This is a genomic window from Gramella jeungdoensis (assembly GCF_023805255.1).
In the GTDB taxonomy this organism is placed as follows: domain Bacteria; phylum Bacteroidota; class Bacteroidia; order Flavobacteriales; family Flavobacteriaceae; genus Christiangramia; species Christiangramia jeungdoensis.
Map to the genome: position 1 here is coordinate 403,004 of NZ_JAMSCK010000003.1, position 230,686 is coordinate 633,689.

Annotated in this window: 214 protein-coding genes, 4 tRNA genes and 1 riboswitch (2 of these 219 cut by a window edge); of the genes, 105 read left to right on the top strand and 113 right to left on the bottom strand. The window is 39.5% G+C overall.

Translation table 11 applies throughout. The annotated features are described in order from the left end of the window. The 4 genes in view from NE848_RS09495 to porW are tightly spaced (at most 11 nt apart) and all read right to left on the bottom strand, a layout consistent with a single transcriptional unit that may run on beyond the window. On the bottom strand, window positions 1–62 hold the beginning of the coding sequence (locus NE848_RS09495; RefSeq protein WP_252112853.1) for a hypothetical protein. It extends 322 nt beyond the left edge of the window; 62 of the gene's 384 nt are visible here — the first part of the coding sequence; its start codon is at window positions 60–62; its stop codon lies off the left edge, out of view. After that, the gene (locus NE848_RS09500; protein ID WP_341482786.1) at window positions 62–280 is read right to left on the bottom strand and encodes an AtpZ/AtpI family protein; all 219 of its coding nucleotides are present in this window, start codon (window positions 278–280) and stop codon (window positions 62–64) included. Before NE848_RS09500 ends, NE848_RS09495 begins: the two co-directional genes overlap by 1 nt. After that, window positions 258–656: a bactofilin family protein gene (locus NE848_RS09505; RefSeq protein WP_252112855.1), complete on the bottom strand. Its 399-nt coding sequence runs from the start codon at window positions 654–656 to the stop codon at window positions 258–260. The genes NE848_RS09500 and NE848_RS09505 overlap by 23 nt, the downstream gene beginning before the upstream one ends. Before the next feature lie 11 nt (window positions 657–667). Next, window positions 668–3,175: a type IX secretion system periplasmic lipoprotein PorW/SprE gene (gene porW / locus NE848_RS09510; RefSeq protein ID WP_252112857.1), complete on the bottom strand. Its 2,508-nt coding sequence runs from the start codon at window positions 3,173–3,175 to the stop codon at window positions 668–670. A gap of 289 nt (window positions 3,176–3,464) precedes the next feature. Here porW and NE848_RS09515 point away from each other — a divergent pair, with 289 nt between their 5' ends. Then, complete coding sequence (locus NE848_RS09515; protein ID WP_252112859.1) at window positions 3,465–6,230, top strand: TonB-dependent receptor; 2,766 nt, start codon at window positions 3,465–3,467, stop codon at window positions 6,228–6,230. Between the two features lie 109 nt (window positions 6,231–6,339). Here the strand turns inward: NE848_RS09515 and NE848_RS09520 are convergent, their stop codons facing one another. Together NE848_RS09520 and NE848_RS09525 are read right to left on the bottom strand one after the other, a co-directional pair. Next, on the bottom strand, window positions 6,340–7,044 hold the full coding sequence (locus NE848_RS09520; RefSeq protein ID WP_252112861.1) for an ABC transporter ATP-binding protein: 705 nt from the start codon (window positions 7,042–7,044) through the stop codon (window positions 6,340–6,342). A 10-nt stretch (window positions 7,045–7,054) separates the two neighbouring features. Then, entirely contained in the window at window positions 7,055–8,539 is a 1,485-nt protein-coding gene (locus NE848_RS09525; RefSeq protein ID WP_252112863.1) for a DUF5687 family protein, read from the bottom strand. 96 nt (window positions 8,540–8,635) lie between these two features. Here NE848_RS09525 and NE848_RS09530 point away from each other — a divergent pair, with 96 nt between their 5' ends. Beyond that, on the top strand, window positions 8,636–9,685 hold the full coding sequence (locus NE848_RS09530; protein WP_252112865.1) for a ferredoxin--NADP reductase: 1,050 nt from the start codon (window positions 8,636–8,638) through the stop codon (window positions 9,683–9,685). 8 nt (window positions 9,686–9,693) lie between these two features. Here the strand turns inward: NE848_RS09530 and NE848_RS09535 are convergent, their stop codons facing one another. The 3 genes from NE848_RS09535 to NE848_RS09545 form a co-directional block, all read right to left on the bottom strand. Then, on the bottom strand, window positions 9,694–10,767 hold the full coding sequence (locus tag NE848_RS09535) for a glycosyltransferase family 9 protein (protein ID WP_252112867.1): 1,074 nt from the start codon (window positions 10,765–10,767) through the stop codon (window positions 9,694–9,696). Window positions 10,768–10,773: 6 nt separating this feature from the next. Continuing rightward, entirely contained in the window at window positions 10,774–11,382 is a 609-nt protein-coding gene (locus NE848_RS09540; RefSeq protein WP_252112869.1) for a DUF4254 domain-containing protein, read from the bottom strand. A gap of 121 nt (window positions 11,383–11,503) precedes the next feature. Further along, entirely contained in the window at window positions 11,504–12,427 is a 924-nt protein-coding gene (locus NE848_RS09545) for a DUF6427 family protein (protein ID WP_252112871.1), read from the bottom strand. 43 nt (window positions 12,428–12,470) lie between these two features. Here NE848_RS09545 and NE848_RS09550 point away from each other — a divergent pair, with 43 nt between their 5' ends. Continuing rightward, window positions 12,471–12,701, top strand: coding sequence for a DUF6341 family protein (locus tag NE848_RS09550; RefSeq protein ID WP_252112873.1), 231 nt, complete (start codon window positions 12,471–12,473; stop codon window positions 12,699–12,701). Here NE848_RS09550 and purD read toward each other — a convergent pair. Next, window positions 12,693–13,964: a phosphoribosylamine--glycine ligase gene (purD, locus tag NE848_RS09555; RefSeq protein WP_252112875.1), complete on the bottom strand. Its 1,272-nt coding sequence runs from the start codon at window positions 13,962–13,964 to the stop codon at window positions 12,693–12,695. The genes NE848_RS09550 and purD overlap by 9 nt on opposite strands. 85 nt (window positions 13,965–14,049) lie before the next feature. Here purD and NE848_RS09560 point away from each other — a divergent pair, with 85 nt between their 5' ends. Next, window positions 14,050–15,360, top strand: a complete 1,311-nt coding sequence (locus NE848_RS09560; RefSeq protein WP_252112877.1) for a phenylacetate--CoA ligase family protein — start codon at window positions 14,050–14,052, stop codon at window positions 15,358–15,360. Here the strand turns inward: NE848_RS09560 and NE848_RS09565 are convergent. Genes NE848_RS09565 through NE848_RS09595 form a run of 7 tightly spaced genes read right to left on the bottom strand, consistent with a single transcriptional unit; the run spans window position 15,341 to window position 22,608 of the window. Next, on the bottom strand, window positions 15,341–16,126 hold the full coding sequence (locus NE848_RS09565; RefSeq protein WP_252112879.1) for a glycosyltransferase family 2 protein: 786 nt from the start codon (window positions 16,124–16,126) through the stop codon (window positions 15,341–15,343). The genes NE848_RS09560 and NE848_RS09565 overlap by 20 nt on opposite strands. Before the next feature lie 2 nt (window positions 16,127–16,128). Then, entirely contained in the window at window positions 16,129–17,118 is a 990-nt protein-coding gene (locus NE848_RS09570) for a UDP-glucuronic acid decarboxylase family protein (protein ID WP_252112881.1), read from the bottom strand. A gap of 25 nt (window positions 17,119–17,143) precedes the next feature. Next, entirely contained in the window at window positions 17,144–17,995 is an 852-nt protein-coding gene (gene rfbD, locus NE848_RS09575) for a dTDP-4-dehydrorhamnose reductase (protein WP_252112883.1), read from the bottom strand. Beyond that, the gene (gene rfbC / locus NE848_RS09580) at window positions 17,992–18,537 is read right to left on the bottom strand and encodes a dTDP-4-dehydrorhamnose 3,5-epimerase (protein ID WP_252112885.1); all 546 of its coding nucleotides are present in this window, start codon (window positions 18,535–18,537) and stop codon (window positions 17,992–17,994) included. The genes rfbD and rfbC overlap by 4 nt, the downstream gene beginning before the upstream one ends. A gap of 9 nt (window positions 18,538–18,546) precedes the next feature. After that, on the bottom strand, window positions 18,547–20,232 hold the full coding sequence (locus NE848_RS09585) for a DUF6909 family protein (protein ID WP_252112887.1): 1,686 nt from the start codon (window positions 20,230–20,232) through the stop codon (window positions 18,547–18,549). A 9-nt stretch (window positions 20,233–20,241) separates the two neighbouring features. Continuing rightward, window positions 20,242–21,735: a GH3 auxin-responsive promoter family protein gene (locus tag NE848_RS09590; protein ID WP_252112889.1), complete on the bottom strand. Its 1,494-nt coding sequence runs from the start codon at window positions 21,733–21,735 to the stop codon at window positions 20,242–20,244. Window positions 21,736–21,738: 3 nt separating this feature from the next. Further along, the gene (locus NE848_RS09595; protein ID WP_252112891.1) at window positions 21,739–22,608 is read right to left on the bottom strand and encodes a M23 family metallopeptidase; all 870 of its coding nucleotides are present in this window, start codon (window positions 22,606–22,608) and stop codon (window positions 21,739–21,741) included. A 157-nt stretch (window positions 22,609–22,765) separates the two neighbouring features. Here NE848_RS09595 and tatA point away from each other — a divergent pair, with 157 nt between their 5' ends. Next, window positions 22,766–22,975 carry a twin-arginine translocase TatA/TatE family subunit gene (tatA, locus tag NE848_RS09600; RefSeq protein ID WP_252112893.1) on the top strand — a complete coding sequence of 70 codons (210 nt, stop codon included), beginning with the start codon at window positions 22,766–22,768 and terminating at the stop codon, window positions 22,973–22,975. A gap of 53 nt (window positions 22,976–23,028) precedes the next feature. On the opposite strand, the gene NE848_RS09605 is transcribed toward tatA, so the two are convergent. The 3 genes from NE848_RS09605 to NE848_RS09615 are packed head-to-tail and all read right to left on the bottom strand — an operon-like array spanning window position 23,029 to window position 26,849. Then, the gene (locus NE848_RS09605) at window positions 23,029–24,006 is read right to left on the bottom strand and encodes a DUF4837 family protein (RefSeq protein WP_252112895.1); all 978 of its coding nucleotides are present in this window, start codon (window positions 24,004–24,006) and stop codon (window positions 23,029–23,031) included. 22 nt (window positions 24,007–24,028) lie between these two features. Then, the gene (locus tag NE848_RS09610; RefSeq protein ID WP_252112897.1) at window positions 24,029–25,615 is read right to left on the bottom strand and encodes a lytic transglycosylase domain-containing protein; all 1,587 of its coding nucleotides are present in this window, start codon (window positions 25,613–25,615) and stop codon (window positions 24,029–24,031) included. Window positions 25,616–25,664: 49 nt separating this feature from the next. Continuing rightward, window positions 25,665–26,849 carry a phosphoglycerate kinase gene (locus NE848_RS09615; protein ID WP_252112899.1) on the bottom strand — a complete coding sequence of 395 codons (1,185 nt, stop codon included), beginning with the start codon at window positions 26,847–26,849 and terminating at the stop codon, window positions 25,665–25,667. A gap of 68 nt (window positions 26,850–26,917) precedes the next feature. Between NE848_RS09615 and NE848_RS09620 the strand changes: the two genes are divergently transcribed. After that, window positions 26,918–28,075 carry a DNA polymerase III subunit gene (locus tag NE848_RS09620; RefSeq protein WP_252112901.1) on the top strand — a complete coding sequence of 386 codons (1,158 nt, stop codon included), beginning with the start codon at window positions 26,918–26,920 and terminating at the stop codon, window positions 28,073–28,075. Window positions 28,076–28,077: 2 nt separating this feature from the next. Continuing rightward, a complete protein-coding gene (locus NE848_RS09625; protein WP_252112903.1) occupies window positions 28,078–28,473 on the top strand; it encodes a DoxX family protein in 396 nt (131 codons plus the stop codon). Between the two features lie 71 nt (window positions 28,474–28,544). Here the strand turns inward: NE848_RS09625 and NE848_RS09630 are convergent, their stop codons facing one another. The 5 genes from NE848_RS09630 to NE848_RS09650 form a co-directional block, all read right to left on the bottom strand. Next, on the bottom strand, window positions 28,545–29,108 hold the full coding sequence (locus tag NE848_RS09630; protein ID WP_252112905.1) for an OmpH/Skp family outer membrane protein: 564 nt from the start codon (window positions 29,106–29,108) through the stop codon (window positions 28,545–28,547). A gap of 215 nt (window positions 29,109–29,323) precedes the next feature. Continuing rightward, on the bottom strand, window positions 29,324–30,190 hold the full coding sequence (locus tag NE848_RS09635; protein ID WP_279344029.1) for a class I SAM-dependent methyltransferase: 867 nt from the start codon (window positions 30,188–30,190) through the stop codon (window positions 29,324–29,326). 39 nt (window positions 30,191–30,229) lie between these two features. After that, on the bottom strand, window positions 30,230–32,101 hold the full coding sequence (gene mnmG / locus NE848_RS09640) for a tRNA uridine-5-carboxymethylaminomethyl(34) synthesis enzyme MnmG (RefSeq protein WP_252112907.1): 1,872 nt from the start codon (window positions 32,099–32,101) through the stop codon (window positions 30,230–30,232). 18 nt (window positions 32,102–32,119) lie between these two features. Beyond that, complete coding sequence (gene ybeY / locus NE848_RS09645; RefSeq protein WP_252112909.1) at window positions 32,120–32,551, bottom strand: rRNA maturation RNase YbeY; 432 nt, start codon at window positions 32,549–32,551, stop codon at window positions 32,120–32,122. Continuing rightward, a complete protein-coding gene (locus NE848_RS09650) occupies window positions 32,532–35,777 on the bottom strand; it encodes a DUF4175 family protein (RefSeq protein ID WP_252113454.1) in 3,246 nt (1,081 codons plus the stop codon). Before NE848_RS09650 ends, ybeY begins: the two co-directional genes overlap by 20 nt. A 119-nt stretch (window positions 35,778–35,896) precedes the next feature. Between NE848_RS09650 and gltX the strand changes: the two genes are divergently transcribed. Both gltX and NE848_RS09660 read left to right on the top strand, forming a co-directional pair. Beyond that, complete coding sequence (gltX, locus tag NE848_RS09655) at window positions 35,897–37,414, top strand: glutamate--tRNA ligase (protein WP_252112911.1); 1,518 nt, start codon at window positions 35,897–35,899, stop codon at window positions 37,412–37,414. Window positions 37,415–37,529: 115 nt separating this feature from the next. Continuing rightward, window positions 37,530–38,492, top strand: a complete 963-nt coding sequence (locus NE848_RS09660) for an SPFH domain-containing protein (RefSeq protein ID WP_252112913.1) — start codon at window positions 37,530–37,532, stop codon at window positions 38,490–38,492. Between the two features lie 41 nt (window positions 38,493–38,533). Here NE848_RS09660 and NE848_RS09665 read toward each other — a convergent pair whose 3' ends face one another. From NE848_RS09665 to NE848_RS09680, 4 genes are all read right to left on the bottom strand, one after another. Then, window positions 38,534–38,776 carry a DUF6327 family protein gene (locus NE848_RS09665; RefSeq protein WP_252112915.1) on the bottom strand — a complete coding sequence of 81 codons (243 nt, stop codon included), beginning with the start codon at window positions 38,774–38,776 and terminating at the stop codon, window positions 38,534–38,536. Then, window positions 38,776–39,135, bottom strand: a complete 360-nt coding sequence (locus NE848_RS09670) for a hypothetical protein (RefSeq protein ID WP_252112917.1) — start codon at window positions 39,133–39,135, stop codon at window positions 38,776–38,778. The genes NE848_RS09665 and NE848_RS09670 overlap by 1 nt, the downstream gene beginning before the upstream one ends. 6 nt (window positions 39,136–39,141) lie before the next feature. Beyond that, window positions 39,142–39,516, bottom strand: a complete 375-nt coding sequence (locus tag NE848_RS09675; RefSeq protein ID WP_252112919.1) for a YtxH domain-containing protein — start codon at window positions 39,514–39,516, stop codon at window positions 39,142–39,144. Between the two features lie 126 nt (window positions 39,517–39,642). Continuing rightward, entirely contained in the window at window positions 39,643–41,322 is a 1,680-nt protein-coding gene (locus NE848_RS09680; RefSeq protein WP_252113456.1) for a glutamine--tRNA ligase/YqeY domain fusion protein, read from the bottom strand. A gap of 136 nt (window positions 41,323–41,458) precedes the next feature. On the opposite strand from NE848_RS09680, the gene folB reads away from it, so the two are divergent. Further along, window positions 41,459–41,815, top strand: coding sequence for a dihydroneopterin aldolase (folB, locus tag NE848_RS09685; RefSeq protein WP_252112921.1), 357 nt, complete (start codon window positions 41,459–41,461; stop codon window positions 41,813–41,815). 50 nt (window positions 41,816–41,865) lie between these two features. Further along, window positions 41,866–41,936, top strand: a tRNA-Cys gene (locus NE848_RS09690). Between the two features lie 33 nt (window positions 41,937–41,969). On the opposite strand, the gene NE848_RS09695 is transcribed toward NE848_RS09690, so the two are convergent. Then, window positions 41,970–42,713 carry a LysE family translocator gene (locus tag NE848_RS09695; protein WP_252112923.1) on the bottom strand — a complete coding sequence of 248 codons (744 nt, stop codon included), beginning with the start codon at window positions 42,711–42,713 and terminating at the stop codon, window positions 41,970–41,972. A gap of 106 nt (window positions 42,714–42,819) precedes the next feature. Further along, window positions 42,820–45,018: a ribonuclease R gene (gene rnr / locus NE848_RS09700; RefSeq protein WP_252112925.1), complete on the bottom strand. Its 2,199-nt coding sequence runs from the start codon at window positions 45,016–45,018 to the stop codon at window positions 42,820–42,822. 256 nt (window positions 45,019–45,274) lie between these two features. Between rnr and NE848_RS09705 the strand changes: the two genes are divergently transcribed. From NE848_RS09705 to NE848_RS09720, 4 genes are all read left to right on the top strand, one after another. Then, the gene (locus NE848_RS09705) at window positions 45,275–45,412 is read left to right on the top strand and encodes a hypothetical protein (protein WP_252112927.1); all 138 of its coding nucleotides are present in this window, start codon (window positions 45,275–45,277) and stop codon (window positions 45,410–45,412) included. A 30-nt stretch (window positions 45,413–45,442) separates the two neighbouring features. After that, window positions 45,443–45,685, top strand: a complete 243-nt coding sequence (locus tag NE848_RS09710) for a DUF2007 domain-containing protein (protein WP_252112929.1) — start codon at window positions 45,443–45,445, stop codon at window positions 45,683–45,685. 515 nt (window positions 45,686–46,200) lie between these two features. After that, entirely contained in the window at window positions 46,201–46,641 is a 441-nt protein-coding gene (gene rpiB, locus NE848_RS09715; RefSeq protein ID WP_252112931.1) for a ribose 5-phosphate isomerase B, read from the top strand. 7 nt (window positions 46,642–46,648) lie between these two features. Further along, on the top strand, window positions 46,649–47,098 hold the full coding sequence (locus NE848_RS09720) for a GNAT family N-acetyltransferase (protein WP_252112933.1): 450 nt from the start codon (window positions 46,649–46,651) through the stop codon (window positions 47,096–47,098). On the opposite strand, the gene NE848_RS09725 is transcribed toward NE848_RS09720, so the two are convergent. From NE848_RS09725 to NE848_RS09750, 6 genes are all read right to left on the bottom strand, one after another. Then, entirely contained in the window at window positions 47,095–47,913 is an 819-nt protein-coding gene (locus NE848_RS09725) for a sterol desaturase family protein (RefSeq protein WP_252112935.1), read from the bottom strand. The two genes, NE848_RS09720 and NE848_RS09725, sit on opposite strands and share 4 nt — an antisense overlap. A 10-nt stretch (window positions 47,914–47,923) precedes the next feature. Continuing rightward, window positions 47,924–49,558: a S41 family peptidase gene (locus NE848_RS09730; protein WP_252112937.1), complete on the bottom strand. Its 1,635-nt coding sequence runs from the start codon at window positions 49,556–49,558 to the stop codon at window positions 47,924–47,926. A 3-nt stretch (window positions 49,559–49,561) separates the two neighbouring features. Continuing rightward, entirely contained in the window at window positions 49,562–49,930 is a 369-nt protein-coding gene (gene rnpA, locus NE848_RS09735; protein WP_252112939.1) for a ribonuclease P protein component, read from the bottom strand. 80 nt (window positions 49,931–50,010) lie between these two features. Continuing rightward, on the bottom strand, window positions 50,011–51,903 hold the full coding sequence (locus tag NE848_RS09740; RefSeq protein ID WP_252112941.1) for a M1 family metallopeptidase: 1,893 nt from the start codon (window positions 51,901–51,903) through the stop codon (window positions 50,011–50,013). A 7-nt stretch (window positions 51,904–51,910) separates the two neighbouring features. Continuing rightward, entirely contained in the window at window positions 51,911–53,596 is a 1,686-nt protein-coding gene (locus NE848_RS09745) for a S8 family peptidase (RefSeq protein ID WP_252112943.1), read from the bottom strand. Between the two features lie 7 nt (window positions 53,597–53,603). After that, on the bottom strand, window positions 53,604–54,467 hold the full coding sequence (locus tag NE848_RS09750) for an MBL fold metallo-hydrolase (protein ID WP_252112945.1): 864 nt from the start codon (window positions 54,465–54,467) through the stop codon (window positions 53,604–53,606). 166 nt (window positions 54,468–54,633) lie between these two features. Between NE848_RS09750 and NE848_RS09755 the strand changes: the two genes are divergently transcribed. Beyond that, a complete protein-coding gene (locus NE848_RS09755; protein ID WP_252112947.1) occupies window positions 54,634–56,502 on the top strand; it encodes a cation:proton antiporter in 1,869 nt (622 codons plus the stop codon). A 3-nt stretch (window positions 56,503–56,505) separates the two neighbouring features. On the opposite strand, the gene NE848_RS09760 is transcribed toward NE848_RS09755, so the two are convergent. Then, window positions 56,506–57,264 carry a YebC/PmpR family DNA-binding transcriptional regulator gene (locus NE848_RS09760; RefSeq protein WP_252112949.1) on the bottom strand — a complete coding sequence of 253 codons (759 nt, stop codon included), beginning with the start codon at window positions 57,262–57,264 and terminating at the stop codon, window positions 56,506–56,508. Between the two features lie 112 nt (window positions 57,265–57,376). On the opposite strand from NE848_RS09760, the gene NE848_RS09765 reads away from it, so the two are divergent. Beyond that, window positions 57,377–57,733, top strand: coding sequence for a four helix bundle protein (locus tag NE848_RS09765; protein ID WP_252112951.1), 357 nt, complete (start codon window positions 57,377–57,379; stop codon window positions 57,731–57,733). Between the two features lie 24 nt (window positions 57,734–57,757). On the opposite strand, the gene lepA is transcribed toward NE848_RS09765, so the two are convergent. After that, complete coding sequence (lepA, locus tag NE848_RS09770) at window positions 57,758–59,554, bottom strand: translation elongation factor 4 (protein ID WP_252112953.1); 1,797 nt, start codon at window positions 59,552–59,554, stop codon at window positions 57,758–57,760. 289 nt (window positions 59,555–59,843) lie between these two features. On the opposite strand from lepA, the gene NE848_RS09775 reads away from it, so the two are divergent. The 7 genes from NE848_RS09775 to NE848_RS09805 all read left to right on the top strand — a co-directional run bounded on the left by NE848_RS09775 (window position 59,844) and on the right by NE848_RS09805 (window position 68,964). Next, window positions 59,844–61,097: a sugar MFS transporter gene (locus NE848_RS09775; RefSeq protein WP_252112955.1), complete on the top strand. Its 1,254-nt coding sequence runs from the start codon at window positions 59,844–59,846 to the stop codon at window positions 61,095–61,097. A gap of 6 nt (window positions 61,098–61,103) precedes the next feature. Then, entirely contained in the window at window positions 61,104–62,672 is a 1,569-nt protein-coding gene (locus tag NE848_RS09780; RefSeq protein WP_252112957.1) for a beta-N-acetylhexosaminidase, read from the top strand. A 12-nt stretch (window positions 62,673–62,684) separates the two neighbouring features. Next, entirely contained in the window at window positions 62,685–63,503 is an 819-nt protein-coding gene (gene murQ / locus NE848_RS09785) for an N-acetylmuramic acid 6-phosphate etherase (protein ID WP_252112959.1), read from the top strand. Window positions 63,504–63,602: 99 nt separating this feature from the next. Further along, window positions 63,603–65,231: a glycoside hydrolase family 10-like protein gene (locus tag NE848_RS09790; RefSeq protein WP_252112961.1), complete on the top strand. Its 1,629-nt coding sequence runs from the start codon at window positions 63,603–63,605 to the stop codon at window positions 65,229–65,231. 4 nt (window positions 65,232–65,235) lie between these two features. Then, window positions 65,236–66,684, top strand: coding sequence for a sodium:solute symporter (locus tag NE848_RS09795; RefSeq protein ID WP_252112963.1), 1,449 nt, complete (start codon window positions 65,236–65,238; stop codon window positions 66,682–66,684). A 23-nt stretch (window positions 66,685–66,707) separates the two neighbouring features. Further along, entirely contained in the window at window positions 66,708–67,727 is a 1,020-nt protein-coding gene (locus tag NE848_RS09800) for a dipeptide epimerase (protein ID WP_252112965.1), read from the top strand. Between the two features lies 1 nt (window position 67,728). Next, window positions 67,729–68,964, top strand: a complete 1,236-nt coding sequence (locus NE848_RS09805) for a C40 family peptidase (protein ID WP_252112967.1) — start codon at window positions 67,729–67,731, stop codon at window positions 68,962–68,964. Between the two features lie 108 nt (window positions 68,965–69,072). On the opposite strand, the gene NE848_RS09810 is transcribed toward NE848_RS09805, so the two are convergent. Genes NE848_RS09810 through NE848_RS09825 form a run of 4 tightly spaced genes read right to left on the bottom strand, consistent with a single transcriptional unit; the run spans window position 69,073 to window position 75,134 of the window. Next, entirely contained in the window at window positions 69,073–70,968 is a 1,896-nt protein-coding gene (locus NE848_RS09810; protein WP_252112969.1) for an outer membrane protein assembly factor BamB family protein, read from the bottom strand. A 14-nt stretch (window positions 70,969–70,982) separates the two neighbouring features. Next, entirely contained in the window at window positions 70,983–71,915 is a 933-nt protein-coding gene (locus NE848_RS09815) for an N-acetylmuramoyl-L-alanine amidase (RefSeq protein WP_252112971.1), read from the bottom strand. Between the two features lie 4 nt (window positions 71,916–71,919). Next, window positions 71,920–73,839, bottom strand: a complete 1,920-nt coding sequence (gene nagB / locus NE848_RS09820) for a glucosamine-6-phosphate deaminase (RefSeq protein WP_252112973.1) — start codon at window positions 73,837–73,839, stop codon at window positions 71,920–71,922. Between the two features lie 20 nt (window positions 73,840–73,859). Beyond that, window positions 73,860–75,134: an ROK family transcriptional regulator gene (locus NE848_RS09825; RefSeq protein ID WP_252112975.1), complete on the bottom strand. Its 1,275-nt coding sequence runs from the start codon at window positions 75,132–75,134 to the stop codon at window positions 73,860–73,862. Window positions 75,135–75,360: 226 nt separating this feature from the next. Here NE848_RS09825 and NE848_RS09830 point away from each other — a divergent pair, with 226 nt between their 5' ends. From NE848_RS09830 to dusB, 4 genes are all read left to right on the top strand, one after another. Beyond that, window positions 75,361–76,479, top strand: coding sequence for an acyltransferase family protein (locus NE848_RS09830; protein WP_252112976.1), 1,119 nt, complete (start codon window positions 75,361–75,363; stop codon window positions 76,477–76,479). A 30-nt stretch (window positions 76,480–76,509) separates the two neighbouring features. Beyond that, window positions 76,510–79,461, top strand: coding sequence for a serine hydrolase domain-containing protein (locus tag NE848_RS09835; protein WP_252112978.1), 2,952 nt, complete (start codon window positions 76,510–76,512; stop codon window positions 79,459–79,461). A 143-nt stretch (window positions 79,462–79,604) separates the two neighbouring features. After that, window positions 79,605–82,037, top strand: coding sequence for an outer membrane beta-barrel family protein (locus NE848_RS09840; protein WP_252112980.1), 2,433 nt, complete (start codon window positions 79,605–79,607; stop codon window positions 82,035–82,037). Window positions 82,038–82,105: 68 nt separating this feature from the next. Continuing rightward, window positions 82,106–83,098 (top strand): tRNA dihydrouridine synthase DusB, encoded by a 993-nt coding sequence (gene dusB, locus NE848_RS09845; RefSeq protein WP_252112982.1) that lies wholly within the window; start codon window positions 82,106–82,108, stop codon window positions 83,096–83,098. Here dusB and NE848_RS09850 read toward each other — a convergent pair. After that, the gene (locus NE848_RS09850) at window positions 83,083–84,297 is read right to left on the bottom strand and encodes an ABC transporter permease (RefSeq protein ID WP_252112984.1); all 1,215 of its coding nucleotides are present in this window, start codon (window positions 84,295–84,297) and stop codon (window positions 83,083–83,085) included. The genes dusB and NE848_RS09850 overlap by 16 nt on opposite strands. Before the next feature lies 1 nt (window position 84,298). Next, on the bottom strand, window positions 84,299–84,694 hold the full coding sequence (gene rbfA, locus NE848_RS09855; RefSeq protein ID WP_252112986.1) for a 30S ribosome-binding factor RbfA: 396 nt from the start codon (window positions 84,692–84,694) through the stop codon (window positions 84,299–84,301). Window positions 84,695–84,794: 100 nt separating this feature from the next. On the opposite strand from rbfA, the gene mce reads away from it, so the two are divergent. From mce to NE848_RS09900, 9 genes are all read left to right on the top strand, one after another. Further along, window positions 84,795–85,193 (top strand): methylmalonyl-CoA epimerase, encoded by a 399-nt coding sequence (mce, locus tag NE848_RS09860; RefSeq protein WP_252112988.1) that lies wholly within the window; start codon window positions 84,795–84,797, stop codon window positions 85,191–85,193. A gap of 66 nt (window positions 85,194–85,259) precedes the next feature. Continuing rightward, window positions 85,260–85,333 (top strand) — tRNA-Ile (locus tag NE848_RS09865). Between the two features lie 117 nt (window positions 85,334–85,450). Continuing rightward, window positions 85,451–86,269: a hypothetical protein gene (locus NE848_RS09870; RefSeq protein ID WP_252112990.1), complete on the top strand. Its 819-nt coding sequence runs from the start codon at window positions 85,451–85,453 to the stop codon at window positions 86,267–86,269. Between the two features lie 113 nt (window positions 86,270–86,382). Next, window positions 86,383–86,625 carry a helix-turn-helix domain-containing protein gene (locus NE848_RS09875; protein WP_252112992.1) on the top strand — a complete coding sequence of 81 codons (243 nt, stop codon included), beginning with the start codon at window positions 86,383–86,385 and terminating at the stop codon, window positions 86,623–86,625. A gap of 14 nt (window positions 86,626–86,639) precedes the next feature. Further along, window positions 86,640–87,917, top strand: a complete 1,278-nt coding sequence (locus NE848_RS09880; protein ID WP_252112994.1) for a DUF3987 domain-containing protein — start codon at window positions 86,640–86,642, stop codon at window positions 87,915–87,917. A 58-nt stretch (window positions 87,918–87,975) separates the two neighbouring features. Then, window positions 87,976–89,178, top strand: coding sequence for a site-specific integrase (locus NE848_RS09885; protein ID WP_252112996.1), 1,203 nt, complete (start codon window positions 87,976–87,978; stop codon window positions 89,176–89,178). Continuing rightward, the gene (locus tag NE848_RS09890; protein ID WP_252112998.1) at window positions 89,175–89,543 is read left to right on the top strand and encodes a hypothetical protein; all 369 of its coding nucleotides are present in this window, start codon (window positions 89,175–89,177) and stop codon (window positions 89,541–89,543) included. The genes NE848_RS09885 and NE848_RS09890 overlap by 4 nt, the downstream gene beginning before the upstream one ends. A 74-nt stretch (window positions 89,544–89,617) precedes the next feature. Then, window positions 89,618–90,481 (top strand): ATP-binding protein, encoded by an 864-nt coding sequence (locus NE848_RS09895; RefSeq protein WP_252113000.1) that lies wholly within the window; start codon window positions 89,618–89,620, stop codon window positions 90,479–90,481. After that, window positions 90,456–91,481 carry a DUF3871 family protein gene (locus NE848_RS09900; protein WP_252113002.1) on the top strand — a complete coding sequence of 342 codons (1,026 nt, stop codon included), beginning with the start codon at window positions 90,456–90,458 and terminating at the stop codon, window positions 91,479–91,481. The genes NE848_RS09895 and NE848_RS09900 overlap by 26 nt, the downstream gene beginning before the upstream one ends. Window positions 91,482–91,503: 22 nt before the next feature. On the opposite strand, the gene NE848_RS09905 is transcribed toward NE848_RS09900, so the two are convergent. The 9 genes from NE848_RS09905 to NE848_RS09945 all read right to left on the bottom strand — a co-directional run bounded on the left by NE848_RS09905 (window position 91,504) and on the right by NE848_RS09945 (window position 104,637). Then, window positions 91,504–92,484 carry a hypothetical protein gene (locus tag NE848_RS09905; RefSeq protein WP_252113004.1) on the bottom strand — a complete coding sequence of 327 codons (981 nt, stop codon included), beginning with the start codon at window positions 92,482–92,484 and terminating at the stop codon, window positions 91,504–91,506. Between the two features lie 10 nt (window positions 92,485–92,494). Next, on the bottom strand, window positions 92,495–93,877 hold the full coding sequence (locus NE848_RS09910) for an ATP-dependent DNA helicase (RefSeq protein WP_252113006.1): 1,383 nt from the start codon (window positions 93,875–93,877) through the stop codon (window positions 92,495–92,497). A 21-nt stretch (window positions 93,878–93,898) separates the two neighbouring features. Then, the gene (locus NE848_RS09915; protein ID WP_252113008.1) at window positions 93,899–94,156 is read right to left on the bottom strand and encodes a hypothetical protein; all 258 of its coding nucleotides are present in this window, start codon (window positions 94,154–94,156) and stop codon (window positions 93,899–93,901) included. 32 nt (window positions 94,157–94,188) lie between these two features. Beyond that, on the bottom strand, window positions 94,189–94,548 hold the full coding sequence (locus NE848_RS09920) for a hypothetical protein (RefSeq protein ID WP_252113010.1): 360 nt from the start codon (window positions 94,546–94,548) through the stop codon (window positions 94,189–94,191). Window positions 94,549–94,570: 22 nt separating this feature from the next. Then, window positions 94,571–96,892: a toxin-antitoxin system YwqK family antitoxin gene (locus NE848_RS09925; RefSeq protein WP_252113012.1), complete on the bottom strand. Its 2,322-nt coding sequence runs from the start codon at window positions 96,890–96,892 to the stop codon at window positions 94,571–94,573. Window positions 96,893–96,911: 19 nt separating this feature from the next. Then, window positions 96,912–97,274 (bottom strand): KTSC domain-containing protein, encoded by a 363-nt coding sequence (locus NE848_RS09930; RefSeq protein WP_252113014.1) that lies wholly within the window; start codon window positions 97,272–97,274, stop codon window positions 96,912–96,914. Between the two features lie 10 nt (window positions 97,275–97,284). Then, entirely contained in the window at window positions 97,285–97,842 is a 558-nt protein-coding gene (locus NE848_RS09935) for a hypothetical protein (protein WP_252113016.1), read from the bottom strand. 85 nt (window positions 97,843–97,927) lie between these two features. After that, the gene (locus NE848_RS09940) at window positions 97,928–101,275 is read right to left on the bottom strand and encodes a helicase-related protein (protein ID WP_252113017.1); all 3,348 of its coding nucleotides are present in this window, start codon (window positions 101,273–101,275) and stop codon (window positions 97,928–97,930) included. 8 nt (window positions 101,276–101,283) lie between these two features. Beyond that, complete coding sequence (locus tag NE848_RS09945; RefSeq protein WP_252113019.1) at window positions 101,284–104,637, bottom strand: Eco57I restriction-modification methylase domain-containing protein; 3,354 nt, start codon at window positions 104,635–104,637, stop codon at window positions 101,284–101,286. A gap of 379 nt (window positions 104,638–105,016) precedes the next feature. Between NE848_RS09945 and NE848_RS09950 the strand changes: the two genes are divergently transcribed. The 5 genes from NE848_RS09950 (at window position 105,017) to NE848_RS09970 (ending at window position 108,087) form a co-directional block, all read left to right on the top strand. After that, the gene (locus NE848_RS09950; protein ID WP_252113021.1) at window positions 105,017–105,415 is read left to right on the top strand and encodes a hypothetical protein; all 399 of its coding nucleotides are present in this window, start codon (window positions 105,017–105,019) and stop codon (window positions 105,413–105,415) included. A gap of 52 nt (window positions 105,416–105,467) precedes the next feature. Beyond that, window positions 105,468–105,914, top strand: a complete 447-nt coding sequence (locus NE848_RS09955; protein ID WP_252113023.1) for a JAB domain-containing protein — start codon at window positions 105,468–105,470, stop codon at window positions 105,912–105,914. 96 nt (window positions 105,915–106,010) lie between these two features. Beyond that, entirely contained in the window at window positions 106,011–106,484 is a 474-nt protein-coding gene (locus tag NE848_RS09960; RefSeq protein WP_252113025.1) for a hypothetical protein, read from the top strand. A gap of 98 nt (window positions 106,485–106,582) precedes the next feature. Beyond that, window positions 106,583–107,161, top strand: a complete 579-nt coding sequence (locus NE848_RS09965) for an SLC5/6 family protein (RefSeq protein ID WP_252113027.1) — start codon at window positions 106,583–106,585, stop codon at window positions 107,159–107,161. Between the two features lie 737 nt (window positions 107,162–107,898). After that, window positions 107,899–108,087, top strand: coding sequence for a hypothetical protein (locus NE848_RS09970; RefSeq protein WP_252113029.1), 189 nt, complete (start codon window positions 107,899–107,901; stop codon window positions 108,085–108,087). Here the strand turns inward: NE848_RS09970 and NE848_RS09975 are convergent. Further along, window positions 108,084–108,671, bottom strand: a complete 588-nt coding sequence (locus NE848_RS09975; protein WP_252113031.1) for a riboflavin synthase — start codon at window positions 108,669–108,671, stop codon at window positions 108,084–108,086. The genes NE848_RS09970 and NE848_RS09975 overlap by 4 nt on opposite strands. A gap of 61 nt (window positions 108,672–108,732) precedes the next feature. Here NE848_RS09975 and pdxA point away from each other — a divergent pair, with 61 nt between their 5' ends. From pdxA to NE848_RS10020, 9 genes are all read left to right on the top strand, one after another. Beyond that, the gene (pdxA, locus tag NE848_RS09980) at window positions 108,733–109,779 is read left to right on the top strand and encodes a 4-hydroxythreonine-4-phosphate dehydrogenase PdxA (protein WP_252113033.1); all 1,047 of its coding nucleotides are present in this window, start codon (window positions 108,733–108,735) and stop codon (window positions 109,777–109,779) included. A 95-nt stretch (window positions 109,780–109,874) separates the two neighbouring features. Continuing rightward, entirely contained in the window at window positions 109,875–110,408 is a 534-nt protein-coding gene (locus tag NE848_RS09985; RefSeq protein ID WP_252113035.1) for a YceD family protein, read from the top strand. Between the two features lie 13 nt (window positions 110,409–110,421). Beyond that, window positions 110,422–110,619 carry a 50S ribosomal protein L32 gene (gene rpmF / locus NE848_RS09990; RefSeq protein WP_252113037.1) on the top strand — a complete coding sequence of 66 codons (198 nt, stop codon included), beginning with the start codon at window positions 110,422–110,424 and terminating at the stop codon, window positions 110,617–110,619. Window positions 110,620–110,799: 180 nt separating this feature from the next. Next, window positions 110,800–111,798 carry a beta-ketoacyl-ACP synthase III gene (locus NE848_RS09995; protein WP_252113039.1) on the top strand — a complete coding sequence of 333 codons (999 nt, stop codon included), beginning with the start codon at window positions 110,800–110,802 and terminating at the stop codon, window positions 111,796–111,798. Window positions 111,799–111,816: 18 nt separating this feature from the next. Further along, window positions 111,817–112,323: an acetyl-CoA carboxylase biotin carboxyl carrier protein gene (gene accB, locus NE848_RS10000; RefSeq protein ID WP_252113041.1), complete on the top strand. Its 507-nt coding sequence runs from the start codon at window positions 111,817–111,819 to the stop codon at window positions 112,321–112,323. A 63-nt stretch (window positions 112,324–112,386) separates the two neighbouring features. Further along, a complete protein-coding gene (accC, locus tag NE848_RS10005) occupies window positions 112,387–113,742 on the top strand; it encodes an acetyl-CoA carboxylase biotin carboxylase subunit (protein WP_252113043.1) in 1,356 nt (451 codons plus the stop codon). 89 nt (window positions 113,743–113,831) lie between these two features. After that, complete coding sequence (locus NE848_RS10010) at window positions 113,832–114,953, top strand: NAD(P)/FAD-dependent oxidoreductase (RefSeq protein WP_252113045.1); 1,122 nt, start codon at window positions 113,832–113,834, stop codon at window positions 114,951–114,953. After that, window positions 114,950–115,621, top strand: a complete 672-nt coding sequence (mtgA, locus tag NE848_RS10015; protein ID WP_252113048.1) for a monofunctional biosynthetic peptidoglycan transglycosylase — start codon at window positions 114,950–114,952, stop codon at window positions 115,619–115,621. Before NE848_RS10010 ends, mtgA begins: the two co-directional genes overlap by 4 nt. Before the next feature lies 1 nt (window position 115,622). Then, complete coding sequence (locus NE848_RS10020) at window positions 115,623–116,075, top strand: transcription elongation factor (protein WP_252113051.1); 453 nt, start codon at window positions 115,623–115,625, stop codon at window positions 116,073–116,075. Here the strand turns inward: NE848_RS10020 and NE848_RS10025 are convergent. Further along, complete coding sequence (locus NE848_RS10025; RefSeq protein WP_252113054.1) at window positions 116,068–117,036, bottom strand: ABC transporter ATP-binding protein; 969 nt, start codon at window positions 117,034–117,036, stop codon at window positions 116,068–116,070. The genes NE848_RS10020 and NE848_RS10025 overlap by 8 nt on opposite strands. Before the next feature lie 109 nt (window positions 117,037–117,145). Here NE848_RS10025 and NE848_RS10030 point away from each other — a divergent pair, with 109 nt between their 5' ends. Beyond that, complete coding sequence (locus tag NE848_RS10030; RefSeq protein ID WP_252113057.1) at window positions 117,146–117,763, top strand: HAD family hydrolase; 618 nt, start codon at window positions 117,146–117,148, stop codon at window positions 117,761–117,763. A 35-nt stretch (window positions 117,764–117,798) separates the two neighbouring features. Here NE848_RS10030 and NE848_RS10035 read toward each other — a convergent pair whose 3' ends face one another. From NE848_RS10035 to NE848_RS10055, 5 genes are all read right to left on the bottom strand, one after another. Then, entirely contained in the window at window positions 117,799–119,958 is a 2,160-nt protein-coding gene (locus NE848_RS10035; RefSeq protein WP_252113059.1) for a prolyl oligopeptidase family serine peptidase, read from the bottom strand. Between the two features lie 97 nt (window positions 119,959–120,055). Then, window positions 120,056–121,045, bottom strand: a complete 990-nt coding sequence (locus tag NE848_RS10040) for an aspartate-semialdehyde dehydrogenase (RefSeq protein ID WP_252113061.1) — start codon at window positions 121,043–121,045, stop codon at window positions 120,056–120,058. 190 nt (window positions 121,046–121,235) lie between these two features. Next, a complete protein-coding gene (gene mscL, locus NE848_RS10045; RefSeq protein WP_252113064.1) occupies window positions 121,236–121,664 on the bottom strand; it encodes a large conductance mechanosensitive channel protein MscL in 429 nt (142 codons plus the stop codon). A gap of 62 nt (window positions 121,665–121,726) precedes the next feature. After that, a complete protein-coding gene (gene alr / locus NE848_RS10050; RefSeq protein ID WP_252113066.1) occupies window positions 121,727–122,842 on the bottom strand; it encodes an alanine racemase in 1,116 nt (371 codons plus the stop codon). Beyond that, window positions 122,835–123,479, bottom strand: coding sequence for a thymidine kinase (locus tag NE848_RS10055; RefSeq protein WP_252113068.1), 645 nt, complete (start codon window positions 123,477–123,479; stop codon window positions 122,835–122,837). Before NE848_RS10055 ends, alr begins: the two co-directional genes overlap by 8 nt. Before the next feature lie 190 nt (window positions 123,480–123,669). Between NE848_RS10055 and NE848_RS10060 the strand changes: the two genes are divergently transcribed. From NE848_RS10060 to recJ, 4 genes are read left to right on the top strand one after another with little or no spacing between them, the layout of a single operon-like run. Beyond that, window positions 123,670–124,437 (top strand): hypothetical protein, encoded by a 768-nt coding sequence (locus NE848_RS10060; protein ID WP_252113070.1) that lies wholly within the window; start codon window positions 123,670–123,672, stop codon window positions 124,435–124,437. Window positions 124,438–124,448: 11 nt separating this feature from the next. Next, window positions 124,449–125,120 (top strand): 16S rRNA (cytidine(1402)-2'-O)-methyltransferase, encoded by a 672-nt coding sequence (gene rsmI / locus NE848_RS10065; protein WP_252113072.1) that lies wholly within the window; start codon window positions 124,449–124,451, stop codon window positions 125,118–125,120. After that, window positions 125,120–125,686: a uracil-DNA glycosylase family protein gene (locus NE848_RS10070; RefSeq protein WP_252113074.1), complete on the top strand. Its 567-nt coding sequence runs from the start codon at window positions 125,120–125,122 to the stop codon at window positions 125,684–125,686. Before rsmI ends, NE848_RS10070 begins: the two co-directional genes overlap by 1 nt. A gap of 60 nt (window positions 125,687–125,746) precedes the next feature. Continuing rightward, window positions 125,747–127,441 carry a single-stranded-DNA-specific exonuclease RecJ gene (gene recJ / locus NE848_RS10075; protein WP_252113077.1) on the top strand — a complete coding sequence of 565 codons (1,695 nt, stop codon included), beginning with the start codon at window positions 125,747–125,749 and terminating at the stop codon, window positions 127,439–127,441. On the opposite strand, the gene NE848_RS10080 is transcribed toward recJ, so the two are convergent. From NE848_RS10080 to NE848_RS10090, 3 genes are all read right to left on the bottom strand, one after another. After that, complete coding sequence (locus NE848_RS10080; protein ID WP_252113080.1) at window positions 127,438–128,196, bottom strand: UDP-2,3-diacylglucosamine diphosphatase; 759 nt, start codon at window positions 128,194–128,196, stop codon at window positions 127,438–127,440. The two genes, recJ and NE848_RS10080, sit on opposite strands and share 4 nt — an antisense overlap. Window positions 128,197–128,409: 213 nt before the next feature. After that, complete coding sequence (locus tag NE848_RS10085) at window positions 128,410–129,234, bottom strand: alpha/beta fold hydrolase (RefSeq protein WP_252113082.1); 825 nt, start codon at window positions 129,232–129,234, stop codon at window positions 128,410–128,412. 419 nt (window positions 129,235–129,653) lie between these two features. After that, window positions 129,654–130,103, bottom strand: coding sequence for a 6-pyruvoyl trahydropterin synthase family protein (locus NE848_RS10090; RefSeq protein ID WP_252113083.1), 450 nt, complete (start codon window positions 130,101–130,103; stop codon window positions 129,654–129,656). Between the two features lie 99 nt (window positions 130,104–130,202). On the opposite strand from NE848_RS10090, the gene NE848_RS10095 reads away from it, so the two are divergent. After that, on the top strand, window positions 130,203–130,856 hold the full coding sequence (locus NE848_RS10095) for a 2OG-Fe(II) oxygenase (protein WP_252113085.1): 654 nt from the start codon (window positions 130,203–130,205) through the stop codon (window positions 130,854–130,856). Window positions 130,857–130,966: 110 nt separating this feature from the next. Here NE848_RS10095 and NE848_RS10100 read toward each other — a convergent pair whose 3' ends face one another. From NE848_RS10100 to NE848_RS10115, 4 genes are all read right to left on the bottom strand, one after another. Beyond that, window positions 130,967–131,152 carry a hypothetical protein gene (locus NE848_RS10100; RefSeq protein ID WP_252113088.1) on the bottom strand — a complete coding sequence of 62 codons (186 nt, stop codon included), beginning with the start codon at window positions 131,150–131,152 and terminating at the stop codon, window positions 130,967–130,969. A gap of 4 nt (window positions 131,153–131,156) precedes the next feature. After that, window positions 131,157–131,924, bottom strand: a complete 768-nt coding sequence (locus NE848_RS10105) for an enoyl-CoA hydratase/isomerase family protein (RefSeq protein ID WP_252113092.1) — start codon at window positions 131,922–131,924, stop codon at window positions 131,157–131,159. Between the two features lie 63 nt (window positions 131,925–131,987). Then, entirely contained in the window at window positions 131,988–133,316 is a 1,329-nt protein-coding gene (locus NE848_RS10110) for an MATE family efflux transporter (RefSeq protein ID WP_252113094.1), read from the bottom strand. 39 nt (window positions 133,317–133,355) lie between these two features. After that, window positions 133,356–133,856 carry a GNAT family N-acetyltransferase gene (locus NE848_RS10115; RefSeq protein ID WP_252113096.1) on the bottom strand — a complete coding sequence of 167 codons (501 nt, stop codon included), beginning with the start codon at window positions 133,854–133,856 and terminating at the stop codon, window positions 133,356–133,358. Between the two features lie 62 nt (window positions 133,857–133,918). On the opposite strand from NE848_RS10115, the gene NE848_RS10120 reads away from it, so the two are divergent. Further along, a tRNA-Ala gene (locus NE848_RS10120) sits at window positions 133,919–133,992 on the top strand. Window positions 133,993–134,030: 38 nt separating this feature from the next. Here the strand turns inward: NE848_RS10120 and NE848_RS10125 are convergent. The 5 genes from NE848_RS10125 to NE848_RS10145 form a co-directional block, all read right to left on the bottom strand. Then, on the bottom strand, window positions 134,031–134,927 hold the full coding sequence (locus tag NE848_RS10125) for an alpha/beta hydrolase family protein (protein WP_252113099.1): 897 nt from the start codon (window positions 134,925–134,927) through the stop codon (window positions 134,031–134,033). Continuing rightward, window positions 134,914–137,670 (bottom strand): PD-(D/E)XK nuclease family protein, encoded by a 2,757-nt coding sequence (locus NE848_RS10130; protein ID WP_252113101.1) that lies wholly within the window; start codon window positions 137,668–137,670, stop codon window positions 134,914–134,916. The genes NE848_RS10125 and NE848_RS10130 overlap by 14 nt, the downstream gene beginning before the upstream one ends. A gap of 64 nt (window positions 137,671–137,734) precedes the next feature. Continuing rightward, a complete protein-coding gene (locus tag NE848_RS10135) occupies window positions 137,735–139,159 on the bottom strand; it encodes an OmpA family protein (RefSeq protein WP_252113104.1) in 1,425 nt (474 codons plus the stop codon). 186 nt (window positions 139,160–139,345) lie between these two features. After that, window positions 139,346–140,539: a glycine C-acetyltransferase gene (gene kbl / locus NE848_RS10140; protein WP_252113106.1), complete on the bottom strand. Its 1,194-nt coding sequence runs from the start codon at window positions 140,537–140,539 to the stop codon at window positions 139,346–139,348. Window positions 140,540–140,590: 51 nt separating this feature from the next. Beyond that, window positions 140,591–143,698 (bottom strand): UvrD-helicase domain-containing protein, encoded by a 3,108-nt coding sequence (locus NE848_RS10145; RefSeq protein WP_252113108.1) that lies wholly within the window; start codon window positions 143,696–143,698, stop codon window positions 140,591–140,593. 174 nt (window positions 143,699–143,872) lie between these two features. Here NE848_RS10145 and NE848_RS10150 point away from each other — a divergent pair, with 174 nt between their 5' ends. Next, a complete protein-coding gene (locus NE848_RS10150) occupies window positions 143,873–144,481 on the top strand; it encodes a superoxide dismutase (RefSeq protein WP_252113110.1) in 609 nt (202 codons plus the stop codon). Between the two features lie 640 nt (window positions 144,482–145,121). On the opposite strand, the gene NE848_RS10155 is transcribed toward NE848_RS10150, so the two are convergent. The 4 genes from NE848_RS10155 to purN form a co-directional block, all read right to left on the bottom strand. Next, window positions 145,122–147,020, bottom strand: a complete 1,899-nt coding sequence (locus NE848_RS10155) for an amidophosphoribosyltransferase (protein WP_252113112.1) — start codon at window positions 147,018–147,020, stop codon at window positions 145,122–145,124. Between the two features lie 72 nt (window positions 147,021–147,092). Then, complete coding sequence (locus tag NE848_RS10160) at window positions 147,093–148,016, bottom strand: PfkB family carbohydrate kinase (protein ID WP_252113114.1); 924 nt, start codon at window positions 148,014–148,016, stop codon at window positions 147,093–147,095. Window positions 148,017–148,089: 73 nt separating this feature from the next. Then, complete coding sequence (gene rnhA, locus NE848_RS10165; protein WP_252113116.1) at window positions 148,090–148,554, bottom strand: ribonuclease HI; 465 nt, start codon at window positions 148,552–148,554, stop codon at window positions 148,090–148,092. After that, complete coding sequence (purN, locus tag NE848_RS10170) at window positions 148,554–149,150, bottom strand: phosphoribosylglycinamide formyltransferase (RefSeq protein ID WP_252113117.1); 597 nt, start codon at window positions 149,148–149,150, stop codon at window positions 148,554–148,556. The genes rnhA and purN overlap by 1 nt, the downstream gene beginning before the upstream one ends. 147 nt (window positions 149,151–149,297) lie before the next feature. Here purN and NE848_RS10175 point away from each other — a divergent pair, with 147 nt between their 5' ends. The 5 genes from NE848_RS10175 (at window position 149,298) to pyk (ending at window position 153,570) form a co-directional block, all read left to right on the top strand. After that, window positions 149,298–149,534, top strand: coding sequence for an acyl carrier protein (locus NE848_RS10175; RefSeq protein ID WP_013069791.1), 237 nt, complete (start codon window positions 149,298–149,300; stop codon window positions 149,532–149,534). A 15-nt stretch (window positions 149,535–149,549) separates the two neighbouring features. Next, the gene (gene fabF / locus NE848_RS10180; RefSeq protein ID WP_252113119.1) at window positions 149,550–150,803 is read left to right on the top strand and encodes a beta-ketoacyl-ACP synthase II; all 1,254 of its coding nucleotides are present in this window, start codon (window positions 149,550–149,552) and stop codon (window positions 150,801–150,803) included. A 3-nt stretch (window positions 150,804–150,806) separates the two neighbouring features. Further along, the gene (gene rnc, locus NE848_RS10185) at window positions 150,807–151,538 is read left to right on the top strand and encodes a ribonuclease III (protein ID WP_252113121.1); all 732 of its coding nucleotides are present in this window, start codon (window positions 150,807–150,809) and stop codon (window positions 151,536–151,538) included. Window positions 151,539–151,654: 116 nt separating this feature from the next. Continuing rightward, complete coding sequence (locus NE848_RS10190; protein WP_252113123.1) at window positions 151,655–152,140, top strand: IPExxxVDY family protein; 486 nt, start codon at window positions 151,655–151,657, stop codon at window positions 152,138–152,140. After that, window positions 152,140–153,570, top strand: a complete 1,431-nt coding sequence (gene pyk / locus NE848_RS10195; protein ID WP_252113125.1) for a pyruvate kinase — start codon at window positions 152,140–152,142, stop codon at window positions 153,568–153,570. The genes NE848_RS10190 and pyk overlap by 1 nt, the downstream gene beginning before the upstream one ends. Window positions 153,571–153,633: 63 nt before the next feature. On the opposite strand, the gene dinB is transcribed toward pyk, so the two are convergent. Further along, complete coding sequence (gene dinB, locus NE848_RS10200) at window positions 153,634–154,716, bottom strand: DNA polymerase IV (protein ID WP_252113127.1); 1,083 nt, start codon at window positions 154,714–154,716, stop codon at window positions 153,634–153,636. A 140-nt stretch (window positions 154,717–154,856) separates the two neighbouring features. Here dinB and NE848_RS10205 point away from each other — a divergent pair, with 140 nt between their 5' ends. Genes NE848_RS10205 through NE848_RS10220 form a run of 4 tightly spaced genes read left to right on the top strand, consistent with a single transcriptional unit; the run spans window position 154,857 to window position 157,434 of the window. Beyond that, the gene (locus NE848_RS10205; RefSeq protein ID WP_252113129.1) at window positions 154,857–155,528 is read left to right on the top strand and encodes an NAD(P)H-binding protein; all 672 of its coding nucleotides are present in this window, start codon (window positions 154,857–154,859) and stop codon (window positions 155,526–155,528) included. Window positions 155,529–155,530: 2 nt separating this feature from the next. Further along, window positions 155,531–156,001 (top strand): CYTH domain-containing protein, encoded by a 471-nt coding sequence (locus tag NE848_RS10210; protein ID WP_252113131.1) that lies wholly within the window; start codon window positions 155,531–155,533, stop codon window positions 155,999–156,001. Further along, entirely contained in the window at window positions 156,001–156,501 is a 501-nt protein-coding gene (locus NE848_RS10215) for a YciI family protein (protein ID WP_252113133.1), read from the top strand. Before NE848_RS10210 ends, NE848_RS10215 begins: the two co-directional genes overlap by 1 nt. Window positions 156,502–156,504: 3 nt before the next feature. Beyond that, window positions 156,505–157,434, top strand: coding sequence for a DUF5996 family protein (locus tag NE848_RS10220; RefSeq protein WP_252113135.1), 930 nt, complete (start codon window positions 156,505–156,507; stop codon window positions 157,432–157,434). On the opposite strand, the gene trxA is transcribed toward NE848_RS10220, so the two are convergent. The 3 genes from trxA to NE848_RS10235 are packed head-to-tail and all read right to left on the bottom strand — an operon-like array spanning window position 157,431 to window position 159,684. Further along, the gene (gene trxA, locus NE848_RS10225; protein ID WP_252113137.1) at window positions 157,431–157,730 is read right to left on the bottom strand and encodes a thioredoxin; all 300 of its coding nucleotides are present in this window, start codon (window positions 157,728–157,730) and stop codon (window positions 157,431–157,433) included. The two genes, NE848_RS10220 and trxA, sit on opposite strands and share 4 nt — an antisense overlap. Window positions 157,731–157,790: 60 nt before the next feature. Beyond that, window positions 157,791–158,642, bottom strand: coding sequence for a phosphatase PAP2 family protein (locus NE848_RS10230; protein ID WP_252113139.1), 852 nt, complete (start codon window positions 158,640–158,642; stop codon window positions 157,791–157,793). Further along, complete coding sequence (locus tag NE848_RS10235; RefSeq protein ID WP_252113141.1) at window positions 158,623–159,684, bottom strand: isoaspartyl peptidase/L-asparaginase family protein; 1,062 nt, start codon at window positions 159,682–159,684, stop codon at window positions 158,623–158,625. The genes NE848_RS10230 and NE848_RS10235 overlap by 20 nt, the downstream gene beginning before the upstream one ends. 136 nt (window positions 159,685–159,820) lie before the next feature. On the opposite strand from NE848_RS10235, the gene NE848_RS10240 reads away from it, so the two are divergent. The 3 genes from NE848_RS10240 (at window position 159,821) to NE848_RS10250 (ending at window position 162,555) form a co-directional block, all read left to right on the top strand. Next, window positions 159,821–160,363: a 3-hydroxyanthranilate 3,4-dioxygenase gene (locus NE848_RS10240; protein ID WP_252113143.1), complete on the top strand. Its 543-nt coding sequence runs from the start codon at window positions 159,821–159,823 to the stop codon at window positions 160,361–160,363. A 60-nt stretch (window positions 160,364–160,423) separates the two neighbouring features. Next, complete coding sequence (gene amaB / locus NE848_RS10245) at window positions 160,424–161,977, top strand: L-piperidine-6-carboxylate dehydrogenase (protein WP_252113145.1); 1,554 nt, start codon at window positions 160,424–160,426, stop codon at window positions 161,975–161,977. Window positions 161,978–162,153: 176 nt separating this feature from the next. Beyond that, window positions 162,154–162,555 carry a YkvA family protein gene (locus NE848_RS10250; RefSeq protein WP_252113147.1) on the top strand — a complete coding sequence of 134 codons (402 nt, stop codon included), beginning with the start codon at window positions 162,154–162,156 and terminating at the stop codon, window positions 162,553–162,555. A 72-nt stretch (window positions 162,556–162,627) separates the two neighbouring features. Here NE848_RS10250 and NE848_RS10255 read toward each other — a convergent pair whose 3' ends face one another. From NE848_RS10255 to NE848_RS10275, 5 genes are all read right to left on the bottom strand, one after another. Then, the gene (locus NE848_RS10255) at window positions 162,628–163,632 is read right to left on the bottom strand and encodes an acyl-ACP desaturase (protein WP_252113149.1); all 1,005 of its coding nucleotides are present in this window, start codon (window positions 163,630–163,632) and stop codon (window positions 162,628–162,630) included. 158 nt (window positions 163,633–163,790) lie between these two features. Then, entirely contained in the window at window positions 163,791–164,519 is a 729-nt protein-coding gene (locus tag NE848_RS10260; RefSeq protein WP_252113151.1) for a metallophosphoesterase family protein, read from the bottom strand. Window position 164,520: 1 nt separating this feature from the next. Then, window positions 164,521–165,657, bottom strand: a complete 1,137-nt coding sequence (locus NE848_RS10265; RefSeq protein WP_252113153.1) for an ATP-binding protein — start codon at window positions 165,655–165,657, stop codon at window positions 164,521–164,523. Window positions 165,658–165,693: 36 nt separating this feature from the next. Further along, window positions 165,694–166,083, bottom strand: a complete 390-nt coding sequence (locus tag NE848_RS10270) for a four helix bundle protein (RefSeq protein ID WP_252113155.1) — start codon at window positions 166,081–166,083, stop codon at window positions 165,694–165,696. Between the two features lie 30 nt (window positions 166,084–166,113). Further along, window positions 166,114–166,863: an SDR family NAD(P)-dependent oxidoreductase gene (locus tag NE848_RS10275; protein WP_252113156.1), complete on the bottom strand. Its 750-nt coding sequence runs from the start codon at window positions 166,861–166,863 to the stop codon at window positions 166,114–166,116. Window positions 166,864–167,023: 160 nt separating this feature from the next. Here NE848_RS10275 and NE848_RS10280 point away from each other — a divergent pair, with 160 nt between their 5' ends. The 12 genes from NE848_RS10280 (at window position 167,024) to NE848_RS10335 (ending at window position 179,889) form a co-directional block, all read left to right on the top strand. Further along, a complete protein-coding gene (locus NE848_RS10280) occupies window positions 167,024–167,878 on the top strand; it encodes a DUF4382 domain-containing protein (protein ID WP_252113158.1) in 855 nt (284 codons plus the stop codon). A gap of 154 nt (window positions 167,879–168,032) precedes the next feature. Further along, window positions 168,033–169,037: an AAA family ATPase gene (locus NE848_RS10285; RefSeq protein WP_252113160.1), complete on the top strand. Its 1,005-nt coding sequence runs from the start codon at window positions 168,033–168,035 to the stop codon at window positions 169,035–169,037. Window positions 169,038–169,111: 74 nt separating this feature from the next. Next, window positions 169,112–169,978, top strand: coding sequence for a DUF58 domain-containing protein (locus NE848_RS10290; RefSeq protein ID WP_252113162.1), 867 nt, complete (start codon window positions 169,112–169,114; stop codon window positions 169,976–169,978). Window positions 169,979–169,985: 7 nt separating this feature from the next. Beyond that, window positions 169,986–171,635, top strand: a complete 1,650-nt coding sequence (locus NE848_RS10295) for a BatD family protein (protein ID WP_252113164.1) — start codon at window positions 169,986–169,988, stop codon at window positions 171,633–171,635. Window position 171,636: 1 nt separating this feature from the next. Further along, window positions 171,637–172,641, top strand: coding sequence for a vWA domain-containing protein (locus tag NE848_RS10300; RefSeq protein ID WP_252113166.1), 1,005 nt, complete (start codon window positions 171,637–171,639; stop codon window positions 172,639–172,641). Between the two features lies 1 nt (window position 172,642). Further along, entirely contained in the window at window positions 172,643–173,707 is a 1,065-nt protein-coding gene (locus tag NE848_RS10305) for a VWA domain-containing protein (protein ID WP_252113168.1), read from the top strand. Window position 173,708: 1 nt separating this feature from the next. Continuing rightward, entirely contained in the window at window positions 173,709–174,563 is an 855-nt protein-coding gene (locus NE848_RS10310; RefSeq protein ID WP_252113170.1) for a tetratricopeptide repeat protein, read from the top strand. Between the two features lie 50 nt (window positions 174,564–174,613). After that, on the top strand, window positions 174,614–176,371 hold the full coding sequence (locus tag NE848_RS10315) for a BatD family protein (RefSeq protein ID WP_252113172.1): 1,758 nt from the start codon (window positions 174,614–174,616) through the stop codon (window positions 176,369–176,371). 2 nt (window positions 176,372–176,373) lie between these two features. Then, window positions 176,374–177,123, top strand: coding sequence for a tetratricopeptide repeat protein (locus NE848_RS10320; RefSeq protein WP_252113174.1), 750 nt, complete (start codon window positions 176,374–176,376; stop codon window positions 177,121–177,123). 78 nt (window positions 177,124–177,201) lie between these two features. Beyond that, window positions 177,202–177,492 (top strand): hypothetical protein, encoded by a 291-nt coding sequence (locus tag NE848_RS10325; RefSeq protein ID WP_252113176.1) that lies wholly within the window; start codon window positions 177,202–177,204, stop codon window positions 177,490–177,492. A 131-nt stretch (window positions 177,493–177,623) separates the two neighbouring features. Beyond that, window positions 177,624–179,201 carry a SulP family inorganic anion transporter gene (locus tag NE848_RS10330; protein WP_252113178.1) on the top strand — a complete coding sequence of 526 codons (1,578 nt, stop codon included), beginning with the start codon at window positions 177,624–177,626 and terminating at the stop codon, window positions 179,199–179,201. A gap of 64 nt (window positions 179,202–179,265) precedes the next feature. Further along, entirely contained in the window at window positions 179,266–179,889 is a 624-nt protein-coding gene (locus NE848_RS10335; RefSeq protein ID WP_252113180.1) for a carbonic anhydrase family protein, read from the top strand. A gap of 69 nt (window positions 179,890–179,958) precedes the next feature. On the opposite strand, the gene NE848_RS10340 is transcribed toward NE848_RS10335, so the two are convergent. Next, entirely contained in the window at window positions 179,959–180,489 is a 531-nt protein-coding gene (locus NE848_RS10340; protein WP_252113182.1) for a CvpA family protein, read from the bottom strand. Between the two features lie 45 nt (window positions 180,490–180,534). On the opposite strand from NE848_RS10340, the gene NE848_RS10345 reads away from it, so the two are divergent. From NE848_RS10345 to NE848_RS10365, 5 genes are all read left to right on the top strand, one after another. Beyond that, window positions 180,535–180,891, top strand: a complete 357-nt coding sequence (locus tag NE848_RS10345) for a hypothetical protein (RefSeq protein WP_252113184.1) — start codon at window positions 180,535–180,537, stop codon at window positions 180,889–180,891. Next, on the top strand, window positions 180,892–181,596 hold the full coding sequence (locus NE848_RS10350; protein ID WP_252113186.1) for a hypothetical protein: 705 nt from the start codon (window positions 180,892–180,894) through the stop codon (window positions 181,594–181,596). It abuts the gene before it with no gap. Window positions 181,597–181,662: 66 nt separating this feature from the next. Beyond that, the gene (gene pheS, locus NE848_RS10355) at window positions 181,663–182,682 is read left to right on the top strand and encodes a phenylalanine--tRNA ligase subunit alpha (protein WP_252113188.1); all 1,020 of its coding nucleotides are present in this window, start codon (window positions 181,663–181,665) and stop codon (window positions 182,680–182,682) included. Continuing rightward, complete coding sequence (locus tag NE848_RS10360; RefSeq protein ID WP_252113190.1) at window positions 182,682–182,858, top strand: hypothetical protein; 177 nt, start codon at window positions 182,682–182,684, stop codon at window positions 182,856–182,858. The genes pheS and NE848_RS10360 overlap by 1 nt, the downstream gene beginning before the upstream one ends. Further along, window positions 182,855–183,250 (top strand): hypothetical protein, encoded by a 396-nt coding sequence (locus tag NE848_RS10365; protein ID WP_252113192.1) that lies wholly within the window; start codon window positions 182,855–182,857, stop codon window positions 183,248–183,250. The genes NE848_RS10360 and NE848_RS10365 overlap by 4 nt, the downstream gene beginning before the upstream one ends. Window positions 183,251–183,309: 59 nt before the next feature. Here the strand turns inward: NE848_RS10365 and NE848_RS10370 are convergent, their stop codons facing one another. Then, entirely contained in the window at window positions 183,310–183,975 is a 666-nt protein-coding gene (locus NE848_RS10370) for a hypothetical protein (RefSeq protein ID WP_252113194.1), read from the bottom strand. Window positions 183,976–184,106: 131 nt separating this feature from the next. Then, a complete protein-coding gene (locus tag NE848_RS10375; protein WP_252113196.1) occupies window positions 184,107–185,102 on the bottom strand; it encodes an NAD(P)H-dependent glycerol-3-phosphate dehydrogenase in 996 nt (331 codons plus the stop codon). A gap of 356 nt (window positions 185,103–185,458) precedes the next feature. Here NE848_RS10375 and lysM point away from each other — a divergent pair, with 356 nt between their 5' ends. Then, on the top strand, window positions 185,459–185,962 hold the full coding sequence (lysM, locus tag NE848_RS10380; RefSeq protein WP_252113198.1) for a peptidoglycan-binding protein LysM: 504 nt from the start codon (window positions 185,459–185,461) through the stop codon (window positions 185,960–185,962). Between the two features lie 139 nt (window positions 185,963–186,101). Here lysM and nadD read toward each other — a convergent pair whose 3' ends face one another. The 4 genes from nadD to NE848_RS10400 form a co-directional block, all read right to left on the bottom strand. After that, window positions 186,102–186,686, bottom strand: coding sequence for a nicotinate (nicotinamide) nucleotide adenylyltransferase (gene nadD / locus NE848_RS10385; RefSeq protein WP_252113200.1), 585 nt, complete (start codon window positions 186,684–186,686; stop codon window positions 186,102–186,104). Further along, window positions 186,683–187,270 carry a guanylate kinase gene (gene gmk, locus NE848_RS10390; protein WP_252113202.1) on the bottom strand — a complete coding sequence of 196 codons (588 nt, stop codon included), beginning with the start codon at window positions 187,268–187,270 and terminating at the stop codon, window positions 186,683–186,685. The genes nadD and gmk overlap by 4 nt, the downstream gene beginning before the upstream one ends. Continuing rightward, window positions 187,271–188,128 carry a YicC/YloC family endoribonuclease gene (locus NE848_RS10395; RefSeq protein WP_252113204.1) on the bottom strand — a complete coding sequence of 286 codons (858 nt, stop codon included), beginning with the start codon at window positions 188,126–188,128 and terminating at the stop codon, window positions 187,271–187,273. A gap of 88 nt (window positions 188,129–188,216) precedes the next feature. Next, window positions 188,217–189,182, bottom strand: coding sequence for a YheT family hydrolase (locus NE848_RS10400; protein WP_252113206.1), 966 nt, complete (start codon window positions 189,180–189,182; stop codon window positions 188,217–188,219). A gap of 82 nt (window positions 189,183–189,264) precedes the next feature. Here NE848_RS10400 and NE848_RS10405 point away from each other — a divergent pair, with 82 nt between their 5' ends. From NE848_RS10405 to NE848_RS10415, 3 genes are all read left to right on the top strand, one after another. Beyond that, on the top strand, window positions 189,265–189,765 hold the full coding sequence (locus tag NE848_RS10405) for an acyl-CoA thioesterase (RefSeq protein WP_252113208.1): 501 nt from the start codon (window positions 189,265–189,267) through the stop codon (window positions 189,763–189,765). Window positions 189,766–189,767: 2 nt separating this feature from the next. Then, complete coding sequence (locus tag NE848_RS10410; protein ID WP_252113210.1) at window positions 189,768–190,415, top strand: hypothetical protein; 648 nt, start codon at window positions 189,768–189,770, stop codon at window positions 190,413–190,415. 78 nt (window positions 190,416–190,493) lie between these two features. Further along, window positions 190,494–190,934 (top strand): hypothetical protein, encoded by a 441-nt coding sequence (locus NE848_RS10415; RefSeq protein WP_252113212.1) that lies wholly within the window; start codon window positions 190,494–190,496, stop codon window positions 190,932–190,934. A gap of 1 nt (window position 190,935) precedes the next feature. On the opposite strand, the gene NE848_RS10420 is transcribed toward NE848_RS10415, so the two are convergent. From NE848_RS10420 to NE848_RS10430, 3 genes are all read right to left on the bottom strand, one after another. Then, entirely contained in the window at window positions 190,936–191,835 is a 900-nt protein-coding gene (locus NE848_RS10420; RefSeq protein ID WP_252113214.1) for a DMT family transporter, read from the bottom strand. Then, window positions 191,825–192,181 carry an arsenate reductase family protein gene (locus tag NE848_RS10425; RefSeq protein WP_252113216.1) on the bottom strand — a complete coding sequence of 119 codons (357 nt, stop codon included), beginning with the start codon at window positions 192,179–192,181 and terminating at the stop codon, window positions 191,825–191,827. The genes NE848_RS10420 and NE848_RS10425 overlap by 11 nt, the downstream gene beginning before the upstream one ends. Before the next feature lie 73 nt (window positions 192,182–192,254). Beyond that, window positions 192,255–193,046, bottom strand: coding sequence for a DUF3298 and DUF4163 domain-containing protein (locus tag NE848_RS10430; RefSeq protein WP_252113218.1), 792 nt, complete (start codon window positions 193,044–193,046; stop codon window positions 192,255–192,257). A gap of 172 nt (window positions 193,047–193,218) precedes the next feature. Between NE848_RS10430 and NE848_RS10435 the strand changes: the two genes are divergently transcribed. From NE848_RS10435 to NE848_RS10445, 3 genes are all read left to right on the top strand, one after another. Continuing rightward, on the top strand, window positions 193,219–194,361 hold the full coding sequence (locus NE848_RS10435) for a cystathionine gamma-synthase (RefSeq protein WP_252113220.1): 1,143 nt from the start codon (window positions 193,219–193,221) through the stop codon (window positions 194,359–194,361). Window positions 194,362–194,426: 65 nt separating this feature from the next. Beyond that, window positions 194,427–196,568, top strand: coding sequence for a glycoside hydrolase family 97 protein (locus NE848_RS10440; RefSeq protein ID WP_252113222.1), 2,142 nt, complete (start codon window positions 194,427–194,429; stop codon window positions 196,566–196,568). Window positions 196,569–196,679: 111 nt separating this feature from the next. Beyond that, window positions 196,680–197,297 carry a hypothetical protein gene (locus NE848_RS10445; RefSeq protein WP_252113224.1) on the top strand — a complete coding sequence of 206 codons (618 nt, stop codon included), beginning with the start codon at window positions 196,680–196,682 and terminating at the stop codon, window positions 197,295–197,297. A 1-nt stretch (window position 197,298) separates the two neighbouring features. On the opposite strand, the gene NE848_RS10450 is transcribed toward NE848_RS10445, so the two are convergent. Then, the gene (locus NE848_RS10450) at window positions 197,299–198,525 is read right to left on the bottom strand and encodes a cysteine desulfurase-like protein (RefSeq protein WP_252113225.1); all 1,227 of its coding nucleotides are present in this window, start codon (window positions 198,523–198,525) and stop codon (window positions 197,299–197,301) included. Beyond that, window positions 198,525–200,900, bottom strand: coding sequence for a S9 family peptidase (locus NE848_RS10455; protein WP_252113227.1), 2,376 nt, complete (start codon window positions 200,898–200,900; stop codon window positions 198,525–198,527). The genes NE848_RS10450 and NE848_RS10455 overlap by 1 nt, the downstream gene beginning before the upstream one ends. A gap of 189 nt (window positions 200,901–201,089) precedes the next feature. On the opposite strand from NE848_RS10455, the gene NE848_RS10460 reads away from it, so the two are divergent. Together NE848_RS10460 and NE848_RS10465 are read left to right on the top strand one after the other, a co-directional pair. After that, complete coding sequence (locus NE848_RS10460; protein WP_252113229.1) at window positions 201,090–201,905, top strand: DUF5602 domain-containing protein; 816 nt, start codon at window positions 201,090–201,092, stop codon at window positions 201,903–201,905. A gap of 112 nt (window positions 201,906–202,017) precedes the next feature. Then, on the top strand, window positions 202,018–203,577 hold the full coding sequence (locus NE848_RS10465) for a M20/M25/M40 family metallo-hydrolase (RefSeq protein WP_252113231.1): 1,560 nt from the start codon (window positions 202,018–202,020) through the stop codon (window positions 203,575–203,577). Between the two features lie 3 nt (window positions 203,578–203,580). Here NE848_RS10465 and NE848_RS10470 read toward each other — a convergent pair whose 3' ends face one another. The 5 genes from NE848_RS10470 to NE848_RS10490 all read right to left on the bottom strand — a co-directional run bounded on the left by NE848_RS10470 (window position 203,581) and on the right by NE848_RS10490 (window position 207,259). Further along, window positions 203,581–204,732, bottom strand: coding sequence for a DUF3095 family protein (locus tag NE848_RS10470; protein ID WP_252113233.1), 1,152 nt, complete (start codon window positions 204,730–204,732; stop codon window positions 203,581–203,583). Between the two features lie 57 nt (window positions 204,733–204,789). Then, window positions 204,790–205,146: a hypothetical protein gene (locus NE848_RS10475; protein ID WP_252113249.1), complete on the bottom strand. Its 357-nt coding sequence runs from the start codon at window positions 205,144–205,146 to the stop codon at window positions 204,790–204,792. Window positions 205,147–205,179: 33 nt separating this feature from the next. Beyond that, the gene (locus tag NE848_RS10480) at window positions 205,180–206,169 is read right to left on the bottom strand and encodes a DUF1028 domain-containing protein (protein WP_252113251.1); all 990 of its coding nucleotides are present in this window, start codon (window positions 206,167–206,169) and stop codon (window positions 205,180–205,182) included. A gap of 34 nt (window positions 206,170–206,203) precedes the next feature. Next, entirely contained in the window at window positions 206,204–206,893 is a 690-nt protein-coding gene (locus NE848_RS10485) for a DUF2490 domain-containing protein (protein ID WP_252113253.1), read from the bottom strand. 63 nt (window positions 206,894–206,956) lie between these two features. Next, window positions 206,957–207,259 carry a hypothetical protein gene (locus NE848_RS10490; protein ID WP_252113255.1) on the bottom strand — a complete coding sequence of 101 codons (303 nt, stop codon included), beginning with the start codon at window positions 207,257–207,259 and terminating at the stop codon, window positions 206,957–206,959. 119 nt (window positions 207,260–207,378) lie between these two features. Here NE848_RS10490 and NE848_RS10495 point away from each other — a divergent pair. Further along, window positions 207,379–207,450, top strand: a tRNA-Arg gene (locus tag NE848_RS10495). On the opposite strand, the gene NE848_RS17295 is transcribed toward NE848_RS10495, so the two are convergent. Next, window positions 207,420–207,551: a hypothetical protein gene (locus NE848_RS17295; RefSeq protein WP_279344036.1), complete on the bottom strand. Its 132-nt coding sequence runs from the start codon at window positions 207,549–207,551 to the stop codon at window positions 207,420–207,422. The two genes, NE848_RS10495 and NE848_RS17295, sit on opposite strands and share 31 nt — an antisense overlap. Before the next feature lie 118 nt (window positions 207,552–207,669). Here NE848_RS17295 and NE848_RS10500 point away from each other — a divergent pair, with 118 nt between their 5' ends. Together NE848_RS10500 and ppdK are read left to right on the top strand one after the other, a co-directional pair. Then, window positions 207,670–208,050 (top strand): response regulator, encoded by a 381-nt coding sequence (locus tag NE848_RS10500; protein ID WP_252113256.1) that lies wholly within the window; start codon window positions 207,670–207,672, stop codon window positions 208,048–208,050. Between the two features lie 233 nt (window positions 208,051–208,283). Next, window positions 208,284–211,022 carry a pyruvate, phosphate dikinase gene (gene ppdK, locus NE848_RS10505; protein ID WP_252113259.1) on the top strand — a complete coding sequence of 913 codons (2,739 nt, stop codon included), beginning with the start codon at window positions 208,284–208,286 and terminating at the stop codon, window positions 211,020–211,022. A 44-nt stretch (window positions 211,023–211,066) separates the two neighbouring features. On the opposite strand, the gene NE848_RS10510 is transcribed toward ppdK, so the two are convergent. From NE848_RS10510 to NE848_RS10545, 8 genes are all read right to left on the bottom strand, one after another. Next, complete coding sequence (locus NE848_RS10510) at window positions 211,067–212,041, bottom strand: hypothetical protein (RefSeq protein WP_252113261.1); 975 nt, start codon at window positions 212,039–212,041, stop codon at window positions 211,067–211,069. 200 nt (window positions 212,042–212,241) lie between these two features. Beyond that, window positions 212,242–212,520, bottom strand: a complete 279-nt coding sequence (locus NE848_RS10515; RefSeq protein ID WP_252113262.1) for a Trm112 family protein — start codon at window positions 212,518–212,520, stop codon at window positions 212,242–212,244. A 3-nt stretch (window positions 212,521–212,523) separates the two neighbouring features. Then, window positions 212,524–213,156 (bottom strand): thiamine phosphate synthase, encoded by a 633-nt coding sequence (locus tag NE848_RS10520; protein ID WP_252113264.1) that lies wholly within the window; start codon window positions 213,154–213,156, stop codon window positions 212,524–212,526. After that, on the bottom strand, window positions 213,147–214,196 hold the full coding sequence (locus tag NE848_RS10525; RefSeq protein WP_252113267.1) for an AIR synthase-related protein: 1,050 nt from the start codon (window positions 214,194–214,196) through the stop codon (window positions 213,147–213,149). The genes NE848_RS10520 and NE848_RS10525 overlap by 10 nt, the downstream gene beginning before the upstream one ends. Then, window positions 214,196–214,918, bottom strand: coding sequence for a class I SAM-dependent methyltransferase (locus NE848_RS10530; protein WP_252113269.1), 723 nt, complete (start codon window positions 214,916–214,918; stop codon window positions 214,196–214,198). The genes NE848_RS10525 and NE848_RS10530 overlap by 1 nt, the downstream gene beginning before the upstream one ends. Before the next feature lie 64 nt (window positions 214,919–214,982). After that, window positions 214,983–215,078: riboswitch (TPP riboswitch) on the bottom strand. Window positions 215,079–215,670: 592 nt separating this feature from the next. Further along, entirely contained in the window at window positions 215,671–216,066 is a 396-nt protein-coding gene (locus tag NE848_RS10535) for a hypothetical protein (protein ID WP_252113271.1), read from the bottom strand. 35 nt (window positions 216,067–216,101) lie between these two features. Beyond that, the gene (locus NE848_RS10540) at window positions 216,102–216,836 is read right to left on the bottom strand and encodes a sigma-70 family RNA polymerase sigma factor (RefSeq protein WP_252113273.1); all 735 of its coding nucleotides are present in this window, start codon (window positions 216,834–216,836) and stop codon (window positions 216,102–216,104) included. 87 nt (window positions 216,837–216,923) lie between these two features. Continuing rightward, window positions 216,924–218,348 carry a PQQ-dependent sugar dehydrogenase gene (locus NE848_RS10545; protein WP_252113275.1) on the bottom strand — a complete coding sequence of 475 codons (1,425 nt, stop codon included), beginning with the start codon at window positions 218,346–218,348 and terminating at the stop codon, window positions 216,924–216,926. 360 nt (window positions 218,349–218,708) lie between these two features. Between NE848_RS10545 and NE848_RS10550 the strand changes: the two genes are divergently transcribed. Both NE848_RS10550 and NE848_RS10555 read left to right on the top strand, forming a co-directional pair. Continuing rightward, window positions 218,709–219,302: a lipid-binding SYLF domain-containing protein gene (locus NE848_RS10550; RefSeq protein ID WP_252113277.1), complete on the top strand. Its 594-nt coding sequence runs from the start codon at window positions 218,709–218,711 to the stop codon at window positions 219,300–219,302. A gap of 59 nt (window positions 219,303–219,361) precedes the next feature. Continuing rightward, window positions 219,362–220,045 (top strand): haloacid dehalogenase type II, encoded by a 684-nt coding sequence (locus NE848_RS10555; RefSeq protein ID WP_252113279.1) that lies wholly within the window; start codon window positions 219,362–219,364, stop codon window positions 220,043–220,045. Window positions 220,046–220,055: 10 nt separating this feature from the next. On the opposite strand, the gene NE848_RS10560 is transcribed toward NE848_RS10555, so the two are convergent. Further along, window positions 220,056–223,676 carry a BamA/TamA family outer membrane protein gene (locus NE848_RS10560; protein ID WP_252113281.1) on the bottom strand — a complete coding sequence of 1,207 codons (3,621 nt, stop codon included), beginning with the start codon at window positions 223,674–223,676 and terminating at the stop codon, window positions 220,056–220,058. A gap of 215 nt (window positions 223,677–223,891) precedes the next feature. Between NE848_RS10560 and NE848_RS10565 the strand changes: the two genes are divergently transcribed. The 3 genes from NE848_RS10565 to NE848_RS10575 all read left to right on the top strand — a co-directional run. Next, window positions 223,892–226,678, top strand: a complete 2,787-nt coding sequence (locus tag NE848_RS10565; RefSeq protein WP_252113283.1) for a helix-turn-helix and ligand-binding sensor domain-containing protein — start codon at window positions 223,892–223,894, stop codon at window positions 226,676–226,678. 242 nt (window positions 226,679–226,920) lie between these two features. Then, window positions 226,921–229,950, top strand: coding sequence for a SusC/RagA family TonB-linked outer membrane protein (locus tag NE848_RS10570; RefSeq protein ID WP_252113285.1), 3,030 nt, complete (start codon window positions 226,921–226,923; stop codon window positions 229,948–229,950). A gap of 11 nt (window positions 229,951–229,961) precedes the next feature. Continuing rightward, a protein-coding gene (locus NE848_RS10575; protein ID WP_252113287.1) for a RagB/SusD family nutrient uptake outer membrane protein crosses the window boundary here: on the top strand, window positions 229,962–230,686 show its 5' end (the start). 754 nt of this gene lie beyond the right edge of the window; the window shows 725 of its 1,479 coding nt (coding positions 1–725); the start codon lies at window positions 229,962–229,964; its stop codon lies beyond the right edge, outside the window.

Below are 230,686 nucleotides of genomic sequence, written 5' to 3' on the forward strand. Positions count from 1 at the left end.
CCAAAAAGCAATAGGGAAAATGGAATGAAGTACCGCAAAAAAGGCATCAGCTTATCTTTCATTATTCGTCTTCATTCAGGTTTTTCACGCCCCGGTATACCTGATAAAGGGCTATAAAAACGCCGAGTAGTGACAGAGAGATGGTATACATTGAATATTTGTTGGGATATTTGCCATCAAGCCATACCCCAACGAACACTCCTGCGGCTATTGTAATTCCCATTTGAAAAGCAATATTTACAAACTGGAGATACTTGTTACGCTGATCTTTTTTCATCATCCTTTTTAAGGGGTTTAACTCCCCCGTTCATTTCACAGGTAGCATTGAATACCGCACCTGGTTCTACGGCGAGCTTACCTGCAACCACTTCTCCTTCAATATTTGCAGGACTTCTTAAAGTTAAGGTTCCTTTGACAAATAATTTGCCTTTGAACCTTCCTTCAATGTCGGCATTTTCACATTCCAGAGTACCACTAATAAGGCCTCCTTCACTAATTACGACTTTTCCGGGAGTCTTTAAGCTTCCTTCAAGTGTTCCTTCAATTCTAAAGCATCCTTTTCCTGAAATTTCTCCAGTGATCAGAGTGCCAGCGGCAATACGGTTTTGTTGGTTTTGGTCGGTTGTAGGTTTGGTTTTTTTGGGGTCTGAAAACATAGTAGTAGGGTTTAGTTATTGTCCATGTAAGTTCTTAAATTTTTCTTAATTTGTACAATTCTATAATTTTCCGTGGACAAAACAAAGGCTTCCCTATCTATTTTATAATTTTTATTTTTTTTCAATAATTCCTCAAAGCCCAGAGCTTTAGATTCAGTTTCCAGCCCATGTACAACAACAAAAGACTGTTCAGGACTGTAAACATCTACAGATACCGAGAGTTGGGAATAATTAAGTTCTGCTATGGCTTTTTCTATTGAATCTTTGAGTTGAGCAGCCATATCCCTTTCATTTTCCTCGAGAGGGTAAATAAGCTTAAAATTATTTTGAAGACTATCCCTGTTGAATTCCTGGACTTTTAACTGAGGAATACTTGTGTTAAGAAGTTTCTGGGCCTTACGGCCTTCCTCGGTCTGCGGATATGTAAGCGCCACATAATTCAAAGCCTTCTCATATGCATCCAGCCCCAAGAGCCTTCCCGTGGCCTGTGCCTTCAGAAGCTCGAGTTTGGGAATTATCGGATCTCCGGTAAATCTGGAGATATACTCATTGGCCGTCTCGATGACTTCTTCATATTCCTGATCTTTATACTTTTCAAAAAGAGCTTTGTATAGGAGGTCGGGACTGTTTTCGTCTTCCTGCACACTTTCGGGATTCAGAATAAATGCCGCGTATCTCGAATCCGGATAATTCTGAAGTATATCATTTTTGATCTGCTCTTGCTTCTGCAGATCACCCTGAGCTCCATATATTTTGTAAAGGTTATACTTGGCAGGCAGAATAAGACGTTCTGCTGGATCATTCTCCAGAAGAAATTCAAGTCTTTCAGCAGCCAGATCGTATTCGCCGTAATTCTCATTATAAATAATCCCTAATTGATAATATGCCAGGTTACGCTGCGTCGCCAGGCTGTCCAAAACAGACCTTTCCCCTGGGATCCTCATCACGTATTCCATAGGATCATAAAGAGGATTATTATCAAGATTGATATCCATAATCCGTTCCTGCGCATTTATTGAGCTTTGATTAAGAGCATTGGATCCCCATCTCCAGTTATCTGCAAGTTCCCTGCTTCCCCAGACTCTTAAAAATTCCTGGGCACCTCTTGAAACACGAAGCGGATTATAAAAGTAGAAGGTATTTGCTGAATTGGTTCCATCAGCTGGCGGAAGGGCATTAGCTGATGGAAAATTGTTCTCAGGGCCAATACTGGCCGTATAGACCGGAAGTTCCCCTGCTTCCATTTCTTTGATCGCTTTGGCCTTCAGCTCGTCGGTATAATCGGTGAAATATGCGACCTGTTCATCTTCTGAAAGTGAAGCCAGATAAAGTATGCTGTCGGTTTCTTCTGCCATATTCTCATACTTAATCACATCTTCCAGGTTCTCACGTTTTTTCTTTATGGTCCTGAATTCGAGTAAATCTGGCGACATATAGGTAAGCGTGCTGTCAAAATATTTTCCGGCATCCTGGTAATTGGCCCTGTCAAAATTGACATTGGCCAGAATCTCGTAATTAATTGATTTAAGATAAATATCACTTGAAGGAGACCTCAGCGATTTATTGTAATATTCGATGGCTTTATCTGTTGAATCCAGCCTGGTGTAATATTCCCCTAACTGAAAATATATCTTATCGAGATACGGCCGGTTTTCACGATCTTCTTCTAACTCGGTGAGAAGTTCAAGAAGGTATTCTTCATTTCCTGAATTGAAATCAAAGTTCCTGGCCTTCTGAACATACGCATTTACATAGTAGATACGCGGCGATTTTCGGTTAAGATCGATCACTTCATCAAAAGCTGCATTTGCAGTTGCTGTTTCTCCAAGCCTGTTATGTAACTGTCCCAGGATATAGAAGTAACGGCCTTTTTCAGCATTAATATCGGTAAAATCTGCCGCATTGTATAGTGGGGCCACGGCACTGTCTATCTGATTAAGATTGATATAGGCCTGAGCCAGGCTTGCGCTTGCATCGGCCAGATCCTGATCATCAAGACGATCGGAATCCAGTATCTTCTTCAGATTCTTAATGGCAAGCTTTTCATTTCCAAGGCGGATATTGGTCTTTTCGCGCCATATTCTCGCATGCGTGATATTATCACTCGCAGGGTACCGGTAAAGGATATAATTGAAAGCATCCAGTGCAGGAATGAACCGCTGATCGAAATATCTGGCCTTACCAAGAAGTAAATAGGCTTCATCCATCTGCGGATTCCGTTCCTTGCCACCTATCTGCATAGAATGTTTCTGGATGGCCTTAACGGCTTTTTCTTCTGCCCGTCCAAAATTCTGGTTCCGGACACTATCCGGTAACAGGATCTTATCATCCACATCCAGGCGTTCTATCGGAAGTATGTCCCAGTAATTATCGGCATAGTTCTGGTTGATCTCTTCCCTCCCCTGTTCTAACGCCAGCTGACCATTATACAGCGTATTATATTCTGCAGTAACAGCATGATAATTACGATTTACAAATGAGTCTTTTTTCCTTGAGCAACTCCAGATAATGATTGACAACAATAAGAAAAATAATATTCGGGTTATCGGCTTCAAAATCTGTTTCTTTTCCAGGTTAGAATAACTAATTATTTCGAAATTTAGTATAAAAGTAAGTTTCTTTTTCCAAATCAGATTCATTACAAAATAATTCAAAGAAAGCTCCTGTTTTTTTGAAATTTAATGAAGATACAAAAACAATATCGTCTCTTTTATGTTATTTTATCAATTTTTTGATTCTATTTATAAGTATTTGATAAATTATTCTCGTTTTTTAATATATTTAATTATCACTTTTTAAATATTTAAAATGAAAAAACTTCTAACTCTCCTGTTTTTCCTTAGCATAAGCGGGATGATGGCCCAAGTTGTCATTACCGGTACTGTTACAGATGAAAAAGGAAAGCCTATTTCGGGAGTAAATATCATGGTTGAAAATGAGACCGTGGGCACTTCAACAGATTTCAAGGGTGAATTCACCCTTGAAACAACAGCAAATTTACCGTTTAATTTAGTATTTTCAGCAATAGGCTATGGTTTGAAATCAATACCAGTTGGCTCTGCAGGTCAAACCGTTAATGTGGTGCTTACGGAAGATGAAACTCAGCTTGGAGAGGTCGTGGTTTCCGCCTCAAGAACTCCCGAGAGGATTTTTGAATCACCGGTAAGTGTTGAACTAATTGACAGGCAAGACATTCAAAATACTGCTTCAGCAGACTTCTACGGGGAGCTTGAAAACCTTAAAGGGGTGGATATTAATACTAATAGTCTCACCTTTAAATCGGTAAATACAAGAGGCTTCGCGACCTTTGCAAACACAAGGTTTGTACAACTTGTAGACGGGATTGATAATTCTTCCCCCGCGCTCAATTTCGTCCTTGGAAATCTTCTGGGGATATCACAGCTTGATCTAAATAATATCGAATTATTACCAGGGGCATCCTCGGCTCTGTATGGAGCAAATGCTTTTAACGGGATCCTTTTTATGAACAGTAAAAGTCCTTTTGAATTCCAGGGTTTAAGTGCTTATGCCACGGGTGGTGTTACCTCTCAGGATGCCGCCGGTACTAACGGTTATTATGATGTTGGAGTAAGGCTTGCCAATAAATTTTCAGATAAGTTCGCCGCTAAGTTCAATTTTTCCTATTTAGAGGGAACAGACTGGTTTGCAGTAAGCGAAGAAAATCTGATAAATCCTGGTGCAGGGCGTGCTGAAGATCCCAATTACGACGGCTTAAATATTTATGGTGATGAGGTAAACATAAATATAAGAGGTGTAGGTACCGCCCTTGTAGCGGCAGGACTTCTTCCTGCGGGGTCGGAGCAATTACTTCCCAATGAAGCCGTGAGCCGAACTGGCTATGCAGAAACGAGTCTCCACGATTACAATGCGAAAAGCCTGAAGCTTGACGCTGCTTTGCACTACAGACCTTTTGCCGACGATTTTGAAATCATTTATTTGGGAAAATATGGTAGAGGATCAACTATTTATCAGGGAACAAATCGTTATGCTATAAAAGATTTCTGGTTACAGCAACATAAATTAGAAGTTAAGAATAATAATTTTTTTCTACGCGGTTATATAACTGATGAAGATGCCGGAGATTCCTACGATACGAGATTCGCAGCAATAAATATTAACCGGGTATGGAAGTCAGATCAGCAATGGTTTGGAGAATATGCCGGAGCATTCGTTCAGGCCAGAAGCCAGGGTGCCTCCGAAGACCAGGCTCATGCCATTGCAAGGCAATTTGCCGATACTGGCCGGTTAGTGCCGGGAACACAGGAATTTCAACAGGCCTTTAATGAAGTAGTTTCTGATCCTGATTTCACCACCGGTGCGAAATTTCAGGATCAGTCTCAGTTAAAACACATAGATGCAAACTATAATTTTAGCCACTTGACTGATGCATTTGCAGATATCCAGGTAGGTGGCTCATACCGGCAGTATAAACTAAATTCTTCAGGAACAATTTTTACAGATATTGATGGGCCAATTCAGTACAATGAATATGGATTATATTCCCAGATTCAGAAAAAACTGATTGATGAAAGGCTGAAACTGACTGGGTCTATGAGATATGACAAATCTGAACTTTTTGAAGGACAGGTAACCCCAAGATTTTCCATAGGATATACAATTGGGGAGGATAAAAATCATAATATTCGTGCTTCAGTACAAACCGCTTTTAGAAATCCAACAACCCAGGATCTCTATATTGGTCTGAATTCCGGTCGGGCCATTCTGGTAGGCGCTGCAGAGGATAATCTGGACAGGGATGTGAGAACCTTTCCCGTTAGTGGAGGTGGCCAGGCCGTTACCGGTTCTCCAACCGTTGAAGTTGTAGGAAGACAGGCCTATGAAAATGCATTTTCACTGAATTCGGTTTTACGTGGTGCTCCCCAGAAAGCGGAGGTGGATCTGGTACAACCCGAAGAAGCTGTGGTTTATGAAATTGGCTATCGTTCGCAAATGGACCGGGTAAGTATAGATGCAAGTTTTTATTACAATGTCTATGAGAACTTCATTTCTAATGAAACCACTTTGGTTCCTTTTTACGGAGAGGTTGGAGACAATAGCCTGTCTCTATTAGCATTACAGAATGAAGATTATTTCCCCTACCAAACTTATACTAATTCTGATGCAGATGTTAAATCTTATGGTGCAGTTATAGGCTTAAATGTTGAGTTATGGGATAATTATAGTTTAGAAACTAATTATACCTATGCCGAGCAGGATTTTGATCAGGCGTCCGATCCGGATTTCAGAACCAGTTTCAACACACCTAAACACCGCGTGAAAGCATCTTTCGGAAGTCCGGAAGCTTATGAGAATTTCGGGTTCAAATTAAGTTATAGGTGGAGTGATGAATATTTCTGGCAGGCCACTTTTGCAGATGGAAATGTGCCGGCATATTCAGTACTTGACGCCCAGGTTAACTACACCATTCCCAGGTGGAAAGCGAGGATCAAGCTAGGCGCTAATAATATTTTAGGTGATGAATATGTTACTGCTTATGGAACGGGTTATATAGGATCGCAATATTTTGCTTCTGTTATTTTTAATAATCTGTAAAAAATGCGGTCTTAAATTTAATTAAACCTCATTCCGAATTTATTTAAGAGTCTAAGTATCAACAAATTTAAGTTCAGTTTGAATAATTAACTTAAGACCGTAATTATTATTACTCTAAAATTTCTCTTGAAAAATAATCTTCAAGTTCATTAAGAGTGGCTTCTGAAGTCTCGATATCCCTTACAATATCTCCTTTATCCAGAACTACGATACGTTCACACACTTCGGTTACGTGAATAAGATCATGACTTGAAATAAGCACCGTGGTGCCGGTTTTAGACAGTTCTTTCAATAGTTTCTTCAATCTTATCTGGGTAGTAGGATCAAGATTGGCAAAAGGCTCATCCAGGATCACCACTTCCGGGTCACCGATAAGAGCCGCGACAATACCAACCTTTTTCTGGTTTCCTTTTGAAAGATCCCTGAGATATTTTTTTCGGCCGATGATCTCACCATTGAAAAGATCTTCGAACTGGGTAAGAAAAGAATCAATATCGGCCTTATTCCTGTTGCGGAGCTCTCCTATGAAGTAAAAATATTCTTCAGGAGTCAAATATCCAATCAGGAAGCTTTCATCGATGAAGGAAGACGTAAATGGCTTCCACTCCTCGCTTTCACTTACAGTTATATCATTATTGAAGATATTTCCGGTGGTTGGTTGAATAAGGTCCAGCAACAGGCTAAAAAAAGTGGTCTTTCCGGCACCGTTATTTCCCACCAGGCCGAAATTCTGCCCAGAAGGTATATCTAAACGCTCAATATTTAGCACTTTAGTACCATTATATACTTTTGAAAGATTGGTTGCAGTTATCATTATAAAACTTTTATTCTCCTTTTTGTTTAAATCCCTGAATCATCACGTACTTTCTGCGGCGGTATCTCTGTTCCAGAAAAGTTAGTAAACTTGGCCGTATTATCAACCCGATGGTTCCGAGCCCGGCAAGAAAACCTACGGCAATTTCATAATTTATAAACTTATTGATGATCCAGAAGAAAAATATCGGGATCAGCAATAAAGGAAGTCCAACAAGCCATTGAGAAGCCCCGGTACCCTGATAATTCATAAAAGGACTTTTATCCAGATCTATCCGTTTTTTATTGAAAGACCCGGCATAAAGTAAGATCGGGATATTTACCCCCATATTATATAAGGCGCAGGCCAGGTTAAGCAACAAAATATTCCACCCAAAATACACATAAGGTGTAGATAAGATAGCAAGAACTACAACACTAAAAGTTATAAGTCCCATTTTAGATGCAAGGTATTGCCGCATTGAAATATTCTGAGCCATGATCATGGGATAATAAGAAGCATCCCACGAAGGCACGAACTGCCCGAAATTGATCATGAAAATCCCGGTTATAAAGATTCCCACGAATACGAAAAATGCCGGCATTTCCTGGTAACTGTCATTTGGATAAAAAATAAGTCCGTAGGCCAGGAATAACAGCGACAGGTAAATAGTGGTTTTTGGTCTTTTATTCCTCCATATAAGTTTCAGGTCCTGCTGAAGAAACGGGGCGATGCTTCCAAATTTCTTTGTCCAGCCAAATTCCCGGGTGTTAGCTTCGGTACTTCTGCCCTTTAGGTGAGCATCCAGGTAAAACTTTGCCTGAAGATTCAACTGGTTCCATTTATAGAGCAAAAGAAGAATAATCACCGGAACTATGGCCAGGTAAGGATTCTGTACCAAAAATTCCAGAAGTTTTCCGAAGTAAAAGGTGATCTGAAAAACCTTCAGATAATCCAGCAGTGCAAGTATAATTCCAATTAATACTACTGGAATAAGTGCCTTCAGGTTCTCTGTAAAACGTTTCTTTATGATGAAATTGAGATAATTAACACTTAAAGTGATGGCATAAACTCCAATAATCCAACCCAGCATGTTCAAAGTTCCATAATCACCTTTTACGATACAGAAGGTGGCAAATGGAATGATGAGAAAAAGAGGAAGAATATTGTAAAAAGAGTAAAGGGATTTTAGCAGCACGAAGTTCACAACCTTCCTTTTTTTTATCGGAAGTGTCATAAGAGGTTTAATGTCTATAACCGGCAAGGTTTGAAGCATGAACCTGAAGATAAGTTCAAAGCAAAAATAAACCAGTGCGAACCTGTTCACCACTTGCAACGGATCTCCGGAAGGATCAAATTCTTTTAGTAAAGGATACAGGGCAACTCCGAAAAAGAGAAACATCGCTGAAAAATAGAGCGCGAGAAAGGCCATAAGGATCTTGAGCCCCAGGCTTTTTCCAAAACTGGCCGATCTGAAAAAGGCTTTCCACTCTAACCAAATGAATTTCTCAAACATAAAACCACGCTTTATTTCTATATGTATAGAAATTTAAAGGAATGTTACGATTATAAAATCTGCATACTTTGTATTTTTGCGCACAAATAAAAAGTAATGAACAAGTTTTATCCGCTAAAAATAAAGGAAATAATTCGCGAAACATCTCAGGCGGTAAGTTTATCTTTTGAAATTCCGGAAAATTTAAAGGAAGAATTCGATTTTTCAGCCGGCCAGTACATCACGATAAAGACAGAAGCAGATGGCGAAGAAATAAGAAGGGCTTACTCACTATGTTCAGCCCCAAACTCAGATGAGTTCAAAGTAACCGTAAAGGAAGTTGAAGGTGGTAGGTTTTCTGTGATCGCCAATAATAAATTAGTTGCAGGAGATATTCTTGATGTGCATCCACCAGAGGGTAAATTCATTTTAAAGCCCGGAGAAGGAAGAAAGAACTATGCTGCTTTCGCAGCAGGAAGCGGTATTACTCCTATTCTCTCTATCATCAAAACGGTATTGAGAGATGAACCACATAGCAAATTCGTACTTACTTACGGGAATAAATCTATAGACGATACTATTTTCTTCAAAGAGCTTCTGGAGCTCCAATCAGAATTTCCCCACAGGTTATTCATTGAATTTGTCTACAGCAGGACAAAGGAAGAAAATGCCCATTTTGGCAGAATAGAGACCAGCACTGTTAATTATGTTCTGAAAAACAAGTTTCAGGACCATCCCTTCGATATGTTCTATCTCTGTGGCCCTGAGCCTATGATCAAGCACGTTTCAGAAGTGCTCAAAGAAAACGGTGTGGAGGACGAGCAGATCCTGTTCGAGCTTTTCACTAATTCAGAGGAAGAAAAGGAAATTGAAGGAGATACCGATGGAGAAACCCAGGTAACTATCCTGGTTGATGATGAAGAATATTCTTTTTCAATGGATCGTAAAAATGCTGTTCTTGATGAGGCACTGGAACATGATATTGATGTTCCTTTTTCATGCCAGGGAGGAATTTGTAGTAGTTGCATGGCCCGTATTACTGAAGGTAAAGCCGAGATGAGCAAGAATCAGATCCTTACCGAGGATGAAATTGAAGAAGGTTTTGTATTAACCTGTCAGGCGCACCCTACCACTCCAACTCTTAAGCTGGACTTTGACGATCTATAATTAATAAGTCAGTTATTCAGAATCTCATTGATCTTTAATAATACCATTTCCGGAGGAATGCTGCGCATCACATCTTCGTAGCCCTCCGGAACCTTATTTCCATATACCGAAGTAGGTATCTTCGGATAACGCTCAAGATCGGGTAGAATACAATTTTCCATGGGCTGATTAAGAGCCTTGAATCCGGTATAGGGATGGGTCACACCCCATAAACTTACCACAGGCACACCATAAATAGCAGCCAGGTGGGCATTCCCACTATCCATAGATAGCATGGCATCGAGGTTTGAAATCAGGCTAAGCTCTTCAGTAAACCTTAATTTCCCGACCACACAAATACAATTATCATATTTTTGCTCCCAGATTTCCAGCTGTTCTCTTTCAGCATCACCTCCACCAAAAAGTATTATTTTAGTTTTGCCTTTAGAAGCCAGTTCTGCGATAACTTTTTCCATTAGATCTTCCGGATAACATTTGGACATATGCTGTGCAAAAGGAGCTATTCCCAGCCATTTTCGGGAATCCTTCCCGATAACTTCATAAATCTTGGGAATTAATTTTCTTTTCTGAGGCGGAATATAATCTGAAAGATTAAGCGGAAAGCCAAGTTCTCTGAAAACATCGGCATAACGCTGGTGTGTGGATTTTAGAGGTTTAAATTCCTTATTGTTCTCTCTGGTAAGCGCCTTTTTTTCAGATCTCCCCTTGTCTATCTGCTTACAGGGAATACCGTATAAATAAAAGACCGATTTAAGAATATTACTGCGAAGAACGTCATGAAGATCGGCCACCATATCTATCTCCTCGTCCCGGAGCTCCCTCGCCAGCGTTCCAAGACCCATAACTCCACTATGCACTCCCTTAACATCCGCTTCGTAGATACGAACATTTGGCAAATGACTGAAAAGTGGTGTAAAAAACCCGCGAGTAAGAACAGTCACGGTAATATTAGGATAAGTATGGACAAGTACGCTCAGTACAGGGACCATCATCGCGACATCTCCCATAGCCGAAAGCCGGATCACAAGAATATGTGGCCCCTTTCCGCTTTTTTGAGCTAAGGAATTTTCAGAGCCGTCCATAACAGTTTACTTATTACTACGAAGTACCGGATTTAGTTCTTCGTCGTTGTACATTTTCATTTGCTTGTAGACCTTCATATACTTATCTCCGTTAGAGATATCTTCAAGTAACTGGTCTATCGCCGTAGAAAGGTCTACCTGCTGCTCCAGTAATACATCCAGCTTTGCTTTACATTTCATCTGGTGCTCCTGGGATGCGTCCTGCCGGTTAGCCTCCTCGTTCATATGATAAATCTTAAGCGCAAGTATCGAAAGTCTGTCAATCGCCCAGGCAGGACTTTCGGAGTTTATTGTCGCATTCTCCTTAGGCTTCACATCTTTATATTTTTCCAGAAAATAACTGTCTATGTATTCTACCGTATCGGTACGATCCTGGTTAGAGGCGTCGATCAGCCTTTTCAGTTTCAGGGCAGCTTCAGGATCTATATTCTGATCCCTTATAATATCCTCGTAATGCCATTGAACAGTATCTATCCAGCACTTTCGGTAAAGCAGATGCTCAAGTAAATTTTTATCTGCATCATAGGGATTTACGAATTCCTGATCTACACTGTCTATTTCGTGATATTTCTCTATAACTTCCCTGAAGATCGTATTGGCCTTATCTGAAAACATACTTAATTATTTCTCTGTTTTTAATAATTCATTCCGGAGCTATTCCGGCAGTTTTATAGCGAGTACAAAGATATTATTTTTAGGAAGAGTAATGCCTGAAAGTATCAGTAAACCTTAGCTTTTAAACAAAAAAAGCGACTATGAAGGGCATCAAAATCAGGGTGGCGAGAATTATTTCCTTAAATATCCTGTCTTTTTTACTGTCAAAATAATTTGAAGCGATTATACTGAGAGGAACAAAAAAGAAGATTAGTTCGCTTCCGTTCTTGGTTGGAGAAAATATGGCAACTGCCGCCCCTACTGCAAGACTGAATAAAATCATATTTAAGATTGGACGCCTTGTGATACTCGCTTTCTGGATCGCCGCAAAATACTGGAAGAGCGTCCAAACCAAAAGACCCAGAATTATACTAAGCGGAATCAGTATTTTAAGATCGCCGTAGGTAGAGAAGTCAAAATCACTCATCTGAAACCAGTCTGAAAATGAATAGAACTGATCATAGGCCAGCAGATGAAAAGTGATAGTAAGTGAGGCTACAGCTGCAAATGCAACTAAAGGTACAAGCCAGTTTCTAAAGGCGGAAGCAAAATTAAGTATCGCAAAAAACACAATTGCAAAGAAGAGACCCGACCAAAAATGATATAAGGTGGCAATACTTATCCAGAAGGTTGCATCAAATATCTTTTTCTGAATAAACTTGTGAGATCTTAAACTTATTATCCTTCTCAAAGCAAAAAGGATACAAAGGTTTGCGATAATCACCGATTCATTCTTCAACAAGCTGAAAAAAGAAATGGAAAATACAGCAAATAATAAGGTTTTATAGGCACTTCGCTTGGTCAATTCATTCTTTTTAGCAATAAAATTGAGCACCAGCAAACTTAGAACAAGCACAAAAAGAGCAGCCAGTTTTTCAAAGAATTCGGCCCAGCTAAAACCGTTTTCCCAGCTTGTAAAGTTAACGCCAATATAGAAAGCGCAAATCAGCAGAACGATCACCGTAAGATTTAAAGGTTTGGATTTGCTAAAAAAGCTTGTTAGCATTGGCGTTTTTTATATTTTTGTATTCACAAATAAAGTTCATACAATGAGAGATTTTTTTGAGGGAATAGCCTGGCTTTTTGAAAACATACTTTTTTATCCTCTTGATGCTTTAAGAGAACTTGAACTGGATTCCTGGTTTCTTGCAAATATCCTTAACTGGATTTTCCTTATCGTTGGTCTCGTTGCATTCTTCTACTGGATGAAGCAATTACAGAAATTCAACGACAGAAATGAAGAGAACAGAGAATCTACTTCTCATTCTTTCTTAGGATAAATCAAAACCTATATCTTTTCTAAAATACATCTTATCAAATTGCAGTTTCTCTGCACTTTGATAAGATTTTTTTAGTGCCTCTTTGTAATTTTCTCCAAAGGAGGTCAGGGCTATCACTCTTCCCCCACTTGTAACGATATTCCCGTCTTTCAGTTTTGTTCCTGCATGGAAAACGATAGAATTATCGATTTCTTTTAAACCGCTTATAGTTTTTCCTTTTTCATAAGATTCAGGATAACCACCTGAAACAAGCATTACCGTAGTGGCAGCTCTTTTATCTACTTCAAGCTCTATCTCATCCAGTTTGCTTTCCCAGGTCTTCTCAAGTAAATCGACAAGATCGGTTTTTATCCTAGGCAATACTACCTCGGTCTCGGGATCACCCATTCTCACATTGTATTCGATAACGTAAGGTTCACCATTAACTTTTATAAGTCCGATAAAAATAAAGCCTTTATAGTCGATCGCCTCTTCCTTAAGACCAATTACCGTTGGTTTTACTATTCTCTCTTCGATCTTGTTCATAAAGTCAGCATCGGCAAACGGGACCGGGGATACAGCCCCCATTCCACCGGTATTAAGGCCAGTATCTCCTTCTCCAATCCTCTTATAATCCTTAGCTGTTGGAAGGATCTTGTAGTTTTTTCCATCGGTAAGAACAAAGACACTCAGCTCGATCCCATCCAGGAATTCTTCAATCACCACCTTCTTACTAGCGGCACCAAATTTTCCTGATAGCATGTTTTCAAGTTCCTTTTTTGCTTCCTCTAGATCATCAATGATCAACACCCCTTTTCCGGCAGCAAGGCCATCGGCTTTAAGAACATATGGAGGTTTAAGGGTTTCCAGAAACTTCTTCCCGGCTCCAAGGCTTTCAAAACTAAAGCTTTCATAGGCTGCCGTAGGAATATCGTACATCGCCATAAACTCCTTGGCTCTTTCCTTACTTCCCTCCAGTAGCGCTCCCCTACCCGATGGACCTATGATCTGTATATCCTTTAACCTTTCATCCTTCTTAAAATAATCTACTATTCCTTTTACAAGAGGATCCTCAGGTCCCACAACGATCATATTTATATCCTTTTCCAAAGCGGTGTTAGCCACTGCGGCAAAATCTATTGGATTAACCTCAAGGTTCTCAGCGATCTCCGAGGTTCCCGCATTACCTGGGGCAACATAAAGTTTTTTACATTTCAGGCTTTGAGCAATCTTATAAGCAAAGGTGTGTTCACGGCCACCGGAACCCAGGATAAGGATATTCATCTGTATCTTATTTTAATTATTGCCTCAAAAATAATTGTTTGTAAATTGAAGCACCAATAAATTTGTTAAAAAAGCTATATACCCCTTGGATTGGTTCAAACTTTCACTGCAACTAAATAAGTTCCCCATCAAAAGGGCACAAAAAACCCTGGAAAAGATCCAGGCCATCCCGGAAGAAGAGTATGCTGAATACCAGCGCAGAAGAAGAAATTCGATTATAGATTACCATATTCAGCATAATTCTTTTTACCGTGAGTTTTTTAACTGGGATGGTTTTGATGACTGGAAGCACGTACCAATCATGAAAAAGGCCGACCTTCAGCATCCCTTACAGGAACGTTTGAGCTCAACCTATAATACCAAAACCGCCTATATTGGGAAAACTTCAGGTAGCAGTGGGCATCCCTTTATTTTTGCGAAGAATAGATTTGCCCATGCTCTTAGCTGGGCCGGATTCCAGGACAGGTATAAATGGTATGATATAGATCTAAACAAGTCCCTTCAGGCTAGATTCTATGGGATACCATTGGATTTCTACGGAAATATCCAGGAACGTCTGAAAGACAGGATAAGCCTTAGACGTCGCTTCAATATTTTTGACCTCAGCGAGTCTAAAATGGAAGTTTTTTTAAAACGCTTTAAAAATTCCAATTTCGACTACCTTAATGGTTATACCAGTGCGATTGTTCTTTTTGCAAGGTTCCTGAAGGATAAGGGCATTGTTTTAAAAGAACTTTGTCCAAGCCTGAAGATCTGCATCGTTACTTCTGAAAGACTTTTCGAAAAGGATAAAGAACTTATAGAAAATTCTATGGGAGTTCCTGTAATCAATGAGTATGGCGCGAGCGAAGTGGGCCTTATCGCCTTTGAAGATGAGAACAACCACTGGATAGTGAATTCAGAAGATCTTTACCTGGAAATACTTGATGAGAATAATAATATTCTTCCATATGGTGAGGAAGGCCGCGTGGTAATCACCTCTCTTTTTAACAAAGCTCATCCCATGATCAGGTATGATATTGGTGATATTGGATGCCTATCTAAAGATAGTACACTTAAAAAACCTATTCTGGAAAAACTGATAGGCCGTACCAACGACATTGCCAGGCTTCCGGATGGAAAGGTTGTTCCCGGGCTTACCTTTTACTATGTCACAAAAACCGTAATCGAGGATAGCGGAAACATCAAAGAATTTGTGATTATTCAAACCGAAATTGAAAGTTTCAAAATTGAATATGTAAGCAAAAATGAACTTTCAACTGAACAAAAGAACAAGATCCTGGCAGCCATAGCAACCTATGTGGGAAAAAACCTGAATATCACGTTTGAGAGAAAAGACATTTTGAAACGAAGCCCCAGCGGAAAATTGAAGCAATTCACTTCTCTATTGAAATAGTTTTGACCTGCCTGGATTTTACAAAGAACTGTTCATTCAGGAAGATGAGCATTTTCCAGAAGCTGCTTAAAAGTCCGTAACCGAGCACCTGATTATATACCCTGAAATTGTATTTAAGCATCTCCAGTTTGTTATTAGAAATAGAGTTAGTTCTTATTCGGTAAACAGCCAGAGATTCCCTGATACCCTCCATGGGCCCACCTTCCTCAATCACCTTAAGCCATAAGGCCCAATCCTGTCGTTTTCGAATTTCGGGACAATAGATCTTTCCTAAAACCTTCACATTATAGATCCCCGTGAGATTCCCTACATAATTCGCCTTTAAAAGTTTTTCATAGGTAAGCACCGGTAAGGCCTCAACTTTTTTATTTAAAGGTTTGCCATTTTCTGAAATAAGCTCGTAACTGGAAAAGCAGGCGGCAATGGTATCGCCAGAAAGAGTTTTGAGCTGCTTCTCCAGCTTTTTAGGCTTCCATTGGTCGTCCGCATCAAGAAAGGCCATAAAATCGCCTGTGGCGGCCTCAATCCCCTTATTCCGGGTTTGATGCGTGCCTTTGTTAAAAGAATTTTTCAGAACACAAATGCGATCATCACCTTCGGCGTATTTCTGGACGATCTTAAGTGTAGAGTCTGAAGAGGCATCATCTATAACAAAAAGCTCCCAGTTTGTATAAGTCTGATCAAGAACTGAGCGGATCGCTTCAGAAATAAAGGCCTCCGAATTGTAGGCAGGCATTATTACCGAAACAAGTCCGTAATCTTTCATGGTTATCGTCTGATGTGTTTTGAGAAATCCTTATGTTCTCTCTTTTTCAGTTCTTCTTTGCTCAGATTTCTAAAATAATCATAAGTGATCTTCATCCCTTCCTGCCTTGAAACTTTTGGATGCCAGCCAAGTACCTCTTCAGCTCTTGAAATATCTGGCTGTCTTTGCATGGGATCATCCTTGGGTAGCTCTTTGAACACAATTTTCTGATCGGTTCCTGTAAGTTTAATGATCTCTTTCGCAAAATCGAGGATACTTATCTCGTCGGGATTCCCAATATTCACCGGATCTGAATAATCGCTTAAAAGCAACCTGTAAATTCCTTCTACCTGATCATCCACATAGCAGAAGGACCGGGTTTGGGAACCATCCCCGAAGACCGTAAGATCTTCTCCTCTTAAGGCCTGGCCAATAAATGCCGGGATCACCCTTCCATCGTTAAGTCTCATTCTAGGGCCATAAGTGTTGAAGATGCGTGCAATTCGTGTTTCCAGCCCATGAAACCTGTGATAGGCCATGGTGATCGATTCCTGGAACCTTTTGGCTTCATCATAAACTCCTCGTGGTCCTATTGCATTCACATTTCCGTAATATTCCTCGTTCTGGGGATGTACCTGGGGGTCTCCATAGACCTCAGAAGTTGAGGCAATTAATATCCTCGCATTCTTTTCCTTTGCCAGCCCAAGACAATGTAATGTTCCCAAAGAACCAACTTTCAGGGTCTGGATTGGGATCTTTAAATAATCTATAGGGCTTGCAGGTGAAGCAAAATGGAGGATATAATCGAGCTTACCGGCCACATGAACAAACTTTGTTACATCATGATGGTAAAATTCGAATTTCTCATTACTTATAAGATGCTCAATATTCTTAAGATCCCCCGTGATAAGGTTATCCATTCCAATCACTTCATAACCTTCTTTTATAAAGCGGTCGCAAAGGTGTGATCCTAAAAATCCGGCAGCTCCGGTAATAAGTATTCTTTTAGCCATAAGAGTTTAATTGCTTAAAAAGTAATCATTTTTCATCAATAAGACTATGCAGACTTTCCTTCCAGTCCAGAATTCTGAAACCGAATTTTTTTTGTGCCTTTTCCTTGGAAAGCACACTGTATGGAGGCCTTTCGGCGAGAGTCTTAAAGAATCCTGTTTTATTCAGGGTCACCTGATCCATTTTTTTCGAATAGTTCAGTATCTCTTCTGCAAAATCATACCAGGTCGCCTCTCCAAGATTACTGAAATGATAAAGCCCATATTCTTCAGAAGCAGAATCAATTATTTTCAATACAAATTCTGCAAGATCATTAGCATTTGTAGGTGTTCCAAGTTGAGAAGTGGTGATATTGAGTTCGGCATTCTCATTTGCTTTTCTCAGAATGGTATTAAAAAAGTTATGCCCGAATTCTGAATAAAGCCAGGAGGTTCTGAAAATAAAATATTTGTCAAGAATCGCCTGGATTTTCTCTTCCCCTTTCAGCTTTGATGCCCCGTAAACATTTATCGGCTCAACCTCATCGGTTTCCTGATAAGGTTTTGAAGCCTTCCCGTTAAAAACATAATCGGTAGAAAAATGGAAGAGAGTGGTATCATGTTTTTTACAGATCTCAGCAACATTTCCGGCAGCTTCAGCATTCACATCAAAAGCCTTTTCCTTCTCTTTCTCGGCCTGTTCAACATTGGTATAAGCCGCCGTATTGATGAAATAATCAGGCTTATTTTTCTCAAAAGTTCTACGGAGACTTTCCTTATCGGTTATATCCAGTTCTCTGGAAGAACAGAACAGGAATTTATAATTCGGATATTTCTTAGCATGTTTCTGAAAACACTGTCCTAACTGCCCATTCGCCCCGCTTACTAAAATAGTTTTCATTCAAAAGCTTCCTTTAAGGTTGGTAAATTCCTGTCCTTTTCAGACAGGATCAGCTCATTTTCCGGGAAATTCCAATTGATTTTAAGGTCAGGATCATTATAAATAATTCCCCCTTCTGAACCTGGCTTATAGTAATCATCGCATTTATATGCAAAGACCGACTTTTCTGAAAGAGTAAGAAATCCGTGTCCAAAACCTTTTGGCACATAGAGCTGATGGAGATTCTGATCATCCAGAATTACGGAATAGGTCTTTTTAAAAGTTGGAGAATCAGGCCGAAGGTCAACTACTACATCCAATACTTTTCCAAAAATCACTCGAACGATCTTTGTTTGTGCAAACTCGCCTTTCTGATAATGCAAACCTCGAAGTACTCCATAACTGGAAACCGACTGGTTATCCTGAACAAATTCCGCGTCTATTCCTGTTAGTTCTGCAAGTCGTTTCCGGTGATAGGTCTCAAGGAAGATCCCCCGATGATCCTCAAATATTTTAGGTTTTATAAGAAAACAGTCTTTTAAGGGTGTTTCTTCTACCTGCATTTTTTGGTTTTAAGAATTAAAAATTTGTTCCAGGATCTTTTCAGTAATAAGATATGTTGGCTTTACACCTGAAGTGCCTAATCCGCCCGAAGCCAGTGTACTTCCGGTTTCCAAAGGATTATCTGATGCATAATAGGCATATCTTACCTTCACATTTTCATCTATACTTCCCCTTAACCTGGAAGCCGCCTGAATAGCCTTTTGATAGTGAGCGCCTTCCATCTCCAGTCCGCATACATTCCAGGTCGAGTCATGGAAAAACATAAGAATATCCTTGTTCTGAAGTGAGGTTCCAAGCACAGTGATCATCGCTCCATCAACAACGTTGATGCCGTGACCTTCAAGATATGATTTTTTCAACTCGTTGTTAAATGGGTAATTATCTGCGGTGCCTTCAAAAAGATGGGCATCAGGAATCATGATATCTCCCTTGCCACCTTCCAGAATTCCGGCTTTTCCCATAATAGAAATGGATTTTACATTCATCTTGAACTCCTTATCCTCATAGTTAAAAGGCTTCAGTAGTTCATCCATGGTTTCATAAGCCTGCTCTCCAAAGGCATAATCCATCACGATAATAACAGGTTTTTCTTCTGCACTCAGGTTCTTAAAATTTGTATCGTTAAAACCTGCCTCCAGCTTTGCGGTATCAAAGATCTGGACATCTATGTTAGTACCGCTTTTATCTTCAATAAACAGCATGCCCTTGTCAAGAGCGGCTTTAGTGACTTTATTTCTCAATGCTCCATTGCCACTGTCGCTAAGCTCTTCATATATATTAAGAGCTTTCTTCTTTTTTAATTCGTTCTTCAGAGCATAAGGAGTATAAAGGGTATTCATAACACTGTGCATATTGGCACTAATGATATGAAGTGGCCTTGCCATAAGGCTATTTTCAAGAAGCTTCAATTTGATATTGTTTGCCCAGATCTCCCCATGAATATGATGTCCCAGGCGTTCCCTTAACACCGGACTAAAAGTGATTATGCGTTTCTTATTATTTACAGTTTCCTGAATAGCCATTTTTCCCAGGGACCAGATAAGTCTCAGGAATCTGTCGGGATTATCGGGTGTAGAAAACTTTGGATAAAAAAGGCTTAATTCATGAAAGGTCCTTCCCAGGATACTGGCGGTATGTGTTAGCGCCACTTCTCGCTGTGCCTGACTTAATTCTTCCTGATTTACAGCCATTTCAAGTTTCTCCCAGTCACGGTTAACACTACCATCCTCGTCTATCACGACCCTTTTCATGATCTTATGAGACTCAATGAACAGAAAGGTTAGGTGGGTAAGGATATCATAGATCTCAGATCGCCCGCGAGTGATCTCAATATTCATCTGCTCCTCATCTATACGGTAACAGTTTCTTCTCCTTTTTGGCGGAACTATAGGTTTAAAATGAGAATTCCCATAGCCCTCATCACTTGTAAGATTGATATAACGGCATTCTTCGATACCTTTTGGAAGTCTGTCAATCACATACAGAAGTCCTTCAAGCTCGGCTTTATCATCGGCAATGGAACCATAGATCTCTGGCCTGAGTGTAAAAAGAGATTCCCTTAAAGTTTCCCCGGAAACTCCCATAGGCTTATAAAAGCCCCGGTTAAAGAGATGCCTCATGGTAATATACATACGCTCAATAGCACCAGAACTTTCCTGTGCTCTCGTTCGCCCCTGTAATTTCAATATAGACATAGTAGTTTTTTAAATAATCTCGTACAGTTTATCGGCAATTTTACGGTCATTCGATAACCTTGGGAGCTTATTCTGACCTCCCAGTTTACCAATTGACTTCATATACTCCTGGAATGCATTCCGCGGTACTTTGGTGATCTTTAACCTTTGGAGAATATGGCCTTCAATTAAATCGAAATAATAGGAATTCTGCTGTTGCAGAGATTTATCGATTATATCAGCAAATTTATTCAAATCTTCCGGTTCACGCTCAAATTCAACAAACCATTCATGATATGGCAGTTCCTCACCGTCAGGATTTATCTGCGGTGCAACTGTAAATTCGCTTATGGCCGCGCCGGTCTCAAGCACCGCTTGCTGCATAGCCTCCTCTACTTCCTTGGCGATGACATGCTCCCCAAAAGCTGAAATAAAATGCTTTATTCTTCCGGAAACTATCAACCTGAATGGTTTTAGGGAGGTAAACTGAACCGTGTCTCCGATATTATAAGCCCATAAGCCGGCAGTTGAGGAGACGATCATTACATAATTCACTCCTTCTTCTACATCCTTAAGTAATAATCTGTCAGGGTTATCATCGTAGAATTCATCTGCCTTTATGAATTCATAGAACATTCCCGAATCCAGCTGAAGCAGCATTCCTTTTTCCTTCTGTCTGTCCTGAAATGCAAAAAAGCCTTCAGAAGCCGGGTAAAGTTCAATACTATCGACCTTTCTTCCTATCAGTTTTTCAAATTTGGAACGGTAAGGTTCATAATTCACGCCTCCGTATATGAATAGTTCGAAATTAGGAAAGATCTCCCCTACCTTTTTCCCCGTCTTATCTATAAGCCTTTCAAAATACATCTGTACCCAGGAGGGAATCCCGCTTATTACCGACATATCTTCTCTCAGGGTTTCTTCAACTATAGCATCTACCTTTGTTTCCCAGTCTTCAATACAATTAGTGTCCCAGCTTGGCATCCTGTTGCGTTGCAAATAACCCGGGACATAATGAGCCGCGATACCCGATAATCTGCCCAGTTTTACTCCGTTCTTCTCACTAAGCTCAGGACTTCCCTGTAAAAAGATCATTTTACCATCAACAAACCTGGAGTTTCCGGTATCGTTTATATAACACAAGATGGCATTTCGCGCTGCATTGATATGAGTGGGCATGGACTCTTTGGTAAGCGGAATATATTTTGCGCCACTGGTTGTTCCGGAAGTCTTAGCATAATACAGAGGTTTTCCCGGCCAGAGAACATCCTCTTCTCCCGCAACCATTTTATCAATATAATCACGAAGTTCTTCATAATCCCGAACCGGAACATTCTTTACAAATTCTGAATGTGAAGTGATATTCTCAAAATTATGATCACGGCCAAACCTGGTGTTCTTTGCCTTTGCAATGAGTTCCTTAAAAATCTTTTCCTGGGTTCTATGAGGATCATTGGCCCATTTGTCAATTTTCTTCCTGATGTAGGCTGCAAATATTTTAGCTGCAAAAGACTTTATAGACATAAACTAATTGAAATCAATATATTCAGAAGGGTCTACAGGATTCCCTTCGTTCCAGAGTTCAAAATGAAGATGCGGCCCCGTGGTTAGTTCTCCGGTAGATCCTGCTGTCGCTATCACCTCTCCCGCTCTTACCATATCACCCTGAGATTTGGTTAAAGAGGCATTATGCTTATATGCCGAAAGTAGTCCGTAGCTATGTTCTATTATCATTACATAACCTGTTTCTGCAGTCCACTCGGCCAGGATCACTCTTCCATCTGCTACCGATTTTACCGGCGCATTACGCGAAACCACGATGTCTACGGCATAGTGCCTGTCTTCTATGCTGTAGGGTTCAGAAACAGCCCCTTTTACAGGTGGGAAAAGTGAAAAATTAATATTATCTGTCGCGGTAGGCAGGATATTGTATTTATCTTCCTGTTCCACTTCTTCTCTCAACAAAGAATCAGCTTTTATCCTGTTTATCTCTTCATATTCCTGATCTGATATGGGCTGACTCAAAATAGAATCTCTATCCAGGCGTTCAAGATCGAATTCTCCTGTTAGAGCACTTTTAATTGAAGTAAGATATTGATCATTCAATCTGATCACGTTTTGCAGAGAGTCGGTTTTATAAGCAAGATTAGCCGCTCTCTCTTTAAGTTCAGCCGAAGAATATCCAGGTATGTATTCCCTTAGAGGCGTGAATGCTATTAAAACCGTGGTAGCGGCTACCAGAAGGATAGCTGAAAGCCCAACTAAAACAAAAACATTCAACCTGGTCAAACGAAAAGAAAACCGCTCTTCAAAAGTATCTTCATTTAGAATAACCATCCTATACTTATGCAGCAGTTTCTTTGTGAACTTCTTTTTGGTCTTTTTATTCTCAGCCATAGCCGTAATTAGATTTTACAAAGATAAATTAAATAAATTCCCCTAGAATACCAGCTTCAAAGTAAAAGCTAAGGCACTATGAGCTTGGTAATTTATTGCCTTCTTAACGTTTATATTCCTTAATTCTTGTTAAGTTTGTAAAACTAAATTAAAAGACATGAATGCATTTATTTTGCCTTTGGCTATAGGAGCACCACAAATTATTTTAATTGTAGTGGTGATATTATTGCTATTTGGAGGACGTAAAATCCCGGAATTAATGAGAGGCCTTGGAAGCGGTATCAAAGAATTCAAAGATGCTTCCAAAGATGATGATAAAGGAGCGAATCCCGATGACAGTAAAAAAGTTCCGGAAGAAAATAAATAATCTCCCAAACTTATATAAAAAACAAAACCCAACTGAAAAGTTGGGTTTTTTAGTTATTTGATTTTTGCCGATTGAAGAATAGCATCCAGCTCAAAAATATTGTCTCGTTTACCTCTAGAGGGTGAAAAAACGAAGCCTTCTAGTATAAGGAAGCGGTTGTTAGCCTCATCCTTAACGGCATAATTAACAAAAGGACCCGCCATAAAGGCATTTTGCACTTCCCAGGTGCCTCTGGTCTCATAGGCGAACTTTCCATCAATTTTAGTCTCGAAAAGATATGGTGCGTAGGCTTTCTCTGTGATCATGTATGATCCTTCAACGGGGCCCGGAACCTTAGCCTTTCCAATAGAATCCCTCATTCTAGTGATGTTAGCGATCACACTGGAGTCATTTTCTATTTTCGAAATTGGCACTTCATAGATAAGAATTTCCATATTCCCTTTTGGGATCTCTTTTCTTATCCAAATGAAATCATCCTCTTCCTTGGCGTATCTGTATGCTGAAGGAAAATTGAGCTTAAGCCCGAACTTTTCCTGAAGAGATTCGTCCTTTTTAAGTGACTTTCTTATCCTGCGTTGTTTTTCCTTAAGTTCTGTCTTTTTCAGCATCTTAATAATAGAATCCGATTCCTTATTAATAACCTCTATTATTTCTTCTGAACCATTCCCTTGCACTACTATCCCGGTTTGAGGTCTTGCAAATTCATCTGAAACAAGATCCATCCCTTTTCGGCCTTTTTCAATCTTTAAAAAGATACGGCTGTTCCTTACAAACCCCGTGAAGGTCTCTGGAGGAATCTGGCTAAGGCTGAAAAGTGGCTCCTCCTGAGGAAGTCCATCTACCGGAGCGGCAAGATTATTCCGTATAGCTTCACCTACTTCTCCTTCCCACATATCGTTCTCAATCACTACGGTTAACTGATTAATATTACCCGAAGAATCGCTGAGAATTCGATCGTTGGGAGTACTTTTTTCATTTTTACAGGAAATCAATAAGATAAGAATGGCTAGCAGGCTTAAGCTACGTTTCATTTTTTCGGTTTTGGTTATAATCTTATCCCTTGGAAACCTTCAGTTTCATACCAGGTTTAAGACTATTTGTGTTCATATCATTCCAGGCCCTCAAATTCTGTACCGTAACACCTGGGAATTTCTGTGAAATGCTCCATAGGGAATCCCCTTTCTTCACGGTATACACTTTCGGGTTTGAGCTATTGCTTGATTTTGAAGTGCCTTCTTTTGATGCGACATCTACCGGTTTTCTGGGATATATCGTAAGATACTGGCCAATTCTCAGGGTGTTCCCCCTCAGATTATTCCATCTTTTAATACTGCTTATTCCAACTCCATATCGTTCAGCGATCTTGCCCAGATAATCTCCTTTTCTAACTCTGTACCTAATACGATCTTCGGTCTCAACATACCTTGGAAGTCCCTTTTTCTCTTCCTTTAACTGGTTCTCTGCAAAGTTGTAAATAGCATTTTCATTAGCTACAAATTTACCTATAGCCGTCTTAGGAAGACGAAGACTGTATTTTTCATCATCTACAAAAGGGATTATATTAAGCTTATAACTGGGATTCAGAAATCGAAGCATCTCATCATCCACGCCAGTCACTTTCGAAATCTGGTCGAAGGTTAGAAGTTTCTTTACCTGAATAGTATCGGTCTCAAAATAAACTACATCTGGCCTTTTAGGCTGAAATTTATGTTCGTCGGCATACTCAAAAAGATAAAGAGTCGCAAGGAAGGCAGGCACATATCCAGCAGTTTCACGTGGAAGATATCTTCTTAAGTGCCAGTAATCGGTAGCTCCACCGCTTCTTCGTATCGCTTTTGAAACGTTACCAGGTCCCGAATTATATGAAGCCAGCACGAGATCCCAATCTCCAAATACCTTGTAAAGACTGGCCAGGTACTGTGCCGCGGCCTCTGTAGATCTCGCAGGATCCATACGCTCATCTACGTAAGAGCTTACATCCAGGCCATGCATCTTCCCGGTTGTGAACATAAACTGCCATAAACCAGTGGCTCCAACCCTGGATTTAGCCCTTGGGTTTAATGCCGATTCAACTATAGAAAGATATTTTATCTCAAGGGGAATATCATATTTATCCAGTTCCTGCTCAAAAAGTGGAAAATAATAGCTGCTCAGAGCCATAAGACGCTCCATGCTCTGCTTATTCCTCTTCAAATAAGACTTAATAACGCTTTCCAGGATAGGATTATATTCAACATTGAAAGGCGTTCTCGCATTAAGCTTTGCAAGCCTGGCCTTCAGCGTATCAGTTGGTAGTTCATCATAGACCACCTCTTCATAATCCTGTTCCTGTATGCTTTTCTGCATAGTCTCATACAGGTCAGAATTTGTGAGCTCGAGTTTCCATAGAGAATCTATGGTCCTGGCTTTTGGCAGGTCTTTTAGAGCAACCTTTGATGAATCCCTTATAGCTGCTGAAATAGGTAATTTATCCCTGAACTCCGGATCGGGTTGGGCAAGTTTAATATTAGTGTTGTCACTTTTCTGGAAGATCTGAACCCTAAAATTCGCTTTTTCAATTCGTTCCTTTTTCTCTTTCTCCTGTGCGAAGCTCGTAATCCCGACAAGGACCAACAACAATAAAAATTTTCGTTTCAGCATAAATTCATTTTACAATAACGAACGAAAAAACATCAAACTTCGTACCTCTTTACTTGTTAATTGCTTCAATCCCAGGTAAAGATTTTCCTTCAAGCATTTCAAGCATCGCTCCTCCGCCGGTAGAAACGTAACTCACCTTGTCTTCAAAACCGAATTTTTTAACGGCTGCGACCGAGTCTCCTCCTCCCACAAGAGAGAATGCTCCATTTTTGGTTGCTTCAGCAATAGCCTCTCCTAATTGGATAGTTCCCTTGGCGAACGTATCCATTTCAAATACACCTAAAGGCCCGTTCCAAAGAATGATTTTAGAATCCTTTATAACCTTAGAAAAGTATTTAATGGTTTCGGGACCAACATCAAGTCCCATCCAGCCATCAGGAATATTGTCCACGCTCTCTGTTTGCGTACTGGCCTGTTCTGAAAAGCTGTCAGCGATCACAGAGTCTACTGGAAGATGAACTTCAACGCCTTTTTCCTTTGCCTTTTTAAGGATCTCAAGCGCAAGCTCCTGTTTATCTTCTTCAACAAGGGAGTTTCCTATCTTTCCACCCTGTGCCTTTATAAATGTATAGGTCATTCCACCTCCAATGATAAGATGGTCTATTTTATCGAGAATATTTTCGATTACTGTAATTTTAGTGGAAACCTTCGCACCGCCCAGCACTGCAGTCACGGGCTTTTCTTCGCTATGAAGCACTTTGTCCAGGCTCTTTATCTCCTTTGCCAGCAGATAACCGAAACATTTATCCTCAAAGAACTTGGCAACGATAGTTGTAGAGGCGTGCGCCCTGTGAGCAGTCCCAAAGGCATCATTTACATAAATATCACCAAGTTTTGAAAGTTTCCTGGCAAACTCCTCATCTCCCGCTTTTTCCTCATCATGAAAACGAAGATTCTCCAGTAAAAGGATCTCGCCAGACTGAAGATTATTAGCTGCATTTTCCACTTCTTCGCCAACACAATCCTCTACAAATTTAACTCCTACTCCAACGACTTCGGAAACCTTATCTACAATATGCTGAAGGGAATATTTGCTTTCCCTACCCTTTGGTCTCCCTAGGTGAGACATGAGAACAACACTGCCGCCATCTTCAAGAATTTTAATAATTGTGGGTTTCGCTGCTTCGATGCGATTCGCATCTGTCACTTCCATTTCTTCATTAAGAGGAACATTAAAATCCACTCTTATTAATGCCCTTTTATTATTAAAATTGTAATCGTCTATTGTTTTCATAGTAATGCTTTCTTACAAATATAAATTTTTCCGAAGATAATAAAGCTTATATAATTTTATATTTGCCTATGCTTTTTAATGATGTAATTGGTCTTCCACATATAAAAAATCACCTCACAACCACGGCCGACAGAAAGAGGATACCACATGCGCAACTCTTCACCGGAAGTCCGGGAAGTGGCACGCTGCCTATGGCCATAGCATACGCACAATATATTCTGTGCAAAAATTCAGATGGTGAAAACGATAATCAGGAATCTCAGACTTGCAACCTGAAGTTTCAGAACTTCTCGCATCCCGATCTTCATTTTGCGTTTCCGGTGGCGGCTACCGATAAGGTAAAAAAGCATCCCGTTTCTTCAAATTTTCTGGAAGAATGGAGATCCTTTTTAAAGAGCAATCCATATGGAAATTTATATGACTGGTACCAGACTCTTGGAATAGAAAACAAACAGGGACAAATAAGTGTTCATGAAGCGCAGGATATTGTAAAATCGCTCTCGCTTAAGGCTTATGAAGGTGGTTTTAAGGTTATGATCATCTGGATGGCCGAGAAAATGAATACTGCTGCCGCCAATAAGCTGCTTAAGCTTATTGAAGAACCACCAAATAACACCGTATTTATTCTGGTTTCAGAGGATGAAGAACAGATCATTCAAACCATACAATCCAGATGCCAGAGACTTCATTTTCCTCCCTTAAGCGAAGCTGATATCGCTGAAGCGCTTATAAAGAGAGAAAAATGTGACGCCTCCCTGGCCAGAAAGACAGCCCACCAGGCCAACGGGAATTATACAAAGGCCTTACATATTTTGAAGAAGGATGCCGGGGATGAACAATTTGAAGCCTGGTTCATTAGCTGGGTGAGAACCGCTTTTAAAGCCAAGGGTAATAAATCTACCGTGCTTGAGCTTGTATCCTGGAGTGAGGAGATTGCAGATTTGAACAGAGAAACTCAAAAAAGCTTTTTATTGTACTGCCTGGATTTTTTCCGACAGTCTCTCCTAGTGAATTATAAAGCCAAAAATTTGGTGTACCTGGAGCCCGGTGCTGAAAACTTTAAGATGGAAAAGTTCGCTCCTTTTGTACACGGCAATAATATTCTGGAGATTACTGAGGCTCTTGAAAATGCTATATATCATATAGAACGTAATGGAAATGCAAAAATAATCCTTACCGATCTTTCAATTAAACTAACCCGTTTTTTACATAAAAAAGCAGCTTAACTATGCAAAACTTGACTACCAACATTACAGAATTACTAATCCTGGTCTTTATTCTCATTACTTTTATGCAATCTGGTATAGATAAGGCTACCGACTGGAAAGGGAACACCGGATGGTTGAAGGAGCATTTCTCAGGAACTTTTCTAGGAGGAATGGTACCCATGATGGTCGCAATAGTCATGATACTTGAAGTTATAACCGGAATCCTTGCAATACTGGGGATCGTATGGTTATTAGCCTATGATGAAGGAGGCTTGGCTTTATACGCCTGTGCACTTTCATGCATCACATTGTTGATGCTTCTTTTTGGACAGCGAATTGCGAAAGACTATGCGGGAGCTTTCACCCTTACCGGATACTTTATTGTATGCGTTTTTGGTGTGTATATACTGAGTTAAAAACCTTAATGGATCAAATAAAAAAAGCTTCAGAAATTTCTGAAGCTTTTTTTATTCAATTAGTAGTTTGATTATTCTTCGGTTTCTTCCTCAACTTCTTCCTCTACATCATCATTGGCATCGGCACCACCATATTCTTCGTTGAGTTCCTCAAGGATCTCCTGAGTGATATCAAGACCCTCTTCAGCATACATGATGTTCGCGCTTTCGTTAGAACCAAAGATATAAGTATAGTCATGCTCTTCTCCGTATGCCTTTACATAATCTTTCACCTTGTTTACAAGCGAATCCATAACAGCATTGCTCTCCTCTCTAAGGCGGTTGCTTTGCATTTGCTGTTGTTGCTGAATCATTTGTTGCTTTTGCATCAATTCTCTTTCTTTCTCCTGACGCGCAGACTGAGACATCGAATTCATTTCAGACTGATATGCCTGAACTTCCTGTTGAAAAGCACGAGCTACTGAATCCAGTTGTCTTCTAACAGAATCAGATTTAGAAGTGAATTGAGCTTCTACATCTTTCATCTCTTTATATTCCTGAATTAAAACTGTGGTATCTACATAAGCCGTTTTTTGCTCATTACATGAAACCATCATAATTGCAACTGCGGCAATTCCAATAAATCTTTTGATCATAATTTTTCGTTTTGAATGACAAATGTAAAAAACTATTTTTTGTAGAAAAGCTCTATTCTTTATAAATATAAATATTATCAATAATTAAGGATGTTTATATAAGAATAGGCTATTAAAAAACAGCTTAAAATTACGCCTGTACAAGCATTTTTAATAAAAAGGATAGGGAATAATAGCAAAAGCCAACAAAAAGGGCTTAAATGGCCTTAAATCGTTTATTTAGGCTTTTTCTGAAAGAAATAAGCGATGGAAGAATACTCACCGGTGTTCTTCGCTTTTAAATTGGAAATTAAGCCTCTTAAAAATGCATTGACCAAATTTGTTTTTCCAGGCCTATTTTTTTCGCTCAAAAGACTTACATAAAAAGAATCAAACTTGAGAGGTTTTTCTTTCATTAATAAAAAACCTTTTTCTTCCATTTTCTTTTGAATACCATTTCTGGAAAAATGCCAGAGGTGTCTGGGCACATCCCAGGCTGCCCAATTTTCTTTATAATATTTACAATCGTAAGAATTAAAATTAGGAACAGCGATTATTAAAATCCCACCTTCGTCAAGTAGCTCAGAGAACTCATCTATTTTCTTTTCGTAATCGGGAAGATGTTCAAGAACATGCCAAAGACTTATTACATCATATTTATTATCCCTTATTGAATAAAGGTCAGATTTCAAATCCAGGTTTTTCAGGATCGCAAGATCCCTTGCCATTTTATTTGGCTCCACCCCTTCCACTTTCCATAAAAAAGATTTCATCTTGTTTAGAAAATCTCCAGTGCCTGCTCCAAAATCTAAAATATTTCCCTGTTTGATTTCAGCTCTTATCCATTTCGCTTTTTTAGAAAGCATGTATGATTTTACGAACTGATAAATTTTATCCTGAAGACTTCTGGAAGAATCCCGGTGAGAAATATATGCGTCACTCTCGTAATATTTTTCCAGATTTTCGGGTACGGGATATGTTCTTAAAATTCCTGATTCGTGAGATAAAATTTCAAATTTTTCTCCGCTCACTAAATGATCGGTACAAACCAGATTTTGGTTTATTTTTTTATCTGTATTTATTTTTTCGGTAGCAGTTATCAAGATTAAAATACGATTTGTTCCACGTGGAACACATAAAAATTATCGTCCCATATAAACAAGCAGGACTGAAATATCATTTGGACTTACACCGCTAATTCGGGAAGCCTGGGAAACTGTTGCTGGCTGAACTTTTTTCAGTTTCTCCCGAGCTTCGTATGACATCGACTTAATTTTGGAATAGTCAAAATTAGAAGGAATTCGAATATCTTCCAAGCGGTTTAGCTTATCTGCATTATTCTTTTCCTTCTCAATATAACCAGAATATTTCACCTGAATTTCCGTTTGTTCGATCATTTCTTCATCCAGATCTTCCTCTTCTATGAAATCCTGAACTCCTGAAAAATTCTTAATATCCTCCATGGTGATCTGTGGTCTGGAGAACACCTTAAAGACTTTATCGCTTTGTTTCATTGGTGAGGATTTCTTTTCTTCAAGAACCGGATTAGCTTCTTCAGGAACCACACTTAGGTCCTTTAAAAACTGAACGAACTTCAGAGACTTTTCTTTCTTAAGTTCCATTTTCCTCATTCTTTCTTCTGAAGCAAGACCAAGATTATACGATCTTTCCGTTAACCTGAAATCGGCATTATCCTGACGTAATAAAGTTCTGTATTCGGCACGAGAAGTAAACATTCTATATGGTTCTTCTGTACCCTTTGTAATAAGATCATCAATAAGAACTCCAATATAAGCCTCATTTCGTTTCAGGATAAATTCATCCTTTTCCTGAACTTTTAATGCGGCATTAATCCCAGCCATCAGACCCTGGCAGGCAGCTTCTTCATATCCGGTAGTTCCGTTAATCTGTCCGGCAAAATATAAACCTTCAACCAATTTGGTTTCTAAAGTATGCTTTAACTGTGTAGGCGGAAAATAATCGTATTCGATCGCATAACCAGGTCTGAAGAATTTCACATTTTCAAAACCATCTACAGAACGCAATGCATTAAACTGTACATCTTCGGGAAGTGAAGTAGAGAATCCATTTACATATACCTCAACGGTATTCCAACCTTCCGGCTCCACAAAAAGCTGGTGCCTGTCCTTATCGGCAAACCGGTTAATCTTATCTTCTATGGAAGGACAATATCGCGGACCAATACTTTTAATTCTTCCATTGAACATTGGCGACCTGTCAAAACCTTCACGCAAAATATCATGAACCTCATCTGAGGTATAGGTCATATAGCAAGACCTCTGTTTCGTTAAAGGTTTGGTTTCATCAGAAAATGAAAATTTCCCCGGTATATCATCACCAGGCTGCTCGATCATTTTAGAATAGTCCAGGGATCTTCCATCAACTCTAGGCGGAGTTCCGGTTTTCATTCTCCCGGCTTCGAAACCAACATCTATTAGATCTTTTGTAATTCCGGTAGCAGCTCTTTCCCCTGCTCTTCCACCTCCAAATTGTTTATCGCCTATATGAATAAGTCCGTTAAGAAAAGTACCGTTAGTGCAGATAACTGTTTTACCTAAAACTTCAAGACCAAGGGAGGTTCGAACACCAACCACTTTATCATTTTTAATGATAAGTCCGGCCACCATTTCCTGGTAAAAATCAAGATTGGGGGTCTGCTCCAGTTTCAACCTCCAGTCCTCAGCAAACCTCATCCGGTCACTCTGCACCCTCGGACTCCACATCGCAGGTCCTTTAGATTTGTTAAGCATTTTGAACTGGATAGCACTGGTATCGCTTACGATACCACTATAACCGCCCATCGCATCGATCTCCCTAACGATCTGCCCTTTGGCGATACCCCCCATAGCGGGATTACAACTCATTTGAGCAATGTTTTGAAGATTCATGGTAATGAGCAATGTTTTACTACCCATATTTGCAGCTGCAGCTGCAGCCTCACTTCCGGCATGCCCTGCTCCCACCACAATTACATCATACTGCTTTTCGAACATATCCAATACAATTTTTCACTATTGTTCCACGTGGAACATTTTGATTTTCTCTTCCTCCTTGCGTCGCATCAATTCCTTATCCCTTTCAGATTTATCCTGATATCCACAAAAATGCAACACTCCGTGTATCATTACGCGTTTTAATTCTTCCATAAACTCCGCTTCAAAACGCTCCGCATTTTCCTCAACACGTTCGGTGCTAATAAAAATATCTCCGTGTAATGTATTTCCTACTGTATTATCAAAACTAATAATATCGGTGTAGGTGTCGTGAGAAAGATATTTCAGGTTTATTTCGTGTAGATATTCATCGTCGCAAAATATATAGTTGATGTCGCCTATGAATTTATCTTCTGAAGAGATCACATTCTCTATCCAGATACGATGTTTGTTTTCGTCAACGAGCTTGAAATCATTCTCGCTAAAAAAATTAATCTCCCCCTTTTCCAAAATATTCCTTAACCTTTTCTCTGTAAATTTGGCGCAAAGGTAAGATTTGTCTGTTTAAAATTTCAGTAGAATTAAAATATTCTTTCGCCTTATCGATCTGATTCTGAAGTGTGTTTTCGTATTCCCGAAGATTGGTTTCCGACTTTCTTTTTTCTTTTGTTCCCTGAAGTTTATGCGCCTTTTCAAATTCCAGAAGATCATATTGCAATTGTTGCATTCGCTTCACAGTTTCAGGATCAAAACCTTTATCCAATAATTGCTCCTCGATCTGCTTCATTTCATCCACAGGATTATTACCGTTCTCTAAACCATTTTCCTTCAGCAATTTTTCCATTTCCATACGAAGCATCTGCTGTTCCTTATAGATCTCATATAATTCCCCGTTGCTGCCCTCACCTTCTTCCTGTTGTCCTTGAGGTTGTGATTTAGGTTTCCCTTCAGTCCCCTTCTTCAACTCCTCCATAAGCTCCTTTTGCTCTTGAATGATATCCTGCAATTGAAATTCCTGTCCGCCCTTACCCTGACCCGATTGTGGATTAGCCATCATCTGTTGCATAGAGCTAAGAATATTATCCAGCAAATTTGCCAGATCATTTGCACCGGTAACCACATATTGCTGACTGGCGGCACCCTGTGGAATTTCATTTTCCGAAAGTCTTTCTATGGCCTTTTCTATATCGAATTCTACGTCTGTCAATTTCTGTGTAATGGTTTCGTTTATCATGGGATTTTTAAGAGCAAGTGCATAAAGGCTATCATCCACGTGTCGGAAATTTTCTCTTAGATTGCTCTGCTCCTTTAAACTTCTGGCATATTTAGGATTGTTCTGTTGCAGCTGTTTGAAATCGTTTAAAAGTTCTTCCTGCTCAAAGGAAAACACAATTAAATTATCAAGGATCTGCCGAAGGGTTTCAGCATCGGCTTGCAGTTGTTGCATTTGCATCTGCATGGACATCTGCTGCATTTGCCCACTCATTTGTTTCATTTTCTTTGCGGCATCCTCCTGTTTCTTTTGAGCATCAGATTTATTCTCCTGTTCCAGTTTTTCAGTCGCTTCCTGCTGGTCCTTTTTTATACTTTCTTCATCTACCTCTTCCCTGCCGAGATCTTTAGGATCTTTCAGTTTTTGATTTTCCTTTTCAAGCTCATCCATTTGCTCCCGGAAATCATCAAATTTTTCATTTAATTTTTCCTGATTCTCTTTGGTATTTTCCTGTTCACTTTTAGAAATATTCTCCTGCTCTTCCGAAAGTTTTTCAAGGTCGCGGGCTAACTTCTGTTTCTTCTCATCTACATAATACCGTTTGGTAAGTTCAAGTAACTGTTCAAGATTTCTCTGGTTGTTCTTATTCTGCTTCGAAAGATCTTCCAGCTTTTTCCCCAGGTCTTCTTTCTGAATCATTTCTGAATATTTCTCCAATTCTTTCAATAATGCCTCATTTTCCTCAAGCCGTTTTTCATTATTCTCAAGTCGCTTTTGCAACTCTTCTTTCATGGAAGAAGGCTCTTCAGATTGATTTTTTTCAAGACTTTTTTCAAGCTTTTCAGAATAGTTCTTCATCATTTCATTCTGCTTCTTCTGACGTTTCAAAAATTCTTCAAGCTTCTTTCTTTCATTATAATTCAGTTCTTCTTTTTCCTTTTCCAGCCTGGACAATTCCTCCAGTTCCTCATCAGATTTTTCAAAATCCTTTAAGCGTTCCCCAATATTCTCTATGGCGTCATTCTGCTCCTGCAGATTCTCCTCGACTATTTCCTCTTCGGTCTTTTTCCTGTAAGAATAGGTTTCAGACCTGGCAGATTTTGCACCATTCACAGCATCATTATCGAAAACCCTGAAATAGAAAAAATAATTAATTCCGCTTTCCATTTGAATATTTGCAGGAAAACTGAAATGAAATTCATCGAAGCTCTCTTTAGAAACGGGAATATCCACTGTTTTTAAGTTTTCCTTGTCATTTTCAGGAAAATACACGAGTTGCAGTCGGCTTAAGCCATAATCATCAGAAACATCACCTTTAAAATACTGAATATCAGTATTTAATGAGTCCTTTTCAGTAACGACATTGATCTCGGGATATTCATCTCTGATCACCTTTAATGAATAATCGATATTCTCATATTCCTTTACCAGTTCATTAGAAGTACTAACGGCATACGCCAAAGTAGACCTTACAGTTTTCTGGAAATTCACACTTCCGTTTTCTGAATTCAGTCTGTATAAAGAATCCCCCAGTTTTAAATTGACCTGGTCTGTATTACGTGTCCTGAAATTCCACTTTATTTTAGTTCCTTCCGGGATTGTAACATTTCCAGTACCGGATACGGTCTCATCTTTCAGGCCGGTATAATTAGGGTAATCAAGATCCATCATAAAATTCAATAGTTTTGGAACTTTTATCACTTCAAGGAGGTAATTTCTGGAAGCAACCTCATTAGAAAACAACCTGAATTCAAAATCTTCTGAAACATCACTAAAGGTATACTCGAAAATCCCCGGGGCAGTTTGCTTCATATAATTCTCCACTCCGTTAATCACAAGCTGAACGTTTTCCGGATTATAATCACCAATGGTCTTTACCTGCAATTTGAAGTTCTCCCCTTCCCTGCTCTTCAATTCGTTATTCTGAATAATAAAATTAAAGGGAGCAGGTTTAACATAGACCGTGTTATAGTCTGAAATCCTGCTGAAACTTTGAGTAATAAAATCGACCTTCCCGGCAATAATGAGGCCCATTATTATAAGCACAGGAAAAACGATATATCTAAGATATTTTCTATTGTGTTTCAGGTCTATCGCCTTAGTAAACGGAATCGGCGTAAGTTCCCTGGATCTTTGATCGATGCTCGCCAGTAAAAGTTCAGATTGTTTGGAGTTATTCTTTAATTGAAGAAGATTAGTGAGTTTATCATTTACTTCAGGAAAATGTCTTCCAATGATCTTTGAAGCCTGGAATTCATCAATCCCATTCGTTAGCTTCAGTAGTTTCATCACTGGAATTCCGATGAACTTAAAAAGCAGGAAGAGCTCAACCGCTATAAAAAGCCAGAAGAGTATGGTCCTTCCGGTAGTTGATAACCATAAGAAATATTCAAGGCCAACAACGATCAAGAAATAAAGCAATCCTGTAGCAAGAAACAAAAGACTACCCTTAAGTATTAAGTTGAGATAATACTTCTTAATAAAAGCCTCCAGTTTCTCCTGCACCAATCCAAAATTCTCCATTTTCAACAGCAATGTTTCCTTAAAAATACAATAAAATTCGCTCTTATCCCCGATGCTCTTTCTCAGGTTTAGGATTGCTTCAAGAAGGTTGTATCTTTGCCATCAAAAATCAACAAAATATGTCTTCTAAAGTAAGAGTAAGATTTGCTCCCAGTCCAACAGGCCCTTTACACATAGGTGGTGTAAGAACGGCTTTGTACAATTATCTGTTTGCTAAAAAGCATGATGGGGATTTTGTACTTAGGATTGAGGATACAGACCAGAATCGTTTTGTGGAAGGGGCTGAAGATTATATTATAGAATCCCTTAACTGGTGCGGAATTCCATATGATGAAGGCCCGGGAAAGGAAAAAGGATTCGGTCCTTACAGACAAAGCGAACGAAAGGATAAATATCGTAAATATGCAGAAAAGCTGGTTGAATCGGGAAATGCGTATTACGCCTTTGATACCGCAGATGAGCTTGATGCCCACCGAAAAGACCACGAAGAGAAAGGAAAAACCTTTATCTATAACTGGCATAATCGCGAAAAACTGAAAAATTCATTATCGCTTTCCAAAGAAGAACTTCAGGAAAAACTGGATGCTGAAGAACCTTACGTAATACGATTTAAATCTCCCAAGGATGAAATGTTACATTTAAAGGATGTGATTCGCGGGGATATGGAAATCGATACTAATATCCTTGATGATAAGGTCCTTTTTAAAAGTGATGGCATGCCAACCTACCACCTTGCGAATATCGTGGACGATCACTTAATGGAGATTACGCATGTGATTCGTGGAGAAGAATGGCTGCCTTCTCTGGCCTTGCACTATATGCTTTACAGGGCTTTCGGATGGGAGACTCCGGAATTTGCGCATCTGCCTCTTATCCTGAAACCCCAGGGCAAAGGAAAACTGAGTAAAAGAGATGGTGAAAAAATGGGATTCCCGGTATTTCCACTTGAATGGAAAGATCCTAAATCGGGCGAGATCTCGGCAGGTTACAGAGAAGATGGATATTTCCCCGAAGCTGTTGTGAATATGCTGGCTTTTCTTGGATGGAATCCAGGAACTGAACAGGAATTTTTTGAACTTGATGAACTCACAAAAGCCTTTGAGTTGGAAAGAGTACATAAAGGAGGTGCCAAATTTGATCATGAAAAGACCAAGTGGTTCCAGCAACACTATATTCAGCAGGCCGATAATGATCTTTTAACCGAAGAATTTCAGAAAATTCTCAAAAAAGACGAGATCGAAGCAGAAGACGAATATGTTCATAAGGTTGTAGATCTAATCAAAGAAAGGGTTGTTTTCGTTGAGGATTTCTGGGATCAGGGATATTTCTTCTTTATAGCCCCTACTTCTTATGAGCCTAAAGATTCCAAAAAGGCCTGGAAAGAAGATACCAGTGATCTTATGAAGGAACTTATTGAGGTTCTAAAATCTCAGGATGAATGGGAAGCTGATAAACTTCAGAACGAAGTGAAGGCATGGATCAAAAGCAAGGAGATCGGTTTTGGAAAAGTAATGATGCCGCTAAGAATAGCTTTGGTAGGTGCTTTACAAGGCCCCGATCTTTATAAGATTGCAGAGTTTATAGGTAAGGATGAAACCATAAAACGTATCGAAAAAGCTATAGATACGATTAATTAAAATCACAATCTTTAAATAAAACCCGGAGCTGAAAATTTACTAGCTCCGGGTTTTTATTTTTTATAAGGCTTAAGGCTTTTATTCTTAAATTGAGGATCTAATTTAATTCACAATTATGCTTAATTTAATTTTATTGCCACTCCTCGGAGTAATCGCTCTTATAGTCCTTTTCTCTGGAGTTTTTATAGTAAAGCAGCAATCGGCTGCCGTTATAGAAAGATTCGGAAGATTCACCAGTATACGCAATTCTGGTCTCCAATTAAAAATTCCAGTAATAGACCAGGTGGCCGGAAGGATCAATCTTAAGGTCCAGCAACTGGATGTAATGGTGGAAACCAAAACCAAAGACAATGTTTTTGTAAAGCTTAAAATCTCCGTTCAATTCCAGGTAATAAAGAATAACGTATATGACGCCTTCTACAAGCTTGAAAGCCCAAGTGACCAGATTACAGCTTATGTATTTGACGTTGTGCGCGCAGAAGTACCTAAAATGAAGTTAGACGATGTGTTTGAACGCAAGGACGACATCGCTATAGCTGTTAACCGTGAATTGAATGAGGCTATGGAAGACTACGGTTATGATATCATTAAGACCCTTGTCACCGATATAGATCCCGATGTTCAGGTGAAAGCGGCGATGAACCGTATCAATGCGGCTGAACGGGAAAAGGTAGCCGCTGAATATGATGCAGAAGCCGACAGGATAAAGATCGTTGCCAAAGCCCGTGCCGAAGCTGAGAGTAAAAGACTCCAGGGACAGGGAATTGCCGATCAACGTCGTGAAATAGCCCGTGGACTAGAAGAAAGTGTAGATGTGCTTAATAATGTTGGAATAAATTCCCAGGAAGCTTCAGCACTTATAGTTGTTACCCAGCATTATGATACACTGCAGGCGATAGGAGAAGAAACAAATACCAATCTTATCCTACTTCCAAATTCACCCCAGGCCGGTAGTGATATGCTGAATAATATGGTCGCTTCTTTCACAGCTTCCAACCAGATTGGCGAAGCAATGAAGCAACAGAACAAAAAACAGCCTGATAAAACCAAACGAAAACCGGATAACGGAGATGTATAAAAAAAGCCCCGATGAGGGGCTTTTCTATTTCTTATATCTTTTTACTTGTGTTTTCGTGATGTTGAAGCAACCACCCTTTTGACTCCAAAGATCTTAGAAACCGCCTTCAAAACAAGGGCTTTCTGAATAATAGAACCTATTGTACTTCCAATAATAGAAACAGGTGATAGTCCTTCCTTAGCCTGATCAAGACTTAACTTGATCTCTTCCTTATCTATCTCTGTCTGCAGCTTAAGTATCTGCAGATCCTTGTCTATTTCTTCAAAGGAGGAATATACTCTCATCACTCATCTTTATCGTTAAAAACTATTTTTGAGAATTTCCGGAGCACCAGTTTCTCTATAGGTTCCTTGCCAAAAATAAATATTAGCACGAATACCAAAAGATAGAACCCGCCTACTATAAAATAGCCTGAACTGGGAACACCTATTGCTTCACTTATCACAATTGCCAGGGCAAAAGAAATCATTATCCCCGCCGTACTCAATAAGAAACCCATAACCATGAAACGTACAAGAGAGGTTGCTCCCTTCATTCCATGTTTAAAGGCTTTTAATTTATAATATTCAGAATTACTATGTAAGTAAGCCTGAATATTATCGTTTAGCTCATGAATACTGTTGGATAGTTTTTCAAATGCCATAAAAGATTATACTACGGCTTTATCTGGCGAATTACCAGAAGATTTGCCTGATTTATCTTTTTGCAATTTAGCATTTTGTTTTCGTAATTCCTCAAGTTTGGTTTCCATCGCGGCCAAAATATCATCTGCCTTATGACTAGCTGAAGATAAGGTTTCTTCAAGTCTCTTCTCAAAATCTACTCTCGCTTTTTTGGCTTTTTCGCTCAGATTAGATGAAGTCTCTTTGTAATGTTTGTTCAGTCTGTCCTGAGCTTCCTGAGCATCCTTTTTAAGCTTTTTTCGGGTGTTTTCACCACTATCGGGAGCATATAAAAGTCCTACTCCGGCTCCTATTGCCGCTCCTGTAATTAATGCTAAAAGGGTATTTCCTGTATTTGCCATAAGTTTTTGGATTTTAAGTTATTATTCAATCAAAGATAACGGAAGCCAATACCTTTGCTTGTTAATAACCGGTTAATATGTTAAAATCCTTTGCTAAATTATTCTTAAAGCAATCAGAAAATTCTCCTAATTTTTGATCTTAGCCCAGGAATCCCGAAGGGTAACCGTCCTATTAAAAACAGGTTTTGCAGATGTAGAATCCCTGTCTACGCAAAAATATCCTATACGTTGAAACTGTACTTTATCCTGTTCCTTTGAATCTTTAAGACTTGGTTCCAGATAACCCGTAACGATCTTTAAAGATTCGGGGTTCACAAAATCAAGATATTCTTTGTCTTTCACCCCATCTGGAGTTTCTTCTGTAAACAAACGATCATAAAGCCTTATCTCGGCTTCTATAGCATGTTTTACTGAAACCCAGTGCAAGGTTCCTTTTACCTTTCTAAGAGACTCTTCGGTCCCACTACCACTTTTACTTTTTGGATCGTAAGTACAGTGAATCTCGGTGATTTTGCCTTCATCATCCTTTACCACATCTTCACCCTTGATGATATAGGCATTCTTTAAACGAACTTCCTTTCCTAAGGTAAGCCTGAAAAATTTCCTGTTCGCGCTTTCTTTAAAGTCCTCACGTTCTATATAAAGTTCCCTTGAAAAAGGTACTTTTCTACTTCCTGCCGATTCGTCTTCAGGATTGTTCTCTGCATCCAGCCACTCCTCTTCCCCTTCAGGATAATTAGTGATGACTAGTTTCACAGGATCTAAAACACCCATAACTCTGGGAGCTATTTTATTAAGATCCTCTCTAGCGCAGAATTCCAGGTGAGAAACATCTATCAGGTTTTCTCTCTTTCCTACCCCAATAGAATCCGCAAATTTACGGATAGATTCCGGGGTATAACCCCTACGTCTAAGTCCTGAAATAGTAGGCATTCTTGGATCATCCCAGGAATCTACATATCCTTTTTCTACCAGTTGAAGTAGTTTCCTTTTACTTACAATCGTATGACTTAGATTTCTACGTGCAAACTCCCTTTGTTTGGGTTCAAAATCGCCAGGCTTGCTTACTTTTTCTATAAACCAGTTATATAACTCGCGGTGCGGCAGAAATTCAAGTGTACAGAACGAATGCGAAACCTGTTCAATAAAATCACTTTGTCCGTGTGCCCAGTCGTACATAGGATAGATCTTCCAGTTATCACCCGTACGATGATGATTTTTATGCAGGCACCTGTACATCACCGGATCTCTCATCAGCATATTTGCCGCAGTCATATCTATTTTAGCCCTGAGTACATGGCCCCTTTCTGGAGTGTCTCCATTCTTCATCTTTTCAAAAAGATCCAGATTTTCTTCTACAGAACGGTTTCTATAGGGACTTTCAATTCCCGGTTTTGTAGGAGTTCCTTTTTGTTCAGCTATTTCCTCAGAGGTCTGACTGTCTACATAAGCATCTCCGTTCTTTATCATTTCAACAGCCCAGTCATACAACTGCTGAAAATAATCTGATGCATAGCATTCTTTTGCCCACTTAAAGCCTAACCATTCCACATCTCTTTTGATCGCATCAACATATTCCTGCTCTTCTTTGGTAGGATTGGTATCATCAAATCTAAGATTTACCGGTGCATCATACCTCTCCCCTAGTCCAAAATTAAGACAGATAGAGGACGCATGTCCTATATGCAAATAACCGTTTGGTTCCGGTGGGAAACGGAATTTCAGGTCTTCTTTTTTATAGTCCTTTTGCAGATCTTCTTCTATGATTTGCTCAATAAAATTGAGCGACTTTTTTCCTTCGGCCATAACTGAATTAAAATAAAGGGCAAATTTATCAAATTTTAATTCGATAGCAGTGTTTACGTCACAATAGTATTCAGGAAAAGCTGTATCAATTATTGAAAACCTCAAATGCGGAAGCTATCTTTGTAAAAAATTTAATGTGGGAGCAATAAAACTCAAGAATATCAAGGTCTTCGCATATCACGGCTGCCTTGATGAAGAAGGCAAGATTGGTAGTGAATACAGAGTAGATTTAAAAGTGTATGGAGACCTGTCCCATTCTGCAAAAACCGATAAATTAAGCGATACGATAGATTATGTTCATCTTAATAAGATAGTCAAGGAAGAGATGGCAATACGTTCCAAACTGCTTGAAAATGTTGCGGAAAGAATTCTGAAACGGATCATAAAGGAACTTATAATGGTTCAAAAGGCTAAGGTTAAGGTTTCCAAAATCAATCCGCCAATTGGTGGAAATGTAGCTATGGTTACCGTAACCAGGACTAAATCCCGATAGATTTTAGTTTTGAAACTTAAAATTTTTATTACATTTGCCAACCCATTAAGGGCATCGTGGCCGAGTGGCTAGGCAGAGGTCTGCAAAACCTTGTACAGCGGTTCGAATCCGCTCGATGCCTCAAGAAAGCTTCCTGTAAACCAGGGAGCTTTTTTTATTCCTCCCCTTCTTTTTCCTTATGATCCACGAAATTCTCAAACTTCCCCATCATGGAGTCATTCGGAGTTATTTCTTCTATCTGATCCTTGATATCGTCTACCTGGTGTGGAAAAACTCCCTGGAATATCAGCACGCAACCAAAAAGAACTAGTAGAAGACTAATTCCTTTTTTCATTACATAGATGCGGTTTGGAGTAAGTTTTCTATTTAGTTTTTTAGCCAACAGGATCTTCGCAACATCTATAATAAGATAAGTGGCAAGCACCGCACTAAAAAAGACACTTATCCTATTCATTTCCATATCCATTTTAGGGCCGAATACGATGATTACTCCAAGCCAGAAGCCCAGAACCCCGATATTTATGAAATTGAGCAGAAAACCCTTTGCAAATAACCCGAAATAATCACTTTTTCCAAGTTTTCTAATTTCAGGAGTTTCCTCTTCAGTCAGTAAAACCTTTTTTGTTTGTAAAAAGCTCATTACCCCGTAAGTGGTAAGTATCATCCCACCAAAAATGAAAAGTGCAGGATCATCCTTTATACGTTCCAGGAGCTTGGTGGTACTGAAATAGGCTATTAGAAGAAATACAATATCAGCCAGTATTACACCAAGATCAAAAGAAATAGCAGCTCTAAAACCTTTGATAGCCGCAGTTTCAAGCAATACGAAAAACACAGGCCCAAGTAGAAAAGCCAGAAATAAACCCAGGGGCATACCTGCTAAAACGTCCTGTAACATACAGTTAAGTTGTAATGCAAATGTAAACTTTTTGATCTTTTAATAAGATCGAGGCTAAAACCATGAGTAAACAGGATAAATCTGAAATTGATCTAAGGATTAATATTTAATCCTCTTCAACTTCTTCCCTGCTTCCCAGAAGCGTGAAATCAAGATGCCTTTTTACCAGATCTGCGTTTTTTACTTTCACGTAAACCTCATCTCCAAGAGTATAGGTTTTTCCAGTTTTTCTACCAGTAACAGCAAATTCATCCGGATCGTATTCATAATGGTCATCATTAAGATCCCTCAAACGTATCATTCCTTCGCATTTATTCTCAACGATCTCCACAAATATTCCCCATTCTGTAACTCCTGAAATTACTCCAAGGAATTCTTCATCCTCATGATCCTGCATGAATTTCACCTGCATATATTTAATAGAATCCCTCTCTGCATTCGCAGCCAGGTTCTCCATTTCGCTACACTGGTGACATTTATCTTCATATTTCTCCTCACTGGCCGATTCGTTATTATCTAAATAATACTGAAGCAGCCTGTGCACCATCACATCAGGATATCTCCTTATAGGTGAGGTAAAATGGGTATAATATTCAAAGGCTAAACCGTAATGCCCGATGTTATCGGTTCCATAATAAGCTTTGCTCATTGATCTTATCGCGAGCGTATCAACCATATTCTGCTCCCTTCTACCCTGTACATCTTCCAGTAATTTGTTTAGTGAAGAAGTAGTGGTTTGCCTGTCCCGTAAATTAAGTGAATGTCCAAAGCGGCCGACAATATTCTGAAGGGCAGCCAGTTTTTCATCGTCCGGTTCATCATGACATCTGTAAACAAAGGTTTTCTTTGGTTTTTGTTTCCCTATAAATTCCGCAACTCTACGATTTGCCAGAAGCATGAATTCTTCAATAAGTTTATTGGAATCTTTTGCGATTTTGAAAAACACACCAACGGGATTATTATCCTCGTTCAGATTGAATTTCACTTCCACTTTATCAAAAGAAATGGCGCCATCTCTCATACGTCTCGAGCGCATCTTTTTTGCAAGACGGTTAAGGGTACAAATAGCTTCAACCAGCGCCCCTCTTACTGTATAAGAATGTTTTCTAATTGAGATATCATCGGGTATAGTTCCGGTTCCGGTTTCAATTATATGCTGGGCCTCTTCATAGGCAAAACGCTCATCAGAATAAGTCACCGTTCGCCCAAACCACTGATCCTTAACATTCGCATTATCATCTATCTCAAATACCGCTGAAAAGGTAAATTTCTCTTCCTTTGGCCTTAAAGAACATGCGTTATTAGAAAGGATCTCAGGCAACATAGGCACCACCCTGTCTACAAGATAAACCGAAGTTGCACGTTCAAAGGCTTCATCATCAAGTATAGTCCCGGGCTTTACATAGTGAGATACATCGGCAATATGAATCCCGATCTCATAATTTCCATTCTTCAAAATTCTAAAACTCAGGGCATCGTCAAAATCCTTGGCATCCCTGGGATCTATCGTGAAAGTGAGCACGTCTCGCATATCCCGACGTCTATCTATCTCATCTTCATTGATGGAAGTGTCTATCTTATTCGCGAACTCTTCCACCTCTTCGGGAAAATCATGAGGAAGACCATATTGTGCCAGAATTGAATGAATTTCGGTATGATGTTCACCCGGTGTCCCCAGTACCCTGGTTATTCTACCAAAAGGGGAATCGGCTTTCTCTGGCCATTCTTCAAATTCTACTAAAACTTTATCTCCGTCCTTAGCTCCGTTTTGTTTATTTCCCGAAACAAAGAAATCGGTATACATGGAATTATCATCAATCACCACAAAACCAAAATCTTTCTTTTGCTGGAGGGTCCCAACGAATTCTGTTCTTTTCCTCTTTAGGATTTTGGTGATCTCACCTTCAGATCGTTTGCGTCTTCTGCGGTTATAAACATAAATCTCAACGGTATCTCCATCAAAGGCAGCATTCAGATCTTTATTGGCAATGAAAATATCATCAGCCAGTTCTTCAACCATTACATATCCATAGCCTTTCGTGGTAAGATCCAGAACGCCGGTATAATAATTCTTTTTTGAATCTATCTTGAATTTTCCGCGGTCTACCTGCTCTATCTGCTTTTTTGCGGCCAGCTGAGCTAGTTTTTTAATAATCTGATTTCTGCTACTAGCATCATTCACCCCTAGGAAAGAGGCTATTTGTTTGTAGTTATATGTTTTTCCTGGATTTTTGCGAAGTATATCTATGATACTTCTGGAAAGATTGCCTTGTAATTTAGTTTTGTTCTTTTTCTTTTTCTTCATTATCACTTAGTATACCATAAAATTACGCCATTATAACCAGACATGAACTTTTTCATTTTAAAGTTTTGTTAAGGCACAGGAAATAACCTTCCAGCCTTATTCGTTTTAACACAAAACCTATTTTTTTTACTTTTTTTGAAAATTTTAAAATTAACTCTTAATTTTTTCTTAATTTAGAGATAACATTCCCCAGATACTTCCCCCCATATATTTGCTAAGGATCATGAAAGTAGGTAAAGCCACTAAATACTCGGTCATGTTTTTCCTGATATTTCTTTTCGGGGTAATTTTCTTTGTGGCATATATCAATAAAACCCTTAACAAAAAAACCGAGATCTTTCCTTTGAATACCCATGAGCCTTCTGAAAAAATTGCTTTAACATTTGAAGAATAAGGCCTATCTTTAATAGACTTATTCCAGGTTATGAAAGATTATAAGTGTCTTGCTACCTTCACCTATCATCATGAATATTTCGTTCTTAAATTAAAGTTCGAAGATGCCGGCGTACGCCACTATTTCCAGAACGAGACACTGGTAGGTCTCTTACCCTTATCTTCCTTTGCCTTTGGCGGAATACGGCTAATGGTCCACCCGGCAGATATAAAGAAAGCAAAAGAAATCATAGATTCCTTTAATGACAAATCTTCTCATCTACGAATCGTTTAGTTATAAACATTATATATCATATTTATTATTTCTTCTTTTTTAAAAAAATTAAATGATGTTATATGATGGCGTGTTAATTTGTAGAACATTTTTTTTGAAGAAGATTTGGTTTTTTAGTTGTGAGTTTTTGATAACAGTTTATCAACATAGGTGTTAATTCCTAACTTCTTGATATACTTATCTTTTTAAGATTTACTTAACAAAAGTTCATAATATTCTTTTAATAATTTTTATGAATAACTTTAAAATAAACATTTGTCAATAACCTGTTTTTAACTGCTCATAACTATCTAAAAAATCCTGTGTTTATTATTTTGATTATTCAAACCATTGAGCGTATTGTTATTATTTTCTTAAAAACAAAATTTCTTTTTAATTAAATCATCAGATGTTTTTCACAATAAGCTGTCAATTTTAAAAGCTTGAAAATTAAGATATTCTAGAAAGTAATTAACAATCAAAAATAAGTTAGTTAATAGCCTCTTTTTTTACCTTTGTCACAAATAATATAAGTCATGAAAATTTCAATAGGGAACGATCACGCTGGTACCGGTTATAAGGAAATGATCCAGGAAAAGCTGGAATCTATGGGACATAGCGTAATAAATCATGGTACAAATTCTGAAGACAGCGTAGATTATCCGGATTTTGTTCACCCGGTTGCTGAAGATGTTGAAAACGGCACAGCCGATCTAGGTGTCATTATATGTGGAAGTGGAAACGGCGCTAATATGACGGCTAATAAGCACCAGGGGGTTCGCTCGGCGCTTTGTTGGAATGTAGAGATCGCTAAACTGGCCAGGGAACATAATAATGCTAATGTTTTAAGTATTCCGGCAAGGTTTGTGGCAAAAGATCTGGCTGTTGAAATGCTTGAGGCTTTTGTTAATACCGAATTTGAAGGAGGTCGCCATCAGCGAAGAATAGATAAGATTCCTTCAAAAAAGTATTGTTAATAAGCTTATGAGTAAATTGAAGATCGAAGTAAAAAAGTTCAGTGAATTAAATCTCACTGAACTTTATGATATTTTACAATTACGATCTGAAGTCTTTGTAGTGGAACAGGATTGTGTGTATCAGGATATCGATGGAAAAGATTTTGATGCGTTGCATGTTCTGGGAAAGAAGAATGATAAAATAGTTGCATATACCCGCTGTTTCAAACCTGGTTATTATTTTAAGGAGGCTGCAATAGGCCGGGTTGTTGTAAAAGCTTCTGAAAGAAAATATGGTTACGGCCATGAGATCATGAAAGCTTCCGATAGGGCCATTTCCGATCATTATAACACTTCTCTTGTTAAACTTTCAGCCCAGCAATATCTTATCAAATTTTATGAATCCCACGGATATAAAACGGTTGGGGAAGGTTACCTTGAAGATGGCATTCCGCATATTGCCATGATAAAAAATTAATTTTTGGTTTTGATAGACCTGTTGAAAGGAATCCCGAGCTGATAGCTCAAATTATCAGATGTTTTATCATCTACTATATCAATTCCATAGCGTATCTTTTCGGTTCTGTCGTAAACAAAAGTGCCGAATATTCTGTCCCATATACTTAACATGTTTCCATAATTAGTATCAGTCCATGGTAATTGATAATGGTGATGAAATTTATGCATATTCGGAGTTACGATCACATAGCTTAGAATTTTATCTATTTTCTTCGGAAGTCGGATATTGGCATGCGTGAAGTAGGTGAAAAATATGCTTAGAATCCTGTAGAATAGATAAAATGCGACTGGCATTCCCATAATGATTACGGCAATTAACGCGAAGCTTTCCCTGATAATAAAATCAATGGGATGATGCCTGGTGCCGGTGGTGGCATCTACATGTGTATCACTGTGGTGTACCAAATGCAATCTCCACATCCACTTTACTTTATGCAATAAATAATGAACAAAATACTGTGCTATAAGGTCTAAAACCATGATAGCCAGGATAAGTTCTATCCAAACAGGTAACTCGAAAAGTTTAAGTAATCCAACTGGTGAATTGTTAATCCACATAAATACCCCTGCTGTAAGTATACCGAAGGCAAGGTTTATCAACATTACTAAACCCAGTAATGCAATGTTTGTACGGGCATGTTTCCACTTATTATATTTGAATTTTATTAAAGCGTAATAGCCTTCCAGGATCCAGAACAGTCCAAGAACTAAAGATATCCATACAACTTTTTGCCATGCCGGCATATGTTCAAAAAATGAAAGAAAAGCTTCCATTTAAATATTACTATTTAAGGATTTTAGAATATTCTGAAGGATTGTTTAGAATCTCCTGTGCTTTTGAAATTTCGGGATTATTCTCTGTATAATATTCATACAATCCTTCTTTATAAAAATAGCGTTTTATGATCTCATCGGTTAATAAACTAACTATTTCAGGCTTTTTACTATCCAGTTCCTGTTTTTTAAAGTTGTTTATTTCCGCTTTAATTTTATTGATCTCATTGGAAATTCTGGTTCTTATTTTTTCATCTTCCGCCATTTCAAGCATTTCATTCAGTTCCATTTCAGTGGCGGTTTGATATTCAAAACCGGAATTTTCAATATACTTTTTGAATTCGCTGAAATCTGAATCGGAAAAATTAAAATTCTCAGGATCTGAAAGCTCATGGGAATAGTAATATTTGGTAGCGTAATCAAATATGGCATCCTGTAATAATAAAGCCTGGGTAATATCGCTGAATTCTGAAGTTTCGAGTTTAATATCAGGAAGAATTCCACCACCATCATAAACTTTTCTTCCGTTACGCGTAGTGAACTCATTATAGTCTTCTACTTTAGTTCTGATGGCCTTACCATCTTCATCCCTTCTTCGGTAATCCAAAGCCTGTATACATCTTCCACTCGGGGTATAGTATCTTGAAATTGTGATCTTCAATTGGGTTCCATACGCCAGTTCCCTGGGTCTTTGAACCAGGCCTTTTCCAAAACTTCTTGCTCCCACTATCACTCCCCTGTCTATATCCTGGATAGCGCCGGCAACGATCTCACTTGCCGAAGCACTACGGCCATTCACCAAAACTACCAGTGGAATTTTAGTATCTATGGGTTCTTTTTTAGTGAAATATTCACGGTTATATTTTTCGATGGATGATTTTGTGGTTACTATCAACTCGCCTTCAGGAATAAAAATATTACTCACGTTAATCGCTTCATTAAGAAGTCCGCCCGGGTTTCCTCTTAAGTCCAGAATGATCTTATTGGCTCCCTGGTTCTTCAAATCCTTCAGGGCCCTGGCAACCTCGGTAGATGCTTTGGCGTTAAAACGGGAAAGAACTATATAACCTGAATTATCCTCAAGTAATTTATAAAAAGGTACCGCGTTAAGCTCTACCGAACTTCTTTTAAGGGAAGTGGTCCTTATTTCACCCTGTCGGCGATAAGTTATACTAATGTTACTATCAGGAGCTCCATTAAGCAGTTCTCCGGCATCTTCTTTAAAATCGGCCACACTTATATCTCCAATCTTGATAATTTCGTCTCCGGCCTTTAAACCGGCTTTATCGGCAGGATAATCCTTGTATGCTTCTACCACGGTGATCGCTTCAGGTCCCGCTTTTACCAAAGCTCCAATTCCGGTATATTCGCCTGCACTATTAATTCTTGCTGCTTCAACATCCTGTTCGTTCCAGTAATTGGTATAGGGATCCAGATCGGTAAGCATAGATTTTATCGCGGTATCCATTAAAGCAGCGGGATTGGTCTCATCTACATAGTTCATGTTGATCTCCTTAAAAAGGGTTGTGAAGATCTCAATCTGTTTCGCTATCTCGAAGAAATCTGATTTGAAACTAACTGTTCCAATAAATATTCCGATTAGAACAACCGGAAGAATGATCATTCTGTTTATTCTCTTTTTCATGGCTTAATGTTTTTCCCTGAATTTCTCCATAATCCTTTTCATGCTCGCTTCCAGTTTTTCATAGCTCATTTCTTCGCGGGAAATGTAGATGAACATGAACGCATGTGAAGAAGATAAATCTTTGGTAACAAGGTACTTATTTTTTCTTAAAACTTCCCGCATGAGGCGCTTAATTCTATTCCTCTTAACTGCGGTCTTCACCAGTTTTTTTGGTACGGAGACGCCTGTTTTCAATTCATTTTTTTCAGAATTTTTAATAGGAATATATATAAGTTTAATCGGAAAGGATTTTATGTTTTTGCCTTCCATGAAAAGCTGATCTATCAGCTTCCTGCTTTTTAGTTTTTGGGATCTTCCGAAACTTTGGTCCATACCTCAAAAGTAAGCATCCTGTTAAATAAAAAACCCTTTCAGTTACGAAAGGGTTTTAAAAAATCTCTATTCAATGGATTTTAATTGCTTGAATCCTGATCATTTTTTTCAGATTTCTCCCAGCTATTATTTTCCCTGTTGATATCTGCCATCAATTTAGATTTGTCAATCTCTATGCTTGAGATCTTATCTTTTGAAACAGGAATTTCCAGCTGGTAAGTTGGGAATCCCCAGGCCCAGTCATCTTTCACGGTCCATTTAGTTCCCTCCTCGGCAGGTTTTTCCCATCTCATCATTTGTAATGGAATATAAAAGGTCTCTTCAGATCCATCAGTATAAGTTACATCGATATCCAAAGGCATTGGCATTAATCCTGCTCTTTGAAGATTTATCCTTGTATTTTCTTCATCTCCTTCAACAGAATTGATGGAATAATCTATTGTATTGGTAGTTTGAGTCCAGTCCATTAAGTACCAGTCAAGCTCTGCTCCCGATACTTTTTCGGCTACTCTTATAAAATCGTTTGGAGTTGGATGTTTGAATTTCCATTCATCGTAATAACGATTCAGAGTTTTTGCCAGGTTCTCCTCTCCTATCACATAACCAAGCTGGGCAAGGAATACAGCCCCTTTTGAATAGGCAGCGGCTCCGTACAAGCCGTTCAGCGCATAGCGATCGGCATGGGTAGTTTGTGGTTGTTCCCTACCCGATCTAGCCAGGTAATAATAGCCTCTATAGGAGTTGGTATGAGGATTTGCAACAGATTCACCCATGATCACATTTTCAGCTTCAGAAGAAATATACGAAGTAAAACCTTCGTCCATCCATTCATGTTTACTTTCGTTGGTAGCCAGTAAGTGCTGGAACCAGGCATGAGCCATTTCATGGGCTGTTACACCAACAAGACTTCCAAAGGAACGTTCACCCGTAATTAGTGTTAGCATGGCATATTCCATTCCGCCATCACCACCCTGAACTACAGAATACTGATCCCAAGGATAAGGTCCAATATGTTCATTAAAGAATGCTAATAATTCGGCGGTCTTTGGTTGAAGTTTTTTCCAGTTCTCTTTAATTTCATCATTATCCTTATAAAGGAAATGGAGCACAGTTCCGTCTTCAGCCACCAGTTTATCATGGATGTATTCCGGATCTGCGGCCCAGGTAAAATCATGTACTTTTGGAGCCACAAAATGCCAGGTTAACTTATCGCCTTTCCTTTTCACTTTGGTTCCTTCTTCTTCATAACCATATCCTATTTCCTCTGGATTCCGAAGATATCCGGTACTTCCAAGTATATAATCTTTATCAATGGTGATCTTTACGTCAAAATCTCCCCATACACCATGAAATTCACGTGCTATATAAGAATCGGCGTGCCAGCCTTCGAAATCATATTCGGCTAATTTAGGATACCACTGACTCATGGACAGTGCAATGCCTTCAGAACTATTTCTACCAGATCTTCTTATCTGTTCAGGCACCTGACCTTCAAACTGCATATTGAAAGTGGTCTTCTCACCTGGTAGAATAGACTCTGCAAGTTCCACTTCCAGCACGGTACCTACTTCTTCATATTGAAGTTCTTTACCATCCTGTGTTAGTGAATTTACCCTTAAATATCCTATCTGTTCAGGACTAAGTTCAGAAATACGACTAACGATCTCGGGATTTTCAGAGGTTCCCTTATTCATCGTCATTCTGCTGTCTGGATCAGGGACACTTGTTAGTCTCGCATTCATTTCACTTTCCGGCTGGAATGCGTTAAAATACAGATGGTAGAATACGCGGTCAAGAGTGTCCGGTGAATTGTTGGTGTAAGTAAGTTCCTGAACTCCTGTATAACGGAAGTTTTCAACATTCATATCTACTTCCATTTTGTAGTCTACATGTTGCTGCCAGTATGAGGTATTATTCTGAGCGGTTAAAAGCCCGGTTGAAATAACTAATAAGCGAAAAAGTATTTTCTTCATTTTGTATTTATTTGTTTTTTGCTGTTTGGTCGGCTAAAATTAATGCGTTGTAAAGGTTAGCCATCTTTCCGGAGGTAGACAGTTCCTTGAATTTCTGAGTATTATTTCTTTCTCCTCCAACAATCACAGTGGCATTTGTAGTAAGCCCGCTGTCCATGATGATCTGCTTTACCTGGGCTGCAGAAAGCTGAGGATAGTATCCCCTGATTATAGCTGCTATTCCGGTTACCGCAGGAGCTGCCATAGAAGTTCCCTGCAGAAACTCATATTTATTATTTGGTGTTGTAGACCAGATCTTGGTTCCTGGAGCAAACACGTCAACATTCAGTTTTCCGTAATTTGAAAAATCAGCTACCAGGCCAGATCCATACTCATAATTAAGAGCTCCAACGGTTAGGAAATTGCTGGCTACCTCTGTAGAGTTTTGAGGATCCTGATCGTTAGGATACACTCTTTTCTCATCAAGGTTTAGGCCTTCATTTCCTGCCGCGTTGACGATGAGAACATCTTTTTCAGCCGCATACTTTATGGCATCTATCACCCATTCAGGATTGGTAGAAAAATATTTACCAAAACTGGTATTGATCACTTTTGCGCCATTATCTACGGCATATCTTATACCTAAAGCGATATCCTTATCATACTCGTCACCATCGGGAACAGCTCTCACAACCAGAATTTTTGCATTATTTGCGACGCCTTTTATTCCAATATTATTGGAGCGATCGGCAGCTATAATACCCGCAACATGTGTACCATGCTTGATATCTTCTTTTTTAGGGTCGGGACCGTCTACTTCATTATTTCCGTAATCCCTGTCTGTAATATCATAGGGATCATCACCGGTTTTAGCCCTTCCGTCCAGATCCATGTTGAAATGTGTATCAAGACGGCCAGCGTAATATTCAATAGCTTCATCAAGTTCCTCAAGGGCTTCCGGAATATTCTCATTCACATTATACTGGATCTGGGTAAGAATGGATTTATACTGCTGCATCTGCTGGGTTTCAGGTTTGAAATCTGAAAGCTGTTCCTTGGTATAATCCTCGGTTCCCAATTCTGCAGACACCGCATTATGAGCTGCGGTTAACTGCTCTTTTATCTGAAGGTACTGGTCCCTGGTCTGAACAGATTCGTTATATTCCTTTTCATATTCAGCTTTCGCAGCGAGATAAAGATTATACTCTTCTCTATCGGCAGTGCTGATACTGCTTTCCGGTTTACCTTCATATTTCGGTTTCAACCTTTTATAGATACGGGTATACTCCATATTTTCTTCTACGGCATCGCCAAGAAAATTCCAGCCATGAATATCATCTACATAGCCATTGTTATCATCATCTTTTCCATTCCCGGGAATTTCATCGGCATTGGTCCAGATTACACTTCTTAGATCTTCATGGGCAATATCCACACCGCTGTCTACCACTCCAACTATCACGGGAGAAGGTTTATTATTTTTGATAATCTCAGTATAAGCTTTTTCCACACTCATCCCTGGGATTGTATCCCTGGTCAGATCGGCTCCACCCCAGCCTTTAAGCTGAGTCTCCGAAAGATCGCTAACTTTTAGAGGAATGGAATCTATATTCTCTATAGGTGTAGATACTATCTTTGGTGAAGTACTGCTACATGCTGTTAATATTCCAGCGGCCAGTAATGATAGAAAGGGTCTAAAAAATGGGATTTTCATATTTCTGTTAATTAAATACTTCGTTAAACGTATGGGTTTTATCTAGTCTTACTCCTTTTTCGGTATGTTTCAGAGTAATTATTTCATTATGGGCGTCATGCTCCATGAACAGATAATAATTTTCATCGGCTGCCGTATCCAGGAACTGTTTTTTTTCAGGAAGGGTAAGTAACGGCCGTGTATCATATCCCATCACATAGGGTAAAGGTATATGCCCTGCGGTTGGAAGTAGATCTGCCATAAAAACCAGCTTTTTGCCTTTGTAATTTATATGAGGAATCATCTGTTTATCGGTATGACCATCAACAAATAACACACCAAAGCCCAGGTGTTCATTTTCAGTATAGAATTTATTCTTTACTCTTTCCAGGAAGTGGAGTTTACCACTCTGTTCCATTGGAATGATATTTTCTTTTAGGAAAGAGGCTTTTTCACGGTCGTTTGGCTGTGTAGCCCAGATCCAGTGCTCTTCATTACTCCAGAAACGCGCATTTTTAAAGGCTGGCTCATAACCGGTTCTGTCTTTGTTCCACTGTATGCTTCCTCCACAGTGATCAAAGTGAAGGTGTGTCATGAACACATCTGTGATATCATCGCGATGGAATCCGTGTTTTTTGAGCGATTTATCGATACTGTGATCGCCCCAGGGATAATAGTAGCTGAAGAATTTTTCACTTTGCTTATCCCCCATTCCCGTGTCGATCAATATCAGTTTATTTCCATCTTCAATAAGCAAACATCGTGCTGCAATATCTATCATGTTATTGGAATCGGCCGGATTGGTCCTGTTCCACAGGCTCTTAGGTACAACGCCAAACATTGCACCTCCATCCAGTTTGAAGTTTCCAGCTTCAACGGGATAAAGTGTCATTATGAAATTTTTTAAAAATTCCCCTGCAAAATAGAAAATCTTAAAGCGATTTCTAATTATTTTCCATTCATTTAACAAGATATTTTTATTGAAAGCCTTGATGGAATAAGCTTTCAGAATAAAACATTTTTAATATTTTTAGCTTTTATAAGTAAAGTATAGATATATGATCGAATTAGCAGGAATAATAATTTTAGGGATACTTGCTCAATGGCTCGCATGGAGATTAAAGATTCCTGCTATCCTGCCTTTGATCCTGGTAGGCCTGGCCGTAGGTCCTATTTCAACGCTCTTTACAGCAGATGGATCTAAACTAATTGAGCCTATTTGGAATGGAAGTTCCGGGCTTTTTCCTGGGGACAGTCTTTTTTATTTTGTTTCCCTGGCTATTGGAATAATTCTTTTTGAAGGAGGATTAACCTTAAGAAAAGGGGAAATTCTTAACGTTGGCCCCGTTATAGTCAAACTTATTACTATAGCGGTTATAGTCACCTTCATTGGAGCGGGGATAGCCGCTCACTTCATCTTTGACTTGAGCTGGCAGATATCTTTTCTTTTTGCTGCACTGGTTATAGTTACAGGACCTACAGTTATTACACCCATACTTCGAAATATTCCATTAAAAAAGGATATTTCAGCCATTCTCAAATGGGAAGGAATACTTATTGATCCTATTGGGGCTCTTGTAGCTGTATTGATGTTTGAGTTTATCAGTGCCGGTACCGGAACCGAATTCACTACAACGGCGTTAATGGAGTTTGGTAAGATTGTGCTTTTTGGTTTCACCTTCGGCTTCACTTTTGCCCATGCATTGGCTTTTGCAATAAAGAAGAATGTAATTCCGCATTATCTCTTGAATGTACTTACACTGGCTACGGTGCTTGGGGTTTTTGTTCTTTCCGATCTTTTTGCACATGAAAGTGGCCTGCTGGCAGTCGTTGTAATGGGAATGGTGATGGGAAATATAAATCTTCCCAATTTAAAGGAACTACTCTACTTCAAGGAATCGCTAAGTGTACTTTTAATTTCGATCTTATTTATTTTACTGGCGGCTAATATTAATATCGAAGATCTTTTACTTGTTTATAATGTGAATGCGATCATACTTTTTGCTGCTGTGGTTTTAGTTATAAGACCTCTGGGAGTATTTATAAGTAGCATTGGTTCTTCTCTTAAAATCAATGAAAAATTATTTATCAGCTGGGTAGGCCCAAGAGGTATTGTTGCGGCAGGTATCGCCTCGCTTTTTGGACTTGAACTGGCGAGTCAGGGTGTGGAAGGAGCAGAATATATTACACCCCTTGTCTTCATGATTGTACTGGGAACGGTTTTACTAAACGCGACCACTGCAAGGTTCGTTGCGCAACTTGTTGGAGTATTTCTTAAAAATTCTCAGGGAATCCTTATTATAGGTGCATCTACCATTTCAAGACTTATAGCATCCTACCTGAAAAAGAATAACAGGCATGTGGTTCTGGTAGATAGCAATGGCGCTAACATCAGGAAAGCAAAAGAACTGGGTCTGGATGCCATTCAGGAAAACGTTTATTCTGATGATCTTATCAACAATATTGAATTAAGTGACGTAGGTTATTTGATGGCTATGACTGGAAACACTGAAGTAAACCTGAATGCAATAGAAAAATTCCGTAAACATTTTGGTGAGAACGGATCTTTCAGGGTGGTTTCACCAGATGAGATGTATGATCCTGAAAATAACCCTAAGGAAGGCCTATTCTCGCAAACAGATGATTATATTAAACTTACCAACCTTGCCAGAAAATATCCCTCAATTCATGAAATTCAACTGAATTCAAAAGAGCATTACGAAGGGCTTATAGAGATAAGCAAGACAGATCCTGACATTATCCCTCTGTTTGTTAAGAATAATGAAGGAGAGTTAAGCATTATCCCTTCTAACAGTATTGATGTTGAAATTGAAGAAGGTTACATGATGGTCTATCTGGGGAAACAAATGGAACCTGGCGATAGCGAGGAGAAAGAGAATATTGAAGAAAATATCAATGCCGATTAATTTTTATTCGGCCTCCATTTTAGCGATAAGTTCGTCTGTGATCTCCAGATTGTGGTAAACATTCTGAACATCATCGTCGTCTTCAAATTTCTCAACCAGATCCAGAATCTTTTTAGCATCTTCCACGGGCAATTCCAAAGTATTCATAGGAATTCTCTGAACTTCTGAATTTTTAGGTTCTATGTTTAATTCTTCGAGTTTGGAAGACATAAGGCCGAAGTCGGTGAATTCAGTATAAACAGTAATAAATTCATCGTCTTTTTCGATTTTAGTGGCTCCGCCCTCAATAAGTTCCAGTTCGAATTCTTCAAGATCCATTTCGATCTTTTCTTTTTCGATCACAAACACCCCTTTTTTATCGAAAAGGAATTCTAGGGAACCATTCGTCCCTAAATTTCCTCCGTTTTTGGAAAATATGGATCTAACCGAGGCTACGGTACGGTTGGTATTATCTGTAGTACATTCAACAAAAATGGCAATTCCGTTAGGCCCGTAACCCTCGAAAGTTACAGTCTCATAATTGTCCGCATCGGCACCACTGGCTTTTTTTATGGCACGTTCAATGGTATCTTTAGGCATATTCACACCCTTGGCATTCTGGATAGCATTTCTAAGGGATGGATTCGCCTCAGGATCGGGGCCACCGCCCTCTTTTACCGCCACGGTGATCTCCTTGATCGCTCTTGTGAATTGTTTTGCTCTCTTCTTATCCTGAGCTCCTTTTCTATGCTTGATATTTGCCCATTTACTATGCCCGGCCATCTCTAGAATTTAGTTTTATTGTTCGTAGTTCGGAGAAAAATTTATTAAACTACAAAGTTAAAAAAGTTGAATAGATGAATAAAATTCAGAATTTTATCCTTTTGATGACAGAATGGAACAGTTTAATTTCGAAAAATTAGAAGTTTATCAAAAGACACTGAATTTTGTTGATTTGGTCTATGAGATCACAAAATCCTTTCCCAGGGAGGAGTTGTATGGATTAACTTCCCAATTCCGAAGGGCTTCAATTTCCATAGCATTGAATATCGCTGAAGGTTCCGGAGGAAGTAAAAAGGAGTTTAGTAGATATTTGATTATAGCTTCAAATTCTTTAAAAGAATGTCTTGTTTGTATAACTATCGCGAAAAGACAAAAGTATATTGATTCCGATACGGAAAAAGATTTAAGATACTTTCTAACCGAAATTTCTAAAATGATATCCGGTTTACGGAAGTACCTAAGACAATAATTTCTCCAAACTCCGAACAACGAACTAGTCATTCAGCTTAAGAACAGCCATGAAGGCTTCCTGTGGGATTTCAACATTCCCTACCTGACGCATACGCTTTTTACCTTTTTTCTGCTTTTCAAGAAGTTTTCTCTTACGGGAAATATCACCTCCGTAACATTTGGCGGTAACATCCTTTCTAAGGGCTTTTACGGTCTCTCTGGCGATGATCTTGGCTCCAATGGCAGCCTGAATAGGGATATCAAATTGCTGCCTTGGGATAAGCTCTTTTAGCTTCTCACACATTTTCTTTCCTATATCGTAGGCATTGTCTACGTGTAATAGAGCAGAAAGGGCATCAACCTTATTTGCATTCAGAAGAACATCTACTTTTACAAGTTTTGAAGTGCGCATTCCAATAGGAGCATAATCAAAAGAAGCATAGCCTCTGGAAACAGTCTTTAAGCGATCGTAGAAGTCGAACACGATCTCAGCCAATGGCATGTCGAATGTTAGTTCTACTCTCTCGGTGGTAAGGTATGTTTGATTAGTGATCTCACCACGTTTTTCAATACATAGAGACATCACAGGACCCACATAATCGGCTTTAGTGATGATGCTTGCTTTGATATAAGGCTCTTCAACTCTATCCAGTTTAGATGGCTCCGGAAGATCTGAAGGATTATTTACCAGAATAACTTCGTCTGGATTCTTATTAGTATATGCGTGATAAGATACGTTAGGAACTGTTGTAATAACAGTCATGTCGAATTCACGTTCCAGTCTTTCCTGTATAATCTCAAGGTGAAGCATACCAAGGAATCCGCATCTAAAACCAAATCCAAGTGCCGCAGAGCTTTCCGGAGTAAATACCAGGGAAGCATCGTTAAGCTGTAGCTTTTCCATAGATGCTCTAAGCTCTTCATAATCTTCAGTGTCCACGGGATAGATTCCGGCGAAAACCATTGGTTTTACATCTTCGAACCCTGCTACGGCTTCGGTAGTGGGATTATCAGCTCCGGTAATGGTATCACCCACTTTAACCTCACGAGCATCTTTTATACCGGTGATGAGATAACCTACATCCCCCGTCTTAATTTCTTTCTTTGGAAGCTGTTTCAGCTTAAGTGTTCCCACCTCATCAGCATAATAATTCTTATCGGTATTCACGAATTTGATATGCTGACCTTTCTTGATGGTTCCGTTGATCACACGGAAAAACGTTTCTACACCACGGAAAGGATTATAAACAGAATCGAATATAAGCGCTCTTAATGGGGCATCTACTTTTCCACTAGGTGCAGGAATTCTATTGATTATTGCATCAAGTATTTCCTTAATCCCCAGACCAGTTTTGGCACTTGCAGGAATTATTTCAGAAGGATCGCAACCTAAAAGATCCACGATGTCATCGGTAACTTCTTCCGGATTGGCACTTGGCAGGTCAACCTTATTCAGAACTGGAATGATCTCCAGGTCATTTTCAAGGGCCAGGTAAAGGTTAGATATGGTTTGTGCCTGTATGCTTTGAGCGGCATCAACCACTAGAAGCGCGCCTTCACAGGCCGCAATAGAACGTGAAACCTCATAAGAGAAATCCACGTGCCCGGGAGTATCGATAAGATTCAGAATATATTCTTCGCCTTCATGAATATAATCCATTTGAATGGCGTGACTTTTAATAGTGATCCCACGTTCTCTTTCCAAATCCATACTATCCAGCAACTGCTCCTGTTTTTCTCTTTCGGTAACAGAACCTGTATAATCCAAAAGTCGATCTGCCAGCGTACTTTTCCCGTGGTCAATATGAGCTATTATGCAAAAGTTTCGAATATTCTTCATCTCCAAATTTTGAATCAATTTCCCTGCTCGATTCAGGCGAGTTTAAGAGTACAAATATAGTTTATTTAATACTCTAAAAAAGAAAGATTGGACAACTTGTATCGAAATCAACTTATAGTAAAAATTTTAATAAATTGATATATTTAAATAAAAAAGTAAATTAAGTAGGAAGTTGTTATAAAAAAGTTTCTTTTTTTTGTAAATAGTATTAATTATTGGAAGTTTACCAAAACTAAATTTACGTCTTTTTGCATTAGCATGAGACTCAAAGTAAAACGAAAAATCTATTATGGCTGCCACTTCTAACAACACAAGCAGGTCGATTGTCATTATTGGAATCCTGTTCTTCATATTCGGCTTTGTGACCTGGCTGAATTCTGTATTGATTCCTTATCTTAAAATTGCCTGCGAACTCAATAATTTTGAGTCTTATCTGGTGGCATTTGCTTTTTATATTTCTTACCTCGTTATGGCCATTCCAAGTTCAAGGGTTTTAAAACTCACGGGCTTCAAAAACGGAATGTCGGTGGGATTGCTGGTGATGGCAGTAGGAACAATCATTTTTATCCCGGCCGCGATGACAAGAACTTATATGTTATTCCTGCTGGGGCTTTTTGTACAGGGTACCGGACTCGCAATTTTGCAAACCGCGGCAAATCCTTATATAACCATTCTGGGACCAATTGAAAGTGCTGCAAAACGTATTAGTATTATGGGGATTTGTAATAAGGTGGCCGGAGTGATCGCTCCCATCGTGCTGGGCGCTATTGCATTAAAAGATGCAGATGAGCTTGTAGCAAGCCTTGATTCCCTGACTCTGGCTGAAAAGGCTGAAAAACTTGACGAATTATCAGGAAGGGTGATCACCCCTTATATTATAATGACCATTGTATTAATCGGCCTTGCTATCCTGATCTATTTCTCTGCGCTTCCGGAAGTTGAAACCGATTCAGAAGATGAGAACCTGGAAGAAATAAATAAAAATAAGACCAGTATATTCCAGTTTCCACATTTACTTTTAGGGACACTGGCTCTTTTCCTCTATGTTGGGGTAGAGGTGATAGCTGGAGATACGGTAATTAGTTATGGTGCAGCGCAAGGTATCGAATTTGAAACCGCTAAATTCTTTACCAGTCTTACTTTAGGTGCTATGATCGTGGGTTATTTAATCGGGATTGTAGCGATTCCCAAATATATAAGTCAGCAAAAAGTATTACAAATATCAGCGATTTTAGGTGTGATCCTTGGGGTTGCGGCTATTTTGACGAACGGAATTGTTTCAGTTTTGTGCATTTCGCTCTTAGGTCTTGCAAATGCCCTTGTTTGGCCTGCTATCTGGCCACTTGCTATTGAAGGATTAGGAAGATTCACCAAAATTGGATCTTCTTTCCTAATCATGGCCATCGCCGGTGGTGCAATATTGCCTCTTGGTTACGGGCTCCTTGCCGATAAGTTAGATCCAAAAATGGCATATATCATAGTGATTCCCGCTTATCTCTATCTTTGGTTTTTCGCAGTGAAAGGACATAAAATTAGAAATTGATTTAGGATGAAAATTCAGAAAATTTATCTATTTGCGCTATTCGTAATTTTTCAGGGACTGCTTACTGCTCAAAACACCGAAATTTCCAGACCGGCCCTAATCCCTCAGCCTTCGGAGGTAAAGTGGAAGGAAGGTTCTTTTTTACTGCCGGAAAGAGCAGTGGTTTGTTATAATTCAGGAGCCAAAAAATCGGCTGAATGGCTTCAGAAATTACTTTCTAACACCTACGTTGAAAGTTACATGATGACAGGATCGAACTGTATGGGCTTTTCGATGGAATTAAAAGATGAACTTCATGAAAGTCTGGGGGAAGAAGGATATGAGCTGAAAATCACTAAGAATACGGTTTCCTTCAGAGCTGCAACCAACACCGGACTATTCTATGCCGTGCAAACTTTCAGGCAAATGCTGCCTTCCGAAATTGAAAAGAGAAAAGTTTCTGATCCCGTCCGCCTTCAACAGGTAGAGATAATAGATTCCCCGAGATATGGCTGGAGGGGATCCATGATAGACGTTGCACGTAGCTTTTTTGGTCCTGAATATTTAAAAAAACATATTGACAGGATGGCTTTTTATAAAATGAACAGGCTGCATCTCCATCTTACCGATGACCAGGGATGGAGGATTGAGATGAAAAGCAGACCAAAGCTTACCGAATTGGGAGGAAAAAGCGCTGTAAAGAATGGACGTTCAGGATATCTTACCCAGGAAGAATATAAAGAGCTACAGGCATACGCGAAGGCTCGAAACATAACCATAATACCTGAGATCGACATGCCGGGACATATTTATGCTGCGCTTATGGCTTATCCGGAATTGAACTGTGAAGAATTTTCGAACTTGGAACCGAGAATGGCAACACCGCCCCAGCTTTTTCATGAATATAAGGTAGGTTGGAGTAAGCTGTGTTTGGAAAAGCCCGAGATTTATGATTTCGTAGCTGAAATAATCGGAGAGCTTTCTGAAATCACAACGGGAGATTATATTCACATAGGAGGAGATGAGATAGATGATGAGAGGTATAAGGAGTTCGTGGTAAAGGCCGATTCTATAGTTCGTGAGAACGGCAAGACCACCATAGGCTGGGAAGAAGTAACTCAGGCACCGGTGAATCTGGATTTTATCAGTCAGCGTTGGAACGGCAAGACCGAAAGTGTTGTGGACACAAGGATCATTGAATCCATTTGTACCAATTTCTACTTTGATCATGCAAATGTACCCGGACAGGAAAACACTAATAACTGGTGTCAGGAAAGAGGTGTTTCTCTTGAAGACGCGTATAACTTTACTAGTGACAATGCTAATGTGATGGGGGTGGAGGCACCTGTGTGGACAGAACTTGTGACTTCAGATGATAAAGCCGATAATCGATTATGGCCAAGAACTATTGCTACAGCTGAAGTGGCCTGGACCGCTCAAAAAAGGAAGGATTTTGCTAACTTTAAGGAAAGGCTGGGTGAGCACGGAGCCCGTCTGGATTTTATGGATATAAACTTTTTCCAGAGTCCGGATATCAACTGGAATACAGATAGAAGAGAAGGTGTTTTTTCCGGGTTCATGCCAGAGACCGAATAATAAAAATAGAAAATGAAAAATAAGAAACCAGATACTGAAAAGCCATCGAAATATGACGATCTCGAAAAGATGAGTATTTCAGAACTGCTTTTGAATATCAATAATGAGGATAAGACCGTCCCTCAAAAAATAGAGGAGGTGCTTCCTAAAATAGAATGCCTTATTGAAGTGATCGTTGCAAAGATGAAGCTGGGAGGCCGTCTTTTTTATATTGGGGCAGGGACCAGTGGCCGGCTGGGAGTTTTAGATGCTTCCGAATGTCCGCCAACTTACGGAGTTAGCGATAATATGGTCATCGGTCTCATTGCAGGTGGTGATTACGCTCTGCGTAAGGCGGTGGAAAATGCCGAAGACGATACTGAACAGGCATGGAAAGACCTTCAGGAGTTTGATATTGAAAAGAATGATGTACTGGTAGGCATTGCAGCTTCTGGAACCACACCTTATGTAATTGGTGGAATAAATGATGCCCGAAAAAATGGAATTACCACTGGTTGCATCACCTGTAGTTCTGATAGTCCATTAGCCCGGGCTTCGGAATATCCAATCGAAGTGGTGGTAGGGCCAGAATTTGTTACGGGAAGTACCAGGATGAAGGCCGGTACAGCGCAGAAACTTGTTCTCAATATGATCTCAACCACGGTAATGGTCAAACTTGGTCGTGTAAAAGGAAATAAAATGGTAGATATGCAACTTTCAAACAGAAAGCTGGTAGGTCGCGGTACCCAAATGATCATGGACGAGCTGGGGATCGGTGAAAAAGAAGCCGAAAAACTATTAAAGGAACATGGAAGTGTGAGGAAGGCTATTGCTGCTTTTTCAAGAAAATAATTAGCCGTTTTGAATGGTTAAAACTTAAAGTCCTTTAAAAATAATTTTGAAGGACTTTGTTGTAAAAAAGATAAGTTAATCAAGTATACCCCAAATCAAATGTTAAGACATTCCGTTAGATTCTTAGTATATCTTACCGCGATATTTTTGGCTTCCTGTAAGACCACAAAACCGGTTTCCCAACCTGCACCCCCTGTTACCGAAAAAACTACACAGGATACAATAGTTTCCGAAGAACCCCAAACGCCAGTTGTAGTACCGAAAACCGAAAAAACAGAGGAGAATCAGCAAGAAAAGACAGTTAAAAAGATAGCACCTCCACTGGATATCTATGAGTTCAGAGCGGCCTGGGTAGCTACGGTGGCCAATATTAACTGGCCAAGCAAACCGGGTTTGTCTACAAGTGAACAACAAAGGGAGGCCTTGAAGCTCCTTGACTTTCTTCAGGAAAATAATTTTAATGCCGTTATCTTTCAGGTTAGACCGCAGACCGATGCTCTTTATGACAGTGAACTGGAACCCTGGTCTTACTTCTTAACCGGAAAACAAGGAAAAGCACCTGAACCTTATTATGATCCTTTAAAATTCTGGATAGAGGCAGCCCATAATCGTGGCCTGGAATTGCATGTCTGGTTGAATCCTTATCGTGCTCATCATACTACCGGTGGTGAAATAAGTGAGAGTTCTATCATCAAAAGAAAACCTGAACTTGCTGTAAAACTGGAAAACGGAATGTGGTGGTTAGACCCGGCTAAACAGGGAACCCAGGATCATTCGGCCGCAGTGGTAATGGACCTTGTTAAAAGATATGACCTGGACGGCGTTCATTTTGATGATTATTTCTATCCATATGATTCTTATAATAACGGGAAGGATTTTCCCGATGATGATAGCTGGAACACATATAAAAATAATAGAGGAGAACTATCAAGAGCTGACTGGCGCCGCCACAATGTAAACCATTTTATAAGGCGGGTTTACGATGAGATAAAAACCGAAAAGCCATTTGTTAAGTTCGGACTAAGTCCATTCGGTATCTGGCGTCCCGGCTATCCTCAATCGATCACCGGTTATGATCAGTATGAAAAGCTCTATGCTGATGCTAAATTATGGCTGAATGAAGGCTGGATAGATTATTTTACTCCTCAGCTTTACTGGAAGATCAATCAGGAAGGACAGAGCTTTCCGGAGCTTCTCGGATGGTGGGAACGGGAAAATAACCGAAACCGTCATTTATGGCCAGGCATAAATGTAGGTCTTGGAGGAGATGAAAAGAATATTGATGAGACCATTAACCAGATCATGATCACCCGTGGAATGTTGCCAGAAAGTAAAGGTACTGTACACTGGAGTATAGGGCCGCTGGTAAAACATGATTCCCTGTCAACAGCTTTAAAACAGGGGCCCTATAAAAAGAAAACACTGGTTCCTTCCAGTCCCTGGCTTGATGATGAAGCGCCTGAAATTCCGCAGGTACAAACCACTATAAATAACGAAAGAATTCAGATCAATTGGACACATCCTGATCGGGATGATGTCTTCAGATGGGTGATTTATTTCAAATATGAAGGTGGAAATTGGGATTACAAAATTCTGAACGGAGATCTGTCTTCTTATAGCCTTCAGTATATAGTTGGAGAGAAGAAAAAGAAAATGGAACAAATAGGCCTCACGGCGGTAGACAGGACAGGAAATCAAAGTGAATTTAAAGCAATTATATTAAAATAAGAATATGAGCCCCATTCTGGTTTTTAGTGTAATAGCCGGTTATTTTTTGTTATTGATTTCCATTAGCTATTTCACTTCAAGACAAAGCGACAACGTCACCTTCTTTACTGCCAACCGGCAGTCTCCCTGGTTCCTGGTAGCCTTTGGTATGGTGGGAGCCACACTTTCAGGAGTTACTTTTATTTCGGTCCCGGGAGAAGTGGGGAATTCAAACTGGACCTATTTACAATTTGTGATGGGTAACATGGTGGGATATGCAGTGATAGCACTCGTGCTTATACCACTTTTTTATAAGCTGAAACTGGTTTCAATCTATGAATACCTGAAGAACAGGTTCGGGAAAAGATCTTATCTCGCGGGGTCTTCCTTTTTCATTATTTCGCAGACCATAGGTGCCTCTTTCAGGTTATTCCTGGCGGCCGTTGTATTGCAAATAGCTTTTTTTGACGCATTTGGAATCCCTTTTTATGTTACTGTTCTTACTACCATCGCCTTAATATGGCTTTATACTTATAGAGGCGGGATCAAAACGATTGTATGGACCGATACGCTTCAAACTACATTCCTGTTACTTGCGGTAATTATCAGTATTGTGGTGATAGTGAATCATATGGATTTAAAGGCCGCAGAAGTTTTTAGTGTAGTATCAAAAAGTGAAATGTCTGGGATCTTTGACTGGGATTGGAGGTCAGACAGGAACTTTTACAAAACCTTTCTTGCCGGGATCTTTATTACCATCGCCATGAATGGTCTAGATCAGAACATTATGCAGAAGAATCTTACCTGTCGGAATAAAAGTGATGCCCAAAAGAATATTTTCTGGTTTTCATTGACCTTTTTCTTTTCAACTCTTTTATTTCTGGCCCTGGGAGTGCTTTTATATAAATTTGCGATAGATCAACAGATAAGCTTACCCGAACGTAGTGATGAAGTTTACCCATTACTCGCTTTGAATGAGTTCGGACTTTTGGCCGGAATCGTTTTTTTACTGGGAATAACAGCAGCCGCTTTTTCCAGTGCCGATTCTGCATTAACAGCTCTTACCACTTCATTTTGTGTAGATATCCTGGATATAGAAAAGAAAAAGACCGATCAGAAAAAGACCCGGATGCTGGTTCATATTGGTTTCACTCTGCTGATGTTTATCGTTATCATTATTTTCAATGCTATTAATGATACTAGTGTAGTAAGCGCGGTTTTTAAAGTGGCGGGCTTCACCTACGGGCCGTTATTAGGATTGTTTGCTTTCGGGCTGCTTACAAAGCGGCCGGTCAAGGATCGTTTTGTGCCTGTTGTGTGTATTTTATCGCCTGTGATTTCTATTGTTCTAGATCTTAATTCAGCTGAATGGTTTTATGGATATCAATTCGGATTTGAGATTTTACTGGTGAATGCGACGATCACGTTTTTAGGTCTATGGGGGTTATATGATAAAAGACCTGGATTCCATTAATTATAGACTAATAATGAAATGCAATGCAGCTGAACTATTATCCTTTTGAACTTGAATTAAAAAATACTTTTACCATTAGTCATGGCTCCAGGGATTTTCAGCCTAGCCTGATCGTGGCGCTTTCTGATGGAGGTTATACCGGATACGGTGAGGCTGCAGCAACCTCATATTACGGAGTGAGTGTCGACAAAATGATAGCTTCAATAAAAGGAGTAGAAAAGATAGTAGCCGAAAATATTCAGCTTTCGCCTGAAGAACTATGGGAGCTTACCTTTCCCCACTTAAAGAATGATCCGTTCGCGCAGTGTGCCCTTGATATCGCAATGCATGACCTGCATGGAAAAAGAAATGAGCTTCCACTTTACAAAATGTGGGGATTAAAACTTGAAGATTTACCGCTGACGAATTATACTATTGGAATAGATTCTGTGGAAATGATGATCCAGAAAATGAAGGAATTTCCATGGGCACTCTATAAGATCAAGCTTGGGACCGATCATGATGTGGAAATAGTAAAGGAATTAAGGAAACACACTGATGCCATTTTCAGGCTTGATGCCAATGCTGCCTGGACAGCTTCTCAGGCCATAGAAAACAGTTATAAGCTTAAAGATCTGGGCGTGGAATTTCTGGAGCAACCCTTGCATCCCGAAGATATTGAAGGCATGAAAAAGCTTTATAAGGAATCGGCATTGCCTCTTATTGCAGACGAAAGTTGCATCGTGGAAGAGGATGTGAAGAAATGCGCTTCCTATTTCCACGGAGTGAATATAAAGCTTACTAAATGCACGGGCCTTACTCCCGGAAAAAGAATGGTAAAACAGGCTCGCGAATTGGGCTTAAAGGTAATGGTTGGTTGTATGACAGAATCTACCGTGGGTATTTCGGCAATCGCACATTTATTACCTTTACTGGATTACGTGGATATGGATGGAGCCATGTTATTGAAATCTGATGTTGCCGATGGAGTAAAGGTTTACGATGAAAAAGTACATTTTCCCGAATGTAATGGAACGGGTGCTAAACTGATAAAATTTGAATAAAATGAACATACATATGATAAAGAGACTGAATTATCTGTTCCTGTTAATGCTGTTGATCCTGGCGTCGTGTGAGGAAAAACATGAGGAAGAGATTAACGAAACCGATCCGGTAATTGCTGAGGTAAAGAAGGAATATGCTCCTGATGGTCGCGTTGCCTTGTTTGATATCGAAACCAAAAAGCAAGGGGGTGCTTATATCCTGAAAGGAGAATCTAATCTGCCCAATGCTGTTGAGGATCTTAAGAACAGGCTTAAAGTTGAAAATATTGAGTTTGCTGACAGTATTCAGATGTTGCCTGATGAAAAAGGCCTTGAAGGTAAAACCATGGGAGTGGTAAAGATTTCTGTTGCTAACCTTCGCGATGAACCCAAGCATTCGGCCCAGCTGGTTACACAGGCTACCATGGGGATGCCGTTAAAAGTCTATAAAAAGGAGGGAAGCTGGTATTATGTACAGACTCCGGATGATTACCTGGCATGGGTGGATTATGGCGGAATAGAGAATATGACTAAGCAAGAATTTTCGGAATGGAAGAAAACAGATAAACTTATCTTCCTTGAAGCTTTTGGCGCTTCTTATAAAGAAGCTAATTCGTCTTCTCCAGTTGTAGGCGATCTTGTTGCCGGGGACGTTTTAGAGCTTGTAAGCGAACAAAATGCTTTTTATGAGGCAAAGTATCCCAATGGCAAGAAAGCTTTTGTAAACAAATCTGAAGCCAAGCCTTACGCTGAATGGCTCACTTCTTTAGACCAGGAAAAAGAAAGTCTGGTAGAAACAGGTAAAGAACTGATGGGACTTCCTTATTTGTGGGGAGGCACATCGCCTAAAGGAGTGGATTGCAGTGGTTTTACCAAAACCGTTTATTTCCTTAACGGAATGGTCTTGCCAAGGGATGCCTCCCAACAGGTTCATACCGGGAAACTGGTAGATACCACCAGAAACTTTGAAAATCTTATAGCCGGTGATCTTCTTTTCTTTGGAAGGCCGGCAACAAACTCTACCTCAGAAAGAGTCGTACATGTTGGAATGTGGATAGGGGATAATAAATTCATCCATTCAATGGGAGAGGTGCATATCAGCAATTTTGACACCACTGCATCTGATTTTGATGATTATAATTATAACCGATACTTAAGAACGAAAAGGGTGTTAGATCAGGAAAACAATCAGATTATATACCTAAGCGAAGAGGATATTTTTACTGATGGTTCTTCAAAGATTTCTTCAGAAGAATGAGCGGAGAGCTCCGGAATTTTAATTAATAGTTCAGTTTTATAAAGCAAAAACCCCCGGGGAAAATCCTTCGGGGGTTTTTAATTAACACAATTATTAACCTAACTAAAACTATTTCCATTTTAATAGCACGACCTTTCCATCCATAGTCGCGGCTACAAGTTTTTTTCGTGATAGAAGATTTATGGTATTTACCATAGAATTATCAATTTTGAACTTCCAATTGACCTCTTTTTGATCTGTATTTACACTAAATACCACGCCGTTTCGACCCCCAAAGAAAATATCTCCTTTTCTCTCGATCAACATCGAAGGGACATGATCGTAGCCATAATCAAGGTCTTTTTTCCATGATAATTCAGAGTTTTTTCCAAGGGCTTTGAAAGCTACAAGGGTATCGTTCATGGTTTTGGCATAAAGGCTCTTTTTATCTCTTGAAATCCCCACAGATTCTCTCACCTTTGCTTCATTACTACGCCATAAAGTTTCTCCGGTTTCGCCATTTATAGCAGTGATAAACCTGTCTGGAGCAACAATATATATTGAGCCATTTGCAGCTACCGGAATTACCATGGCAGGAGAGAACATCCGGTTTGCTGAACCATTGGTCCATTTCCAGGCTAATTCTCCGGTTTTTATATCCAGAGCATACAAATGTTTATCCCAGGCACCGAAGATTACCTTATGATCATAAATAAGCGGCTTACTAACCACTGGTCCGTTAAGTCCCGAAAACTTCCAGATCTCTTTACCGTTTCTGGCATCAATGGCTCTGAAACTTCCGTCGCTCCCGCCTATATAGATCACTCCTTTGTTTATTATTGGTGAACCAAGGACAGATGCCTCAAACTTTAATTTCCAGTTCAGGCTTCCATTTTCGGAATTCAGACTATATATATTCCCATCACCTGAGCCGAGAATTACATTGTCCTTATAGACCGCCGGAGAGGAGAAGATCCCTCCTTTGGTCTCAAAATTCCAGATCTTTTTCCCTGTGTCTTCAGATAATGCTTCAACAAGCCCGGTGCTATTACCAAAGATCACTTTTCCGTTAGTAACGGCAGGGGTGGAGATTACATTGGCATCAGAATGATATTCCCAGGCCTTCTGTACCTGTGGAAAGGAGTCATTCACCTTATAGGAAGGCCTTTCATAATCTGATCTTACCTTATAATTTCTTTTGCCCAGTTCCACACTATTCCATGCTTTATGGGTCTCACCGCCTGGAGTTCTTTCATATATATTTGCAACCTCATTGGTCACTTCAATAATGTTATAACCTCCCACTTCCTTATTAGCTCTTAAGTTGGAGCGGCCCATGATCCCGGGAATCCCTTCAAAGTCGAAAGCTTTGTTGCGGTGGCCATGACCGCAAATGGCGAACTGAGTATTGTACTCCTTCAGTCTTTCGGTGATTTCAAACCAGTTATCCAGACTGTTGTCTATTGGATAATGATTCACAAAAATGATTGGCTGATCTTTAGGCGTTTTCTTAAGAACCTGGTCTAACCAGACTATTGCATCCCTTGGAATATGTCCGTCAGACATCCTTACATAAGGCCCTGAAGCGCAGCCAATGAATTTGTATCCTTTATGTTCGAAACTGAATTTGTCATATCCAAATTCAGTTATAAATGTTACTCCACCAGATTCTGACCAGCCTGTATCATGATTTCCCGGGACAACATAGTAAGGGATATTTAACTTTTCCAGGATTTCCTTTGCCAGGGCAAGCTCTTCATCGGTTCCCATTTCGGTGATGTCCCCGGTAACGATTACAAAATCGAGACTGTCCTGTGAATTTATATCAGAAACTGTGCGGTTAAGGTCCTCTTCCGATATCCCTGCACCGATGTGGGTATCTGAAACATGAGCGAATCTAAAATTCTGAGCATAGACCCCAAATGCCGATAATAGCAAGATTAGGAGCAGGACCAGACTTATATTTCTTTTTATTCTGGATCCCAGTAAATTAATAAGAATTATGATTCTTTTAATATGTGCCATTATGTATGTCCTGACTATAAATATTTCTGATAAAGATTATAAAGCACCTTCAGCTCATAATCTGTGAATTCTGCATTTATATTTTCCTGAATAAAATGAAGCTTAAAAGCTTTGATAGCCGCTTCGGGATCTGAAATGTCATAGCCTATGACCCTTAAAGCAAGCAGGGGATCAAAGTTTTGAGGAACGATTAAAGAGCTATCTATAGCTTGCTTTGGTAATGGTTGGGTCCTGAGATCTAAAGTGTCATTAGATTTTATGCTTTCATCCCGAATCGTATCCTTATCCAAATGGAGTTTCTTAACCTCTTCGGTATCATACCAAAGCCCATAACCTTCCTCTGCAAGTTTTTTCCAGGGAAAATTGGCATTAGGATCTACTTTTCGGGTGGGCGCTATATCTGAATGGCCTATGAAATTTTCTGTAGGGATGCCATATTTCTCCTTTAAATTCTTCAAAAGATCTAACAAGCTGTTTATCTGGGCATAGGTGAACTCTTCATCACCATCATTATCCAGCTCGATTCCTATAGAGGTTGAATTGAGATCGGTGTTATTCCCCCATTTTCCCACTCCGCCATGCCATGCACGGAAATAATCATTAAGCATATGAAAAACCTCACCTTTATCACTAATCACATAATGGGCGCTTACCTGGGTCCTTGGAATTGTAAAGGTATTCAGTGTCTGTCTTACGGAGTCTTGTGCAGTGTGATGAATAACCACATAATTTGGTCTCCTTAGATTGAAATTTGTAGTGCCCACAGGGTAGGGGCCGTAATTCACCTGGGAAGGGGAATCCTCCTGTTCCATGGGGAAAACTCGCAATTCCTTAGCGTAACGTTTCAGTTGTTTTTTATGAATCCTATTGGTCTTCCTGTAGGGATTAGGGCTACAGGCCGTTAGAAGAAGGATGAAAATCCCTAAAATAGAAAATGATATTCTCATCCTTTTAGAATTTCCATCTTACAAAGGCTTCCATGGCCTCGTAATTTGCCAGTCCTAATTCATGATAGTGAACAGCTGTTTCCTTATTTCTTTCTTCAGCTCGAACCCAGAATTCCCTTTCATCATCGCCCGGAAATACGGGACGGTCCTTCTGTGATTGATGCTGGAAAATAGCATGTCGTTTTCTCTGGACTTCCTGTGGAGAAAGTGGAACGGCCATTTCAATTTCGTGAACCTCAAATTCCTGCCAGGCACCACGATACATCCATAACCAGCAATCCTTGGTCCAGTCTTCGGTTTCCCGTAGTCTTTTTAAGGCTTCCAGGATTATCCTGAAACATACAATATGAGTTCCATGAGGATCGGCAAAGTCACCAGCCGCAAATACCTGGTGAGGTTTGATTTCCTGTAAAAGATCCATGGTGTGCTTTACGTCTTTTTCGGTAACAGGATATTTTACCCTTTTTCCCGTTTCGTAGAATGGGAGGGCCATAAAATGTATGTTTTTATCCCGCAACCCTGCATAACGTGCTCCCGCAATTGCTTCACTTTTTCGAATAAAAGCCTTTACATTTCTAACCTCTTTCATATCCAGATCATTGGGCTGCTTCTTCTCAATGAACTTGCGCATTTTCTCGTAGGTTTTCTCAAGTTGAGCAGTATCTTCTCCAATACTCTGGTTGAAATCTATTGCAAATTCAACATACCTTAACACATCGGTATCCCAAACAGCGGTATTTCCTGAGGTTTGATAAGCGACATGTACATCATGACCCTGGTCTACAAGTCTTATGAAGGTTCCACCCATGGAGATCACGTCATCGTCTGGATGTGGGCTAAAAATAAGGGAGCGTTTTCTCGCGGGTTTGGCTCTTTCGGGGCGTTGAGAATCATCAGCCTTTGGTTTACCTCCCGGCCAGCCTGTAATACTATGCTGAAGCTGATTGAAAACATGAATATTTATGTCGTATGCCGGCCCCTGTTCGGTTGCCAATTGTGCCATTCCGTTGGCATTATAATCTTCTTCGGTAAGCTTAAGAATTGGTTTATTCACCTCACGTGATAACCAGATAACCGCTTTTTTTATAAGCTGGGCATCCCAGGTGCAATCTTTTACAAGCCAGGGAGTATTAAATCTTGTAAGTTCAGAAGCTGCATCCTTATCTAATATGAATTCTACATTATCGGATAACTGCAGATAAGTTGCCGGAACATTGCTGGAAATTTCACCTTCCACCGCCTTTCTGATAATAGGCGCTTTTTTCTTGCTCCAGGCCATCAGGATTATTTCTCTTGCCTTGAAGATGGTACCGATTCCCATGGTGATTGCCTTGGTTGGCACATTCTCTTTTCCTCCAAAATCCCTGGAAGCATCCCTTCGGGTAAGATCGTCCAGCGTTACCAGTCGGGTACCGGAGTTTGGAGCAGATCCCGGTTCATTGAAACCAATGTGACCTGTTCTACCAATTCCAAGTACCTGAAGATCCAGTCCGCCTACCGCTGAGATCTTTTGTTCGTAAGCCAGGCAGTATTCCGCAATATCATCCTTTTCCAGAGTACCGTCGGGAATATGAATATTATCTCTTCTTATATCAATATGATTGAATAGTTGTTCATCCATAAACCTGACATAGCTTTGCTTTGCTTCAGGATTCATAGGATAATATTCATCAAGGTTGAAGGTGATGACGTTTTTAAAACTAAGACCTTCTTCTTTATGCAGACGAACCAGCTCCTCGTAAACTTCAACAGGTGTAGCACCCGTGGCAAGGCCCAGAACGGCATTTTCTCCCCGGCGTTGTTTGCTTTTTATTATATCAGAAATTCGATGAGCTACCTTTTTAGAAGCAATATGTTCATCCTCATACACACTAACCGGCAGCTTTTCGAACCTGGTTTCTTCTAAAAGATTAAGTCTGGCCATAGTTTATTAAATAATTCTATTTAGTTATTAATTTCAGATTTTATAAGGTCCATCTGGTCTTTGAAGATGTCTTCCATCACCGCTATAATCCCACCATACAGGCTGGAATTTCGACCAAGATTTGAGAGTTCGATATTTGTGCGTTCTTTTAACTGCATCATGCAGTAAGTATTCATTGCCTGCTGAATTGGAGTGGTAATGAATTGCTTTGCTTCTGAAATTTTACCTTCCAGTATGATTAATTCAGGATTGAATATCTGTATAAGAATGGCAATACCTTTTCCCAGTTTTATTCCTATTTCGGAAAGTACATTTATAGCAAACTGGTCTCCTTTATTAGCAGCATCGATTATAACCTCCGGCTCCAGCTTTTCGAACTCTTCAGTCATTAACTGACTCAGGATCGAAGTTTCTCCTGCCTCGAGTCCTTCCTTTACTTTTCTTACCAAAGCAAGTCCCGAAGCTTCCATCTCCAAACAACCCCTTTTTCCACAATGACATAGTAAACCATCTTCTACCATCGGGATATGCCCAAATTCTCCGGCAAATCCAGACGCGCCTGAATGCATTTTACCACCCATAATGATACCGAGGCCTACACCCCAGTCCATGGAAATTACAAGAACATCTTTCTTATGTTGGGCCAGGCCGTATCTGAATTCAGCCAGACATGCGCTTTTCGCATCATTAAGAATTACCACAGGTTTCTTGAAGGTCTTTTCAAATTTATCTCTCAGGGACTCTGGCTCCTGTTCGGTGAGATAATAAGTGAAGTTTTTACCTTCTTCCGTAGAAACCAATCCGGGCATACTTATCCCTACACCCATAATCTGGTCTCTTTTAATCTTGGCACTTTTCAGAAGTTCTTCAGACCACGAATGAAGCGCATCAACAATATTGGAGTTTGGAGATATTTCAGTTTCAATGGTATTTTCAGCAATGATGGAATGATTGTTATCTATCACCGCCAGCTTTATGCTGAAACGTTCAATATGAATGCTCAACACAAAGAACAAGTGTTCCTTTAGCCCGAAAAGATCTGGTTTTCTTCCTCCTTCAGACTTTCCCTGTCCTTTTTTAATAACAATCCCGGCTTCTTTCAGCTGGTTGATAAGAGACATTGAGGTGGGCAGGCTTACATTGAAACGAGTACAAATATCTGCATTGGAGGTTTCCCCATTCAAAAAAAGGTGTTTGATGATTTTTATCTTCTGAAGGAACTTTTTCCTTTCAACATTATTGATCTTGGAAATTTGCTCCTCTGTGACCAGGAAATCTTGTAAATTTTTAGCCATTGGTATTTCTATGATTAAACAATTCGCTTTTTGCCTCAAAATAAGCTTTTTTAAAGAAAGTGAATAGTTCGGAATTAAAATTATGTAAAAAAAACGTTTTGAAAAATACTTTTTGTAAAATTTTATAAAAGATCAAATATTTACACGAAATTTATATTTTTATAAATTGCTTGCAATACTATAATTTAGGAAGAATTTTTTATTGAAGGAGTAAAGAATTAAAAAGATGGGACAACAGCGCTATTTTTCTCTCGATATCCTAAGAGGATTAACGATTGCCCTTATGGTTTTGGTAAACACTCCCGGGAGCTGGTCCACTATATATTCCCCATTTAAGCATGCCGCCTGGCATGGATTTACTTTAACCGACCTGGTGTTTCCCACCTTTCTTTTTGTCATAGGAAACGCCATGAGCTTTAGTCTTGGAAAGTATGAGGCAAGGGGCGTTGGCGCTTTCTGGAAAAAGGTGGTTAAAAGGACGATTCTCATATTTATGATAGGACTCTTCTTAAACGCTTTTCCTTTCGTTTACAGGGAAAATGGAGAGCTTTTGCTAAAGGACCTTACAAATATGCGCATTATGGGAGTTCTGCAAAGAATTGCCCTTTGTTACTTTTTTGCATCCATCATACTTCATTACTTAAAACTGAAAAAGGCACTATGGCTAAGCGGGGCAATTTTACTTACCTACTGGGCCGTATTGTGGTATTTTGGAGATCATCCAGATCCTTATAGTCTTGAGAATAATGCCGCATTAAAATTCGATCTCCTTATTTTCCCTGAAGAAAATCTTTGGAAAGGTTTTGGAGTGCCTTTTGATCCTGAAGGTGTTTTAAGTACTTTTCCGGCAATAGTAAATGTCATTGCAGGCTTTGCTGCCGGAAAATTAATCCAAAAATACGGGAACCAATTAAAAACGGTTCTATTTCTGGCCGGGTTTGGGTTTGTCTTATTAGTTCTGGGAGAGATATGGGATATCTACTTTCCTATAAATAAAGGAATATGGACAAGTAGTTTCGTTATCTATAGTATAGGGTGGGATCTTATAATATTGGGACTGCTCATCTTAATTATAGAAATTGCGGGTTTCAAAAGGGGGACCTATTTTTTTGAAGCCTTTGGAAAGAATCCGTTATTTATATTCATAATGTCGGGACTTGTAGTCATGCTGATGAATGTAATTTGGATTAACGGCACCCCATTGAAACCCTGGATTTATGAAAAAGCCTATTTAAGCTGGCTTACAGATTATAATGCATCCCTGGCTTTTGCGTTAAGTTATATGTTACTTATGTGGTTGCTTGGATACTGGTTAGACAGAAATAAGATTTATATAAAAGTCTGAAATAAAAATTTGAAATCAAGCGAAAGAAAAATGAGAGTTAAGACCCCAATTCTATTTGTCCTCACCGGACTTTTTTTAAGTCTTCAGTTGAATGCTCAGAGTTCCGATTTATCAGAACCTGAATTTCTGAAATATCAGAACAGCAAATGGGTAGATTCCATCATGAAGAAATTGACACCGAATGAGAGAATCGCCCAGCTCATCCTTGTTGCAGCATATTCCAACAGGGGAGAGGAGCATAAGCAGGAAATACTGCAACTTATTAAAGAGCAAAAGATAGGAGGCCTTATCTTCTTTCAGGGTGACCCTGAAACTCAGGCTGAACTGATGAACGATTATCAGCAGGCTGCTGAGGTGCCTCTTATCGGCGCCATAGATGCTGAATGGGGTTTGGGAATGAGACTTGATAATACCATAAGCTATCCTTTCCAGATGGCGCTTGGGGCTATACAGGATGATGACCTTATTTATAATATGGGGGAAGAAGTGGCTCGACAGGTAAAAAGAACCGGACTCCATATTAACCTCGCGCCGGTGGTTGATGTCAACAATAATCCTGACAATCCGGTTATCAATTACCGATCTTTTGGAGAAGATAAGCAGAATGTGACTTCTAAAGGCATAGCCTATATGAAGGGAATGCAGGACCATAAGGTACTTACCACTGCGAAGCATTTTCCGGGTCATGGCGATACCGATACCGATTCTCATTATGCCCTGCCTCAGATAAACCATCCTATGGAGCGGCTGGATTCTTTGGAAATGTACCCTTTTAAAGAATTGATCGATGCAGGGATAGGCGGTGTTATGGTCGCTCACCTGGATATTCCTGCCCTGGATTCTACGGGAGTTCCCTCCACATTATCTAAACCCATCATAACCGGAATACTTAAAGAGAGGCTTGGTTTCAAAGGGCTTATTGTGACCGATGCGATGAACATGAAAGGGGTGACCAAGGGCAACGAACCGGGTGTAGTGGATAAAAAAGCTATTGTGGCCGGGAATGATCTTTTGGAGTTTACCGAAGATGTTCCGCGTGCCATCAAGGAAATTAGAAATGCTATTAAGGCCGGTATCATAACGCAAAAAGAAATAGATGCCCGCACAAGAAAAGTACTTGCTGTAAAGCAATGGGTGGGATTGAATAATTATGGTCCTACTAAAACTGAAGAAATTGTTGAGGAATTGAACACTCCCAACGCGAAGCTTTTAAACAGGAAACTTGTGGAGGCTTCACTTACGCTTCTTAAAAATGAAAATGATCTCCTGCCATTAAATGAGCTGGATACCCTGAAGATCGCATCTGTCTCTATTGGAGCAAAAGATGAAACTGTATTCCAGGAAACCCTGAGCCTGTATACAGCCGTTAAGCATTTTCAGTTGCCTGTTGAGGCTAAAGAATCGGAAATCGATTCAGTAAAAGAAGAGCTGGAGAAGTATAACCTGGTAATCGCAGGGGTTCATGACCAGAGCAAATACCCAAGAAACTCGGTTAGCATATCTGAAGAACTTCAGGAATTCCTTGAAGAACTTTCAGAAAGTGAAAATACAGTCATCAGCCTTTTTAAAAACCCTTATGTAATTAACAAATTAGACGAAATTGAGGAGTCTCCGGTTCTAATTGAAGCCTACCAGGATTCTGAAACCACACAGGAAATGACAGCCCAGCTTATTTTTGGAGGAATAGGTGCCAGCGGAAAACTGCCTGTAAGTGTTGGCGAAAAGTTTAAAATGGGTGATGGGCTTGAAACAAATCCTATCAACAGGTTCAAATATACCACTCCCGAGGATGCTGGAATGGATTCTAGTATTTTATATCCTCAGGTCGATTCACTAATGAACGAAGCTATTAACGCCAAAGCTATTCCCGGGGGTCAGATCCTTGTTGCCAGGGACGGAAAAGTAGTTATGTATAAATCATATGGGCTGCATAAGTACAGCGATACCATAAAAGTAAAGAAGGATGATCTGTATGACCTTGCCTCGGTCACTAAAATCTCGTCGGCTTTACCGGCTTTGATGAAACTTTATGACGAGGATAAGTTTGACCTGAATGCGGGGATCGACGATTACCTTTCTTACTTCAGAAATTCCAATAAAGCAGGTGTTCCTTTCAGGCAGATATTAGCTCACCAGGCGAGGTTCAAGCCATGGATCCCGTACTGGAAGAATACTTTAAGAAACAACGGTAGTTATAAATGGAACACCTTCAAAAAGGATTCTTCAGCCAGGTTTCCGGTAAAGATCAGCGATGAGCTTTGGCTTCATCGTAACTACCAGAGAAAGATCTTTAGAGCGATAAAAAAGTCACCGCTTGAAGATGAGGCTAAATATAAATATTCGGGCCTGGTCTTCTATCTTCTGCCTTCTATAGTAGAGGAAATTACGGGTGAAGATTTTAGAAGTTATATCAATAAGAATTTTTATGATAAACTGGGGGCAACGACGCTCACTTACAATCCTTCAGAAGAATTCCCACTTAATAGGATAGTGCCTACAGAAAGTGATTTTTTCTTCAGACATAGACCTATTCATGGAAGAGTTCATGATGAGGGCGCAATTATGATGGGGGGAGTTTCGGCCAATGCGGGGCTTTTTGCAAATGCAAACGATCTCGCAAAGCTAATGCAGGTGTACCTTAATTATGGGGAGTATGCCGGGCAAAGGTATATTTCAGAAGAGACGCTCAAAGAATTCTCCAGGACGCAGTTCCCCGATAATGATAATCGAAGAGCTCTGGGTTTTGATAAACCAAACCTGGAATACCAGGGGGAGGACAATAACACGGCCAAAGATGCCAGCAAATACAGTTTTGGTCATACAGGCTTTACAGGAACAATGGTGTGGGTGGATCCGGAAGAAAAGCTTCTTTATATTTTTCTTTCCAACAGGGTTCTTCCTACACGAGATAATACGAGATTGTATAAGCTGAATACAAGAACGAAGATACAGCAGGTTCTGTATGATGCGATAAAAGAATAATCATTATACGGGAACCGGTTAACTTAGGGAAAGCAAAATTTTTAACAATTTTAGTTTCAGAATGATAAGCGATAAAATCATTGCTTAAAAATTCAGAAACTCTATATTTGTTAATCTTTTGCCAAAAACTGACTTAACCATTCATGAAAATATTCAAGTTCACCCCCCTCTTATGCTTCCTCTTTCCTTATATGGTTATTTGCCAAAGCTCTGTAAACGGGAGCGTTATTAACGAGGATAATGAAGGTGTTGCCTTTGCCAATGTGATCCTGCTTAACGCACAGGATTCTACCAGCGTTTATAAAGGCACTATTTCGGAAGAAGACGGAACTTTCTATCTGAAGGACGTTGAGGATTCAGTTTACCTGCTTAAGGTAACTTTTGTGGGCTATAAGGATGCTTTCCGGCGAATAGAGATTCAGAACAATACCGGCCTGAAGCCAGTGGTGCTTGAAGTTTCTTCTGATGCCCTGGATGAGGTCACAGTAAATGCCCGAAAACCAAAGGTAAGTCGACAGGTAGACAGGATCGTTTTTGATGTTGAGAATTCTACTCTTTCCACTGGAAATACTTATGAAATTTTAAAAAGAACCCCCGGGGTTATAGTCAGTCAGGGACAGCTACTGGTCAAGAACCGTCCTGCAACCGTATATATTAATGATAGAAAGGTTTACCTCACCAGCAGGGAGCTGCAGCAGTTACTGGAAGGCTTTTCCGCCGGCAATGTGAAATCTGTTGAGGTGATCACCAATCCTCCTGCAAAGTATGATGCGGAAGGCGGTGCCATTTTGAACATCAAAACCTCCAAAAATATTTCAATTGGTTATAAAGGAAGTCTGAATGCTTCCAATACTATCGCGGTGGTACCAAAGTATAATGTTGGAACCAGTCAATATTATAAGACCGACTGGCTTAATTTTTATGCCAGCTATAATTTTAATTACCGAAACATCTATAAGAAAGACGAAACAGAAATAGAATTTTTCAGGCCTAACGGTAATACTGATTCCTTCTGGTTTACCGATTTTGAAAGGAACACGAAGAATCTTTCACATAGCCTGAATACTATTCTTGATTTTACTTTAAGCGAGAAAAGCAGCCTAAGCTTCAGTGCAAATATTCAGTTGACTCCAAAGTCTGATTCAGATATTGACGGTCGTACGGAGATATATGATCCACAGAATTCTCTGGATTCCCTTTTCACAACCGATAGCCGACTGGAGAATGATACAGATAATATTCTTCTAAGTGCTTCATATAATACCAGCCTTGGAGAGAATGGAGGTTCTTTTTCTGCTGTGGCTAATTATATTGATTATACCAATAACGGGACCCAGGATTTGATGACCGAATATTTTTCCGCCGGGGGAAACCTTTTGAATGACAATTCTTTTTTCACTATAGCCGATCAAAAGAGCCAGATTTATACCGGGCAAATGGATATTACAACTCCCATGGGAAGCGTAAATCTTGAGACCGGTCTAAAATATTCCGGTTTAAAGTCGGATAGCGGTCAGGATTTCTTCGATACCAATACGGATTCAAGGCAATTTGTTGCTGGCCTCTCTGATGATCTTAATTATGATGAAAATATTTATGCGGCATATGCCAGTTTCACTAAAGACTGGGAGAAAATAAGTGTAAAAGGAGGCTTAAGAGGTGAATTTACCGATGTGGAAGGAAATTCAGAGAATTTTGGAATTGTGAATACCCAGGAGTATTTTGAACTTTTTCCAACCTTCTATTTGATGTATTCGGCTGGAGAAAATCATTCCCTGGGGCTTGATTATAGCCGAAGGATCACTAGGCCCAGGTTTCAGAGCCTTAATACCTATCGCTATTTTATTAATGAAAATAATTTCCAGGAAGGAAATCCCGATCTGAAACCGGCCATCACCAATAAGATTAATTTAAACTACACCTATAAAAATAAACTTTCCTTCGATCTTTACTGGGAAAGAGGTGATAATGCCATAGCGGTTCTTCCATTTCAGGACAATGATGCCAGAACCCTGCGCTACGTGAATGCGAATATGGATTTTGATCAGCAGTTCAGCCTGGATGTAATGTATTACAGTTATCTTAACGACTGGTGGTATCTGTATGCTTACGGTTCGGTGTATAAGCTTCAGAATGATTTTTATGCAATTGAAAGTAATGGTCAGACTGTTACCAATGAGGTGACGAGCATGTATCTTCAGGCATACAACCAGTTCACTCTTTCAAAAGATGGTAGCTTTATTGGGGAATTAACAGGATCGTATTTACCTGATTTTATTGCAGGATCATACGATTACGAAGAGGCACAGTATGGAATAAGCATTGGCCTGAGAAAAAGCTTTTTCGATTCCCGTTTGATTACCACCATGAATGTTGACGATATTTTCAATTCGATGAATATTCCTTTAAGATCTGAATATCTCAATCAGAATAACGCGTTTTTTGCAAAACCAGAATCAAGAATGATCCGGTTCGGACTTACCTATAAATTCGGAAACTTCAAACTTAATGACAACAATCGTACAATAAATGCCGAAGAGAGCAGTCGTTTGAAGGAACAGCAGATCATGGAATAAGACTTTAAGGCTCCATTTTTAATCAAAACATTTTATTTAGTAATTTTGCCACCTGAAAAACAGAGGATTTGGCAAAAATTGGAAATATAGATGTAGGAGACTTCCCGTTGCTTTTGGCACCGATGGAAGATGTGAGTGACCCGCCGTTCCGTGCTTTATGTAAGGAGCAGGGCGCCGATGTTGTGTATACCGAATTCATTTCTTCGGAAGGGCTTATTCGCGATGCTGCGAAAAGTACCATGAAACTTGATATTTATGAAAAGGAGCGTCCCGTTGGTATCCAGATCTTTGGTGCTAACCTGGATTCAATGCTTCAGTCTGTCGAGATCGTTGAGAAATCTGGTCCAGATATCATTGATATCAACTTTGGGTGCCCGGTTAAAAAGGTTGTCTCTAAAGGGGCAGGAGCCGGTATTCTGAAGGATATTGACCTTATGGTGAAGCTAACCGAAGCCATGGTTAAACATACCAAACTACCAGTTACTGTAAAGACCCGTCTTGGTTGGGATAACGATTCCATAAAGATCGTTGAGGTAGCTGAAAGACTTCAGGATGTAGGTTGCCAGGCAATCTCGATCCACGGCCGCACCCGTGTTCAGATGTATAAAGGAGAGGCCAACTGGAAGCCTATTGCCGAAGTTAAGAACAATCAGCGTATGCATATTCCTGTTTTTGGTAACGGAGATGTGGATTCTCCTGAAAGAGCTATGGAAATGCGTGATAAATTCGGTCTTGACGGTGCTATGATAGGCCGGGCAAGTATAGGTTATCCATGGTTCTTCAGGGAAGTAAAGCATTACTTCGAAACGGGAGAGCATTTGCCTCCACCCACTATGAAAGAAAGGCTTGACGCTGCACGCCGACACCTGCAAATGGCGATCGACTGGAAAGGTGAGAAATTAGGAGTGTTTGAAACCCGCCGTCACTATACCAATTACTTTAAAGGTATCCCACACTTTAAAGAATACCGAATGAAAATGGTAACCAGCGATGATTCAAAAGATGTTTTCGAGGCTTTTGATGAGGTGGAAAGAGAATTCTCTGACTACGAATTCGCCTGATTGAGCACCTTTTTACTTCTTCCTGCTGCAATATACGATGCAATAAGCCCCAGAGTAAATATTGTTGCCAGAACGATGAGAATGTTCTGCACTTTCATCTGAACCGGATATGGAAGGTTTGGCGTGATCATAACCAGGTCAAAATTCATCTGAAGAAATATCAGGATAATGGCAAAAATAAGGCCTATGATTCCGCCAAGACTGGTCATGAGCATGCCCTGCATAAAGAAGATATTCTTGATCTGGTTTGGCGTGGCGCCAAGGCTAAAGAGAGTTTTGATATTCTCCCGCTTATCCAGGATCATCACGATAATAGAACCTACTACGTTGAAAAGAGCAATGGTAAGGACTAGGGTAAAAATTAGATAGACAAAAAGGTTTTCAGAATTCAGCATCTTATTCAAGGCGTCATTAAGTTCTGCCCTGGTTTTGATTAGAACCTTTCCTTCAAAAACTGCGTTAATCTCTTCTGAGACGTCTTCTATAGATGCTTCCGGTTTTAATTTGAATTCTATAGCTGAATACTCGCTTTCTTTCATGGATAGGAGATCCCTTGCAAGACCAATATTGCTAAATACATATTTATCATCCAGCTCCTCATTCACACTGTAGATCCCACTAACGATCACCTGTCTGGTATTGAATGCATCATTCAAATTGGTCAGGGTGATTTGTCCCTTTCCGGGGATGGGAACCATTATCTTTAGGAGGTGTTGATAATTGAAAGTTCCTACGTCCAGTAATCTTGAGAGTCCGTTGCCGATGACTACCTGCGGCTCGCTTTTGGTAAGCCAGGTGCCAAAAACTATGGAGCTGTCAATTTGATTTACCCTTCGGTAATTTTCATCAACTCCTTTTATATATGCAGGATTTGTTTTGGATTTATAGCTGAGTATGACCCTTTCTTCAATGATCTTGCTGAATTGTTCAATCCCTTCAATTTCCTGCAGTTTCACTATTTGCTCATCAGAAACCTTAAGGATCTTTCCCTCCTGTGGAAAAGCTTTTAGATCGGGGTCGAATTCATTAGAAAAGGAAAGGCTGAAATCCCGGAGCCCTGAAAAACCGCTTAGAACGATAAATAGAGAGAAAGCCCCGGCAAAAACTCCTATCGCCGCGATAACGGTGATAATGTTTATCGCATTGCTCTTGCTCTTTGTGAACAAATAACGTTTGGCGATGTAGAGGGGGAACTTCAAATTAAGATTTTTTCCGCTTGTCTAAAAGATCGGGATTGGTAATTGGGTTTTCCTTTCCTTTTATGGATTTTTCAATCCCGTCTATATACTCCAGTGAATCATCGATGTAGAAATTAAGATCGGGCATCTTGCGCAGCTGATGTTTGGTACGCTGGGCCACTTCATGCTTTATCTTAGACTTATTCTCGTTGATCTCCTTAATCACTTCTTCCTGGTGTTTAGAAGGGAATATACTTACATAAGCTTTTGCTATGGAAAGGTCTGTAGTCACTCTTACCTTGGAAACAGAAATCAGGATTCCTGTCCTGCCACTATCCCTGAGTGAGGTTTGTAGGATATCCGCCAGGTCCTTCTGCAATAATCCACCTATCTTCTTTTGTCTGTTTGTTTCTTCCATGCTACAAAAGTAAAATTTTTAACTGTGATTCTTCGGCATATAAATGAATTTGAATCATATAACAATAATTATGGATATTTGTTTTCCCAAACCGAAGTAAATGAAGAGAATTGAACATATAGGAATTGCGGTAAAAGACCTTGACGCGGCTAACAAAATATATGAAGCGGTCCTCGGGGCAGAACATTATAAGACCGAAACTGTAGAAAGCGAAGGCGTATCAACCTCATTTTTTAAAATAGGAGAGAGCAAAATTGAATTACTCGCTGCAACCAATCCTGAAAGTCCCATTGCCAAATTCATAGAAAAGCGCGGGGAAGGTATACATCATATGGCCTTCTATGTAGATGATATCAGAGCTGAAATTGAACGACTTAAAGGAGAAGGTTTTAGATTATTGAATGATCAGCCCAAAACAGGAGCCGATAATAAGATCGTTGCATTCATGCATCCAAAGGATGCCAACGGAGTGCTGGTGGAACTCTGTCAGGAAAAATAGAAATATTTTGTTTGGTGTATAAGCTGCAATTATCTAAATTTGCGCTCGCGATACGAACAAGTATCAGGTCCCATAGCTCAGTTGGTTAGAGCACCTGACTCATAATCAGGTGGTCCCTGGTTCGAGCCCAGGTGGGACCACTCAGAAAGTAAAGCCTTGCAGAGATGCAGGGCTTTTTTTATTTCTCTTGGTGAAACTATGGTGAAACTTTCAAATACTTTCTTTTTACTGTTAATGATTACTCTTTATATTTAATTATGAAAAGTTCAGAAAAACATCCCTTCGCCTTTTTTGATAAATATTTAGAGGAGGACATATATAAAGATTGGAGAAAATTTAAAAAGGGATTGATTGATGAGCAAGATATATATAAGATTGATGAAGAAAATCATATTATATGTACCAAGGATTACGATGGTATTAATAAATACTCATTTGAAACAGAAATAAAACCAAAACTTATTTATCAGAGAAGAAAAACTCAACAGTTTATAGAACTTAATTCCCAGAAATTAGAGGAAAGGTACAATTCGGATTTTTACTTACGAAAAATTGAGCAGCTTGAAGCTCAACGGGCGTACAAAGAGTTCAATTTTCTAGAACCTATTTTTTCCAAAATTAAAGAAACCATTAAATTCTTCGGTAAAGAGGAAAATTTTGAAGCTAAGCAAGAAAGCTGTTTCTCATTTCAAGTTACAGGGAGTACCGAGGAGGAGAAGCTGAACAAGCTCGATAAATTATATGAAATGTTAGTTCAAGATCCTCCTTTTATTGCTACTTCGAAAGATAATTTCCGGAAAGCCTTTAATAGTCAAAATGTCGATGAAGGAATTAAGTGGTTGGTTAAAGCCAAAAATAAACATACCAATAAGCAAAGCTTATTTTACCTACTGGAAAGTTTAATTTCCGAAGGTCATATTAAAGATATTTCAAGTACACATTTTAACCGTAGTATTTACCATGTTTTCAGAACTACTAATGGAAACAGGTTAAAGAATATAAAGCAATCTAAATCCAATAAAACTTCTGTGCCAGAAAGGAGCACAGATATAGACATAATTATTTCTCGTCTTTAAACCTTTACCTTGTCTAGGGTATAGGTAAAGTATTTTTAAGTAAAGATTATCTCTAAGGTTATTTGTTGCATTAATAATCAAGCCACAAGTGATGGCTTCAAATTTTTGCAATTATGTATAATATTCTTGTTGAGATTCGAGATCTGTTATTAAGGCAATCTTCTTCTCATAAAAATTTTCTCAGCTTCAATGAAGCTAGAATCTATCTTGATGTAAGTAAGTCTTACCTGTACAAACTTACATCACAGGGAAAAATCACACATTTTAAACCAAACAACAAATTGATTTACTTCAAAAGAAGTGATTTGGAATCATTTCTTGAGAGGAATAAGTCAGAAGGAAGCTTTAGTAACTAAACAATAAATAACTAATGAATAATACTGAATTTGATAACGAAATCTATGAGAATCTACCTCCATTGTTAAAAGGCCTTACAGGGGAATTTAAAGGTAGAGAAAAGGATATAGTATTACTGTCCAGTTTGGGCGTACTAAGCAGTTGTTTACCAAATGTGTTTGGCGAGTATGATGGAAAACCAGTATCTGCCAATTTATATGTTATGATAATTGCTCCTCCTGCCTCCGGGAAGGGAGTGATGAATTATGCCAAACTATTAATAGAACCTATTCATAAAAGAATAATTGAAAACAGTCTAAGTAATCTAGAAGATTGCCAATCGGCAAACAAAGGAAAGAAAGAAAAAGAACCCTGCCCGCCAATAGTAACCAAGGTGATTCCCGGTAATATAAGTGCGGCTGAAATCTATTCGATAATTAAAAATGCACATTATGGTGGTTTAATAATAGAGTCTGAAGCAGATACTCTTTCTGCGATGTTAAACCAGGATTGGGGTAATTTTTCTGACGTACTAAGAAAAGCTTTTCATCATGAATCTATATCTATTAGTAGAAAGGTAGAAAAGCTTTTCATGGAGATCAGAGAACCTAAACTTTCTCTGGTTTTATCTGGTACGCCAGATCAACTGATGCCTTTAATTAAATCTAAGGATAATGGTCTTTTCAGCCGAATCGTATTCTATTTCTTCGAAGAAATTTCAGATTGGAGAGATGTCTTCCAGAATGTGGGATTCAAAAAACAAATTCTATTTGAAAAGGCCTCCATGCATGTCTATAATATGTATGATGCTTTAGTTACCAGGGAGAATGAAAAGATTCAGTTTGCTTTAACAGAGGACCAAATGTGCAGATTTAATACTGAAATGAATACAATTTTTGAAATAGTGAAAAACAATTATTCGGCGAGTTTCACTTCCAATGTGAAAAGACATGGTTTAGTTCTTTTTCGTCTATGTATGATTCTCACCTTAGTAAGAGCAGATAAAGAAGAATTAAAATTGGCCGAAAGCATTACCTGTAATGATGAAGATTTTGATTCAGCCTTATTTCTTGTAAAACAGCTGCTATACCATGCAAACACTGTTTTACAAAATATCAATTCTGATGGTCTCTCGGAGATTGATAATAGGTTACTTTCAAGTCTTAGCCAAACCTTTACACGGAAGCAGGCTTTAGAATCTGCCAAAAAGTTAACTATCAGTGAAAGAAGCCTCGATGAAAAGCTAGTTAAATGGAGAAAAGAAAAACTGATTATTAAAGTTTCTCATGGGAAGTATAAACTAGCCTATTGAAATGCGAGTTAACAGTTTCCGCAGTTTCTGCAATTTCAACAATTTAAATCCAAGACTTATGATAACTACTAAAATTATCCTCAGAAAGAGGAAACTGAGTAATGGTCAATATCCAGTACTCTTAAGGATCATAAAAGATAAAAAGGTAAAGTATATAAGATTAGAACTAAATGCGAAAGAGGAGGAGTTTGAAGACCAAGAATTCAAAAAGAATCATCCCAACTATCGTAAGAGAAATAACATTTTAGCTGGATATAAGCTTCGAATAAACAATATTATAGATGATTTCATAAGTAGTGGAAAAGAGTACTCACTTGACGATGTAGTATCCGAATTTAAAGGGAAAACCTTAAGAACAAATAATGTATGGGATCACTTCAATGAAAAGGAAAGAATTTTAATAAGATCAGGTAGGATAGGAAGTGCTGATGCATTCAAACAGACTAAACAGGTATTATCTAAATTTAAACAAGGAGATTTAACTTGGGGAGATATTACACCTTCCTTCTTAGAGCAATTTGAATTGTTTATGAGAGAAAGAGGTAATAGTGATGGAGGAATCGCATTTCGCTTCCGACAACTTAGGGCGCTCTATAACGATGCGATAAATAAAAAAATCATTTCTAGTGAAAATTATCCGTTTAGATCATACAGGATTTCCAAGCTGAAACCTACTCCTGATAAAAGAGCACTTTCTATTTCAGAATTAAGGTCCTTCCGAAATGTTGATTTGACTGAACATCCTAACTTAGTCGATGCTCATAATTATTTCATGTTTTCCTTCTATCTGAGAGGTATAAACTTCCACGATCTTATGATACTGAAGTGGAGTCAGATAATGGACAATAAAATAATATATAAAAGGTCAAAGACTAAAGGTCGTTTTGTCGTTGAACTATTACCTCCTGCATTGAAAATACTTAACTCTTATAAGGATTCTAAGCCAGATACTGAATATATTTTTCCCATTCTTCTGAAGAATAATTTGAATCCTCAACAAATTGCTAATCGGAAACACAAGGCATTGAGAAGTTATAATAAAAAGCTGCAGGAAATAGGTGAGTTAGCTAACATTAACAAGAGAATTACCAGTTACGTTGTGCGACATACATATGCTACCGTTATGAAGTATAAAGGTGTATCAACAGATATTATATGTGAGTCCTTAGGCCACTCTAATTTAAATGTAACCAAGGCATACCTCAAGGAATTTGATAATGAAGTAATAAATAATGAACACAGAAAATTATTAGACTTATGAAAGAGAGAATTAAAATCGGAGAGCATACTATTATGCTTGATAAAACTAAAACTTATACTTTAAAAGAAGTAGCAAGATTATTGGGTATTACAAAGATTAATATGAACAAATATTTCATATTATTAAGGGAGTTTGGATTTATAACTCATAACAATAATCCTTGGTCTGTACCCTTAATGACAGAGCTATTTACTTATAGAGCCTCTGAGGGACTGAGAGTTACTTATGAAGGAATTATAGCAATTGATTCCTGTATGCAGGCATCCTTTATGTACTCTTATGATTTTATATCCGAAGGAAGAATCATGAGGAAAATAGAGGAAGAAGAGGATGGATTAAAGGATGACCTATATCACTGCTGGTAGTTGAAAAACAAAAAAATAATCCAAAAAATGCGGGCTTAAAAAGTCCGCATTTTTTATTTAAAAAAACAGAATAAATGAAACTAATTAAATCAAACAGAAGAAAAGCCAAAATCAAAATGGCTTTACAAGGACCTGCTGGTTCAGGCAAAACCTATAGTTCACTTTTAATAGCAGAGGGACTTTGTTCAGGAGATTTCAGTAAAGTAGCTGTAATTGACTCCGAGAATGGTAGCTCAAACTTGTATTCTGACTTAGGGGATTACTATGTAATTGCTTTAGAGAAACATAATCCTGAAGAATACATAAAGGCTATTGAACTCTGTGAGAGAGAAGGGATGGAGGTTATTATCATTGATAGTATCACTCATGCATGGGAGTTCCTATTGGATTATCACGCATCTCTTTCTGGAAATTCATTTACCAACTGGGGTAAAATTACTCCAAGGCAAAAAGCATTCATAGACAAAATATTGAATAGTACTTGTCATGTAATTGCTACTATGAGAACCAAACAGGATTATGTGCTTAACCAGAAAGACGGGAAGTATGTCCCTGAAAAAGTCGGGTTAAAGGCAGTTCAAAGAGACGGAGTAGAATACGAGTTTACCGTAATCTTGGATTTGGATATCAAACACTTTGCTACTTGTAGTAAGGATAGAACAGGATTATTTATGGATAAACCAGAATTTCAGATTACCAGGGGAGTAGGGAGAAAGATCAAACAGTGGTGTGAACAAGGAATTGATCTAAACCCTATGAAAGACCGTATCACTAACTGTAGCTCTCAAGAAGAGCTGAATAAACTCTTCCATGAGCTCGCAGATTATAGAGTAGAACTTAATGATGATTTTGTGAAGCAACAGAAAACTATCAAGGATAATCAGATGTCAAACCTAAAAACTTTTAACAGCAATGGAATTAGTAAGAATGAACAATAACGCAAAAGACCAGGGGCGAGGAGAAGATATAATTACATCTCTCCCTTCCTCTGGTACTCATAAAACAGAGGTTAAATTACTCGAAAACAACCAATTCATAAAGGCTAACTCTACGGCAGTTAGCCTTTCTCATTTAAGAGAGGATTGTATAATTCCAGTATTTGCCAACGATAATGAGCAAACCATCAGTCACAGCGAGTTTATAGAACAGACGAGATCAGCTGTTGAAGATATCTTTCAAGGTGAGGAGATTAGCGAACCTGCTATTAGAGCTAGTCATATGATTAAAGGCAGAACTCCAGATGCCATAGGAGTAGCTGTCAAGGATCTGCGTGAGGAACAAAAAACCATATACTATGAACGAATGGCTTTTCTCTTCTCCCTCCCCGGTATTACGCAAACCATTGACGGAAATCAATTAACTCTAAGTGTTGGTGGTGTTAGAGCTTACAATCATGAAAACCTATACAGTAAAAAGTCAGCGGAGAAGTTCAAATTCTTTATAGGTTTTGAAAACATGGTTTGTTGCAATATGTGTATAGGTACAGATGGTTATAAAAAGGACTATAGAACTACCTCTTTAACTGATCTCAATGAAGCCATAGTAAATTTAATTTCTTCATATGAAATGAAAAAGCATTATCAATCTATGAGAAGACTGGTAGAACAGAGCCTAAGTGAAAAACAATTTGCACAGCTTATTGGTAAAGCAAGATTATATCAGTATTTGCCAAAGAAGGAAAAGGAACAATTACCAGAATTGCTATATGGTGAGAGTCATTTTAGCTCTATCGCAAAGGATTATTATTCTGATAAAAGCTTTTGTAAAGAACAATCAGGTGATATCAATCTTTGGAAGGTATATAACTTGATCACAGGAGCTAATAAGAGCTCTTATATTGACACTTTTCTCGAGAGAGGAGTGAATGCCTTTGAATTTACCCAAGGGCTCTCAAAAGCAATCAGTGGTGATTCAGATTATCGCTGGTTTTTGAGTTGAAAGTTCTTGACCTCGGAAGGGGTCAAGAACTAGCTTTTTCATTTAGATAAATTACATTTTCCATATATTTTTCTCTGAGCCAGTGGAGGTATATGATTGCTGGAATAAGTTTCTTATAATTTACATCAAAAACTTTCCAAATGGTGTATAGACCCAGAGCTGCCCACCCCACCGGACCTATAATAGTAGATAAAGCCGAAGTTAGGAATGTATAAGCGGCAAAAGATAATGTTAAGCCTAAAGCACTACCCAAAGTACTTAAAGCGGTAGTTGCTAATAAATATACTCCGAACCCAGATAATTGTGCGGAAGTTAGGAAAGCTAACGAAACACCAGTGGCATAGTATTTAGAGCCATTTTCTTTGGCCATTTTTCTCAATTCAGTTTCAAACTTTTTTTTCTGCTCTGGAGTCATCCTTTTCAAGGAACGTTTTAAAACGGTTACGATTATTTTGTGTTCGATTTCTTTATTTTTTGCATCGGACTCAAACTTTAGTTTTTTTGCAACCTTCATTAAAATCCCTCTGTAGGATAGAAGATATTTGTCATTAGGAAACTTTTGATCAATCTTTCCTAAAATATTTGACCCAAGGGTTTGGAGTCTTACAATAATTTCCACAGCATTTTGAGAGTTGGTCTTTAAAATTTCAGAAAGAATTTTTAATTCGTCATCATTGGCAAGAGATAAAATTTTAAAAATCACTCCCCACTGATTATGAAGTATTCTATACTTAATCCAAATCTCTCCTTTGCCAATGTAATCAGTGTTTAAATTTTTTAAATTGAATAGAAAACTAAACTGAACGCTGGTTATTGGTTTTATCTGACCTCTTTCTAATGCACTATACCAATTTCCTAGTTCCTGTAATTCGAGAGCTTCTTGTGCGGAAAAGAATTCATATGGTAATTCAAAGTTGAAATTTTTATTAGATAGATAGTGAGAATGTAATTTCGATTGCTCTTCGTATTCCTCTTTAGGCATTTTGAAACCTCTCCTTTCCATTTTAATAATTTTAATGAAGCTTATATAAATTGTACACAAATACTTCTTCCTTCGCCCTGGTAAAGGCTGTATATTTTGAATTATAATATGTTTTTGAGGGAGGATACCAATCCGAAATATAAACCTTATCCCATTCACCACCTTGGGCTTTATGAATGGTAATAGAATAACCATATAAAGCTCTTATCGCACCTAAGAATGGGTCTTCCATGGCATTACCATTGTCTCTATATTTTTTATTTTGGATCTTCCGAATTTTATGCAATGCTTTTTCTTTTTTTTTGCCTAAGCCCTTTGGTTTTTCAAGGGTATCAAGAAGAATGTAGTCCTTGATTTCAAACCTTTCGTTGCTTATATCGGTCGCTTCTATAACAACCTTGGCAAATTCCAACCCCTCAATAATTTCGGTATTCTGAAGATCTATTTCTTTAACAATTACATGATCTCCATTATACAATGTATACTCTGGTTTCCTTAAAGTCCTGTTTATTATTAATAACTCCCCGGGCACAAGTTTCTCCTTCGGGTAATTGAAAAGTAATGATCTAACCCTCTGATTGAACTGTAAATTCTTGCTGTGGTTATAGGCTAAAGCAGTACAGTATTCATGACCGTTCTCCGTTAAATCCAACGCATATAGGTGTTCCGCTACAGCTTGGGTGTTTATACTAAAGTAGGCCTCAGTACCCAAATCCCTAGCGGTATTCTCAATCACTTCCCTGATATTATTAATGCATTTAAATAAGGAACTATTAGTTTTCTGCCTTTTAACAGTATTCAATTTTAAACTCGTTCCTTCAAGGTTGTATTTTTCTTTCAGAAACTTTGAAGATAGGGCTGCCGAGAAAGACTCTTTTACTGGTGGTAGTTGGTTTTTATCACCTACGAATATAAATTTATTTAGGTCATTACCCTGTTTGCCATAGTAAATTAGGTCATCCAAGACACAATTCCCTCCCTCAAAAAGACTTTCCTGGTCAGATTCTGACTGGGAGGATACCATAGAAGCCTCATCAATAATATAAACTGTATATTCTGTTGATTCATTTTCTTTTAAGCTAAAACGTATAGTACCTTCCTCAGGATCCGTATTGACATTATATATCAAGGAATGAATGGTTGAACAGGGTACATGGGCCTTTGAGGCTAGAATTCTAGCAGCTCTACCTGTGGGTGCAGCTAGATTATTAGCGATGCCCTTATCTCTTAAATATGCTATGCAGGATGACATCAATAAAGTCTTCCCCGTTCCAGCAGCTCCATTAATAATTAAAAAGTCCTCAGAGCTGTTGGTAATAAAACTCTCCAGATTAAGAAGAACCTTCATTTGATCTGGGGTGGGCTCGAACTTAAAAAATTTTAAAATGGATTTTTCTTTGGAATCTTCGACCATCTATTCACTATTGTTATTAAGCTATTGGGCAGTGTATACTGGGATTCTATAATAGTCATCCGGATGACTATTATAATTGTTATAAAAAGCATCTCTATGCCCATTAATTTCATGGAGATTGACATCTACAGTATTTTCCACCTCTACTTCTCCTTGGATTTCCGCAGATATATGTCCACCATTAACATACACGCTATTGGTGGTAGGCAAAATACCGGCATTTTGTAAAAAAATGCCCCATATTCCTAAGGCGATTAGGACTAAAAAAACTTTTTGCATATAATTCCGTGTTTATTTTTTGATTTCTTTAATTAATCTAGTTTATAAATTATTCCAGGACTATAACCACCCGTTACCTCTAAAATACATTCCTGCCTGTATCCCGCATAACCAAAATAATAATCAAAAGTTACATAGTAACCCGTATCAATTATCTCGTAAAGGTCTCCTGGACCATCTGTTAGCTCGATTTCATATTTGCCTCTTTCAACATCAAATTCAGTCTCTACATAAATAGCGTCAATCTGGTTTCCATCCTGGTCAAGTGTACCGTAATCAAGTTCAATTTTTTTGTAAACCTTATCAATGGAATAGTCATCAAGATCTTCCAGGGATTGGGAATAAGAGGTAGTCGAAATGAATACCACGAAGATTATTAATATATGTTTCATGGTTGATAAATCTGGTTAAGTATTACTTAATTTCACCTTCCTTGTACTTTTCTTTTCTGATGGTTTTATCCGTTGTTAAATCAATATACTTGGTGTTTCCATCTCTTAACCCATCTCTTACTCTTCTTTCTTCCTTTATATTTTCTTCTGAATCAAAATAAACGAATGTTCCATCAAAAGGCTCATCTCGAAGAGTTAGGTAAATTTCGTTTTGTTTCTCTCCATTAATAAAGTCAGATTGGATTTTTACACCTTGATCATAAAAGAAAAAAGTCCATTTACCTGTTTGTAAATCTTTATCAAAATAACCGACTATTTGAGGAGTGTTATTTTCCAGCATTTCAAATTTGCCATCTCTATATGCATTATATTGGTTTGTCTTGGAGTTCAAACCATCTCTCAAAATAAATTCAAATTCCGTCGAATTGATATCGGAATCTGGCTTTACCCTATATTCCTGAGTCATTGTTATTGAACCCATCGGATTAGACCTTTTCCAGAGTGGTCCTTTGCTTGAAGTACGGATATATTCATATTTTTCTACCACATTCACACCTGTGCTGTCATAAACAATAAATTGATCCAACTCACCATAATCAAATATTCTTTTTTCTTTTAATCTACCTTCATCTCGAACTATATAATCACCATTTAAATCACCCTTGTTATAATTAATTTCTTTCACCAAATCATCACCAAGATATTCTTTCCATACTCCGTTCTTTTCTCCATCAATATATTCTCCGATTTTCGTTAAATAAACAGGCTTTGAATCTATAATATATCGGTTTTTTTCGATCCATTCACCTTCCTTTTCACCAGATTTATATTCACCTTTTAAAATAAAATCTAAATTCTCTAGTTCTTGCGAAAAGTGACCGTGTAATACGCCGTCCTTATAATTTGAAATTTCTTTTACCTTGTAAAAGACAAAATCCCAACAGTCATCAGTTTTATCTGAATTCTCTGCACAAGGTTTTTCCTCTTTGTTTAAATATGAGAAGCGTTGTTGTAAACCATCTTGTTTGCCATTATTGTAGTTTTCTATTAAATAAAGCTTTTTAGCGTAGGGAGCAGGTTTGTTCTCAATAGAGATGTTTGAATAATAATATTTCCAGGGCCCCTGCTTGAGCCCATTCTCATATATTCCTTCTTCTCGTAATGTCTGGGTAACATCATAATGCAACCATTTTCCGCTTTTATCACCTTTAAAATAATGTCCTTCGGTTAGAACCTGCAATTCCGTAGTGTCAGTATTAATAATTCCACCTCCAAGCATTCTGGTTACATCCAGAAATATTTTATATTTTCCATGTAATTCATCGTTTTTGTAATTGCCCACGACCAAACTGTCTCCAAGTGGTTCATGGAAGTAACCATTTTTCATTCCATCCTTGTAGGTTGTTTGAAAGATGACATTTTCCCGGTTACTGGAAGGAATTGTTTTCCATATTCCAACCTTTTCGTTATTAGCAAAATTCCCATGTTGTTCCGCGACCAGTTTACCTTCGTCAGTGTAGATATAATTTATATATGCTCCTGACAATTCCCCATTGTCATAATTATATTGGTATGATTTTTTGCCGTCTATATATTCTATATATGAACCATGCTTTAAGTTATTTTTCACATTGTATTCGAGAACTAAATCCCCTTCTTCATCATACTCTTTGAATAATCCATTTTGCTTTCCATTTAGGTAAGTACCTGTCTTTTTCAATTGGCCACTAGGATGATATACTTCGATTTTACCATCAATTTTGCCGTTCTTTAGATTGTATCGTATGGAGATATTACCATTATCATGGTATTCTACCTTTTTGCCATTATCGACGTCAAAAGTTCCAAACTTTTCTATCAAGGTAAATCTGTATCCAGTTACAGTTTCATCAAATGAAGAGGAACCCTCACGCTTATCGGTGCTAATTCTTAAAATATAATGCTGGTTACTGTATTCAGAGGTAATTTCATTATCATCTATTTCACTATCCAATAGCTTGTAATTATTGCTGTTTAGTTCTCTTAGAACAGCAGAATAAGAGGATTTATTGAAAGTGGTATAGCTTATTTTATTAGGTTCACTATCTGTTGTATATACGTAAAACCAACCCTGTGCCTCATCATTATAGTTGCGTTTATAAGACCAGGTAATGACATTGTAGTTTTTAGAATCTCCCTTGGAAGATTCATAATATTCCCATCCTTTGTTGAGAAGATACTGATTAGCGCTTTCCCAATTTTTTACTGACGATATATTGTGTAAGTCAGTTAATCTTAAATTTTGGGCATCTAGTTTTATAGAGGTAATGATTAACCCTATAATAAGCAGGTATTTAAGCTTCATATAAAATTAATATTTGGTATCAGTTTTCTGGAGTTAATTGATATTTATTCTTCAAGTTCAAATTGTAAAATCTTCCTAAGGAAGAGGCGACCTTAAATTCATTCCATAAGGCTACCGGCACATTTTGATGGATATATGAATCAGTTTTGGTTGAAATTATGAGGAAACCAGTTCTTCCATTACACGAGTAATAGTGTGCATTTTTAATCCAGGAACTTCTGGAAGTATTAAATGTGTCTTCAACTTTGAAAGCCGCATTGCTAATTTTATCCTTTGCGGTATAATAAGATTCAAATTGCTGAGGTAAATCCCTGCAGTTCTGCTGACCTTGGCAGGAGCATAACAAAGCCATTAGAAGGATTTTAGGTAGGTATTTTATCATCGTTTAGGTTTTATTCTTCCTCCCAAAAAACATCAGGAGCAAAACTATATTCTTTATCTAAAATGGTCATATCACCGGTATAACTCCCCTGAAATTTTCTTCCATCTATAAGTTCAATATAGAACTTAAAGCTGTTTTCTGATAGTACTTCAAACCTTACATAACCCTGAATGTCAAATAGATCATCGGAAGACGCATATTCGCCATTTTCAAATTTGAAATTATTATAGAAGATTACTCCTTCGGTTCCTTCATTCTTATAAATGTCTGTTTCTGCATTATAAGTTTGCTCCAAGGTCTTAGGTTCATGCATACCATCACCTAATTGCAATTCCAGAAAGTCTATTACATAGCTTACGTTATCTTCTGGATAATAGATGTCATCCTGGGAATTCCTGGTAAAATCTCCATCGGAAATGACAATATCCCTCCATCCTTTAGGCTCACCCTGCACATACACATTATTTACCTCAAGGGTTTTGATTCCATCTTCAGACTGATCTGAAGCGCTGTCACCAGAGCAGGAAAACAAGATGACGCTTAGGGCTAAAAAATATAATTTTCTCATAGGTTGGTTATAGTTAATTAAAATTTATACTTTAAAAGTCTCTTTCTTTTTTGTAGCATCAAATGCTAGAATTTGTATCTCTTCTCTACTTTAGAATTTGATTTTCCACTGCAATAATTACTTCTTCTTTCTGGTTTTTCACCTTTTCAAGAACTCTCTCCAAGTAGTCAACACCATATCTTGATTTTATATAATTGAGTTCATCAAAGAATTTTTTCCAGTTCTTCTTTGATGAATTTGGAGTTAAGCGATCAAACGCTAATCGCCTAAGGGTGTATTTAGGCATCGTATAGTAGTGCTTTATATCCTTGATAATAGTTTTGATGAATTGAATATTTTCCTCTTCTGAAGCGTCGATTACTTTTAAGGCAGTTTTGAGATTATCGTGTGCCTTACTTTCAATGGCTAATTCATTCTTATTGGACCTTATCTTTTCCCGGTGTGTTTTGACCACCTCATACACCGGCCAGAAATTTTCAGAAAGATTTAAGCGTGGTGTGCCATATTCACATTTGACGTAGTCAAGTAGACCCTCAAAGGTGAGGCTTTCCACTTCTGTTTTAGTTGCTTCAGCTTGTTGCGCAAAAAGGCTGAGACCTTTCTTACGGAGAACATTTACATCAGAAGATTGGAATGATTTTGCTGACTTCACACGGGAAGGAAGTTTTTCTATGCGATCTATTACATTAGGATATTTGTCCTCAATTTTTTTATAGGCATTCCGCACAAAAGTCACTGTATTTAGCTCTTCCTCATCTTCCGGATTTTCATTGATTTTTTTGTAAAGTCCACTCGCCGTGGGTTGTTCATCCTGGTGGAAAATCTGAGAGTCTTCCCCCAGAGCATTGTGAATCATGAACATTTTTTGCTGTGCGATTTCACGGGATTTCACGTAATCGGCACCGGTTTCTGAAGGAAAGAAATTGTAGATATATAGGAGATCAAAAATTTTCTGTCCAATCCTGTTAATCCTGCCTACCCTCTGGATAACGCGAGTTGGGTTCCATGGGATATCGTAATTAATAATGGCACCTGCTCGGTTTAAATTGAATCCTTCAGAAAGTTTATCACTGGTAATTAATACTTGAAAATCATTATGCCAGGTGCCTTCGTATTGAGCATTAAAATTGCGCTCAAGTTCCTTTGCCAAGGTTCTGGTTACTTTTCCATCACATACAAGTACATTTTCCTTCAGCTTTCTTCTAAAATAAGGTTCCAGGTGAAGTACTGTGTCCACATACTCCGTAAATAGAATTACCTTTCTATCTGGATTCTTTTTTACGATTTCCAGAACTTGTTTAAAGATGGTTTCTCTTTTGGGATCATTTTCCACTAGCCTTTCTTCCTCTAATTCTGTTTTAATTCTTTCAAAAAGTTCAAGATCCTTCTGAATATCCTGTAGAAAATCTTCCTTTCTCTGGAAGTCGTTGATTTTGTATACGGTATTATTTTTTGGTATTCTTCGCTCTAATAGATCATTTTCAAATTTTCGGAGTAGCTCATCTATTTCATCCTCATCATAATCGTAAATTTTCTCCATGAAATTTCTGTCCAGAATGTATTTTCCACCGGTTTTCTTGATGAAGTCCAGAACCAATTCATGAACCTGAATAAAGCGTCCAATGGTTTTTTCGAAGGCACCAAAAGAACTTTCAAATCGCTTCACTAATAACCTTCGCATAAAGTCAAAGAGGTTCCTTTGCTGTAGAGCTTTTCGGTTACCCTCCATGTCCTTTTCTTCGTCTACTATTGTTTCATAGCTGGCTGGTTGATAAACAGCACCCGTGAATAGCCCTCCTTCAGAAAAATAATTTGTAACTATTCTATCATAAAACTCAGACTGAGATTCATTTAAATAATAGAACAGTTCTTCCGGGGGTGCCACTTTGGGTAATTCTCCAATCTCCTTACTGTACTGAAAATCCTTCTCAAGATCTAATCTGTTTCTTCTGATAACTACAGGAGAAATAACCTCTTTGATCTTTGTAGCCAATTTTGCAGATTCTGCACGAACAAGATCTGGATTCACCGGTGGTTCTTCTCCAAGTAACTTAACATATTCACGTTCAGCCTTCTCACGTTTTTCAGGACTTCCGGAATTAAAGTTCTTCAGGATATCCGATAATTTACTGAACCTGTAATTATATCCTCTAAATAACCCTTCAAGATTATTTTCGATAGTAATTCCAGACATCCCAGGCACAATGAATAATTTAAGAAGGGAGAAAATATCAGCAGGAGAATTATTAAATGGAGTAGCTGTAAGCAGAACTACTTGTTTCCCCCTGCATATTTCCATAAGAGCCTCATATGCTGAAGTATCTTGATTCCTGAAGCTATGTGCTTCATCTACAATGACCATTTCAATATCAGAGCCATCTAATTCTTCTGCCAAATTTTCGATCTGTCCGCGGCTATAAACATGCCAGCCATTTAACTCGAAATTCCTGACGTAACCCCACCATCCTGTTTTATCACTATATTCACCCATCAACCCGGGAGGGCAGAGGATAATTCCTTTTTTGTCAAGATTGCGTGCTATTAAAGAAGCAATAACAGATTTTCCTAGTCCAACTACGTCGGCGATTACAACTCCGTTATACTGTTCAATAATCCCTATGGCTTGGTTTACCGCATCTAGTTGATAGGAGAATTTCTTAAATCCATTTTCCTCTAATAATCTTTCAACTTGGGGTTTAAGCTTCTTCTGTTTTTGCAAATCGAGGTAAGTCTTAAGAACCATCGCATATGCTTCAAACGGATCTACCACTGCTGCCTGAGAACGGTGCTGTATAAACTCTATTAGATGTTTCTTTCTCTGATCAAGTTCGGTGATAGGGATTGCAAGTTGCCAAAGCTCTTCAAAATATTCTACAGCATCTTCATAGCCGTAATCTTTAATTTCCACATTGAATTCCTGCTGACCATGAAGACCAGAGCGGGTGAGATTACTGCTTCCTGTAATTAGGTAACCGTCAAAATTATGCTTCCCTTTTTCTTCTTTGTTCATTTCGAAGAGATAGAGTTTTGCATGATTTGGTTCTCTTGTTTTTCTAATGATGAGTCTCTCCTGTTGCAGCATATCTAGAAAAAAATGAACCTGCTTATAGAACTCTTGAGTGTCTTGCTGTTCGTTATTTACAGCAAAGCCCATAGAAGACATAAAATTGTTAAACCTCTCATCACTGCTTAGATCCACCTCCTGGACGTCGTGTTCAAATATTCCATGAAGATGCTTGTCCACCTCCAGTCCTACCAGTAAACGAATTTTTACTTCTTCATTCTTTTTTAAATTTTCATATACTTCCTTCCAACCGGAGAAATAGAAAAAACCTACTAGCCATCTTAATTCTGTGCTAAACTTAATGATATTGTTAAGTCGGCCGCTCAGAGTTTTTTGAGGACTTTTGTTAGATATAAAATTGTTGGCCATACTGAAATTTAGGTTAGTAGTGCTCTTTTTTCATAGTCGCTCCTAATAATATTGGTATCGGGATCAACCATTAGAATTTCGTCATAGGATAAATCATACAAAGAATAAACAAGGAAATTTAATTCCTCCTCAAACTCTTCAAAGGGAATGCCTCTTTCAGTTCTGTATTGTATATCTCCGATTATTCTCTCCATTAGGGGCTGAGCGGTCTGAAAATCATTGGGGATTGGTAATTGTTTCAGTTCATAGCCCATGACGTGGTTATTTGTAGAGGTAATTCTAAAAAACCAGTCTAAAAACTTGGAATTCAGAAGTCCCATTATGAGCTTATTAAGGCTCTGGTCATTCAATAATATTTTATTAGCCGTATGGCCGAAAAGGTAAGATTCACCTAACACTGTTAAACAACTATGAAGTCGATATTTATCAGTTGTCCCAGTAATTTCTTGAAGTACGATAAATTCATTTTCTGAATTTAACTCAACTTGGTCAGGTAAAAATTCTTCATCAAGAAATTCGCAAGCTTCTGAGTTTAAAAGAAATCTACGGACATTTTTTCCTCTATATAGCTTTACTTCAGAAATGACTTCGGAAAAATATTTTTTTGAAGTGGTAAGATTGAGATCTCCTTGGCTAATCTCTCTAATTAGTATGCTTAAAGGAAAAGTCTTGGCGGGCAATTTTTCCAGAATCTGAGAATAATTTTCTTTTATTAATGGGATGTAATAAGCATCAGGATAAATGGTTAAAAGTTCTTTCTGACCTATTTTTTCAAACACAGGATTAGAAATTGTTTTGACATTATTCTGAATTGAAATTGAAAAATTATGATTCTTTATTGGAATCTTCTTTTTAAAAATATAAATACAAGTACCCTGAAGCACAGAGGAAAAAACCTGTCCCTCAGCATCTTTAGATTTTTTAGGGAATTCTATTATTTTTAATATACTTGTATTCTTTAGTAATAACTCTCTTGTATATGTTGCCGATAAATCTCCAAGAAGACTACTTTGGACAATCATGCAAGCGATTCCGTTTCTTCTGGACAGAATAAAGGAATTTTCTACAAACAACTTATATAAATTTTGTTTCCCTTTATCTTTTCCTTCTGAGTAGGGAAAAATTTTCTTGTCATAGGTATTTTTTTTAACCTGACTATAAGGAGGATTGCCGATTATTAAATCAAAATCTTTTAATCCGAACATCCATTCTGGATCAAACCACTCTGCTTTAGAGTTGGGATTAAATGGATCCCATTGTGCTATATTGTAAGCTGCGTCATTGTCCCAACCATCTTCTATCAATAAACTAGCTATTTCTTCTCGGATTTTTTTGTCCTCGCCCCTATATTTACTTTTCGTTTTTGGAGTTCTTGCAGAGAAATACTTTTCCCGCACAGAGGCAAGTTCTTCTTCTTTTTTTAGGACTTGTACATTTTGAAGCTTTCCCATTCCCAAAGTACCTTTTTGACGACTAAGACCGTCATCCAATCTTAACAGGCTGTTAGCTGCCACAAATTTGGTTTCCAGGTTAGGCAGTGGCAAAACACCGAAGTTTTCCTTCTCTCGATCAGTCTTTTGTTCTACCAGAAGAGATATAAAGAAACGAAGTTTTGAAATTTGCATTGCGATAGGCTGGATATCAACTCCATAAAGGCAATTTTGGATTAAGAAAAGTTTGCGAGCGTAATCAGGATCATTAAATTCATTATTAAAAATAGTCTCAATGTTTTCTTTTAAACTATCATAATCTCTATAGTCTACAGAGTTATTTAGTTCTGCTTTTAATTTGGCAATTTGAGCTTCTTTCCAGAATTGATTTTCCGGATCTAACTTATTCAAGACACTAACCAGATGTTGCAAACAACCCATGGGAAAAGCTCCAGAACCACAAGCAGGATCTAAAACCTTAATATGACTTAAAGCAGAAACAATTTTAATTTTTTCTTCTTTTTCTAGATCCAATTTCTCATTGGGATCAAAAAGTTGTTCAAGATATTCTTTTTTAATATTAACAGCACCCTCCAGGTAACACTCCAGAGATTCTTTTACCATGTAATTGACGATAGGTCGTGGTGTATAAAAAGATCCGGACTCTTTTCGAGCTGTTTTCTCAGTTTCCGGGTTGTAGCTTGCTAGAAGGTTTTCAAAGACAGTTCCTAATAGTTCTGGATCCAATGCAACTTCCTGATCTTCCGGAGTGTTTTCATCAATTGTAAAGTCATAGCGATTCAGTATGTCAATGAGGCCAGAAATTTCAACATCGGCACATCTTTTATCTTCAAAAAATCGTGATATATCCGCTCTTCGTTCACCAAAGAAAAGGTAGTCAGGAACCTTTAAACGATTTTCGTTCTTTTTATTATCTGAAAAACAATCTATCCTAATTTCCGTTCTAGACATATTATTTTCTTTGTCTCCGGTAAAAACGATATCCAGATTTTCGAATAGACCTCCATTAAGAAATGGAATAGGATTCATCAGTTCATAAAAATATTGTTCATCTTTTATAAATCTCCTGTAACGGTAAAAATTTTGAACACCGAATTGACTAGTAACAAATTTTCGCCCAATTTCTTGTGGAGTATTTAAAGTTGCAAAGAATAAGTTTTGTAAAATGGCTTTGTAGTATGTACTTCCAGTTGAATCCTTCCAATGGAGAAGGCCGTTTAATTTTCTTTTCTCAAAAAGTTCCCCTGGCACTAGACCTTTCTGTTTCATGAACCAAATAAATATTAGGCGAGTGATTAGCCTAATCATTGCATTAGCCTTTAAATTGTATTCCTTCTCTTTACGATCATTAGGAAATTCTACCTCATCAAAGGACGCGAAATACCAATAGCTTAGATCCTCATAAAACTTCTTAGAAAGGGGTTCAACACTAAAACAGTTCTGTATGGAATCCAAAGAATCAAACCTGCAGCTCTCCATTCTTGTTCTAAAAGTCTGGTTCTTCTTTAATGGGTCCACATAGTAAGTGAATCTCTTCCAGTTAGAATATTTAGATGTTTCACTTCCGTAATTTTTTCTGATAAAGCTGAAGCGAAAATTTCCAGCATCATCATAAAAGATGAAAATTGCACCATCTTTAAAATCTTCCGTTAGGATTTTTTTAGCTATTTCGAACTGCTGTTTCTTAGCACTTCTGGCAGTAAGTTCAGACCTATAGGCACATGAAAAAACTAATAGTTCTTCATGATTATTAAGTTCAGCATGTCCTATTTTCACCGGATCTGCAAAAGGTTTTTCCTCGGAGACTATATTCTCAAAGACTTCCTGCTCAGGCTTAAAAGAGGTGATTTTAGATTCAAAAAATAGTCGAATGTTACCATTATTGAGATTGGTAATAAGTTGGTTGATCATTCTTAGATGATATTTAGATTTAACTTTTTATGGTATCGCTGGCAGGGAAGCGTACTGAACAGGTAAATCTAAAAATTTTCTTAATGAATTGAAACTAATTAAATGTAAATAATAGCGAAATATAATACCGATAACAATATGCTTTTTTAATCTCCTTCTCAAATTTTTTAAATTTTTTTTGGAGTAAAATTATTTATTCATGCTTTACCCTGTGGCAACACCCCCACCAAGTTCTGCGATGGGGATATCCCCCCGCCTTTCTATCTGAGTTTCAAATTTTGGTCTGAGTATTTAGAACCAAGGTGATAGCTGAGTTGTATCTGCTTAGAGACTATTTGGAACTTAATGAAAGATTTTTCAACTCAAAAATTATAGAATTATGGTAAGAGTAATTGATTACCTAGAAAGACAGAATGAAGAAGGGGAATCCTTTTATGTTCTGGTACTGCAGGGCGGCATCCAAATGGTTAAATCCAAGCAGACAAATAGATTTTATGTGACTGCTAAAAGATCTACAATTTCTTCAACTTTTGATGAGGCAACCTGTCAAACTCTTATAGGAACTGAGCTTCCAGGAAAGATTGAAAAGGTTGAGACTGAACCTTATGAATACACAATTAAAGATACAGGTGAGGTAATAGAGCTGGATTACAGATATGAGTATCAGGAAGAAGAGAATAAACCAGAGAGAGAACCTGTAGAAAAGTCAAATACATCCATCGATGATATTGTTAAAATGACTGAAAAGCAGGTGTTTTCAATGAATGGAGTAGAATAGTTTAATAAGGGTTAGTAGCTAAGCTAACCCTTAACTTTAAAAAACCAGAGAGATGGGAAAAAATAGTATTTGTGAAATAAAAGTTTCTTACGCTGATAATACAAGAGAAGCGACTAAAATTACCAACAGTGAAATTACTTACAGATTATTTATATCCTGTTGGAATAAAGGAACTATTCAGTTACAAGAAGAATTTAAAATTCTCTTATTGAATAGAGCCAATAAAGTGTTGGGCATATACCCTGTGAGTAGAGGGGGCGTATCAGGAACTTTAGTAGACCCAAAGTTGGTGTTTAGTGTTGCATTAAAATGTAATGCTTCTAGTATAATTTTAGGTCATAACCATCCAAGTGGTAACTTAAATCCAAGTGAAGCAGATAAGGCCTTAACAAGAAAACTTATTAAAGCAGGGGGATATTTAGATGTGAAAGTACTTGACCATTTAATTATTACACCAAAGAGTTATTTTAGCTTTATGGATGAAAATTTAATGAGTTGATGTGTGCATGGGATTACACATCATAGTTAAAAAGGGTAAATTTCAGAATTGATTATATTTTAATATTAATTATAATAGCGTTAATTTCATTTTTAGATGAAACACTATTCATTTGAAATTTTAAATAAATTAATATCTGAGATTTATCCCTTCACCTCTGGTAATATAGAAGAACTTCAAGACTATTTGGATTTCCAAGGACTCTCCAGAAATAAAAATATAAAGTGGTCATTAGGACTAATCACAGAATTTTACAATAAATGGGACTGGGAGGCATTAGAAGAGAATAGAGCTGTTTTCGATAGTCTTACTTTAGGCCTTTTTTTTCCAGATAAGGTTACACTTCCAGCTTGTGAATGCTATAGAAAGCTTGAGTTTTGTGACTATGCATCCTGTAGAGTAAATTACAACAAATTTCATTTTGCAAGGTCATTACATAGTCAATATCCACAGGAATTCATAAAGCTAGCCATGATGTGTGAGTCTGGTTTCATCGATTTTGAAATGGTGAAAGATTTCTATATGACTAAAAACTCTGAAAAGTTACTGAGATTTAGGATTTCTATATAATAGCGGAAATTATAAAACCGAAAATTTTAGCAAATCATTAAATGAGGTTGGCAGGTCAAAATTTGCACCTATAACAATTAACTCTATATAAATTACATATGGATCAAGAAGATAAAATGTGGATTACTTTTCTAGGAAAAATTACCCGAATTGTTGCATTTGCATTTCTAATTCTCGCTCTATTAATGATATTGTTTTCAGTCCTAATATTGGTAATTGAAGTCTTCAATTTTTTAGGTTACAATTTACATTACCTTATTTTGATAGCTTTTATTGGATTGTTTTCTGTTTTTATCCTAACAGATTATTTCGATAGTTATTTACCGAAATTTGACCCTTTAGTGAAACATATAATAGGGCTCTTTGCTTTTTTAATTATTGGCTTGCTTTTATTTGGTGACTTTTCTTATAGAATTTTCACTGATGGAATTTATTGTGCCGATGTATCTATTGAGGATCATTATGGAGATGGGGAATCAGGTAATTTCTTGGTGGAGGTTGAAGATGGCTATGTTATAAAGATGTACTCCAATTATAATAACCGGTTTTATGAAAAAGAATTTCCAGAATTTGATGCCGATCTAGATAGTGAAGGAAATGCAAGTTATTATGATGAAAATACAAATAGGTTTTATTATATAACATTGGATTCAAAAGATATTCCATGTACGAATTGAAAGCAGACAAAGAAAGATTAATACTGCGGAATTTGCTGATATTGCATCGTGTAGTTTTTTTAAGTTTTATTTTATTGGCTCAACTATGGTTAATCTATTTTTATAAAATAGGCTAAAAAGAATTAAAATCTAGATAGTAACACGCCATAATCCTACAATATACTTAGAAGAGTAATAAAAGGTTATTAAAATAAAGTGACTCATAATCAGGTGGTCCCTGGTTCGAGCCCAGGTGGGACCACTAAGAAAAGAAAGCCTTGCAGAGATGCAGGGCTTTCTTTTTTTATCACATCTATAATGAGTACAAATTATTATTCAGTTTACAGGGAAAGATATTCTGAAATAAATTTTATTATTAACAATATTGTTAAAAATTTATCTTTAATTGTTGAATGGAAGCCACTTATTGTATAAATTTAAAGCTGTTAAACTGTCTGATTTTCAGAAACCTATATTTTTTATGGAAAGACCCAATGGGGGAAAACCCTCTCAAAAGCTCCGTAAAACTTTAAAATTTAAAATTAGGTAGAAAGATTTGAAAGTTTAAGTTTGCAAATAAGACCTTTATAGAGTTTATAAATGTTTTTTAATGCTGGAAAATTCTTACCTTAGTGATAGAAATTCCTGAAAAAAATCTGAATTTAAGGGCTTTAGCCGGAAATATTAACCGAATATCAATGGGGCAGATTAGATGTATATTCCTGGTTTTAATACTTTTCGTGGGTATATCTACGTCCGTGCACGCTCAGGACCCGCCTGAGCCTACAAAAAGCCATACAGATCCCCCTTGCGATGATGGCTCAAGCGGAGGAGGAACTCCACCTCCACCTGGATTATGCCTGCCTATAGATGATTATGTATATTTATTGATGGCCGTGGGAGTTATGTACGGCTGTTATAAGATGAGAAAGTTTGAGTTGAATTAAGATAATTCGTTCAGGCGCTTTACATATTTCCCGATTACATCGAACTCCAGATTCACAATATCACCAGATTTCAGGTTCTTGAAAGTAGTATGTTCATATGTATAAGGAATAATCGCAACGCTAAATCTATTCTTCTTTGAATTAACCACTGTTAAGCTCACCCCATTTACAGTGATCGATCCTTTTTCAATTGTTACATTTCCAATTTCAGGATCATATTCAAAAGTGAATTCCCAACTTCCATCCTTTTCCTTTATTTCGGTACAGGTTGCGGTTTGGTCTACATGTCCCTGTACAATATGTCCATCCAGGCGGTCACCTAATTTCATGCCTCTTTCAAGGTTTACCAGATCTCCCGTATGGAGTTGGCCAAGATTGGTTTTTTCCAGGGTTTCCTGAATGGCTGTAACCATATATTCTTTATCGTCCAAAGAAACAACAGTAAGACAAACCCCATTGTGGGACACACTTTGATCTATCTTTAACTCAGGTGTCATCTTTGCCTGAACGCTAATATTCAAGTTTCCACCCGATTTTTTCAGATTCGTAATTTTTCCTGTTTCTTCAACTATGCCTGTGAACATTGTTTTCTATAATAATGGTTACATTTGTGGGTAAAATTAAAATATTATATCGGGAAACTATATGAAACATGCCGAAATGATCAAATTGGGAATTAGCATTGGAGATCTTAATGGGATAGGAAGTGAGATCGTGCTCAGGACCTTTGACGACACCAGAATGCTGGATTTTTGTACCCCGATCATCTTCGCTTCGTCCAAGATCATCAATTTTTTAAAGAAACACTATAAGTTATCCCTGCATTTCCAGGGAATAGATCATCCTTCTAAAGCCATAGACGGGAAGATAAATGTGATGAATGTGTGGAAAGAGAATGTAAAGATTAATTTTGGTGAAGAAGATACAACTGTTGGAGAATATGCGTTTAAATCTCTTGAAGCCGCAACAAGTGCTTTGAAGAATGATGATATTGATGTGCTGGTTACAGCCCCTATCAATAAGCATACGATCCAGTCAGAAAAATTCAATTTCCCGGGTCATACCGATTATCTGGCCAAAGAGCTGGGAGGCGATAGCTTAATGTTCATGATCACCGATAATCTGAAGATAGGTTTATTTACCGATCATGTGGCTCTTAAGGATATTGCTTCGGTGATCACTCCGGAGCTGATAGAGAAGAAGATCAGTATTATTCAGCAAACTCTTAAGCAGGATTTCAGGGTTGAAAAGCCAAAGATAGCAGTGCTGGGGATCAATCCTCATAGTGGTGATCATGGAGTGATTGGAAAGGAAGACGAAGAGATCCTGAAGCCAACTATTCAGAAAATAAGAGATAAGGGAGACCTCGTCTTTGGACCTTATTCCGCTGATAGTTTCTTTGGCTCGAAGAACTACAAAAATTTCGATGCTGTTGTAGCCTCTTATCATGATCAGGGCCTTATTCCTTTTAAGACCTTATCTTTTGGAAGGGGAGTGAATTTCACAGCCGGTTTAAGTAAAGTGCGTACTTCTCCCGATCATGGTACGGCTTTCGAAATTGCGGGAAAGAACGAGGCTAATATCAACTCGTTCAAAGAAGCTGTGTTTAAGGCTATTGAGATATTTAAAGCACGTGAAGAATATAAGGTGTTGACCGAAAATCCGCTAAAGAAACAAGGCAGGAAGATATAAACAAAAAATTGTTTATAAAAAGAGCATAATTGATTAATTTTTATATCTTTGCACCCGCCTTTACGGAAACGGAAGGCACTCAAAACTGAGGAGAGATGAGGAATTTAGAAGAGTTTACAATTCCTTTCAAGGGATTAAAGCTTGGGAAACACCAGTTTGAGTATGAGTTAGATAACAGGTTCTTTGAACATTTTGAGTACGATGAATTCAACAGTGCTGATGTGAAGATCGATCTGTTGTTCGAAAAGAAACCCACAATGATGGAGTTGACTTTTAGAGCAACGGGAACAGTAAACGTTAACTGTGATCTTACAAATGAGCCATTCGATCAGCCAATTGATGGAAAATTATTTTTGGTGATCAAATTCGGGGATGAGTTCAATAATGATGATGAAGATTTGCTTATTCTCCCTCATGGCGAGTTTGAGGTGAATGTTCAGCAATATATTTATGAACTTGTGGTTCTTTCAGTTCCACAGAAGAAAATTCACCCGGGAGTGGAAGACGGGACTTTGAAGTCTGAAGTACTCGATAAGCTGGAAGAGCTTAGTTTGAAAAATCAGAAAAAGAAAAATGAGGATGATACAGATCCTCGCTGGGACAAATTAAAAAATTTACTAAACGAATAATTAACAGGAAGCCATGGCACATCCAAAGAGAAAAATCTCTAAAACAAGAAGAGATAAAAGAAGAACACATTATAAAGCTTCAGCTCCAAAAGTGGCTGTAGATGCTGTAACAGGTGAAGCACACCTGTATCACAGAGCTCACTGGCATGAAGGTAAACTTTATTACCGTGGCCAGGTATTAATTGATAATACCGAAGAGATAGAGGCTTAATTTAGGAAAAGAGCTTCACAAAAAATTAGAGAACTCTCACATAGTGGGAGTTTTTTGTTTTTAGTTGAATAAGTCCTAAAAAGACCTTAATTTGCACGCCGGTTAGAATTAATTTTAGTAATTTTCTATGAATGTTCAGAACGATTTTAGACCGGTGAGAGGTGAATTAAATCCAATTTTATGAGTAAAATCACAGCAGCAATTACGGCTGTAGGGGCCTATGTGCCTGAAGATATTTTAACCAACGAAATGTTGGAAGAAATGGTGGAAACGACAGATGAATGGATTACCACCAGAACTGGAATTAAGGAAAGACGAATTCTAAAAGACCCAACCAAAGGAACTTCTTATTTAGGAATCCAGGCAGCAAAAGATATTCTACGTAAAACCGACCTGGACCCCAAAGAAATAGACTTAATAATAATGGCAACTGCCACACCAGATATGCCTGTGGCCTCTACGGGAGTATATGTAGCCACTGAGATAGGAGCAAAAAATGCATTTTCTTACGATCTGCAGGCGGCATGCTCCAGTTTTTTATATGGTATGTCTACAGCGGCTGCTTATATTGAATCGGGAAGATATAAAAAGGTACTCGTAATAGGTGCCGATAAAATGTCTTCTATCATTGATTATTCCGATCGTACAACCTGTATCATCTTTGGAGATGGTGCCGGTGCGGTTCTTATGGAGCCCAATACTGAAGGACTTGGTCTGCAGGATGAGATCTTAAGAAGCGATGCAATTGGAAGAGAGTCATTAAAAATAGAAGCTGGAGGATCACTTACTCCACCAACTGAAGAAACCGTGGCCAAGAAGCTGCATTTTGTAAGACAGGATGGGAAAACAGTATTCAAGTTTGCTGTTTCCAATATGGCCGGGGTAAGCGAGCAGATCATGAAGCGCAACGACCTGACGAATGAAGATGTGGACTGGTTGGTAGCGCACCAGGCAAACAAGCGTATTATAGATGCTACGGCAAATAGAATGGGACTTAATGACGAGAACAAGGTCTTAATGAACATTCAGAGATATGGTAATACTACTTCAGCTACATTGCCATTATTACTAAGCGATTACGAAAAAAACTTTAAAAAAGGAGATAATTTAATATTTGCCTCTTTTGGAGGTGGCTTCACTTGGGGAGCTGCTTATCTTAAATGGGCTTATAACTCATAAAAACCAACACCAATTATTATGGATTTAAAGGAAATTCAGAATCTGATAAAATTTGTCGCCAAGTCTGGTGCAAGTGAGGTAAAACTGGAAACAGGCGATGTTAAAATCACAATTAAAACAGGTTCAGACGAAAAGGAAACTACCATAGTACAACAAGTTCCTGTAGGTCAGCAAATGCCACAGCAGATGCCTGCTCAACCACAGGCTCCTGCTCCTGCTCCTCAGCCACAGGAAAAGGAAAGCACTCCAAAAGAGAGTAAGGATACTTCTGCAGATGACTCTAAATATATCACTGTAAAATCTCCGATCATCGGAACTTTTTATAGAAAACCTTCTCCAGATAAACCTGCATTTGTGGAGACTGGAGACAGTGTGAAGGAGGGAGACGTGCTTTGTGTTATTGAAGCAATGAAGCTTTTCAATGAGATTGAAAGTGAAGTTTCCGGAAAGATCGTGAAAGTACTGGTAGAAGATTCTTCTCCTGTAGAGTTTGATCAGCCTTTATTCTTAGTTGATCCATCATAATTAACTGCCCGTTTGAACCACTGAAAGCCCTTTTTGGGCTTCAGAACTTTAAAAGCACTAGGTATGTTTAAAAAAATATTGATTGCAAACAGAGGGGAGATCGCATTACGTGTTATCCGTACCTGTAAGGAAATGGGTATAAAGACGGTTGCGGTTTATTCAACTGCAGATGCTGAAAGTCTTCATGTAAGATTTGCTGATGAGGCCGTTTGTATAGGCCCCCCACCGAGTAACCTTTCTTATCTTAAAATATCGAACATTATTGCCGCGGCAGAAATAACTAATGCCGATGCAATTCACCCGGGATACGGATTCCTTTCTGAAAATGCCAAATTTTCAAAGATCTGTCAGGAACACGATATAAAATTTATTGGAGCATCGCCAGATATGATAGCGAAAATGGGAGACAAGGCCACGGCCAAGGCTACTATGAGAGCTGCCGGGGTTCCATGTGTTCCTGGTTCTGAAGGGATTCTTAAAGATTATAAAGAATGCCTTTCACTTGCCAAGGAAATAGGATTTCCCGTTATGCTTAAAGCCACTGCCGGTGGTGGAGGTAAAGGAATGCGTGCGGTTTGGAAGGAAGAAGACCTGGAAGCAGCATGGGAATCGGCAAGGAAAGAGGCTGATGCCGCCTTCGGAAATGACGGGATGTATATGGAGAAGCTTATTGAAGAGCCACGCCATATCGAGATACAGGTGGTTGGAGACAGTAGCGGTAAAGCCTGTCACCTTTCAGAAAGAGATTGCTCTATTCAGCGTCGTCACCAGAAGCTGACGGAAGAGACTCCTTCGCCTTTTATGACCGATACCCTTCGTAAGAAAATGGGAGATGCCGCTGTAAAGGCTGCTGAATTTATTAAATATGAAGGTGCCGGTACCGTGGAATTCCTTGTTGATAAACACAGGAATTTCTATTTCATGGAAATGAACACACGTATTCAGGTGGAACACCCTATTACAGAGCAGGTGATAGATTACGATCTTATTCGTGAGCAGATCCTTGTAGCTGCCGGGGTGCCGATCTCTGGAAAGAACTATGAGCCGCAGCTTCACTCCATAGAATGCAGGATCAATGCAGAGGATCCGTATCACGGATTCAGACCTTCACCAGGGAAGATCACCAACCTGCATGCGCCGGGAGGTCATGGGGTAAGGATAGATACTCATGTGTATAGCGGATATATTATTCCGCCAAATTATGACTCCATGATCGCTAAGTTGATAACCACTGCCCAAACCAGGGAAGAGGCGATCAATAAGATGAAGCGTGCCCTTGATGAGTTTGTGATCGAGGGAATAAAAACCACGATCCCCTTCCATCGCCAGTTGATGGATCATCCTGATTATATTGAAGGAAATTACACGACGAAATTCATGGAAGACTTCAAGATGAAGGCCATGGAAGAAGAGTCATAAAATTTAGAATTCAATAATTCATATAAACCTCACAGGTGCCAAAAACCTGTGAGGTTTTTTGTATTTTCAGCCATAGAAAATACCAACCTATGAATTTTTCCTTTTGGGAAACCGATTCCTGGTTTTCGGATATCGACTTTTGTATAGTAGGTAGCGGGATCACCGGACTTAATTGTGCTTTAAGGCTTAAAGAGCTGCAGCCTGATGCAAAGATCCTTATCCTTGAAAAGGGCATGTTGCCGGAAGGGGCCAGCACCAAGAATGCGGGATTTGCCTGTTTTGGAAGTATTTCAGAGATCCTGGAGGATCTAAAGACGCATACAGAAGAAGAGGTGGTTAAACTGGTTCATAAACGGGTACTTGGACTGGAATTGCTTCGGGAGAATCTGGGAGATAAGGAGATAGATTATCGCACTTATGGAGGATATGAGCTTTTTGTTCCTGAAGATGAAGAGCTTTATTCAGAATGCATTCAGAAAATGCCCGAAGTAAATGAGATGTTGAACTCTGTTTTTCATGATGAGGTTTTCAGTATGGAAGATAATAAATTCGGTTTCAGGAATATTCAGCCAAAACTCATATACAGCAAATTTGAAGGCCAGATTGATACCGGCAAGATGATGAGTGCTCTATTGAGAAAGGTACAGGCTCTTGGAATCCGTATCCTGAATAATGTAATGGTTGAAGGACTAACAAATGAAGAAGACAGCATAAAAATCAAAACGAATAAGTTCGAGCTGTACTCCCAAAAAGCTATTATAACCACAAACGGATTTGCCTCCAGGCTCGGTATTGATGAAGTGAAACCGGCCAGGGCCCAGGTGCTTATTACGAAACCGCTGAAAAACCCTCCCTTCGAGGGAACTTTTCATTTGGATAAGGGATATTATTATTTCAGGAATGTTGGCAACAGAGTCTTGTTTGGAGGAGGAAGGAATCTGGATTTTAAAACCGAGGAGACCGATCAAACGGGCCTAACCGATATCATTCAGAACAAATTAAAACATCTTCTAAAGACCAGCATCCTGCCAGATACCGAATTCGAGATTGAACAATCCTGGAGCGGAATAATGGGAGTGGGAGCGCAAAAAAAACCAATAATCAAAGAGATTTCCAAAAATGTATACTGCGGGGTGAGACTGGGCGGCATGGGCGTTGCCATTGGTAGTCTGGTAGGAAGAGAAATTGCAGATCTAGCTTTACAATCATGATAAAAAGAATTTTCAGGTTTATATTCAAGATCCTTCTGGGACTGTTCATTTTCAGTATTTTCATGGTAATGGTGTACAAATGGTTGCCAGTGCCCTATACCCCACTTATGGCGATTCGCTATTTTGAAAACCCCCAGGAAGAATTTCATCACGAATGGGTCCCGATTGATGATATTTCCAGGCACCTGCAACTGGCAGTGATCACCAGTGAGGATCAGAATTTTGTAAACCACAAGGGTTTTGATTTTGAGGCTATTCAGGAGGCGATGGAAGATAACCGTTCGGGAAGAAAGATACGCGGTGCCTCCACTATATCCCAGCAAACCGCAAAAAATGTCTTTTTATGGCCGGGCAGAACCTGGTTTAGAAAAGGTATGGAGGCATATTTCACTTTTCTAATAGAGATGCTATGGAGCAAGGAAAGGATCCTTGAGGTCTATCTGAACAGTATAGAAATGGGCAAAGGGGTGTATGGAGCCCAGGCAGCGGCCAAACACTGGTTTGGTAAAAATGCCATCGATCTTTCAGCCTACGAATCAGCTGCCATAGCCGCAGTACTTCCAAACCCCAGGGAATATAGGGCGAACCCTGCCTCCAGTTTTATTCAGAGAAGAAAGAACTGGATCGTGAACCAGATGCAGAATTACGGCCGATTCAGTCTTGAGTAATATGAAAGCAGATCGTTCAGAATTGATAAAAGCCTGCCGGGATTTTCTTCAGAAGAAAACCGATGTGGTCTTGAAAGCCATGAACGGCCTGAAAGAGGATCTTGATAACGAATCAAAAAGCAGTGCGGGAGATAAATATGAGACTGGCCGGGAAATGATCAATATCGAGTGGAATAAGCTAAGTAATCAGCTCAACGAATATGAGAAACAGGTAAAGGTGCTTAACAGGATAGAAGATCACAAAGCTTCAGGAAGAATCGTCCTTGGTAGTATTGTAAATACTGAAATTGCGAGTTATTTTATTTCGATTCCTGCCGGGGAAATTTCCATAGGAAATGAGAAATTCTATGCGGTAGGCATCCAGGCTCCTGTGGCTCAAAAATTACTCGGTAAGGAAGCAGGAGAACATTTTGAAATGAATGCTAAGAAAATCCGGATCAATTCAGTTAATTAAGGCGTTTATCGATCAGCTCTTCCGAGACTTTTAAGTTTATTTTTGTGTCGGGTTCGATCTCATTATGGTGATCTATTAGAATATGATCACTGTTAAGGCTGGCCTCAATAAGAAAGCTTTCTCCTTTAAAATAGCTCTTTTTAACCACCGCTTCGATTCCAGATTTTGAGACTATCTCAATCTCATGTGGATATAGAACCACCCGTTTTCTGCTGGAGTTATCTTCCTTGAGATTTTTAAGCATGATATGGTTCACATCTCCAAAAAGAGAGGCGATATATTTATTGGGTGGAGTCTGATAAAGTTCCTGGGGTGTGCCATCTGCATAAATACCACCGTTCTTGATCACGAAAGTTCTGTCAGCAAATGAAAGTGCATCAGTGCTATCATGTGTTGCAACTATGCAGGTGATATTGTTTTCTTTTAGGTATGAGAACAGTCGTCTGCGTAGATTATTTTTTCTAAAATGGTCAATATGGCTGAAGGGTTCATCGAGCAATAATATTTCCGGTTCATCGGCCAGTGCCCTTGCGAGGGCTATTCGCTGCTGCTGACCACCACTCAGGAATTTCGCTTTTTTATCGGCCTCTTCCTCCATTTCAACCACTTCCAGCAGCTCTCTGATGCGTCTTTTCTTCTTTATAGGGTAGAAATTGCTTAAATGCTTTCCAACGTTCTCTGCAGCGCTTAAGGGAAGCATAAGGTCAAAATCCTGAGCGAGATATTTTATGAAAGGTTCTCCGGGTACCAGATTGTATAAGGGGCCAAGTAGTTCCTCACCATTCCAGGTTATCTTTCCATCAGTGTGTAGAAGGCCGTAAATAAGTTTTAATAGAGTGCTTTTCCCACATCCGCTTTCGCCGATAATCGAAACATTCTGACCTTTTTCTATCCTAAAGCTAATGTTCTTAAGGACAGGTTCTTTATCGTAAGCAAAGGATACATTCTGGAGCTTTAGCATATGAGGTTAAAATCTTGTTTATTAAATGATAATCTAAGGATTAACATCTGGAGTTTTTGCTATCTTTTTGAGATAAATCTAATCAACTTATACTTGTTCCGGCCTAAAGATGAAAAAAATTATTGTTTACGATCTTAATCAGACTTTATATAAGAAATCCTCCAAAGACGATTTCTTCAAATTTATTTGTTATAAAAAGGATTATAAGCTTATACATTCTCTTCAACTAGCATGGATGTATGCCCTATACTCCTTGAAATTGATAAACAAAACTTATTTCAAGGAGAATTTTTATAACTATTTAAAAGGCATACCTCCCCATAAGGTTGAAAAATATGCAAAACAATTCTGGGATATAGAATTTCCTGAATATTTCAGAGAAGATATGATAAGGGATATTCAAACACATTCCCGAAATGGAATAGAGGTATATATAATAACCGGTGGTTTTGAGATATACACTAAATATATGGAGGAGCTTCTTCCGGTAAAGGTTTTGGGAACCTTAACCAAATATGAAAATGATAATTATAGGATTAAAGGGGTTGCCTGCAATAACGAAGAAAAGATACGGAGGCTTAAGGAAGATGTAAAAGGAGAATATGAATTGCTGGAGGCATATTCAGATGATAAAGAAGAAATACTTTATCATGCCCAAAAAGGATATTATCTTGACGAAAAAGGAGATCTGCATCTTGTACAAAAAAAAGAACCGGCCGAAAATTAAATTCCGACCGGTTTTATCTTTTGGAGGTTGAATAATTAACCTTTTACTTTTTGGTCTATTTGATTTGGAAGGCTCTTAAAGCCCATATTATAAAGGGTGAACCCAAAAATATCAGCATATTCTTCAATGATCATGCTGGTAGGTTTTCCTGCCCCATGTCCAGCTTTAGTCTCGATTCTTATCAGCACTGGTTCATCACCTGCCTGTTTATCCTGTAACTCTGCTGCAAATTTAAAGGAATGGGCTGGCACCACTCGATCATCATGATCACCTGTGGTTATAAGAGTGGCAGGATATTCAACACCTTCTTTTACATTATGAACCGGCGAATATCCATACAGGTATTCAAACATATCCTTGTTATCCTCGGCCGTGCCATAGTCGTATGCCCAGCCCGCTCCGGCAGTGAAGGTATGGTAACGAAGCATATCCATCACACCAACAGCCGGAAGGGCAACCTTCATAAGGTCAGGTCGCTGGGTCATGGTAGCTCCAACCAGTAATCCACCATTTGACCCGCCACGTACGGCAAGATATTCACTTGAAGTATAGTTGTTTTCAATAAGATATTCGGCGGCAGCAATGAAATCATCAAATACATTTTGCTTTTTCATTTTGATGCCGGCATCATGCCAATCCTTTCCATATTCTCCGCCTCCGCGAAGATTGGGCACGGCATAAACACCTCCCTTCTCCAGCCAAACGCTCATGGCAGTACTGAAGCCTGGCGTAAGGCTAATGTTAAATCCACCATAACCGTACAGGATAGTCGGATTTTTGCCATTCATTTCGGTTCCCTTCTTGTAGGTTATAATCATAGGGATCTTTGTCCCGTCCTTTGAATTATAAAAGACCTGCTCGCTTTCGTAATCGTCCGGGTTAAAGTCTATATTAGGCTTATTGTACACTGCAGAGGTGCCATCTTCAATATCATATTTATAAATGGTTCCCGGTGTTACGTAATTGGTGAAGGAATAGTAGAGAACATCTTCCTCTTTTTTAGCACTGAATCCTCCCGCTGATCCAATTCCCGGTAGTTCTACTTCCCTTATCAGGTTGCCTTCATAATCGTATTGCTTCACCTGTGAAATCGCATCTACCATATATTCTGCAAAGAAATAACCACCACCGGTGGAAGGACTAAGTACATTTTCGGTCTCCGGGATGAAATCTTTCCAGTTCTTAGGAGTTGGATTCGAAGCATCTACCGTGACTATTCTTCGATTGGGAGCGTCAAGATTGGTCACAATGTAAAGCTTGCTGCCTTGATTATCTATCACATAACTATCGGTATCAAAATTGTTCAGGATTGTTACCAGTTTGGGGTTCTTTTTGGTAAGATCCATAAGATAAAGTTCTCCGCCTGAAGTAGAATTTCTTGCCGAAATAATAAGGAAATGATTGTCTTCAGTCACATTTCCTCCTACATAGCGTCTTTTCTGTTCTTCAGAATCACCAAATACTACCTTATCCTCACTCTGGTCTGTACCGAGTTTATGGTAATATAATTTATGCTGATCGGTCTTGGCTGAAAGTTCACTTCCTTCCGGCTTATCATAACTTGAATAATAAAAACCTTCATTGCCTTTCCATGAAAGTCCGCTGAATTTCACGTCTCTTATTGTGTCTCCAAGCAACTTCCTGTTTTCGGCATTCATCACGATCACTTTTCTCCAGTCACTTCCTCCTTCAGAAATAGCATAGGCTACTTTTTTCCCATCTTCAGAAAAACTCATTCCTGAAAGTGAGGTAGTACCATCTTCACTGAATTTGTTCGGATCAAGAAAAACTCTTGGTTCAGCGTCTTCACCCTTTTTACGGTAAAGGACACTTTGATTCTGTAATCCGTCGTTCTTGAAGAAATAGATATAATCACCTTCGGTAAAAGGAGCTCCTAATTTTTCATAATCCCATAGTTGGGTGAGCCTTTCTTTTAGCTCATCGCGATAGGGGATCTTTTCAAGGTAACCGAAGGTAACCTCATTCTGAGCTTCCACCCAGTTCTCGGTCTCTTCACTTCTGTCGTCTTCTAGCCATCGGTAAGGGTCTTTGACTTTAGTGCCAAAATAATCGGTCACGGTATCTACTTTCTTAGTCTCAGGATAATTCAAAGCAATTGATTCTGTTTTTTTTGATTCATCATCGCAAGCTATAAGAGCACTTGCAGCAAGAATCATGGTTATCATTTTTTTCATAAAAGATTGGGTTGAGATTTTCAAATAAATCAAGCAAAAAAGGCCTGAAAGATATTTCGCTTTCAGGCCTTTAAAGATATTTAAATATTTGAATTCTCTATACGAGATCGTTTTCAAGTAAATATTCGGCTATTTGCACCGCGTTAGTGGCGGCTCCTTTTCTTAAGTTGTCGGCCACGATCCACATGTTTAGCGTATTTGGCTGGGAATAATCCCTTCTTATCCTTCCCACGAAAACATCATCGTTCCCTTCAGCATAAATAGGCATTGGGTAGGTGTTAACAGCCGGATTATCTTTTACGGTGAGCCCGGGAAAGTCATTAAGCAATTTTCTTACTTCTGCTTCCTCGAAATCCTTTTCAAACTCAATGTTCACAGATTCAGAATGACCTCCAACTACTGGGATTCTTACCGCTGTGGCAGTTACATTCACTGAATCGTCACCAAGGATCTTTTTGGTTTCGTTGGTAAGTTTCATCTCCTCCTTAGTGTAGCCATTATCCTGGAAAACATCGCAATGTGGAAGTGCATTCCTGTGAATTGGATAAGGATATGCCATTTCTCCTTCTTCACCAGCATATTCGTTTTCCAACTGTCTCACCGCTTTTACACCGGTACCGGTAATTGACTGGTAGGTGGAAACAACCACCCTTTTGATACCATAGGTATTATGAAGCGGTTTTAATGCCATTAATAGCTGAATGGTGGAACAGTTTGGATTTGCAATTACCTTGTCTTCCTTTGTTAGAAGATTCGCGTTGATCTCCGGAATCACAAGCTTGTTGGCAGGATTCATTCTCCACGCTGAAGAGTTGTCGATCACCGTAGTGCCTGCTTCGGCAAACTTAGGCGCCCACTCCAGGGAGGTATCCCCTCCAGCCGAGAACAAGGCGATTTCCGGTTTCATGGAAACTGCAGTTTCCAGACCAACGACTTCATATTCTTTCTCTCCGAATTTAACTTTCTTACCAACAGATCTTTCTGAGGCAACGGGAATAAGTTCCGTTAAAGGAAATTTTCTTTCCTCCAGGACTTTTAGCATTACATTTCCCACCATACCGGTGGCTCCAACAACAGCTACTTTCATAATTACAAAGTACTTTTTAAAATTTTGATTGCAAAGGTATTAGTTGCTTTTAAACCTGATGTATACAGATCGAAAAAAATACCTGATTTATAAAGATTTATACGCATTTGTCATTTTTGTTAAAAAAAAGACCCCGATTTTCACCGGGGTTTATAGTTGAAATAAGTAGTGTAGCGGTAAGCGTACTTCTTTATGAATTTTGTTTTTTCAGTTCGTCTCTTATTTCCAGCAGGATCTCTTCCTGTGTAGGTCCTTTTGGAGCCGGAGCTTCTTCTACATTTTCTTTTTTCCTGGTCTTTTCATAAGACCTTAAAACCAAAAATATAAAAAAACCAATGATTATAAAGTAAATGATGGCCTGAATAAGGTTTCCGTATGTGATCACCGCGGCTTCAGCCTCCTTGGCCGCATCCAGGGTTTCATAATGGTTCCCATCAAGTGAAAAGAATTTCTGGGTAAAATCTATGCCACCCGTGAAGACACCTATTAAAGGCATGATCACATCGTTTACAACAGAATTTACAATTTTATTGAAGGCTGCGCCAATGACTACCGCAGTGGCGAGCATCACAATATCTTTCTGAAAAAGAAATGTTTTAAAATCTGAAAGAAAGCCCATAAGATCGAATTGATGTAGTTAGTTGAGCCTAATTTAGATAAAAAAATTAAATTCTTTACTTTTTATGATCCTTCAGGAATTATCTTTCTTGTGACTCTACGTTGGATCCCCGTAATAAGTTCATAGGAAATTGTTCCCCCGGCTTCGGCAAAACTTACCGGATGTTGTGGTCCACCGAATATGATCACTTCATCACCTTCTTCACAATCTATTCCCGTTACATCTATCATTATTATATCCATACAAACATTCCCTACAATGGGCGCGAACTTACCGTGAACCATTACTCCGGCCTTTTCTTTTCCGTAAATGCGGTTTATACCATCGGCATGACCAACCGGGAGAGTGGCTATCTTGCTTGGCTTTTCAACCTTAAAAGCCCGGTTGTAACCAACAGTAGCTCCTTTGTCTAATTTTCTTATCTGGGAAATTATGGTTTTAAGAGTCCCCACAGGTTTAAGATCGGGATCCACGTTTTCATCATTTCCATAGCCATAGAGTCCGATTCCGGTTCTCACCATGCTGAATGCGGCTTTGGGATAATTGATCAATCCTGAGGTATTGCAAATATGTAACAGGGGTTCGTAGCTAAGCTTTTCAACAAGTTCCCAGCTCATTTTCCTGAAAAGATCTATCTGCCCAACAGTAAAGTCCCTTTCCTTCCAGTCCTCGCTTGCCGCCAGGTGTGAAAACACAGAAGCGATCTTCAGGGTCTCGGTACTTGTAATTTGATCATAGATCACAGGAATTTCTGGCTGGTCAAATCCTAAACGGTTGAGCCCAGTGTTAAGTTTTATATGAACGGGGTAGTTCTTTTGTTTTAGCTTTTCAGCAGTGCTTATAAATGACCGAAGGATCTTTTCACTATACAGATTGGGTTCCAGGCAGTGTTCAATGATCTTTTCAAAATGAGTGAATTGTGGATGCAATACCAGGATTGGTTTGGTGATCCCGTTTTCACGAAGCCTTATACCTTCTTCAACATAGGCAACCGCAAAATAGTCGGTACCCAGTTCTTCGAGTTTTTTGGCGATCACTACGGAATCACTTCCATAGGCGTGAGCCTTGACTACTGAAAGGAATTTTACATCCTTATCTGTTTTTGATCTTAAATAACGATAATTATGTGCCAGTGCCCCAAGGTCTATCTCCAGGACGGTTTCTTTGGCTTCAGGCATTTTCTTCTTTGGGTTTATTCAATTCTTCAGGATCTTTAACGTCAATCTTTTTGACGCGTTCCTTCAACATTGCTTTATAATAGGCTGCGCGGCTTAAAGGTTCATATTCTTCATTCTCGCCAAGGAAAACAAGCTCATCGTTGATAGCTTTCCGGTAGCTGAATTGTGCAAGGTTTCCGGTGCGAGTACATACCGCGTGTACTTTGGTTACATATTCAGCTGTTGCCATAAGATTCGGCATGGGGCCAAAAGGATTTCCCTTAAAATCCATGTCAAGTCCGGCGACAATAACACGAATTCCCTGATTGGCAAGGTCATTACAAACCGTTACGATCTCATCATCAAAGAACTGAGCCTCGTCTATCCCCACAACATCACAGCCATCGGCAAGAATGCGAATGGTAGAGGCCGAAGGAACCGGCGTAGATCGTATCTCATTGGAGTCATGAGAGACAACCATTTCTTCATCATAGCGCGTATCTATAGCTGGTTTGAAGATCTCTACATTCTGCTTTGCAAATTTTGCTCGCTTTAGTCTACGGATGAGTTCTTCGGTTTTACCGGAAAACATCGAGCCACAAATTACTTCTATCCAGCCAAATTGCTCTTCGTGATTTACTGTATTTTCGAGAAACATTTTGTATTTTTCAAATCGAAACGGGAAATACCGCTTTCGCATAAAGGTGGAACAAATTTATTAAAAATACAACCCTGGGCAGGGGCTAATCGTTAAAGTTATGAAATGAATCTGGCAGAAAATTTGCATACAATGCAGATGTTCTACTAGCCGTTGTATTTTGACGAATAGAGGATAAAAATTTTAACAGATGAAAAAGAAAATCGAAGCCGACTTGATCCAAATTGCCGAAGTTATTCTTCAAACTAAGGGCAATAAGGATGTTGAAGAGCTAAAGCAGAAAGCAAAGGAGCTTTATGAGAAACTTACCATACTGGCTTTTACTGAAAAACATCTGACCGAGGCATATGAGGAAACAGAAACTGAAGAGGAAGAAATAGAATTACCGCAAAGAATTGCCCATGTTCAGCATTATGATGAATTTTATCCGGACGGCACCGAGTACAATGAGGATTCTGAATCTATTACAGAACCCAATACAGAAAAAATAAAGGATATTGTGGCCCAGATGCCGCCTGAAACCGAAAAGGTGGATGCCATGATTAATCATATCAATACGCCGCAGCCACCAAAACAACCTGAAGCGACCAAACCAAAAGAGACGCCAAAAAAGGATAAGAAGGATTTCAGAAATATAGGTGTAGATTATGATAACCTTCCAGATTTTGAACCGGTGAATCATGTTCAGAAGGATAACAGACCCCGTTCGCTGAACGACCGACTCAAAAAAGGCATCAACATAGGCTTGAACGAAAGGCTTTCTTATATCAGACACCTGTTCGATGGAAATACGGCCGATTATAATCGTGTACTTTCCCAGCTGAATACTTTCAACAGCCTTGAAGAGGCCCAAAAATTTATCGATAAGATAGTCAAGCCCGATTATAATAATTGGGAAGGTAAAGAAGACTACGAGGAGCGCTTTATGGCTCATATCGAGAATAAATTCAGTAAATAGTATACAGGTATATGGGGAAACTTTTTCTGGTACCTACTCCCATTGGTAACCTGGAGGATATGACTTTTAGGGCTATCAGGGTTTTAAAAGAAGCAGATCTAATTCTTGCCGAAGACACACGAAACAGTGGAAAATTACTGAAGCATTATGAGATTCAGACTCCTATGCAAAGCCATCATATGCATAACGAGCATAAGACGGTGGAAGCTATAGTCTCCCGGATCAAAGCCGGTGAAACCGTCGCCCTTATAAGCGATGCAGGTACTCCGGCTATTTCGGACCCCGGATTTTTGCTTACTCGCGCCTGTGTGGAAGCAGGTATTGAAGTGGACTGCTTACCGGGAGCGACTGCTTTTGTTCCTGCGTTGGTGAACAGTGGTTTACCGAATGATAAGTTTGTTTTTGAGGGTTTTCTGCCGGTGAAAAAAGGAAGGCAAACCAGGCTAAAGTTTCTTGCTGAAGAGACCAGAACGATGGTATTCTATGAATCACCGCATAAACTGCTCAAAACACTTGGGAATTTTGTTGAGTATTTTGGGGAGAATAGAAAGGTTTCTGTCTCCAGGGAGATCACCAAAATGCATGAGGAAACCATAAGGGGAACTTCGGCTGAAGTCCTTGAGTATTATACTTCACATCCGCCTAAAGGTGAAATTGTAGTCGTGGTAGAAGGAAAATCCTGATGGAAGATCTTTTATGTAAAATAAGAGATTGCCGGGTTTGTGAAGATCACCTTCCACTGGGACCAAATCCGATTCTTGAGGCCACAAAAAATTCAAAGATCGTGCTTATAAGTCAGGCGCCAGGAAGGATAGTGCATGAAACCGGAATAGCCTGGAACGATCAGAGCGGTAAGAAATTAAGGGAATGGCTGGGTGTTGATGAAAAAGCTTTCTATGACACCGAAAATTTTGCCATTCTGCCCATGGGTTTCTGTTATCCGGGAAAGGCAAAGACAGGAGACCTTCCTCCCAGAAAGGAATGTGCTCCCATGTGGCATGAAGAGGTTTGGGAAGAGCTTGAAAACACACAGCTTAAAATTGTGATCGGCTCTTATGCCACGAATTATTATTTGCCTGGCAGCTCAAATCTCACACAAAAAGTAAAGAATTATCAGGATTACCTGCCGGAATTCTGGCCGCTGCCGCATCCTTCTCCGGTGAACCGTTTCTGGCGAAGCAAGAACCCATGGTTTGAGGAAAATGTGGTGCCAGAACTTCAACAGAAAATAGCTGAAATATTAGGTTAAAAAAGAATTCTGTAATTCGATTTTTATTACATTCGGCTAAATTCATTTTTATATAATTCTATGCGCTGGACCTTAAAACCCAAACCTGATCCTATTACCGTAAATGCACTGGCAGATAAGCTGGGAGTTGGGTTGCCGGTTGCAAGGTTACTTGTTCAGCGGGGAATAGATAGCTTTGAGGAGGCCAGGAAATTTTTCCGTCCTGACCTGCAGGATCTCCACGATCCTTTTTTGATGAAGGATATGGAACTTGCCGTGCAGCGCATCGAGCAGGCGATGGCCAATGAAGAAAATATTCTGGTCTATGGTGATTATGATGTAGATGGCACCACCAGTGTAGCTTTGATGTCTTCATATCTGAAATATCGGTATCCAAATGTGGCGACTTATATTCCAGATCGTTATGAAGAGGGCTATGGGGTTTCATATCAGGGAATAGACTATGCGGCCGATAATGAGATAAGCCTGATCATTGCTCTGGATTGCGGGATAAAGGCTATTGAAAAAGTCGCTTACGCAAAGGAAAAAGGGATAGATTTTATTATTTGTGATCACCACCGTCCCGGGAATCAGATTCCTGAAGCTGTAGCAGTCCTCGATCCCAAACGTACGGATTGCGATTATCCATATGATGAACTTTGTGGTTGTGGTGTGGGATTTAAACTTATTCAGGCGCTCTCCAAAAGGAATAATGAGCCTGAGGAGGTGCTGCTTCCTTACCTGGACCTGGTAGCAACGGCCATTGGTGCCGATATCGTTCCCATTACCGGTGAAAACAGAATTCTTGCCTACCATGGTCTTCACGTGATCAATGTCGCTCCACGGAAAGGGATCAGCAGTTTACTTGGTGACCGGAAGAACGTGAGCATTACCGATGTGGTTTTTATCGTGGCACCACGAATCAACGCAGCCGGAAGGATGAAACACGGGCAGCATGCCGTGGATCTTCTTACTGAAGAAGATGAGGAAATCGCGAGAAAGTATGCCGAAGAGATCGAAGCTTTTAATACCGCCAGGCGAAGCGCCGATAAATCCATAACCGAAGAGGCCAGGCAGCAGATCATAGAGCAAAAGGAAGAAGACCGACTTACTACCGTAGTTTATAGTGAGAATTGGCATAAAGGAGTGATAGGGATCGTGGCCTCAAGGCTAACTGAAACCTGGTACCGTCCTACCCTGGTATTTACAAAAAGTGGGGAGAAGCTGGCGGCCTCGGCCAGATCTGTGAAAGGCTTTGACGTTTATGAGGCTCTGGAAGGCTGTAAAGAGCACATTGAACAATTCGGCGGACATAAATATGCTGCCGGCCTAACCCTGCTGGAAACTGAATATGAGAACTTCAAAAGGAAGTTTGAAGAAGTGGTTTCTGAAAGCATAGACCGAAAGCTGCTTACTCCGGAACTTTCAATAGATGCCGAAATAAATCTTAATGATATAAACCCAAAATTCTATCGTATCCTCAAGCAATTCGCTCCATTTGGCCCGGGGAACATGTCTCCGGTATTTTTGACTAAAGGCCTTATAGATACGGGATTTGGGAAATGCGTGGGGGAAGATAAGACCCATCTAAAATGCAAAGTGAAACAAGATGAAAACGGACCTGCCTTTGATGTAATAGGTTTTAACCTGGGTTCAAAACTGGACCTGATCAAGGATTATAAAAGATTTGATGCGGTCTATTCCCTTGATGAAAATACCTGGAATGGGAATACCACGATTCAGCTTAAGCTAAAGGATATAAGAGAAAGTGTTTAAGATTTGAACTTTTTCAGACTGAGCTTTTCCCCGTCAAATTCAGCATAGGTATAATGACTTATCCAGTCACCCGTATTGATGTAAGTAGATTTGCCATTCAGGTCGATCTCCAATGGGAGATGGCGATGCCCGAAAAGGAAATAATCATAATGCTTTGATTCCAGTTTTCGCTTGCAATACTGGATTAACCACTCCTTATCTTCTCCTAAGAATTCCATATCCTCCTCACCCGAAATAGCTTTGTTCTTCACTGAAAAATACTGGGCCAGCGGTACGCCAATATCTGGATGTAACCATCGGTATAACCATTGCGCGAATGGATTGGTAAAGACCTTCTTCATTCGTTTGTACCCATGATCCCCGGGGCCGAGTCCGTCACCATGACCAACAAGAAAGCTCTTTCCGTTGAATTCAAATTCTTTGGGTTTGTGAGAAACGGGAATATTAAGCTCCTTTTCAAAATAATTATCCATCCAAAGATCGTGATTGCCTACAAAGAAATAAACCGGAATACCGGAATCCTTAATTTCCGCTAGTTTTCCGAGAGTTCTTACGAATCCTTTTGGAACCACATGTTTATATTCGAACCAGAAATCGAAAAGATCGCCTAGCAGGAAAATTGCAGCTGCATCTTCTTTAACCTTATCCAGCCACTTAACGAATTTTGCTTCGCGTTCCCGACTTGCTTCCATGGTTGGAGCTCCAAGGTGGTTGTCGCTGGAAAAATAGACTTTTTTGCCCTGTGGGATTTTCATAAAGCTTTTGTTCGGGGTAAAGATATGAGATTTCTCTCTAGGCTCGAAATTACCATTAAGCACTAAGCTAAATTAGGATGATAAATTATGGCCTCACATGCTTTGGAAACCTGTGAGGCCATAATATTAATAATTGCAACGAAATGAACATTTTTTCACCTTTTCAGCGCTGGCTTGCCCCTTTCAATTTTTACTCTTAAATATATAGTTTTATTAATGGAACTTTTTATCTTCAAAAAATTGGGCCATGACGGTTATAAACACATTTGACCAAATAGATTCTTCCTTTTCGTGAACAAATGGAAGATGTCCTCCATTTGGAATAATCCATAGATATGAGTCTGGAATATTTTTATATAACTTGACTGGAATATCAATAGGAAAATGTTTATCTCTATCACCGTGAATAATTAATGTCGGACATTTGATGATTGACAGATAAGGTGAGGTAAAATTCATATCTTCATACGTGGTACTGAGCTCCTTAAAAAGTCTTAATAACTTTCTCGCTTGTTTTTCTCCTCCTGGCTGATGATAAAGAATATCTTTTCTCCATCTAATATCGATGGTTTCATATGTGGTATTTTTTTGAATATTCCTTGCTTCTTCAGGGTAATGAGTAGTACCACCAATTAATATCATTGCTTCCACTCTTGTAGAATCCATGGTGGTCATATGTAATAGAGTCATGGCACCTGAACTAGTTCCTATAGCTTTAAACTTATTAATTCCTAGTGTATTCATAAGAGCATACATATCAATAGCTGCATCTCGATGACGAAAAACATCAGAAGGATTTTTCGAAAGGCCATGACCTCTTAAATCTGGAATTATGTATTGATACTTTTCGGGAAAATCATCTACCCAAGGCAGATACATTTTGTGACTTGCCGTTAAATTGTGCAATAATAAAACAGGCTCACCTTTTCCGTGAGTGATATAATGGATCTTTGTACCATTTACTTCCGCAAAGTTTTTATTCTGGCAAAACCCAATTAGTGAAACTGTAAGTAAGAGAAGCGTCAGTGCTTTTTTCATAACCAAATGTTTAATCTATAATTTATTTCACACATGGGCATAAAAGGCTTCGGTTAATTAAGGTTGCAGGATTTAGGAAATTGGAATTGTCTTCTTACTAGGTAGTTTCTTATTTTTAAATTTACATTTTTCCGATTAAATTCACAAATAACTAATAATAAACACATTAACTTCTTATCGATTGTTAGAATAGTTGAAAATAATTATAAAATTTTAAGGATAATAAATGATAAATTCTGACCTCACAGGTTTTCAAAACCTGTGAGGTCTTAGCAGGATTCCTTTTATAAAAGATGAAACTTTAGCAGGACTGAAACTGAAAGATGAAATCGCAATGAAGTAGCGTTTGCCTTTAGGAATAATGAGATTCCTTCGCTTAGCTCTGGATGACTTAAGGCTTACCGCTTATAGCTTACAACTCAATTATCGCTCGCAAACCACTCAGCAAAGGAAGATTCGGTTTCCTGAAGTTTGAGGGAGTGGAGACTTATATGTGATGGAAGGTGTTTTTTGATCTTTTCTGCAAAATCTATCACCATGTTCTCACTGGTAGGCTGGTAATCTACAAGGATGATATGATGGCCGCGGCTTTTGAGCTCCTCGGCAAGTTCTACATGCGGAGTGTTCTTATTAAAAACCGTTGCATGATCAAATTTGTCTACAATTTCCGATTTCACGATCTTCTTAAGATCCCCAAAATCTATCACCATTCCAAATTTGACATTTTCACTATCTGTGATCGGCTTTCCTATAACAGTTACACTTAATTTATAGCTGTGGCCATGCACGTTCCTGCATTTCCCGTCGTAACCATAGAGGGCGTGACCGGTTTCAAAAGAGAATTGTTTGGTGATTCTAATATTGCTCATTTCGGCATAATTTGATACAAAGATAACTGATTTTTTGAGCCTGAATTTTTAACATTCCCGATTTGATTTCTGGAGTATATTTGCGAAATTTTTATTGTCATGGTTCAGCAAGATTTAGAGCTTTTTGAGCAGCTCGAGTTTAAGGAGAATCCTCTTTATGAGCAGGTGATTTCAGATCTTTTAGAGAAGAAATACAGTATCATCGATAATTTCTTCGAGGAAGCAGAGGTGAACAAACTAAGAGGTAGCCTTCTTAATAAATATGAAGAGGATAACTTTAAAAAGGCCGCTATAGGAAACCGAACCAACGAGATCATCGCAAAATCTATTCGAGGGGATTTCATTCTCTGGATCAATGAAGCTGATGCTGGCGAGGCGGAAAAGATTTATTTCAATAAGATAAATTCACTGGTAGACTACCTGAATCGCACCTGTTTTATGGGAATCCTTACCAAGGAATTCCATTATGCGCTCTATCCTGAAGGAACTTTTTATAAACGACATCTGGATACCTTTCAGAATGATGGCAGAAGAAAACTTTCCATGGTATGTTATCTCAATAATGAAGACTGGAAACCCGAAAATGGTGGTGAACTTACTATTTATACAGAAAATGGCGGAAAAGAAGAGGAAATTAATATCTATCCCTTTCCCGGAAGAGTAGTGATCTTTGAGAGCCAGGAATTGGAACACGAGGTGAAGCCCGTTAAGGTACCTCGTTTAAGCATTACAGGCTGGTTGAAAACCCGCTAGCTATTTTCTGAATCTTTTATAAACGAACACGCCAATAAGTATAAGGGCGAGGATGATCCAGAATCCCATGCCGCTTAAAAACCTAAAAAATTCCCAGGTGTCCTGATCCATCAGTTCTTTTTGTTTCTTTCATGTCTTACTCTCCATCTATAGCGCGCATAAAAGAATAAGCCTAATAATACCAGTATTGCAAGTAAGTACCAGAAATTTTCTGTTATGAATTCCCTTAAGGTCCATCCCCATTCCTGTATCTCGGTAGGGTCTTTATCTTTTGGTAAGTGTTCCTGCTGCATCATATCTTTATTTTTTGAATTTAGCCAGTGCCTGTTTAGTAAATTCTGATAGCACTAATTCTCCCGATATTGCAGCCCGTTCATACAGCAAATGCTCCCAGTTTTCAGTGCCTTTCCAAAGGCTCTTTTTCATTTCTTCCAGGGCAGAAGGGTTATAGGAAGCCAGTTTTGAAGTAAAGATCTCGACTTCCTTATCCAGGTCTTTTATGTTTTCAAAAACCCGGGCGTACAGGCCCTTTTCTTTTGCCCAGTATGCATTCTTCCATTCATGGGCTGCCAGGCTTAGTTCTGCGAGGGCTCCTACTCCCATCTTTCTTTTAACCGCCGGCGCAATCACAAAAGGACCTATCCCAATGCTTAACTCTGAAAGGCGTATGGCTGCAGCATCTGTAGCCATTGCGTAGTCACACGCGGCTACCAGTCCAACTCCACCCCCAACAGTTTTTCCCTGTATCCGGCCTATGACAGGTTTTTTGCAGGCCCTCATCGCATTGATCACATTAGCGAAACCTGAAAAGAATTTTCTTCCACTTTCCAGATCATCAATCTCAATAAGTTCATTAAACGAGGCTCCCGCACAAAATGCTTTTTCCCCTTCCGACTTTAATAGAATAACGTTTACATTTTCATCATCTGAAAGTTTCCTAAACTCTTTCTCAAGTCTGTCCAGGAGTTCTGAAGGAAAGGAATTGCTCGCAGGATGTCCAAACTCTACAGTTGCGATCTTATTTTCAATGCTAGTATATAAACTTCCGTTCTCGCGGCTGGTGGTCATAAAATTCAGGTTTTTACCAAAGTTAAGGATATTGCTTAAAAGCAGAAGCCAACTTAACAGAATCTAAACTTCCTTATGCAGGTATTTTCTGCGGAAATAGACAACCAGGGTACTACTTCTAATGAGCATCCATACGAAAAAGGCGATCCAGATTCCATATAATTTCAACCCGAAGTAATCAGATATAAGCAGGGCAGGAGTGAAGCCCAGAAATGTTGCTACAAGTAAGACGTTTCTAAGATATTTAGCTTCCCCCAATCCTTTAAAGATACCGTCAAACATAAAAGCTATCGCATTTACGGGTTGCATGATAAGCACCATCCAGAAGACCGAGGAGAAGAGAGCAAGTACCGTAGCCTCTTTATTGAACAATAAACCTATCTGGTTATAAAAAAGAGCACAGAGAGCCATCAGGATTATCGCTATTAAAACGGCGTATTTACTTATTTTCTTACTGAGTTCCCAGAGATTCCTGTAATCCATAGCTCCGAGTAGCTTCCCTCCAATCGCATTTCCGGCATTTGCATAGCCGTCTATAAAAAAGCTGAAGAACAGCCAGATATTCATTAGTATACTTTGTGCGGCGATATAATTCTTTCCATAATCTGTGGCATAGGCGTTGGCGAGATAAATGGCAAAATTGAGCGCAGCTGTACGCACAAAGAGATTGGCTGCCATTAACAGCAATCCTTTCATTCGTGGATTTATATTAAAACTCAGTTTGAGATGAAAGGGGGTCTTCTTAAAGAAAAACCAGAAGGCCATTACAAGCATGGTAGCCTGAGCAGCGAGACTCGCATAGGCAGCTCCTTTTAAATGCATAGGAGGTATTAACCCGTCAATTCCATAAACCAGCAAATAATCTAGCGCAACATTTACTGCGGCGCCTGTAAGGCTGCATTTCATGGCCCATAAGGTGTTCTGAAGTCCGCGGAAAATGCCAAAAATCGCGAAGGTCACCAGGGTTAGAGGATATCCTAGTGCCCGGATCTGGTAATAATCTTCAGAATACTGTAATATTAGTCCTTCAGCATTATATGCACTGAAAATTGCACGTGCAAAAAAAGCAGTAACCCCGTAAATGGCCAGACTGAACAGAAAATTGAAGGCAATGGCCTGTGGGATAAGTGTTTTAACCGCGTGAAGACGATTTGCACCAAGATGCTGAGAAACGATGGCTGAAATAGCAGTTTTGGTCTGGGCAACAATCCAGATAATGGCAGAAAGAAAAGAACCTACAATTCCTGCAGCGGCAAGCGCCTCCACCGAGTTTTTACCTACATTTCCTATAACCGCTATATCGGTGAGGGAAATAAGAGGCTCGGCAATCCCCGCAATAATAGCGGGAATGGCTATCTTATTGATATTTTTAAAACTTACTGAATCTGCCAAGGGACTGGTAAATGAAGAGCAAATATAGAGGCTAACTAATTAAATAAGCAACTCATAGCAGTAAAAAGGATGCTCACTTTGTTTGGGGAAGTAGATATTCCCTAATTTTTGATAACCCCGCGATTCATAAAACTTCTGATTTCTTTTATTCTGGCTGAAGGTATCCAGCCTTATCGATTCGAATTCGTGCTCCCTCGCATAATTCTCGGCAAAATCCATCAGTTTACGTGCATATCCCTGCCCCCAAACATCGGGATGAGTCGCAAGGCGATGTATATAAATATTTGACTCGGTTTTACTTAACCATTTTATGGGAATATATTCATCGTCCATATCTTCTGTGATAACAATAATGCCCATAATTTGACCATTCTCCTCATAGAGATAAAGTTCTTCTTTTTCAATATCAGCTTTTAATTTTTCAAGAGAAGGATAGTGTTCATTCCACTGGTAGATACCTTTATAGCACATGGCTTTTGCACATGCTTCGGTAAGAGATTTTATTTCTTCAAGCTGATGTATTCCGGCCTTTTTGATCATCAAATTTTCGAAAAATAAAAGATTTCCATATTTCAGAAAAATTATTACATTTGCTCCCAGTCGGGGGATTAGCTCAGCTGGCTAGAGCGCTTGCATGGCATGCAAGAGGTCATCGGTTCGACTCCGATATTCTCCACAAAAAAAACCACTGTTTTCACAGTGGTTTTTTATTTTCTAATCGTCATCAGATTCCCCGTACTCGTCCCATAATTCTTTGGAATCTGTTTTCAGGAAAGCTATACTTTTCTTGATCACATGTTTAAATTCTTTTGGCAACTCTTCACCATTCCAAGGATGTTTAGTTCCAAATACATGGTCGGCATTTTCTACCAGAAGTAGTTTTGGAGCCGGGCTCCACTCAAATAAATTTCCGGCCTCTCCAATAGATACGCTGGTATCACTGCTGCCATGAGCAATAAGGTGAGGGATCTTCAATTTTTTTGCAGCTTTTTTGATGCTAAGGCGCTCTTTATTTTCCTTGTAATTCTTATAGAACTGGTAATGATGAGGTAATTGCTGACCGGTTCTTGTATTCACGATATACTGCACTCCTTTCTTTTCCCAGGCTTCGAGTTTTTTTCCTTCCGGGAAGCGGGATCCGAAATCGGATACAGAGGCATAGGTCAATATTTTGCCAATTCTTTTGTCTTCAGCAGCTTTAATTACGGCTATTCCACCTCCTCTTGAATGTCCTATGAGGTTTATATTACTTGCATCGATCTGCTGAGCGAATTTAAAATCAGGCAACAGTATCCAATCTATTACAGATTGCAGGTCGTCCAGCTCTTTCACATAATTATTGTCGCCAAAGGCTTCAATATTAAGAAATTCGGTGAGGTGATCTGGTCCGGTTCCATTATGGCTGAAGTTGAATTTCACAAAAAAGAAGCCTTCTTCGGCAAATCTATCACCCATGATATCCCAGGCCCCCCAGTCTTTAAAACCCTTGTAGCCGTGACAGAAAATCACAATTGGTTTGGCTTTGCCATCATCTTTAAAAATAATATCGGCAACAATAGGTTTTTTGTGCTTGCCTTCTATGACAAGGTTTTTTTCTTTAGAAACTTCCATGTGTCTTCTTAATTTCTTTTTCTGTAAATGGAATTTCCGGGTTGCAGATCTCCATTATTAATTTCTTCATTTCAGATTGAAACAGGTCCAGGGTTTCCTGAGTTATCAGAGGATCTTTCTTTCTGGATCCCGGTTCCTTTTTCTCAAACTTTAAAAATCCTGATCTTAAGTTCTTGAAAGAGATGATTCCTGCCTCTGCCGGGAATGTAAGGTCTTTCTCAAGGGCAATCAAGCTTGCATAAGTTAAAACCTGAAAACTTTTAGAGTATTTGTCATAATCTTTTGTTATTTCCTCCCAATCTTCAAGGTTCAGGTGTCTCGATTCTACTTTCCCGGTTTTATAATCTATAATTCTGGGAATCCCGTTGCTGGTTTCAAAACGATCAACCTTGCCGCGAAGATAAACTGAAAAACCTAAATTTTCTACAGGAAATTCTATTTTGAGATCCTTTTCAATCTGAATGATTTTTATCTCTTCTCCGGCCTTTAACCTGTCTAATTCGTAGTTAAGAAAATTATGCAGGTAGCGCTTGGCTACCTCGAAAATGAGAAGGTTCTTCCCTTTTTCCAGCGGTACCTTGCTATAGGTATTTGCAAATTCCTTTTTAATTTGCTGGTTGGCCTGATTGATAAAGCCTTTAATAAGGCCTTCCGAAATAACTTGCCCTTCATATGGCTTGTAAAGATTTTCCAGGGAGTTGTGCACAACCGTTCCCAAGGTGTTGAAGGCAACGGTCTCTTCAACTTCCTCCTGATCGCGAATACCCAGAACGTACTGATGGTAGAAATCAAGAGGGTTTCTTATGTAAGTCGTAAGTGCTGATGGTGAAAAACCAGAGCCTGCCAGTGCTTTTAGTTTTTCAAGTATTTCAGGTGTTTTTCTTACTTCTTTAAGTTCTTTTCCGGTTTTGGGAACCTTAGGGCTTACCAGAATATTCCTTAATTCATGTCCGGGTCGTTTTTCGATCTCCAGCTGAGTGAGGAACCTGCTCTTTTCTCCTGAATTTAATCCGTCAGCTTCGGTGTTGTAAAGTAAATTGACATTCTTTGCCCTTTGCAGTAGTCTGTAAAAGTGATAGGTGTAAACTGCATCTTTTTCCCTGTAGGTTGGCAGATTGTATTCCTGTTTCAGATCATAGGGGATAAAGGAATTTTCTGATTTTCCCGCGGGTAAAACGCCTTCATTTAATGAAGTTATTATCACTGTTTCAAAATCAAGGGCTCTCGATTCGAGCATTCCCATCAATTGCAGGCCCTGGAAAGGTCTACCCTGAAAGTCGAGTGTTTCGGTACTCAACATTTCTTTATAGAAGCCGTAGAGCGAGCTGATAGTTTTCAGATGAGGGTATTTATTGTTGAGGTTTTCCAGTTTATTGAAGAGCACGTGGAAATGATAAAGAAATTCCAGGCCAATCTGATCTTTTTCTTTCTTCAGAAAAACTTTTAAAGACTGTATTATTTGATGAAAATCCTCAATAAGGAGGGAAACAGAATCCTCTTTTGGGCGAATGCAGGCTGAAACAATTTCTTTTAGTTCCTCAGGGAAAGCTGAGATTATTTCATCAGGATGAAGGTAAATAAGATTTTCAGAATGAATCCTTTGAATTAAGCTGTCTGCATAGGGTGCCAGAATAGGATTCAGGGAAGAATGATTGATTACCGAAATAATATCCTTGTAATAATAATTCCCTGTAGTTTGAATGTGTATCTGGAAAAGGCTTTCAAAAAGAGAATTGACAGGTGCATTCTTTACAGGAAATCCCATTGTAATATTCAATTCATCGATTTCTTCTGGTAAGGAGTTAAGTACAGGTAGTAACAATTCTTCCTCTCCCAATACAATCGCTGTATTTTGTAATTGTTCTGTGCTCAATCCCGTAAGGATGTCTCCCAGGTATTTCGCCTGCCCGATGTTCTTGGGAACACCAATCATTTCAATTTCTTTAGGCTCAGAATAATGTGTAGAAAAGGAATCGTATGAATTCTTCTGGTAATAATCCCAGTTTTCGAGATAATCCCTTATAAAGACCGAAGCACCATGAGAAGAATCGGAATAAAATACATTATCTAAATCCCAGAATACCCTGGCGATTTTCTGTTCAAGCATGTTCTGAATGATCAATTGTTCAGAAGCGTTAAGTGCATTAAAGCCGATAAATACGTGTTGCTTTTGATTGCTAATTATGTATTCACGAATACCCTTCGCAGCCTCACGGTAGATGAGTCCCTGATATCCCTGCTTTTTCTTTAGTAATTTCTCACTTAAAGCCTCATAGTAGAGAGGGAGCTTTTTCCAGAATCTAAGGTATCTCTTAATGAGATCGGTCTTTTCATCCTGAAGATACCAGTGCTTTATATCCTGAATACCTGATAGATAATTAAAAAAGGGTTCGTGGTCTATTAGATAGCGATCTATTTCGTTGAAGTCATGAATAAGACTTTGGGCCCATGTGGTAAAGGTTTCAAAATCTTCAAGTTCTTCTGGAGAAGTAAGGTTTTTATAAACATCGTAGAATTCAAAAAGACTGATGGTATTGTCTATAGGCTGTAATCCTGAAATAACCTCTGCGAACTCCTCAATACTGTATATGGTTGGCGCAAATAAATTTACATCTGATACGGCTGCAAGTTCCTTAACGAGATAAGATCCAGCTCTTTTACTGGGAAGAATAAAGATGATATCAGAAAGTGGGGTGGAAGTTTGATTGAGCTTCTCTAATACTTCACGTATAAATGATTTCATACGCCTAAAATAAAAAAACGCCCCGCAATGCGGAGCGTTTTCCTTTGTGATTTATCAAGAACAATTAGTTCATTTCTTCGTCACCAGATTTGTCTTTCATTTCTCTGTCTTTATCAAGAGAAATTTCAACACGTCTGTTTTCCTGTCTTCCGGCATCGGTGCTATTAGTAGCTATAGGCTGGGTTTCACCATATCCTTCAGAAGTTAATCTGTTAGCAGGAACACCATGCTCAGATAACCATGACTCTACAGATGCCGCACGTTCTTTAGAAAGCTTCATATTATAAGCTTCACTACCTATGCTATCAGTATGACCTTCAATATGGAAGATAGTCTGTGGATACTCATTCATGATATCTACGATAGACTGAAGAGCATCTTCAGATTCTTGGCGGATAGTTGCTTTATTGAAGTCGAAAAGAACAGTTTTAGAGTACTCATTCAATTCTGAGATCACTTCAGCAGTTGGTTCTGGACATCCGTTTGATGCTGCAGGACCAGCTTCTTCTGGACATTCATCATCCTTATCAAGGATTCCATCACCATCAGTATCTGGCCATGGGCATCCATCGTTTTCTGCAGGACCAGCTTCATCTGGACACTCATCTTCGCTATCTATTACGCCGTCGCCATCAGTATCAGGACAACCGTTCATTTCGGCGAGACCTGCAACATCTGGACATTCATCATCAGGATCGGCAACGCCATCACCGTCAGAGTCAGGACATCCGTCAAATTCAGCAAGACCTTTTTCGTCTGGACAAGCATCCTGACGGTCTTCGATTCCGTCGCCGTCAGTATCAGGACATCCGTTAAATTCTTCAAGACCTGGTGTTTCTGGACATTCATCGTCTTTATCGTAGATTCCGTCACCATCGGTATCAGTACCTCCGAATACGAACTTAATTCCCGCTGAATGCTGGAAATGAGTCGCTGTTTCTACATCAAAGAAGTTTTTGTATTTAGATTCAAGTGAAAGAGCGATATTGTCAGAAAACCAGATGTTCAAACCTAATTTTCCGTTAAGAGAAGCGGCGCTAAGATTTGAAATATCTTCACCATCCTGTTCACCTATCCAGGTGTAGCCCCCACCAATACCAAGTACTGGATCAAGCCATCCATCGTTTAATAGAGCACGAAGACTGTAATCTACACTACCGTCTATGGCATAATAAGATAAATCGTCTACAGATCTGTCACCGTATTTATCAATTTGATTTAGAGTACCACTCAATTCCCCTACAAAACCAGCTCCAATGTACCTTGATAAAGAAAGTTTGGAAATAGCGGGTAGAATATTCCAATGGTCACCGGTGTTAAAATACTCAGCGAACATATCACCTTGTGGGGCGTCATTTCCTGTGGGATAGAAATCTACGGCATTGGTACCAACGCCAATTGCCCAAGGATTGTCTGCATCCTGTGCCTGAACTGAAGTAAAGCTAATTACCAGCAATAAGGCCAATGCAATTTTGCTAAGATGTTTCATATTTAATAGTTTAGTTTTAAGTGTTAATTGTGAACAAAAGTATGTGCTTAATGCATATTAACAAAGATAAAAATAATAAAGTTTTCTTAATTACAGCGCCTTTCCAGAGGTTTTGTTCTCATTTTAATATCTGATTGTCAATTATTTTGATAATAATTTATAAAAAAATTAATCAGGAATTTAACACTAAATTATGTTCAATTCCTTTCCAACTTTTTTGAAAGCCAGGATGGCTTTATCAAGATGTTCTTTTTCATGGGCAGCAGAAAGTTGTACTCTTATTCGGGCTTTTCCTTTCGGCACAACCGGGTAGAAGAATCCAATTACGTAAATTCCCTCTTCCAGAAGTTTATCGGCCATATCCTGAGAAAGCTTTGCGTCATGCAGCATAACCGGCACTATGGCTGATTCACCATCTATAATTTCGAAACCAGCATCCTTTATTCCCTTTTTAAAGTATGCAGTATTCTCTTTGAGCTTATTCCTTAAGCTGTCATCTTTCTTAAGCATATCAAATACCTTTATCGAAGCTCCTACAATAGCTGGTGCCAGGGAGTTCGAGAATAAATAAGGTCTTGAGCGCTGTCTTAGTATTTCGATGATTTCTTTTTTGGCCGTGGTGTAGCCTCCCATTGCACCTCCAAGAGCTTTACCCAGGGTTCCTGTGATAATATCTATCCTGTCCAGAACGCCTTTTTCTTCGAGAGTTCCAATTCCATGCTCACCAATAAACCCTGTGGCGTGACATTCATCTATCATTACAAGGGCATCATATTTTTCGGCAAGATCACATATCTTATCCAGCGGAGCTACAAGTCCGTCCATAGAGAAAACACCGTCGGTAACGATAATTTTAAACCTGGCGTCCTTTTCATTGGCTGCAATAAGCTGCTTTTCCAGATCTTCCATATTGCCGTTTTCATAGCGATACCTTGCAGCTTTACATAAACGCACCCCATCTATGATAGATGCATGATTAAGCGAATCTGAAATAATAGCATCTTCAGCTGTCAGTAGCGGTTCGAATATTCCGCCGTTTGCATCGAATGCAGCAGCGTAAAGAATCGTATCCTCGGTCCCGTAGAAATCTGCGATCTTTTTTTCCAGTTCTTTATGAATGTCCTGGGTACCACATATGAATCTTACACTGGACATCCCAAATCCATGACTGTCTAAAGTGTTTTTAGCTGCCTGGATCACTTCTGGATGAGAGGAAAGCCCCAGATAATTATTCGCGCAGAAATTTATAACCTCCTGTCCTGTTGAAATCTTAATTACAGCATCCTGCGGACTGGTGATGATTCTCTCTTTTTTATAGAGACCGGCCTCTTTTATTTCTTCTATTTCGTTTTGTAAATGTTCTTTTATTGCTCCGTACATATCTATTATCTTTTTTCTATTTATGTATTTTAATCTTCTCGTGACACAAATTTAAACTTCTTTAATTACTATAGGAGTACTCGTGTATACGAGTAAACACCTTTCAATATTATACCCCATGTCTTTCAGTGCTTTGGCATAATCTGAGATCTGTTTTGTGTGTTTTTCAACCAGTCCCCCGGTTTTATAGTCAATAATGCTCACATTCTGTCCCTTAAGATTGATCCTGTCTGGCCTCAATCTTTCACCAGCAGTTGTTATGAGTTCTTTTTCATTAAAATTATGCTCCCCTTCCACATAATATTGTTTTAGATCGGGGTGGTTAAGTATTGCGGAAATCAGACCGGTGATTTCCTGTCTTGAACTTTCGGTTATCATCCCGTTTATAACAGCCCATTCGATCGCATTCTCCAGATCGGAAGCCTCATTGATCCTTGCCAGTATCTCATGGGCGATCTCACCTTTTTCAATAGCCTCCTGTTGTTTAGAATCCCATAATGAACCGGCTCTGGTAATAATTTTAACCGCCTGGTTCTGGGTGGAAGAAGAATGGTATTCTTTAGGCGATAGGCTGGAAGTTTCTGTAGGTTCAGAGTTAAAAATTTGTGTAGGATCTCCAAATTCGTATGATAGCTCTCCATTCCATTTCCCGGTAGATCTTAAATAATCCATGAATATATCGGAAATATTAGGGGAGTTTTTGGGTTTTTCATGGTAATTGGAAAGAATGTATAATTGCTGCGAAGCCCTGGTGCATGCTACATATAGTACGTTTAAAGTGTCCAGTTCATTTTTGTATATAAGGTCCTGATATTTGCTTGCTGCATCATTGTTCCAGTCTAGCATTTTCTTAGACGCACTTACATAGGCAACCGGGATATTTTCATTGTAGGTTTCTACCCATAAGTTGTCGTTTCTGGTATTCTGAAGTTCAGAGTTGGCAAAGGGATAAATAACTACAGGGAATTCCAGGCCCTTTGATTTATGAATGGTCATGATCTGTACCGCATTATCAGCTTCAGGCACTACAATGCTAAGCTTGTCTTTTTTCTGCTCCCATTTCTCCAGAAAATCGCTCAGACCATTTGAGGTCTTTTGCGTGGTTTCGAATACGAAATCTAAAAAGAACTGAATATAGGCCTCAGAATCCTTTACCAGTTCAAAGCTTCTGATAATATATTCTACCGATTCATAAAGTGAAAGTCCTTTCAGGCGGTCTAAGTCAAACTCAAGTCCAATGCGTGATGTCCAATTGAAGAATTCGGCACCGTTCTTTGGCAAGTTCTGGATGAGTATTTTGTGAACTTCTTCTTCCTCCAGATACTGCTCTGCTAGAAAATCATAAATGCCGAGCTTTAATTTATCATCCTGCGGATTAAGGGAATAATAAAGCAGGTTTACAATAAAGTTTACTTCTGGAGATTGAGAAAGCAGCAGTGTTTCAGAAGATATCACCGAGATGCCATTTTCACTTAAATATTCGGCTATGGCAACCCCTTCACTTCTTTTCCTGGTAAGAATACAAACATCATTTCTCTTAAAACCTTTTGTGTCGAGTTCCTTTATAATTTCCAGGATTTTTTGTGGATAAACTTCAAATTCTTCTTCCCGGTTCTGCGCCTCCAGAAACGAGATGTTTACATAACCAAAATCTCCCTTTTTTGGATTTTGAGAAGAGTTTTTAAATAATTCGGCATAGTCAGGAAAAGTGAGTTGTGAGGCAGTGTAATTGAAAAAGTTATTATTGAAATTCACAACCTCAGAACCACTTCTAAAGTTATCTGGCAAATTTACAACCTGCTGCTCGGTTTGAAATGGTTTTATCTTTTTAGTGCTAAGATCTATAAGCTGCTCAGCCCTCCCGCCACGCCATCTATAGATGCTTTGTTTAGCATCTCCCACTATAGTGAGACCAGCGGGATGATCTGTTCCTGAAAGGTTGTGATCTATCAAAGGAATGAGGTTTTCCCACTGCATAATAGAGGTATCCTGAAATTCGTCAATAAAATAGTGCTGGTATCGCTCTCCAAGTCTTTCATAGATGAATGGAGCCGGCTGATCCTTAACCTGTTCGCTAATTCTGGGGTTAAATTCTGAAATCAGTACCAGGTTTCTGTCTTTTTTGATCTTTTCTACTTCCCTGTTTATTTCGTTAAGCAGGGATAGCTGAACCAGGTTTTTCTTTATCTCTGTAAGGAATTCAATATGAAAATATGCCTGTTTGGTAGCATGGAATATTTCAGCGATTTCTGATTGAATGGAATCTATTGCCGCTTTGGTCTCATCACTCACTTTTTTAGGATATAAAGGAAGACCCTCTATACTTTCAGCCCATTTTGTATTGAAATTAACCGAGCCGCCATTTTTAAGTTTTCTGAAATGTCCGGGAATGGAACCTCTAGTAAAATCAGTTTCCTCGATTCCATTTTTTTCAATGAGTTCAAAGAAGTAATCAGCAGATCTTTTGAGGTTTTTTGCAGTGATCTCTATGTCTGAAGCCAGTTTTTTACCGAATTCCTCAAAATCCTCAGGTTTTTTGGTTTTTAAAACCTGTATGGCTTTCTGGTGGTTTTCATTTATCAGAAGCTTGGAGATGTTGAAAAGATCCCGGCTTATATCCCAGCTCTTGTCATCATCGGCCTTGGCCAGGGTGAAATCAACAAGGGTGCGAGTGAGCTTTTCATCACTTCCGGCCCGACTAACAAGGCTATCTACGGCTTCCATAAGAATTTGATCGGCGTCAAGCTCTACTTCAAAATTCATGGGGATACCCAGGTCGCGTGCGAATGTTCGCAGTACCCGGTGAGTAAAACCGTCTATCGTTGAGACTTCAAATGCAGCATAATTATGAATTATGCTTTTCAGGATCCTGGAAGACCTGTTGCTAATTTCTTCTTTGGAAAGGCCGGTATCCTGAGCGATGGCTTTTAAAAGAGCATGATCTTCCAGATGGGAACCCGCAGTCGAAAAATCAGCAAGAGTTTGTATAATTCTTTTTTTCATTTCGCCGACCGCTTTATTGGTAAAGGTAATCGCGAGAATGTTTTTATACCCGTCTTTTTTCGGCGAGGATAAAAGTAAGTTGAGATATTCCCTTACAAGGGTAAAAGTTTTTCCTGAGCCTGCCGAGGCATTATAGATATTAAAGGAGTTTTTCAAAAGAGGGCTTTATGAGGTTTTCTATGTTCAAGAATTTTTAAATTTAAAATAAAAATGAGTTTTAAAGCACCAGTCCTTTTAAGTATTTTATAACATTAAAAAATTTCCATTAAATACCCGAATGGCTAAATTTGGGTGAGTTTAAGTACTAATCACTAAAAAAATCAGATAATTATGTCTTTTGAGTTACCAAAATTAAAATATGCCTTTGATGCATTGGAACCACATATAGATGCCAGAACCATGGAAATTCACCATGGAAAGCACCATGCAGGCTACACAAAAAAATTGAATGCGGCCATTGAGGGGACCGATATGAACGGAAAAAATATCGAGAATATTCTGAAGAACCTCGATATGTCTAACAGCGCGGTTCGTAATAATGGTGGTGGGTTTTATAATCACAGTCTTTTCTGGGAAATCATGTCACCAGATGGAGGTGGTAAACCTGAAGGTGAACTAGCAGAAGCTATAGACAATGCATATGGTTCTTTTGAAGCCTTTAAAGATGAATTTTCAAAAGCGGCTGCCGGACAGTTTGGATCAGGTTGGGCCTGGTTATGTGTTCACGATGGCGGTAAGGTTGAGGTGTGCTCAACTCCAAACCAGGACAATCCTATCATGCCTGAAGTTGGTTGCGGTGGAACTCCTATTTTGGGAATCGATGTTTGGGAACATGCCTATTATTTGAATTACCAGAATAAACGTCCTGAATATATAGAAGCTTTCTTTAACGTGATAGATTGGAAAGAAGTTGGGAGCAGGTATGCAAAAGCTAAGTAATTAGTCACAATATATAGGAATAAGAAGGCCACTTACAGTGGCCTTTTTTTGAATTTACTTCATAAAAAAAGGTGGATATTCTCCACCTTTTTTTGCCCCAAATCTACCATGAACTTAACCTACTTATGCTATGGTCTAGTAAATATAGAACGAATTATTTTATGAAATTATAAATTTAGATGAAATACCTAAAAATTAGTTAACCAGTTGTTTTTTAGGTTATTGTGTTATATTCTGGTCAGTTTTTGGGAGGTTCTTACATTTGAGTTTACTCCATAAAAAAAGGTGGATATTCTCCACCTTTTTTTGCCCCAAATCTACCATGAACTTAACCTACTTATGCTATGGTCCAGTAAATATAGAACGAATTAATTAAAGATTTAAAGAATTTAGATGAAGGGAGTATTTTTTAGTTAAACAGTTGAAAATCAATTTCTTGTTCATCTATCGAAGAAAAAATATTGAACAAATCCGAGAAGTCCGGATATAAAAAAAGGCGGAATAGCTTCCACCTTTTTTTGCCCCAAATCTACCATGAACTTAACCTACTTATGTTATGGCTACACTAAAGTAGATAGAAAAATCCTACAGGCAAAGATTATTAGATAAAGTGCACATTTATTAGTTGAAACACACAAACTTAATATGCCCGATCCTTTTTGCCTTCGAAAAAGTTCATAAATGCTCTGTTTACAACGCGGTTTCCTCCCGGAGTTGGGTAATCCCCTGTAAAGTACCAATCGCCTAAATTCTTAGGGCAGGCCTTATGTAGGTTTTCAACACTTTGATAGATCACTTGTACTTCTGCATTTACTTCTTCATCACACAGTAATTCTGAGATCTTATTGGAAATTTCTTCATCGGTAAAAGGATCATAAATTTCTTTCACGAAATTTTGAACTTCACTATCATCCAGATCTACCTGTTCTTTACATTTATTATAGACCTTTTCTACGATATCAAATTTGTCATTTTCTTTCAGCAAGTCCAGGGCAGCTCTAAAGGCAACAAGGTCTTCAAGTCTCGCCATATCAATACCGTAACAGTCAGGATATCTTATTTGAGGAGCCGATGAAACCACAATTATCTTCCTTGGCTTCAGCCTGTCCATCATTTTTATAATACTTTTCTTAAGTGTGGTTCCACGAACGATGCTGTCATCGATAATTACCAGATTGTCATCGGGTTTTACAACTCCGTAGGTTACATCATAAACGTGGGCAACCAGGTCGTCACGACTGCTATCTTCTGTAATGAAAGTCCTAAGCTTTACATCTTTGATAGCGATCTTTTCTGTCCTTAATCGGTGAGACAGTATTTCCTGAAGTCTGGCATCGGTGAGTGTTTCCTTTTCTTCGAGGATGGCCTCGTTTTTTTGTTTGTTCAGCTCATCCTGTGCTGCTTCCACCATCCCGTAGAATGAGGTTTCGGCAGTATTTGGGATAAAAGAGAATACTGTTTTTAAGGTGTCGTGGTCTATAGACTTCAATACCTCGGGCATTAATAATCTTCCAAGCATTTTTCTCTCCTGGTAGATCTCGGCATCACTTCCCCTCGAAAAATAGATACGCTCAAAAGAACATGCCTTTCTCTCCAAAGGCTCAATAATTTTTTTGATGGAAGTCTTTCCGTTCTTCTTTGTGATGATAGCATGGCCCGGAGGAAGCTCTGTAACATCTTCAAAATTCACATTGAAAACAGTTTGTATCACCGGTCTTTCCGAAGCTACAACAACCACTTCATCATCCTTATAATAGTAAGCGGGCCTTATGCCTGCGGGATCGCGAAGCACAAATGAGTCGCCGTGGCCCATAAGTCCGGCCATAGCGTAACCCCCATCCCAGTTCTTGGACGATTTCTTCAGAATCTTGGCTACATTGAGTTTCTCGGCAATTACTGGAGAGGCTTCTACTTTTGAATAGCCTTCTTTCTTGAGCTTTTTATATAGCTTTCTTACTTCCGAATCAAGAAAGTGACCTATTTTTTCCATTACGGTAACGGTGTCAGCCCTTTCTTTTGGGTGCTGACCAAGTTCTACAAGATTGTTGAACAATCTGTTCACATTGGTCATATTGAAATTTCCTGCTACTATTAGATTACGGTGCATCCAGTTGTTCTGTCTAAGAAAAGGATGTACGCTCTCAATATTGTTCTTACCGAAGGTTCCGTATCGTACATGTCCCAGGAACACTTCGCCAAGATATGGAATGTGTCTTTTTTGAAGTTCGGTATCATCGGCATATTCAGGATTAGCCTTGATCTCATCATTTATTCGCTGATTGATCTGTTCAAAAATATCCTGAATTGGCTGTGATTTGTTAGAACGAATCCGGCTTATGTAGCGTTCTCCCGGGATGGTGTTGAGTTTGATGCTCGCAAAACCGGCACCATCCTGGCCACGGTTGTGTTGCTTCTCCATCATCAGGTACATTTTATTCACACCATAAAATGCCGTTCCATATTTTTCCTTGTAATAATCAAGAGGCTTTAAAAGCCTGATAAGTGCGATTCCGCATTCGTGTTTAAGAGCATCACTCATATTCTGGTTTCCTTTTTTGGAATTTTCGTTGTCTTTGTCACAAAAAAAGCCCTGAAATTACAGGGCGATATCTTAGGGCAGCTGAGTTTCAAACTGCGTTAATTTTTTAAAATCAAGAAGGCGCTCATTTACCTGCGATCCTGATAATGCCTGCATTCTTTCAGTTCCGAATTTTTCTACACAGAAGGAAGCAAGATTCGATCCATAAATGATGGCACTCTTCATATTTTCAAAAGAGATATCCCCGGTTCGGGCAAGGTATCCTATAAAACCACCTGCAAAGGTGTCTCCGGCACCTGTTGGATCAAAAACATCTTCCAGCGGAAGGGCGGGAGCAAAGAAAACCTGGTCTTTATGAAATAATAAAGCACCGTGTTCTCCTTTTTTGATCACCACATATTTAGGGCCCATTTCTTCAATCTTTCGTGCGGCTTTTACCAAAGAATGTTCTCCTGAAAGCTGCCTCGCCTCTTCATCATTTATGGTAATCACATCAACTTTGGCTACTACTTTAAGAAGATCATCCAGCGTATTGTCCATCCAGAAATTCATGGTGTCAAGTACTACCAGTTTAGGATCGGATACCTGTTCCAAAACACTCAGTTGCACAAGAGGATGCAGGTTTCCAAGCATCACGAATTGAGAGTCCTTATAAGAATCTGGAACCACAGGATTAAAATCAGCAAGTACATTTAACTGGGTTTCCAGGGTATCCCGGGTATTAAGATCATTATGGTATTTACCGCTCCAGAAGAAGGTTTTTCCTCCTTCTACTATTTCCACTCCTTCGATGTTGATTTTATTGTCTTTCAGCAGGTCCAGATATTCCTGTGGGAAATCGTCCCCTACTATGGAAACCACAGCGCTGTCTACATTAAAGTGAGAGGCAGAAAGACCAATATAAGTAGCGGCGCCACCCAGGATCTTATCGGTTTTTCCAAATGGAGTTTCAATAGCATCGAACGCGACGGTTCCAACAATAAGTAATTTACTCATAACGGGTTTTAAATGACGCTGCAAATATACAGTTTGTTTTTCAAGGGATAAACCCTAATTTTCAGACTCTTTTTCAGCCCCTATATCCGATGTCTTTCTTAAGGTCTTTTCCTTTGGAAGCGATTACTGCCAGAGCATCACAACGCTCATTTTGAGGATGATTGTTATGGCCTTTTATCCATTGGAACTCCACCTGATGCTTCCTGTATTCTTTTAGAAATGCGATCCACAGATCGCTGTTTTTGCGATTTACGAATCCCTTTTTTTCCCAACCAAATACCCAGCCTTTTTTCACGGCATCGGCCACGTATTTTGAATCTGTAAATACCTTTACATGAAGCCCAGGTTTTTTTAACTTTTTCAGTCCTTCAATAACGGCTAATAGTTCCATTCGGTTATTAGTAGTAAGCTTGTAACCGGCAGAGAATTCCTTCTTATAAGGTTTTCCAACCCATTCCATCACGATACCATAACCCCCAGGTCCGGGATTGCCTCTTGCGGCGCCATCGGTATAGATATGAACCTGTGTATTTTGCACTATTTCTTCTCTTCTAAAAGTTGCTGGATCACTTCAGGAAAGTGTTTATACTCCAGTTCATGTATTTTTTCGGCGAGACTTTCAGGAGTATCATTTTCTTCTATAGATACTGTGTTTTGAAAAATGACCTGTCCTTCATCATATTTTGGATTCACATAATGTATGGTTATGCCACTTTCCTTTTCCTGTTTTTCTATTACAGCTTCATGGACTCTGGAACCATACATCCCTTTTCCTCCATATTTTGGTAAAAGGGCAGGGTGGATATTGATCACCCGGTTTGGAAATTCTTCAAGTATATTGGTAGGCATAAGCCATAGAAAACCTGCGAGAACAATTAGGTCAGGGTCTATATCCTTTAATACGTTAAGAACTTCATGAGAATAATAAAGTGCCTCCTTGTCAAATAATAAAGCCTTAACATTAAGGCGATGTGCTTTTTTTAAGGCGCCTGCTGATCTACGGTTAGATAAAACGGCTACTACCTCAATTTTATCGGAATTCTGAAAGTATTTTATGATGTTTTCGGCATTGGTGCCAGACCCTGAAGCAAAGATTACTATTTTTTTGGTGGTTTTTTTTGTTTCGTCACTCAAAATAAGGGTGTTAACATTTATTAGGATGTAAAATTAATCCGTTTCAATGAATTTTATGTAAATTACCGTCACATTTTTAGAGTAAAAATCGGTTTTAAAATAAAGTTTTTTATTTTTGCCACCTAATCAAAATTAAAATAAAAAATTATGTCAGACATTGCATCAAGAGTAAAAGCTATTATCGTTGACAAATTGGGAGTTGACGAGAATGAAGTTGTAAACGAAGCCAGCTTCACCAACGACTTGGGTGCTGATTCACTAGACACAGTGGAATTGATCATGGAATTCGAAAAAGAATTTGACATTCAGATTCCAGACGATCAGGCTGAGAATATCGCCACTGTAGGTCAGGCAATTTCATATATCGAAGACGCTAAAAAATAAAAATCAACACACCATATGGAGTTAAAGCGAGTAGTAGTTACGGGCCTTGGTGCCTTAACCCCAATTGGTAACAATATAGAGGAATATTGGGAGGGGCTTAAAAATGGTAAAAGTGGTAGTGCACCTATCACTTATTTTGATACCGAAAAGTTCAAGACTAAATTCGCTTGTGAACTCAAAAATTTTAATCCACTCGATCATTTTGATCGTAAGGAAGCAAGAAAACTTGATAGGTTTGCTCAGTATGCAATGGTATCTGCAGACGAAGCTATTAAGGATTCCGGGATAGACCTTGATGTCGTTGACAAATTTCGCGTTGGCGTAATTTGGGGCGCAGGAATCGGAGGTCTTGAAACCTTCCAGGAAGAAGTGATCAACTTCGCAAAAGGAGATGGCTCTCCAAGATTTAATCCATTCTTTATTCCGAAGATGATAGCAGATATTGCTCCTGGTAATATCTCTATTAAACACGGATTTATGGGAGCAAATTACACCACTGTTTCGGCCTGTGCATCATCGGCAAATGCCATGATAGATGCATTGAATAATATTCGACTGGGCTATAGTGATGTGATTGTTTCAGGTGGTTCTGAAGCTGCGGTAACTATAGCAGGAATGGGCGGTTTTAATGCAATGCATGCCCTTTCAACCAGAAACGATAGTCCTGAAACTGCTTCCAGACCTTTCGATGCTACCAGGGATGGTTTTGTGCTTGGTGAAGGTGGAGGTGCGCTTATATTGGAAGAATATGAGCATGCTAAAGCCAGAGGAGCTAAAATCTATGCCGAAGTACTTGGTGGAGGCCTTTCTTCAGATGCTTATCATATGACTGCTCCGCACCCGGAAGGCGACGGAGTTGTGGCTGTTATGCAAAACTGCCTCAGGAATGCTGGTTTGAAACCGGAAGATGTTGATGCAATTAACACTCACGGAACTTCTACTCCTCTTGGAGATGTTGCCGAGCTTAAGGCAATTTCGAAAGTTTTCGGTGAACATGCTAAAACCATCAATATCAATTCCACCAAGTCTATGACAGGGCATTTGTTAGGAGCTGCCGGTGCTATTGAAGCTATCGCGGCTATCCTTTCAATGAAATACGGAATTGTTCCTCCTACTATTAATCATGAAAACGTTGATGAAAACATCGATCCTGAACTTAACCTTACTCTTAATAAGGCTCAGAAGAGAGACGTTAATGTCGTTATGAGTAATACCTTTGGGTTCGGCGGACACAATGCCTGTGTGTTGTTCAAAAAACTTGACGAATAAACGATGAGCGTTATTCGTAACATATTAAATTCCCGCTCTTCCAAGGGCGGGAATTTTTTTAATGTTATTACTTCTATCCTCGGATTCAAGCCTAAAAACCTTTCCCATTATAAAAAAGCCTTTACCCATCGATCCTTAAACCAAAAGGATTCCGAAGGGAATGCTATCAATTTTGAGCGAATGGAGTTCCTCGGTGATGCCATGCTTAGCGCCGTGGTGGCTTCTCACCTGTTCAAGGCCGTGCCTGGAGGAAACGAGGGCTATCTTACCAAGATGAGGTCTAAAGTGGTGAGCCGTAAACACCTTAATGAGCTGGGTAAGGATCTGAAATTGATAGAACACGTTCAAACCAATATTCCGAAGGATCAGTTTGGTGTGAATATTCACGGGAATTTATTCGAGGCCCTCGTAGGTGCCATCTATCTGGATCGTGGGTATAAATACTGTAAGCGTTTTATTTATGACAGGGTCATAGATCCGTATGTAGATATTGAGCAACTCGAAGGAAAGGTAATTAGCTATAAGAGTCTTGTAATAGAATGGTGCCAGAAGGAGAAGAAGGAATTTGATTATGAAGTATACGAAGATACGGGGAATGACGAATTAAAACATTTCGCGGTAAAACTTCGTATCGATGATAAGGTTGTAGCCAAGGCCAGAGCCACATCCAAGAAGAAAGCCGAAGAGAAGGCTTCTAAGCGGGCTTATTACGCCTTGCAGAATAAAATAGAGTGATTTTTTTGACGATTTAACGCAAACTATAACGTTTTCGTAGAAAATTATGAATTTTAAGTTAGCTTTATCTTCGTTTTATCAATCATATATTATCTTTAGCCTTAAAGTAAAAGTTTATGCAATCGCATAAAATGCTGCTGGAGGTTGAAGACGAGCATTTCTATTTAATAGCTCTTTATGCTTCTTTGGAAGGGTATAAAATGGCTTTTTCTATAAATAAGTATCTCAGGGTAAAGCTCGAAAGAGACAGAAGGGATATTGATTTTAATCATACCGATTTTCACGCGGTATATGCTCTGTACTCTTATAAAGACCCAAATGCTTATTATAGCTTAGACCTTGTTGCTAATAAATTTAAAGGGAAGCCCAGGAAAATTCTGAATTCGGGGTCACTTTTTGAGGAAGAAGAGTTAAGCCCCCAGGAAGTATACCTGATTCCTGAATATAATAAAGTTGATTACTTTCTAAAGATCAGTGAAGAGATTCAGCAAAAGGAGTTCAACCGGATTCTTGCCAAAATAGGTCAGATCCCGGGAGTGCAAGCTGCATATGCAATTGATGTGAACAATTTAAAATCCAAACAAAATCTAATTTTCGAATAATGCCTACCAACAAAAAAACCAAAATAGTCGCAACGCTGGGCCCTGCAACCAGTAGTAAGGATGTTTTAAAGAAGATGTTGCAGGAAGGTGTAAATGTTTTCCGAATAAATTTTTCTCATGCCAATTATGATGATGTAAAGGAGCGCATCCGAATGATAAGGGAGCTTAATGAGGAGAATGGTTTTAATGCCGCTATCCTTGCCGACCTACAGGGACCTAAGCTGCGTGTGGGAGTGATGAAGGAAGAAGTGGTAGTGAGTGAAGGAGATCAGATAGTATTCGCTACAGGAGAGGAATTCAAAGGCACCGCTAAAAGGGTATATATGAATTATGACTCTTTTCCACGGGATGTAAAAGCCGGAGAAAGGATTTTGCTGGATGATGGAAAGCTCATTTTTGAGGTTATAAGTACCAATAAAAAGAATGAGGTTAAGACAAAAGTGATCCAGGGAGGCCCTTTGAAATCAAAAAAAGGGGTAAACCTGCCTAACACTAATATTTCCCTGCCAGCCCTTACGGAAAAGGATGTTGAAGATGCCAAATTTGCGTGTGAGATGCAGGTAGACTGGATGGCACTTTCTTTTGTAAGGCATGCTGAAGACCTTATGGAGCTCCAGAAGCTTATCGGGGAACATAGCGAATACAAGATCCCGATTGTTGCCAAAATTGAAAAACCTGAAGGTGTTGCCAATATTGATAAAATCGTTGCTTATTGTGACGGACTTATGGTAGCGCGTGGAGATCTTGGAGTTGAGATTCCTGCTCAGGAGGTTCCCCTTATTCAGAAAAAACTTGTTCTTACCGCTAAAAAAGCCAGAATTCCGGTGATTATTGCCACACAGATGATGGAAACCATGATCACCAGCCTTACGCCTACAAGGGCAGAGGTGAACGATGTGGCCAACTCTGTTATGGATGGTGCCGATGCAGTGATGCTAAGTGGTGAAACTTCTGTAGGGCAATACCCCGTTCAGGTGATTCAAAAGATGTCACAGATATTGGAGAGTGTAGAGAATTCTCCACTTATCAAAGTGCCTCATGAGCCTCCACATGTAAGAACAAAAAGATATATCACCAAGGCGGTGTGTTATCACGCGGCTCACATGGCAAACGAGATTAAGGCTAAGGCAATCTGTACACTTACAAATAGTGGATACACGGCTTTTCAGATCTCTGCCTGGAGACCTGAAGCACATATCCTGGTATTTACTTCAAACAGAAGAATTCTTAATCAGTTAAGCCTGCTTTGGGGAGTAAAAGCTTTTTTCTATGATAAGTTTGTAAGTACAGATGAAACAATAGAAGATATTAGCGCCATGGCAAAGCAATTCAAATTTGTGGAAACGGGTGATTTTACTATAAACCTTGCAGCAATGCCTATTACGGCCAAAGGGATGGTGAATACGCTGAGAGTTTCAGAAATTGAATAGATCTATAGAATTAAAACGAGAAAGCCGGAAGTTTATTTAACAATAGATTTCCGGTTTTTTTGTTTAGAATTTAAACTTTAATTGAACTGAAATTTCCTTTTTTTCTTCTTTGGAATCTTCCTTATCTGTATTCAGGTTTGATAATGAAATTCCAAGCAGGCGCACCGAATCCTTCATTTTTTCCTGATAAAGCAATTCTTTGGCGATCTCTATTATGAGGTCTTTACTTGCGATATAATAACCAATGGTCTTACTCCTGGTTTGAAGCGTGAAGTCGCTGTATTTGATTTTTAATGTCACAGTTTTACCTGCTACCTGGCTTTTTTTAAGTCGGCGTTCGATCTCTTCAGCAATATTCTCAAGCCTTTCTAACATAAAGATTTCGGAAGAGATATTTTCATTGAAGGTCCTTTCGGCTCCAAGTGATTTCCTGATTCGATGCGGTTTTACCTCGCTATTATGGATTCCTCTAACCACATTGTAGAAATGGGCACCACTCTTTCCGAAATGCTCTGTAAGGAACTCTTCGCTTTTTTCTTTCAGATCTTTTCCGCTAAAGATCCCTAAGCGATACATTTTTTCGGCGGTTACTTTTCCTACCCCATAAAACTTTCTGATATCCAGCTCTTCCAGGAATTGAAGCACTTCTTCAGGAGGAACTGTTTTCTGGCCATTTGGCTTATTCACATCACTGGCCACCTTCGCGATAAACTTGTTGATCGAAATTCCGGCAGAAGCATTCAAACCCGTTTTTTCCCTGATCTTATCTCTTATCTCCCTTGCAATAAGGGTAGCACTCGGATTACCTTTTTTATTTTCGGTAACATCAAGGTATGCCTCATCCAGTGAAAGTGGTTCAACAAGGTCTGTGTATTCAAAAAAGATCTCCCTTATCCTTTGAGAGATTTCACGATAACGTTCAAATCTTGGTTTCACAAAGATGAGATCGGGGCAATTTCTTTTAGCGATCACGCTGCTCATAGCGCTTCTCACTCCAAATTTTCGGGCCTCATAACTTGCGGCGCTCACTACTCCCCGCTGTGAACTACCACCTACCGCCACAGCCTTTCCTCTAAGCTCAGGGTTATCCAGTTGTTCCACCGATGCATAAAATGCATCCATATCTATATGGATAATTTTTCTCATCACGTTCACGCCCCAAATTTAAGCTTAAAAGATTTAAAGGATTGTTTAGGCAAAATTGTAAATTTAAGTTTGTAATCATTCGGTTTGAAGATTTTATTCCCTCAAATAACATATAGAGCCGGAGGAGAAGACATTTTTAGATGACTGGAAAAAGCGCAATAATTCTTGGTGCTACGGGTTTAACGGGCAGTATTCTCCTTGAGAAATTGCTTAAGGATGAACGGTATGAAAAGATCAAGGTCTTTTCACGTCAACATGTAAGCCAGAAACATCCTAAGATTGAGGAATTCCTCATAAATCTTTTTGAACTGGAAAAGGTAGGAGCACTTTTTACTGCTGACGAAGTCTTTTGCTGTGTTGGGAGTACACAGAGAAAAACACCCGACGAGGAGATCTACCGAATGGTAGATTTCGGCATTCCGGCAACTGCCGCAAGGCTTTCTAAACTCAATGGGATTCGCACTTTCCAGGTCATATCCGCCATGGGAGCCAATGAAAATAGCCGATTCTTTTATAATCGAACAAAGGGTGAAATGGAAGGGGCGGTCATGGAACACCGTATTGAGAATACCTATATCCTCAGGCCCTCACTTATTGGAGGCGAAAGGCAGGAAAGCAGGCCTATGGAATATGCATGGAAGAAGATCATGACTCTGGGGGATCATCTTCTTGTGGGAAAACTTAAAAAATACAGGAGCATACACCCTGAAACTATTGCAAAAGCTATGATCTTTCTCGCGAACAGCGAATATTCCAGCGGAAAGATAGAGTCTGATGAGATTAAAAGGATAGCAAACAGATATAACGAATAAATATGACCGAAATAGAGCGTAAATTCCTGGTGAATTCTGATGAATTTAAAAAGCAGGCCGATAAAAAGAAATTAATAATACAGGCCTACCTGAATACACATCCTGAAAGAACCATAAGAATTAGAATAAATGATGATGAGGCATTTATTACTATCAAAGGCAAGTCTTCCCAAAATGGCCTGTCCAGATTTGAATGGGAAAAAGAAATCCCGGTAAGCGAAGCCAGGGAATTACTTAAAATATGTGAACCTGGGAAGATAGAGAAATACAGGTACCATGTAAATATTGGTGATCATACATTTGAAATTGATGAATTTTTAGATGATAATGAGGGATTGGTTCTGGCCGAGATAGAGCTTGAAAAAGAAGACGAGCATTTTGAAAAACCGGCATGGCTTGGTGCTGAAGTCACCGGAAACCTGGACTATTATAACTCAAAACTGATAGAAAACCCTTATAAAAACTGGAACTAATGAAAGGAATTATTACTGTTTTGATCTTAGCTCTATTGCTGGGCTGCAAGGATTCGCATAAAAATGAAACTTCAAAGAATGAAGTCAAGGAAGCAGAAAAGGATTCTGTTGAGGTTCCAGGCATCAAAAATCTTGAGGATCAGCTTAAAAAAGATGGGTATCAGACTTTTAGTTATAAAGATGGGGATACCACCTATTTAATGCAGCAGTATTACGTGGTATTTTTAAAGTCAGGACCAAACCGAAGCCAGGACTCAACCGAGGCGGCTGAGTTACAAGAGAAGCATCTGGCCCATCTTTCCAGGCTTTATAATGAAGGTTACACCAGTCTTACCGGCCCAATGGGCGATGACGGAAAGATCAGGGGAATTGTGGTTTTTAATACTCCAACACAAAAAGAGGCCGATAGTCTTGCCAGGCTGGATCCAATGGTTAAGGCCGGAAGACTTGAGGTAGAGGTTCATCCATGGTGGGTAGCTAAAGGAGGTAAACTGAATTAAGAAATGATACCAGGGAATAGGTTACCGGAATTAAAATATGTGGGTAATGAAAATAAAAAGCTTACCCTGCATCTCTTTTTTCAGATCATTGGAAAAATAAGGATGGCTTTAACCCCTAGAAAGAATCACTGGTGGTATATCACATTGTATGTAAATGAAAAAGGTTTTACCACTGGCCCAATTCCTATTGAGAATGGATACGCTTCCTTTTCCATGTCCCTGGACATTCTTGATCATGAATTCATTGTTTTTAAGAGCAATGGAGAATCCCGTTCCTTTGAATTGGAACATGACCTTAGCGTGGCTCAGTTCTATGAACGGGTAATGGAATTTTTAAAGGAACTGGATATTGAGGTAAGCATTCATTCCAGGCCTTATGAACTGAATATTGATAAAGATTTTTCAGAGATCACAGATATCCGTCACTATGATGCTTTATTTGCTACTACCTACTGGCATACTTTTCTCTGGATAGATTCGGTCTTTAAGGAATTCAGCGGTCGGTTCTACGGAAAGACCTGCCCGGTTCATTTGTACTGGCACTCCATGGATCTTGCAGTAACACGTTTCTCCGGGAAGAGAGCTCCAGAAATGCCTAAAGAAGCGAGAATTTCAGATAAGGAAGCTTACAGCCATGAGTGTATAAGCTTTGGTTTCTGGGCAGGAGACGAAAATGTTCAGGAACCTGCATTCTATTCATATACATATCCTTCTCCAGAGGACATAGATATGGAAGAACTGGAGCCATCAAACGCTAACTGGATCATGAACAACGGAAGCCCGATGGCCATACTTACCTATGCTGATCTTAGGGAGAAAGAAAACCCAAGAAAAGTTTTGTTGGAATTTTTGGAATCGGCTTACCAGGCTGGTGCCAATCGTGCAGGATGGGATGTTGAAGCATTTAGAGTTCCGCCATTAAATGAGCTTTAATTAAAAGAGAGTATTTTATTCTTTATCTCTTCCTTCGGCAAAACTCCCGATTGTCTCCATAATTGCTCACCGTTCTTAAAAAGCATAATAGTAGGTACTCCACGTACCTGATATCTGGCGGCCAGGGGCTGATTCTTGTCCACATCTATCTTAACGATCTTCACCTTATCCCCAAGCTCTGCCTTTACCTCCTTTAGAATTGGGGATAGCATTTTACATGGCCCGCACCAATCCGCATGAAAATCTACCAGAACCGGGGTGTCACTATTTATAATGTCACTGAAGCTGCTTTTCATTACAAAAAATTTAGCTCTTAAATTTATCAATTTGGCCTTTACCAAACTTATAGAGGAAAGTTAAAAAGTTCCGGTAACACCTATTCTTCCCAGCCCAACATTGAATTTCCAGCTTATTCCTGAATCTTCTTTCTGGCCATAATCCCTTTCTTTCGTAAGATAATTGTCAATAGAATCCACTACCAGTATGCTTAGAGCCATACTAAGACCCACATCTGTAAGCCAGTGAGCACCTTCCCATAATCTTGAGGCAGGAGGAATTAGACCTATACCAATAATTCCTGCTTTGACAAATGGATTTTTAAACTGTTTTGACAGGGCGTAAGCTGTTGTAAAGGAAAGAATGGTGTGGCCTGAAGGAAATGAATGATAATTGGGTTCATTGCTAAAGGGTTTAAAATCTCCTTTTCCCAATCCTTCTTTGGGTCTTGCCCTGCCCACGGCTGTTTTTAATATAGACTGAATGATTCCGGCAGTGGTCGCAGCAGAGATCATAAGAACACCTGTTCTTCTTACCTTTTCATTTCTGGTGAACAATCCGTAGAGATAAACCGCCCCGTTCACCGCATAATTATTCTGGGGGCTGCCATAGTACCAGCCAAAATCCTGAATGAACATGGGTATATCATCTTCCTGATTTCGGAACCATTCATTTGCCTCGTCATCAAAAATATAGAGAACGGCTGTACCGGCAACTACTGCACCAGCTGTGAGGAAATCATCCTTTTGCCATTTAAGGGGTTGGCTATAGGTTTTTTTAAGCCCGCCAAAGGCACTTACTCCGTCATACTTTAAGAGTTCCCAGGTAGAGGGAACTGAATCATTATTTTTAGGCGTCTGGGCTTTTAGATCAAGACCTAAAAATAAGAGGATCAGGAAAAGGCTTATGATCTTATTTTCCGTAAATACCAATTTTCAACTCACCTTTTTTATTCATGGTTGCTCTGTACATGCCAGCTGTATTGAATTCCATAGCTACATTACCATCATGGTCTATAGCAATAATACCACCATCTCCTCCAAGTTCAGGTAATTTTTTCTGGATTACCTCTTGAGCAGCATCCTGCAAGCTTAAACCTTTGTATTCCATCATTGCCGATATATCGTAGGCAACTACGCCGCGAATAAAATATTCTCCCCATCCCGTACTGGAAATCGCACAGGTCTTATTATTCGCGTAGGTCCCGGCTCCAATGATAGGCGAATCTCCAATCCGGTTATATTTTTTATTGGACATTCCACCCGTTGAGGTTCCGGCGGCAAGGTTTCCATTTTTGTCCAGAGCCGCGCAGCCAACGGTGCCAAATTTTTCATCTTTTACAAGCGGATCATAAAATGCTGTTTTGTTTCCAGTCTTCTCTCGTTGCCGTGCGCGTTCCATGGCCTTAAACCGTCTCTCTGTATAGAAATATTCCGGATCAACTATTTCAAGCCCTTGTTCTTTTGCAAATTGTTCCGCCCCTTTTCCTGAAAGCAGCACGTGGTCTGAATTCACCATTACTTCATAGGCCAGGTTAATAGGATTTTTGACATTGGTTACGCCTGCCACCGCGCCGGCATTTAGAGTAGACCCATCCATAATTGATGCATCCAATTCGTTCTTTCCTTCATTAGTAAAAACAGCACCCCGAGCTGAATTGAAAAGCGGACTGTCTTCCATGACATTGATCGTTTTTTGAACGGCCTCAATTGCGGTTCCTCCATTTGCAAGGATTTCGTGACCAGTGCGTATGGCTTCTTCCAGTTTAGCTTTATATGCCAGCTCAAGCGAGTCACTCATATTCTCTTTGAGGATGGTTCCTGCGCCTCCGTGGATCACGATCCCAAAATTTGGCAGGCTGTCATTTTCGGTGGTTTTTTCGGCTTTCTGGTTGGATTCTTTTGAAGTTTCAGAAGTATTTTCATTACAGGAGATAAATAATATAAGGCTAAAAAGAAGGAGTAATTTTTTCATAAAGATTTGGTTTAAGCCGAAAGTTAATCAAATTCATTAAAATTTATTAGGGCTAATATTACAAAGGCTGAAATTTCTTGTAGGTATTATGACCCTGTGTGAAGCATATTGAGTAATTTTAAGTAAAATATTGATTATGACAGTTGAAGGACCTTTCAATTTACACAAATGGATTGAACAGAATCGGGAAAGTTTAAAGCCCCCGGTAGGAAACAGAAACCTCTACAGGGAATCTGGTGATTATATAGTGATGATCGTTGCAGGTCCCAATGCCCGTAAGGATTATCATTATAATGAGACCGAGGAGTTATTTTACCAACTTGAAGGGAATATAGAGGTTCATATCCAGGAAGACGGAAAAAAGAAAACCATGAAACTCGGCCCAGGAGACATGTATCTCCACCCGGCCAAGATACCACATTCACCGGTAAGACATGATGGATCCATTGGTCTGGTGGTGGAAAGGAAAAGGCTTAATGAAGAGGGGAAAGACGGATTGATATGGTACTGTGATAATTGCAACAACAAACTGCACGAAGTATATTTCCCGCTTCATGATATAGAAACCGATTTTTTAAAGCACTTCAGGGACTTCTACAGCAATAAAGATCTTCGAACCTGTGATAAATGTGGAGAAGTGATGCCCGTTGACCAGCGATTTACTGCAGTTGAGGAATAGCGGTTTATTTTTACTATTTTCGCAACAACTACACAAATTAATCGATAAAAACGCAATTTAATGAGCAAAATCGCTGAAGAATTCGGGATTAAACAAGCCCTGAAAGATTTAGGTTTAAATGATATTAATAATGGAACGTCTACTGGTGAAGACTGGTTCAGTAATGGGGATATTATAGAATCATACTCGCCGGTTGATGGTGAACTTATTGGAAAAGTAAAAGCTACTACTAAAGAAGATTACGAAAAAGTGATCACTACGGCCGAAAAAGGCTTTAAGGAATGGAGAACCTGGCCCGCTCCTCAAAGGGGAGAAGTAGTTCGTCAGTTCAATGATGAGTTGCGCCGTTTAAAGGAGCCTTTAGGGAAATTGGTTTCCTATGAAATGGGAAAATCTTACCAGGAAGGCCTGGGAGAAGTGCAGGAAATGATAGACATCTGTGATTTCGCTGTTGGACTTTCCCGACAACTGCACGGACTTACTATGCACAGTGAACGCCCGGGACACAGAATGTATGAACAGTATCACCCCCTCGGCGTTGTAGGGATCATTTCTGCATTTAATTTCCCTGTAGCTGTGTGGTCGTGGAATACTGCTCTTGCCTGGGTTTGTGGAGATGCTTGTATCTGGAAGGGATCAGAAAAGACACCGCTTACTTCAGTTGCCTGCCAGAACATCGCAGCTAGAGTGTTCGCTGAAAATAATGTTCCTGCAGGAATCTCCTCCCTTATCACGGGAGATTACAGAGTTGGGGAAATGATGACGAAAGATGAGCGGGTTCCTTTGATTTCTGCTACGGGATCTATCAGAATGGGTAAAATTGTTGCCCAGGCTGTAGCGGCACGTCTTGGAAAGTCACTGCTTGAACTTGGAGGGAACAATGCAATTATTGTAACTCCTGATGCCAATATCAAGAATACGGTGATAGGGGCGGTGTTCGGTGCGGTTGGAACCTGCGGGCAGCGTTGTACTTCTACCAGAAGGCTTATCGTGCACGAAGATGTTTATGACAAGGTGAAAGACGCGATAGTAAATGCATATAAGCAAATAAGAATAGGGAATCCATTAGATGAAAATAATCATGTGGGGCCTCTTATTGATAAGGATGCCGTTAAAAATTATCAGTCCGCTCTTGATAAAGTTGTTGAAGAAGGCGGAAAGATACTTGTTGAAGGTGGTGTGCTTGAAGGAGAAGGCTATGAAAGCGGATGTTATGTAAAACCTGCTATCGCTGAAGCCGAGAATCATTTTGAGATAGTACAGCACGAGACTTTCGCGCCGGTTTTATATATCATGAAATATTCTGGAGATGTTGGCAATGCACTTGAACTCCAGAATGGAGTTAAACAGGGGCTATCTTCGGCCATTATGACCAATAATCTGCGAGAGGCTGAAAGATTCCTTTCTGCTGAAGGTTCCGATTGTGGAATTGCGAATGTAAACATTGGTACTTCAGGAGCCGAAATCGGCGGAGCCTTTGGAGGTGAAAAGGAGACAGGTGGAGGCCGCGAATCTGGGTCGGATGCCTGGAAGATCTATATGAGAAGACAGACGAATACGATAAACTATACAACTGAGCTGCCACTTGCGCAGGGGATCAAATTCGATCTGTAGTTTAGTTTATTTAAGTGTAATTTGGGCCCCGGTGTTAACCGGGGCTTTTTTTATGAGTGGCTTTCAGAAAATATAAACTTTCGATTAAAGTTAAATCGAACTTAAATAGGGAACCTAAACTTGCCTTCAGAAGGGATAATCTTTATTTTTCGACAATCTTAAAAAATCAGGGATCTATGAGCAAATTTTCAGAAGAACAGGCCAAAGATGAATACGAGAAGAGAACTGAGAATTTTGAAAAGAAGGATGTAGGGAAAGTTATAGAGGAAGAGGAAAAAATATTGAATAAGTTTGAAAGTAAAGGCAAACTAAAAAGATATCTGGACGATGCTATCCTTTTATTTTCTTTGGTGAAAGATTACACGAGTGGAGCATATAGGGATATTCCTTTCAATATTATTGCCTCAGCTGGTGCTGCTTTATTGTATGTTCTATCTCCAGTAGATCTTATTCCTGATTTTATCCCTGTTTTGGGTTATTTGGATGATGCTGCAGTTTTGGCATTTTGTCTCAATTTAATGGAAAAGGACCTTGCTATTTATAAGCTATGGAAAGAGGGAATGCTTCAGAAATCATAAGAACATGTAAATTATATAAATAAAAAACCTGCTGATTTCAGCAGGTTTTTTGTTATTCTATATTATCATTTCTTAAACCATCCCATTGGCCTCAACCCACTTGAATTTGTGTGGATCCTGCGGCACTGCAATTCTATCCGCGATTCTTGACATTCTGTCGGGAAGTGCCATCAAATAATCCCGGGCTTTTTCAGCATCATCGCTAAGGGATCTTATTTTATCGATTTCCCAGTATCCGTTCAACTTTTTCAGGATTTCTATATAATCATAAGTAGTGTAAACACCCAGTCTTTGGGCAGCATTTGAGAAGTTTTCAAAAGCTTCGGCGATTCCCTGGCCAGATTCCCTGATAAACTGTGCCGGCATCACGATCTTTTTCTTCATCATATCCTGGAAGGCAAGCATCATTTCGCTTGGGTCATGCTCAAAGATGGTTTTTACAAACTCTCTGTAAGCCATGTAATGCCTCATTTCATCTCCTGCAATGATATTACACATTTTCCCGAGCATTTTATTACCCTTCTTCTTGGCCAGTTGTCCAACTCTTTTGTGAGAAATATTCGTTGCAAGTTCCTGGAAGCTGGTATAAACAAAGTTTCGGTAAGGATCCCTTCCGGTTCCAATGTCAAAACCGTCATTGATCAAATATTGAGTGGTCTTCTCAATTTCCTTCATATTCACTCTACCGGAGAGGTAAAGATATTTGTTCAGGGTATCACCATGGCGATTCTCCTCACCGGTCCAGTGACGAACCCATTTGGCCCATGCGTTCTGATCATTTCTACCATGACCATGCTGTTCAACTCCTTCCATGTCCATTAACCATGATTCATAGGTAGGCAGGGCTTCTTCGGTCACCATATCAGCCACAAGTACTACCCAGAAATCATATCCGAGCTCCTTGGCTTCTTCTCTAATCTGGTGGACTTCTTCAAATCCTTCCTCTTCCTGTAGATTTGGGAGAAGATCTGTAGGTTGCCATATCTCTTCAACAGGGATAAGGTACTTGTCTATAAAACCCTGTACAGATTTCTCAACCGTTTGCATCACTTCTAAACGTATATTGTCTAATGCCATTTTTAAAATTTTTCTAAGCTATCCAGGTAACTTAAGTGTTTAATACCGCAATAAGCATGCAGTTTTTTACAATTCCAAACAATCTGGTGATTTTAAAACCCGAATAGATTGAACTTCAAAGATATGAATATGATTTTAGAGCAAATAATAAAAAAAGCCTAATTTCTGCCCTGTTCATCAGGGTACAAAGTGTGAACGGGATCACTCTGATAGACTTCTTTAGTATCTACATCAATAGCTGAAACAGGTCCTTTAAATGCCGCCCCGGTATCGACATTCCAGATATTTGCCTTGTTGTAAGGCTTTGTCTCTCCTATTCGGGTAACAGGAGTATGGCCTATATATATTTCCCTGAAATGCTCCAGCCTTCTGGGATAATTGGAGTCTCCTGGTTTTAGATCTTCATCCATCGAAAGCACCATTTCCCAAAGTGTACGATCCCAGTAGAAGCCTGTTTCGTGATATTCATAGTCGGGGCCATGCAAATTGGTAAATCCTGCATGAACGAACAGTCGCTCCTTATCATCCTTATAAAAATTGAACATATCCCTGAAAAACTGGATATGGGAATTTTTTTCTTCTTGGCTAAAATTCCGGTACGCATCTATACTGGACTGCCCGCCATGTTCCAGCCATTTCTGGTTCATTTCTCCATTTTCAAGCCATTTATGGGCAAGATCGTCATGATTACCTCTAATAAAAATACATGAATTCTGTTTGGCCAGATCTATGAGATAAGTAACGGTATTAGCCGAATCGCTCCAGCCATCAACATAATCTCCCAGGAAGATCAGTGTGTCATCAGGGGTAAGATCTATTCGTTCCAACAACTGGATCAGCGCTTTTAAGCCTCCGTGCAAATCGCCAACTACTAGTTTTCTGGACATATTAATTATATTTCACCTTTCTTAATATTCGCATACTTTCTTTGTATGACTGATAAATTTCAGGATTATAGGCCTTAAGATAAGGTTTGGCCTCTTCGAGTTTGGTTAAAGCTTCTTTAAAATTATTTAAATAACATAATAAATAAGTTGAAGGAAGATTCTTCAGATCCTTTTTCTGGCCGGGAGTCAGCTCATAACCTTTTTTCAGTTTCTGGATAAGAGTCTTATTGGTATTATAGATATGGTAAAGGGTCTTTTTATCGAATTTCGGCGGTTCAAACAAAAGTTTGCTGTCAATATCATAACTCCCATTGTCCCTGAACCTGATCATTACTTCCTCAAGCGGATAATATTTGAACTGGTCATGTAATCCCAGGTGTACATATTCTATGATCCTGAAAAAATCCTTGTCTACGCTGATGCTTATTTCATCCAGATCTGAATAGAACAATTTTACCTGTTCGTTGATCAATTCGATATCAACCCGGGAAAAATAACTTTCTTCCCTTATTTTTTTCTCCTTACCGGCCCAGCAAACCACGAAGTATTCTTTGAAGACCTTATATGTTGGATTATAGTCCCTTCTTTTTTTCATAAAGTCGAAGACACCATCCAGGGTATATTCAATATTGTTATGGGAGTGATTCTCTATGGAAGCCACAAGGGCAGAATTCACATCCTTTATTTCAATATCGAATACCTTTGGCATACTAATGCTTCCATCCCGTAAAAAAACAGAACCACCATAATACTTCCAGATATTTTTTCTGAAAGAACATATCTTTCCATGGTTGGGCCTGATAGTTACCAAACCCACCACCAGATGGTCGGGGAGATGTGGGAAAGGAATATTCTCATATGATATAATAGGTGGATTGCTGAGATAGGCATTCACGAGGTTCTGTATCTTACTGTCATCAAAAAAGTCTATCCCCACAATCCGGCTGTCTTCATCTTCCACCCCAATAACTATATAAGAATTGTTCTCCGGGTTGGAATTGGATAGCGCACATATATGTTTGAGGAATTTTGCCTTGCCTTCTTTTTCGCCAATATTGAGCTGTCGCTTTTTGTCATAAAAGCTGTTCTCATCGTTATGCGCGAGCAAATTCTTAATAAGAAGGCGTTTGTTGATCATACTGTGCTATTAATTATTGATCATTAGTATTTTCTATTAATCGTATTTAGAACCTTTTCTGTGTGAGGATTTTAAATAATTAATGAATTTTGAGATCTGTTCATTTAGAATTTCAGACTTTTCTACTAATTCTTGATATTGATTTACTGAACTATGGTTTCTGTCATGAGCCCTTTGAAGTTGTGCTTGGGTTTCATGATTAGAACCACGGGCAAAACTTAAGAATTGAATGAATTCTTTATTTCCTCCTCTTCCAAATCCTTCGGCAATATTGTCCATTACTGAACCCGACGAACCGTTAATTTGATCTCTTAATTTATAATCTTTTGACAGACTCGTCTCATTAATCAACCTCCAAATTTGAATACATTGATGCCTGGCTAATTTATAGATTTCTAATTCTTCGAAATTTTGATAATGGGCCATTTTTTAATGAATAATATCAATAGAAAATAATCAATTCTTATCCACAATAGTACTTGTTGCCTGAGCTGTAGGCATTACCGTAAGATCTGCGATATTTACATGATATGGCCTTGTTACGACAAAGTGAATAATATCGGCAATATCTTCGGCTTGCAGGGCTTTAAATCCCTGGTAAACTTTTTCGGCCTTTTCAGAATCTCCTTTAAACCTCACATCGCTGAACTCAGTTTGTGTGAGTCCCGGGTTTATGGCACCTACCTTGATGCCATTTCCGTTAAGATCTATTCTCATCCCCTGGTTTATGGCATCTACGGCATGTTTGCTGGCACAGTAAACATTTCCGTTTGGATAGACCTCTTTTCCCGCTGTAGAACCAATATTAATGATATGGCCGGATTGTCTTTCAATCATCCCAGGTATAATGGCCTTGCTAACATACAGCAAACCTTTAACATTAATATCCAGCATGGCATCCCAGTCGTCCATACTTCCAGACTGAATTGGATCCAGCCCATGTGCATTTCCGGCATTATTAACAAGGATATCTATATTTCTGAATTTCCCGGGAAGCGACTCTATACTGTGGAACACCTCTTCTCTGTTCCTCACATCAAAACTGAGGATTTGTACCTCAGTTTCCACACCTAATTCCTTTTTTAGGTCCTCCAGGCGTTTCTTTCTTCGACCGCATAGGATTATTCTTATACCTTCTTTAGCGAATCTTTTTGCAGTAGATCTTCCAATGCCGCTCGTAGCACCGGTTATCAGGGCGGTTTTCATGTTTTAATTTTTATTTCTAATGTAATAAATATTGCTTAGCCTACCTCCAATTTCTATTAAAGCATGGTTAAGCTCCGTTAAATTTCGTTAAATAATAACAGTTAAATAAAATCTAGCACAAAGCTTGCCGTTATCCTGCCAAAACCAATAAAGTCTACTTATGAAATATTTGAAAAGCGTTACTTTAAAAAGCTTAATGATCGCTACACTGGTATCTGTTGGATTGATCAGTTGTAGTGAAGATGATTCCAGCACAAACAATGGTGAGGGAACAGCAAACCTAACTGTTAGATTGACCGATGCTCCGGGTGATTACGATGCAGTTCTTGTGGATGTTCAGGATGTTGAGATACATGTTGAAACTGAAGCAGAAGGAGAACTGGAAGGTGATGACGATGGAGACGGCTGGGTTAGTGTCGGAGATGTTCAAACCGGGGTTTATGATCTTCTGGAACTTACAGGTGGCGTATCCCAGTTACTAGCCGATACCGAAGTGCCTGCTGGATATGTTAGTCAGATGAGACTTGTTCTTGGTTCAGAGAACAGTGTTGTAATCAATGGTGAAAGCAAGCCGCTTAACACTCCAAGTGCACAGCAATCAGGATTAAAACTTCAGATTAACCAGGAGTTCGTAGCAGGCGAAAACTATGCTTTCCTTCTTGATTTTAACGTTGATGAATCTGTGGTAACAACCGGGAACGGAAGTTATAACCTGAAACCTGTAATTAGAGTAAGTGCACAGGCCGATGCAGGAATGGTAGTTGGTAAAGTTACAGTTCCAGATGATATTGAGGTTAATGTACAGAGTTTAGTTGTTTTAACGGCAAATGATGCAGATATCACTATTTCTGCTTATACTAATGATGTAGGTGAGTTTGCCCTTCATGGTGTGCCTGCCGGAGAATATACTATTACCATAACACCGCAGGCCGATTTAGGTCTTTCTGTCCATACTAATACAGAGGTAGAGGTAAGACCTAACGAAACCACAGATCTTGGAGAGATCGAACTATAATTAATTTCCAAACCAAACAATTTGCAAAAAGGCGGTACCATCGGTATCGCCTTTTGTATTTTAACGTTTATTTAACAATCCAAAATCCAATAAATTTTCAATTTGCGACGCTTACTTCAAGTGCGTATATTCACGACATCAAAATCTGAAAATCATGATGGAAAACGATTCATCTGTTGATATTGCCAGTATTAACGAAAAAATTGAGAAAGAAAGTGCTTTTGTAGACCTTCTCACCCGCGAGATGAATAAGGTGATCGTGGGGCAAAAGCACATGGTAGAACGTTTACTGATTGGTCTTTTGGGTCAGGGTCATATCCTTCTGGAAGGTGTGCCCGGTCTGGCAAAGACCCTTGCAATCAATACACTTTCACAGGCGGTTCACGGAAGCTTTAGCAGGATACAGTTCACACCCGACCTCCTGCCAGCCGACGTTATAGGTACGCTTATCTATAATATGAAGGTGAATGATTTCAGCATAAAAAAAGGACCGATATTCGCCAATTTCGTGCTTGCCGATGAGATCAACCGTGCACCGGCAAAAGTTCAGTCGGCATTACTGGAAGCCATGCAGGAAAAGCAGGTGACTATTGGAGATGAAACTTTCAGGCTGGATAAGCCATTTTTGGTAATGGCCACACAGAACCCGGTAGAACAGGAAGGTACCTATCCATTACCTGAAGCACAGGTAGACCGTTTTATGCTCAAAACAGTGATCAAATATCCTCAAATGGCCGAGGAGCAACTCATTATAAGGGCGAATCTGAAAGATGGTTTCGAAAAAGTGAACCCGGTGGTAGATCTCGAGCAGATACTCAGGGCTCAGGGAGCTGTGAGGGAAGTTTATATGGATGAAAAGATCGAAAAATATATACTTGACATTGTATTCGCTACCCGTACTCCGGAAAAATATAATCTTGAAGAAATCAAACCTCTGATAAGTTTCGGAGCTTCACCAAGGGGAAGTATCAATCTTGCCATAGCCTCTAAGTGTTATGCCTTTATTAGACGTCGCGGATATGTGGTACCGGAAGATGTTCGTGCGGTGGTACACGATGTGTTACGCCACAGGATAGGTATAACCTACGAAGCCGAAGCTGAAAATATTACTTCTGAAGATCTTGTAAATAAGATCGTCAATGAGATCGAAGTACCGTAACAATTAGCAATTATCAGTTAACATTGGTCAATTAACTTTTGTTTATCGATCATTGAAAATTGTTTATTGAAAAGATGGATACAAAGGAGCTTCTTAAAAAAGTAAGAAAAATAGAGATCAAGACCCGAAGGCTGAGCGATCATGTCTTTGGCGGGGAATATCATTCTACTTTTAAGGGAAGGGGAATGACCTTTAGCGAGGTAAGGGCCTACCAGTTTGGGGATGACGTAAGGAGTATAGACTGGAATGTAACAGCTCGTTATAACGAACCTTTTGTAAAGGTCTTTGAAGAGGAACGCGAACTCACCATGATGCTAATGGTGGATATTTCTGGTTCTGAAATGTTTGGTACTCAGGAACAATTCAAAAAGGATGTGATCACAGAGATCGCAGCCACACTGGCTTTTTCTGCTACCAACAATAATGACAAAATAGGCCTGATGCTGTTTACAGATCGCATCGAACTATATATTCCTCCAAAAAAAGGAAGATCTCACGTGCTTCGCATCATTCGGGAACTTCTTGAATTCAAGCCGGAAGGAAAGAAAACCGATATAGCCGGAGCGCTGAAATATCTTTCAAATGTGATGAAAAAGAAAGCCATCGTGTTCCTGCTTTCGGATTTTATGGCCGATGATTATCAGCATACCCTGAAGATCGTTGCGGGAAAGCATGATGTAACTGGAATAAGGGTTTATGACAGGATGGAAGAAAGCATTCCCAATCTGGGACTGGTACAGATGTTGGACGAGGAGTCGGGGGAATATGTTAATGTAAATACTGGCTCTAAATCAGTTCGCAGGGCTTATTCAAAATATTACCAGGAAAGGCTTGATTACTTTCAGCAAAGCTTTTCCCTGAGCGGTGCCGGAATAATAAATAACCGTACCGATGAGAGTTATGTGAAAAAATTACTGGGCTATTTTAAAAGAAGAGCTTAAGACCAAAATGCAAAGATATAATAAGGATACATATTTAAATACCCATATCTCAGGTTGCCTGGGATTTCTGTTTTTTATAGGCGTATTCCTTCTGTCATCAAATATTGAAGCTCAGACCCAGGTCTCAGCTTCGGTAGATTCCACAACTATCAAAATTGGTGAACAGATAAAATATAAGATCCAGGTAGAGACAAATCCCGAAGATCTTGTGGTATTCCCCGAGGGAGAGACTTTTTCTCCGATGGAACTGGTTGAATCTTTAGAAACAGATACCGTTCAGAAAGGTGGGAACTATAGGCTCCTAAAAGAATATTTCCTTACCAAGTTCGATTCTGGTAAGTATGTGATTCCGAGTCAGGAGGTGTTGATCGAAAGTAATTCGTTCTATACAGACTCTATAGCCGTGGAGGTGAATGATGTAGTGGTTGACACCACCAAACAGAAACTTTATCCCATAAAACCATCGGTAGAGGTGCCTCCGGGTTTTAGAATACCAGACTGGCTATGGTGGCTGCTGGGAATATTTCTGGTGGGCGGCCTGGTTGCTTTTTTGATCATCAGGCAGAAGCGAAAGGCCGATGCAGAGCCTGAACTTCCACCTTATGAAGAGGCTATGGCAGAGCTTGAAAAGCTCGATAAATCACAGCTGCTTGAAAAGAGAGAGATCAAGGAATATTACTCCCAGTTGAGTTTTGCGGCGCGTAAGTACCTTGACAGAAAGATCTACGATCACGGTCTTGAAATGACCACAAATGAGCTGATCCTTTACCTGAAGGAACAGAAACAACAGGGTAGACTTCATCTTAACGATGAGACTATCATGGATTTCAAGCGCATCCTTGAGCGTGCCGACCTTGCAAAATTCGCTCGTTCCAAACCGGATTTGATCACGGCTAAGGAAGACCGTTCCAGAACCCAGCATATTATCGATGACCTCAGGGCCTCGGTTCCTGAACCCACAGAGGAAGAATTGCTTCAGGATGAAGCCTTTCTGGAAGAGCAGGCCAGGAAGAGGAAGAAACGTCGCATAATTCTGGGAGTACTTGTAGGTGTGGCGATTATCATTATTGGTGTAACCGCACTTATTGCCACAAAGGGATATACCTATGTTAAAGATACTTACCTGGGGCATCCAACCAAGGAATTGCTGGAAGGTGAATGGATAAGAAGTGAATATGGCAATCCGCCGGTATCAGTAACCACTCCGGAAGTTCTGGTGCGTGGCGAAATTGAAATGCCACAGGAGGTAAAGCAGATGATGGTTGGTAATGAAACCTTTATCTATGGAAGCCTTTTGAGTAATTTCTATACCACCTTAAGTACGATCAAATTTAAGGGAGAGGTGAATTTCGATCTTGAAAAGGCCGTGGATGGAATTTATACCAACCTCGAGAATCAGGGAGCAAGGAATATCATAATGAAGCAGGAAGAGTTTACCACCCTGAGCGGAGCAAAGGGCTTGAAGGTCTTTGGAACTCTGGAGGCGGTGAACCCGATAACCGAGGAATCCATACCAAATGAATATGTGATCCTTAATTTTGCCGAGAATGGAGGTTTTGAACAGATCATGGTCATTTTCAATGAAAATGATCAGTATGCCAAAGAGATTTCGGAGCGTATTATAAACTCTGTAGAAATAACTAATTTGAACGAATAGAATGTTTGCTAATTTCACATTTGAAAACCCGGAATTCTTCTGGCTGTTTTTATTGCTTCCCCTGGCAATAGCCTGGTATATCTGGAAGCGAAATAAGCAAACGGCAGAACTAAAGATATCCTCTACCAAAGGTTTTAAAGTAAAATCCGGCCTGTTAGCTAAGCTTAGACCCGCTCTCTTTGTTTTAAGATTACTGGTTCTAGCCCTGATCATTATGGCTATGGCCAGGCCTAGAACGGTAGATGTCTCTACCCAGACCAGCAGTACCCAGGGGATTGATATCGTAATGGCAATAGATGTTTCTGCCAGTATGCTGGCCCGCGATCTGCAGCCGAACCGGCTTGATGCCTTAAAGGCGGTTGCCGAAGAATTTATCAAAGACCGCCCCGGAGATCGTATAGGGCTGGTAGTTTATGCTGGCGAAAGCTTTACAAAAACACCTATTACGAGTGACAAAGCAATTGTGCTGGACGCTTTGGAAGATATCGAGTATAATAATATTTTGGAAAACGGAACAGCCATTGGATCTGGACTGGCCACCGCAGTGAACCGGTTGAAAGACAGCGAAGCCGAGAGTAAGGTGATCATACTTCTTACCGATGGTGTTAATAATTCAGGATTTATCGATCCTAATACGGCCAGTGAACTGGCGGTTGAATTTGGGATCAAGGTATATACGATAGGTGTTGGAAGTAATGGTATGGCCTTGTCTCCAATTGCGGTACGACCAAATGGGAGGTTTCAGTTCGGGAATGTTCAGGTGGAGATAGATGAGGATCTGCTTAAGGAGATCGCCTCCTCTACCGGAGGAAAATATTTCAGGGCTACCGATAATGAAAAATTGCAGGAGATCTATGCCGAGATCGACTCCCTTGAAAAGACCGAAATAGAGGAATTCCGTTATTATAACTATGATGAGAAATACCGACCTTTGGTGCTTCTGGCTGGAGGCCTGCTATTGTTCGAAATATTATTAAGACTCACATTATTCAGAAGTTTTATTTAAGATGTTTGTACTGGAAGAAAAAATATGGTTTTGGTTATTGCTGGCAATCCCGGTGATCATTCTGTTCTTCCTGTTTCTTATTTTCTGGCAGAACAGGACACGCAGGAAATTCGCTGATTCTTCTTTGATGAAATTCCTCGCACCTAACCGGTCACGTTCAAAACCGATTATAAAACTCATACTTATTCTTTTAGGGATCACCAGCCTAGTGATCGCTCTGGTGAATCCCAAGATGGGAACCAAGCTGGAAACCGTAAAAAGAGAAGGGGTGGATATCGTTTTTGCGATAGATGTCTCCAAAAGTATGGATGCTGAAGATATCGCACCCAGCAGGCTGGAAAAATCCAAGCAGCTGGTAAGTCAGATCCTGAATACCCTGGGGAGTGACCGGGTAGGCATTATAGCCTATGCCGGTGGAGCTTTCCCGCAGTTGCCAATTACTACAGACTATTCAGCAGCAAGAATGTTCCTTCAGGCACTTAATACAGATATGATTTCTTCTCAGGGGACTGCCATAAGTGATGCTATTGAGCTTGCCACGACTTATTATGATGATGAACAGCAGACCAATCGTGTACTTTTCATTATAAGCGATGGTGAAGATCATGAGGGTAACGTGGAGGATATCGCTAACCAGGCTGCCGAAATGGGAATCAGGATATTTACCATAGGGGTTGGAACTGAAAAGGGAGGGCCAATTCCAATCAAAAGGAATGGCGTTATTCAGAATTATAAAAAGGATAATCAGGGCGAAACCGTTATTACCAAATTGAATCCTGGAACATTGCAGGAAATTGCAAATTCTGCCAATGGAAGTTATATTGAAGGGAATATCACCAACGAGGTAACTGACAGGGTGACAGAAGAATTACAGAACATTGAGAAGACCGAATTCGAAGCAAAACAGTTTGCCGACTTCAAATCTCATTTTCAATGGTTCCTCGGATTGGCTTTGGCATTATTATTTCTTGATATTTTTGTACTTGAGCGCAGCACAGCCTGGGTTAGAAGGCTTAACCTTTTTAATGAAAGAAGGAAGAAAGGAGTAAAAGATGAAGCAGAATAACATGCGATTTTTAATAATAGCGGGAATATTTATCCTGTTAGGGCTTTCTATGCAAGCGCAGGAAAAGCCTAAAAAGCTCCTGAAAGAGTCTAATGAATATATTGCACAGGCACAGGAGGCCTTGGCTGAGAATGACTTTGCGGATGCCGAAGCTTCTTACCGGAAAGCCATTTCTAAAGATCCTTCCAATATTAATGCGAAGTATAATATGGGGAATCTGTATTATGGAAAAGAAAAGTCAGTTAATGCCGAGCACCGATTGAAAGAAGCCGCTGAAATTGCTGGAACAAAGGAAGAAAAGCATCGTATTTATCATAACCTTGGAAATTCTTATATGCAGCAGAAGAAATACCAGGAAGCTGTAGATGCCTATAAGGACGCCTTAAGAAATGATCCTACTGATGATGAGACGAGGTACAATCTTGCACTGGCTAAAAAGATGCTGGAAAAAGAAGGTCAGGGTCAGGATGAGAATGAGGATCAGAACAGCCAGGACAATAACAAGGAAGACCAGAATCAGGACCAGCAACAGAAGGATCAGAACCAGGATGGTGAAGGAGGCGATGACCAGAATCAGGATCAAAAGCCCAACGATGAGGGAGAGAACGAGAAAGATAAAAAAGAGGGCGATCAGAATGAAGATAAAGAGAAGGATAAGGGAGACGAGCAGAAAAAAGACCAGGGAGAAGGAGATAAGCAAAAACAGCAACAGCAGCGCCCTGTCCAGGGACAGCTTTCACCACAACAGATAAAAAACCTGCTGGAAGCTATGAATAATGAGGAAAAGAAAGTTCAGGACAAGATAAATGCAGAAAAGGCCAAGGGTGTAAAAGTAAAATCTGAAAAAGACTGGTAACATTCTGGCTTTTTATTCGACAAAAAAGATTACTGTTTAGGAGGAAAAAGATGAAATTGAAGTATTTAATTTTAAGTTTTTTATTGTTTGCTGGTGGCCTTATGCAGGCCCAGGTGAGGTTTGAGGCCAAAGTGAGCAGGGAAAATCTGGGAATTAATGAACGGCTTAGAGTAGACTTCGAAATGAATGAGGATGGTGACAACTTCAAACCACCATCTTTTGAAGGTTTTACCGTTGTTGGTGGTCCCAATCAGAAAATTAGTACCAGCATACTTAACGGGAAGATGGAATATTCCAAAACCTATAGTTTCTATCTTCAGCCGAAATCAAGAGGAAAACTTACTATAGGTCAGGCCGAGATCATTATTGATGATAAGACCTACAAAACCTCCCCGGTAGAGGTGGAAATTACTGCCGCTGTAGATAAACCCACCGATGGCGACAATACCGAACTAATTGCTGAAGATAACCTGCACCTGGTTGCTGAGGTTTCAAAAAGCGATCCTTATCTGAATGAGGCCATCACTATAGTTTATAAACTATATGTTAGTCCGCGGGTGAGTGTAAGTAACTGGCGCGAACTGGACAGCCCCAAATACAGCGATTTCTGGAGTCAGAGTATAGATATTCAGCAATTGCGGGTCGAAAATGGCGAATACAGGGGGGAACCATATCGCTATGTGGTATTAAGAAAGACCATTCTTTATCCTCAGAAGACCGGAGAATTGAACATTGAACCCCTCACCCTTTCTATCGCTGTGGATGTTCCAAGTGAAAGACGGGATATCTTTGGAAGCCGTATTTATAAGACAGTGAATAAAACGGTAGCGGCCGATAATAAAAAGATAAATGTAAAGGCTTTACCCGATGGAAAGCCTGCAAATTTTACCGGTGCTGTTGGTAAATTCAGTTTCAATGTGACTACCAGTAAGAACGAATTGAATGCCGGTGAAAGCCTTGAAGCCAAAGTTGAGGTGCGTGGTAATGGAAACCTTAAATTATTTGACCTTCCGGCACTTACCGCTCCTTCTTCTCTTGAAATGTATGACCCTGAAAGAAGGGAGAACGTAAATACCAACCTTAATGGTATGCAGGGTAGTGTTGCAGAAACCTATACCATAGTGCCTACCCGTAAAGGTAAATATCCCATTCCGGCACTCTCTTTTTCCTATTTTGATCCATCAACCGAGACCTATAAGAATTTAGGTTCAGAAGAAATTATGATCAATGTAGACCGTGGTCCGCTTGCCGGGAATGAACCTTCAGGAATCTCTGGTGTAAACAAACAAAAAATAGCCCTTTCAGGAGATCAGTTCCGTTTTATAAAGCTTAAAACAGACCTGAGACCAATAAACAGTGACAGCTTTTTAGGATCTTTAGGTTTCTGGAGTGCGCTTATTCTGCCTCTTGCAGCTATTCCTTTATTCATTCTATTCGGCAAAAAAAGAGAAGAAAGAGCGAGAGATGTAAAAGGGAACAGGATAAGGAAAGCCGATAAGCTTGCCAGGAAATACCTGTCTGACGCCAAAAGAAACCTTGGCGATCAGAAAGAATTCTACCTGGCACTTGAAAGGTCTATGCATAATTATCTGAAAGCCAAACTGAGGATCCAAACCAGCGAGATGAGCAAGGAAAGAATTGATGGTTTACTGCGTGAAAGATCGGTAGATGAACAAACCACGGCCGATTTTATATCCCTGCTTGAAAGCTGTGAATATGCCAGGTACACGCCGGCATCCTCAGATGCCATGCAGCACGATTATGATAAGGCCGTTAACGTAATTTCAACTCTTGATAAACAATTGTAGTGATGAAAAAGTTGATCTTATTGAGTTTTTTGCTTGCAGGTTTTATTGGGTTTTCCCAGACTGATTCTCTATTTGAAGAGGCAAATTCAGCTTATCAGGAAGGAAATTATGAAGAGGCGGTTTCAAAATATGAAGAGATCCTTGATAAGGGTGAGGCTTCTGCAGAGCTATATTATAACCTGGGAAATTCTTATTATAAACTGAACAAAGTAGCCCCCAGCATATATTATTACGAAAAGGCCCTTCAGTTAAATCCCGGGGATGATGATATTCAGAACAATATCGAGTTTGCCAGAAATATGGCTATAGATGACATTGAAGAAGTTGAACAAACAGGCATTGGCCAATGGGTTAACGGGATCATTTCAGTTTTTAGCTTCTCTACCTGGGCCATTCTTGGAATCTCATTTTCGGTCCTATTCGTGGTTCTTTTCTTATTCTACTATTTTTCGCACACTCCCATGTATAAGCGCATACTTTTTGGTGCTGCCATTGCCAGCGTAATTTTGTGCATAGCTTCTGTGGTATTTGCGTTTCAGCAACAATCCTATATCGAGGATAACCAGTACGCCATAATCTTCAGTGAAGAGGCCGAAGTAAGGGATGAACCAAACCTGCGCGGTGAAAGCAGCTTCGAATTGCACGAGGGTACCAAGGCGAAGGTGCTGGAAGATTTTCAGCAATGGTCGCGTATTGAGCTTGCCAATGGTGCACAAGGATGGGTACGGTCCAGTGATCTCCGAAAGCTATAAGGGAAATTGATGTTCGTTTAACAAATTAGTATGGTTTTCTATTGCTGATTGTCGCGAGAATCTTCTATTTTTGCCGCTGTGAAAATTTTCTCTTACATATTAGCTTTTATTTTTATCACATTTCTGTTTACACCTACCGTGGTGTCTTTGATAGACAGGAATGTGGATATTTCTATTGCTTATAATGTGAATGAAGAAGAGAGTTCGTCGAAGAACCAGATCACATTTGAATATAACATAGAAGAAATGGATTCTAATTACGAAAGCATCCATTTTCTTCAAACTAAAAAACCAGAAGGCCATTATTATAAAGAGAATGGCTATAAGGTTTTCCTCTCTATTTCTTCCCCTCCCCCTAAAAAAGCATAATACTCTTAGTTTTAGATTATCAGATAATCTAACAGGCAATTCATTTTTTCAATGAATATGTCATCATTATTCATTTTTTAAATCAAATCACAGGTAATAATAAGAAGTACCTGTGACATCAATATTGTATTATGTTTAAACAACTAAATAAAGATTTTCCGGCAAGTATTGTCGTATTTTTCGTCGCTATCCCCTTATGTCTGGGTATTGCATTAGCCAGTGGGGCACCACTATTCTCAGGTTTAATAGCCGGAATAGTCGGTGGGATCGTGGTTGGAGCTATTAGTGGTTCCAGCCTTGGAGTTAGTGGTCCCGCCGCTGGTCTTGCTGCCATTGTACTGGCTGCGATCTCCAGTTTGGGAAGTTATGAGAATTTCCTGCTTGCTGTGGTGATTGCAGGTGGTATACAGATTCTCTTCGGGGTTCTTAAGGCCGGAATTATAGGTTATTACTTCCCTTCTTCGGTGATCAAGGGAATGTTAACCGGTATTGGGATTATTATTATCCTTAAACAAATACCACACTTCTTTGGATATGAAGGAGATCCTCAGGGAGACTGGGCTTTTTCCCAGCTGGATGGAGAAAACACTTTTTCGGAGCTTTTTAATGCACTAAATAATATAAGCCCTGGCGCCACTCTGATTGCATTTATTGGTATGGCGATCCTGGTCTTATGGGAAGCAGTGCTTACCAAAAAGGCAAAAATTTTCAGACTTATCCAGGGTCCTCTTGTGGCGGTTGCTGCCGGGATCATATTTTACCTGTTGACCCGAGATTCGGAGTCATTGGCGATTGCTAAAGATCATCTTGTGAATGTTCCTGTGCCGGATAGTTTTGATTCCTTTATTGGACAATTTACCTTTCCTTCCTTTAAAATGATTGGTGCACCCGAGATATGGATCACTGCTTTTACCATGGCACTTGTAGCAAGTCTTGAGACCCTTTTATGCGTAGAAGCTACCGATAAACTTGATCCGCATAAAAGAACCACCCCTACCAACAGGGAATTGTTCGCCCAGGGAACCGGAAATATGATTTCCGGATTTATAGGTGGTCTGCCAATCACGCAGGTAATTGTTAGGAGTTCGGCGAATATTCAGTCGGGAGGGCAAACTAAACTTTCGGCCATTATGCATGGGTGTTTGTTGTTAATATCGGTAATTATTATTCCGGGAATATTAAATCTTATTCCGCTATCTGTACTTGCAGCTATTCTATTCCTGGTAGGGTATAAACTGGCTAAGCCCAGCCTTTTTCTTGAAATGTATCGCAAAGGATGGAAGCAATCCGTCCCCTTTATCATCACTATCCTGGGTATCGTTTTTGGAGATCTCTTAATAGGTATTAGCCTTGGACTATTAGTGGGAATCGTCGTGATCTTAATAAAAAGTTACCAGAATTCTCATTTCCTTCACATTGAAAATGTTCAGGATGGAAGTAAGACGGTGAAAATGACTTTAGCTGAAGAGGTTACCTTTATAAATAAGGGAGCTATCATGAAGGAATTGAATAACCTCGAAGAGAATTCTTATCTTGTGATGGACGTAAGTAAAACACGTTATCTGGATAACGATATAATTGAAATTCTGGATGATTTCAAAGTCAAGGCCGAAGAAAGAAATATCAATATCAAGATAATTTCTGAAAGAGGCGAGGTGGAGAATCCAGATAGTTATTATCAGTTTTTTCAGAAACCAAAACCAGCTTAGTATACTTTTTAGAAGTAATTAACTTTGAAAAATTCCAATTTTAAAATTTAAAAAATAAACCATTATGATTAAAGATATAATTGATAAGGAAAAGCAGTCGAAGCTTTCTCCAGATGAGGTTCTAAAAGAACTTCTTGCCGGGAACCAGAGATTTACTGAAAATAAGATGAACGAAAGGGATTACTCTAGCCAGATCCAGAAGACCAGCGGCGGACAGTGGCCACAGGCTGTTGTGTTGAGCTGTATAGATTCAAGAGTTCCTGTTGAAACAGTTTTTGACCAGGGAGTTGGAGATATATTCGTGGCTCGTGTGGCCGGGAATTTTGAGAATACCGATATTCTTGGAAGCATGGAGTATTCATGCAAGGTTGCAGGTAGTAAACTGGTATTTGTCCTGGGACATGAAGCCTGCGGTGCTGTGAAGGCTGCCTGTGATGATGTGGAATTGGGTAATATTACGCACTTATTAAGTAACATTAAACCGGCTGTAAAGGCAACTGATACAGATGGTGAAAGAAACTCTGGCAACGCTGAATTCGTAGCTGGAGTTGTTGAGAATAATGTGAAACTCACAATGGAAAGAATCAGGGAGAAAAGCCCTATTCTGAAAGAGATGGAGGACAATGGTGAAATTAAGATAGTAGGCGGTGTTTACTCTATTTCAAATGGTAAAGTGACACTTTTATAGTCTTAGCAGAAGCCTAGAAGCTTTAATAAAATCCGGTTCGCAGTTAGAAAAAGCTGCTGCCGGATTTTTTTATATAAAGTCTTCCTCCTCATCATCGTTTAAAAGGTCTCTTTCCTTTACCTGTTTTATGATAGATGGAAGAATTATAGGAGCGATACCTTCTACCGGTTCATAAAGGATGGATTCTTCAAGAGTCCTGTCTTCCACGATCCCTATCCTTTCATTGGTAGCTTTGAAGAACATGATGATCACACTGGCCACGAATGCCGATTTCAACAGGCCAAAGACCCCTCCCAGCAGTTTATTCACAACTCCTAAGGCAGCAAAAGCGGCAACTTTGGTCAGCATTCTTCCTCCCAGTGACACCAGGAAAACGATCAAGATAAAAGTGATTGCAAAACTGATGAGATTAATGTACTGGGGTTGCCATTCTATCCATGTGGAAAGTATGCTTCCAAGGAAGTGAGAGAAATGTACGGCGCCATATATACCGGCAACAATGCCAACCAGAGAGGCCAGTTCGGCAAGCAATCCTCTAAACAGACCTCTCACCAGTCCGTACAAAAGCACCAGGCTTAAGATAATATCCACGGTATTCATATCTCAAATATAATAATTATTAAATCTAGATGGTATCTTTGCAGCATGGCAAGAGATGAACAATTAAAAGAAAGATGGGAAAGGGTTCAAAAAAAACTTTCTAATCAGTTTGCAGACGGAGAATTGATGGAGCTGGATGCTATAATTTATCTAATTGGCGTCCAGGAATTGGGACAGCCTCACAGGAAATATAAAAAGGACCATAAGATAGATCTTATGCATATAGCTATTTGCACTTTGCTGGAACCATATGGCTATTATGAATTCGATTTTTATGATGAAGATGGCTGGCCGCATTTCAGGGTCAAGGAAGAATTACCGGTACTTAAGGCCGGGGAGCAGGCAGTTCTTATGAAAGAAGCCATAGTACATTATTTTATGGAAAAAGAATATATTTCGTAGATGGTGGCACATCTGTATTTTATTTCATTTCCGGGTGACAGCGGGCCCATTTATCAGGAGACTATTGCAGGAAGATTACCGGTAGAGCCATTTAATACCTATAGCAATCTTTTCTTTCTCCTTATTATCATTTATTTTTCTCTAAAGGTTTATAGTGATTATAAGAATCACAGATTCCTTGCCTGGAGTTTACCTGTATTATTCATAGGATTTATCGGGGGTACGATATATCATGCCACCAGGAGTCATGATGTGTGGATGTATATGGACTGGTTACCCATAGTTGTGCTATGCCTTGCTGTTTCGGTCTACTATACTATCAAGTTAAAAGCGACCCGTAGAAAACGACTCATACTCATCCTGGTGGTGTTATTTCTGGTTTTTGGAATAAGGATGATTCCCTGGGCACAAAGCCTTAAAACATCCATAGGATATATAGGCACTGCTGTAGGGTTGTTGCTTCCAATTCTCACTTATTTTTATACCACCAAACTTTATCACTGGGGCTATATTCTCCTGGCTTTTTTAAGTTTTGGGGTGGCTCTGAGTTTCAGGGTCATGGACAGGTTTATTTATGTAATGCCTATGGGCACACACTGGCTTTGGCATTGCTTTGGTGCCCTTTCGGTATTTTTCCTTATTCAGTACATCTATCACGACAAATTACCTTCAGAAAATAAGCCCGAAACAGCGAAAACTGAATAAGCCTTTATAATGGACGGGTTTAGGATTAAATTTTATTAAATTTGCGCTTCCGAAAAGAAATCACCTATGATCGATAAAATTAAAGGGCATATTGCTGAGGTTGAAAGATTTAATGCCGCCACGAAAGACGAAATCGAAGCTTTTCGAATCAAATATCTTGGGAAAAAAGGGATCCTTAATGACTTCTTTGCAGAATTCAAGAATGTACCTAATGAACAGAAAAAGGAGTTCGGCCAGGTAGTTAATGAACTGAAGACTGCCGCACAGGATAAGGTAAATTTCCTTAAAGGGGAATTAGAGAAGCGACAGGAAGAAAAAGGAGTGTACGGAGACCTTTCCAGGCCGGCAGAACCGGTGGAGATAGGTTCCCGACACCCAATATCTGTGGTTAGGAACCAGATCACCGAGATCTTTTCGAATATAGGTTTCAACGTGTCTGAAGGGCCCGAAATGGAAGACGACTGGCATAACTTTACTGCTCTTAACCTTCCGGAATACCATCCGGCAAGGGATATGCAGGATACTTTCTTTATACAAACCAATCCTGATATCCTTCTTAGAACCCATACTTCGTCGGTACAGGTGAGATATATGGAAGAGAATAAACCGCCTATAAGGACCATTTCTCCAGGAAGAGTATTCAGGAATGAGGCAATTTCAGCAAGATCTCACTGTATCTTCCATCAGGTAGAAGGATTATATATAGACAAGGATGTTTCTTTTGCAGACCTTAAGCAAACCATTCTTTATTTCACCAAACAGCTCTTCGGAAAGTCGAAAATCCGTCTGAGACCTTCTTATTTCCCTTTTACTGAACCAAGTGCTGAGGTAGATGTATACTGGGGGCTTGAGACAGAGACCGATTATCGTATCACCAAAGGTACCGGCTGGCTTGAAATAATGGGTTGCGGGATGGTAGACCCGAATGTCCTTAGGAATTGTAATATCGATCCCAAGGAATATTCAGGCTTTGCTTTTGGGATGGGAATTGAGAGAATCGCAATGCTGCTTTATCAGATAGAAGATATCAGAATGTTCTATGAGAACGATCTTCGTTTCCTTGAGCAATTCAAATCGGCCCTGTAGTGAAGAAAAATGGTATCATCATACTGGCAATACTGGTCATCGCGGCCATACTATATGCGACCTTTGTAATCGCCCTTATCAAGGTCACTCTGGGGCTTATCTTAATTGCGGTCACAGTATTATTGGTGTGGCTTATCTGGCATAAAATTAAGAAGAAAACAGAAGACAGGTTTTGAAAAAGGATATTGAAATCCCACAGGTAAAAGATGTATATGTAGCTGCGATAAAGGAATTCAATGAAGAATTCCGGTCTGACGAATGGAATGTTTATCTGATCAACGATTCTTCGAAAGATCTTGAAATGGTTCTTATCGTTGCCAGGGGTTATGATAAGAAAAGAGAGACTTCGGTGATGCGGCACAAAATTGAAAAACTCCCGTCAAAGAGCTTTGCTAAAATAGAGTTCATTCAGGATGAGGTTCTGTCTCTTAACAATGAATTCAGGGTAAGTTATTTCACCAACTCTAAAATGTTTGATAAGAAATTTACTTTTTCTAAAAACAGTATTAGAGAAACGGCATTAGATCAGGTGCCTCTGATTCCTAAAAAGGGTGTCCTTGCCAAATAAATAGATCAAGAAAAAAGCCCTCGAAAAGAGGGCTTTTTTTTATGACTAATAATAAACTTCTAATGTGTGTGTTCGTGCTCTGAATGATCATTGTACTGACCTGATAAGAAAGAATAATCATCACGGATTATTTCTCCTTCTACTATCAGGTTGTTGTGCTCCAGGTCATTATTGAATTCCAGGGTGGCACCACGGTTAAGGATCAAATCTCCGGTAACGATCAGCGTTCCGTTCATGTTGAGATGGGCTTTGTTGTTTATAATAAGGTCTTGTGGCTGTTCGTTAGTACCAACCATCATCATTCCCACTACGGTCAATTCTCCAGAATTATGGATTCTTGCAGAACCTTCAACGTCAAGGCCTCCACAAATGCTTAGCATTCCGCCAACACTTAAATTATTCAGTTTGGTAATGCCTCCAAATAATTTAGGCTCGGCAGAGTGAGGAACCGAAAGGTTTTCAGACCCCGTATACGCGTCAAGGCCTTCACAGCTGGCATAACCTTCCAGCATCCAGTCTGGATTATGAATAGCGATCATCCAATCCGGATTGTGGATAGCGATCATCCAGTCAGGATTATGGATCTTGGTAGTGATCTCTGTTTTAGTTTTCTCTTTTGAAACAGAAAGCTCTTCGGTTTGGATCTCTTCAGAAACGGTTTCTGTTTGACAACCGGTGAAAGCCAGCCCTAGAACTAGCCCTAAAGCTATAAGTCTTTTGTTCATGATACTTTGGTTAATTAGTGATTTGGTATTGCAAAGGTAATACATAAATTGTTTTATTATGCAATAAAAATCGCTGAAATGTATAAAAATCAGAATATTATAGGAATATGCGTAAGAAAAAAACTACAATTTTAATCTAATTTGTCTACTAATTTATTAAAAACCTTTTTAGGGTTCTTGCCTTCATAGAGAATGGCGTAAACTGCATTTATAATGGGAGTTTTGGCTTTTTTGGCCTTGTTTATTTTATAAGCACTTTCAGTAGCATAATAGCCTTCGGCAATCATACTCATTTCCATCTGGGCACTTTTTACAGTATAACCCTTGCCTATCATGTTGCCAAACATGCGGTTACGGCTAAAAATTGAGTATCCTGTCACCAGAAGATCTCCCAGATAAGCAGAGTCATTTATATTTCTTTTCATTTTGTGTACTTTCTTGATGAATTTCTTCATTTCCCTTATAGCATTACTCATCAGTACACTTTGGAAGTTGTCTCCATAGCCCAGTCCATGGGCAATTCCGGCGGCGATTGCGTAAATATTCTTAAGTACGGCTGCGTACTCGGTTCCAATCACATCATCGCTTATTTTGCAGGTGATATAATCACTGCCCAGGTAACCAGCTACTATTTCGGCCTTTTTTTCATCCTGACACGCAACTGTGAGGTATGAAAGTCTTTCCAAAGCCACCTCTTCAGCATGGCAGGGCCCGGTTAGGACACCTATATTTTCCATAGGCACCTCAAAATATTGATTGAAATGTTCACCTACAATAAGACTGGATTCCGGAACTATCCCTTTAATAGCTGAAAAAACAATTTTATCCTTTAAAGGAATCCGAAGATTATCCAGTTCACGTTTTAAAAATGCTGAAGGAATAGCGAAGATGATATAATCTGAAGCTTCAACTACTTCGTTGATGTCATTGCTTAAATTAAGCTGGTTTACATCGAATTCAACAGAACTTAGGTAATTAGGGTTGTGATCCTGTTTTTTAATATGTTCAACTGCATATACGCTGCGCATATACCAGTTTACCTTTTCAAGATTCTCACACAACATTTTTACTATGGCCGTGGCCCAGCTACCACCACCAATCACACCAAAACTTGGGGTTTTATCCATATGATTTCATTCTGTGTGTCAAAAATAGTCAAATTTAAAGTTATTTAAAGTTTTTCGCTTTTTTTCGTGGTGATTGTTGCGGATTTTTCAAAAAAACCACATTTAAACTTTAACAGTAAAAGCCTTTTTCAGAGACAATCTAAGTGGTCTATTCTCGTTATTGAAATGTTCTTCCCGTTCATCTTTTCTGGAAGAACATTTTCTTAGTTTTTTTGGTTGGTTATTTAGTTGAAAAAACCGCTTCGAGAGAAGCGGTTTTTTTAATTTCAGAAGCTTTTTTGGAAAATTTTAGCAGTGGCGCCTACCTATAACTTGATTGCCTTTTGTACATTTAATACAAACACTAAAGAACAGAGATGGGAATATTTTCTTTTATTAAAGATGCCGGCAAGAAAGTTTTTGGCTTAGATAAAGCCAGGACCAGGGAGGCTGGAAAAACTGACAGCCTTGAAAAGGAAGAAAGAAAAGAAAATGAAAAAGTTTCCCGAAAACTGGAACAGACCATTCAGGACCTTAATTTGAAAATAGAAAATTTAAAGATTTTCATAGAGAATGATATGGCTGTTGTTTCGGGGAAAGCCCTGGACCAGTCCACTAGAGAAAAGATAATTCTGGTAGTTGGAAATTCTGAAGGCATAGCACAGGTAGACGACAGGATGGATATAGAAAATGCTGAACCGGAGGCGGTGTTTCACACTGTTGAGAGAGGGGATACCTTGAGTAAGATCTCAAACGAACATTATGGAGACCCTAATCAGTATCCGCTGATATTTGAAGCCAACAAACCAATGCTTCAGGATCCGGATAAGATATATCCCGGTCAGGTATTAAGAATTCCGCCTTTGGGCGACAAAAGATAAATAAAAAGACTGTTTAAGAATTTTGAGAATGTTAAACTGAGAGCAGTCGACGTTCTAGAGCTTGTAGTTCCACGATGAAAAAAGGAGGATCAATCAGCTAAAAAGAATATTCAAAATAGGTTTTTAAACAGTCTTTTACCTATTTATAGAAATTCATTTCATCAATATATTCCCATACTTTATTATCCAGTAAGGGTCTTACATTTTTAGATTCCTTGATCGATTTCCTTATAAAGGTTGCAGAGATCTCTATTACCGGGGCATCTATCTTCTTTATTTTTGGATTATCGCGGAATTCAGGAGCCATTTCGCCCGATGCTATCCTTGGATAAACATAGATCTCATGATTTTCCAGTATCACCTCGTAATTCTTCCATTTATGAAAGTTCTTAAGGTTATCTTCACCCATGATAAGGCTAAATTCGTTGGTAGGATATTTTTCCTGAAGATGTACCAGAGTATTTATAGTATAATTTGGCTGCGGAAGATCGAATTCTATGTTGCTGGGTTTTAATTTTTCATAGGTTTCGCAAGCCCTGTAAACCATTTCCAGCCGGTGATGATTATCAAGCAGACTGTTTTTCTTTTTATGTGGATTATGTGGAGTAACCACTAGCCAAACTTCTTCCAGGTCTGAATATTCCACCATATGATTGGCAATTATCAAATGGCCGGTATGTATCGGGTTGAAGGTTCCAAAGAAAAGGCCTACTTTTCTATTCATTTCGCAGTTTTTTCAGCACCCACATAATTAGAGACCAGCTCATAAGCTTCATCCAGGGCAATCCCTAACTCGTTGTTCTCTATAATAAAATCAAACTGAGGTGCAGTAGCCAGTTCTATAGAAGCTTTTGCTACCCTCATGTTTATCTTGTCCGGGCTTTCTGTCTTTCTTTTTTTCAAACGTATCTTAAGTTCCTCAATACTCGGAGGTTTTACAAATACCGCCAGGGTCCTTTCCGGGTAAATGTTTTTAATATCCAGCCCGCCAACTACGTCAATATCGAAGATCACATGTTTGCCTTCCTTCCAGATGCGCTCTACTTCGCTTTTCAGTGTTCCGTAGAAATTATCACGATACACCTCTTCCCATTCCAGGAATTCATCATTTTTGATCTTTTGCTTGAAATCCTTTAGGGATAGAAAATAGTAATCCTTTCCGTCAACCTCATTTTCCCTTGGAGCGCGAGAGGTAGCCGAAATCGAAAAATCCAGTTTTAATTCCGGGTGTTTTAGTAAGTGTCGTACTATTGTTGTCTTTCCCGATCCTGAGGGGGCAGAAAAAACAATAAGTTTGCCTTCGCTCATTTAGAGTACATTTAGAAGTTGTTCTTTAATCTTCTCCAGTTCGTCCTTCATTTGAACTACTAATTGCTGCATAGGCGCATAGTTGGACTTGCTGCCTATGGTATTTATTTCACGGCCTATTTCCTGAGAGATAAAGGCCAGTTTTCTTCCGTTAGAATCTTTAGTGTTCAGGGTTTTCTGAAAATATTCCAGGTGATTATCCAGTCTTACTTTTTCTTCTGTGATGTCGAATTTTTCAATATAGTAAACCAGCTCCTGTTCAAACCGGTTCTCATCTACCTGTTCTTTTATCTCGGCAATACCCTTACGAAGTCTTTCACGAACTGCATCAACCCTGTCCGGATCCATTTTAATCACTTCTTTGAGAAGCTCCTGTATATTGGAGATCCTTAATTGAAGGTCTTTTTCAAGGGCTTCACCCTCATCAGTCCTGAAATTATTGATCTCTTTTAAAGCTTCTTTTACGGCTTTCTCAATGGCGTTGAATTCCTTTTCGTCGATTTCATCTCTTTCGGTCTTCAGGGCATCAGGCATTTTAACTGCCATTTTCAGTAATTCGATCTCTGTGGCATTAACAATATCCCTTAACTGGTCCATATAGTTTTTTACCACTCCGCTATTCACATTGGTCGAAGTCTGTTCCCCGGTATATTCAACATATATTGAGAGGTCTACTTTGCCCCTGCCCAAAGAATTGGAAATAAGATTTCGAAGGTCCAGTTCCTTTTCACGGTATTGTGAAGGAATGCGCGCATTCAGGTCAAAATTTTTGCTGTTGAGAGACTTTAGCTCTACGGTAATCTTTTTGTTGGGAATTTGAGTGATGCTTTTCCCAAAGCCTGTCATAGATTGGATCATGCCTGAATTTTAAAAGCTTGCGCAAAGATAATCAATTCTATAGCATCTCCAATTCATAGCAGTTAAGAACGAGCCTGTAAATATTGTGCTAAACCATTGCTTCAATAAAATCGGTGGCTCTTTTTTCGTGATAATAGATCGAAGTCTTTGTTACAAAGCCAACATGCCCGCCATACGGAGGCACTTCCAGATAAAGATGTTTTGAATCCTCCGCAATTTTATAAGGGTAACAATCTGAAGAAAGAAAACTGTCGTTTTCAGCATTTATTAGGAGCGTAGGGATTTTGATCGCCGGGAGAAAACCAATAGCACTGGTTCTTTTGTAATAATCGGAAGCATTTTTATAACCATGAGCCCTGGAAGTATAAAGGTCGTCTATGTCCCTCAGTGAGGTGCAGGCCGAAATCTTCTTTTTACTGATATAGTCAGGGAATTTTTCAGCCCTTTCATACAAGTGTTGCTTCAGGTTAAGTTCAAATCTTTTCGAATAGACAAAATTGCGCATCCGGTTAATCGCTCCTAAGGAACCTTCGAGGTCGCAGGGTACTGAAACCCCTGTAGCTCCTATGATCTCATCAGGAATGCTTCTGTTTTCACCCAAATACTTGAGCATCATATTCCCGCCCAGGCTAAAGCCTACCAGGGCAATTTTAGAATATTTCTTAAGTGAAAGCACATGAGTGATCACCTCTGCAAGATCGTCACTGGCACCGGCATGATAACTGCGAAAATGTCGATTCAGTTCTTCGCTGCATCCGCGAAAATTCATGGCAGCGACAGTCCAGTTCCTGTTATTAAAGGCTCTGGCCATGCCCTTCATATATGGCCGGCTGGCATTTCCCGCTAGGCCGTGAAGCAGAATGACAAGTTTATCGGTATCCCGATGTTTGCCATAACTCCAGTCCAGATCTATAAAATCACCATCGCTTAATTCAATTCGTTCCCTTTCATAAACGGGCAGCTCCACTTTGCGGAGCGTGGCCGAATAGATCGTGGAGACATCAGCACTCCTGAAGATTCCGGGTGGTACATAGTTTCCTGTAATTACCGGCATTCCTTTTCAATTTTAGGATAAACTTAGGCAAAATAGGCTAGTGTGCATATTAATTATTCCTAGTTTTGAATAAAAATAGTTTATGTATTCAAAGAAATTCGAGATAAGATGGAGTGATCTTGATGCCAACCGGCATCTTGCAAATTCAGCCTTCATTAACTTTATGAGCCATACCAGGATGGGTTTTTTAATGGAGAACGGATTTGGCCATGAACAGCTTTCCCATTACAATCTGGGACCTATAGTTTTCTATGAGCATATATATTACTTCAAGGAAATTTTTGCCGGTGAACCGGTAAGGGTCACCCTGGAACTCAATGGCCTTTCGGAAGACGGGAAGTATTTTGAATTTATTCATAATATCTACGATCATAATGGAATTAATTGCGCGACCTGTGAAATGATGGGCTCCTGGATAGATCTGGAGAAAAGAAAACTGACTTCTTTACCCGGGGAACTTTATGACAAACTGGACCTTACGCCGAAGTCAAAAACTTTCAGAACATTGACCAAAGAGGATACCCGGAAATACGGTAAACGCCCACACGATTTAAGCAAAGAGGAACTGGAAAGTTTAAAATAAATATGGCTCCAAACACTATAAATGAGATATGGTATGCCTGTTATGGTTCCAACATTAGGGAAGAGCGATTCATGTGTTATATAAACGGCGGTACTCCACCTGGTGCGGTGAGGAATTTTAAGGGCTGTACAGACAAGACCAAACCTAAGAAGAGTAAGAAGATCAGTATTCCACACGAAATGTATTTTGCTAAAGAATCGGTTACCTGGAATGGCGGTGGAATTTGTTTTCTGAAGCCTAAAAAGGATGAGAATGTTGAAACCCTGGGCCGAACCTATCTTATCACTTCAAATCAGTTTAAGGATCTGGTAAGACAGGAACTTAAATTTGATGGGGAGATCATTATAGACTTTGAAAAGCTAATTGAAGACGGAGAATACAATTGTATGACCAATGGCCGGTACGGATTGCTTCTATATCTGGGAGAGATTGAGGGAAGGCCGGTGGTGAGCTTTACCAGTGAGAAATTTATGAAAGATGAGATCAATCAGCCTAACCAGACATATCTTTCAACAATTATTAAAGGTTTAAAAGAGATCTATCAGTTAAGCGATGATGCAATTGTTGAATATTTCAGTGATAAACTGGGAGTGAAAGACTGGGAGATAGAAAAAGACCTTCCAGGCATCATTTCTGAAATAAATAATTAAAACTGCGTAGTGTACTGATAATCAATTAAAAATACTTAATTTTATTTGTGCAATGCCCCTGATATATCTGTTAAAAAGATGATCAGCAATAAACCCATACATAATTTCATTTCACTTTTTCTAATAGTATTGTTGCTCTTTCAAAGCTGCACGATCTATTATAATCAGAATTATTCTCCAGAGGAGGTCGTAAAATCAGAAAAAAAGATACGACTTACAGATAGAAATGGAGAAAAATATCCTTTTTATAAGTTAATTAGAGAGAATGGGAATTATTATGTCTTGGCAAAAAATTCTCCCTTTTTTACCAATAAATTCAAGAACAGGGAAAAGGCAGACCTGAGAATTCCAGGTTTTTCTGCTTACCAGATAGATCCGGAAGATTATAAGGTTTTCCAGATTAAAAATACTTCCGGTTCCGCCTGGGCAACCATATCGTTAGGGGTTATCGCAATGGGCATTCTTGTATGGATTATGGTTAAAGCCTGGGAAGATGCCTGGGATTGGGGAGCTGAATAATTTAATTTTCGATCTTGGTTTTCTTTGCACTTACCATATAAACCCCCACAAACACGAGTATAGCAGCGATGGCTTTTACCATTGTGAGCTGGTCTGCGCCAACGGCTATGGCAAAGGCAATTGCGATCAAGGGCTGAAGGTAGATAAACGCACTTATCGTCGCTGCTGAAAGCTGCTTTAAGGCATAAATATTCAGCAGATAGGTCATAAAGGTTGTTCCTACCACTACATAGGTCATTTTCCAGATGGCATCAAAAGGCAGTTCGGTCCACTCCACAGCCGCAAACTCACCTATGGTTACCGGCAGGTTGATGAAGATCGCGATAAAAAACAGCCATTTCATCAAAGTAATGGAACTGTATTTTTTGGTAAGTGGTTTTACCAGGATAAGATAGAGTCCGTAAGAGAAAGCGTTTACAATGAAGAGGATATTACCCACCGGTACATTTGGGGCGTTAATACTTTCTTCTTTGCTGAACAGAACCAGGACAAGAGCGCCGGCCATACCAATGATAATACCAAGTGTTTTTAAAAATGTGATCTTTTCATTGATTAAAAAAGATGCAAGGATCAGGACCATTACCGGTGATAATGTGATGATAACCGAACTGTTTATTGGTGTGGACAGGCTAAGTCCTTTAAAGAAAAAAAGCATATTGATCACCATCCCGAACACGGCACAACCAAATATTCTTGGCCAGTCCGAAGTAGCGATCTTTTCTTTTGGTGCAAAAAGGCTTATGATCCAGAACAATATGGCAGCGCCGGTCACCCTTAGCAGAATAAATCCGAAGGGTTCTATATAAGTGGGCATAAGGCCCTTTGCAAGGGTGTGATTTATGCCATAAATAGCACTGGCAGCAAATGCTGCGAGGATGGCAAGGATCCTCCTATTCTCCATGTATGGACTCTTTGGCAGCGGCTACTGTCTTTTTTGAATTCCCGATGAATATCTGGTCATTATTGATGATCACCGGGCGCTTCAGAAATGTATAGTGTTCAAGAATCAGGTTCTTATAGCTGCCCTCATCGAGATCCTCATTTTTAAGATTTCGTTCCTTATAAAGTCTTGCCCGCTTACTGAAAAGCGCTTCATAACTTCCAGCAAGTTCCTCCATCTCCTCCAGTTGCTCTTCAGTTATTGAATCCTCTTTTATATCCTGTAAAATAAAAGAAGAAGGGACATCAAGTTCTTTTAATATTCTTTTGCAGGTATCGCAGGTTGAAAGATGATATATTTTTTTCATTACGGAAGACTTTTGAATGCAAAGAACGGACATTTCAGGAAATAGACATTTTCTTTTAAAAAAAGCTTCACATTTAAGCCTGCTTATGGTCGCTACTGATTTTCAGATATTCTTTTATTTCATCTCTTGAATAGGTGAGCACATAATCTCCCGCGGCATATGGAGCGATCTCATAGGCATTGTAATGAAGTATAACTTTGTCTTCTGTAAGGCCAATGTTTTTGGGAAGATGGAACTTATCATCCTCGAATAACATCCCGGTGCTGTTGATATTACTATCTGAGGGGATATTCTGTTTTTTTCTAAAATCTTTTTCTACAAAAGCCAAGAACTTCTCTTTAAACAGATCTTCTTTTTTAAGAAGTTTTCCATTTTCCGGATCAAAATTCAGATAATCGGTACTTCTGTAGCCATGGGCTCCGCCCGTAAACATATCGGTATTGAATTGCAGGCAGATCACATTTTGATCATTGTAGATCACTTTGCCGTTTATGGTTGCTTCCCAGGGAAGGTCATATTCAGGAAATTCTTTGGCGGTTTCCTTATAATTATTGATGAAACTTTCGGCAAGTTCTTCAGGGCTTTCCATGCCTCCATCTTCCTGGTAGTCGATAGTATTTCGCAGAAAGTCATGAATATTTTCATTGATGTTTTTAACCTGATCTTTTCCATTTTCAGCGACAGGAAAACTCAGACTTATAAAAGTGCATTCACCTTCTTCAGGATGGCAGTCGTCCAGCCTTTTTTCTATGGTTTTTGAAGAAAAGGAGAGACTTTCTTCTTTTTTCTGTTGATTTTCTTTGGGTTCATCAGCACAGGAAACCATCAGCGAGATGATACTAATAGTAATAAGGAGTCTTTTCACAGCGAATACTTGTTAAATAACATGCTAAAGGTAAAGGCAATTTTGTGAATGCCCAACAGGCTCACTACATTTGTTTTTCAATTTTTCAGGATAATATCCCGAAAATATACACTTAATGATAGCCAAAAATTCAGTAAGAATATTTGAATGAGTAGGTGCTAATTTTTTACATATGAAATTTAATACCAAGACTATACATGGAGGTCAGGAAAATGCAGATCCGGCTTATGGTTCTGTAATGCCTCCCATCTATCAAACCAGTACATATTCACAAAGTACACCGGGTGGACATAAAGGCTTTGAATATTCCCGAAGTGGTAATCCCACCAGGGCCATGCTGGAAAAATCATTGGCCAGCATTGAAAATGGAAATTACGGACTTGCTTTTGGCTCTGGCCTTGCAGCAATAGATGCGGTAGTAAAACTCTTTAAGCCCGGAGATGAAATCATTTCTACCAATGACCTGTACGGAGGTTCTTACCGGCTTTTTACAAAGATCTTTGAAGGTCTTGGTATCAAATTCCATTTTATAGGAATGCAGGATGCTGGGAAAATCGAGGACTATATTAACCCAAATACAAAACTCATCTGGGTGGAAACTCCAACCAACCCAATGATGAATGTTATAGATATTGAGGCTGTTTCAAAAATCGCAAAAAAGCATGATCTTTTGCTGGCAGTAGATAACACCTTTGCGACCCCATATCTTCAGCAACCGCTTGATCTGGGAGCAGATATCGTGATGCATAGCGCGACTAAATATCTGGGCGGTCATAGTGATGTGGTAATGGGTGGCCTGGTTGTGAAAGATGAAAAACTGGCCGAGAAGCTCTATTTCATTCAGAATGCGAGTGGAGGAGTTTGCGGACCGCAGGATAGCTTTCTTGTTTTAAGAGGTATAAAAACATTGCATCTAAGAATGCAGCGCCATTGTGAGAACGGTGAAGCTGTGGCAAAATTCCTGAGATCTCATCCAAAAGTAGATAAGGTCTACTGGCCGGGATTTGAAGACCATCCCAACCATGATATCGCTAAAAAGCAAATGAAAGGTTTTGGAGGAATGATCTCTTTTACCACAAAAGAAAATACACTAAAGAGCGCTACCCAGATCGTAGAAAAACTGGAAGTCTTTACTCTGGCTGAATCTCTTGGTGGTGTGGAATCCCTTGCCGGCCATCCCGCAACCATGACTCATGCGTCTATTCCTGCCGAAGAAAGGGCGAAGACCGGGGTGGTAGACTCACTTATAAGGCTTAGCGTGGGGATAGAAGACGAAGAAGACCTGCTTGCCGACCTTAAACATGCTATAGGATAAGCTATCAAAGATTTAAATAATTTCATAGCCTGGACTAACCGGGTTATTCTTTTAAAAAATACACTATGAAAAAACTTTTATTGCTTTCACTTATCTGGGTGTTGGCACTTAATCATGCTGTAGCTCAGAAACTGGAATCCCCTGATGGAAATTTAAAAATGAATTTTTCACTGCAGGAAGACGGAACACCTGTTTATACTCTTGAGTATAAGGATAAAGCTGTAATTGAACCCAGTAAACTGGGATTAGACCTTAAAAAAGAGGAAGATCTTCTGGCAGGTTTTAGTATAGCGAATACCGAAGAATCCTCTTATGATGAAACATGGAAACCTGTTTGGGGAGAGGTAAGTGAAATAAGGAATCATTACAACGAACTGGAAGTAGAATTGGTTCAGGATGAAACGGGTAGAAAAATGCTCCTTCGTTTTCGTCTTTTTAACGACGGACTCGGTTTCAGGTATGAATTCCCAACACAGGAAAACCTGGGTCATTTTGTAGTTAAAGACGAAAGAAGTGAGTTTGCCATGACAGGAGACCATAACGCTTTCTGGATTCCGGGAGATTATGACACTCAGGAATATGATTATATAGAATCAAAACTTTCCGAAATAAGAGGTCTCATGGAAAAGTCCATTACGGCCAATTTATCCCAGACCTCCTTTTCACCAACCGGGGTGCAGACTTCGTTAATGATGAAAACCGATGATGGACTTTATATCAACCTTCATGAAGCAGCATTGATAGATTATTCTACAATGCACCTTGATTTCGATGATGAGAACATGGTATTTACATCCTGGCTTACACCGGATGCTAATGGGGATAAGGCATTTATGATCACTCCGGCCAAAACTCCCTGGAGAACCATTATGGTAAGTGACGATGCCCGCGATATTCTGGCTTCAAAAATGACCTATAATCTGAATGAGCCATCCAAAATAGATGATACCTCCTGGATAGAACCAATGAAATATATTGGTGTTTGGTGGGAGATGATCACTGGTAAAAGCTCATGGCACTATACCAATGAGTATAAGGCCGTGAAATTAGGTGAAACCGATTTTGAAGCTGCCGAACCTAATGACACTCATGCTGCGAATACTGAGCATGTAAAGGAATATATCGATTTTGCTGCTGAACATGGGTTTGATGGGGTGCTGGTAGAAGGCTGGAATGTAGGCTGGGAAGACTGGTTTGGTCATTCAAAGGATTATGTTTTTGATTTCGTAACTCCTTATCCAGATTTTGATGTGAAGGAGATTCAGGAGTATGCCGAAAGCAAGGGCGTGGAGATGATCATGCACCATGAGACCTCTTCTTCGGTAAGAAACTATGAGCGCCATCTTGACACTGCCTATCAGTTCATGAAAAAATATGGATACGATGCTGTGAAAAGCGGTTATGTTGGAGACATACTTCCTCGGGGAGAAAATCATTACAATCAGTGGATGGTAGACCATTATCTGTATGCCATTAAAAAGGCGGCAGATTATAAGATTATGGTAAATGCCCACGAAGCCGTTCGTCCAACTGGAGTAGCCAGAACCTGGCCAAACCTTATCGCCAACGAGTCGGCTCGTGGAACTGAATACCAGGCCTTTGGTGGTTCAAAACCTAATCATGTTACAGTGCTGCCGTTCACCAGGCTTATCGGAGGGCCTATGGATTATACGCCCGGGATCTTCGAGATGGATATCAGCAAACTGAATCCTGACAATGATTCTCATCTGAACAGTACTTTGGCAAATCAGCTTGCTCTTTATGTAACAATGTACAGCCCTCTACAAATGGCTGCCGATCTTCCGGAGAATTATATGAAATTCCCTGATGCCTTTCAGTTTATCAAGGATGTTGCGGTAGACTGGGAGGAAAGTATCTACCTGGAGGCAGAACCCGGAGATTATATCACGGTTGCAAGAAAAGAAAAAGACGGGAATGATTGGTTTGTTGGAAATGTGAATGGTAATGAAGCAAGAACTTCAAATTTCAAATTCGACTTCCTGGATAAGGATAAAACCTATATTGCTACGATATATTCTGATGCGCCCGATGCTCATTATAAGACCAATCCACAGGCCTACGAGATCAAAAAGTTTAGGGTTAATAGTAAATCTAAACTTTCGCAGAAATCGGCTCCCGGTGGAGGATATGCAATCAGCATTATGGAAGCCGATAAGAGCGAAGCCAGGAAATTGAAAAGACTATAACATTATAAACGCCTGGCCTGTAAAGGTTAAGGTCTTGGCAGGTTCAGGCTTATTTTTTAAATTGGATCTAGGAAGAGCCTGAGTTCTTCAGGCTAAACTAATATTTAGCTTATGGGTAAGGGGTTGATTTGTTGCCTTATTTTCCTTTTCTCTATCAATACTTATTGCCAGCAATGGAGGGAGATCAGAGAGTTTGAAGTGGGCCCGATGCTTAATTATCATCACACATCTTTATATGTGGCAAATGATATTTTCTATGATGATAAAGACGGTTATTCTAACTCCGGTTTCGAGCCTAACTATGGTTTGGGGATCTACGGCATCTATTATTTAAAGCCTAAAATAGGTATTGGTGCTGAACTTTTCTATGACCGAACCACATCTTCCGAACTGGAGGACGATAATCATTATAATTCGCTTACTTTGTTGCCTTATGTGAATTATGACCCGTTCAGGCGGGTTAGGAATCTTTATTTTGGAGCGGGAATAGGTGTTTCCTTTATTCAGGAAGCTCCGGAGTATGGATCAGTGGTGAAAGAAGAAGATATCAGGGTGATAACCGTGCCGGTAAAACTATCTGCTTCCTATAGAATAAGGAACCAGGTAACATTTGAATTAGGGATTTACGCTGAAATTATGGAGGTTGTTATGGATCAGGTTCGCCGAAATGCCCTTTTCTTTGGTATGAAGGTTCCTCTAAACCGTGTTTTTGGAGGCTACCGCTATTAAACTAAAAGATCTCCTTAAAGATTTTGATGAGTTTTCTTACCTCCCTTGGAGTATTATAATGCACCAGACTTACCCTCACCACGCCGTTCCTGTCTTCCAGATTCAGTGATTGTATCAGTTTTTTTGCATAAAAATCACCGAATCTAATTCCTATTCTGTGTTCATCAACCTTTTCAACAATCTCATTGCTCTTAAGCCTGGAATGCACAAATGAAATAGTGGGTACTCGCCTTGTGGCTTCCGCTTCAGAGATTCCTATTATCTTTACTTCAGGAATTTCATTCAGGTACTCTAAGAGAATAGAAGCCAGCTTTTCCTCATGGGCCGCAATTAGACCGAATGTCTTTGTAAGCCTTGCCTGAAAATCTTCATCCTTTTTCCGGTTAAAATGACGCCTGTAAATCTCATTGTAATATTCGATGATCCCGAGCGTACTATAAGTAAGCTCAAAATTAAAATTCCCGGGTTGTAACTTATAAGGCACTTCTTTCTTTCCGATAAAATAATGGTTAAGGCTATCCAGCTTCAGCAATTCATCATACTTGCCATACATTACAGCCAGATGAGGGCCATAGGTCTTATACCAGCTAAAGGTGTAAAAGTCGGCATCCAGTTCTCTAACATCCACTTTCCGATGTGGAGCGTAGGCCACACCGTCAACGCATATAAGTGCCCCTGCCTTGTGAACCTCTTTCGCTATCTCTTTTATAGGGTTGATAGTTCCCAGCACATTGGAAGCGTGAGTGACAGCTACCAGCTTTGTGCGATCGTTCATTAGTTCTTTGAGATCGTTGATCTCCAACTCCAGAGTGTCTGGGTTCACCTTCCATATCCTGACTTTAATCCCTTTTTCTTCCAGGTCCATCCAGGGAGATACATTGGCTTCATGATCGGTATCGGTAACGATCACTTCATCACCTTTTTTCCATTGTCTACTGATACTTAAGCTTAGTATCCTTAGCAGCATGGTAGTGGAAGAACCTATAACGACCTCTTCGGTCTGGTTTGCATTTATGAGTTCTGCAATTCTTGAAGTGGCATATTTGAGTTTTTCCCCGGCTTCTCTGGAGACCTTATAGGAAGCACCCAGTTGTACATTATGATGAACCAGGTAACCGCCTATTCTTTCTATTACTTTCCCTAATACCTGTGATCCACCGGCATTATCCATAAAGATGAAGTCTCTTTTAAGAGCAGGAAACTGTTCTCTTACAAATTCTATATCCATTATTGCCCCAATAAACTTTCATTAAATAATTCCAGGATCCTGCGATATTCATCAGTCCAGCTGCTTGGTTCTACGAATCCGTGATCCTCCACAGGATACACGGCCATTTCCCAGTCTTCTTTACCAAGCTCGATAAGTCGCTGTGCGAGCCTTACCACATCCTGAAAATGAACATTGGTGTCTACCATCCCGTGAGCGATCAATAGATCTCCTTCCAGGCCTTCAGCAAAATAGATCGGGGAAGACCTGCGGTAAGCGATAGGATCTTTAGAAGGTTCGTTCAGAATATTTGAAGTATACCCATGATTATAATGCGCCCAGTCGGTCACCGATCTTAAAGCTGCTCCAGCTTCAAAAGTATCGGCCTCGGTGAACATGGCCATCAGGGTGATAAAACCTCCATAACTTCCGCCATAGATTCCCACTTTTTCAGGGTCTATATTATGATTTTCAATAAGGTATTTAACCCCGTCTACCTGGTCGGTCAGGTCTTTTCCGCCCATATGCCTGTAGATCCCGGTTCTCCAGTCCCTGCCGTAGCCGGCACTTCCACGGTAATCTATATCGATAACGGTATACCCCAGATCGGTAAGCAGGTTGTGGAACATATATTCCCTGAAGTAATTAGACCACCACTTATGAGCATTCTGAAGATATCCCGCCCCATGGACAAAAACAACAGCGGCATCATTCTTTTTATTTTCTTCAGGAATAAATAATCTTGCCGGAACCATTGCACCATCGCGGGCTTCAAATTGAATGAGTTCAGGTTCGCGCCAGCCGTAAGATGCAAATTCTTCAGACTGTCCCTTTGTTAACTGCTGAGGTTCAGAACCTACCCGGTTTTCTTTTAGAAATAACTCCCACGGTCTGTTCATATAAGAATGAGAAATGGCCAGGTATTTCTCATCGGGTGAAAGCTGCACCTGATTATTACCTGTCATGCTGGTGAGCTGTTCCGTCTTCCCACCCATCAAAGGCATCTTGTAGAAATGTCTTTCCCCAGGATGTACCTTTGACGAGGTAAAATACCAGTGTTTTTTGTCATTGGAAATGAACGGATCAAAAACCTCATACTCGCCTGGAGTAAGGTCTTTTTTATTACCGGTTTCAACATTCAGAATATAAAGATGCGAATATCCTGATTCCTCGTTTTGAAAATAGATATGCTTATTATCTGGCAACCACCCTAAAGTTTCATAACCATAATAAGTATAACCGATCCCGGGCCCTGCCAGCCAGGCTTCATCACGCTGGCGTTCAATTGATGTAAGACTTCCCTTATCCAGGTCGATAAGAGCGATCCAGCGATCCTTATTATCGGTAGACCTTAAATTAACCACGGCTTTTTCACCATTATCCGAAAAATGGATCTTTGAAGGTATAACTTCGCGAGGTTCAGATTTCCAGTCTTTACCGGGATAATCTTTCGTATAGTCAGGGAGATCTTTGATTCCGGGAAGTTCTGAAGTGTCGATTATAAATACCGTATCCTTTTCCAGATCGTAAAGGGCAAGTTCTGCGGTATAATCCATATCTCCAACCTTGCTTCGGGCCGGAAGGTTCACCGTATATCCACTTTTATCTACATAATTTGGCACATCGGTGCGTTTGCCACGTTCGCGTTTAATAAGACTGAAGCCGGCATATTTTGCGTTAGGAGAGACTTCCAGATTGCTAAGCTCACGTTCTTTCAGATAAAAGATGAAATCTTCGTCTTTATTTATCGATTCACGATACTCCTTCGAGCTTTCCTTTTCTTCTTCTCTTTGGTTAACCACCTCCAGCAGTTCCAGATTTTCCTGTTGTATCCAGTCATCCTTATCAGAAAGTTTTTTATCCTTCTTCTCAGAACCAGATCCCGATTTTATATGAGTAAGTTGTTTAAGGCTTCCATTTTCAAAATTATAGAGAAAAGCGTTGTCTTCAGCTTCAAAGGCTATCTGGTCTTCATTCATCATAAATACCGGGTCATCTATAGAAAATGGAAGGTCCAATAGTTCTCGTTTTTTTCTTGAGCGCATGTCATAGATAAAAAGATTTCCATTTATAGTGAAAACCTTCCTGGTTCTGGCATCGTTAAAGTCACCACGGCGGGGAATAAGTTCCTGCTCCTGTGAAGCCGTAACCTTAATGATCTTTTGCGGTTCGTTGATATTGATCCTGTATAGGGAATCGGCGGGATTCTTATCCGGATTATAATCAAAGTAAATATTCTCGCTGTGTATTCCCCAGTATGGCGAACTGGGAAAGTTACCCATCCATGCAGGATCCTGCATTATTTTTTCAACACTTAGTTCTGAAGTCTGGGCATTTATTGTAAGGTGTAGTATGCTTAAAAAGAAGGATAAGCATAAAAATGTTTTGAAATTCATGTAGGCTTAAAATTGAAATTTTTCGTGTTAAATATCAGCCGTTATATGGCATGTGACAAGATAGTTAAATTTTGACTCTTCATTATCTGTTTAAAAGTATGACAGGTAAAATTATTAATGCCTGAAAATCAGAATATAAGAGTTTAATTTGTACTTTTAAGCTTATTTTAAAACTAAACTAGCGTCATTATGAAAAAATTCAATTTTCAGTTGTCGCTCCAAATCGTTCTTTGCTCTTTATTTCTTTTCGCGTTTAATGCATGCCAACCTGAAGACCCTATGGTCCAGGGAGAAGAAATTATCCAATCCGATCTTAAGGCAAATCAAAGTGATCCGTCAGAAAAAGTCAATGATTTTTACGGACCAACACAGCCTATGGGAAATGGAATTGTTAGAAGTGTGGTTTCCATCAATCATGACGGGGAGCCCGTTGCTGTAGGAGTAGTTTTTACTGAAAAAGCTCTTGAAAACCTTCCTGATGAAGAACTTAATTTGACCTTGCAATTGCACAGTAAGGCAGAAGGCTTGATTGTGGATCATGTTGATTTTGGATACAACCCCCATGGTCATGAAGGACCTGGATTCGCTGTGGAACATTTTGACATGCATTTTTACTGGATTTCTGAGGAGGAAAAGCTAAGTATTCCATTTGCTATCGGTATGGATGATCTTCCCGATGCGAGTATATGGCCGGAAGGATATGGTCCCGATGTGGTAACCGTTCCACAAATGGGCAGGCACTGGCTGCATGAATCATCATTTTCTTCAACCTTTGATCAAACATTTATTTATGGCTCTTACGATTCAGAATTCATCTTTTATGAACCTATGATTACGATGGAATATCTTAAGGCTAAAAATTTTGAGGATTCGTACGGAATCATACCATTAGGTGCTTATGCCGAGCCGGCTTACTATGCCAACTCATACGAGATAAATTATGATTCGGTTAAAAAGCAATACAGGGTTATGCTTGCTGATCTATTCTGGGCAGGAGGGTCATAGAAAAAAGCAAGTATGAATATTCTACAAGGCCATCCAAATTGGATGGCTTTTTTCGTATGATTTACTCCGATCAAAAAAAGCTATCTTAGGGCTTTCTTAAATTTTTTTATTCATGATCAAAAAATCACTTACGGCAGTTTTAGTTCTGTTTCTTAGTGTTTCTGCAAGCCCGGTATTGGCTCAGCAGGAAATAATCGAAAAAATTGTAAAGGAAGCTGAAAACAATTCTCAGCTTGAAATACTCGCTCATGAGTTACTGGATGTTGTGGGACCCCGACTGGTGGGAACTCCGCAGATGGCCAATGCTCATAACTGGGCAATTCAAAAATATGAAGGCTGGGGTATTCCCGCCCGAAAGGAAGAGTGGGGAAAATGGAAGGGCTGGAAAAGAGGCATTACCCATGTTGACCTTATCTCGCCAAGAATTCAGAGTCTGGAGGCAAGACAGCTGGCATGGAGTCCATCCACAGGGAAAAAAGGAGTGACTGCTGAAGTGATTATTTTGCCAGAGGCTGAAGATTCGATTGGCTTTGCGAATAAAATAAAGTCAGTTAAAGGGAAGTTCGTGATGATATCCATGCCCCAGCCAACGGGAAGACCTGATGATAACTGGGAAGAGTGGGCCACACCTGAATCTTTTGAAAAGATGAAAAGGGAACGTGACTCTCTGGATAAATTATGGGATGCACGATTGGAAAGAACAGGCTATGGGCGACGGGAATTACCTAAAGCTCTGGAAGAAGCTGGTGCGGAAGGGATAATAACCTCCTACTGGTCCAGAGGCTTTGGAGTGAATAAAGTTTTTTCGGCCTATACCGAGGAGATCCCAACCATTGATATTTCGCTTGAAGATTATGGTTTGTTATATCGACTTGCCAAATACGGCAATAAACCGGAAATTAAAGTAGTGTCAGAATCAACAGAGGGGGGAGAAGTCCCAACCTTTAATACTATTGCAGAAATCAAGGGAACCGAAAAACCGGACGAATATGTGATCCTTTCAGCTCATTTTGATAGCTGGGATGGGGCTACCGGGGCTACCGACAACGGCACAGGTACCCTGGTGATGATGGAAGCAATGAGAATACTCAAGAAGATTTATCCAAACCCTAAAAGGACCATTCTGGTAGGTCACTGGGGAAGCGAGGAACAGGGACTAAACGGTTCAAGGGCTTTTGTTAAGGATCATCCGGAGATTGTTGAAAATGTGCAGGCATTGTTCAACCAGGATAATGGTACAGGAAGAGTGGTGAATATTTCAGGGAACGGTTTTCTGCATGCTTACGATTATCTTGGCCGATGGCTTTATGAAGTTCCCGAGAAGGTTACCTCACATATTGAAACCAATTTCCCGGGAACCCCGGGAAGAGGAGGTTCAGATTATGCCTCTTTCGTTGCCGCAGGTGCTCCTGCCTTTAACCTGAGTTCATTAAGCTGGGATTACTGGAATTACACCTGGCATACCAACAGGGATACTTATGATAAGATTGTTTTTGATGATGTGCGTAATAATGTGATCCTAACAGCTGTGCTGGCATATATGGCGAGCGAAGATCCTGAAAGGACTTCAAGAGAGAAAATAAATCTTCCGGTTAGCAGAAGAACAGGGGAGCAGATGACCTGGCCAGAGCCCAGGGATGCTGAAAGAAGGGGAATGCTCGAGGAAAAGTAAAGATCAGGCAAGCTTTGCTTTGAGATTCCTGGCTGCGCTGGTGTATCCACCGTTGCCTCCATCTACGAAATGTATATGATCGTTTGTCTGAAGGTCCCAGACATAACAGGACAGGATGCTCTGGCGGCTAACATGATATCCGTATTTTATTTTTGAGGCACTTTCCAGGTGGTCAAGATATTCCAACAAGGATTTTCGCTGACTGGAAGTGCCTGTTATTACAGTATTTATACGACCATCAATGGTAAGATTGTCGGTTAGTTCCACCAGTTTTTGTATGTAATTCCTTCCTGCCTGTGTTTTCTTGAGGTAGATCTCACCGAAGCGACCCATCAGCCAGTTCCTGATAAGATAAGAGGGGTCCGATTTTCCCAGTTTTGCCTTCATTTCGGCACGTATCTGTCTAAGGCTGGCTTTCAATTTTAATTTTGCGGCTGTGATAGGTTTTCTTTGCAGCGGGCTGCCATATATCTTATCAATTTTCTTCAGAACCTTGGAGTAGACGATGCTTGGTTCTTCATTTCCGCATCCGTCAATGATCAAACTTATAACTTCCTGATCATTTCTTGGAGGCTCTATCCTGTCCCATTTACATTCCATTCCCGAGAGGTCCAGTTCTACACTGTCTAAATTAAGGCTCTGTGCGCTCTCATTTCCCTTGATCTGTTGCTCTGCGAACTGTAAGCCTTTCCCCAGCACCAGGGGTATATTCAACAGACTGGTGATTTGTGTTCTGGCTAATTTCAACTCCAGGTTGTGATTATAAACCTCGCTTACCGGAACATTACCTACCCTGAGATCAAGACCAAAATTATCGGAACTATTGGTTTTATGCTTTGATAGCACAGTCAAAGACTTTTCAAGTAAGTCTTCCGGGATAATTAAAACAGAACCATCGCCTCCAAAGAAGAAAGGAACCCGAACGTTGGATTTGAATGCCTGGTTTAGTACAGCAATTACACTTCCGGTGGCAACCAGATTTACTTCATGATGATGTCCTTTTTGGATAGCACTGGTTGAATCGCGTATATCCGAAACCAGAATATGCCAGTTCTGAGGCACTTCATTGAACAAAGCCTTTTTAGCTACCAGTTTGCTTACCGGTAATTTATGGACTAATAGATTAGAATAGAAATCATTGTTGCTGGCTGACATAAATCACTGGTTGTAGACTCGATTAATTATTAGAACTTGTCCACCAAGCTAAAAAAATTAAAGTTCGGCACCTACAGGTTTGGAGCAGTCATGTCCCGGTTCACCATGCGGAGGATTGAGCTTTGGAGTTGCACTGTTTAGCCTCACAGGAGAAGTAGTCATATCCTGCTGTGTGGTTGAAGCGCTGGCTTTATCTAAAGGAGCCCCAACAGGCAGGTCACAGCGGTGGCCTTCTTCTCCATGAGCAGGATTATACTTCAGGTCTGAAGTCTTGGCCATGTTCTCTTTCATCTCTTCGGCTGATGCTGTAGTGGTTTCTTCAACTCCTGCCTTTTTCTCTTCCTCTTTACATGAGTAAATAAACACGGATATAACACTAAGGACAATGATTGATAATTTTTTCAGATTTTTCATAACGGGTAATTTGCTGATATAAAGATATTTAATTTATTCGATAATTCTCAGTAGCTCTTCTTCAGAAATTGTTAGGATACCCGATTTAGGAAGCCTCCTCAACATTTCTTTCCAGTTAGCGTCTTCTTCAAAGACATGGTCAAAGATAGGTTTTGCCTCTTCTATTCTGCCGCTATTAGCAAGAGCCACTGCCTTCCAGAATTTCATTTCAAGATTTTCAGGAAACATTTTTTCTGCTGCTCCGTATTCCTTCAGCGCCTTGTCCATATTGCCGGCTTCAACGGCCAGATCACCCTTGTTCATATGCTCATAGGCTCTGGCTACCTTTAGCAGTCGTCCCAGTTCCCGGATCGGGTTTTTATGATCGTCTACCCTTAGGTCGATCTTTTTATCTTCCCAGCTTTTATTGGTCTTTTCGGGACCTACTACAATTAGCGCAGCTGACTGTTTTCCCCGGATATCACCTCCGGCTTTCTGAGCAGCCTTGAGTACTTCCATCACTCTTTCAGCAAGAGGATAATCTGAATATCTCATAAAGGCTTCAGCCATGGCAGGAACCACCTTATCATTCAGCATCATATTTGCCTGAACAGAGAAGTTCTTTCCGGTGAGATCTTCTGCAGCTTCCACGCAATTATTACCGGTAAAGGCTGAAACACTGCCATGAGCGTCCAGGAAAGCAACCTGCCTGTAATCCCTTCCCTCGTCTTCTTCTACCATCTGTGTGAGTGCCTGTTCGGCCGATAATCCATTAGCCATGAGTTCCAGTCCCTGAGGTCCGTAGGCCGGATTAACAAACGACTGTGTAGCCACTACGCCAACACCGGATTTTCCCCAAGGCACTAGCGAGCCCACCGAAAACCAGTGGCTTTGTACAGCAACAGCCATTTCCCCTGTGACTGTATCTCTTGCCACTATGGAATAAGTATGTGCAAAGGCATCTTTTTCAACCCCAATATTCTGAGCTTGTATCGAGGTGAAACTTATAAGTAACAGGCAAAAGAGAAAGTAAAGCTTTTTCATAGTTTTTTCAGATTTGCCTAAAGATACTAAAAGCCTAGAAGCTATGATGAAGACTCAGCTGAATTTGACCTTTGCTGATACTATTTGAGGTTTGTTCCATAAATCCAGCCTGGACTTTTAGGTTGTCTTTTATTGAATATCCCAGGGCACCATATAGACGGTTGCGATCAAAAATCTCTACACGTCTTCCATCGCCTATATCTTTTTGGCCATTGATGAACACTTCGTTATAGAATGCCAGATATATGGAGTTTTTATCCAGATTGGGCTGATTTAGTGGGATATTTAGAAATAGATTATACCGATATCTAGTTCTGAAATCCTGATCTTCCACCCATCGCTGCTCATACCTGAATCTGTGTTTTAAATAAATTCTGTTTGAAATTTTATGAGGGAGCAAGGCTTCCTGATAAATTCGGCTCTCTGATGAGGTGTCGTTAGAGTCACCGAATTCACCGGAAGTTATATTTCCATAACCCAGGGTAAGCTTAAGGTTGGAATTTGGGCTGTAGGTTACTCCTGCCCTAAGGAGAAGTTGTTCCAGGTCCCCCATGACGTCCCAGTTACGATATTGTACATCACCCTGAAGCCCGAATTTTGATTCTCCAAAATCGGTATTCCAAAAATACATATACCATCCACCCAACTTGTCCTCATCAACCTGAGCCTGGGAATTAAAACAAATAAATAACGAAAATAGTAGTAGTGTAAATAATTTTTTCAAAACCTGAATTTTTTTGGTAAATATAATTCCGCCCAAACTCAGGCACAAGTTTCAAAAAAGATACTATTGATTTTTAACTTTTGTAACATTTAGATAAACCGGACCTCCATCAACAGGATAACCCTCAATTTTTGTGGCGGTTATGGTAACTTTTTGTCCTTCATACTGGCTCAGGTCTACTGCCTCACTTTTAAGCGCATAAAATTCATCTCCAGTTTCCAGGGTATGAGTACCGTACTGGTAACTGGTAATTCCGGTGGGTTGAATAGTACCCGAATATTGCTGACCTTCATCGGTATTTCCAGACCCGCAGCTGGTATTGAATAAAATAAGAATTCCTATTGCTAAGCTTGAAAATAACTTCATAAAGAATATTTTATGGATTGCTCTAAGTTAAGCTTTGTAATCTATAAGTAAAAATCTAAGATTTATACTTATGGTCTTTTATTTTCTTACCGAAACCTATTATTTTTGTGAGCCTGAATGGCCTCATAGTTCAATGGATAGAATAGAAGTTTCCTAAACTTTAGATCCAGGTTCGATTCCTGGTGAGGCTACTTTTGACCAAACCCTGAAGTTCGATATCTTCAGGGTTTGGTTTTATATGGTTGTTGCCTTTTGATGGATTTGCCCGGTCAATTATAAAACCTCTTCGCATTATCTCTCGTATATTTTCTTGAGACGAACACATTTATTACTTTAAAGGTTTAATGTCCAAAGGCTGGTATTAATAAGGATAAAAAATAGAGTTTCATTGTAATCTTAAAGTCAGATAAATGCAAATAGAAAGGATTTTTTTAGTAGATGATGAGGCAATTATTAATGCAATACAGACTAAAATTGTTAATAGACACTTTTCTAATCTACAAATCAGTAAGTTCAGTTCTGCCGAAGAGGTTTTAAAAATCCTGCCTCAAATAGACTATAAGCCCCTGATTTTTCTTGATCTCAATATGCCAATTATGGACGCTATTGATTTTTTAAAAAGATTGGAGATGCTTCAACTTAAAGTATATCCGGTAATTTATATTCTTACCTATTCTCAAAATCCAGAGGAATTAGAGTTTGTAAAAAATCACAGCTTAGTCCGGAATGTGCTTTTTAAACCGCTCGATGAAGAAAAGATTAATCTGATAAAAAAAGAACAGCAGTTATAGGCTAAAACAAAACCTTTAGCCAACGAAAGTTTTTTTTCGAGCTAAAACAATTTCTCTACTCATTTTTACAAGGCTAACCTCTAAAATCTCAAGATGAATTGAGATAAAGCCGCGCTAAATTTGTAACTTTCTGTTAAAAAGCCACTTAGATGATTTTTGTCATTCTATCTGAACCCTTTCTTCCCTAATTTCAAGCCAGAACTTTCCCTTTTTTCATTCTAAATTATACCACCATGGAAGCACCAGTTAGAGAAAAGGCCAGGATATTCCGGTTTGGAAATAAGACTGCCGACGGAAGCAAGAATATGAAAAATCTTTTAGGAGGTAAAGGTGCCAACCTCGCCGAGATGAGCAGGATTGGAATTCCTGTTCCTCCGGGATTTACCATTACCACCGAAGTTTGTACCGAATATCATACTAATGGGAAAGAAGCGGTGATCAAAGTCTTAAAAAAGGACATGGAGAATGGGATATCTTTTATAGAAGATATCATGGAAAAGAAATATGGTGATCCTGAGAATCCTTTATTGGTTTCAGTTCGTTCCGGTGCCAGAAAATCCATGCCTGGTATGATGGATACCGTTCTTAATTTAGGATTGAATGATGAGGTGGTGGCCGGACTCATAAAGAAGTCAAACAATGAACGCTTTGTATGGGACTCCTACAGGCGTTTTATTCAGATGTACGGGAGTGTGGTTCTGGGAATGAAGCCCGATGCAAAAGAAGATACCGATTCTTTTGAGGAGATCATGGACAAGTTGAAAGAAAAGAGAAATATTAAGCTGGATACCGAATTTAGTGTTCAGGACCTTAAGGAACTGGTGAGAGATTTCAAGAAGGTGGTCAAGCAGCGTACCGGGCATAGTATTCCTTCCGATCCATGGGAACAACTATGGAATGCAACGATGGCGGTTTTTGACAGCTGGAATGGGAACAGGGCCAGGTACTACAGGAAAATTCACGGGTATCCGTCAGACTGGGGTACAGCGGTTAACGTACAGGCGATGGTCTTCGGGAATATGGGCGATAACTCGGCAACCGGAGTGTGCTTTACCAGGGATGCCGGTAGTGGAGAAAACGTTTTTAATGGGGAGTATCTGATGAATGCCCAGGGTGAAGATGTGGTTGCCGGGATACGAACCCCACAACAGATCACCAAACTTGGATCAAAGCGATGGGCGGAACTGGCTAAGGTTGATGAAAAGGAAAGAGTGGAGAAATATCCATCTCTGGAAGAGCTGCTTCCTTCCTTATATGCTGAACTGGATGAGTATCAAAAGAAAATTGAAACTCACTATCGGGATATGCAGGACATGGAATTTACCATTCAGGAGGGAAGGCTTTGGATACTTCAGACCAGGGATGGGAAACGAACCGGGACGGCCATGATAAAAATTGCAGTAGATCTCTTAAAGGAAGGATTGATTGATCAGAAAGAGGCTATTATGCGCATTGAACCCATGAAACTTGATGAACTCTTGCATCCTGTTTTTGATCCCGATGCATTGAAAAAAGCTCATATAATCGCCCAGGGTCTGCCGGCATCTCCCGGTGCAGCTACAGGACAGATCGTTTTCTTTGCTGATGAAGCTGACAAATTTAAAAACTCGATTCTGGTGCGTGTTGAAACTTCCCCTGAAGATCTGGAGGGTATGAACATAGCCCGCGGAATATTAACCGCTCGTGGCGGAATGACCTCACATGCGGCCGTAGTTGCTCGCGGAATGGGCAAATGCTGTGTTTCTGGTGCCGGTGCTCTTAATATTGACTATAAGCAGCGAAATATGGTAGTGGGTGAAAAGGAATATCATGAAGGTGACTGGATATCATTAAATGGAAGTACTGGGAATATCATTGAAGGGAAAGTGGCAACTGTAGAACCTGAACTAAGCGGTGAATTGGCTGAAATACTGGAATTATCAGATGTTTTTTCAACTATGGAAGTCAGGACAAATGCCGATACGCCTAAAGATGCAATTGCGGCAAGGAATTTTGGTGCTCTGGGGATCGGTTTGGCGAGAACCGAACATATGTTCTTTGGGCAGGACAGAATCAGGGCTATGCGTGAAATGATCCTGGCCGATACGCGCAATGGCAGGAGAAGAGCTTTGCAGGAGCTGCTTCCCATGCAAAGAGAAGATTTTGAAGGCATTTTTGAGGCAATGCAGGGTTTGCCGGTTACCATCCGGCTTTTAGATCCGCCATTACATGAATTCGTACCTCACGAACTGGCACAACAAAAAGAGCTGGCAAAAGAAATGCATATTTCGGTTAAAGCTGTTAAGAATAAAGTGGATGAACTTAAGGAATTCAATCCTATGCTGGGTCATCGCGGCTGCCGTTTAGGTAACACCTATCCCGAAATTACAGAGATGCAAGCCCGTGCCATTATTGAATCAGCCTTAAATGTAAAAGAACGGGGTATTGATGTTAAACCCGAAATAATGGTTCCGCTTGTTGGAACATTAAAAGAATTCATACTTCAGGAAAAGATCATAAGGCAAATTGCCGATAAGGTCTTTACTGAAAGAAATGACAGAGTGGATTATCTGCTGGGTACTATGATCGAAATTCCCCGCGCAGCCTTAACTGCCGATGAGATTGCTATACATGCAGAGTTCTTTTCTTTTGGCACCAACGATCTTACGCAAATGGTTTTCGGGTATTCACGTGACGATGTTGGGAAATTCCTGCCAGTATATTATGAAAAGGGAATTTTAATGACCGATCCTTTTGAGGTGTTGGATCAGGAAGGAGTGGGCCAATTAATAAGAACGGGGATAGAGAAAGGTAGGAGTACAAATCCAAAATTAAAGATAGGGATATGTGGTGAACATGGAGGAGAACCTTCTTCCATTGAATTTTGCTACCAGGCCGGGATGGATTATGTGAGCTGTTCTCCCTTCAGGGTACCCATCGCACGGGTGGCTTCGGCCCAGGCAGCGATTAAACATAAAAAAGAGACTGTCTAAAATTATTTTTAAACAATCTCTTATTATTTCTAAAGCAAACATATTTAGTCTACTCTAAGAATTTTGAATTCATCTGTTGAACCTCCGCTCAAAAGTATGTCAAGATTAGCTGAGAGTACATATGCAATATTTCTTTTTACGGTTACAGTGGTTAGGAAATCCCCAGGAACAGGAAATTCACTTTTTACATATGCGGTTTCCCAGCTATCTCTTGTTCCGAAGATCTGTACCCTTGCCTTTTCCCCTCCAAAATCATTGCTTACTACAATGAGTTCGTTAGGATTGTCTAAATATATTCCATCTGGACTAAAAAGCGGGATCGGTATTTCTACCAGGGAATAATCTCCCGGATCATCGATTGGAAATTTCAGGATGGTATTGTTCTGAATATGACTTACCAGTAGAAACCCTCTGGGGTCATAGTCAATTCCATTAAGGCCGAAATTTCCGGGGATGGGAGCCAGATCTGGGTCTTCAAAAAAGATAGACGCATTTCCGGCAGGATCAACTTTATAAATGATACCGGCATAACTATCGGTTACGTAAGCATTCCCATGGTTATCGGTTGTCACATCATTTACTAGGTGTCCTCCTTCTGAAAGTCCACCAAGATCGGCATAGAATATATTTTCTCCGGTAAGATTATAAACTACCAGTTCTGCAAAACTTCCGTCAATATTTGTATTTGTAACCAACAGCCTTTTTGTAGTATGATCTATATGAATACCCAGGGTAGAAACAAGGTTTTCATCGCTAATGAATACCGAATATTCCCCGTTAATTACCTGGCCAATGTCACCTCTTGTGATTGAAGAAATTAGAAAGCGGTTATTCCTAATATCGTATTCGATGCCTTCTGGATAGAGGTCGGTTTCATTAATAGTGATCTCCCAGTCATTGTGGGAATTTGCGATGCTAAGATTGAAATTCTCAACTGTATCTGCTGGACTTTCAGAGGAACAGGAGAGGTTGGATAGAACCATGCAAAGGATCAATCCGGCAAAAATTAAATTTCTCATGAGTTTAAGATTTAAGTTATTAAAAGGGGGGAGTTTCAGCCTTACTTAAATCCATAGCTCCAGGTATCAGAAAAGTTGAATAGTAGTATTGGAGTTAAAACATTGAAAATCAGAACTTAAAATTAAAAAAATTATTCTTAAGCAGGAAGTTTATTGATTAAAATGACCTTCCTGCTTTTAAAATTAATTCAGGGATAATTTTAGGATTCCTTTATGGCAGTAAGTCGGAAATTCTCAACAGATTTTCCTTTTAAGTGTTTTTCCCACCGATCCAGGAGGGGCTTTTCGAGTTCAAGTTCCCTGTACTCGTCAGGATTCATAATAGGAATCCCTTTAATTATAGGGTAGATCCTTTTACATTCCCCGCAGGTTAAAAAGCCTTCGATAATATTTCCATCTATATCCTTGGTGATAACTGTCAGTTCTATATCGGCCTTGTCAAAAGGACAACAAAGTTTTTCTATGGTCTTTGGTTTCATCTCTTATAGGTTTAGTTTTTTCAAATAATTCTGAATAGCTTTCTGCGGTCTGTCAGTATTCATGATACCTGATACTACAGCCACTCCTTCAAAATCCAGTTCGTTAAGTTCTTTTATATTGTCTGGGTTTATTCCGCCCGCAAGAAATACCGGTAAAGAGCTTTTTTCTTTAGTTTTTTTTATGGTTTCGAAATCTACCAGTTCACAACTGTTACTGGTGGAAGAGGGAAATATTGAACAAAAAGAGATATAATCGAAGCGGTTCTTTTCTGCCCAGCTAACCCAGCTTAAGTCGTTATTGCAGGTTAAACCACTCAAAAACTGTTTTCCGATTTTTCGTCTTATTTTTTTGATGTCTTCAGGAATTTCATCGAAGTGTACTCCGTCAAGCGCAGCTTCTCCCAACAGCTCCCATTGATTATTAATGAATACCGGAACTTCTTTGGAATGGCATAACTCACATATTTTATCTATTAGGGGAATGATCTTTTGTTCCTCCTGAAAATTATCCCAGATCTGTAATGCCACTATTTTTTCATGCAGTGCCTGTTCTATTCTTTTTAAAAGAATGGTTTCGTCCATAGACGGGTCTACCACAAGGTAGATTCCTTTTTGTATTCTGTTCTTTATTTCCATCCTGCATTCAGGGCTTTGAAAAAAGCTGCCCAGTAAGGGTCAGTTTCATAATATTTCATTTTGCTTATCTCATCCTTCTGTGTTAGCTGAATTCCACTGTCGGCATCTGTAAATTCACCTACCTTAGAACATTGGATACCTTGATATTTCAGGCTTTCAATAATCTCCTTATCACTGCCGGGCTTACAGGAAATGATCATTGATCCGGCACCTATACAATACCTGGGGTCCAAAGAGAAAATGTCACATACCGCTTTTTGAAGGTGGCCGATGGGAATCTTTTCATTATTCACTATCGCTCCATTCCCTGAAGCCACCGCCATTTCATAAATGGCCCCTAGCACTCCTCCTTCGGTTACATCATGCATCCCGGTGATATTTTTAGCACTAGTTTCCATAACCGTCAGGGCTTCTTTTAAAGAACTTGTGTCATAGAAGGTCTCACATGTTCTGTGATAGGTTTCCGCTCCGGCTCTGTTCTTTACCGTTTCAGGGAAACTCATTGCCAGGATCGCGGAAGATGAGATAGCACAGGATTTTGTCACCAGAATAGAGTCACCTTTTTGGGCGTATTTTGAAACTTTGATCTTGTCTTTGGGAGCAATAGTTGTAAAAGTTCCTCCCCCGGCAATAGTGGAATTCTGCCCTTCAATGAAGCCCGTATGCCCACCGGTTATAGCCATTCCTATTTTCTCACAAAAATGATGAATATGATCCCAGTAGGTTTGAAAATCCTTTTTGGAGAAGCTTGCCGGAAGGTTGAGTACAAACTGCCCGAACATCGGTGCGAAACCAGTGGTGGCCATATCATTTGCCATTAGCTGTACCGAAAGCCAGGCAGATTCTTTTAAGCCTAAGGTTGGGATCAATGAAAGAGGGTCGCTGGTCATGGCCATTGCCATATTCCCGGGAATGTCGATCAAAGACACATCTACTCCAAAGCCGGGGCCCACCAAAACGTCTTCCCTTTGCGAGCCTGATTTTTCCTTAATAAAATCCTCTACCAGATTCCGGTCTATTTTACCCAAAGTTTCGCTCATTATTCTACATCATTAAATTGAATGTATAATCCGAAGAAATCACCGAATGGTAAATTCCATTGCTGTACCGGGAACCATTTGGGCAGGCCGGTACATTTCCATCTTATTGTATATTCTCTTCCCTTAAGTGCTTCATGAATGATAGCGGTAAGCTTTTCGGGTGTGTAGAAGGTGGCCGTGAGGTAAAAAGGGTTTTTTCCAAAGATTTCCTGTATCCTTCTTCGAACTACTTTAGGAGAATTTCGGTTCATCATCCCCATCGCAATCCCATATTTACCAACTCTAGCGGCTTCCCGGATCACCTTCACCGGGTCTTTATAATATTCAAAAGTGGTAATAAAAGCGAGTGAATCAAAAGTATGATCCTTGAATGGCATATGGTGGGAATCTGCCATCACCAGGTCTCCATCAAAAAGATGAATTGCCTGTGAAAGCATCAGCGGTGAAATGTCCCCGCCGGTAGCTTCGATTCCTATCTCCTTCCACCAGCGTGTAAACCTTGTTGTGCCACAGCCAAACTCGAGGAGGGTTTCTACCCTGGAGTCGGCAGAAACGAGGTCTTCCATTACCTTTTTCTGCCAGACCTCGGCACGTTTGTATCGTCCCTCATACCATTGTTCATAAGTATCGGTATGTTCACGATTAAAAAACCATTCCGGGCGGTTCTGCCAGTTCTGCTGACTTTGAGGAATAAGGCCTTTTTTAGATGATTCTATTTTCATATACATTGCTTTAAAAAACAAAACTTCATTTTGTTGGATAACCAACCGAAATGAAGCATAAAAATAGATCTCTAGGCTGCATCCCTACGTTGGCATTATCCAAATCAGGTTTCGGGTGTATTCTCAGCCACGTTAAGAGTTGGCACCCCGTGCATTATGTTTTACAAACCTAGCTAAATTTTCACAGGCAATCAATTTATTTTTAATTTCTGTTCAATGAATATTCAAATGAAAAACACGCATTGAACCTAAAGTATAGATCTTATAATGATGCCTGCCTAATGGATAAATTCTGATCAGCATATATCATTTTCAAATAACAGTGTAAGTAGGCTCCTACTTTCTTTTCTAGTTGTTAATATATCGGTTGAAAACTATTGATAACTGACTCATTTTTAAGGCTTAACTATGGTTAACTTCCAATTATAAATTTTGACCCTACTTAATAGTCATGGATTCAACATTGGCAGTAAAAGTTTACTGTATAAAACATCCAATATGAAAGTACTGTCGCCCCAGATCAGAATTTTTGAAAGGATTAACCTTTTTAGTTCATTATTTAAGGTCCTTCTTATTCTCGTAATTGCCTTGGTTGTGTTTCTCTTAACCTCCCGATCAGGCATGCAATCATCATACGGTAGTAGTCAGGAAGCCTCCTTTACAACATGGCAAAGCAATCCACCTACACCTTACTAGTGCTCTCGAAAATCTCTCTAATTTTATTCTTCCTGGCTTTATAAAAAGAATATAGCTTAGGCACAGGAAACAGTTACACTATGATTATGGCCTCCATCAGATGTTGAGGTTGCCGTAATCTGATTATTATTCTTAAGTGAATTGAACTGGTCCGGTGTGATAGTCACTTCGTGTATATGCTGATCTGTTGAGGCCTGGCTCAGCGTATAGGTCTTTTCTTCTGCGGCATCCACATCTTCCTTTGAAACTGTAAGACTATGGCCATGATTGGCAGAAATTGAAGTGTTTGTTCCATTCTCCAGACAATCTGCACTGGGATCCGGATCAGGGTCAGGGTTCGGATTAGGGTTACCACCACCATCATCAGACCCTGAACATGCGGTTAATGAAAGTAATGGAATTCCTATAATAAGTCCTGTTGAGGTCTTTTTGATAAACGATTTTCTGTCCATGATTAAAGTTTTGAATTAATACTGATTTTTGTGGGTTAGGCTCTTCCATTCATAAATCCTAATAACCATTTTTTAAGGTTAATAAGATTTGAAAAGGCTGCAGATTTGCTTTTTTGAGGCAGTCTGTTGAATACATTCTCCACTATCCGGTTGCAGTAGATCAAATTGAATTCAAAGATCTCTTCGGGAGAATACATTTTCTTTATTTCGGTCTGTAACATGGATTTTGCCCTTTTCAGTCGCACTTTGACATTAGACTCTGAAATATCAAGTGCATGCGCAGTTTCTTTTGTGCTCATTGCATTGAGTTCTCTAAGTGTAAAAACCATGCGATAGTTTTCGGGAATCTGAAGTATCGCATTCTCAAGAATATGTCGCAGTTCATTATTCATGACGGTTTTAGAAGTGTTTGAAGGCTTTTGATTAAACATGGGAGACTCACCACTATTCTCTATAGAATCTGATGGAAACTCGTTCTTATAACTGAATTTTCGTTTTTTATGATAACAGTTATTTAGCATTATTCGAACCATCCAGGTTTTGAGCGAAGAGCGATGTTCAAAATTATTCAGATTTGTATAGGCATTGATGAAAGTTTCCTGCATAAGATCTTCGGTATCTGGCTGATTAAACCCATAGCTTCTTCCAATTTTAAATAAATAAGGATTGTACCTTCTAATAATTATTTCATACATAGCCGTATCTCCTGAAAGCACTCGCGAAGTGATCTCAGAGTCCGGTATTTTTTCAAATTTTTTTATGTCTATCATCTAACCTAAATTTAAATATGAGCAATAACACAAGCCGGTATGGAAACAGGAACATACCAGCCTTGTGCTGAAATCTCCAATGCGGACCTAAAGACTTTCCTGTTTTTTTGCCCAAATCAGCTTAAAGATTTTTCCTGTTTCTCCCTGCGGTCCGAGCTGAGATGAGACAGTTAAATATATCTCACCTTCCATGTCCTGCCCAAAACCTTTTAGGTAATAACCAATATTATCAGGGCTGCTTTCCAGTTCTATTTCGTAAAAAGGCCATAGTCCAGGGCCAGCAGGATTAGCAGCAAATATTTCTCCTGTAGGTGCAAAATCACTGGAGAAAGAACCAAATATATATTTACCCTGTAATCCTGGAATATCATTTCCCCGATATACGTTACCTCCAATTATTGTAACAGTTCTACCCCCATCAGGATTTGCCGAATTAGCCATCTCTATAACCGGATCCTGAAGTTTGTTTCCGTACACATCAACATCTGGACAGGAAGGCAATACTTCATGGGCATCTGCTGCATTAAAACAATGTGTACCCTCCTTGACGTTCCAGCCATAATTTCCTCCTTTTTCAACAACACTAATTTCTTCCCATAAATGTTGTCCTGCATCACCCACAAAAAGTTTTCTTGAACCGCTCATATCAAATGAAAAACGAAACGGATTACGGAATCCGTAGGCATAAATTTCATCCAGACCTGGTTTGTCCACAAAAGGATTATCGGCCGGAATTCCATAGGGAGTTCCACTATTAATATCTATTCTCAGAATATTGCCCAGTAGATTTGATTCTATATCCTGTCCGTTTCCTCCTTCGTTCACGTCGTACCAGTCTTCAACATGGCCGGGCGCTACATCATGTGCTGCACCTCCATCTCCAATGGAAATGTATAAATACCCATCTGGGCCAAAGGCAATTGTTCCTCCTTCATGGTTCCCCTGAGGCTGATCAACTTCCAGAATGATCTTTTCCGAGGCGGCGTTGGCTTTGGCAGGATCTGAAGAAACACTAAACTCTGATATCCTGCTTATATTATTCCAGCTAGCGTCGGGTTCAGGTCCGCCCGGGTTTGGTGGTGCGGTATAGTACACAAAAAAGCGTCCGTTCGTGGCATAATCTGGATGAAAAGCAAGACCTAGTAATCCACGTTCATCATATCCGGGATTAAGGCTTACCATTCTATCGGTAACATCGAGGAAGGGTTCTTCCTGCATTGTGCCGTTCGCGATCACCCAGATTTTTCCAATTTGGTCGATAACGAACAGGTTCCCGGTTTCATCATTGGCTTCCACCAAACCAAGAGGAGAAACCAGACCTTCTGCCACCAGCTCCATATCGATTGATTTTATATTAACAGCTGCTTTGGTTTGTGCGTCGGCAGATTTCATATTCTCCAGGTTCCTTTCTATGTCGCTTTGGCAGCTATAAAGCATCAGACCTCCTAAGATGAAAATACCAACCAGGATATGTCCTGTATTGATGGTCTTCTTTAAAGCAGTACGGGTCACTAAATAAATTTTCCAACAATAGTTTTTTGTCTCCATAATTCAAGAATGTTTAATGGTTTATTAACAGGGGGTGACCACCAAATAACATTAAATAGAAAGAGCATTACTAGATTTGTTAATGGAGCGGGATTTTAATCTTGGGATTCCCATTTATATATAAGACTCCCGTTTATACATTGGAGTACATAAAACCAATATAAGTTACAAAAACTCTGGAACTATTTGTTAAAATTCTAATAATCAGTTTTTTAACAAATAACGTCCATAATGCTAAGAAGCTGTGAAATAACACCTGATTAACATTTATAGCACGGTGTTTTAGCTAAATTCAAATAGAATTTGACCAAAAAACAGATTATTATGAAACCTAAAAATGGATTGATTTCCTTATTTATTTTAATGCTATTGTTCTCGGGTGGAATTATAGCACAGACCGATGATGATGACTGGGATGAAAAGGAAGAAAATGAGATTATAGATTCTGATAAACGTGATAAACTTATCAGTGATGCAGAGTCTGCTGAAAAAGCCTTCAAAAAGAATAATAAGGAATTAGCCAGCTTGTTTGATTCGGCTTATGGCTATGCTATTTTTCCTAATGTGGGAAAAGGTGCCTATATACTTGGAGGTGCTGCCGGAAACGGAGTAGTTTACGAAAAGGGCAAACTAATTGGATTTGCAGAACTCAGGCAGGTAGATATCGGTCTGCAGATAGGCGGACAGGCTTTTCGTCAGGTGATGCTTTTCAAGACCAAAGAAGCGCTTGATGAATTCAAATCTGGCGATTATGAACTCAGCGGTAGTGTTTCTGCCGTGGTAATTGAAGAAGGTGAGGCTAAAAGCATTCGGTTTAAAGATGGTGTAGCTGTAGCAACCATGCCTAAGGCGGGTGCTATGGTAGAAGTTTCTGTTGGAGGACAGAAATTCGAATATGCCGATGACTGGAAGAATTAATTTATTTTAAGCAGAAAATCTAAAAGCCGGCTTAGTCCGGCTTTTTTTATCTTAGAACAATGAAGAGACCGGGAGTTATAATTTTTGATGTCAATGAGACTTTGCTGGATCTGAGTCCACTGAAGAAGAGTATCAATTCAGCTTTAAAGAACGAGCAGGCCTCGGAGACCTGGTTTGCTCAACTACTTCATTATTCGTTAGTAGAAACCGTAAAAGGAACCTATAGTGATTTTAGTGAAATCGCCGCTGCGGTATTCAAAATGAGTGCTGAAAAATATGACCTCGCTTTTACAGAATCACAAATTAAGGATATCCTGAGTCCTGTAAGTGCACTTAAACCATATAAAGATGTGGTTCCCGCCTTAAGAAAGCTTAAGCCTGAAGGTGCTGAACTGGTTGCTTTCAGTAACGGAAAACCTGATGTGCTTCAGGATCAGTTGGAATTTGCAGAAATTGATCATTTCTTTTCCAGGATCCTAAGCGTGGAAGCCTGTAAAAAATATAAACCGCATCCGGATGCTTATAAATACGCTCTTAAAGAATTGAATTGTTCAGCCTCTGACGCCATGATGGTGGCAGCACATGGATGGGATATTGCCGGAGCTCAGGAGGTGGGCATGAAAACGGCTTTTGTGGAAAGACCCGGAAAGAAACTGTATCCTTTAGCCTCTGAGCCTGATTTTGTACTAAAAAAATTAACCGGTCTGGTTGGGGTTATCAGCGAGACCGGTTACCAGCATTAAGCTAACCTTATTAGAACTCGAAGTTAAAGGTGAAGTTTAGACGTCCGCCTTCATCTCCTACATAATATCCAAGATTTCCTGTAAAAGCACGGAAAGTATTTATGAATATAGATCCTCCGTAATCTGTATGCCACTGATCTGAATTATCATTTTCTTCCCATACCCTACCATAATCAAAACCAGCACTAAGGCCAATAGCCATAGGGATAAAATTGGTTTTAAACCTTACGATCCCTGACCTGATATCGATATTCTGGAAAAACGCGTATTTACCGTTAAATCTTTCATTCCGATAGGCCCTAAGGCTATTTTTATCACCGCCTCCAAGGGTGGCTCCATGATAGAACTCATAATTATCTCCAATGATCGCAGCACCCCCAACTTTGGTAGCTATGGCCGCCAGACCGCTTGGATGTAGAGGGTAATCTATACTTAATATGGGGTTTACATATCCAAATTTATTGATCCCGCCATCAATATTAGACCTGTAACCTGCGGTAAGGTCAAGTTCCATTCCCTGGCTTGGAAAGGCCGGGTTGTTCTTGTTATAATAATTGTAGTTCACCTCTCCTCCGGCATATACCTGGCTTTCAAAAACATCATTTTCAGGTGAAAACACTTCGGTTATATACCTGTCTTCATCATAGGCGATCTTAAATGACTCTACCATTGGCTTAAAAGTGAAGCTTACCATGTCATTTTTACGATAGATCAGGGAAGGTGCAAAACGCCATTGCTCTATTCTTACCCGGTTATAATCTTTCGAGTTTTCATCGGGATCATATTCCGTGTCGTTTCCGGTTCCGAAGTAATTGATCACGAATTTCGGATTGGAATAGTAAGCGTCCAGGCCAAGATTCCAGTTATAGAAGATATGGGCAAACTCCCCATAATATCCAATGTCAAAACCTTTGGTAGCGAAATAATAACGTGAAGTAAGGTTGTGCTGTGCTGTGAATGGATTTCTCACAAGGCCTTTTATAGTGTAAGTATTCTTAACACCAAGGCTAAAACCCTGGTCTGAATTAAAATTAGCACTTGGCATAAATGTATATTGCCTGATCTTTTTCTTTACCGGGTCATAGTTGTTAATGTCGTATGAATCTACCAGCATCTTACGAGCTCCTGGAGTTTTAATGGTATTTTTCTTGCTTTTATAATCGTAAAGCTTGGCTCTTCTTTTATTCTGAAAATCATAGATGTCGTTTTCCTCACCTCCCAGAATCTTTAAAGGAACAAGGGAATTACCATCTCCCTCTATCCTGAACTCATCATCCCCGTCAAGTCCATAAACCCATACCTCACGGGTTATATCAGAATTATATGTTTTTTCGGCGAGTAGCTCGTCATCTTCTCCATTCAATTGTATTGTAGTAATTCCATTAGGTTTTCGGGTAATAAGGAAATTATCATCTTCGTCGGTACCAATAAACACGTCAAACTCCTCCAGGTGTTCATAATAATCTCGCGCGATCCTTTCCATATTGCCTCTTCTGGCCTTTAATTTAGACTTGATTTCAGCCACATAAGCATCGTTCTCTAGACCTTCTGGTAATACCGCAAAAGCTTCTTCTATAACTTCATCGGTAATATTCTCCTGAAGATAATTGGCCTGTTCTTTCCAGTCTTCCCAGTCAGCATTTCTAATGAAAGCCTTATCCATGGGATAACCGGCGATATTGAACCATTTTGGACGATCAATCATTTCATCATAAGTCTGCATGGCCCTGAATTGTGGAAAACCTAATTTCAGGAACGCAAGTGCGAGCCCGTCATACTTTGAAAAAACCTGGTCCCGGTCTTTCGCGATGGGAACATATTTTTTCTTCCCGTTTTCCTGTTCAAATTCGGCCCATTCGTACTGGCCGCTATGCCTGTCCCAGTCCCCCATAAGCATGTCGAGTAACCTTGCCCTGATGAACATGTCTTCGTCTACATAAACATCTTTGGTTTCCCTGATCTCAAGAAAGAGATCGGCAGTATTGAGTATATCATCCGCATTTCCGAAAATTTCCAGATCCTTATTCTCGCCGCCTACATGGGCCTCGAACATATAAAGCTCACCACCATGTTCCAGGTTATGAATGCCAAGGGCTTCCTGTTTAGGAACATAATATAGCTCTGAATTGGGGTGATATATATCCACGGCGTCCATAAGTCTTCCAGCCGGAAAAGTTCCATAAGGGAAAGCGGTAGTATAGAAATCTTTTACATATCGCTCGGCCACCGTATTATCCAGCAGGTCTTCTATATAATGTGTGGTAACCACGGTACTTTGTAAAAATCTTATAGCACTTTTCTTAAGGGCCCTTAAGGTATATTCATGGTCGTCTTCATCCTTGAAATCAAGGGTTCTTGACTGGTGGCCACCTCCTGCACCAAGAACCTTTAGCCCTCCTTTTACCGTATCCAGGTAGAGTACGGGAAATTCAAATTTTTTGCTGTAAAGCGGCCTGTAATGTTCACCCCAGATAGAACGGTAAAGCCAGTCTTTATCGGTTTCCTCTTCAGTATAGATCGAGGAGATGGCTGTGGGGCCCATTTTTTGTTCGGGCCAGCTTACATCTTCAAGTTTGGGACGCTCCCTTGATATCTGTGTTGTGAATATCTGTAGCGGGCCTGCAGGGGTTACCTTGAATATTTCAACATTTGAACTGCCATCCTTAAAAATATTCATTTTTCCGTATCCCAGCTCATAGGCCGCGAAATGTCCCTCGTCCTCTTCAGGCCGGGCCTTTTCGAAATCTTCTGTCACCCCCGCGATGATCTGTTCATTACCATCATCCTGAACAAACTGCAGATTTCTGTCATTACCAGAAAGGAAAATCACATCGGTATACTGGCTTGCCAGCGTTTCCAAAGTTCCCATAAGTTCCTGAAGCTGTGGATTTCTAACCGACTGGGTCCTGGCACCAATAATTTTTTCGAAGAAGCCAAGCTTTGTCTGTGTCAATACCGGATGGTGAACAGCTACCAGGATAGTTTTGTTCTGGTTATCCTCAAGTTCATCGTCAAACTCCTCTCTGAACTGTGCACGGGTCTTCAGATCACATTTATTATTAATGTATGGATGGTCATCCCAGTCTTCTATATACCATTGAGAATCTACCATTATGAGATAAACATCGTCAGACAGGTCCTCCCCTTCGATAGGGCAGCCGTCATTAGGCCAGAATTTTCCATTGCTGTTATCCTGCAGGAAAGATTCAAGATCATCAATATTGTCTGGAGCATCTTCTTTCCATTCGTTCACACCAGGAGTGAAAATTATCCTTCCCTTAAAATCCTTAATATGAGATAAAAGATTATCCTTCAGGTAAGATTCGGTTTGTTCACGACCATTATCTTTGTTTGGGTAACCTTTTTCAGGTACAAGATTACCGATGATCACAAGGCTCGATGAATCCTCTTTTTTTGAAGCTTCGACTATCTGATTTAAAAGCTGTTGATTATTTTCATCACTTCTAATCCCGGTATTTGCGGTAAAATATACCGAATGAACCACCTCTTTATTTGCCTGGGTAGGGTTCTGTCCATGAACAGTAAATACCGATAGCATCAAACATACGGGTAAAAAAAGAAGTGTGCTGAATGAAAAATTGTGGTGTAGTAGTTTTTTGATTCTGTTCATACAAGATCAGATTGTTTGAATTTTAATTTTACTCCATAAAATGTGATAGTAACTTTCAAAAAAATCCAATATTCTTAGGATTGCATAAGTCTTTATAATACTTTAACACCCAAGCCTAAAAGTTTTACTAATAAAATCAAGTCTGAAATCTTCCTAAATTTTGGCTTTATTTGCTATTGATGCCTAACTTTCGCCTCACAAATTTATGCTGCTTTTTGAGTAAGAAATTCTTTATAATATTCCTTTTTTTAAGCTTCGGCAGCTTTGCTCAGGAATTACCACCTATGGTGAACTATGGGCCGAATCAATATTCAGCAGGAAATCAGAACTGGATGGTCTCTCAGGCCGGAAACAAGAACTTTTATTTTGCCAATAGTACCGGGCTTTTAGAATATAATGGTGAGAGCTGGAACCAATACCCAGTTCCCAACAATACTATAGTTCGGTCAGTTAAAGTTGTTGGAGAAAGAATTTACACTGGGGCTTATATGGAAGCAGGATACTGGGAAAGAGATATATTCGGAAAGCTTAACTATACCAGTCTTTCATCTCAATTTTCTGATCTTATTAGTGATGGAGAGCAATTCTGGGATATTGAATTCTTAGACGGGCTTATAGCCTTTCGAAGTTTTGGTGGGGTCTATCTTTACGATCCTGCTAATGGCAAAGTGTCGAAAATGGACAATCCAACAGCCCGGCCTATTTCAGGAATGTTCCTTCTTAATAAAGAGCTTTTTTTTCAAGTAGTAGGTAAAGGTCTTTATAATATTAATAACGGATCTCCTAAACTCATTATCCCTTATGAGCAGTTGAATGATTTGGCGATAATGCATCTATATACCCAGGATGATAAACTGTGTTTTGTTTCCGAAAATTCTGAATTTTATGAGTGGGATGGTCTGAACCTAAAACAGTTCAATGTCCAGCTTAGTCAGGAAATAGGTCATCCTAATATCCTATGTGCACTGAATCTTTCAGAAGGAGGAGTAATTTTAGGTACCGTGGGTAGTGGAATCCTTCAGATTAATTCAAAAGGAGAGCTCATAAATACATTCAACCAGGAAAACGGGCTTTTTAATAATACGGTTCTGGATCTTTATTCTGATGATTCCGGCAATATCTGGGCGGGACTGGATTACGGAATAAGTATGATAGACCCTGATTCACCTTTCAGATCTTTTCAGGATAATAAAGGTGATTTAGGATCTGTTTATTCATCTTATGAGATTGAGGGGAGCCTTTATCTTGCGACCAATCAGGGGCTTTACCTTAGAAAGAAGAATGAAGAAAAATTTCAGCTGATTGAAGGAACCAAAGGACAGGTGTGGTTCATAGATAAAGTTGGAGAAAATATATTCTGTGGCCACAATAGCGGGACCTTTTTGATTGAAGGAGATAAAGCCCTTAAGTTGTGTGACAGGCTTGGAACATGGCTGGTAAAGGAATATGATGAAGGTATTTATATTCAGGGTCATTATAACGGAATTAGTTTTTTAAAGCAGGAAACCGGTGAGATTGTGGAACTGCCAATGCTTCAGGAATTCCCTCATTCCTCGAAGTTCATAGAAATTGATGAGAACGGGTATGTATGGGTGAGCAATGAACATAAGGGAGTTTTTAAGATGAAGCTTGATGATTCGCTTTCCCTGCCGCCGGTAGAAATAAAGAATTATAAATTTCAGGATGAATCGGGGATTACCTCCAGTATTTTCAGGTTTCATGATACGCTTTATTATAGTTCAAGAAAAAAGATCTATCGGTACGATAAGGAAAGGGATCTGTTTAGTGAAGAGAACCGGCTAAATGAAATAATTGCCGGAATAGACCGGATATCTGGAAAAATGATAAATGAAACGGATAAACCTAAAATTTGGGGGTTTTCCAATGAAGGTGTCTTTGCAATTGAACCTGCCCAGCTTAGCCAGGATTACAACCTTGAGTTTATCTATATAAATCAGGATTTCAGGAATATTGCAATAGGCTATGAGAATATTACCAGAATAGAAGATAAAGAGTATTTGTTAGGAGTTTCTAACGGTTATATAAAGTTTGACCTTCCACTGGAGGAAAAGGAACTTAATAAAATAAGGCTTCATGAAGTGACCGTGAACAGTTTGGATTCGGCCCCGGAAAATGTTGAAATTAATAATGCGGGGTCGTTTGATTATGACCATAATAACATTTCGTTCCATTACAGTATCCCTGTTCATGAGAAATATTTAAGCCCGGTATACAGTTATCGCTTAATGGGTTTCAGTTCAAAATGGAGCAAATGGGAAGCTAACCCCGTTGCCAGCTTTAAGAATCTTGATTTTGGGGATTATACTTTTGAAGTAAGGGCTAAAATGGGGGATGCCGTGAGTGAAACGCTTACATATGGCTTTAGAATAGAGCGACCTTATTATTTAAGCAATCTGGCCATCGCCCTGTATTTCATATTGCTCCTACTTATCATTTTTTCCGTGCACTTTCTGTATAAAAGACATCACAAGAAAGTTGCAGCCGAAAATGAACGGGCTCTGAAAATGAAGAATCTTGAAGCTGAAAGGGAAATCATTAAACTGAAGAATGAGAAATTAGAACAGGATATGGCCAATAAAAGCCGGGAGCTGGCCGTATCCACAATGAGCTTAATCAAGAAGAATGAGTTCTTAACCAGTATTAAAAAGAAACTTAAAGATTCTGAGGAATCCCCGAAAGTGAAGTCGGTAATTAAAACCATAGATAAGGATATTAGTGAAGAGGATAACTGGAAATTCTTCAAAAAGGCCTTTAGTAATGCCGATAAGGATTTCTTTAAAAAGATAAAAGCTCAACATCCAGACCTAACTGCGAACGATCTAAAATTGTGCGCTTACCTGCGCCTAAATCTTTCCTCTAAAGAGATCGCTCCACTTCTAAATATTTCTGTAAAAAGCGTTGAAATTAAACGATATCGATTGCGTAAAAAAATGAATTTAGACAGGGAGACCAACCTTACCGATTATATTCTCGCTTTATAGAACTTTACATCGTGTTACAAGAACTCTACATAAGCTCTACAAAATGTGTATTGTTCTTATAATCAATGGACTTTCTAAAAATTATTAATTTCTCTATTAATGCCTTGTTATATTGGGGTATTAATAATTTCAACCATAAAATATTGGCAATTTCCCGGATGTAGATTTTTTGTAAAGGTGCCTTTCCATATTTCTTAATCTTCTGTTAATAAATTGGAAAAACAAATTTAACAACTAAAAACATGAGGAAATTCACCTGTCTTTTGATTGTATTTCTAAGCGGGTTATTCGCCGGTTACGCGCAAACCTTTTCGGTTAGTGGTAATGTGACTGATGAGAACAACATGCCATTACTGGGGGTCAACGTAATTGTAAAAGGAGAATCACGTGGTACGACCACAGATTTTGATGGAAACTATACGGTTGAAAATATCTCTGTGGGAGATGTGCTTCAGTTTAGTTATGTAGGTTTTCAAACCCGGGAAATAACAGTAAGCGATCAACAAACGATTAATGTAGTGCTTCAGTCCGATCAGGAAGCACTTGAAGAAGTGGTAGTGATCGGGTATGGTACACAACAGAAAAAAGATGTTACCGGAGCGGTTTCTCTGGTCTCAAATGAAACCATTGAAGATTTACAGCCTGTCCAGGTAGAACAGGCTTTGCAAGGTACTGCAGCTGGGGTTAATGTTACTCCAACTTCTGGTGCTCCAGGGTCTGGGATCAATATTAATATTAGAGGTATTGCCTCTAATAGTGTTAATGGTCCTTTAGTACTTATTGACGGTTATCAGGGTGATCTTAATACCCTTAACCCGAATGATATTGAGTCCATTTCAATTCTTAAGGATGCCCAGGCTGCCATTTATGGGGTTGCGGGAGCAAATGGGGTGGTACTCGTAACTACAAAAAGCGGTAAAAAGAATACGGCTCCTAACATCACCTATCAAACCTATTATGGTTTCCAGGAGGCGTCAAGGGAGATACCTCTTTTAAACGCTACCGAATATGCTCTTCTTTTAAATGAAAGCTATGCCAATGGCGGACAGCAGATTCCTTATCCGGATGTAAGCGGACTGGGTGAGGGAACAGACTTTCAAAATGCTGTTTTCGAAGAAGCTCCAATTCTTAACCATAACCTTAGTGTTACCGGAGGAGGTGAGAGAGTTACCTATTCGGTAGGCGGATCTTACCTTGATCAGGATGGTATTGTAGGTGGAGAAAAATCCGGATTTGAGAGAGGGACTGCAAGAGTAAGTTTAGGAGTTGATCTTAATGACTATTTCAACATCCAACTTAATTCAACCTATACTAACATTTCGAGACGATCAATTAATGAAAATGGTCTCGGTTCAGTATTGTTTAATGCCCTGAACTTTTCTCCTACTTTTGGTATTGATGAGCAGGATCTTAACGGATCTCTTGGAAACGAGGTTGTTAATCCGTTAACTCAGATCGAGAATACATTCAACGATTATAATCTTGATAAGTTAAATGGAAACTTCAGTCTGAACTTTACTCCCGTTGAAGAGCTCACCTTTACTTCAAGAATAGGTTACAATCTGGCTAAAAGTGATGGCAAAACCTTTTTTCCGGAAATAGGGCCCGAGGTTTATGGTTCAGGAAAGATATTCAACAATTCTATAAGCCAGGTAAATCAAAACAGGATTAATGATAACTCATATACCTACGATTTATTTGGTACTTACGAAGACAGATATAATGAGGATCATCATGTTACCCTAACCGGCGGTATGACCGTGATAAGACAATGGGGTGACGGACTCTTTGCTTCAGGTTTTGGAGTGCCTAACAATTCATGGGACTTTGCAGACATCAGTCTTACAACCGGAACCAGGGATGGGAAAACTAACGATAGTTATGTTTATGATATAAGAAAACTATCCTATTTTGGAAGGTTACAATATGATTTCAAAGGTAAATATCTCGTTTCAGGGATGTTGAGAAGGGACGCTTCCACAAGATTCAGTCCAGGTAACCGTGTGGGCTATTTTCCATCTGCCACCGCAGGTTGGATTATTTCTGAAGAAGGCTGGTTCAATTCAGGTTTTGTCTCTTTCCTTAAGTTAAGAGGTAGTTACGGAATACTTGGTAATGATGAGGTTGGTCAGGCCCAGTTCTGGAGATCGGCCCTAACCGGAGAGGCTACATATGTTCTGGATGGTCAGCTAGTTAATGGTGTGGCCCTTGGTAGGATAGCCAACCCGAATGCGGGATGGGAAGAGGCCGAAAAGATCAATATTGGTCTTGACCTTAGATTATTGAAAAACAGGATCGACATTACTGCCGATGTGTTCAGGGAAGACAGGAATGATCTTCTTATCGCCGATATTCCTGTATCAGGGATCTTTGGTGGAGCGGCTCCCGGAGCAGGAACCCCAACGATCAACGCGGGGACTACTAGAAACCAGGGTGCCGAATTCGCAATAAATTATAAGGAGACATTCTCTGATGACTTCAGAATAAATATCGGATACAACTTCACTTATCTTGAAAATGAGGTAACCGAAGTTAACGGAACTGAATTCCTTCCGGGAGGACAGTTTGGTGTTGGTCAGCCAGCACCGGCAAGAATGCAGGAAGGTTTCCCTATAGGATATTTCTATGGATACAGAACCGATGGAATCTTCCAGAACCAGGCAGAAGTTGATGCTCATCCTTCTCAGGAAGCACTGGCTGCTCCCGCTGCACCAGGAGATATAAGATATGTGGATATTAACGGTGACGGAGTAATCAATACAGACGACCGTACCAATATTGGTGATCCGATTCCTGATTTCACCATGGGACTAAATCTCAATTTTAACTACAAGAACTTCGACTTTACGGCTTATACTTATGCTTCATTAGGAAATGAAATGGTGAGGAATTATGAGAGGAATCAGCCTAATGTGAACAGGCATGCTTATTATCTGGAGCGATGGAGAGGTGAAGGTACCAGCAATTATGTGCCTAGAGTATCTACCGGAGCAACATCAAACGGGGTTTTCTCTGATTTCTATGTTGAAGATGCTTCTTATGCAAGAATTCAGAATGCTCAGATAGGTTATTCTTTACCTGAAAGTCTTATCAGCAAATTGAACATTCAAAAATTAAGACTTTATGTTGCCGCTAATAATCTATACACATTTACAGATTATAAAGGTTACGACCCATCAGCTTCTACAGGAGAAGCCATTGGTGGAGGAATAGATTACGGGTTCTACCCGGTTCCAAGAACTTATATGTTTGGTCTAAACCTAAACTTCTAAAATTATTGTTTATGAAAAATATCTCAATTATTAAAAAGATATACTTTTTCCTCGGTCTGGTGATGCTGGTTGGTTGTAGCGAGAATTTCCTCGAGGAAACAGAAGAGTATACCATAGATTCAGAAAACTATTTCAATTCTGAACAGGAATATTACAATGCCCTTATTGGTGCATACGATGTGCTTCAGTCAACTTATGTAAACGTACTTCTTGGTGAAATAGCCTCTGATAATACCCTTAGTGGTGGGGAGAGTGCTACCGATGTTATCGGGTTCCAGCAGGTGGATGAAATGACCCATACCGAGGTTAACGATAATCTTGACGATGTTTGGGACTGGAACTTTGCCGGAGTTCAGCGTGCTAACTACATCCTGGAGAATAAGGACAAAACAGACTTCGAAGGAAAGGACAGGATTATTGCTGAAGCAAGATTTCTTAGAGCATATTTTACTTTTGAACTGGTAAAATGGTTTGGTCCTATCCCGATCAAAGGAGACGAGAGATTCGTTCTGGGGGATGAGAATTCCGTTCAAAGAGCCCCGGTAAGTGAGGTTTATGCTCAAATAGAGTCTGACCTTCAGTTCGCCATAGATAATATGGATTATAACGCGCCGCAAGTAGGAAGAGCTACTAAAGGCTCTGCTCAGGCTTTACTGGGTAAGGCTTATCTTTACCAGGATAAGTTCCAGGAAGCAGCAGAGGTGCTAAGAAACCTTATCGATAGCGGGCAGTATCA

Coding starts and splice junctions, on each gene's coding strand:
- NE848_RS10095 (WP_252113085.1), top strand. CDS start 130,203: ATGGTTCAGCAAGATTTAGAGCTTTTTGAGCAGCTCGAGTTTAAGGAG.
- NE848_RS09945 (WP_252113019.1), bottom strand. CDS start 104,637: ATGATCAACCAACTTATTACCAATCTCAATAATGGTAACATTCGACTA.
- NE848_RS10475 (WP_252113249.1), bottom strand. CDS start 205,146: ATGAAAAATCTGAAAAAATTATCAATCATTGTCCTTAGTGTTATATCC.
- NE848_RS09630 (WP_252112905.1), bottom strand. CDS start 29,108: ATGATCAAAAGATTTATTGGAATTGCCGCAGTTGCAATTATGATGGTT.
- NE848_RS09805 (WP_252112967.1), top strand. CDS start 67,729: ATGAACATACATATGATAAAGAGACTGAATTATCTGTTCCTGTTAATG.
- mtgA (WP_252113048.1), top strand. CDS start 114,950: ATGATAAAAAGAATTTTCAGGTTTATATTCAAGATCCTTCTGGGACTG.
- NE848_RS09650 (WP_252113454.1), bottom strand. CDS start 35,777: ATGGAGAATTTTGGATTGGTGCAGGAGAAACTGGAGGCTTTTATTAAG.
- NE848_RS10515 (WP_252113262.1), bottom strand. CDS start 212,520: ATGAAACCAAAGACCATAGAAAAACTTTGTTGTCCTTTTGACAAGGCC.
- lysM (WP_252113198.1), top strand. CDS start 185,459: ATGGGAATATTTTCTTTTATTAAAGATGCCGGCAAGAAAGTTTTTGGC.
- rsmI (WP_252113072.1), top strand. CDS start 124,449: ATGGGGAAACTTTTTCTGGTACCTACTCCCATTGGTAACCTGGAGGAT.
- NE848_RS09950 (WP_252113021.1), top strand. CDS start 105,017: ATGGTAAGAGTAATTGATTACCTAGAAAGACAGAATGAAGAAGGGGAA.
- NE848_RS09975 (WP_252113031.1), bottom strand. CDS start 108,671: ATGTTCACAGGCATAGTTGAAGAAACAGGAAAAATTACGAATCTGAAA.
- rnc (WP_252113121.1), top strand. CDS start 150,807: ATGAGCGTTATTCGTAACATATTAAATTCCCGCTCTTCCAAGGGCGGG.
- lepA (WP_252112953.1), bottom strand. CDS start 59,554: ATGAAGAATATTCGAAACTTTTGCATAATAGCTCATATTGACCACGGG.
- rpmF (WP_252113037.1), top strand. CDS start 110,422: ATGGCACATCCAAAGAGAAAAATCTCTAAAACAAGAAGAGATAAAAGA.
- NE848_RS10235 (WP_252113141.1), bottom strand. CDS start 159,684: ATGAAAAAATTACTCCTTCTTTTTAGCCTTATATTATTTATCTCCTGT.
- NE848_RS09565 (WP_252112879.1), bottom strand. CDS start 16,126: ATGAAAGATTACGGACTTGTTTCGGTAATAATGCCTGCCTACAATTCG.
- NE848_RS10450 (WP_252113225.1), bottom strand. CDS start 198,525: ATGGATATAGAATTTGTAAGAGAACAGTTTCCTGCTCTTAAAAGAGAC.
- NE848_RS09610 (WP_252112897.1), bottom strand. CDS start 25,615: ATGCTGAAACGAAAATTTTTATTGTTGTTGGTCCTTGTCGGGATTACG.
- NE848_RS09890 (WP_252112998.1), top strand. CDS start 89,175: ATGAAAGAGAGAATTAAAATCGGAGAGCATACTATTATGCTTGATAAA.
- NE848_RS09830 (WP_252112976.1), top strand. CDS start 75,361: ATGGGACAACAGCGCTATTTTTCTCTCGATATCCTAAGAGGATTAACG.
- NE848_RS09605 (WP_252112895.1), bottom strand. CDS start 24,006: ATGAAACGTAGCTTAAGCCTGCTAGCCATTCTTATCTTATTGATTTCC.
- NE848_RS09815 (WP_252112971.1), bottom strand. CDS start 71,915: ATGAGAATATCATTTTCTATTTTAGGGATTTTCATCCTTCTTCTAACG.
- NE848_RS10085 (WP_252113082.1), bottom strand. CDS start 129,234: ATGAAAAAAGCACTGACGCTTCTCTTACTTACAGTTTCACTAATTGGG.
- tatA (WP_252112893.1), top strand. CDS start 22,766: ATGAATGCATTTATTTTGCCTTTGGCTATAGGAGCACCACAAATTATT.
- NE848_RS09800 (WP_252112965.1), top strand. CDS start 66,708: ATGCAGCTGAACTATTATCCTTTTGAACTTGAATTAAAAAATACTTTT.
- NE848_RS10155 (WP_252113112.1), bottom strand. CDS start 147,020: ATGAGTGATGCTCTTAAACACGAATGCGGAATCGCACTTATCAGGCTT.
- NE848_RS10320 (WP_252113174.1), top strand. CDS start 176,374: ATGAAAAAGTTGATCTTATTGAGTTTTTTGCTTGCAGGTTTTATTGGG.
- rfbD (WP_252112883.1), bottom strand. CDS start 17,995: ATGAAAACTATTTTAGTAAGCGGGGCGAATGGGCAGTTAGGACAGTGT.
- NE848_RS10070 (WP_252113074.1), top strand. CDS start 125,120: ATGGAAGATCTTTTATGTAAAATAAGAGATTGCCGGGTTTGTGAAGAT.
- mce (WP_252112988.1), top strand. CDS start 84,795: ATGAAGAGAATTGAACATATAGGAATTGCGGTAAAAGACCTTGACGCG.
- NE848_RS09720 (WP_252112933.1), top strand. CDS start 46,649: ATGAGTAAATTGAAGATCGAAGTAAAAAAGTTCAGTGAATTAAATCTC.
- NE848_RS09910 (WP_252113006.1), bottom strand. CDS start 93,877: ATGGTCGAAGATTCCAAAGAAAAATCCATTTTAAAATTTTTTAAGTTC.
- NE848_RS09905 (WP_252113004.1), bottom strand. CDS start 92,484: ATGGAAAGGAGAGGTTTCAAAATGCCTAAAGAGGAATACGAAGAGCAA.
- rfbC (WP_252112885.1), bottom strand. CDS start 18,537: ATGCAGGTAGAAGAAACACCCTTAAAAGACTGTTTTCTTATAAAACCT.
- NE848_RS09965 (WP_252113027.1), top strand. CDS start 106,583: ATGGATCAAGAAGATAAAATGTGGATTACTTTTCTAGGAAAAATTACC.
- NE848_RS10150 (WP_252113110.1), top strand. CDS start 143,873: ATGTCTTTTGAGTTACCAAAATTAAAATATGCCTTTGATGCATTGGAA.
- NE848_RS09920 (WP_252113010.1), bottom strand. CDS start 94,548: ATGAAACATATATTAATAATCTTCGTGGTATTCATTTCGACTACCTCT.
- NE848_RS09500 (WP_341482786.1), bottom strand. CDS start 280: ATGATGAAAAAAGATCAGCGTAACAAGTATCTCCAGTTTGTAAATATT.
- NE848_RS10285 (WP_252113160.1), top strand. CDS start 168,033: ATGATGGAAAACGATTCATCTGTTGATATTGCCAGTATTAACGAAAAA.
- NE848_RS10290 (WP_252113162.1), top strand. CDS start 169,112: ATGGATACAAAGGAGCTTCTTAAAAAAGTAAGAAAAATAGAGATCAAG.
- NE848_RS09725 (WP_252112935.1), bottom strand. CDS start 47,913: ATGGAAGCTTTTCTTTCATTTTTTGAACATATGCCGGCATGGCAAAAA.
- NE848_RS10330 (WP_252113178.1), top strand. CDS start 177,624: ATGTTTAAACAACTAAATAAAGATTTTCCGGCAAGTATTGTCGTATTT.
- rnpA (WP_252112939.1), bottom strand. CDS start 49,930: ATGGACCAAAGTTTCGGAAGATCCCAAAAACTAAAAAGCAGGAAGCTG.
- trxA (WP_252113137.1), bottom strand. CDS start 157,730: ATGAAAAGCAGCTTCAGTGACATTATAAATAGTGACACCCCGGTTCTG.
- NE848_RS10570 (WP_252113285.1), top strand. CDS start 226,921: ATGAGGAAATTCACCTGTCTTTTGATTGTATTTCTAAGCGGGTTATTC.
- NE848_RS17295 (WP_279344036.1), bottom strand. CDS start 207,551: ATGCGAAGAGGTTTTATAATTGACCGGGCAAATCCATCAAAAGGCAAC.
- NE848_RS09680 (WP_252113456.1), bottom strand. CDS start 41,322: ATGGCCGAAGGAAAAAAGTCGCTCAATTTTATTGAGCAAATCATAGAA.
- NE848_RS10105 (WP_252113092.1), bottom strand. CDS start 131,924: ATGACCACCAGCCGCGAGAACGGAAGTTTATATACTAGCATTGAAAAT.
- NE848_RS09705 (WP_252112927.1), top strand. CDS start 45,275: ATGTTTTTCCTGATATTTCTTTTCGGGGTAATTTTCTTTGTGGCATAT.
- NE848_RS09545 (WP_252112871.1), bottom strand. CDS start 12,427: ATGCTAACAAGCTTTTTTAGCAAATCCAAACCTTTAAATCTTACGGTG.
- gltX (WP_252112911.1), top strand. CDS start 35,897: ATGTCTTCTAAAGTAAGAGTAAGATTTGCTCCCAGTCCAACAGGCCCT.
- NE848_RS09840 (WP_252112980.1), top strand. CDS start 79,605: ATGAAAATATTCAAGTTCACCCCCCTCTTATGCTTCCTCTTTCCTTAT.
- accC (WP_252113043.1), top strand. CDS start 112,387: ATGTTTAAAAAAATATTGATTGCAAACAGAGGGGAGATCGCATTACGT.
- NE848_RS10260 (WP_252113151.1), bottom strand. CDS start 164,519: ATGTCCAGAAAACTAGTAGTTGGCGATTTGCACGGAGGCTTAAAAGCG.
- NE848_RS10055 (WP_252113068.1), bottom strand. CDS start 123,479: ATGTTTCTCGAAAATACAGTAAATCACGAAGAGCAATTTGGCTGGATA.
- NE848_RS10305 (WP_252113168.1), top strand. CDS start 172,643: ATGTTTGTACTGGAAGAAAAAATATGGTTTTGGTTATTGCTGGCAATC.
- NE848_RS09570 (WP_252112881.1), bottom strand. CDS start 17,118: ATGGCTAAAAGAATACTTATTACCGGAGCTGCCGGATTTTTAGGATCA.
- NE848_RS10350 (WP_252113186.1), top strand. CDS start 180,892: ATGGTGGCACATCTGTATTTTATTTCATTTCCGGGTGACAGCGGGCCC.
- NE848_RS10035 (WP_252113059.1), bottom strand. CDS start 119,958: ATGAAAAAAATGATAACCATGATTCTTGCTGCAAGTGCTCTTATAGCT.
- NE848_RS09790 (WP_252112961.1), top strand. CDS start 63,603: ATGTTAAGACATTCCGTTAGATTCTTAGTATATCTTACCGCGATATTT.
- NE848_RS10080 (WP_252113080.1), bottom strand. CDS start 128,196: ATGAAAATCCCACAGGGCAAAAAAGTCTATTTTTCCAGCGACAACCAC.
- NE848_RS10020 (WP_252113051.1), top strand. CDS start 115,623: ATGAAAGCAGATCGTTCAGAATTGATAAAAGCCTGCCGGGATTTTCTT.
- NE848_RS09810 (WP_252112969.1), bottom strand. CDS start 70,968: ATGGCACATATTAAAAGAATCATAATTCTTATTAATTTACTGGGATCC.
- NE848_RS10560 (WP_252113281.1), bottom strand. CDS start 223,676: ATGAACAGAATCAAAAAACTACTACACCACAATTTTTCATTCAGCACA.
- NE848_RS10250 (WP_252113147.1), top strand. CDS start 162,154: ATGAGCAAATTTTCAGAAGAACAGGCCAAAGATGAATACGAGAAGAGA.
- NE848_RS10375 (WP_252113196.1), bottom strand. CDS start 185,102: ATGGATAAAACCCCAAGTTTTGGTGTGATTGGTGGTGGTAGCTGGGCC.
- NE848_RS10240 (WP_252113143.1), top strand. CDS start 159,821: ATGACAGTTGAAGGACCTTTCAATTTACACAAATGGATTGAACAGAAT.
- NE848_RS09535 (WP_252112867.1), bottom strand. CDS start 10,767: ATGGACGGCTCTGAAAATTCCTTAGCTCAAAAAAGCGGAAAGGGGCCA.
- NE848_RS10550 (WP_252113277.1), top strand. CDS start 218,709: ATGAAACCTAAAAATGGATTGATTTCCTTATTTATTTTAATGCTATTG.
- NE848_RS09775 (WP_252112955.1), top strand. CDS start 59,844: ATGGCTGCCACTTCTAACAACACAAGCAGGTCGATTGTCATTATTGGA.
- NE848_RS10500 (WP_252113256.1), top strand. CDS start 207,670: ATGCAAATAGAAAGGATTTTTTTAGTAGATGATGAGGCAATTATTAAT.
- NE848_RS09670 (WP_252112917.1), bottom strand. CDS start 39,135: ATGGCATTTGAAAAACTATCCAACAGTATTCATGAGCTAAACGATAAT.
- gmk (WP_252113202.1), bottom strand. CDS start 187,270: ATGAGCGAAGGCAAACTTATTGTTTTTTCTGCCCCCTCAGGATCGGGA.
- NE848_RS09955 (WP_252113023.1), top strand. CDS start 105,468: ATGGGAAAAAATAGTATTTGTGAAATAAAAGTTTCTTACGCTGATAAT.
- NE848_RS10275 (WP_252113156.1), bottom strand. CDS start 166,863: ATGAAAACCGCCCTGATAACCGGTGCTACGAGCGGCATTGGAAGATCT.
- NE848_RS10340 (WP_252113182.1), bottom strand. CDS start 180,489: ATGAATACCGTGGATATTATCTTAAGCCTGGTGCTTTTGTACGGACTG.
- NE848_RS10210 (WP_252113131.1), top strand. CDS start 155,531: ATGACCGAAATAGAGCGTAAATTCCTGGTGAATTCTGATGAATTTAAA.
- NE848_RS10115 (WP_252113096.1), bottom strand. CDS start 133,856: ATGATCAAAAAGGCCGGAATACATCAGCTTGAAGAAATAAAATCTCTT.
- NE848_RS09745 (WP_252112943.1), bottom strand. CDS start 53,596: ATGAAAATCCCATTTTTTAGACCCTTTCTATCATTACTGGCCGCTGGA.
- NE848_RS10490 (WP_252113255.1), bottom strand. CDS start 207,259: ATGAAGTTATTTTCAAGCTTAGCAATAGGAATTCTTATTTTATTCAAT.
- NE848_RS09740 (WP_252112941.1), bottom strand. CDS start 51,903: ATGAAGAAAATACTTTTTCGCTTATTAGTTATTTCAACCGGGCTTTTA.
- NE848_RS09940 (WP_252113017.1), bottom strand. CDS start 101,275: ATGGCCAACAATTTTATATCTAACAAAAGTCCTCAAAAAACTCTGAGC.
- NE848_RS10160 (WP_252113114.1), bottom strand. CDS start 148,016: ATGAGTAAATTACTTATTGTTGGAACCGTCGCGTTCGATGCTATTGAA.
- NE848_RS10520 (WP_252113264.1), bottom strand. CDS start 213,156: ATGGAAATAAAGAACAGAATACAAAAAGGAATCTACCTTGTGGTAGAC.
- NE848_RS09870 (WP_252112990.1), top strand. CDS start 85,451: ATGAAAAGTTCAGAAAAACATCCCTTCGCCTTTTTTGATAAATATTTA.
- NE848_RS10525 (WP_252113267.1), bottom strand. CDS start 214,196: ATGAGCGAAACTTTGGGTAAAATAGACCGGAATCTGGTAGAGGATTTT.
- NE848_RS10410 (WP_252113210.1), top strand. CDS start 189,768: ATGGCTCCAAACACTATAAATGAGATATGGTATGCCTGTTATGGTTCC.
- NE848_RS10060 (WP_252113070.1), top strand. CDS start 123,670: ATGAAAAAGAAAATCGAAGCCGACTTGATCCAAATTGCCGAAGTTATT.
- pheS (WP_252113188.1), top strand. CDS start 181,663: ATGATCGATAAAATTAAAGGGCATATTGCTGAGGTTGAAAGATTTAAT.
- purD (WP_252112875.1), bottom strand. CDS start 13,964: ATGAATATCCTTATCCTGGGTTCCGGTGGCCGTGAACACACCTTTGCT.
- rbfA (WP_252112986.1), bottom strand. CDS start 84,694: ATGGAAGAAACAAACAGACAAAAGAAGATAGGTGGATTATTGCAGAAG.
- NE848_RS09525 (WP_252112863.1), bottom strand. CDS start 8,539: ATGTTTGAGAAATTCATTTGGTTAGAGTGGAAAGCCTTTTTCAGATCG.
- NE848_RS10040 (WP_252113061.1), bottom strand. CDS start 121,045: ATGAAAGTAGCTGTTGTTGGAGCCACCGGTATGGTGGGAAATGTAATG.
- NE848_RS10135 (WP_252113104.1), bottom strand. CDS start 139,159: ATGAAACATCTTAGCAAAATTGCATTGGCCTTATTGCTGGTAATTAGC.
- NE848_RS09795 (WP_252112963.1), top strand. CDS start 65,236: ATGAGCCCCATTCTGGTTTTTAGTGTAATAGCCGGTTATTTTTTGTTA.
- rnr (WP_252112925.1), bottom strand. CDS start 45,018: ATGAAGAAAAAGAAAAAGAACAAAACTAAATTACAAGGCAATCTTTCC.
- mscL (WP_252113064.1), bottom strand. CDS start 121,664: ATGGGCTTTCTTTCAGATTTTAAAACATTTCTTTTTCAGAAAGATATT.
- NE848_RS09755 (WP_252112947.1), top strand. CDS start 54,634: ATGATCGAATTAGCAGGAATAATAATTTTAGGGATACTTGCTCAATGG.
- NE848_RS09880 (WP_252112994.1), top strand. CDS start 86,640: ATGAATAATACTGAATTTGATAACGAAATCTATGAGAATCTACCTCCA.
- NE848_RS10125 (WP_252113099.1), bottom strand. CDS start 134,927: ATGGAAGTTTCTAAAGAAAAAAACCTTGTCATAGAAGGCAAGCACAAA.
- NE848_RS09935 (WP_252113016.1), bottom strand. CDS start 97,842: ATGAGAAAATTATATTTTTTAGCCCTAAGCGTCATCTTGTTTTCCTGC.
- NE848_RS10510 (WP_252113261.1), bottom strand. CDS start 212,041: ATGAGAAATTTAATTTTTGCCGGATTGATCCTTTGCATGGTTCTATCC.
- NE848_RS09540 (WP_252112869.1), bottom strand. CDS start 11,382: ATGTTTTCAGATAAGGCCAATACGATCTTCAGGGAAGTTATAGAGAAA.
- NE848_RS10415 (WP_252113212.1), top strand. CDS start 190,494: ATGATCAGCAATAAACCCATACATAATTTCATTTCACTTTTTCTAATA.
- NE848_RS10405 (WP_252113208.1), top strand. CDS start 189,265: ATGTATTCAAAGAAATTCGAGATAAGATGGAGTGATCTTGATGCCAAC.
- NE848_RS09710 (WP_252112929.1), top strand. CDS start 45,443: ATGAAAGATTATAAGTGTCTTGCTACCTTCACCTATCATCATGAATAT.
- NE848_RS09520 (WP_252112861.1), bottom strand. CDS start 7,044: ATGATAACTGCAACCAATCTTTCAAAAGTATATAATGGTACTAAAGTG.
- NE848_RS09590 (WP_252112889.1), bottom strand. CDS start 21,735: ATGTCTATAAAGTCTTTTGCAGCTAAAATATTTGCAGCCTACATCAGG.
- NE848_RS09825 (WP_252112975.1), bottom strand. CDS start 75,134: ATGGCTAAAAATTTACAAGATTTCCTGGTCACAGAGGAGCAAATTTCC.
- NE848_RS10100 (WP_252113088.1), bottom strand. CDS start 131,152: ATGATGCAGCAGGAACACTTACCAAAAGATAAAGACCCTACCGAGATA.
- NE848_RS10190 (WP_252113123.1), top strand. CDS start 151,655: ATGCAATCGCATAAAATGCTGCTGGAGGTTGAAGACGAGCATTTCTAT.
- NE848_RS10530 (WP_252113269.1), bottom strand. CDS start 214,918: ATGAAAATAGAATCATCTAAAAAAGGCCTTATTCCTCAAAGTCAGCAG.
- NE848_RS10220 (WP_252113135.1), top strand. CDS start 156,505: ATGATACCAGGGAATAGGTTACCGGAATTAAAATATGTGGGTAATGAA.
- NE848_RS09985 (WP_252113035.1), top strand. CDS start 109,875: ATGAGGAATTTAGAAGAGTTTACAATTCCTTTCAAGGGATTAAAGCTT.
- NE848_RS09515 (WP_252112859.1), top strand. CDS start 3,465: ATGAAAAAACTTCTAACTCTCCTGTTTTTCCTTAGCATAAGCGGGATG.
- NE848_RS10280 (WP_252113158.1), top strand. CDS start 167,024: ATGAAATATTTGAAAAGCGTTACTTTAAAAAGCTTAATGATCGCTACA.
- NE848_RS10425 (WP_252113216.1), bottom strand. CDS start 192,181: ATGAAAAAAATATATCATCTTTCAACCTGCGATACCTGCAAAAGAATA.
- NE848_RS09620 (WP_252112901.1), top strand. CDS start 26,918: ATGCTTTTTAATGATGTAATTGGTCTTCCACATATAAAAAATCACCTC.
- NE848_RS09595 (WP_252112891.1), bottom strand. CDS start 22,608: ATGGCTGAGAATAAAAAGACCAAAAAGAAGTTCACAAAGAAACTGCTG.
- NE848_RS10335 (WP_252113180.1), top strand. CDS start 179,266: ATGATTAAAGATATAATTGATAAGGAAAAGCAGTCGAAGCTTTCTCCA.
- alr (WP_252113066.1), bottom strand. CDS start 122,842: ATGCCTGAAGCCAAAGAAACCGTCCTGGAGATAGACCTTGGGGCACTG.
- rpiB (WP_252112931.1), top strand. CDS start 46,201: ATGAAAATTTCAATAGGGAACGATCACGCTGGTACCGGTTATAAGGAA.
- NE848_RS10540 (WP_252113273.1), bottom strand. CDS start 216,836: ATGATAGACATAAAAAAATTTGAAAAAATACCGGACTCTGAGATCACT.
- NE848_RS10300 (WP_252113166.1), top strand. CDS start 171,637: ATGTTTGCTAATTTCACATTTGAAAACCCGGAATTCTTCTGGCTGTTT.
- NE848_RS10440 (WP_252113222.1), top strand. CDS start 194,427: ATGAAAAAACTTTTATTGCTTTCACTTATCTGGGTGTTGGCACTTAAT.
- NE848_RS09550 (WP_252112873.1), top strand. CDS start 12,471: ATGAGAGATTTTTTTGAGGGAATAGCCTGGCTTTTTGAAAACATACTT.
- NE848_RS10420 (WP_252113214.1), bottom strand. CDS start 191,835: ATGGAGAATAGGAGGATCCTTGCCATCCTCGCAGCATTTGCTGCCAGT.
- mnmG (WP_252112907.1), bottom strand. CDS start 32,101: ATGTTCGAAAAGCAGTATGATGTAATTGTGGTGGGAGCAGGGCATGCC.
- amaB (WP_252113145.1), top strand. CDS start 160,424: ATGAGCAAAATCGCTGAAGAATTCGGGATTAAACAAGCCCTGAAAGAT.
- NE848_RS10315 (WP_252113172.1), top strand. CDS start 174,614: ATGAAATTGAAGTATTTAATTTTAAGTTTTTTATTGTTTGCTGGTGGC.
- accB (WP_252113041.1), top strand. CDS start 111,817: ATGGATTTAAAGGAAATTCAGAATCTGATAAAATTTGTCGCCAAGTCT.
- NE848_RS10295 (WP_252113164.1), top strand. CDS start 169,986: ATGCAAAGATATAATAAGGATACATATTTAAATACCCATATCTCAGGT.
- recJ (WP_252113077.1), top strand. CDS start 125,747: ATGCGCTGGACCTTAAAACCCAAACCTGATCCTATTACCGTAAATGCA.
- NE848_RS09730 (WP_252112937.1), bottom strand. CDS start 49,558: ATGAAAAAGAGAATAAACAGAATGATCATTCTTCCGGTTGTTCTAATC.
- nadD (WP_252113200.1), bottom strand. CDS start 186,686: ATGAATAGAAAAGTAGGCCTTTTCTTTGGAACCTTCAACCCGATACAT.
- NE848_RS10460 (WP_252113229.1), top strand. CDS start 201,090: ATGAAAAAATTCAATTTTCAGTTGTCGCTCCAAATCGTTCTTTGCTCT.
- NE848_RS09780 (WP_252112957.1), top strand. CDS start 61,104: ATGAAAATTCAGAAAATTTATCTATTTGCGCTATTCGTAATTTTTCAG.
- NE848_RS09615 (WP_252112899.1), bottom strand. CDS start 26,849: ATGAAAACAATAGACGATTACAATTTTAATAATAAAAGGGCATTAATA.
- NE848_RS10215 (WP_252113133.1), top strand. CDS start 156,001: ATGAAAGGAATTATTACTGTTTTGATCTTAGCTCTATTGCTGGGCTGC.
- NE848_RS10535 (WP_252113271.1), bottom strand. CDS start 216,066: ATGGACAGAAAATCGTTTATCAAAAAGACCTCAACAGGACTTATTATA.
- NE848_RS10370 (WP_252113194.1), bottom strand. CDS start 183,975: ATGAACAAAAGACTTATAGCTTTAGGGCTAGTTCTAGGGCTGGCTTTC.
- NE848_RS09995 (WP_252113039.1), top strand. CDS start 110,800: ATGAGTAAAATCACAGCAGCAATTACGGCTGTAGGGGCCTATGTGCCT.
- NE848_RS09835 (WP_252112978.1), top strand. CDS start 76,510: ATGAGAGTTAAGACCCCAATTCTATTTGTCCTCACCGGACTTTTTTTA.
- NE848_RS09895 (WP_252113000.1), top strand. CDS start 89,618: ATGAAACTAATTAAATCAAACAGAAGAAAAGCCAAAATCAAAATGGCT.
- NE848_RS10090 (WP_252113083.1), bottom strand. CDS start 130,103: ATGAGCAATATTAGAATCACCAAACAATTCTCTTTTGAAACCGGTCAC.
- NE848_RS09675 (WP_252112919.1), bottom strand. CDS start 39,516: ATGGCAAATACAGGAAATACCCTTTTAGCATTAATTACAGGAGCGGCA.
- NE848_RS09900 (WP_252113002.1), top strand. CDS start 90,456: ATGGAATTAGTAAGAATGAACAATAACGCAAAAGACCAGGGGCGAGGA.
- NE848_RS09915 (WP_252113008.1), bottom strand. CDS start 94,156: ATGCAAAAAGTTTTTTTAGTCCTAATCGCCTTAGGAATATGGGGCATT.
- NE848_RS10555 (WP_252113279.1), top strand. CDS start 219,362: ATGAAGAGACCGGGAGTTATAATTTTTGATGTCAATGAGACTTTGCTG.
- NE848_RS10400 (WP_252113206.1), bottom strand. CDS start 189,182: ATGCCGGTAATTACAGGAAACTATGTACCACCCGGAATCTTCAGGAGT.
- NE848_RS10435 (WP_252113220.1), top strand. CDS start 193,219: ATGAAATTTAATACCAAGACTATACATGGAGGTCAGGAAAATGCAGAT.
- NE848_RS09665 (WP_252112915.1), bottom strand. CDS start 38,776: ATGAGAGTATATTCCTCCTTTGAAGAAATAGACAAGGATCTGCAGATA.
- NE848_RS09875 (WP_252112992.1), top strand. CDS start 86,383: ATGTATAATATTCTTGTTGAGATTCGAGATCTGTTATTAAGGCAATCT.
- NE848_RS09585 (WP_252112887.1), bottom strand. CDS start 20,232: ATGTCTATATTGAAATTACAGGGGCGAACGAGAGCACAGGAAAGTTCT.
- NE848_RS10255 (WP_252113149.1), bottom strand. CDS start 163,632: ATGGCATTAGACAATATACGTTTAGAAGTGATGCAAACGGTTGAGAAA.
- NE848_RS09695 (WP_252112923.1), bottom strand. CDS start 42,713: ATGTTACAGGACGTTTTAGCAGGTATGCCCCTGGGTTTATTTCTGGCT.
- NE848_RS10175 (WP_013069791.1), top strand. CDS start 149,298: ATGTCAGACATTGCATCAAGAGTAAAAGCTATTATCGTTGACAAATTG.
- NE848_RS10445 (WP_252113224.1), top strand. CDS start 196,680: ATGGGTAAGGGGTTGATTTGTTGCCTTATTTTCCTTTTCTCTATCAAT.
- NE848_RS10480 (WP_252113251.1), bottom strand. CDS start 206,169: ATGAAAAAGCTTTACTTTCTCTTTTGCCTGTTACTTATAAGTTTCACC.
- NE848_RS09660 (WP_252112913.1), top strand. CDS start 37,530: ATGCTTAATTTAATTTTATTGCCACTCCTCGGAGTAATCGCTCTTATA.
- NE848_RS10205 (WP_252113129.1), top strand. CDS start 154,857: ATGACTGGAAAAAGCGCAATAATTCTTGGTGCTACGGGTTTAACGGGC.
- nagB (WP_252112973.1), bottom strand. CDS start 73,839: ATGGCCAGACTTAATCTTTTAGAAGAAACCAGGTTCGAAAAGCTGCCG.
- NE848_RS10470 (WP_252113233.1), bottom strand. CDS start 204,732: ATGTCAGCCAGCAACAATGATTTCTATTCTAATCTATTAGTCCATAAA.
- kbl (WP_252113106.1), bottom strand. CDS start 140,539: ATGTACGGAGCAATAAAAGAACATTTACAAAACGAAATAGAAGAAATA.
- NE848_RS09750 (WP_252112945.1), bottom strand. CDS start 54,467: ATGACACTTTATCCCGTTGAAGCTGGAAACTTCAAACTGGATGGAGGT.
- NE848_RS10265 (WP_252113153.1), bottom strand. CDS start 165,657: ATGATCAACAAACGCCTTCTTATTAAGAATTTGCTCGCGCATAACGAT.
- NE848_RS10025 (WP_252113054.1), bottom strand. CDS start 117,036: ATGCTAAAGCTCCAGAATGTATCCTTTGCTTACGATAAAGAACCTGTC.
- NE848_RS09960 (WP_252113025.1), top strand. CDS start 106,011: ATGAAACACTATTCATTTGAAATTTTAAATAAATTAATATCTGAGATT.
- pyk (WP_252113125.1), top strand. CDS start 152,140: ATGCCTACCAACAAAAAAACCAAAATAGTCGCAACGCTGGGCCCTGCA.
- dinB (WP_252113127.1), bottom strand. CDS start 154,716: ATGAGAAAAATTATCCATATAGATATGGATGCATTTTATGCATCGGTG.
- NE848_RS09930 (WP_252113014.1), bottom strand. CDS start 97,274: ATGATAAAATACCTACCTAAAATCCTTCTAATGGCTTTGTTATGCTCC.
- NE848_RS10130 (WP_252113101.1), bottom strand. CDS start 137,670: ATGAAATCATTTATACGTGAAGTATTAGAGAAGCTCAATCAAACTTCC.
- ppdK (WP_252113259.1), top strand. CDS start 208,284: ATGGAAGCACCAGTTAGAGAAAAGGCCAGGATATTCCGGTTTGGAAAT.
- NE848_RS09765 (WP_252112951.1), top strand. CDS start 57,377: ATGGAACAGTTTAATTTCGAAAAATTAGAAGTTTATCAAAAGACACTG.
- fabF (WP_252113119.1), top strand. CDS start 149,550: ATGGAGTTAAAGCGAGTAGTAGTTACGGGCCTTGGTGCCTTAACCCCA.
- NE848_RS09760 (WP_252112949.1), bottom strand. CDS start 57,264: ATGGCCGGGCATAGTAAATGGGCAAATATCAAGCATAGAAAAGGAGCT.
- pdxA (WP_252113033.1), top strand. CDS start 108,733: ATGAAACATGCCGAAATGATCAAATTGGGAATTAGCATTGGAGATCTT.
- NE848_RS09625 (WP_252112903.1), top strand. CDS start 28,078: ATGCAAAACTTGACTACCAACATTACAGAATTACTAATCCTGGTCTTT.
- NE848_RS09505 (WP_252112855.1), bottom strand. CDS start 656: ATGTTTTCAGACCCCAAAAAAACCAAACCTACAACCGACCAAAACCAA.
- NE848_RS09530 (WP_252112865.1), top strand. CDS start 8,636: ATGAACAAGTTTTATCCGCTAAAAATAAAGGAAATAATTCGCGAAACA.
- NE848_RS10270 (WP_252113155.1), bottom strand. CDS start 166,083: ATGGCCCATTATCAAAATTTCGAAGAATTAGAAATCTATAAATTAGCC.
- NE848_RS10455 (WP_252113227.1), bottom strand. CDS start 200,900: ATGAATTTCAAAACATTTTTATGCTTATCCTTCTTTTTAAGCATACTA.
- murQ (WP_252112959.1), top strand. CDS start 62,685: ATGAAAAATAAGAAACCAGATACTGAAAAGCCATCGAAATATGACGAT.
- NE848_RS09925 (WP_252113012.1), bottom strand. CDS start 96,892: ATGAAGCTTAAATACCTGCTTATTATAGGGTTAATCATTACCTCTATA.
- NE848_RS09885 (WP_252112996.1), top strand. CDS start 87,976: ATGATAACTACTAAAATTATCCTCAGAAAGAGGAAACTGAGTAATGGT.
- NE848_RS10310 (WP_252113170.1), top strand. CDS start 173,709: ATGCGATTTTTAATAATAGCGGGAATATTTATCCTGTTAGGGCTTTCT.
- NE848_RS10395 (WP_252113204.1), bottom strand. CDS start 188,128: ATGATCCAATCTATGACAGGCTTTGGGAAAAGCATCACTCAAATTCCC.
- NE848_RS10345 (WP_252113184.1), top strand. CDS start 180,535: ATGGCAAGAGATGAACAATTAAAAGAAAGATGGGAAAGGGTTCAAAAA.
- NE848_RS10010 (WP_252113045.1), top strand. CDS start 113,832: ATGAATTTTTCCTTTTGGGAAACCGATTCCTGGTTTTCGGATATCGAC.
- NE848_RS10465 (WP_252113231.1), top strand. CDS start 202,018: ATGATCAAAAAATCACTTACGGCAGTTTTAGTTCTGTTTCTTAGTGTT.
- NE848_RS10030 (WP_252113057.1), top strand. CDS start 117,146: ATGAAAAAAATTATTGTTTACGATCTTAATCAGACTTTATATAAGAAA.